We start from the raw sequence: 227,655 nt of genomic DNA, 5'->3' as shown, positions 1-227,655 counted from the left end.
AAACCGATGGGGCGCCGTTTCTGTTTCCCATCGAGGTACATGCTCAGGCGGGTTATGTGATTCTAGGGCTGGTCGTCTTCCGCGTACTGTGGGGGCTGGTAGGCAGTCGCTACGCTCGTTTCTCTACCTTTCTCTACTCTCCGGCGCGTACTACCGACTATGTTCGTGCGCTGATGAAGCGCCAGGAGCCACGCTATGCCAGCCACAACCCGTTGGGCGGCTGGATGGTCGTGCTGCTGCTGTTGAGTCTTGGCTTTCAAGCCCTCAGCGGTCTGTTCCTGAGTGACGATATCTTCTTCCAGGGGCCGCTGAACGGCTGGATCGAACGTGACCTCAGCCGCGATCTCGCCAGGCTGCACGCCCTGAACAGTGATTTGCTGTTGATATTGATCGGCGTGCATGTGGCCGGGGTGGCGCTACATGGTGCCAAGGGGGAAGGGCTACTTGCTGCCATGGTCACTGGCGTGAAACGCTTTGCCCGGCCGCCCGTGGATGAAGCACCCGCCGTTCACTCGGCGGCTACCCAGCGGCTGTGTGCCGTCGGCGCGCTGCTGGTGGCGGCGGGTGTCAGTGGTTGGCTGTGGTTTGCGTAAGATCAGCCTTTCAGGTGCTGCTGACGGCTACGGAAACGCGCGTAGCCCATACAGCCGGTGAATAGCGCCAATGCCACGATGGCTTCCAGCACGCCGCGCAGGCCTTGCCCTGGCAGCGTGGCCAGCATGACCCCTTGGGTGAAGTAGAGCAGGCTGACGAAGGCCAGCCAGGCATGGCCGCGCGCACGCTGGCCAATGATCGAGGGCAAGAACAGTAGCAGCGGCAAAATGAACGCCACCACCGGCCGCCAGTTGAATTCATCCCCTTGAATGAAGAACCCACGATAGATGACCAATAGCATCAGCAGCGCGAAACTCCCCAGCACCAGCTGGCGGGAGTAGCGGGTCAACGTATCCAGCCCGTGGCGCTGTTCCAGACCATCCAGCCACTGTCTCATGAAGCCTCCTTGCGGCGCATTGCTTCAAGTGCCATGGCCAGCCGGGCAATACGTTTGCCTTGTGCTCGGCACAGCGCGCGTTCGTCGGCATCCACCGGGCGGTCACTGCGGGCGCCCGCCACGTGGCTCGCCCCGTAGGGAGTTCCGCCGGTTTGGGTGCTCAGTAGCTCGGTCTCGCTGTAAGGCACGCCTGCGTACACCATGCCATGGTGCAGCAGAGGCACCAGCATGCTCAGCAGCGTGCTCTCCTGGCCACCGTGAAGGCTGGAGGTCGAGGTGAAGGCACAGGCGGGTTTATCGATCAGTGCACCATTCATCCAGAGGTTGCTGGTGCTGTCCAGGAAGTACTTCAAAGGGGCGGCCATGTTGCCAAAGCGGGTCGGGCTGCCCAATGCCAGCGCGCTGCAGTGGCGTACATCGTCCAGCGTGGCGTAAACCGCGCCTTCTTGCGGAATCTCGGGATCGACGGCCTCGCAGGTGGTTGATACTGGCGGCACCGTGCGCAGGCGTGCTTCGATGCCTGCCACGCTTTCCACGCCGGCGGCCAGCTGTCGTGCCATCTCTGCCGTCGCGCCTGAACGAGAGTAGTAGAGAATCAATACATAAGGGGTAGCATCGCTGCTCATGGTCGCTCCTGAAGGGGCCTGAAATAGGCAAGGACGCTGCCTGGGGTTGGCGGCGTCGTCAAAGATGTGGGGTATGTTACCAGAGCGGCCAGGTCGACAGGAGGGGCAAGCCAACGTTGCCCGAGGGTTGGCAAGCGCACGTATACCCAAGCCTGCTGCCCGTTGGCCAGCGGCTGTTTGATGCGGTTATAGCGCACCCCCAGCCGTTCGTAGCGGTCCAGCCTTTCCAACTGATCTGCCGTCACGGTCAACAGCAGCCCCTCCACGTGGGCCGCTGGGTTAGGCGCCAGGTCGAGGCCCCGGCGTTCGAAGCCCGGTAGCCGTGCTTCGCTTGGATCGCCGGACGCGCCCATGACCGCCCAGCGCACCGGCCAGTAGCGCAGCGTGCCATAGACGAACACCTGGTGAGTGCGCGGTTCGACCTCGGCCACGCTATCGGGGCGTTCATAAAACCAGGGGCTCAGCATGGTCAGCCACAGCCACCCGGCCATGCCGATCAACAATAGCCCCATGGCCCACAGCCCGCGTTTGACCCAAACCATGGGCATCACTCCTCAGGTTGCAAATCTCTCAGCTTGAACGGCGTGACGACACAAGACAAGTCTTAAGCAATATCGCGGGGTTTGCTACGATGGTAGAGAGTAGCGTGGCACTCTATAGCTGACGAAAGGAGCCTGAGATGAGTCAGTCACTTCGGGATGAGTTGGATTTCCGTTCGCTGGTCGGCGAGGTAACGCCGCTGGCCAAGCGAAACCGTGCCGATACAGGCCCTCGGCGGCAAACGCCCTCCGAGGCGCAGCTGGCCAGACGCGAGAGCGCCGCTCAGCGCTTCGATGAGCGCAATTTTCTGTCCGACGACTTTGTCGATCTGCTGCCTCCTTTCGACCCCATCGAGTTTCGCCGTGAGGGAACCCAGCAGGGCGTGGTCGATAAGTTGAAGCACGGCGGTTACAGCGTTCAAGCTCAGCTTCACCTGCTGCGCAGGCCTTTGGCGGAGTGTCGGCGCATGCTGTTTCCGTTCATTCAGGAGGCCTATGCCCACGACTTGCGCTCGGTGCTGATCGTGCATGGGCGTGGCCGCGAGCTGGATAGCCCAGCCAACGTATTACGCTCTTATATCGCCAAGTGGCTGACTCAGTTCGACGAAGTGCAGGCGTATGTCTCCGCCCAGCCGTCGGAGGGTGGGTTGGGCGCCACATGGGTGATGCTGCGCAAGAGCGATCGCGCCAAGGCCCACAATCGAGAGCGCCAGCAGAAACGGCGCGGCTGAACGCAAAAACGCCAACAGGGGCTGCCCCGGTCGGCGTTTGTTTTAGCGGATGGCCGCGCCTAGTGGCTGGCGGTCAAACGCTTCTCGAACAGCGCCTGACGCTCTTCGACGTCCGTCTGGTAGCGAACGCTGAAGGCGTTGAGGGCACGCAGGGCGTCTTCGGGGTGCTGATCATCCCGCAGGGCCATGGTCGAAAACCCGCAGCGGCGCATGTAATCGAGCTGGTCGACCAACACGTCACCGACCGCACGAATTTCCCCCGTGAAGCCGTAACGCTCCCGCAGCAGGCGGGCAATGGTGTAACCACGGCCATCGGTAAAGGCAGGAAAGTCGACGGCAACGGCAGGCGCTGTGTCGAGGACGCTGGCCAGCTCGGCGTTCAGCTCGGTATCGCTGGCCAGCAGGGGGGCCAGTTCCGCATCTTCCTTGTTTGCCTGCCAGAGCGCCAGCGGCACGAAAGCAGGACGCTGCTCGGGCAGCGCGTCGGCATCGTAGGAAACGCACCAGGCATTCTCAGCGGCCAATTCACCGTTGTCGATCAGGTGATCCACGTGCACCGGCGCCTGTGGCAGCGCCTCGGCGTGAGTGTCATTGCTGGGCATAAACACGCTCCTTGAAGGGTTTCAGGCCGATGCGACGGTAGGTATCCAGGAAGCGCTCATCTTCGTGGCGCTCGGCCACGTACACTTCCAGCACTTTCTCGACCACACCCGGCACGTCTTCGCGGAAGAAGGAGGGGCCGAGAATCTTGCCTAACGAAGCATCATCGGTGGCGTTACCGCCAATCGAGATCTGGTAATACTCTTCGCCTTTCTTGTCGACACCCAGAATGCCGATATGGCCCACGTGGTGGTGACCACAGGCGTTCATGCAGCCGGAGATGTTCAGGTCCAGCGGCCCCAGGTCGTAAAGGAAGTCGAGGTCCTCGAAACGCTCCTGGAGCGCCTGGGCGATGGGGATCGACACCGCATTGGCAAGGCCGCAGTAATCACCGCCGGGGCAGCAGATGATATCGTTGAGCGTGCCTACCGTGGGGTTGGCCATGCCCAGCGCGTCCAGCTCGTTCCAGAGTGCTTCGATCTCGTCGACGGGCACGTCCGAGAGCACCAGGTTCTGTTCATGGGTAACACGTACTTCACCGAAGCTGTAACGGTCTGCCAGGTCGGCAACGGCGTCCATCTGGTCGGCGGTCACGTCGCCAGGCGCGTGCTCACGGCGCTTGAGCGATAGCGTCACGGCCTTGTAGCCCGGCACCTTGTGGTCGGTCACGTTGTTGGTGACGAAACGCGCAAAACTGCGGTTTTCACTGCGCAGCTGTTCGTAGGCGTCGATGGCGCTCTCGCTGACAGGGCGGCGCTCGGGCTCCGGGAAGTGTACCTTGGCGGCCTCCACGGCGGCCTGGTTCAGCGTTTGCGGGCCATCCTTCAGGTGGGCCCACTCTTCATCGACGCGGCGACGGAACTCTTCGATACCCAGCGCCTTGACCAGGATCTTGATGCGCGCCTTGAACTTGTTGTCGCGGCGGCCAAACTGGTTGTACACCCGTACACAGGCTTCCAGGTAGGTCAGCAGGTGCTGCCAGGGCAGGTCATGGCGGACCACGTCACCAATCATCGGCGTACGTCCCAGGCCACCGCCTGCCAGCACCGAAATGCGCAGCTCACCTTCGTCGTTGCGCCACAGGCGCAGGCCAATATCGTGCACCTGAATGGCTGCACGGTCCTGAGCGGCGCCGGTGACGGCGATCTTGAACTTACGCGGCAGGTAAGCGAATTCGGGGTGCAGCGTCGACCATTGGCGAATCAGCTCGCACCAGGGGCGCGGGTCTTCCACTTCATCGTTGGCGATACCCGCAAACTGGTCACTGGTGGTATTACGGATACAGTTGCCGCTGGTCTGGATGGCGTGCATCTGCACCTTGGCCAGTTCTGCCAGGATGTCCGGCACGTCTTCCAGGGCGGGCCAGTTCAGCTGGAGATTCTGGCGCGTGGTGAAGTGGCCATAGCCGCGGTCGTAGCGACGGGTGATCTCCGCCAGCGCGCGCAGCTGATAGCCCGCCAGCATGCCGTAGGGAATGGCAATGCGCAGCATTGGGGCATGCTTTTGAATGTAGAGCCCGTTCTGCAACCGCAGGGGGCGGAACTCTTCTTCTCCCAAACGCCCTGCGCGGTAGCGTTCCATCTGGTCGCGGAACTGAGCGACGCGCTCATCGACCAGCGTCTGGTCGTGAATATCATAACGGTACATGTGGCACGATCCTGCTAAAAGCGAAATGGTCACGTCGGGACGGACGGTACTGTGCCGCCACCTTAACGCGGGCGTCATATTCTACAAAAGAATATATAATTATCTTTTTATCGTTAAATGCTATTAATGGGGTTGCGCTCAGGCATTGGCCTTGAGGCTATGGGCCAGCCAGCGTCGTCGCTGCCATACCCATAAAAAACTGCCGGAATTGAGTAGCCGGTAGCATAGCTGACTCAGCCATACGCCGACCAGCCCGTAGCCCATGACGATGCCGACCCACCAGGCCAAGGGTAGAAATACCAGCCACTGCATGCCCAGCGTCAACAGCATCACGGTACGTTGTGCGCCCGCTCCCATCAACGCCTGGGCCAGCACCAGGGCAGCCGCATCCAGCACGATCATCACGGCGGTAATGCGTAGCGGCAGTGTCCCAAGTTCGAGCAGCGCCGGATCCGTAAAAAAGATCGCCAGAATCTGCGCGGGAAACAGCAGCATGGGCAGCGCCAGTATACTCAACATCATGGCCGCGACGCGAAGGGCGTCCAGCCCCCAGCGATGTGCCTCGCGCTGATCGTCACGCCCCAGGGCTTCGCCCACCAGGCTCATGGCAGCCACGCCAATACCCACGCCAGGCAGAATCAGCAGCAGAGAGAGGTTCACCAGCACATGGCCTAGCGCCACGCTGGAGGTACCCAACCGCCCCAGCAGCCAGAACAGTACCACATAGCCCGCGGCAAACCAGAGCTGTTGAAGGGAGTGGGGGAAGGCCAGCCGGACGGTTTGCCATAGGGCCGCCAACGGCAAGGGCTGCCACGTAATGCGCGCCCACAGCGTTACCCAGGCCCAGGCCAGCAGACCCAGCAGCAGTGAAAGGCTGGTGCCCATGGCCGCGCCATTGGTGCCCAGCGCAGGCAAGCCTGCCAACCCGTAAATCAGCCCTGCGCTGAGCAGCACGTTGACCAGATGCACCGCCATGACAATACGCAAATACAGGTGGGTGTGCTGAAGCCCGTTCCAGTAGCCCCTCAGGCAGAGGGTCATGGCGATCACCACAAGCGACAGTACCCGCCAGCGAAAGTAGTCGACGGCCACCTGCGAGACATCATCGGCGGGAGCGATCAGCTGTATCCACCAGGGGGCTTGCCACCATGCCCAGGCGGTCAAGGGAACCCCTACCCCCAGACTGATGAGCAGCCCGGCCTGCAAGGCAGTGGGCGCGGTGCGGCCTTCTCCGAAAGCGTGAGCGGTCTGGGATTGCACGCTTGACGAGAGGCCGAACACCAGTGCTGTCATCATGAACATGGCGTAGCCACCCAGCCCCACGCCTGCCAGAGCCTCCTCTCCCAAGTGGCCCACCAGCGCGGCATCCACCAGGTTGAGCATGCTCTGAGACAACATACCCAGCATGATCGGGAGAGCAAGGCGCACGACCTTGCTCTGACGACGAACCGGCGACATCAGCTCGGATCGTAGGAGAGCACGGGCGCCAACCAGCGCTCCATTTCTTCCAGCGACATCTGTTTGCGCTGCGCCAGCGCATCGACCTGGTCACGGGTAATCTTGCCGGTGGAGAAGTACTTCGACTGCGGATGGGCAAAGTACCAGCCGGACACCGCCGCCGCTGGCCACATGGCAAAATTCTCGGTCAGCACGAGTCCGGTATTCTTTTCGGCTTCCAACAGCCGGAACAGCGTGGCTTTTTCGGTGTGATCAGGGCAGGCAGGATAGCCGGGGGCAGGGCGGATGCCCTGGTACTTCTCGGCGATCAAGGCCTCGTTGTCCAGCGCCTCTTCCGGCACGTAGCCCCAGAACTCCTTGCGCACCCGCTCGTGGATACGCTCGGCAAAGGCCTCTGCCAAACGGTCGGTCAGTGCCTGTACCAGGATGGCATTGTAGTCATCTCCCGCCGCTTCATAGGCTTTGGAAAGCTCATCCACACCATGGCCCGTGGTGACCGCAAAGCCCCCGATCCAGTCGGCCTTGCCGCTCTCCTTGGGGGCGATGAAATCTGCCAGGCTGTAACAGATGCCGTCACGGCCTTTGGTGGTCTGTTGACGTATATGATACAGACGCTCGATGACCTGGGTGCGGGATTCGTCGGCATAGACTTCGATGACATCGTCGTCCACGCTGTTGGCAGGCCACAGGCCGATTACCCCCCGCGCCTGCACGCGTTTTTCATCGATCAGCTTGCGCAGCATCACCTGCGCATCGGCAAACAGGCTGCGCGCCGCTTCACCCACGATCTCGTCGTCGAGAATCTTCGGATATTTGCCGGCCAGTTGCCAGCTCATGAAGAAGGGCGTCCAGTCGATGCGCTCCACCAGCTCGTTCAGATCGTAATCATCGAAGGTCATCAAACCCGGCTGCCGGGGGGCCACAGGGGTATGCGTGGCCCAGTCGGTGCGGAAGCGCCGCTTGCGGGCCTGGGTGTAGTCCAGGTCGGCGGCTTTGGGGCGGCGCTTGGCGTTGCGCTCGCGGACCTTTTCGTACTCTTCACGAATCTCGGCGACGTAGGCCGCCTTGAGGTTGGGCGCCAGCAGCTTGCCGGCCACGCCCACGGCGCGGGAGGCGTCGGTGACGTAGATGACCGGGTGGTCGTACTGGGGTTCTATCTTGACGGCGGTATGCGCCTTGGAGGTCGTCGCACCGCCGATCAGCAGCGGCAGGTTCATGCCGCGTCGCTGCATCTCCTTGGCCACATGGACCATTTCATCCAGCGAAGGCGTGATCAGGCCCGATAGGCCGATGATATCGGCATTGTGGTCAATCGCGGCCTGGAGAATTTTCTCGGTGGGCACCATGACGCCCAGGTCGATCACTTCGTAGTTGTTACACTGCAGCACCACGCCGACGATGTTCTTGCCGATATCGTGGACATCGCCCTTGACCGTGGCCATCACGATCTTGCCCTTGGCCTGGGTCTCGGCGCTTTTCTCGGCTTCGATGAACGGGATCAGATAGGCCACCGCCTGCTTCATGACGCGGGCCGACTTGACCACCTGGGGCAGGAACATCTTGCCCGCGCCAAACAGGTCGCCGACCACGTTCATGCCATCCATCAGCGGGCCTTCGATGACCTCGATGGGGCGTTCAGCCTGGGCGCGGGCCTCTTCGGTATCTTCCTCGATGAACGCCGTCACGCCCTTGACCAGCGCATGCTCGATGCGCTTGTTGACCGGCCAGCTGCGCCACTCCAGATCTTCCTTCTTGGCTGCGCCGCTGCCATCTCCCTTGTACTTGTCGGCAATGTCCAGCAACCGCTCGGTGCCATCATCGCGGCGGTTGAGCACCACGTCTTCGACGGCGTCACGCAGTTCGGCGGGCAGGTCATCATAAACCGCCAACTGGCCGGCGTTGACGATGCCCATGGTGAGCCCGGCGCGAATCGCATGGTAGAGGAACACCGAGTGGATGGCTTCCCGCACCGGGTTGTTGCCACGGAACGAGAACGACACGTTGGAGACGCCGCCGGAAATCATCGCATGGGGCAGGTGCTCACGGATCCACTGGGTGGCCTCGATGAAATCGACGGCGTAGTTGTTGTGCTCCTCGATGCCGGTGGCGATGGCGAAGATGTTCGGGTCGAAGATGATGTCTTCCGCCGGGAAGCCTATCTCGTCCACCAGCAGGCGGTAGGCGCGTTCACAGATTTCCACCTTGCGGGCGAAGGTATCGGCCTGGCCCTCTTCGTCGAAGGCCATCACGACGATCGCCGCACCAAAACGGCGACATTTGGTGGCCTGTTCGCGGAACGCCGCTTCACCCTCTTTGAGCGAGATGGAGTTGACCACCGCCTTGCCTTGCACGCACTTCAAGCCCGCCTCGATGATGTCCCACTTGGAGGAGTCGATCATGATGGGCACCCGGGCGATGTCAGGCTCCCCGGCAATCAGGTTGAGGAAGCGCACCATGGCTTCCTGCGACTCCAACATGCCTTCGTCCATGTTGATGTCGATGATTTGCGCGCCGCTCTCGACCTGCTCCAGCGCCACTTCCAGCGCCGTGGTGAAGTCCTCTTCGACGATCAAGCGTTTGAAGCGGGCCGAGCCGGTCACGTTGGTACGCTCACCCACGTTGACGAACAGCGAGTCGGCCTCGATGTTGTAAGGCTCCAGGCCCGCTAGGCGGCAGGCGCGACGGCGCTCGGGCACCTGGCGGGGCGCCATGCTGTGAACGGCCTCGGCAATGGCGCGGATATGTTCCGGCGTGGAGCCACAGCAGCCGCCAATGATGTTGACCAGACCGCTCTGGGCAAACTCGCCTACGATGGCCGCCATCTCTTCTGGGGTCTGGTCGTACTCGCCGAACTCGTTCGGCAAGCCCGCATTGGGGTGTGCCGACACGAAGGTATCGGCCTTGGTGGCCAGTTCTTCCAGGTAAGGGCGCAGCTCTTCGGCGCCCAGCGCACAGTTGAGGCCCACCGAGAGGGGCTGGGCATGACGAATGGAGTTCCAGAAGGCTTCGGTGGTCTGCCCTGACAGGGTGCGCCCGGAGGCATCGGTGATGGTCCCCGAAATCATGATCGGCAAACGACGGCCCAGATCTTCGTAAAGCTCTTCAAGGGCGTAAATGGCGGCCTTGGCATTGAGCGTGTCGAAAATGGTCTCGATCATGATCAGATCGGCACCACCCTCGATCAGCGCGTTGGCAGCTTCGTAATAATTCTCGCGCAGCTCGTCGAAGGTCACGTTGCGCTTGGCGGGGTCATTGACGTCCGGCGACAGCGAAGCAGTACGCGAGGTAGGCCCCAGCACACCTGCCACGTAGCGGGGGATATCGGTTTCCGCGGCCACGGCATCACACACTTCTCTGGCCAGCCGGGCAGACTCCCTGTTCAGCTCGGGCACCAGGTCTTCCATGCCATAGTCGGCCTGGGAAAGTCGCGTGCTGTTGAAGGTGTTGGTTTCGAGAATATCGGCACCAGCCAGCAGGTAGTCGCGGTGGATACGTGCCACCACGTCGGGGCAGGTCAGGGCCAGCAGGTCGTTGTTGCCCTTGAGATCGGAAGGCCAGTCGTGAAAACGCTCGCCACGAAAATCCTCTTCACTGAGCTGGGCATTCTGCAGCATGGTACCCATGCCGCCATCCAGAATCAGGATGCGTTGGGTCAGGCGTTGGGTAAGGGATGCAGTCAAATCACTAGCGGCCATGGCAGGGGAAGTTCTCCAGCGTCTCGGTCGAAAAGGATATTCTTGTTGGCGTCGTCATGGGTGAGCGGCGCTTATCATACCAAAGGGTGCTCGCAAGGACAGCAAGTAAGCCATGCCGCTCGCCCAATAGCCGACTAAAACGGTCGGGATTGTGTCGCAACGTGGTTTTGCTTACCATAGGCACAAATGACATGTGAAGTGGCAACGCCACTACCACGGGAGGATAACATCCCTTATGACCACGACTATCGAAGCGCCGGGCATTGACATCACGGATAGCGCACAGGGCTACCTCGCCGAGCTGCTGGAAAAGCAGAACGTCGAAGGCATTGCCGTGCGTATTTTCATTACCCAGCCGGGCACGCCTTATGCAGAAACCTGCCTGGCCTACTGCCGCCCGGGTGAAGAAGAGCCCACCGACGTCAAGCTCGAGCTTGACAAGATCAACGTGTTTCTCGACAAGAACAGCCTGGCGTTTCTTGAAGAGGCCGTGGTGGACTTCAATGCCGACCGTATGGGTGGGCAGCTGACCATCAAGGCACCCAACGCCAAGATGCCCAAGGTCAATGCGGACAGCCCGCTGGAAGACCGCATCAACTATATCCTGTACAGCGAGATCAACCCCGGGCTGGCGGCCCACGGCGGTGAGATCAAGCTGGTCGAGCTGACCGAAGATAAAATGGCCATTCTGGCCTTTGGCGGCGGTTGCCAGGGCTGTGCCGCGGTCGACCTGACCCTCAAGGATGGCGTCGAAAAAACGCTGCTTGAGCGCATCCCCGAGCTGGCGGGTATTCGTGACGTCACCGACCACACCGATACCAGCAACGCCTACTATCGTTAATGGCGGCCATGCTTGACAGCAACGCTGTCATTTAGCATTTTCCATGAACAACGCCCGGCAGCCGCTGCCGGGCGTTGTTGTATCTGCTCACTCCTGCGATTTAGGGGCCATGACCTCCGGCAGTGATGCCAGCTGTGCCTGCATGGCTTCCATCCGCTGCCATAGCTGCTGCTGCCACTCTTCACGCGCTATCGACTGCTGCTGCTCGACCTCTAATGCCCGCCTTGCCTGATCGAGATTGCGCTGAGCGGTTTCCAGTGCGGCTTTGAGTGTCTCCTGATGCCCCTGATTCGTTTGCAGCTGCTGCTCGAGCTTGCCGTTGTCTATCTGCAAACGGCTTACCGTATCGTTTTTATTGCGCAGCTCCTGCTCCAGCGTCTCGCTACGCTTTTCCCACTGCTGCAGACGTTTCTGCAGCGCTTTCTCTTCGTTGGCACGCTCCTGACGCAAGGTGTCCAGCAGCGCCATCAACCGCGCCTCGGCGGCTTCGTTACGCTGCTCCTCCTGTGCGAGGCGCTCCTCCCATGCCTGCTGCTTAGCCTCCAGTTGCATAGTGAAGTCCTCCTCGGCAGCCGTCAGGGCGCGCTGGGCGCCTTGCAGGTCAGCCAGGTGCTGCTCGGCATGCTTTGTGGCCTGCTGAGCCTGCTGCTGCCAATGCCGCTCGCGGGCCTGACACTCTGCCAGTTCACGATGCAGCTGTTCCAGGCGCTGTTCGGTGTGGCGAAGGTGCTCTGCCAGGGCGCTTTCTCGCTGTTCGGCATTGGCGGCCTGCTGGCGTGCTTCGGCGGCTTCCTGCTGAGCGCTCTCTACTTGCCTATTGGCCTCTTCGCGATAGTGCGACAGCGCCTCGTTGGCCAGCTCCTGCGCTTCGCGCCATAGCTCACTGGCCACATTGACCACCACTTCCGGGACGCCCTTGGGTGGGGGAACGTCACGATTCTGCTCACGTGCCGCCCGCCAGGTACGGAAGTGTTCGCTGATGGTGGTAAAGCTGCCGGTTCCCAGCACATCGCGTATGCGCTGCACGCTTGGCGTGTCGCCACGTGACAGCAAGGTATCGATTGCCTGCTGTACATCACCGTACTGAATGCCGTTCCGAGCCATGCCTGTTTGAATCCTTGAAGTAAGCCGCGCCTGAAATGATCAGGATGGATAGTTGCTGTGCGCCATTGTCATGTAAAAACGGACTCAACTCAATTATTACGTATTACATAAAACGTAATATTATTTATTTAAAAGAACATAAATTCAAGATTACCCATATTATCTTGAATTTATACGCCAAAAAGGCGATGCTGAGCCCTCTGATAGCGCGAGACACCCTCATGACCCAGCCACCTGCGCCGCTTTACGACTCAACGCACCTTGCGACCTTCGCCAACGGGCTGGAGATGGCCGAGCGGAAGGGCAGTGGCGACGTGTTTCCCGATATTGGGAGCAGACTAACAACCACCGATTCAGCAACGCCCCATGTGGCGGCCGACACCGACTATCAGGCCGTTGCGCAATGGCTGGCGGAGTACCAGGACAGCCCGCAAACCCTGAAGAGCTATCGCCGTGAAGCGGAGCGGCTGTTGCTCTGGTTGGGCAGTCAGGGGCGCGGGCTAAGGGAGGTGAACCGTGAAACGCTGCGGAGCTTCGAGGCATTCCTGGAAAACCCGCAGCCCAGGGAGATGTGGATAGGGCCTTCCAAACCACGCCACCACCCGGCGTGGCGGCCGTTTCGCGGCGGACTGTCACCGGCCAGCCGACGTCAAACCCTCGTCATCCTGCAAGGGCTGTTTGGCTGGCTTGTGGAAGCAGGGTGGGTAGGCCACAACCCATTCGTGCTGATGCGCGACAAATCGCGCCGCCTCAATAATCAGACCCAACGTATCGAACGCTATCTGGAGCGACCGCTATGGGACTGGCTATGGACGTGGCTGAACACACGCCCCGTGCCCGAGGATGCACGCGGCCGCTATGAACATGCGCGGCATCGCTTCATTTTCGGCTTTGCCTACCTATTGGCGCCGCGTATCCATGAGATGGCCAACGCCACCATGGACGATTTTCGGGTCAGTGAAGGGCGCTGGTGGTGGCATGTGATTGGCAAGGGCGGCAAGCAAGCGCGCATACCGCTGCCTGAGGACATGCAGGCGTGCCTGCAGCAGTGGCGCAAGGTGCTGGGTTTAGGGGGCCTGCCCGGTGTTAGCGAACATGGTCCGCTGATCCGCGCGCTGGACAAGCAGCGCGGGATCAGCGACAACCAGCTCTATCGTTTGATCAAGGAGACCTTCGGCCATGCGGCCCTGGCCCTTGAAGCAGAAGGGGGCAAGAGGGAGTATATCGATGCGCTACGCAAGGCCACCCCCCACTGGCTACGCCACACTTCGATTACCCATCAAGCCCAGGCGGGTGTCAGCCTGCGCTACCTGGCAGAAAATGCCCGCCACTCAAGACTGGACACCACCAGCCGCTACCTGCACACCGAAGCCCATGAGTGGCATGAGCAGCAGCAGCGGCATCGCTTGAAAACAGCACCCCCAGAGCAGCCTTGAGCCGTTATAATGTTGGCCCTCAACGCACTTACCCTGAAAAGGAACCACCATGACCACTTCCGGTGCCGAGCTCGCCCAACAAGAGCTGGTCGAAGAGTTTGAAATGTTCGATAACTGGATGGATCGCTACCAGTACATCATCGATATGGGGAAGCAGCTCCCGGCGTTTCCCGCTGACAAAATCACCGACGAATTCAAGATTCAAGGCTGCCAGTCAAACGTGTGGATGTGCCATGAAGAGCAGGGCGGCCGCTTGATCTTCAAGGCCAAGTCCGACGCTGCCATCGTCTCGGGGCTTATCGCAGTGCTGCTGCGCATTTACAGCGAGCGCACGGCAGAGGAAATCCAGCAGACGGAACCGCATTTTCTGGCGGATCTGGGATTGGACAAGCACCTGTCACCCACCCGGAGCAACGGCCTGCATGCCATGCTGGAGCGCATCTATCAGGTGGCTAAGCAGCATTAGACAAGCAATTTGCTAATGCTCTGAAGGTTTAGAGGAGGGGCCTGAGCAGCAGCCATCATCTTCCTTGCAGAGCTGCTCGCTGCGGCCGCCCGGCACCGGGTCCATCCCCCCCGCGCTGCCGGGATGGCAACGCAGGATGCGCTTGAGTGCCATCCAGCCCCCTTTGAAAGGCCCGTGCACCTGGATAGCCTCGATGGCATAGGAAGAGCAGCTGGGCCAGTAGCGACAGCGGGGCCCCAGGAGCGGACTGATCGTATATTGATAAAGCCGAACCATACCGACCATCAATAGTGACACCCCCTTGATCAGCGCGTTTTTTACCGCCTTCAACGCTTTCAAGAGGGAGCCTTCAAGGACTTTTTTTGCCATACAGGGTGGCGGGGTCGATCAATGGTTCGCTGGTGATGGCGGCCTGGTGGGCATCTACCGCTACGTAAAAGCAGCTGCGCCTGCCGGTATGACACGCAGGCCCCGCCTGGTCTACCTGCAGCAGTAGCGTATCGCCATCGCAATCCAGCGCAGCGCTTTTCAGATGCTGCTGTTGACCGGATGTCTCACCCTTGCGCCAGAGCGCCTGACGAGAGCGAGAGTAGTAGCATACTCGCTGGGTGGTAAGCGTTTCTTCCAGCGCTTCACGGTTCATCCAGGCCATCATGAGCACTTCGCCGCTGTCGTGCTGCTGGGCAATGGCCGGCAGCAGGCCGTCCGAATTGAAGCGCACCGAGGCCAGAATGGTCGCCACATCGGGCAGCGTGTCTGAGGGGGAGGCGGACTCCAGCGACTTGAACAGGTCGCCGTCGTATTGGTTGACTGTGGACATCACGTATCACTCGCAGGTCGGCACGCCTGGCACAAGCCCTGAAGCTCGATGGTTTGGCGCTCTACATAAAAGCCCTGACGCTTGGCCAGCGCAGCGAGCTGGTCGCTGATTTCGTCCAGATGAAGCTCTTCTACATAGCCACACTGGCGGCAAATCAACAGCTGAAAGCCGTGGACATGCTCCGGGCAGGCGCAGGCAACGTATGCGTTCTGCGACTCGATGCGATGCACCAAGCCCTGGTCGATCAGGAACTCCAGCGCTCTGTACACCGTGGGCGGCCGAGCAGCGGCATGCTCCGTAGAAAGCTGATCCAGCAGGTCATAGGCCTTCAGACCGCCGCCATTTTCGGCGATCAGCTCCAGCACCCGGCGGCGGATAGGGGTAAAGCGTACGCCGCGGGTGTGGCATTGAGACTCGGCTTGTTGCAGTAACGTGTTGGCTTCAGTCATTGGACAGCTCGTTGAACATCATGGGCCTAGTCTACGCGGTTGCCGAAGAGGTGTCAGGGGTTTCCACCAGCTCGCTTCGCCGCGCAAAGTGATGCTGAGCAAACGCAACGCGCTTGGCTACGGGAACATTCTCTGGCTGCCGTTCGATCAGGTCCAGACGGCGGCGCAGGCCTTCACCATTGGTCATCTGGATGGCCAAACCGGGGCGCGCGTTCAGCTCCAGAAGCATCGGGCCATGTTCCCGATCCAGTACCATATCGGTGCCGAGGTAACCCAGCCCGGTCATTTCATAGCAGCCCGCTGCGAGGTGCAGCAGCGTTTCCCACTGAGGTACCACCAGGCTGGCCAGATCATGCCCGGTGTCCGGGTGGCTGAAGCAGGGGCGGTCGAACTGCACACCGCGCAGCGCGGCTCCCGTGGCGATGTTCAGCCCTACCCCCACTGCTCCCTGGTGGAGGTTGGCCTTGCCATCCGATGCCGCCGTGGACAGGCGCATCATGGCCATGACCGGATACCCCTTGAACACGATGACGCGAATGTCCGGCACGCCTTCGTAGGTATACTCCAGCAGGCTCTCGTCGAAGTTGATCAGCGTTTCGATGACCGCGACATCAGGGGAACCCCCCAGCGAATAGAGCCCAGAGAGCAGGTTCGAGACATGCCGCTCGATATCTTCCATGGTCAAGGAAGCCCCACTAGGCTTGAAGAACAGGCCATCCTCGACCCGTTCGATCACCAGGATTCCCTTGCCGCCACTGCCCTTGGCGGGCTTGATGACGAAGCCGTGGTGGCCTTCCAACATCTCGCTCATGTGCTTGACGCCGAATTGCGTGGCCACGGTGCCGATCAGTTTGGGCGTGGTAATGCCGTACTGCTCGGCCAGCAGCTTGGTCTTGAGCTTGTCATCCACCAGCGGGTAAAGATGGCGCGCATTGTACCGGCCAATATAGCGAATATTGCGCCGGTTCATGCCAATGATGCCTTTATCCCTCAGCCTGGTCGGCCAGGTCCAGTTATCGAACCAACTCATGAGGGCTTCTCGTCATCGGTGATGGGTTTGAAGCGACGCAGTTCCAGCAGGCGATAACCGGTGTAGTTGCCCAGCAGCAGAATGAACGCCATCAGGATCAGCTGTACGCCAAGGAAGTTGAAGGTGATGTGACGCACCCAGGGGTTGTTCATGGCCAGGTAAGCCAGCACCGCTGTGAGCAGGCTGCCGCCGCCCTGGATCAGTACTTGCTTGGGGCCTTCCTCTTCCCAGAGGATCGACATGCGTTCGATGGTCCAGGCAAGAATGATCATCGGGAAGAAGGTCACCGTCAGACCCGCACTCAGGCCCATGCGGTAGGCGAGTACCGTAAAGATGGAGATGATCGCGATGACCGTGATGATCACCGCCGACACCCTCGCCACCAGCAGCAGGTTGAGGTAGGAAAGGTAGTTGCGGATGATCAGACCAACGCTGACGATCAGCAGGAAACCGATCAGACCGGTCAACAGGGTGGTCTGGATAAAGGCCAGAGCAATCAGGACGGGCATGAAGGTGCCCGACGTTTTCACGCCCACCAACACGCGCAAGAAGACCACCACCAGCGCGCCAATCGGGATCAGCAGAATCGTCTGGAACAGCGCCTGCTCTTCAAGCGGCAGGCTGTGAATCGAGAAGTTGAGCAGCGTATCATCAGAGTAGTGGTTGCGAACCGCCGCTGACGCGGGCTGATTGTGGGTCAGCATGGAGAATGATACCCGCGAGTTGGTACCGCCCTGTACTTCGAGTACGGCACGTCCGCCGGTTTCCCAGAGCAGCAGATTCTCAGGACGACCGCGCTCGCCGGTGGCGGGGTTGAACAACGCCCACTCTTCGGCAGCCTGGTCAAAGACCTGGATCCAGCTACTCAGGTTTTGGCGACGCCGCCCATCTTCGAGCAGCAGGCCGCTCACTTCACGGGCCTGAACACCCGCCTGGTTGAGTAGACGCACGATCAGCGCCGAAGGCTGCATCTGGGTCAGCAGTAAGCGAGCATTTTCCCCCTGGCGATCCCCAGTGATATCGAGGATCAGCTCGCGGGCAAAGGTCGCGTTATTGGCGCTACGCGCCCAGGCACGCTCGATGAGCTGGCTGGCGGCCGTGTCATAGGGGCTTTCCCAAGGGGTAATGCTGGGGATTCCTGGCGGCGTTTGAATGGGCGAGCGGGCGTCTGGCGATACCAGCATCTGCACCGAGTAGTAAAGCTGCTGACTACCGGCTGCGTTGCGAATGGTCCACTGCGCCTGACGACCCAGCTCATCGGCCTGGTACGCCAATCCATACCCGGAAGACGCAGTATTTTCAGTCAATACGCGGTAACCCGCCTGATGCGAAGGCAGCGCGAAGTCTACCTGCACCGGCCCGTTCTGCGCATTGAAATTGATGACGGCTTCGATTTCCCATACCTGCCGCTGTTCACCCGGGAACCAGGGTATTTCGAACTGCAGATGCCTATGCACACTGGTGGCAATACCCGCCAGTAGCAGCAACCCAACGATAAAATAAAATGGCAACCGGGACATGATGATTCCTTTCAGCGTAGAGCGGCAGGGGAGTGATATTACTCTTCGGTATCGTCTTGATCGGCCGCTTCATCATCAGCCGCCTGCTCAGAAGGCTCACCGCCAGGAAATTCGGGGCGTTCATGAAGGTAGGTTTCCGCCACGTCGATGGTGGCAATGTCCATCATGAAGCGGCGACCCAGCAGCACCGGAAAATCCAGATGGGTACGGTCGTTCAGGGTGAACTCGACGTTCTCGCGGATCGGCCCCAGAGTCATCAGCAGCGAGATTACTGGGCGCGACTCTTCGCCGGAGGCCTGGACGATTCTGACGCGACGCTGAATAGGCGCCTCGATCCATTCGTCCCGAACGCGATCTACGACCACATCGTCTTCATTAAGTGCCAGCTTGAAACGCACCCAGTTCTCACCGTCGCGCTCGAAACGCGTGATATCCGAAGCAGACAGCGAGGAAGTATTGGCACCAGAATCCACCCGGGCCTTGAGGTACGTGCCGATACTGGGAAAGCCGACCCATTCGCTGCGCCCAAGCAGCGTCTTGCCGTCTTCGATGGCCTCCGCCTGACACTCTTCGCGAATGATCACGGGTTCATCGCCACGCGCTTCGAGATTGGCGACATCGTCACGCAGCAGGCGCAGTAGACTACCCACCTCGCGCACGTCGGCGGTCAGCGTGCGCTGCTGGGCAAGCTGCTGCTCATTGAGCGCCGAAGAATCCTGACACTGTTGCTGCAAGCTGGACTCGAGTTCAAGGATACGCGTGTTGAACGACGCCTCGCTTAGTGGCGGGGGCTCATTCGATTCGGGCTGCGTCACTGCACAGCCTGCAAGTGACATCGACAAACCGGCCATTAGCCATAGAACACCTGAGCGCATAACGAGGGATATCCTTAAACAATAAGAGCACGAATGATAAGGAGAAGGGTGTCTGCTTGTCCAACGCCACGGCGGCTTTTCACGAGTGCATGAGGCGTTTGTGCCACCTGATTTAACATAATATATATTATGCGAACCTAGCTGACACCAGAACAACACTGATGAGCATGCATAGGCAGATAACCCGGGGCGTGCTAAATTCTTCTACAAGAGTCATACCAAAATCAAAACTCATACAGGCAACCCACAATGAAACGTCTCTTCCGATGGCCCATACTACTGCTCATGCTGGCCACCAGCGCCCTGCTGATGGCGGGATGCTCCAGTGTAAAGGTCGAAGACTACGCAGGCACGACACCCCAGCTGGACATTGCCGACTACTTCACCGGACAAACACGCGCCTGGGGCATGGTGCAGGATTATAGCGGTAAGGTACAGCGCCGCTTTACGGTGGATATCGATGGCACTTACGAAGGCAATACCTTGACGCTGGACGAAGCCTTCGTGTTCGACGACGGTGAAACCGACCGCCGAATCTGGCAGTTCACCCGTATCGATGAGCATCGCTGGATAGGTACCGCCAATGACGTCGAAGGTCAGGTCGAAGCTCGCCAGTATGGGCATGTCTTCCACATGCGCTACCCACTGGAAATCGAGGTTAGCGGCCGTTCCATTCGCTTCACCATGGATGACTGGATGTACCTGCAGCCGGACGGTCGCTTGATCAACCGTACGTCCATGCGCAAGTTTGGCCTCACCTTGGGCGAAATTACCCTGGTGTTCGAGCAAGTGGCGCCAACCGACGACTGACGCAAAGCGGCCTGGCACCAGGCCAGGCCGCAAACACCTGCGTTCAACGATCAGTCGTCAGCGGGTGCGTAGGATCCATCTTCACGGTGCACTTCGTTACCGGTAATCGGCGGCGTGAACACACAGGCCAAGTGCATGGTCTTGTGGGCACGCAGCAGGTGCTCATCGTGCTGGTCGAGAATGTAGATGTCGCCCGGCTTGATGGGCCAGATCTTGCCATCCGCCAGGGTTTCCACTTCGCCTTCGCCTTCGATGCAGTAGACGGATTCGTAGTGGTGCTTGTAGTGAATATGAGTCTCGGTCCCTTCAAAGATGCGCGTGATATGGAACGAGAAATTGCCGCCGTCATTGGCCAATACCAGGCGCGTGCTATCCCAGTTGCCGTTTTCGGCCGTGACGAGACGGTCGGTCTTGCGAGCTTCTTCGATATTACGAACGATCATGGGCGTACTCCATAACGTGGCAGCCAAGGCGGCTGCCGTTCCATTAAGCGTTGATGACTTTCTTGACCGACGCTTCCAGAATATCCAGCGCTTCGAGCAGGTCGGCATCCGGAATGGTCAGCGGACACAGACATTTGACCACTTCGCCATCCTGGCCACTGGTTTCGATGATCAGACCCTCCTCGAAAGCCGTGCTGGTGATCTTGTCGGCAATCTCACCCGAGACCACATCGATACCACGCATCAGGCCACGACCGCGCTCTGTAGCAGGTATGCCGTTCTCGCTGAGCAGCGCTGCCAGGGCCTTGAAACGTTCTTCGACGATACACGCTTTACGCTGAACGTCGCGTTCGAAGGTATCGTTGGACCAGTATTTTTTCAGCGCCGCCGTGGCAGTCACCATGGCGAGATTGAAACCACGGAACGTACCGTTGTATTGGCCTGGCTTCCACTTGTCCAGCTCCGGGCGCATCAATACGTGGGCGAACGGCAAGCCAAAACCTGACAGCGACTTGGAGTTGGTCACGATGTCTGGCGTGATGCCTGCATGCTCGAAGCTGAAGAATTTGCCGGTACGGCCACAGCCTGCCTGAATGTCGTCCACGATGAGCAGAATGTCATGGGCACGGCAAATCTGTTCCAGGCGCTTGAGCCACTCCAGGCCCGCCACGTTGATACCGCCCTCCCCCTGCACGGTCTCGACGATGACGCCGGCCGGAACATCGAGACCACCCGACTTGTCGTTGAGCAGCTTCTCGAAGTAATCCAGCGTATCGGCGTGCTCGCCCATGTAGCCATCGAACGGCAGGAAGCTGGCACCCTGAGTGGGAATGCCACCGGTGGCTTCGCGGAACTTGCGATTACCGGTGGTGGCCAGTGCGCCCATGGTGACACCGTGGAAGCCGTTGGTGAAGGTCACAATGTTATGGCGACCTTTAGCAACACGGGCCAGGCGAATGGCCGCTTCCACTGCGTTGGTGCCGGTAGGCCCAGGCAGATGCACCTTGTAATCCAGACCCCGTGGTTTGAGGATTACGTTTTCCAGCGTTTCAAGATAGTCACGCTTGGCGCTGGTCCACATGTCCAGGCCATGTACGACACCATCCGTGGCCAGATAGTCGATCATCGCCTGCTTCAGATCGGGGTTGTTGTGGCCGTAGTTAAGCGTGCCGGCACCGGCAAGAAAATCGATGTACTCACGCCCATTCTCATCGGTCAGGCGTGCGTTCTGGGCCTTTTTGAAGACGACAGGAAAAGAACGTGAATAGGTACGAACATTGGATTCCATGCGTTCGAGCGTCTGGGTCTGCATAAGCGACCTCCTTATCAGTCGGGTCTGGTTGGCCTGATCGGCAAAAAGTGGCAGCCGGGGCAACACAAGTGGGAAAACCGTTAACCTTGAAAGCTGTCAGAGACTGCCAGTTTGAAACGGGCCGATTCTTACCAGGTTTTCCGGATCGTGCTCTCCACCGAGCTGTTCGGTCGAAAAGTATTCTCGGCTATTCAGCGGGGCCTGCCAGCGGGCAGCCAGGCGGCGAAACAGCCCCCAGGATGCCTGGTTGTCTGGCGTAATGGTGGTTTCGAGGTGATGCACGTCATCCAGTTCAGGACGCGACATGATCGCCTCTACCAGCCGCCGTGCAAGCCCTGTACCACGGGCTTTCTCACCTACGGCGACTTGCCATAGGAAGTAGGTATCAGGGGCATTGTCTTTCACATAACCTGAGACGAAGCCAACGATTTCGCCCTCTTCGCTAGTGGCCACTGCGCAGGTATCGCGAAACTGGGTTGCCAACAGCAGGTAGGCATACGCGGAGTTGACGTCTAGCGGTGGACACGCCTTGACCAGCTCGTAAATGCCCCAACCGTCGTCGGCGTTGGGCTTGCGAATGAACAGCGGCGCTTCGGCATGGCCCACGACGGCATCGGCCACGGTGGGTCTGGCGAGTTCCGCAGAGGGCGTAAAAGGCTTGATAGGCGTACTCATGGTTATGCTTCGCTGTAGCGAATTTGAGTTTCATTATAACAGCTGATTATGAGCAATTCAAAAATCATATTATTTATCCGTGGCTTTTCCATAATTCAGGATTATCAAAACGCCTGCCCGGCGCGCTGGGATCCACTGCACGACCATGATTCACTGAGTCTAGAACACCCACGCGTATGCGCGAGACAAAAAAAGAGGCAAGCTTCCGCTCGCCTCTCTGTTTGACACTAATGCCTCTGGCCAAGCCGACGCTCAGTAGCGTGAGGGAGTCCTTAGCGTGACGAACTCTTCTGCCGCCGTGGGGTGAATGCCCACGGTACGATCGAAGTCTTCCTTGGTCAGCCCTGCGCGCACGGCAATGGCAATGCCCTGGATCAGTTCCCCCGCCTCTTCGCCTACCATATGGGCCCCCACCACGACATCAGTGGCATCGTCGACGATCAGCTTCATCAATACACGCTCATCGCTCCCCGAGAGCGTGTGCTTCATGGGCTTGAAGTCGGTGCGATAGACCCGAATGCCGTCGAACTGCTCTCTGGCGGCTTCTTCGGAGAGCCCTACCGTGCCGATATTGGGATGACAGAACACGGCGGTCGGGATCGTGTGGTAATCCAGTGGTCGTGGAGCCCGCTGATGAAAGTGGATGTCGACCAGCTGCATGGCTTCTGCCAGCGCGACAGGCGTCAGTTCTGGGCCCGCGGTCAAATCCCCCAGCGCCAGAACGGAGGGCACGCGGGTCTGGAATCGAGCGTCTACCGGCACCTTGCCGTCCGCATCCAGCTCGATCTGCAGCGCCTCGAGCCCTAGTCCTGCCGTATTGGCTTTCCGACCCGTCGCTGCCAACACGGCATCGACTTCCAATACGTCACCGTTGGTCAGCTCCACTCGGAGCGCGCCACACTCCAGCGCATCGATACGAACGATGTTGACACCGAAATGAAGATTGACGCCTTTCTTGGCCATTTCCGCGCGGGTGAACTCCCGAACTTCCTGATCGAACCCTTTCAGGAACATCTCACCGCGATAAATGAGGTGGGTGTCGCTCCCCAGTCCATTGAAGATGCTGGCAAACTCCACCGCGATATAGCCGCCCCCCAGCACCAGGAAACGCTCAGGGAAGCGTTCGAGATCAAATACCTGATTGGAGGTGAGCGCCAGTTCGCTGCCCGGGAACTCGGGCACCCATGGCCAGCCACCCGTCGCCAGCAGGATCTTCTCGGCACTGTAAGTGGTTTCCTGACCCTCTTGGGTCAACACAACCTGATGCGGCCCTACCAACCGTGCACGGCCATTGAGCAGCGTGACGCCCGCACCTTCCAGCATACGCTGGTAAATGCCATTGAGGCGCTTGATCTCGCTGGTCTTGTTGTCGCGCAAGGTAGTCCAGTCAAAGGTCGGCGGCACACTCATTTGCCAGCCAAAACCTGCCGCATCGTCAAAGCTGTCGTGAAAATGCGCAGCGTAGGAGTATAGCTTCTTGGGCACACAGCCTACATTGACGCAGGTGCCACCCAGGTAACGATCCTCAGCCACCGCTACCCGAGCGCCAGTCGCCGCAGCCATACGCGCGGCACGCACGCCTCCCGACCCCGCCCCAATCACCAGTAAATCGTAATCATGCGCCGTGTTGGCTGACCCGGTGTCTGACATCGTTTCTGACATGGTTGCTTCTACTCCTTGCTTGAAGCTGCCGCACTTGATAGGCAGCCCCCGGTTGATCTGGAACTGACGAGACGCATAAAACTCGTTACTCTGTACGCCCTCGGCAGCATTGGCATGCTGCTTCTACGATGGAACTCGTGCTCCTGGGAGACTCAATTGTCCGATAAAATTGCCACGCTGCTGGAAAACAACCGCGCCTGGGCCGAGCGGATGTGTCAGGAAGACCCTGATTATTTCAAGCGCCTCTCGAGCCAACAAAAGCCAGACTACTTGTGGATTGGCTGCTCCGATAGCCGCGTACCGGCCAATCAGATCATCGCGTTGCCGCCTGGCGAAGTGTTCGTTCACCGCAACGTCGCGAATCTGCTGCACCATACCGACATGAACGCCCTGTCGGTGGTGCAGTATGCCGTCGACGTCCTCAAGGTCAGTCATATCATGATCGTTGGCCACTACGGCTGCGGGGGCATCAAGGCCGCCGTCACCGGAGGCGAGTGCGGCGTCGTGGACTACTGGCTGCACTCGGTGCGTGAGCAGTACAACCAGCACCGCCAAACGCTGGAAGCCCTGCCTCTCGACGCGCAAATCGATCGAATGTGTGAACTCAACGTACAGGCGCAAGTGAACAGCCTGTGTCGCACCAAGATCCTCCAGCGCGCCTGGCAGCGTGGCCAGAAGATCTCGGTGCATGGTTGGGTATATGGCCTGGACGATGGCCGAGTGAAGGACCTCGATTGCACCATCAGTGGGCTCGAACAGGTCGAGACCCTCTACCGTATCGACCGCGTTCAGCCGGGCGATTGAGCATAGGCCATCGCGCTAGTTGTAGCGATAAGCGCGGTGGCAGCTCCGGCAGCTGAGACTCACGTCCGAAAAGGCCCGCGTAGCGGCACGGTAATCCTCCTGCTGTGCGGCCTCCACCAGGTCGGCTACTTTTTCTTCCAGGTCAACGAAACCCGCCGAGAAGTCTTCCCACTCCTGCCATATTTCCGGCCGAGCATCGGAACCACGCCCATGGGTGCCTTCGATGAAGGCAGGCAAAAAATGTGCTTGAGTGGCCTTTTGCTGCAGCGCTTCCAGCCGCGGCTCGGCACCACGAGCATCCCGATTATTGACCAGGTCGAAACGCAGCTGGCGCAGCAGCCGCTCCAGGTCTTTCAACTCATCCTGGCGCCATATCACGGCTTCTCGTTCACTGGCAAACGGCGTATCTTCTACCGTTGTCGGCATGTCCGGCGTGCTGGCCTGAGTCGTCGACCCCAGCGTCAACAGCGCACACCCCGCCATGTTAATCAGCCATGGATAGTCACGTCCACGTCGCCACATCGTTGTTATCCTGTTCAAACGGTCATCGTTGTTAGCCAATCGCACAGGTCACGCCCGTGCCCTTCAACCCGCAATAGCCACCGGGATTTTTATCGAGGTACTGCTGGTGGTACGCCTCGGCATAGTAGAACGTGTCCAGCGGTTTGATTTCCGTGGTGATACGCCCTTTGCCCGCCGCTTCCAGCGCTTGTTGAAACTCAGCGGCACTCTGCTGGGCACGCGCCAACTGCTGCGCCGTGGTGGTGAAGATCGCTGAACGGTACTGGCTGCCGATATCGTTGCCCTGACGGTCTCCCTGAGTAGGGTCGTGCTCTTCCCAGAAAATCTGCAGCAGCTTTTCCAGACCAATCACACTCGGATCATAAACGACCCGCACGACTTCCGTGTGCCCGGTAAGCCCGGTACAGGTCTCCTGATAAGTAGGGTTGGGAGTGGTACCGCCCGCATAACCGGCAGCTGTGACGACCACACCGGGCTGACGCCAGAAAAGGCGCTCCACGCCCCAGAAGCAGCCCATCCCCAGCACGATTTCCTCGCAGCCAGCCGGAAATGGCGGATGCAGCGACGCCCCTGTCACGGTATGCACCTCACTGGTCTCGATAGGCGTGCTGCGGCCTTCGGGTGCCGTCTGGCGAGATGTAAAAAACGACATCGATGTTCTCCTATTGCTGCGGATAGACGTAAGGATCGCCCGAGCGGGTAAAGGTGTAAATCAGGTCAACCGCTTGATTCGCACCAGACACCGCCTGGAGGTACAAGTTCCGCCACAGGGTGTAGCGCAGCGTCAGCTCAGCGATGGGCGAGAAAATGCCCACCCCGTAGCTGATGCGCAAGTCATCGGTCAGCTGGCCACTCACCGCCACCTGACTTTCATCGCCCGCCCCCGTGGTATCCAGCGTCAGGTCATCGATCCCGAAGGCTTGTCCCAGCGAGCCGACAGCCCCACCGGTCCGACCCAATGACATGCCGATCAGTGCCGTGGTCAGGGCACTATCGATGCCGCCACCCGAAGCGTCAGGGGCACGACCACGTAACAGATACGAAAGCGCGCGGGTCTCGTCCATGGAGGGCTCGGCAAAGATCAACACGTTCGGCTCTTCGGCGTTGCCCGAGACCCGCAGCCCGGCAATGACCTCGTCTTCGGTGATGTCCGGGTTACGGATCGCTTCGAAATCCAGCACGGGCAAGCCAGGCGGACCGCTAAAGAGCAGTTGGCCACGCCGAATCAGCAAGTCCTGCCCAAAGGCCTGGAAGCGGCCATCCACCAGGTTTACGTCACCAAACAGCTGCAGCACCCCGCTCTCCTGGCGTATTTCCAGGCTACCCCCTAAACCAGACTCGAGGCCGTAGGCGGAAATCTGCATGTCGCGACCCAGGGTCAAGGTAATCAGGACATCGATGGCCATTCCCGTGGCCGTCAGTTCCTCGGCAGCGCTGGGGTCTTCGCCCGCTGCGATGGCGCGCTGGCGCGCCTGTTCGGCTTCTCGATCATCACGCTCGGTAATGATGATCTCATCGGGGCTGGGCGAGGTGGCCGACGAGGGCAGATCGCCTATTTCCAGCCGCGCCCAGGGCAAGTCGACATTGCCCCTGACCTGCAAACGCTCTGGAGTAATGCGTACACGAATGTCTGGTGCGGCTTCCATGCGGCCGAACTGGGGCAGTACCACCAGCAGGGGCTCCTGAGTGGCATTGAGATCTATCCCGATCCGCCAGGCATCGCTGGCTGGCCAATAAGCTTCGCCGCTGATGTTCAATCGGCCTCTTTCGGCAGCGACGAAGCCGTCGATATCCCCCCGCTCACCATCGAAGATGATGCCGAATTCACCGTCCTGAACGTCCACCGGGATGTCCGGGCCATGTACTCGCAGGCCACGCAAGGCGAGCTGCCCCTGCAGGTCGGGCTGCTGTGTGCTACCGCCAATTTGGACGCTGCCGTTCAACGCCCCCTCGAGGCGGTCCATACCCAGCATCATCGGACGATAGGGTTCCAGGGAGACATTGTTGGCACGCAGTTCGCCTGCCAAGGCTCCTTGACCCAAGGGGTCGTTGACGGAGAGATCGAGGGTTATTTCTCCGGCTTCGGACAGCGAGAGCAGCAGGTTGGCATCGGCCTGTGATTGATTGGCCTCGATTTGGGTATCCAGGTTCAACACCGGCAGGGCCACCGGCTGGCCGTAATCGTTGATGGCGGTGATCGCCAGCTCACTGAGTGCTTGCACGTTGGCTTGCCAGCGCGCGCCTCCCTGACGCCAGTTGGCCGCCAGCTCAGCGGTCGTGGCACCCTCGAAACGCCACTCTTCGGGCAAGAACGGTTCGAGCACCTCCATGGGGACTTCGCTGACTCGCAGGCTGGCTTGCCCCTGCTCTGCCGATGCCGTCATGGGCTCATCCGAACAGACCAGGCCGCCTTCCAGTCGCCGCAAGCAGAATGGCGACAGTCTCGCCTGGCCATTGGCCAGGTTGTAGCCGATATCCAGCGGCGCTTCGAGGCGAATACTGCCCGCCTCGCTGTCCAGCTCCAGCGGCATCAGCCGGGCTTGATACTGCTCCGTATCCTGATTGAAGCGGCCATCCAAAGCCAACGAGGCAGCGCTGAGCACATTGCCTGGCGCACCGTCGACATTGACGCTCAGAGTATGTTGAGACAAGCGCCCGCTCAGATTGACGGCCAGGCTGGATAGCGCCTGCCCACCGGCATTGACACTTTGGGCATCGAGTTCGATACGCAGCACCGGATCATCGACCCCCTGAACATTGGCCGCCAGGCCAAGGGTTTCAATACGGTTTTCGGCAAACCTCAGTTGATTGCCGGTCAAGCGTGCGACCAACTCGGGGGCACTGAAGCTCCCGGTAGCGCGGAGGTCGCCGCTGAGGCGACCGGCCAGCTCCGGGTGCAGCGTTTGCAGTTCGGTGAGCGCGATATCCGCCTGCAGCGACATGGCTTGTTCACTCACCTGGCCGGAAGCCGTCAGGCGGTTGTTCCCCTGCGTGAACAGCAGTCGTTCGATAGCGACTTCCAGGTCGCTGTTGGCCTCCAGCGCGGCCTCCAGCGTCAGCGGATACTCTTGCAACTCACCGTCGATGGCCAGCTCAGGGAGCGCAATGTCCCAGCGCTCTCCCTGCTGCTGAACGTTGGCAGTCAGGCGCCCATTCAGGTTGCCTTCCAACTGGTCGACGAATAGCGAGGGGTCGACACTGCTCAATTGCACACTGGCATCGATGCGCAGCGCCTCGGCCCAGTTCACTTGTCCTTCGCTGGTCAAGCGGCTCTCTTCGATACGCAGGTTGAGGGGCGCCCAGCGGAAGGAGGTCATGTCACCATCGCCGGTCAGGTCTATCGACGTATCCGGCACCTGAGGCGCCTGCGCGTCGACCAGCAGCCGCACGGCGTAGGCGTCCAGGCTACCGTTGACGGTCAAATCCACATCTTGTGCCACGTAGGTGGTGTCGGGGTCACGCTCCATGCTTTCCAGCGGCCACTCGACGCGTTCGCTCTGCAGCCTCGCGGTAAAGGGCACATCAGGCGCCAGGACATCGACGTCGGCAGCCAGGGTCGCGTTGATCTGCCCCGACACATCCAGCTCCGCCGACAGATCCGCCAGCGAGCCAGAAAGCCGAAGCGTCAGCGTTTCTCCGCTCAAGGCCGGGAAGAGTTCCGGCAGCAGAAGCACGCTGTGCAGCTCGGCTTCCAACGGGTAATCGTCTGCCAGCGTCACATCCGCCATCAACCGCGCCGTGGCATCCCGGGTATCCACCTCAAGCGTAGAAAGCACCACGTTGTCACGCTCAGCATGTCCGGCCAGCAGTACTCGCTCCACGTCATAGGTGAACGCACCGGCCACGCTGACATCGGTGACCAACAGCGACGTGATCGCCACATCGATGGGTAGCTCGATGGCTGGCAGCGACAGTCGTTCACGCGGTGCCGGGGAACCCGCTATTGGCTCCTCATCGTGGGGCTGATTCACTTGGATGGCACTATCGATACCGACGGCGGTGAGCGGCGTGTCGATATCCTCTGTGAGCTGCCCACCCGGTGAAAGCGGCAGATGAACGGCAAGGCGTTCAAGGCGCGTCGGCTCGATGATGAGCTGCTGCTGTGCGCCAGAGAGGGAGGTAGAAAAGCGCTCCCAGGCCACATGGGTGCCATCGGCCAGGTGCAGCTGAACGTCGCTGATATCGATATCACGCAGCTCGATAGGGAATGGCAGGTGAATGCGCGAAAGGGGCGTGGATTCGCTGTCGGGCTCTTCAGGTGCATCGCTGGCAGCCAAGCGGATATCGGCGCCCGAGAGGTGCAATCTTTCCAGGCACAGCCTACCTGACAGCAGACAATCGTCGGCCCAGGCAAGCTCCACCTCATCCAGGGTCACCTGCGTGCCGCCCATGGCCAAGTGAAAGCCCTGAAGCCGAAAGCTCTCCAGCAGCGCCCCTTCCTGCTGTTCATAGCTGAACCAGCCGCGCTGTTCACCTTGTGAGAACAGCTGTGCCGTGCCCCAGGGGGACAGCGCCACGCCCAGCAACAGGGCGGCCAGGCCCAGCACCCAAAGGGGCAACAGAATCATCAAACGCAGCAGACTCCACAGCGTCAGCCATAGGCGACGCCGACTAGAGAGCATCTCGCGGTTTGGGGGTGTCGTTACATCAACCTTGGCCAAAGAGCTCTCCTAGAATTCTGGTCCGATCGAAAAGTGCACGCGGTAGTCATCGTCGTTGTCGAACGGGTGCGCCACGTCGAAGCGTATTGGGCCCACCGGCGATACCCAACGCACACCTACCCCCGCCCCGGTCTTCAGATCTTCGGGGCCCCAGTTATCGAATGCATCACCGCTGTCGACGAAGGCAGCGCCCCACCAGTCGCCCGTCACGCGGCGCTGATACTCCAGCGTGGAGGTCAGCATTTGCTGGCCACCGCGCAAACGACCCTGCTCGTTACGCGGAGAGAGGCTTTCGTAGGAGTACCCGCGTACACTGCGATCCCCACCGGCAAAAAAGCGCAGTGATGGCGGTAGTTTATCGAAATCGTCGGTTTCGATGGCGCCAACGCTCAGGCGCGCCACGAAGCGGTTGTCGCTGCCCAGCATGCGTATCCATTCGGTGTCGCCGGTGAGTCGGGCAAAGTCGGCATCCGAGCCCCAGGTACTATCGGAGTATTCCAACGACAGCTGCTGACGATCTCCCCAGACGGGGAATCGCTGTGGGCGAGTGCGCGTACGCGACCACTGGATACCGGGATAGAAGATCCACACCTGGTCGGCCTGGCCCCCTTGGGTAAAGTCCTCATAGGTAGTTCTGAAGTACAGCGTTTGCACCCAGCGGTTCTCGAACTCCCAGCGCCGCGCTATCTCGACCGTGCCTTGCAGTGAGCGGGTATCGCTGTCATCGATATTGCGCACGCCGTACTGAAGGCGATAGTTGTCCCGGATCGGGTCTTCAAGGGGGATGTTATACACCCCGGTGAAGCGCTGCTCGGGCGCCGACAGGTAAAGATTATGATCCAGGCTATGCCCCAGCTGATTGATCCACGGCTGACGCCAGCCAAAGCGCAGCCTGGGGCCCACATCGGTGGCAAAGCCTATCCCCACCTCGTACTGATGGCGGTCGGCGGGTTCAACATTGACATCAATGGGAAGACGCGTGTCGTCGCGACGATGAAGGCTCAATGCACTGGTCAGCGCCGCACTGCTAATCCGTGGCCGCTCTGGCTGAGTGGCAGCGACTTCGCTCCACCAGGGATCTCCCCCGCTGGGGGGCGCTATGATCAATTCACGGGCGGTTTCCAGGCGGGGACGCACGGAGACCGAGCTGAACCAACCGGTTTCAGCCAGCCGCTGATTGTAGAGTGCCAGGGACTCGGCAAGGTAGGGGTCGCCTGCTTCGAACGTCTGCATCTGCCGAAGACGGTCAGGCTCGATATGACTTCCGGTGATGAGCGTGTTACCGAACTGGTAGCGAGGCCCACTATCGAAGCCCATGTAGAGCCTCGCGCTTTCCAGGTAGGGGCGCACTTCCATACGCCGGTCCGAAAACCCCCAGTCGAAATAGCCGCGCTCGATGGCCAGCCCGGAAAACTGATTGCGCAGCCGATCCCAGGGTGCGTGGCGCAAAGGGTCGCCGACGTTGAGGGGAAAATCGTCCAGGGCTTCCTGAAAAGGCGGATCGTCTGCCGCATCGCCAGTGACGTTGATCTCCAGGACTTCAATGGTAACGCGTGGCCCCGGCTCGATACGCACGGCGACCGGCGTCTCTTCGAGAGAGACACGCACCTCGGGCTGGTAATAGCCATACACCCGCATGGCTTCCTGGGTGCGCTGACGAATTTCCCCCTCCAGGCGTACATCGGTGTACTGCTCTGCGTCGATATTTTCGAGGTAAGCACTGATATTGTTGCGCACCTGCTGGTTGACGCCGCTAATATTGGCCTCGAGCCCCCATACCGATACCGAAGCCGCCCATAGCGGTAGTGCGCAAACCACGCGCGCCATGCCGGACCATCGCCGTTGTCTTCCCATACGCTTTTATCCCTAACCCCAAATTATCGGCTTGCGGCATGCTAGTTACGCAGCATCTCCATTTGTGCGCTGAAGGCCAGCTGGGCTTGACGCACTTGCCGCACATCGCTTTCGAGGGTGGCCAACCGCTGCGACCACTCGGCCTCCAGTGACGCCAGCTCGGACTGGCTGGCAAACGTGGCAGAGGTATCATCCTCCAGCGCTTCAGACAGCTGGCCCAACTGCTGCTCCATGGTAACACGCCACTGCTGCTGCTCTGCCAGTGCGGCTTGCTCACTGGCCAATTGCCGTTCCAGTTCCTCGAGTCGTTGGCCAAAGGTCTGTTCCAGGTAAGAGACCTCTTCCAGCAAATTTTGTCTACCGGAAGTTCCTACCTGTTCCAGCGCATTCAGCGACGCACGAATCGCAGCAAGCTGACTGTCTCGCATGGCAGCTTGCTCCTGCAGGCGTTCGAACTGCTGCGACACAGAATCCAGCGCATCGCTGGAAGCGCTGGCCTCATGGTCCGTAAGTAGCCCATACAGCTCTTCACGTGTGGTGGTGAGCGCGATGGCAAGCTGCTCTTGCTCCTGGAAAAGCGTGGCCATCTGAGCTTGTACAAAGGTTATCTCATCCTGAGCATCAGTGTCACCCGAGTCCAATCGTGCATGCAGATTAGAGACTTCGCCACTGACACGACTAACCTGGCGGAGTAGCTCTTCGCGCTCGTACCACAGCAACACCGACGCCCCGGCCAGGGCCAGGAAGAGCAACATCAAGAAAAACCATAATGGCCAGAGCCTGGGCCCCTTGCGATGCCGCAAGTGCTGAGCAGTAAAGCTCTGGTCGACATCCGGCACGATACGAGGTGATGAGATGGCGTCAGACATGGTTTTTCCTTAGGGCAATATCGGGTCGGCGCGTCGTCCAATTCCCCGGTAGTGTAGGCCACAGCTGGCGACAAAAGCAGGGTCGTAGATATTGCGGCCATCCAGTACCAGCTTTTCTCCCAGTAGCGTCGCCAGGCGATGCCAATCCGGGTTCCAGTAAGTCTTCCATTCAGTCACCAGCATCAAGGCATCTGCCCCTTGGCACGCAAGGTAAGGGTCTCCCTGAACAGGGATCAGATCATCCCGCTGGCCCACTACTTCATGCAAAGCTGGCAACGCGGCAGGGTCATGCAGCTTGACCGTCACGCCCTGCGCCCACAGGGCCTCTAACAGCGTGAGTACCGGGGCGTGGTCGATGCGTGCCGTTCCCGGCTTGAAGGCGGCCCCCCACACGGCAATCGTTTTACCCGCCAGGTTGCCGTCGAAAAACGTCCATAGCTTTCTGAACAGGGTCTCTTTTTTCTGCTCGTTGATATCCATGACCTGCTCCAGCAAAGCGGAGTAACGACCATGCGCCGATTGAATATCGGCCAGCCCCATCAGGTCACGGGAAAAATTGGGCCCACCAAAGCCACAGCCAGGATAAAGATACTCGAAACCGATCCGGCTATCCGCCCCCATCCCCTGTCGCACATGCTCCACATCCACGCCTAGCGTATCCGCCAGGCCAGCAATTTCGTTCATGTAGCTGATACGTGTCGCCAACATACCATTGATCGCCAGTTTGGTCAGTTCAGCCGCTCGACAGGGCATGCGCTGGAACACTTCACTACGGCGGTTGAAGGCGCGCAATAGCTCACGGGTGACCTGCTCACCGTGGGCATCGTCACAGCCCAGCAACCAACGCATCGGCCGTGTAAAAGCGGCCCACGCCCGCCCCTCCTCCAGGGTATCAGGCAGTGCCACACGGCTATGTTGACGGCCCATTAGCGCATGCAGGCGCTCCGTTTCACCCACAGGGAAGGTCGAGTTATTGATCAGCACTCCCCCATGATAACCGGCAAACAGCGGGCTACTGAGCAGTTGGCGCGCAGAATCACGCTGGCTGGGAGACAGTGCCAACCAGACCACATCGGGGGTATGAGATGTGTCAAGTGTTTCGATGACACGCAGTTGGCCCGACGCCAGGGCCTGTTCCAACTGCGCCATGAGCGAAGGCTCGCGGCGCAGCCAGTCGACCTGGGCCAACGATAACCATGGCATGTTTTCATGCAACAGCCAGTCCACCTGGTGTCCTACCCAAGCGAGTGCGGCAGCCGCCGTGGCAGCACTCAGTTCACTGCCGTGCAGTAATACCCGCATTCAAAGGCTCTCCATGGCAAACAACCGTCGATAAAATAGGGGGTTGGGCATCATGCCTTGCTCCTTTTCATGCGTTCCGCTCCGGGAGTGGTTAGAATACGTCCATACTCAACGATAGAGGGGTGATGGGCAAGGCATTGCCCTCCCCGCTTTATTGCCGACTTGCTCAGGGAGCCATACCATGCCATCGACTCTTCAGGATAGCACCACTGACCGCCTACAGGGCAACGTTGATGCGGCAGAAGTTGCCAAATTTGAAGCACTTGCCAGCCGCTGGTGGGACCCTCACAGTGAGTTCAAGCCACTGCATGACATCAACCCGTTACGGCTGGACTTCATTGATGCCCGTTCTGGCCTGGCAGGCAAACAGGTGTTGGACGTGGGCTGTGGTGGGGGCATTCTGAGCGAAGCCATGGCCCACCGAGGCGCCCGCGTGACCGGCATCGACATGGGCGAGGCCCCACTGGGGGTGGCCCGGTTGCACGCCGAGGAGAGCGGCGTCGAGATCGACTACCAACACATCAGCGTCGAAGCCCTGGCCGTCCAACAGCCGGGGACGTTCGATGTGGTCACCTGCATGGAAATGCTGGAGCACGTGCCTGATCCGGCTTCGATCATTCATGCCTGTAGCCAACTGGTGCGGCCAGGCGGCCACGTTTTCTTCTCTACGCTGAATCGCACGCCCAAATCCTACGCCTTCGCTATCGTCGGTGCCGAATATCTGCTCAAGCTGCTTCCCCGCGGCACCCACGATTACGCAAAATTCATTCGCCCGTCTGAAATGGCCCACTGGGCGCGTAGCGCCTCGCTGGAAGTGCGTGAGCAGAGCGGCTTGACCTATAACCCGCTCACACGCCACTACCGCCTGGTGGCCCACGACGTATCGGTCAACTATATGATGCACTGCCGCAAGGTGAGCGAATAGATGTGCCGTTCAGCCCCCCATGCCGTTATCTTCGATCTGGATGGCACGCTGGTGGACACAGCGCCGGACCTGGCCGCCGCCACTAATGCCTTGAGAGCCCATCATGGCCTCGCGGCCCTGCCCTTCGAACAGATTCGCGGGCAGGTCTCCAACGGTGGCAGCGCGCTGGTCACCCTGGCTCTGGGCCTCGAAAGCGGCAGTGATGAGCATGAGCAGGCGCGTGATTTTCTACTCGATGCCTACGAGCAAAAAGTGGCCGTGCATAGCCGACTGTTTTCGCCGCTGGACGTGTGGCTGCCTGCCTGGCAGGAAAGCGCTCGCCCCTGGGGGATCGTCACCAACAAGCCACGGCGTTATACCGTTCCGTTATTGGATGCCTTGGCTCTTACCCCTGGCACACTGCTGTGTGCCGATGACTTGAGCGTCAAGAAGCCTGCGCCGGAACCCTTGTGGGAGGCCGCCAGACAGCTGGGAGTAGCGCCAGAGCGTTGTTGGTACATAGGCGATCATGTCAGGGACATGCAGGCAGCGCGAGCGGCTGGCATGCTGGCCGTAGCGGTGGGCTATGGCTACATCAGCGAAGAGGATGACTACCAGCAGTGGCCTGCCGATGTCTGGTTTGCGACGTGCGAGGAGCTGGTGGCCGCACTAAACGACCACCGCTCCCCGTAATCTACCCAACGGCCCATGGGGCCGTTGGCGTGTTTCCTATATCCTGCCGACGACTCAGCTGCGCGGCGGCTGGGCATCCAACTTCTGGCCGCTGACCCCTTTGCTGTCTGGGCCCATCAGCCATAGGTAGGTGGGCATGATCTCTTCTGGCGTGCGCAGCGTCAGCGGGTCTTCGCCAGGATAGGCCGAACGCCGCATCTGGGTTCGCGTGGCACCAGGATTGAGCGTATTCACCCGCACATGCGGCTGATTCTCGAGCTCGTCTGCCAGCACCTCCATGAACCCTTCGGTGGCAAACTTGGAGACCGAGTAGGCGCCCCAATAAGCACGACCTTTACGGCCGACGCTAGAGGAGGTAAAGATCACCGACGCATCATCAGACGCCTGTAGCAGCGGCAACAGCGCCTGCGTCATCCAGATGGGGCCGTTGATGTTCACCTGCATGACCTGTTCCCACAACTCGGGATTGTACTGGTCGAAGGGGGTGATACGGCCCAACAGCCCTGCATTGTGCAACAAGCCATCCAGCCGGCCGAACTCGTTGTTCAAAGTCTCGGCCATGTCGTGGAAGTCTTTTAACGTAGCGCCTTCGAAGTTCAACGGGAAAATGGCTGGCTGAGGACCGCCTTGAGCTTCGATTTCATCGTAAACGCGTTCCAGCTTGGCAATGGTACGACCAAGCAAAATCACGGTTGCCCCATGTTTGGCATACTCAAGCGCTGCAACGCGCCCTATGCCATCGCCCGCACCGGTTACCAACACGACGCGGTTTTCAAGCAAGCCAGGCGCTGGTTGATAGTCGATTTTGCAGTTCATGAGGATTCCTTGATCCAAGAAAGCCGATTAACCGGCTGATTGACGGAGAAAATCATTGGCAAGGCCAGCAGCACTGCTTTGCGGGTAGTCGTCACGCACTTGCTCCAACAGCTCACGACTGCGTGCCGCTTCCCCTTTGCGCGCCTTGACCAGTCCCAGCTTGTAAAGCGCATCAGGCACTTTGGAGCTGCCACTGTATTGCTCGATGACACGTGTAAAGGCCTGATCTGCCGCGTCCAACTCACCTTCCGCCGCGTACAACTCGCCCAACCAGTAATGGCCATTGGCGGTCAGGCTGCTGTCAGGATGATCGGCCACGAACGCTTCGAAAGCCGCAATGGCATCGCCGAACTGGCGCGCCTGCACGTGAGCAAAGGCAGCCTGGTAATCGGCCTGAGCGTCGTCACTGACATTGCGAGTCGATGGGGCCTGGGCCACCTGCTCGGCAACTTCCGGTTCGACCTGAGGCGTGGACTGCTCGATCTGGCTGGGGCCGCTGCTCATCAGGCGGTCTTCGATATCCAGGTACTGCTGCTGAGACTGTCTACGCAGCTGTTCCAACTGGTGGCGCAGCTCTTCGATCTGGCCTCGCAACTGCTGGATTTCCTGCTGGTGCTCTTGCACCTGATTGAACAGCACCAGATTGCCACCCGACGCCTCCTGACGCTGCGTCTGCTGGTAGAAACCCGAGGAACCGGAAGAGAGGTCTTGCACCAGCGGCTGTTGGGCAACGGCTGAAGCAGAGAGCAGGGATAAGGGCAATACGGACAGCGGGAGCACCAGGGCTCCCGCACCGCACAGCCTCTCAAAATAGCGTTTGAGACTGTGATTCATTGATAGCTCCGAAGGGCCATTGGCGTGCCTGATAACAGGCACGCCAACGCTATCAGTAGTTGAAGACTACGCGACGGTTCTGAGAGTAAGCACTTTCGCTCTGACCGCTTACCGCCGGACGCTCTTCACCGTAGCTGACAACGCTCATCTGTGAAGGAGAAACGCCCTGAATGTTCAGGAAGCGCTGCACGGCTCCGGCACGACGCTCGCCGAGGGCCATGTTGTATTCACGCGTACCGCGCTCGTCGGTATGACCATGCAGAACGACGCGCGCGTTCGGGTTGGCACGCAGGTAGCGAGCGTGGGCCATGACGACCGACTCGTACTCGCTCTTGATGGTATCGCGGTCGAAGTCGAAATAGATGGTACGCACTTCAGGAATACGCGAGTCAGCTTGCTGGCCAGCACCCGCACCCGAGCCAGTAGTAGAGCCATACTGACCACCCGCACCTGCACCCGAGGTACCCGTGCCCACGCTGCTGCCAGTCTGGCTGCCGTAAGCGTCTCCGTCCTGGGATCCGCCGGTGCTGGAACAGCCAGCGATAACCACGATAGATAACGCTACTGCCAATGAGCGAGCCAACGGCTTAAGTTGCATAATCAGACTCCTTGCCTGAAAACAGAGATTAGTGCTGTTCATTCATTAATTTAAGAAAGGTGACCATGCAGGGTCACGTACTTCGCCTTGCGCTGCTGGCAGCCTGAACGATGAACGGCCATCGGCTGACACGGCACTGAGCACTCCCGCACCACCCTGCTGGGTAGCGAAGATTACCATGGTACCGTTCGGTGCAACACTAGGAGATTCATCTCTTGTTGATTCGCTCAACACCACTAAGCGACCACCCCCAAGATCCTGCTTGGCAACCTGATATCCCCGGCTCGAACGATGGATGAAGAAGATCTCTTCACCGTCGGGAGAGAAGCGGGCACGGGCATTATAGTTACCTGTGAACGTAATGCGATTAGTTTCGCCACTACCCAGCGAATATTGATAAATCTGCGGCCCACCGCTGCGGTCAGAAGTAAAAATCAGGCTGCGGCCATCGGGTGACCATGCGGGCTCGGTATCGATACTGTTGCTTTGAGTGACACGCTCAACGGAGCGGTTGGCCACATCCAGAATGTAGATTTCCGGTTGACCATCCTTGGAGAGCGACATGGCAATGCGACGACCATCAGGTGACCAGGTTGGCGCGCCATTGATCCCGTCGAACGACGTCGCCTGGACACGTTGGCCGGTGGCCACGTCCTGAATGTAAATGGCCGCCTTGCCAGATTCGAAGGAGACATACGCCAACTTGCGGCCATCCGGGGACCATGCCGGCGACATGATCGGCTGGTCAGATGTCAACACTTGCTGGCTTCTGCGGCCATCGGCATCGGCCACGTACAGGCCGAACTGCATGTTATCACCCACGCCCTGCGCCGTTACGTAGGCAATACGCGTGGAGAATGCACCACGAATATCGGTGATCGCTTCGAAGATCTCATCGCTGATATAGTGCGCCGCCCCACGCAGATCATTACTGTTGGCGGTGACGGTTTCGCGAAGAATTGACCGCTGACCGCTGATATCCATCAGGTCGAACTGCAGCTCATAGCCGCTGCCCGATTGGCGCACTCGGCCTACCACCAGATAGCGAACATCCAGTGAACGCCAGGTACCGAACTGAACGTCGCTGGCCTGGCTGGGGCGCTCGAACATGGCACCACGGTCCAGCGGTGAAAAGAAGCCGCTGCGCTCGAGGTTGTCCTGAATGATCTGAGCCACGTCCTCGGGCAAGCCTTCACCACCCTCGAACGGAACCACACCAATGGGCAGCGCACGGTCACTGCCACGGGTTATTTCAATGGTCAGGTTTGCGCTTGCCACACTGCTGATCAATAGCAGTACGCAAAAAAGCCACACTTTGCTCAACGTTTGCATCAGCGAACATCCCCCGGGGTAAATCGCAGATTAAATTGACGTAAATTGCGCTGCTGATCCGCTGGCAAGTCGCGTAACTCGCCAAACGGTGCTGCATGTTCGACCGCCTGCATCGCCGACCGGTCAAAGGCACTGTCGCCACTTGAAGTGACCACCGATGTGGCTAGCAGTTCGCCCGATGGTCCAAGCCTTACCTGTATGGTAGCACTCATCGAGTTACTTGCTCCCGGCGGAATGACCCAGGCCTGCTCAACGGCTCGCCGCACGATATTAATAAAGCTGTTTGCCGCCTGCTGGGCCTGCTGAGCATTGGCGGCCGCCTCAGCCTCACCCGCCAACTGGCGCTGCATGGCCGCTTCTGCCGCTTCGGCAGCACGACGCTCCTCGGCTTCCCGTTGGCGCCGGGCCTCCGCCTCGGCTTCCCGCTGACGTTGAGCCTCTGCTTCAGCCTCCCGCTGGCGTTGGGCTTCTGCTTCGGCCTCCCGCTGGCGTTGGGCTTCTGCTTCAGCCTCCCGCTGGCGCTGGCGCTGGGCTTCTGCTTCTCGCTGCGCTTCCGCCTCGGCTTGGCGTTGAGCTTCTGCTTCTTCTCGGGCGCGCTGCTCAGCGGCCTGCTCTTCTGCTGCCCGCTGAGCTTCCTGTTCGCGTCGTTGGGCCTCTGCCTCCGCCTCCGCCTGGGCCTCGGCCAGCTCACGGGCCTGCTGCTCCGCACGGGCCGCCGCTTCCGCTTCTCGCTGTGCCGCCGCCGCAGCCTCTGCTTCCGCCGCCTGTTCTGCCTGGCTTGGCGACTCAGGCGCGGGTTCGCTCTCGGCAGGCTCGGCCGCACTGTTCAGCGCGGCCTGCTGCTCGGTGATTTGCTGCGCCTGATCGGTGAAGGTTTCCGTACTGACAAAAGTGGCCTGCACGATCGATGAGGAGTCGGGCTCTGCAGGCGTGCTGGGTAGCCGAATCAGCGTGAACGCAATCACGACGAGATGCACACCAATCGCCAGGAGCGTCGGCAATGTATAGCCGACATCCTGGGGGTCGCGTGGTGGTTTCACTGCCATCGGTGACTCGCCCTTAGCCATCTTGCGGCGGCTCTGAGAGCAGCCCAACGTTCGCTACACCAGAGCGTTGTAGGGTGCTCATCAACATGACGACTTGGCCATAAGGCACGCTACGGTCGCCGCGAACCATGACAGGTGTGCCGGGCCTACGCTGGAGAATGGCAATGACGCGTTCGGAAATCTGCTCCAGAGAGACATTGCTGGTGTCTTCACCCAGGGTAATGAAATAGCCGCCGTCACGATCCACCGAAATAATGATCGGATCACTATCTTCCTGAGTTTCAATAGGCTCCGAGGAGACCTGCGGCAAATCCACCTGCACCCCTTGCGTCAACATGGGGGCCGTGATCATGAAAATGACCAGCAGCACCAGCATGACGTCGATGAAGGGGACGACGTTGATCTCCCCCATGGGCTTTTTCTTGCCGCCGCGATTAAACGAACCTTGCATAACGAACTCCTTTAGCGGGCATCGGGCTTGCCGTCGCGACCTTGCAAGTTGCGATGCAGGATCGCATGGAATTCTTCAGCAAAATTTTCGTACTTGCCCAACAGGCGAGCGGCTTCGTTGGAAAGGCGGTTATAGAAGATAACGGCAGGAATCGCTGCCAGAAGGCCCATGGCGGTGGCGATCAGGGCTTCGGCAATCCAGGGCGCCACGGTGGCCAGGGTGGCTTGCTGGGTCATGGAAAGCGACTGGAACGAGCCCATGATGCCCCACACCGTACCAAACAGGCCGACGTAAGGGCTGACCGATGCCACAGTGGCCAGAAAAACCAGGTGCTGGGTAAGGCGGTCTTCTTCCCGCGACCAGGCAACGCGCATGCTGCGCTGGACGCCTTCGAGGATCGTGTCCGCGTTACGCGTCCTGGACATCAGGCGGTTGAATTCACGAAAGCCGGATTGAAAGATGTGCTCTGCGCCGTGACGTGGATCATCGGCGGGGATCTCACGGTACAGCTCATTGAGGTCGACACCCGACCAGAATGACTCTTCGAATTGATTGTACTCCTGCTTGGCACGACGCAATGCCATGCTGCGCTGGAAAATCACCACCCAAGAGAGGATCGACCCCACCACCAGCAGTAACATGACGAGCTGCACGACGGTGCTGGCACTCATTATCAAGTGGGGTATGGACATGGTGTTATCGTTCACAGTTGCCCTCTTCAATCTATTAGTGTCGCCATGGCGACAGGGTAGCGGTGGTCATTTCACCGGGTTTAGCATTACGAGATATCGCTGCCTGCGGACTAATGAGCCGACACAGAAAGATCGAGCGATACTGGCCACGCTTTGGGCCGTAAGGTATCAGCACTCAAGCAGGCTATCTCGACTGTGGCGGAGCACAAGAGTTCCTTGTCTCGCCACACCTGCTGCTCGAATGTCATTCGACAGCGGCCTTGATTGGCCATGGTGGCCGTTACGGTCAGCGCATCATCGAGACGTGCTGGCTTGGCATAGCGGCAGGCAATGCGGTATACCACTAGCTGCGTCCCTTCGTCTAGCAGCATTTGCTGATTCAAGCCCAATTCTCTCAACCATTCACTGCGGGCGCGTTCCATAAACTTCAGATAGTTAACGTAGTAGACAATACCGCCCGCGTCAGTATCTTCGATATAAACGCGCACCGGCATGGCAAAACCATCGCTCATGGTCGCCGCTCCCCTTCTGCACTCATGGCGCTGTCGGGCACCACCCGCTCGAAGTGTTGCCACGCCTGGCGCGTCACGACCCGCCCCCGTGGTGTACGCATCATCAGGCCCTGCTGAATCAGATAAGGCTCGATAACGTCCTCGATGGTATCCCGCTCCTCGCCAATCGCGGCGGAGAGGGAGTCGACCCCGACCGGCCCACCGTCGAACTTGTCGATCATGGCCAGCAGCAAGCGACGATCCATATGGTCCAGGCCATGATGGTCGACGTTGAGCATGTTCAGGGCCGCATCGGCGAGCGTTACATCGACCACCCCGTTGCCCTTGATCTCGGCATAGTCACGTACGCGACGCAGCAGGCGATTGGCAATGCGAGGCGTTCCCCGCGAGCGGCGGGCAACCTCCACCGCACCTTCTCGACTGGTTTCCACGCCTAGCAGGCGTGCCGAACGAGCGACGATTTCCGTTAGCTCTTCAAGATTGTAGAACTCGAGACGCTGGACGATACCGAAGCGATCGCGCAGCGGCGAGGTCAGCAACCCTGCTCGCGTGGTCGCCCCCACCAGCGTAAAGCGCGGCAGGTCGAGCTTGATGGAGCGCGCCGCAGGCCCTTCACCAATCATGATGTCGAGCTGAAAGTCTTCCATGGCGGGATAGAGGACCTCTTCCACCACGGGGGATAGGCGGTGTATCTCATCGATGAACAGAACGTCACCCGGTTCCAGGTTGGTCAGCATCGCCGCCAGATCCCCGGCCCGCTCGAGCACCGGGCCAGAGGTCGACTTCAGCCCAACGCCCATTTCAGTAGCAATGATATTGGCCAGCGTCGTTTTGCCCAGGCCTGGTGGGCCAAACACCAAAGTGTGGTCGAGGCTCTCTTCCCGCAATCTGGCCGCGCCAATAAAGATTTCCAACTGCTCACGGACTCGGGACTGGCCAATGTAGTCCTGCAGGCGCTTGGGCCGAATGGCGTGATCGATGCGCACTTCCCCATGCTCCGGTTCAGCGGCAATCAATCGGTCATGTTCTAGCATGGCAACTCTTCTACTGGGTCTGATCAACGCCGGCGCTCAACGACATCCGGCACGCTGCTGATTACCACATGGAGCCTGTTTAGCCGCTCATGCGCTGAGTCAACGCCGCCTTGATCAACGCTTCGGTGGATTGATTGGGATCTACATCGGCCAGCATTTTAGCGGCTTCCGTCAGCTTGTAACCAAGGCTGACCAGCGCTGCTTCGGCATCGGCCAGGCTGTCGCGCGGGGCTGGGCGACCGCTGGTCGCTTCCAGGGCCAGCGGGGCATGGCGCTGTTCCCAATCGGGAAAGCGATCGCGCATTTCGATGATCAGCCGTTCGGCCGTCTTCTTGCCCACGCCCGGCAAACGGGTCAGTGCTTTACTGTCATCGTCGCGCACGCAGCGCATGAAGGCGTCTTCATCCATGCCCGATAGAATCGCCAGCGCCAGTTTGGGGCCTACCCCGCTGACCTTGATCAAGGCGCGAAACAGCGCACGCTCATGCTCACGGCCAAAGCCATACAGCAAATGAGCATCGTCGCGAATGCTCAAGTGCGTGTATAACGAAACGTTTTCGCCAGGTGCAGGCAGCGCCACCAGCGTGTTCATGGAGGCTTCCAGTTCGTAGCCTACGCCATGGACATCCACCACGATCCAGGGCGGATGCTTTTCGACCAATAAACCAGTTAACCGACCAATCATAGGAGTGCTCGCGGGTAGTGAAAACGGTAAGCCACTATAAAGCGACTCTGTACAGATGACCAGTAACGACTACAGCCGCCAACGCCCCGTGGAGCGACGCTTGCCCTGTTTGGCCGCGGCGGGCACTCGACCACTTCCGGTGAAGGCGTGGGTCAAGGCAACGGCCAACGCATCGGCCGCATCGGCTTGAGGCGTGGCAGCCAACTGCAGCAACGTCGTCACCATGTGCTGCACCTGTGTTTTCTCGGCCCCGCCATGCCCCGTGACGGCCTGCTTGATATGCCGAGCCGCATACTCGGAAATACTCAGCCCATGGTTGGCCAGGCATACCAGCGCGGCGCCTCGGGCTTGCCCCAGCTTTAGCGCCGAATCGACATTTTTGGCCATGAACACACGCTCTACCGCCACCGCTTCAGGCCGATACAGGCCGATCACCTCACTCAGTCCCGCATAGATTTGCGCCAAGCGCTGCTCCAGCGCCCCATCAGAGGTACGGATACAGCCGCTGGCCACATAGCGAGGCTTCATGCCTTTCAGATCAATGATGCCGTAGCCGGTAATCCGTGACCCAGGGTCGATACCCATGATCCGCACGGCTGCTGCGGACTGATTTCCTTCCATGCACTGACTCCTGGTAACGCATGACCCTAGCGTGACACATAACAAAACACCGACGCAGAGCGTCGGTGTTGGCTACCTCTGGCAGGCGACAGAGCGTTTACTCGCCTGTGGTCTCCGCCTTGGCCTTTTGGCGCAGGCGAATGCTCAGCTCCTTGAGCTGCTCTGGGCTGACTTCGCCGGGGGCATCGGTCATCAAGCAGCCCGCGCTTTGCGTTTTCGGGAAGGCGATGACTTCACGGATGGTTTTGGCACCGACCATCAGCATGACCAGGCGGTCCAGGCCGAAGGCCAAACCACCATGGGGCGGCGCCCCGTACTGCAAGGCATCCAGCAGGAAGCCAAACTTCTCCTGCGCTTCCTCCTGGCCAATCCCCAGAATGTCGAACACGGTGCTCTGCATGGACTGATCGTGGATACGAATGGAGCCACCGCCCAGCTCGGTACCGTTCAGCACCATGTCGTAAGCACGCGATAGCGCGGCGGCCGGGTTGGCCTTGAGCTCTTCCGGTGTGCAGGAAGGTGCCGTGAAGGGGTGGTGCAGCGGGCTCAGGCGGCCTTGATCATCGGCTTCGAACATCGGGAAATCGACCACCCAGAGCGGCGCCCAGGGCTGGGTATACATGGCCAGATCAGCGCCCAGCTTGACACGCAGTGCGCCGATGGCTTCGTTGACGATGCGCGTTTTGTCGGCACCGAAGAAAATGATGTCGCCATCTTCGGCACCCACGCGATCGAGCAGTTCCTCGACGACGTTCTCCATGAACTTGACGATGGGCGACTGCAGGCCCTCCAGCCCCTTGGCGCGCTCGTTGACCTTGATCCAGGCCAGCCCCTTGGCGCCGTAGATACCAACGAATTTGGTGTATTCATCGATCTCTTTGCGCGACAGCTTGGCGCCACCCGGCACACGTAAGGCAGCTACACGGCCATCTTCCGCGCTGGCAGGGCCAGAGAATACCTTGAAATCCACCTGCTGCATCAGGTCATCGACATCCGTCAGCTCCAACGGAATACGCAGGTCCGGTTTGTCGGAGCCGAAGCGATCCATGGCTTCCTGCCAAGTCATGCGCGGGAACTCAGGCAGCTCGACATCCAGCACTTCCTGGAACAGCTGGCGGATCATGGCTTCGGTAATGCCCATGATATCGTTTTCCTCGACGAACGAGGCCTCGATATCGATCTGGGTAAACTCTGGCTGACGGTCGGCACGCAGGTCTTCGTCACGGAAGCACTTGGCAATCTGGTAGTAGCGGTCAAAGCCCGCCACCATCAGCAGCTGCTTGAACAGCTGCGGCGACTGCGGCAGCGCAAAAAAGCTACCCGCATGGGTACGGCTCGGCACCAGGTAATCACGTGCACCCTCCGGCGTTGCCCGGGTCAGGATGGGCGTTTCGATGTCCAGAAACCCTTGGCCTTCGAGGAAGGCACGAACGCTGTGTGAAATACGCGAGCGCAGACGCAGCTTCTCGATCATGTCCGGACGGCGCAGGTCGATGTAACGATGCTTCAAACGCACCTCTTCACCCACCTTGCCGTGCTCGTCCAGCTGGAAAGGCGGTGTGAGGGCGGTGTTGAGCACCTCGACTTCCTTGGCCAGCACTTCGATCATGCCCGTCGGCATGTTGGGATTCTGGGTGCCTTCGGGACGCAGGCGAACACGCCCGGTAATACGCAGAACATATTCACTGCGCGCACGGTCGGCATTAGCAAACGCCTCGGCGGTATCGGGGTCGACGACGAACTGCGCAATCCCATCGCGGTCGCGCATGTCGAGAAAGATAACCCCACCGTGATCACGACGGCGATGTACCCAACCGCAGACGGTGACCGTTTGATCCACCAATGTTTCGTTCAGCTGGCCGCAATAATGGCTGCGCATGTCTCTTCCTGTTCTGTTGCGTGACTATGTAAGGGGTCGCCAACTACCTCGGCTGACCGCCGCGGCTAAGCCGCGGCGCCTTTGCTGGGGGATGGCGTACTGGTGTCGCTGGACGAGGAGCCAGCCGAGCCACCGCCAGCAGCAAGGTTCTTTTTGCTACCGGTTTTGAAATCGGTTTCGTACCAGCCGCCACCGGCCAGACGAAAGCCTGCCGCAGACACCAGCCGTTCGAGGTCATCCTGCTGGCAAGCGGGGCATTGAGTCAGCGGATCAGCGCTGACCTTCTGTAGTTTTTCCATGCGATGGCCGCAGGCCTTGCACTCGTACTCATAGATAGGCATGTTGAGGGCTCCTGAAAAGCACAACGTCAACAGACTGATATTTACAGAAAAGTGGCGAACGACTAGGCCGCCGAGCTGACAATATGTGGCCTGCTGGGATAAATTCCAAGACTGCGGTTGATAGCGCGAACATTATACCCTTTTGTGCCCCCTGCCGGGCAAGACCAAGCGCCACTTGGCAGCCAATGGAGAAAACAACATGCCTCATGCGGTAATGCTGGATGCAGAAAGCCTGGGCCCCCATATCGACCTGACGCCGATTCGTGAGGCCGTCGATCACCTGGAAACCTATCAACAAAGCACCCCGGAGCAGGCCCGCGAGCGCCTGAAAAACGCGGATATCGCCATCGTCAACAAGGTCACACTGGACGCCGACACGTTGTCGCAGTTGCCTTCGCTACGGCTGATCTGCGTCCTGGCCACGGGATTGAACAATATCGATCTTGACGCAGCCAAGGCGCATGGCATCGTCGTCAAGAACGTCTCCGCCTACGGCACGGCCAGTGTCTCTCAGCACACGCTGATGCTGATGCTGTCGCTGGCCAATCGCCTGCCGCGCTATCAGGCAGATATCGCCGCAGGAACTTGGCAGAAAAGTGATTTCTTCTGCCTTCAGAACCACCCGACGCTGCAGTTGGCTGGCAAGCAACTGGTCATGGTAGGCAGTGGCGAACTGGGCTCGGAAGTCGCTCGTCTGGCCGAGGCCTTCGGCATGCAGGTGACCTTCGCCGCGCGGCCTGGCAACGAAGCCGCCGATAAGCGCCCGGCTCTGGACGACCTGCTGCCCCACGCCGATGTCATTAGCCTGCACTGCCCTCTGAACGACGCTACACGACACTTGATCAATCAAGCGCGTTTGGCCAAGGCCAAGCCTTCACTGCTGCTGGTCAACTGCGCGCGCGGCGGCATCATCGACGAAGAGGCCGCTCTGGAGGCGCTGCGCAAAGGAGCGCTGGGCGGGCTGGCCGTTGACGTGCTGCCCGCTGAACCACCCCGCCAGGGGCATGCGTTGCTGGATGCCCTGGCAGCAGGAGAGCCGCTCAACTTGATCGTTACGCCGCACAACGCCTGGATCACCCCCGAAGCGCGCCAGAACATCGTCTTGCTGACCGCAAAAAACATCACTGACTGGCAGGCAGAGCAGACCGCATGACGCGGTGACACGCTAAAACGTCGCAAAATGGCCGGGAGCGTGATATTGGGCCAGGGTTTCCAACGATACATGCGACACCCTGGCCCCAGAAGGCCCCTGCCACAGCCACTCACTCAGCTCGGCGACGGCGTCCGCCGAGCCACACAGGATGACTTCCACGCGGCCGTCGGGCAGATTTTTCGCATACCCGGTGACCCCGCGCTGTAGCGCCTGCTCCTGGGTAGCACGGCGGTACCCGACTCCTTGAACCTTCCCTGACACTATCGCACGCAAACAGCACTGTGACATGACAGCCTCCTGTTCATCAAAGCAGTTCCTGGCGTACCAATACGGCGCTGTTGCGGGGCACCAGTGGGCGCCCCCGGCGCAGCAGCAGCGAACGGGTAAACGACGCACCGAACAACAGTATCAATGAACTGTAGTACACCCACAGCAGGATCATCACCACCGATCCCGCGGCACCATAGGTAGATGCGGTGGCCGTATAGGCCAGATAGATGGCGATCAGGCTACGGCCTATCGTAAACAGAATCGCCGTTACCAGCGCGCCGATCAGCACGTCCTGCCAGCGTAACACCACATCGGGCAGCACTTTAAAGATAGTGGCAAACAGCAAGGTCACCATGGCCAGCGAAATGAGCGACTCGGCAGTGGTAGTGACGATGGTCGCGATGGGCAGCAGGTCACTGGTGGCGTGCAGCATGCTGCGCAGGAAAACGCCCAGCACCAGAGAAACGAGCAGAATGAAGCCAATCGACAATACGACGGTCAGCGACAGCAGGCGCGTCTTGATGAAAATGAAGGCGCTGTTGCTGGTAGGCTTGGCCGTGACGCCCCAGATGGTGTTGAGCGAAAACTGCATCTGAGCAAAGACCGTGGTGGCACCCACCAGCAGTGCAACCACCCCTAAAACAGTAGGCAGCAGCCCGGACTCTTCGATACGCGACTGGGCAACCGCCTGTTCCACCGCCTGGGCCGCTTCGGCCCCTAACGTGCCTTGAAGCTGCGCCACGATTTGCCCTTGAGCAGCATCTTCCCCCAGCACCACCCCGATCACGGTGACCGCAATAATGATCGTCGGAGCCAGCGAAAAAAGCGTATAGAACGCCAGCGAACCAGCGTAGCTGAAGGCATTACGCTCCAACCATAGCGAGACTGCATCTTGTACCACGTTCCACCAGAAAACGAGCGTGCGCTTCAGCATAGTTATTCCCTTTAAAACCATTCCCAGCGTCCTTTTTTATAACGCCACTATTGCTATCAGTAGGTAAGCATACCGAATGAAACCGTTGAGCGCAGGGTTTGGTGCATTGCACAGCGTTAGCGCTCTGACCATAATGGCCTCGCTTGACGACCAACTGATCAGCGAACAAGGACACCCCATGACATTGGATGCGGCCCCCACGACATCGACCCACGAATTCGACTGCCTGGTATTCATCGGTCGTTTTCAGCCGCCGCACCTGGGCCATTTGGCCATCATCCGCGAAGCCCTCAAACAGGCACGTCAGGTCATCGTCATGGTCGGCTCTTCGTGGCAAGCGCGCTCCTTGCGTAACCCTTGGCACTTCAATGAGCGTCAGGCCATGATCCGCTCGGCGTTCGACGAGGCCGAGAACCGCCGCCTGGAAATTACCCCACTGCTGGACGCTCTTTATAATGACGATGTCTGGGTACGGGATGTACAGCGCAAAGTGCGTGACCTGGCCACTCCAGCCAACGTGCGCCTGCCACGTATCGGCCTGATCGGAGCCAGTCGAGGCCAATCCAGCTACTATCTTTCGCTGTTTCCTCAGTGGGAGTCGGTTAGCGTTCCGCTGGTGGAGGGAATTTCAGCAAGTCAGATTCGTGAGCGTCTATTTCGCTCACCGGACGCCACCGGCGACTATCTAAGCACCGGAGCGTTTCACGACCTCCCCCCCGGAGTGGTCAAAAGCGTGGGGCAGTTCTGCAAGGGCGACGCCTATCATCAACTGCTGGAGGAGCAGCACTTGCTGGACCAGTATCGCCAGGCATGGGCCAAGGCTCCCTACCCGCCCATTTTCGTCACGGTGAATGCCGTAGTGGTACAATCCGGCCATGTGTTGTTGGTCAAGCGTACCGCCGCCCCGGGCAAGGGGCTGTTTGCCCTGCCCGGCGGCTTCATCAATCCCCACGAACGCCTGCTGGATGCCTGCCTGCGCGAGCTGCGCGAACGCCTGCGGCTCAAGGTGCCGGAGCCGGTGCTGAAAGGATCGCTACGCGGCCAGCGTCTGTTCGATGAGCCCCATCGCAGCTGGCGCGGGCGCACGCTGGCCGAAGCCTTCTACTTTGCGCTGACTCCCGACCAACAGCTACCTCGCTTGAAGCCGGTCAAAGGCGGCGAGCATGCCCGATGGGTGGCGCTGGCCGACCTGGAGCCAGAAAGTCTGTTTGAGGATCACTTCTTTATCATTCAAAACTTTCTAGGGCTACCGGCCAACCTGGGCGGCGTTTAGCCCTGCAGAAAATCGCGCGGCAGCTTCATCATTTGCCGCCAGAGGCGCTCTACCCCGGGCTTGTGCACCAGCGAGCAACGATACAAACGGATTTCCAGAGGAATATCCCACCCCTCATCTCCTGCCCGAACCAGCCGGCCGCTCTTCAACTCTTCACGAATGCAGAAGTCGGGAATCCAGGCCACGCCGACCCCTTGCAAGACCATGCCCTTCAGGCCCTCGGCCATGGCGGTTTCGTACACGGTGCGTAGCTTCATGCGTAGCGGATCGTTCTTCAGCAGCATGCGCACACTGCGACCAAGGAAAGCACCCTGCGTATAGGCCAGGTAGGGAATCGACTGATCACGCTGCAGCGAGAACAGCGGCTTGCCCTGCTCATCCGGGAGTGACACCGGCAACATCTTGACCTTGCCAATCGAAAACGAGGGGAACACTTCGGCGTCCAGCTGCATGGTGGCAAACGGGTCATAGTAAGCCAACATGAGGTCACAGTTGCCCTCCCGCAGAACATGGATGGCCTCTCCCACGTTCATGGCCACCAACCGCGTCGGCAGTTCGCCCAGCCCCTTCTGCAGCCGAGATATCCAGGGCGGATAAAAGCTCAGTGCCAGGGAGTGGGCAGCCACGATATCCAGCGCTTCATTGGCAATGGAGAGGCCACGCAAATGGCTGAGTGATTCATTGAGTTGCTCCACCAGGTTGCGCGCAGTGACCAAAAAAAGCTGCCCTTCCGAGGTGAGCCCGACAGGTGTCGTCGAACGGTCCACCAGGGTGACGCCCACCGCTTGTTCCAGCGCCCTGATACGACGACTAAAGGCAGGTTGGGTCACATGACGCTGTCTGGCAGATGCAGAGAAACTGCGCGTATTGGCCAGGGCCACAAAATCCTCTAACCATTTTGTTTCAAGATTCACCCAACACTCCCTTTGTTTATTGGCTTTGTGATTGCGGCTGGCCCAGTCGCTACTGAACGGGTGACATCAGGTACGCAGCGCGGGATACGACTTTTTTCCACATCGGGCGCTGGCTGACTTCATCGAGGGTGACGCGTCGACACTGAGCAAAATCGGCTTCCAGCATCTCGGCCACCTGTCGGGTAAAATCAGCGCTGGGTATGAAGGCGGTAATCTCGAAATTCAATCTGAACGAGCGATTATCCAGATTGACCGTACCGACGGCAGATGAGCTGTTGTCGATAAGCATGACTTTTTGGTGTAGAAAGCCAGGTTGATAACGGTATATTTTCACACCTGCCTTGAGCATGTCGGGCAAGAACGAGAATGCCGACAGGAAGACCAGCAAGTGATCCGGCCGCTCCGGGATCATCACACGCACATCTACACCGCGCATGGCCGCCAATCTCAATGAATCCTGAACGCTCTGGTCCGGCACGAAATACGGGCTGGTGACCCAGAAACGTTCGTTGGCACTGTGAATCAGCTGCTGCACCAGCAGTCCTGCCGTGTCCTGCTTGTCCGCAGGCCCCGACGGCACGATAACCACTTGTTGGTCATGCCCCGCGGCGGGTGCCGCGTGCCAGTTCAGCGTAATCACTTCCCCTGTGGCCCAGTGCCAATCTTCCCAGAACGCCTCCTGGAGGCCGAGAACGCTAGGACCGTGCAGTAACAGATGAGTATCACGCCAAGGGCCATGCTTCTTGCTCTGCCCCAGATACTCTGTGCCGACATTGAAGCCGCCTACCCACCCCTGCTCCCCATCCACCACGGCAATCTTGCGGTGGTTGCGGAAGTTGAGCTGGAAGCGATGTTTGATGCCACGCGACGATCGAAACGGGGTCACTTCGACACCTGCCTGCTTCAGCTCTTTGAAATAACCGTCTCGCAGTTTGCGGCTGCCAATTTCATCGTAGAGAAAATAGACACGCACACCACGTTTTGCCGCGCTCACGAGATGCTGCTGCAGCTCACGTCCCAGTGCGTCATCCCTCACGATAAAGAATTGCAGCAACAGATAGTGCCGAGCCTGGGCGATGCCTTCGAACAAGCTGTCGAACGTTGCTTGCCCATCGATCAGCAGCTGTGGGTGATTACCTCGGGTCAGCGGCATCATCGCCAGCTGCTCCACGGCCTTGATATCGGTATTGGTGGACTCGACCACGTGAGGCTTGATGTTGTGGCGATAGCGCACCAAGACTCTGCGCAGCACCGTATCTCTTGCACCGCGTGCGGTCACATAGCCATAGAAGCGGGGGCGTCCAAAAAACCAGTAGGCGGGTAAAGCGATATAGGGAAAGGTCAGCAGTGAAATGATCCACGCGACGGCACCCTGGGGTGTCCGACTGGACATCAACGCCATTACTGCCGAGACCATCCCCAGAACGTGGATCATCATGATCCCTGTGCCTAGCAGCCATGAGGCCATTAACGCTTCCTCGTCATCGTCGGAACACCTACGGTTTACTGCGCCTGAATTTTTTCAACTTTTCCATCGTGACTATGCGGAAAAGCCCCGCCTGGGACGGGGCTTCCGATCACTCACCCGGTCACCCGGGTTGCCTATCGACCATCAGGCCTTTTGAGCAATGATCTCTTTCCATTTGGCAGGCCCCGTCTGATGCACTGACGTGCCCTGGCTATCGACGGCGACCGTGACCGGCATGTCTTCTACCTCGAACTCATAGATGGCTTCCATTCCAAGGTCCTCGAAGCCTACTACACGAGACTGCTTGATGGCCTGGGCCACCAGATAGGCAGAGCCCCCGACCGCCATCAGGTAAACGGCCTGGTTGTCGCGAATCGCGTCGATGGCCGCCTGGCCACGCTCAGCCTTGCCCACCATCCCCAGCAGCCCGGTCTCTTCCAGCATGGTACGGGTGAACTTGTCCATACGAGTGGCGGTCGTTGGCCCAGCTGGCCCAACGACTTCATCACCTACCGGATCTACTGGCCCAACGTAGTAGATGAAGCGACCTTTCATGTCTACCGGCAGCGGCTCACCTTTGGAGATCATGTCGACCATACGCTTGTGCGCCGCATCACGGCCGGTCAGCAGTTTTCCGTTGAGCAGCAGCGTGTCGCCTGGCTGCCAGGTGCTGACCTCTTCAGGAGTGACCGTATCGAGATTCACGCGCTTGACGTTATCACCCGCTTCACGAGTGATTTCCGGCCAATCTTCCAGCTTGGGAGCTGGCAACGAGACGGCACCGGAACCATCCAGAGTGAAGTGCGCATGACGCGTCGCCGCACAGTTGGGAATGATGGCCACCGGCTTGTTGGCCGCATGGGTGGGATAATCCTTGACCTTGATATCCAGCACCGTGGTCAAGCCGCCCAGGCCCTGGGCACCGATACCACTCTTGTTGATCTTGTCGAACAGCTCCAGACGCAGCTCTTCTGCCCGGTTGCTGGGGCCACGTGCCTGAAGGTCCTGGATGTCGATCGGATCGAGGAGCGCTTCCTTGGCGATTTCCATAGCCTTTTCGGCGGTTCCACCAATCCCGATACCGAGCATGCCGGGCGGGCACCAGCCAGCACCCATCTTGGGCAACTGTTCCATGACCCAATCCACCACGCTGTCGGAAGGGTTGAGCATGGCAAACTTCGATTTTGCCTCGCTACCGCCGCCCTTCGCTGCCACGTGAATCTCGACCTTGTCGCCAGGCACGATCTTGTGATGGATGATGGCGGGCGTATTGTCCTTGGTGTTTTGGCGCTTGCCATCCGGGTCCGCCAGGACCGATGCACGCAGAACGTTATCGGGCAACTGGTAGGCCCGGCGTACGCCTTCGTTGATCATGTCATCCAGGCTGAGATCCGCGTCCCAGGTCACGTTCATGCCGACATGCACGAATACCGTCACGATGCCGGTATCCTGGCAGATGGGGCGATGGCCCGTGGCGCACATCCGTGAGTTGATCAGGATCTGAGCAATGGCATCCTTGGCCGCCGGATTCTCTTCGCGCTCATAAGCGGCTGCCATGGCATCGATGAAATCCTTGGGATGATAGTAAGAGATGTACTGCAGAGCATCGGCAACGCTTTGAATCACGTCGTCCTGGCGAATCACGGTCATGGATGAACAGCTCCTCGGTTATCGTGCTGAGCGCGACCTTCTCGGTCGTCTAAGTGTGCGGGAAGTATACCGTATTGAAACAGCCACGGCAGCCAATACAGGCCCACGCTACTGCTCCGAGCGTAAGGCTTTGGTCTGACGAATCATCAACAGATATGATAACGGTATAACTAAGCTGCTTCTCGATACGATCCGCGGCACGCCGGATTTCAGGGCCTTCAGGCATCGCCTACCCCAGCGCCAGCTGCTGTTCTTTCATGCGGTGCACCTGATCACGCAATCTCGCCGCCTCTTCGAACTCCAGGTTCTGGGCGGCCTCGAACATGGCGTCTTCCAGCTTGCTGATGGCCGCCAGCAGGTCTTGCCGACTCATGGACGCCACGTCATAGCTACCCTCAGGCTCGGCCACCTTGCGCTCGTTGCCACGACGACGGGAGCTCTTCTTGCCGGGCGTTTGGGCGGCTTCGAGAATGTCGGCCACCGAACGCGTCACGGTGGTCGGCGTGATGCCATGCTCTTCGTTATGGGCCATCTGCTTGGCGCGGCGGCGCTCGGTTTCGTCGATGGCCTTGCGCATCGAGTCGGTAATCCGGTCACCGTAGAGAATCGCTTTACCATTGGCGTTACGCGCCGCGCGGCCAATAGTCTGAATCAACGAACGCTCGGCACGCAGGAAGCCCTCCTTGTCCGCGTCCAGAATGGCGACCAGCGACACTTCTGGAATATCCAGCCCTTCGCGCAACAGGTTGATCCCCACCAGCACATCGAACTTGCCCAGCCGTAGATCGCGGATGATTTCCACCCGCTCGACAGTGTCGATATCGGAGTGCAGGTAGCGCACCCGAATATCGTGTTCGTCGAGATAGTCGGTCAAATCCTCGGCCATACGCTTGGTCAGCGTGGTCACCAGCACGCGCTCGCCCACTGCGGTGCGCAAGCCGATTTCGGACAGCAGATCGTCGACCTGGGTGCTGGCAGGGCGCACTTCGATTTGCGGATCGAGCAGCCCCGTGGGGCGCACCACCTGCTCGACCACCTGACCGGCATGCTCTGCCTCATAAGGCCCCGGGGTAGCCGAGACGAAAATCGTTTGCGGCGAAATCGACTCCCACTCTTCGAACTTCATCGGCCGGTTGTCCAGCGCGGAAGGCAGGCGGAAGCCATACTCCACCAGCGTCTCCTTGCGGGAGCGGTCACCTTTGTACATGCCACCCACCTGGGGCACGCTGACGTGAGACTCATCGATGAAGAGCAGCGCATCGTCCGGCAGGTAATCGAAAAATGTCGGCGGCGGCTCGCCAGGGGCACGTCCAGACAGGTAGCGCGAGTAGTTTTCAATGCCGTTGCAGTAGCCCAGCTCCAGCATCATTTCGATGTCATAGAGGGTGCGTTGCTCCAGGCGCTGGGCTTCCACCAGCCGCTCATGCTTTCTCAGCCACTCGAGCCGCTCTTTCAACTCTCCCTTGATGGCATCGATGGCCTCCAGGATGGTTTCCCTGGGGGTGACATAGTGCGACTTCGGGTAGATCGTCATGCGCGGTACCTGGCCACGTATATCCCCCGTCAGCGGGTCAAACAGGCGAATGGAGTCGATCTCATCGTCGAAGAGTTCGACACGCACGGCCTCTTCATCGGCATCCGCCGGAAAGATATCGATCACATCGCCTCGCACACGGTAGGTACCGCGACGAAAGTCCATGTCGTTGCGCGTGTACTGCAGCTCCGCCAATCGGCGCAGGAAGGCACGCTGATCGATCAGCTCGCCGCGGGTAAAGTGCAGGCGCATTTTCAGATACTGGTCCGGGTCACCCAGACCATAGATCGCCGATACCGACACGACGATCAAGGCGTCACGCCTTTCCAGTAGCGCCTTGGTGGCAGACAGCCGCATCTGCTCGATGTGATCATTGATCGAGGCATCTTTTTCAATGAACGTGTCCGAGGAAGGCACGTACGCTTCCGGCTGATAGTAGTCGTAGTAGGAGACGAAATATTCGACGGCGTTGTCGGGAAAGAACGACTTGAATTCGCCGTACAGCTGAGCCGCCAGCGTCTTGTTGGGCGCCATGACGATGGTCGGCCGCTGTAGTTGCTGCACCACCTTGGCCATGGTGAAGGTCTTGCCGGAGCCGGTCACGCCCAGCAGCGTCTGGTGGGCCAGGCCCGACTCCAGGCCGTTTACCAGGCTGCGGATCGCGGTGGGCTGATCGCCCGCAGGCTTGAATTTTGACTGCAGACGAAATTCCTTGCTCATCATGGCTCCTGGGGTGGTCACTCGGTGCGAGTGGTGATCTCGATGGTGGCCTGGGTCATCAACCGCTGAATGGGGCATTTGTGGCTGATCTCTTCCAGCTTGGCTTTCTGCTCAGGGTCGCTGATACCGTGCAGTTCGAGCTGAACGGCCAGCCGATAAACGCCCTTCTTTTCATCCTGGTCGTCTCGCTGCACCGTGACCGTAATGCCTTCCAGCGGCCACTGCTTGCGCTTGGCATACATTTGTACGGTAATGGCCTTGCAGGTTCCCAAGGCAATGTCGAAATAGTCGTGAGGGTCCGGCGCACTTTCATCGCCACCCACCACCGCGGGTACGTCTGCGTAGAGGTCTTCCAAGCCATTGACCTCGATACGCTGGCGAAACGCCCGGTTGCGCTCACTGATCACTACGATAGGCGGATGCATTCACGACACCTTGATGGGTAGTTTGAGCTGTTCGACCGCCTTGATCAGCGCGTCGCGCTTGGCGCGTCCTTCCACTTCGGCGCCATGACGCCCTACTTCGGCGCTGTCCACCCCATCCAGCATCATCAATGCCGTGGTGATCTTGTTCACCTGATCAGCGTTGGAAACCCCTTGAAAACTGAGTGATTGCACTGCCATGCGCTGCCCTTTTATGTGTTAATGAGTCTTGTTAAGTATATGCTAGCGGGATCGATCGGCGATACGACGCAAAAATTCTTGTGCAAGACCGATACGTGGAGTTGAAGTTTAGCACGCGCAAGTGCGCTTGCAATTGCAGCCCACTGCCCGCACCTAGCGTAACCTATTGCCGCGCCTTTCACTTCATGTCGCGCAGCTTTCATCTTCAGGAGAGACCATGGCCACCGCCGAGACTCACCCCTTCACCGGTACTGTTTACCTGACGCACTTGGCAGCGCTGGACGTCACGGGCCCTGATGCCGAAAAATTTCTTCAGGGGCAAACCAGCGCCCAAGTCGGCCTCGCCAATGGACACTTCGCCCCTCTGACGTGCTTTTGCACCCCCAAAGGGCGCATGCTGGCCAATGCCCAGCTGCTGCGCTTGGCGCCACAGCACTATCGGCTGGTTCTCGACGCCTCGCTGGCCGAGTCTCTGGCCAACCATTTGAAAAAGTTTGCCGCTTTCTACAAGACCGAGCTGACGATTGCCACATCCGTAACGTTCGTGGGCAGCAGCGCCCCGGACACCTCGCTACTCGAGCAGGCAGGCGTGACGTTGCCCGATCAGGCCTATACGCATCATACCAGCCCCTTGGGCACCGCCCTGCGTATGCCGGGCACTGCCCGCTGGCTGCTGATGCTGATGCTGGAAGAGACACCCCCAGAGAAGGCTTCGCAAGAGACACTACAGCAAGCCTGGCAGTTGGCGGATATCCGTAGCGGCCTCGCCTGGTTGACGGCGGCACAGCAGGATCACTTCCTGCCACAAATGCTCAACTGGGAAGCGCTGGGCGGCATCAGCTTCAAAAAGGGCTGCTATACCGGGCAAGAAGTCGTCGCTCGGGCGCACTTTCGCGGCCAGGTCAAAAAACGCCTGGTGCATGCGCACGTGAGCGCCAGCGCATTACCCCAGATAGGTGACAGCCTGGTAGATAAGGAAGGGAAAGCCCTGGGTGAAGTCGTCAACAGCGCGTTCAGTGACGAACAGCAGGTAGAACTGCTGGCGGTCATGAATACCAAAGTGGCGGAGGAGCAGATCTCCGTCTACTGGCAAGCGCAGCCAGTGACCTTGCACGCGCTACCTTACCCCATTGAGCGCCTGGACCCTGAGGCGCTAGCGGCTCAATTGAGCTAACGCCAGCGAGACGGCACTCACAGGCCAAAAATACGTGCAGCGTTGGAACTGCTCAGCGCTGCGACGTGTTCCAGCGATTGCTGACGCAGCTTAGCCACCTGCTCAGCGACGTGCTTCACGCGCGAAGGTTCATTGCGCTGCCCCTGGAAGCCACTCAGCGGCATATCGGGGCTATCGGTTTCCAGCACGAAGCCATCATCCGGCAATTTGGCCACCACGCGATGCAGGCGCTGAGCACGAGCGTAGGTGACGGCGCCTCCCAGCCCCAGTACAAACCCCGCATCCAGAAACCTTGCGGCCTGCTGGTAGGAACCGGCAAAGGCATGGATCATGCCGGGCCTCGCCAGTGCCCATTGATGAAGCCGCTTGGCCACGTCATCGTTGGCCTTCACACAGTGCACGACAGGGGGAAGCTGGCAACGGCTCGCGATACCGAGCTGGGCATCGAAATACTCCCACTGCTGCGAGAGACTCTCGCTGAAGCGACCATCGATACCACACTCGCCAATCGCCACCAGGGCGGTTTCCGGGCGGGTCAACTGCTGCTTGACCAGCGCCTCCAACGCCGCTAGGTCATCGGCGTGATGCCGAGCAATGAAATAGGGGTGAAGCCCGAGGCAGATGCTGACCCCGTCACTCTCGCCCAGCGCCAGCACATTCTGCCAGCGCTGGCGCACCGTGGCAGCCACGATGAAACCGGTGACGCCCACGGCCCTGGCCGCGGCGATGACGGCCTTTCGGTCTTCATCGAACTCCGTGGCATCCAGGTGGCAGTGGGCGTCAATGAGCATGGCAAGCGCTCTCGTTTGGGTAGGCCTCTTGAGGCGAGTCTTGAGATTAGTGCTCTCGGGTCGGCTGGAAACGGATATCCGGCCAGCGCTCCTGGGTCATTTGCAGATTGACCCGGGTCGGGGCAATATAGGTCAGGTAGCCACCGCCATCGATCGCCAGGTTAGCACTTGCCTTGCGCTTGAACTCTTCCAGCATTTTCGCATCGTCACAATAGACCCAGCGAGCCGTCTGCACGTTGACACCTTCGTAGAGACAATCGACCTTGTACTCTTCCTTCAAGCGGTGTGCGACGACGTCGAACTGCAGCGTACCTACTGCGCCAAGAATCAGGTCATTGTTATCCAGCGGCATGAAGACCTGAGTAGCCCCTTCCTCCGATAGCTGCTGCAGGCCTTTCTGAAGTGCTTTCATCTTCAGCGGGTCTTTCAGGCGCACGCGCTTGAACAGCTCCGGCGCAAAGTGCGGGATGCCCATGAAGCGCATGTCTTCACCCACGGTAAAGGTGTCACCAATCTGAATGGTGCCGTGGTTGTGCAAGCCGATGATATCGCCGGGCCAGGCCTCCTCCACGTGGGAGCGGTCCGAGGCCATGAAGGTCAGCGCATCGGCAATCTTGACGTCCTTGCCAATGCGCACATGGCGCATCTTCATGTTCTTTTCGTACTTGCCGGAACACACCCGCAGAAAAGCAATGCGGTCACGGTGGTTCGGGTCCATGTTGGCTTGGATCTTGAAAACGAAACCGGTAAAGCGGTCGTCCTGGGCCGTGACTTCTCGAGTATCGGTCTCGCGGGGCTGCGGCGATGGCGCGTACTCGACGAAGCCGTCGAGCATTTCACGCACACCGAAGTTACCCATGGCGGTACCAAAATAGACAGGAGTCAGCTCGCCACGACGATAGGCTTCCAGGTCGAACTCATGGGAGGCGCCGCGCACCAGATCGACTTCCATGCGCAGCTCTTCGGCCTGCTCTTCGCCCAGAATGGCATCCACCTCAGGGTTGTCCAACCCTTCGATACGCTTGTCGTCAGGGATACGGCTGCCCTGCCCCTGGGTATAGAGATGAATCACATCGTTGTAGAGATGATAGACACCCTTGAAGTGCCGCCCCATGCCAATGGGCCAGGTCATCGGGGCGCACTGGATGTTGAGCACCGTCTCCACTTCATCCATGACCTCGATGGGGTCACGAATATCGCGGTCCATCTTGTTCACGAAGGTGAGGATGGGCGTGGTACGCAGTCGACACACTTCCATCAATTTGATGGTGCGATCTTCGACACCCTTGGCCCCATCGATGACCATCAGTGCGGAGTCGACGGCGGTCAGGGTGCGGTACGTGTCTTCCGAGAAGTCCTCGTGTCCTGGAGTGTCCAGCAGGTTGACGATTCGTCCGCCGTAGGGGAACTGCATGACCGACGTGGTCACCGAGATGCCCCGCTCCTGCTCCATCTTCATCCAGTCGGACGTCGCGTGGCGATCATTGCGCTTGCTTTTCACCGAACCGGCCATCTGAATGGCGTTTCCGAACAGCAGCATTTTTTCGGTGATGGTCGTTTTACCGGCGTCAGGGTGGGAAATAATGGCAAAGGTGCGGCGTAGCTCTGCTTCGCGCGCTAATTGAGCGTCAGACATGGAGTTCTCTAAATAGGGGGACTGCGTAATAACCAAAAAAGCGCCAGACCAGTGGCGGGGTGCGCCTATGGTAACGCAACTCCCTGCCTGCGGCATACCAAAGCAAAAAACGCCGACAAGGTCGGCGTTTGGGTATTGAGAAAGGCGTTGTTCCAGCGGGAGTTAAGCGAAGGTATTGATTTGCGTACCGACGCTACCTTCCTGAGCAAGCTCGGGCTGCGCTGCCGAATCCGCCGACGCCAAAACTTCCGTGACCTGATCGGCTTGCTGCTCCAGCGCATCTCTGAACATTTGCATCTGCGCCTGTTCCACGGTTTGCGCCTGGTTCATGTAAAGCGCCGTGCTCACCGTATTACTGACCGCGACATCCATTGCGGAACCTCCATCTAGCGGAATTTCATCTACAGCCTAGCAAACATCCCTTCCGGGTGCCAAACAAACCGGAACGCCACCTGACATCTAGAAACGGTCCGCGCGGAACGGTGCCATATCGATGGCTGTCGGTTTATTCTCCATCATGTCGGCCAGCAGTTGGCCGGTAGCAGGCCCCAGCGTAAAGCCCTGGTGGCCGTGACCGAATGCCAGCCACAAGCCTGGATGGCGTGGCGCCGGGCCAATCACCGGTTTCATGTCCGGCAGACAAGGACGCGCGCCCTTCCAGGCACGCTCGTCCTTGCGATCGGCCAGCGGAAAAATGGTCCGCGCCACGCTCTCTGCCGCCCCTAGCTGCTCTTCATCGGCCGGCGATTCCAGGCGATCCAGCTCCGCCCCCGTGGTCAGCCGCACGCCAGCGTTCATGGGCGCCAGCAGGTAGCCGACTTCTGCATCCATCAGCCAATAATGCAGCCTGGTGTCCGGTTGCGTGGCGTAGTGCATATGGTAGCCACGCTTGACGAACGTCGGGAAGTGGTAGCCCAGCGGCTTCATCCACTCTCCCGCCCAAGGGCCCAGAGCCATCACCACATCATCTGCCGTGAAGGTATCGGTGGCGGTGGTCACCTGCCACTGCGCCCCCTGCTGACTGACGCCGGTGATCTCCGCTTGTACCAGCTGGCCACCCAAAGCAACGAACGACTCGGCGTAGGCCGCTACCAGACCACCGGGATCAGCAACGGTCCAGGGGTCCAGCCAATGAATGGCCCCGATGATCTGCTCTCCCAGCTGGGGCTCTTTTTCGGCAACCCCCTGGCGGTCGAGCACCGCAAACTGCACACCATAGAGATCGCGGGCTTCCTCTGCTTCCTTGACACGCTTGGCCAGCTTCTCGGGGGTTCGATAGATCTCCAGCCAGCCCTCGCGACGTACCAACGCATCGGCACCTGCCGCTTCGATCATCGGTGCGTGGGCGTCGAGACACAGCTGGATCAGCGAGGCGTACTCCGGGACGATCTTCTTGTAGAGCCGCGACGACGAGTGGTGCCAATAACTGAGCAGCGGAGAGGCCGCCTTGATCATGCCGGTGGGCCGGTAGCGAATATCGACACGACGGTTAGGCAGCACGCTCAAAATGGTTTTCATATCGCGAGGAAACGGATACGGCCGTACCGCCTCACGCTGGATAATGCCCGCGTTACCGAACGAGGTTTCACGACCAGGCTGGCGGCGATCGATCAAGGTGACCTGAAAACCGCGCTTTTGCAGTTGCCAGGCGATACTGACGCCGACCATCCCTGCCCCTAAAACCACTGTTTGACGCGCCATTTTGATGCACTCCTTTCCGAAAGATGATGGTGCTACCAGCACTCTCCCCGGCAGCACTTCAGTGAATTGAAAAATATCACCATTCAAAGAGCAATTGCACAGTCATAAATACCGTTTTTTACCTATATTTCAGTTTTTAATCACGTAAAAAACCAAAATAAGGAGGAGTTCACTAGCCACGGCATGACATTTGCTTGATTCACATTAGCAGTGCTGAAAGCGTTCGTCACGGCGACGGGGATTCCTGCTCTCGTCACCCGACAGTGACGCATTTACCCACCCCCGAAGCACCAATGCAGTGCAAACCCTGCACCAGGCAGCGACAAAAGCATCAACAAGGACCCGCACATGGCAATGATTCTGGAGATGAGGCTTCTCGATACCTTATGGGTGCTGTGGGCCGCCGCCATGGTGTTCGTCATGCAAGCGGGATTCCTGTGCCTGGAGGCAGGCACTACCCGCACCAAGAATGCCATTAACGTCGCCATGAAAAACCTGGCCGACTTTGCGGTTTCGGTGACGGTTTTCTGGCTGATTGGCTTTGGCATGATGTTCGGTGTTTCCCAAGGGGGTTGGTTAGGGCTGTCGTTATTCGGCTGGGAGATGGAGACCAGCAACGCCTGGCTGATGACCGTGTTCATCTTTCAAGCCATGTTCTGCGCCACCGCAGCCACTATCGTGGCGGGCGCAGTGGCTGAACGCATGCCTTTCCTGGGCTACCTATGGACAGCCTTCTGGATAGCACTATTGATCTACCCAGTGTTTGGCCACTGGGCGTGGGGGGGCTTACTCGGTGGCACGCCCGGCTGGCTGGCCGCTCGTGGGTTCGTCGACTTTGCCGGAGCCACGGTAGTGCATAGCGTGGGCGGCTGGGTGGCCCTGGCCGCCGTTCTGGTGATTGGCCCCCGCACCGGGCGCTTTCGCGACGGCGTTAACGCCAACCCTTTTCCAGCGGGCAACCTGCCGCTGGCCATGCTGGGCGCACTGTTCATGATTCTGGGCTGGTTTGGCTTCAATGGTGGCAGTACCCTGGCATTGACCAGTGCCATTCCTGGCATTATCGCCAACACCCTGCTGGGCGCGACAGGCGGCATTCTATCGGCCATGTTGATGGGCTGGCGTATTCGTCGTTATGCCGACGTCATGTATGCGATCAACGGTGCCATTGCAGGTCTGGTCGCGGTCACGGCAGGTGCCCACGCCCTGTCGCTGCACGCTGCGTTCATGCTGGGCAGCGTTAGCGGCGTACTGATGGTGGCCGCCAGTGAGTGGCTGCTCAAAAAACGCGTCGATGATGCCGTAGGCGCCATTCCCGCCCACCTTGTCACCGGCATCTGGGGCACGCTGGCACTGCCCTGGGTGGCTAACCTGGAAGCGCTGGGCACCTCGCTAAGCCGCTGGGAGCAGTTTCATGTTCAGCTCATGGGGGTGATTGTGTGCGGCGCATGGAGCTTTGGCATCGCCTGGCTACTGCTAAAGCTGAGCAAGCGCATCATGCCTCTGCGAGTTTCACCCGATGCCGAAAAGATGGGGCTCAATCTGGCGGAACATGGCGCCAAAAATGAGCTGCATCAGCTCCTCGAACACATGCGCCAACATGAACGCCAGGGCGACATGCGCCAGCGTATCGACGCCGACCCGTTTACCGAGGTAGGGGAAATCGCTGCCAGCTACAATCGAGTATCCGCCGCCCTGGAGCGCGCCGTAGGTCACACCCGCGTCATGCTGCGTAACCTGCGTGACGGCGTCTTGACCTGGCAGGCAGATGGCACGCTTACCAGCCTCAACCCTGGCGCCGAGGCCTTGTTCGGCGTACAAGCCCAACAGCTCATTGGGCAGCCCATCAGCACGCTGTTACCCCGCCGCTCCCTGGCGCCTGGCACACGGTTGGAAATCAAGCGACGCACCGAAGACCAACAGGTACGCTATCTCGAAATTCAGGTCAGCGAGGGGGCTGCCGGGTCACACTCGGAACGTTCAGGCATGGTGCGCGACATCACCGAGCGAAAACTGCTGCAGGAGCAGCTGAATCGAGAGCGCGATCTTGCCCGCACCACGCTCGCCTCCATTGGCGACGGGGTGATCACCTGCGATGCCAGTGGCAACATTACCTTCATGAACAGCGAGGCGCAGCGTTTGACCGGCTGGGACGCCAGCGATGCCCTGAACAAACCGATTCACCGTATCTATCAGCTGCGTGACGAACATAGCGACGAACCAATCAACAATCCCGCCCGCCATGTCCTGACCCAGCATCGTCCACTTCAATACACCGACCCCAGCATGCTGCTGCACCGCAATGGCAAGCGCTACCCGATCCAGCACAGCGCATCGCCTATTCGCTCGCGTAGCGGTATCACCCTGGGTGCCGTCGTGGTCTTTCAGGATGTCAGCCTGACGCGCAAGCTCTCCGAACAGCTCAGCTATCAGGCCTCCCACGACAACTTGACCGAACTGGTCAATCGCCGCGCCTTCGAGTCGCTGCTCGGCAAACTACTGGCACAGCCGGGAGGCGACCACACGCTTTGCTACCTGGACCTGGATCAGTTCAAGATCGTCAATGACACCTGCGGCCACCAGGCTGGTGATGAGCTGCTTCGTCAGGTGGCGCGCAAGCTGAAAGCGCATGTCCGCAGTAGCGATACCGTGGCGCGCCTGGGGGGCGATGAGTTTGCGCTGCTGCTGCCCGACTGCTCGTTGGAAAAGGCCCAACTAATTTGCGAAGCGCTACGCAGCGATATAGAGCAGTTCCGCTTTGCCTGGCAGGAGCACACCTTCGGCATCGGTGTCAGCATTGGGCTCGTCGCCATTACCTCAGCCCACCCCATGCGCCTTGCCGACACGCTGCATGCGGCCGACGCGGCTTGCTACAGCGCCAAGGAGGCAGGCCGCAACCGGATCCACTGCTACCAGCCCGACGACCAGCTGCTGCTGGAAAGACACGGGGAACTGCAGTGGGTACAGCGCTTGCAAAATGCTCTGGACAACGACACTTTCCGCCTGTTTGCACAGCCAATCTACCCTGTGTGCGCCCCTCACAAGGGATATCAGGAGATTTTGATACGCTTGGAAGAGCATGGTCAGCTGATTACCCCCGGCAGCTTTTTACCCGCCGCCGAACGCTACCATTTCATGCCGCGCATCGACCGCTGGGTCATTCGCAACACGCTGGCCTGGCTAAGTGACCGCTGCCGCAGTGCCGAACCCGATATCGTTGGTCGCTGGGGGATCAACCTGTCTGGCGATTCATTGTCCGACAGCGATTTCTGTCATGAGCTGATTCGCCAGGTACGCGCCGCCAAATTACCCCCTGGCACTCTGTGCTTCGAGATCACCGAAAGCGCTGCCATCGCGCAGCTCTCGAAAGTCAGCGAGCTGATTCAAACCTTGAAGTCGATGGGCTGCCATTTTGCGCTGGATGATTTTGGAACCGGCCTGTCGTCGTTTGGCTATCTCAAACAGCTATCGGTCGACTATCTCAAGATTGATGGCCGCTTCATCCGCAATCTGCACCAGGACCCCATTGATTGCGCCATGGTGGAAGCTATTCACGCCGTGGGCAAGGCCCTGCATATTGAAACGGTGGCTGAATTCGTGGAAACGCAGGAAACCCTGGAGAAGCTACACGAACTGGGCATCGACTATGCACAAGGGTATCTGCTAGGCAAGCCAACGGAAATAACACGTGCAGAAGGGAACAACATCACAGTCATGCCAAGATGATCACGTACAGCTTGACCATAGAATATTGGCAAAAGACATAAAGGAGTTGATATGAGAGTAGAACTTCGAGGGAGAGATAATCAGGTTAATGGGGTGGATGATGGGGATCGAACCCACGACCACCGGAGCCACAATCCGGGGCTCTACCACTGAGCTACACCCACCACAACCTGGATACTGCAGAACGTTTTGTCGATGGGGTGGATGATGGGGATCGAACCCACGACCACCGGAGCCACAATCCGGGGCTCTACCACTGAGCTACACCCACCATGACAAAACAGATGCTTGATAATAACGACAGGAGAATATGATTTCGCATTCTTGATGGCACGCCCAGCAGGACTCGAACCCGCAACCTACGGCTTAGAAGGCCGTTGCTCTATCCGGTTGAGCTATGGGCGCACATAATGTATCCAAAGATACCGATGAGCACTTGACCACAACCAAAGCCTGGAAAGCAGTGTTACTTTTAACTTCAAGTAATCGGCTTCAAGTAAATGGTCGGGATGGAGGGATTCGAACCCCCGACATCCTGCTCCCAAAGCAGGCGCGCTACCAGACTGCGCTACATCCCGATACTTGCCTTGAACGCTGCTGCGTGTCCCGTCTCAAGCGAGGCATATATTACTATTTCTGATTCTAAAGTCAACACTTAAAGCGTTTGATTCGATCGATGCTTTGCCTGACCGCCCGGCCATGCGAAAATTGCACAGCCGAATTGCTCGCTTGCCGAGCCATATCTTTTGTTCGCTTCTCCATTTTCAATAGGGATCTCACTACATGACCGCCCAACTCATCGATGGTAAAGCCATCGCCGCTCATGTCCGTCAACGCGTTGCCGCCCGCATTCAGGCACGTCAGCAGGAAGGTGTGCGTGCGCCCGGACTAGCCGTGGTCGTGGTCGGCGAGGACCCAGCCTCACATGTCTATGTCAATAACAAGCACCGCGCCTGTGAGCAGGCAGGCATTCTCTCTTTCCAACACGCCCTGCCCTCGGATACCTCACAATCCGCCCTCGAAGCGCTGGTAGACGAACTCAACGCCGACCCCAGCGTCGACGGCATCCTGGTGCAGCTCCCTTTGCCGGCACATCTCGATGCCGGCCCCATTCTGGAGCGCATCCGGCCCGACAAGGACGTAGATGGCTTCCACCCCTACAACCTTGGCCGCCTGGCCCAGCGGCTGCCTTCTCTACGCCCCTGCACACCCAAGGGCATCATGACCCTGCTGACGCAAAGCGGCATTGCCGTACGCGGCATGGATGCCACGGTCGTCGGCGCCTCCAATATCGTCGGTCGCCCCATGGCGCTAGAACTTATGCTGGCAGGCTGCACAACGACGGTCTGCCACCGTTTTACACGCGACCTGGCAAGCCACGTCAGCCGTGCAGACCTGGTGGTGGTCGCCGTCGGAAAACCGGGTATCGTGAAGGGTGAATGGATCAAACCCGGCGCGGTCGTCATCGATGTGGGCATCAACCGCCAGGACGATGGCCGTCTGATTGGCGACGTGGACTTTACCGCAGCGGTCGAGCGCGCCAGCTACATTACTCCCGTGCCCGGCGGCGTAGGCCCCATGACGGTAGCCACTCTGCTCGAAAACACGCTGGAAGCCGCTGAGCGACACGATCAGCAGCATTGAACCCGGCAACGAACGCCTTATCCCCACCGACCCGCGGAGAATATCACGGTGCAACGTATTGGTATCATTGGCGCCATGGCGCAAGAAGTGAACATTCTGGCGAGCCAACTGGCGAGCGCTGAGCGTGCCGAGCATGCAGGCTTCGTGTTTCATACCGGCACGCTGCATGGCCTGGAGGTGGTCATTCTCCAATCCGGCATCGGCAAGGTGAACGCCGCTGTGGGAACCGCCATTCTGCTGGAACGCTACCAGCCAGACGCCATCATCAACACCGGGTCTGCAGGCGGGTTTGCCACAGACCTGGCCATTGGTGATGTGATCATTTCGGACGAAGTGCGCCACCATGACGTAGATGCCACGGTCTTTGGCTATGCCCTGGGACAGGTGCCCGGCATGCCCGAGGCTTACCCGGCCAGCGAACACCTGCGCAGCGTGGCACGCAGCGCCATTGCAGCCCTGGGCGAAGTGACGGTGCGAGAAGGCATGGTCGCCACCGGCGATTCATTCATGGCCGACCCGGAGCGGGTAGCCAGGACCCGCGCCCAGTTCCCCACCATGCTGGCGGTCGAGATGGAGGGTGCCGCCATTGCCCAGACCTGTCATCTGTATGGCTGCCCCTTCGTGGTGATTCGCGCCCTGTCCGACATCCCGGGCAGCGGTGACAACCACCTCTCTTTCGAGCAGTTCCTCGAAGTGGCCGCCGACCACTCTTCACGCATGGTCAACCAGATGCTGTCGAAGCTCGCCAGCGAATGACTCTGAAACCCCCATCGCCGCCAGGCGATGGGGACTGACCTCTTACGCCTCCATCTGCCACGCCAGGGTTTCACCCGCCTGCAAAGGCACGATGGTCTGCCCTGCGGTATAAGGGTAGCTTTCCGGCAGTTGCCAATCACGGCGCACCAACGTAATCGTGTCGCCATTGGGCGCCAGCCCATAAAAACGCGGCCCATTCAGGCTGGCAAAGGCCTCCAGCTTGTCCAGTGCCCCAACCGACTCGAACGCCATGGCGTAAAGCTCGATAGCGGCAGGTGCCGTATAGGCGCCGGCGCAGCCACAGCTTGACTCCTTATCACCCTTGGCGTGAGGAGCACTGTCGGTTCCCAGGAAGAATTTCGCACTGCCGCTGGTGGCCGCTTTCAACAGCGCTTGACGATGCTGCTCACGTTTCAGGATTGGCAGGCAGTAGTAGTGAGGACGAATGCCCCCGGCCAGCATCTGGTTACGATTGAACAATAGGTGGTGAGCGGTGATGGTCGCTGCGACATTGTCCGACGCGTCAGCGACGAATTCAGCGGCCTGCTGCGTCGTAATGTGTTCGAACACGACCTTCAACGTCGGGTGACGAGCCAACAGAGGTTTCATGACGCGCTCGATGAACACGGCTTCACGGTCGAAGATGTCGATATCATGGTCGGTCACTTCGCCATGGACCAGCAACGGCATTCCCAGCCGCGCCATGGTGGCAATGGCCGCGTCGCAATGAGCGATATTGGTGACGCCGGAAGCCGAGTTGGTCGTTGCCCCCGCCGGATAGAGCTTGACCGCTTTGACCACGCCGCTGGCGACAGCCCGTTCGATCTCTTCTGCGGGCGTCGTATCGGTGAGGTATAGCACCATCAGCGGCTCGAACGCACTACCCGCCGGCAAGGCCGCTAGGATACGTTCACGATAGGCCATGGCCTGCTCGGTCGTGGTCACCGGCGGTTTGAGGTTGGGCATGATGATGGCCCGCCCCATCTGGGCTGCGGTATGGCCTACCACCGCATTCAGCGCCTCGTCGTCGCGAAGGTGAAGGTGCCAATCGTCGGGGCGAGTGATCGTGATAGCGTCCACGGCAAGTCCTGTCTTGAAAGTGAAAGAGGGGTGTCACGGCTGCACAGTATACCCAATCGCCCCGCGGGATAAATCTGCACACGACCCCCACAGGCCCAGCCAAGTGTCGTATCATGACGCCACGTTGTAAGACCAAGGATGCTGTTGTTTATGCAGAACGTACGACGCTATGCGGATGTCATTGCCAGCATAGAGGGGTTGGTGTGGCTAGGCCTTGCCTGGTCGATCTCCATTTCCATGTATCAACAAAGTACCGAGCCGACGCTGGCCATGTTGTTCGTGGTAGGCGCGCTGCTGCTGTTCAGTTGGGCACACCGACCGCTGCGCTACCTGCTGATGCGTTACCATATCCGCAAGCGGCGCACCGACATGTGGATGCATACCCTGGCCCTGCCCCTGTTGCTGGCCATGTTTTTCCATATCCTGCTGGAAACGCTGTTGGGGAGTGCCTGGCTGCCACCCAAGATATTGCTGTTCAACCTGCTGGCATCGGCGGGTTGGTTAACCTTCGTCATGACGCTATTCATCAAGTTCGTGATTCATAGCGTCAAGACATCGAACAAGTAATCGTCCATGGCTACCGCCCTGCCCCTACCGCTCTCCACGCCCAACCGCAATCTGGTCCGGCTGACCATCGTCCGGGGGATTACCTGGACGGGCTTTCTGATGGCGATCATCGTCGGCATCGAGCTGCTGGCGTTCAATCTGCCGGTCACGGCGGTGGTCAGCGTAGTCATTGCCATGGGCATGCTGAACATTGCCACCTGGTGGCGGCTGGGCCGCCCCAGGGCGGTCACCCATATCGAGTATCTGGCCCACCTGCTGGCAGACATTACCGGCCTGACGCTGCTGTTCTATTTTTCCGGGGGGTCTACCAACCCTTTCATCACCTACTACCTGGTGCCGGTGACCATTGCCGCTGCCACGCTGCCGTGGCGACATGCCTGGATCATTGCTGCCTGTGCCATGGGCGGCTATACCTTCCTGATGTTTTTCTACCACCCCATTCCGCAGCTAGGTCATATCAGCAGTGACGGCCCTTTAAGCCTGCACGTGCTGGGCATGTGGCTCAATTTTGGCCTGTCGGCAGGGCTCGTGACTTTTTTCATCTACAAGATGGCCCATGCCCTACGCAGCCGCGACAAGGCACTGTCACGCACCCGGGAAGCCGCGCTACGCAACGAGCAGGTGCTGGCAGTGGCCACTCAGGCCGCTGGCACCGCCCATGAGCTGGGCACGCCGCTGTCGACCATGGCCGTGCTGTTGAAGGAGATGCAGACCGATGTAGCGCAAGGCTCTGCGCTCGCCGATGACATCGCACTGCTGCGTCAGCAGGTGGATATCTGCAAATCCCGGCTGCAGCACCTGGTCAACAACGCCGACCGACGCCGCATGGCCGAACCGGAAATCCTCGATGCCGAGATATGGCTGGCCGGCGTGGTTCAGCGCTGGCTGGTGATTCGTCCTGACGTCAACCACCATTTCGACGTGGCCGAGCGGCGGGGACGGCCGTGGATTGCCGTGGACGCCACCCTCGATCAGGCGCTCACCAACCTGCTCAACAACGCCGCCGACGCCAACCCCGAGCACATCGCCATTCGCCTGGATTGGCACGAGGAAAGCGTCGTGATCGATATCCGCGACCATGGCCCCGGTATCGCCATGTCGATTGCCGACCAGCTGGGCGACACCTTCGTGTCGACCAAGAGCAAGGGAATGGGCATCGGGCTTTTTTTGACGCACGCCACGATCAATCGGTTTGGTGGCGGTGTCAGCCTGTATAATCACCCGGAAGGGGGAACACTGACGGAAGTGACGCTGCCACGCTGCTCCGCACCGGGCTAGCCTGCCATCAGTGCCAAGTCAGACCATCGAGGATGCCATGCAGAACCAAGACCAGCGCCTGTTGATCGTGGATGATGATGAAATGTTCTGTCACGTACTGAGCCGCGCGTTGACGCGCCGTGGCTTCGAGGTGATGGTGGCCCATGACGCCGACCAAGCCATGGCGACCGCCGCGCAGTTCCTGCCCACCATGGCCACACTGGATTTGAAGCTCGAGCACAGCTCGGGGCTCAAACTGCTGCCCGAGCTGCTCAACACCGTGCCGGGCTGCCGTATCGTCGTACTCACCGGCTACTCCAGCATTGCCACCGCCGTCGAAGCCATCAAGCTGGGAGCCATCAACTACTTGTGCAAACCCGCCGACGCCGATGACGTCATGGCGGCCTTCGAGCACCCGGAAGCCGACCCCAACGTGGAGCTGGCCGACAACCCGCCCTCGATCAACCGCATTACCTGGGAACACATCCAGAAAGTGCTACAGGAGCACGATGGCAACATTTCGGCCACGGCAAGAGCCCTTGGCATGCATCGCCGGACGCTTCAGCGCAAGCTGCAGAAGCGCCCGGTACGCCGTTAGTGGGCGGTCCAGCCCAGGTCGATGTTCCAGCTGGCACCGGTCACTGCGCCCGCAGCATCCGACGCCAGATAGGCGACTAGCTGGGCCACTTCGGAAGGCTCGATCAGGCGTTTTACCGCTGCGTTTTTCAGCATGATCTTCTCGATCACTTCCTGCTCACCCATATTATTGAGCTTTGCCTGGTCGGCAATCTGATTGTCGACCAGCGGCGTCTTGACGTAGGCCGGACAAATGGCATTGGCCGTGATGCCCTGCTCACCCCCTTCGAGGGCCGCCGTCTTGGTCAGACCGATCATGCCGTGCTTGGCACTGATGTAGGCGGCCTTGCCGGGTGACGCCACCTGAGCATGGATAGAGGCGATATTGATGACTCGCCCCCACCCTTTCTGACGCATGTGCGGCCAGGCCGCCTGAGTCAGCAGGAAAGGCGCGGTGAGCATCAGGTCGATGATTTGCCGCCACTTCTCCTCTGGAAAAGACTCGATGGCCGCCACGTGCTGAATACCGGCATTGTTCACCAGGATATCCACGCCACCAAAGCGCTTCACGGCGTCGGCAATGGCACCACGGCAGGCGTCCGGGTCGGTCAAATCGGCCTTGTAGAACGCCGCACCGGCCTGATCGGCCACCTCCTGACCTGCCTCATTGAAATCCACTGCCAAGACCTGGTGACCCTGCTCGCAAAAATGCTGGACCACGGCGGCACCAATACCGCTGCTGGTACCGGTGACGACTGCAACACGGGGCGTTGACGCTTTATCTGCTGACATGCAGGCTTCCTTTTATCGAATCGACTGAAATGAAGGTATAAACGCTTAAAATTATAGGTGCAGTCTCGGGCTTCTGCCTTCTACCGAGTAAACTCAGAGAGTAGCAGGTGACATCAACTGCTCCATCATGCGCTGGGCAAGCCGAGACGCCTCTTGCAGGCTCTCCAGCTCGCTCAGGTCGTTCAGAATGCATCGCTGATAGAATTCGATACCGTTCGGCAAGCGCTCGAGCGTCATCCGATAACGGCCAGACGGCAAGGACACCACCAGGCTCTCTTCCAGGGGGGCCGACAGCGTTGCCTGCTCAGGCACCACCAGCATCCATAATGCACACGGGGTAATCAGCGCACCGACCAGGGTGCTGGCGCCGTTGATTCGCACCTCGCCGTATTGAAAACACAGCGCATCGACGCTCAATCGAGGGTTGTAGTGCGCCTCCTTTTTCAGCGCCGCTAACGATGCGTCTCGGTAGCTGTTCGCCAACTCGGCCAGATAGCCATAGTCCTGGGCCTGCAAGGCTTGCATGAGAGTACTCCTGTGAACGCTCGGTGTTGCTGGCCCCCATTGTAGGGCTTTATGGAGAGCGTAGCGTCCTGCTATTGGCGAAACACCTCGGGCTACGCCACAATGGGGTACTACTGTACAAGCCATACCTTATTCAACGGAGTCATTGCCATGTTCGTGGTTATTTTTGGGCGTATGTCCTGCCCCTTCTGTGTACGCGCCAAACAGCTTGCCGAGCATCTGGAAAACAGTGGCAAGATCGAAGGCTATCGCTACGTCGACATGCCCTCCGAAGGCGTTACCAAGGAAGATATTGCCAAAACGGCTGGCAAGCCCATCCACACCGTGCCGCAAGTCTTCATCGACCAGCAGCACGTGGGCGGGTACACCGAGTTCGACCAGCTCGTTCGCGACAACCAGCTGCTCGCCTCCTGACCCTGCCTGATCATCCGGCGTTAAAACCTTCATCGATTCGCGTTGAAGCTGCCACGACGCACTTGCCTATACTGAGCTTTTGATAACCGTGTTCGTTTTACCCAAGCCAGTAGGCGGCGAGGAATCCCGATGCAGCGCGAGGAGTTTTTACAACAGCTTTGGCTGGACTATATCCATAATCATCCGGATATCGGTGCACTCAGGCTATGGCCCATCAGCACCAGCGCAGAATACCTGACGCTGGTAACACTCAACCATGGCCCTTTCGCTACCAGTGCGCTTAGCGCCCCCTTGGCCAGAATGGGCTATCGTTCCGTCGGCCACTACGCCATGGCTGACAAAGGGTTACTGATTCACCTGCTGGCACCCAACGATGACAGTAGCTGGCTGGTGCTGGCGGAGCTGCAGGTCGGGGCGCTCTCCAGAACACCCAGAGAAGCCCTGACCGCTCTGATACAGCAGAGCCACCCCGCCGACTGCAAGGGCCACAACCTGCTGTGCCGAGGGCGTCCGTGGCCCATGCCAAGCTGGGCACTCTATCAACAGCTGTATACGGCACACCCATTGGCTGCCTGGCTGGCCGTCATGGGACCACGCCTGCATCATGCCGGATTCGATTGCGCCACGCTGGATGCCTCGCTGGACGCACTGGGCCTACAGCTGGAACACGTCGGGCTGCATGCCCTCGATAGCCAACAAAACGGGGTATTTTCGGTGTCCAGCCTGCTGGATCATCGCTTCTATCCCGCCATGCCGCAGAAAATCGTCTTCAGCGAAGGCGATGAGCACCGCCTTTGCCTCGGGGGGCTTTCACTGACACAACGCCACGTGGAAGATGATCACAAACGGCTAGCGGAAATTCTGCTACCGTTCCATACCCGCTGCGAAATGGCGTGAGTCGCGTTGACCCACGCCACCCACGTCATGCGTCGAAGGTCATTTCTGGCACATGGTCGGGGACGATCAGCTTGCCCGCGGTCTTTTCGACGATCTCCTCCACGCTGACCCCAGGCGCACGCTCCTTGAGAATGAACGCGCCGTCCTTGATTTCAAGATAAGCCAGGTCAGTCAGCACTCGATTGATGCAGCCAGCCCCGGTCAGCGGCAGCGAGCATTTTTCCAGTAGCTTGGACTCACCATGCTTGGAAGCGTGAGTCATGGTGCAGATGATGTTCTCTGCGCCCGCCACCAGATCCATGGCGCCGCCCATGCCCTTGATGAGCTTGCCGGGAATCATCCAGGACGCAATATTGCCCTCCTGGTCCACTTCGAAAGCGCCGAGCACGGTCAAGTCCACATGCCCACCACGAATCATGGCGAAGGATTCGGCTGACGAGAAAATGGCCGCGCCGGGACGCGCCGTCACGGTCTGCTTGCCCGCATTGATCATGTCAGGGTCGACTTCTTCCTCGGTAGGAAAGCGCCCCATGCCCAGCAGGCCATTTTCAGACTGCAGCATGACATCCATGCCGTCGGGGATATAGTTGGCCACCAGCGTGGGAATGCCGATTCCCAGATTCACATAGAACCCGTCCTGGAGTTCACGAGCCACTCGCTGTGCCATTTGTTCGCGTGTCAAAGCCATGGTGCCACCTCTTGTCGTTGAGCAGTAATGGAAAATAGGCAAACTGATTAGCTGCGCACGGTGCGCTGCTCGATACGTTTCTCGAACGTGCCCTGAATGATGCGATCCACATAAATGCCGGGAGTATGGATCTGACTGGGCTCCAGTTCGCCTGGCTCAACGATCTCCTCTACTTCTACCACGGTAATCTTGCCAGCAGTAGCGGCCATGGGGTTGAAGTTCTGGGCGGTGTGGCGGTACATGACGTTGCCGTAACGATCGGCTTTCCACCCTTTGACGATGGCGAAGTCACCCTTGATGGCCTCTTCGAGGATATAGTGACGACCGTCGAACTCACGCACTTCCTTGCCTTCACCAATCGGCGTGCCGTACCCGGTGGCCGTGAAGAACGCCGGGATACCTGCGCCAGCTGCGCGCATCTTTTCCGCCAACGTCCCCTGCGGCGTCAGCACCACTTCGATTTCATCATTCAGCATCTGCCGCTCGAACAGCGCGTTCTCGCCTACATAAGAGGCAATAATCTTGCTGATCTGGCGGTCTTCGAGCAGGATGCCCAGCCCAAAACCGTCGACACCGCAGTTATTGGACACCACGGTCAGGTCGCTGACCCCACGGCGCTTGATTTCAGCAATCAGGTTTTCGGGAATGCCACACAGGCCAAAGCCACCTGCAATCACGGTCATGCCGCTTTCCAGGCCTTCCATCGCTTCTTCATAGGAAGATACACGCTTGTCGAATCCTGCCATTGTGTTGCCTCACGTGGTTGGTAAAACGTTATCGGATATTGTTCGTTACGTGGTTGCTGACCAGTCTGGCACAAAAGCTGCGCGCTGGATGCAGTTGCTTCGATAGAGTCAGTGTTGTGCTTGATGATATATTTGTTAAGTTTGTTTTTCTTATCAATTTATTTTAATAACTTATAAAGAGTCCTCATGACCGTCAAGCAGCTCAGGGCCTTTCTGGCCGTGGCCCAAACACTCAGCTTTACCCAGGCATGCGAACGCCTGCATCTTTCCCAACCCGCACTTAGCCTGGCCATCAAGGGGCTCGAAGACTCACTGGGCGGCAAGCTGCTGATTCGCAGCACGCGTAGCGTTCGCCTCACCCCCGAGGGCGAGTCACTGTTTCCGTTGGCCAAGCACCTGCTGGCCCAGTGGGACAATACCGAAGAGCGCTTGCGCCAGCGCTTCACGCTACAGCTGGGCCGCCTGAGCGTGGCCGCCATGCCCTCATTTGCTTGTAATCTGCTACCCGGCGCGCTGGTCAAGTTTCGCCAGCGCTATCCCAAAATCAACGTCACCGTGCACGATGTCATCAATGAGGAAGTCATGGACATGGTGCGCTCCAGGCAGGTCGAGCTGGGCATCGCGTTCGCCCCCGAGGGCGCTGGCAGCTTGAGCTTTACGCCACTCTTCGAAGATCAGTTCGTGGCTGTCGTCCCTCCCGGCTCCCCGCTGGCCCACCGGCACAGCCTGAACTGGCAAGCGCTGCTGCGCCACGACATGATCACACTGCAACGCCCCTCCATGGTAAGACGCTTGCTGGAGCAGGAGTTGGCAAGGCAAGGTATCGAGCTTCCCGTGGCTTTCGAAAGCCATCAGCTCTCGACCGTAGGGCGCATGGTCGCTGCGGGGCTAGGCGTCAGCGCCGTGCCCTCCATGTGCATTCAACAAATGGACGAGCTAGGCGCCCACTGCCTGCCGCTGACCGAGCCCGGCATTGCCTGTCGAGTGGGCATATTGACTCACCAGGAGCTCTCGGTGGCCGCCCATGCGTTACGTAACGTACTCATCGAAAACATTAAAACTCCCGGACTGGCGCGCCACTGATCACGCCACGCACGGCAAAGTTATGCTGGGCAGTCTGCGCTTGTTCCATTAGCATTTGTCCCTACAGGCGCAGAGTGCTCCTGGCGCGCCTTCCCTCAGGGAGCCCTGGCAGCCGCTCTGTGCGTAGCATCAGTAGATCGAGGACCGCGGTATGCCAATCATCAAAGGGGCTGTCAGCATCTTGCTGCTGACGCTGAACACACTGGTTTGGGGTGTGCCCCTGATTATTTTGACGCTGCTCAAGGTCATCACTCCCGGCCGTAAAGCTAAGGAGTGGCTGCTGAAAGGACTGTGCGCGGTGGCCTTGAACTGGATCGGCGTGAACCTCTGGTGGATGCGCCTGTGGTTGAAGCCTCAGGTGTCCATTCAGGTGCCTGACAACCTAACGCCTGAGCAGTGGTGGCTGGTCATCTCCAATCACCGCAGCTGGACCGATATTTTCATTCTGTTCATGGCGCTGCACCGCCGCATCCCAATGCCGCGCTTTTTTCTCAAGCATCAGCTGATCTGGATTCCGATTGTCGGACTGGCCTTTTGGGCACTGGAATTCCCCTTCATGCGACGTTTTACCCGCGAGCAGATTGCCAGAAACCCAAAGCTGGCCACGATCGACAGAGAATCCACCGAGCGAACTTGCCGCCGCGCACGGCACGCCCCCATTTCGATATTCAACTTTGTGGAAGGCACTCGTTTCACGCCGCTCAAGCGTGACGCTCAGCAGAGCCCTTACCGTCATCTGTTACGCCCCAAGGCGGGCGGCGTCGGACAAGTACTTAGCCTGCTGGGCAACCAATTGGATGGTATCCTTGATGTCACCATCAGCTATGCCAATCCGACGCCAACCTTCATGGGCTTTCTGTGTGGCAAAGAAGCCCCCATTACCCTCGAAGCCCGGCAGATTGCCATCCCGGAGTGGATGCAGGATGCCAACTACCACGAAGATTCGCAGCACAAGGAACGCTTCCACGCATGGATCAATTCACTGTGGCAGGAAAAAGACGCGCTGCTGGACACTCTCAGCGATCACGACTAGGGCTTTGGCTGAGCGCTTGCCTGGTTGTCAGCCTGCTGGCGGGCTGTGCCAGCTCGACACCGGCGACCAGCCAACGCACTTCGGAAAGCAGCAGTGCCAGCGCATTGAGCGGTGGCTGGATCGAGGTAGGCCGAGGAGACACCTTGGGGCAGTTGGCAGCTCGCGCCAATGTGCCCATCGAGCGTCTGGAGCGTTTCAATCCGGGCGTCAATGCTCAGCGCCTGAACGTCGGCCAACGGCTGTTGATTCCCACCCAGCAGGAGCGCGCACCCTCAGGCGGGCCTTACCGCTATCAGGTACGCGCGGGTGATACCTACTCTGGCATTGCACGCCATTTCGGCACGACCACAGGCAGGATACAAAGCGCCAACCCTGGCACCCCCGCCACCGCACTGCGGGTGGGCCAGATCATCAGCGTACCCTTGAGTGGCAGCGGCAGAGCCGTCGCAGCCAGCAGTGGCGGGTCGAGCAGCTCATCGGCAGCACCCGCGACGCCTGCGGCAACGCCCAGCGCCAGCCTGCCCGCGTCGGCACGCCGCTGGCCCTGGCCGCTGGAAGATTACCGGGTCGTGAGGCGCTTTGGTGCCGATAGCCGTGGCACGCTACAGCCGATGTTGCTGGCCACCCAGGCCGGTGCCAAGGCCAAGGCCGTGGCGCCTGGAGAAGTGCGCTTTGCCGATGGCATGCGCCAGCTGGGTGAGGTGGTGATCGTGCATCATGCAGACAACCTGCAAAGCGTATATGCGCTATGCGAGCGACTGCTGGTCAACGTTGGCCAGCAGGTGAGCGCTGGCGATGCCCTGTGCGAAGTTGGCCAAAGCGCCTCAACGCAGCGCTATGACCTGCTCTTCGACCTGCGCCAGGGCGGCAAGCCCATCGACCCGCGACAGGTGTTGAGATAGAAGGTACTGAGGTAGAAGGTATCGAGCAAGCCCCCGCTTTGGGGGCTTGCACAGAAGTACCTCACCCTCGATAGTAGCCAGGCTCCACGAAAGGCATTGGCGTAACGGTCATGGGCAGCGACTTACCCCGAACCAGCGCAAACACCGTCTTGCCCGGCGCTTCCCATTGCCGTTCCACGTAGCCCATGGCCACGGGCTTACCGACGCTGGGGCCAAACCCGCCGGAGGTTACCTGACCGATCTCCTGGCCTGACTCATCCACCAGCGTGACGCCTTCACGTACCGGGGCACGCCCTTCCCCCACCAGACCGACCCGCTTGCGGGTATGATCCTTGGCATCCACCTGATGCAGAATGATATCCGCCCCCGGGAAACCTGCCGGGCGCTCTCCCCCATGGCGGCGCGGCTTGCCGATGGCCCAGATCAAGCTGGCCTCTACCGGCGTGGTGGTCATGTCCATGTCGTGGCCGTAAAGGCACAGTCCCGCCTCAAGACGCAGGGAATCCCGCGCCCCCAGGCCAATCGCTTCCACTTCCGGTTCGGCGAGTAGCGCTTCGGCCAACGCCTGGCTCGCTTCTGCGGCCACGGAAATCTCGAAGCCATCCTCTCCGGTATAACCGCTGCGGCTTATCCACACCTCGTGACCGACCAGGCTGAAACGACCATGCTGCATGAACGTCATGTCACAGGCCGCGGGGCACAGGCGCTGCATGACATCACGCGCCTGGGGCCCTTGCAGCGCCAGCAAACCTCGGTCCAGCACGTCGATCTGGTGAGTAGAACCCAGGTTGGTGCGTAGATGAGCAATATCCTGATCCTTGCAGGCCGCATTGACCACCAGATAGAAGTGATCTCCAGCGTTCACCACCATCAGGTCATCGATGATTCCGCCCTCGGTCCCGGTAAACAGGCCATAGCGCTGCTGGCCAATCTTCAGCCCCACCAGATCGGCGGGAATCAATGTCTCCAGCGCTTCTGCCACATCGTCGCCGGACACCAGAATCTGCCCCATGTGCGACACGTCAAACAGACCGCACTGCTGGCGCGTATGCTCGTGCTCCTTTTTCACACCCAACGGGTACTGCACGGGCATCTCATAGCCCGCAAAGGGCACCATTTTCGCGCCTAACTGAGTGTGCAGTGCATGCAGCGGCGTACGTTTAAGTTCGGTCATGGGCTTCCTCAATGGTCAAAAGAGAAACGGGAAGCCTTAAAGGCTTCCCGGCTCTGGTGGATCTTATCTTCCCGCCTGTGAAAGGCGCTTATTTATCGTGATCCAGGGCTTCACCCGGCAGGATGTCCTTACCCGCAAAATAATCCCGAGTGAGTTTAAACACAACCGGCGACAGCAGCGCCAGCGCAATCAGGTTGGGAATGGCCATCATCGCGTTGAAGGTATCGGCCATCAGCCAGATGAAGCCCAGTTGCGCGATGGCTCCCAGCGGGATGGCCAAAACGAAAAGCACGCGGTACAGCATGATGGAGCGCGTGCCAAACAGGAACTGGCAGCACTTCTCGCCGTAGAACGACCAGCCCAGAATGGTGGTAAAGGCAAAGATGGCCAGCGCCACGGCCACGATCTGATTACCAAAGCCCGGCAAGGCCGCATCGAAGGAGAGCGCGGTCAGAGAGGCCCCTGCTTCGCCATCGATCCACACCGTCGAGGTCAGAATGACCAGCGCGGTGATGGTACATACGATGATCGTGTCGATGAACGTGCCCAGCATGGCGATCAAGCCCTGACGAACCGGGTTGCGGGTCTGCGCTGCCGCATGGGCGATGGGCGCGCTGCCGAGGCCCGCTTCGTTGGAGAAGATACCCCGGGCCACGCCAAAACGAATGGCCGCCATGACGGCAGCACCGGCAAAGCCACCGGCAGCGGCAATCGGGTTGAAGGCGTAGTAGAAGATCAGCCTAAAGGCCTCGCCAATTTGCCCCGCGTTGACGATCAGCACCAGCAGCCCAGCCAGTACATAGGCAACCCCCATGATGGGCACCAGCTTACCGGCCACCTTGGCAATACGCTTGATACCACCGAGAATCACCGCCCCGGCCAGCACCATGATGATCACCCCCGTCAGCCAATGGGGAACGCCAAAGGTGGCATCCATGGCATCCGCCACCGAGTTGGACTGTACGGTATTACCGATACCAAAGGCGGCCACGGCGCCAAAGAATGAAAACAGACCACCCAGCCATAGCCACTTCTTGCCCAGGCCGTTCTTGATGTAGAACATCGGCCCACCGATGTGGTTGCCCGTGCTGTCGGTTTCACGGTAACGCACCGCCAGAACCGCCTCGGCAAATTTCGTTGCCATGCCCACTAACGCGGTGATCCACATCCAGAACACAGCACCTGGCCCGCCCAGCGCGATGGCCGTGGCGACACCGGCAATGTTGCCCGTGCCAATCGTCGCGGACAGCGCCGTCATCAAGGCGTTGAACGGCGAAATTTCCCCATCACTGCTGGCTTTCGATGCGCTCTTGTCAGCAGGTTTTACATCGCGGCCTTGCCACATTAGCTTGAAACCCATGCCGAGCTTGCGTATCGGCATCAGTTTCAAGCCAATTTGCAGGTAGATACCCACCCCCAGCAGCAGCACCAGCATCAACGGCCCCCACACCACGCCGTTAATGGCCCCTAATAGGTTCGTTAACATTTCCACACGACTCTCCTTAACCGAAGGATTAGCAAGTTTATTATAAAGGTCCGGTCACGCTTTCCCCATGACGCTCAGGGAAGAAGCTCCTGCGCCTGCCTACCATAGCGTCTACTGCACGCTAAAAAACGCAAGATTGGCATGTTTTATACCATCTTACTGGTGAACATCCATGGTCATGTCGCCAAACGGCAGAGAAAGCCTCTTTTTTTGGAAAATCAAACGCGCGTCGCCCTAAAGTGAATAGCGTCCAATTTTTTCTCTTTTTGCCACTGATGAGAAACTTGTTTCCAATTGGAAACAAGGTACCATACGCACATGGCACACTAGACAACCCGTGCCCAACAGTCGCCAAGCTGACCGACAGACGCTAGTATGCTGTCGTTCACTCCACTGTTTAACAAGGGAACCTTCATGAGCAATCTTCCAGCTAATTTGCGCTACGCTGCCAGCCACGAATGGGTACTGGATCATCAGGACGGCACCGTTACCATCGGCATCACCGACCACGCCCAGCAAGCGCTGGGCGATGTGGTCTTCGTCGAGCTGCCGGAGGTCGGTCAGAGCCTCAGCAAGGGCAAGGAGTTTGGCGTGATCGAATCGGTCAAGGCTGCTTCTGATCTCTACTCGCCGGTGGATGGCGAAGTGATCGAGGTCAATGAAGCGCTGGAAGATGCGCCTGAAACGGTCAATGAAGCCCCTTACGAAGGCGGCTGGATCATGAAGGTGCGCGTCGAAGGCCAGGCCCTCGAAGGCCTGCTGGACGCCGATGCCTATCAGGCGTCGCTCAGCGCCGACGATTGATAAGCTTTACCCGAACGCCTGCCTCCGTGCAGGCGTTCACGTTAACACCCTGATGCATCATGCGGCCGCCTACCCCTTGGCGGGTTGGACACGCTGCACCGTAGCCACGCTGAACCGGCTGCCCTGAGACCCACGGTTTACTCATCACGTTCGGAACCTTCCCATGCCTTTTGAAACACGCCGTTTGGCCGAACTGGCCGACCACGATGCTTTTATCAAACGCCATAACGGGCCTAGCCCCGACGATGTCGCCACCATGCTAAAAGCGCTCGATTTGCAGCACATGGAAGATCTGATCGAGCAGACCGTGCCAAGCGACATTCGCTTGGGCCGCGAACTGGCACTGGACGCCCCCCGTAGTGAAGCAGAAGCCCTGGATTACCTGAGCCAGCTGGCACGCCAGAACCGCGTGGCCAAAAGCTACATTGGCCAAGGTTATTACAATACCCACATGCCCGCCGTGATTCAGCGCAACGTGCTGGAAAACCCCGGCTGGTATACCGCCTACACGCCTTACCAGCCCGAAATTTCTCAAGGGCGCCTGGAAGGTCTGCTGAATTTCCAGCAGGTGGTCATGGATCTCACCGGGATGGAGCTTGCCAACGCCTCCCTGCTCGATGAGGCCACCGCCGCCGCCGAGGCCATGGCACTGTGCAAGCGCGGCAACAAGAAGAGCAAGTCCAACACCTTTTTCGTGGCTGAAGACGTCTTCCCGCAAACCCTGGACGTCATCAAGACCCGCGCGGAATTCTTTGGCTTCGAACTGAAGATTGCACCGGCGGAGCAACTGGCAGACGAGGAGGTGTTCGGCGCGCTGGTTCAGTACCCGTCCGCCAGCGGCAACATCACCGACCTCGCGCCGCTGCTCGCCAAGGCCCAGGAAAAGGGCGTCATGACCTGTGTCGCCACGGATCTGCTGAGCCTGGTACTGCTGAAAGAGCCCGGTATTTTGGGTGCCGACATCGTGGTGGGCAGCTCGCAGCGCTTTGGCGTACCCATGGGCTTCGGTGGCCCCCACGCGGCGTTTTTTGCCACCTCCGACAAGCTCAAGCGCTCCATTCCGGGCCGCATCATCGGCGTTTCAAAAGACAGCCGTGGCAAGACCGCGCTGCGCATGGCCATGCAGACCCGCGAACAGCACATTCGTCGCGAGAAGGCCACCTCCAACATCTGTACCGCCCAGGCGCTGCTGGCCAACATTGCCGGTTTCTATGCCACTTATCACGGTGCCGAGGGGCTGCGCAAAATTGCTGGCCGCGTTCACCGTCTGACCACCCTGCTGGCCACCGGCCTGCAACAGGCGGGTGTGCAGCTGGCCAACGATAGCTGGTTCGATACGCTGCGCCTTACCCAGGTCGATGCTGGCAAGATCCATGGCCGCGCCATGACCCATGACATCAACCTGCACTATTTCGCCAATGGCGATGTCGGCATCAGCCTCGACGAAACCACGACGGCCCATGACGTCGCGACCCTGTTCGATGTGCTGCTCGGCGATGAGCACGGTCTTTCCGTCGCCGCCCTCGACGAGCAAGTGGTGGAAGGCAAGCTGGCAGGCATTCCGGCCGAGTACCAGCGGGAAAGCGACTTCCTGAGCCATCCAACGTTCACGCGCTACCGCAGCGAAACCGAAATGCTGCGCTACCTGAAACGCCTGGAGAACAAGGACCTCTCACTGGCCCATGCCATGATTCCGCTGGGCTCATGCACCATGAAGCTCAACGCCACCAGCGAGATGATTCCGGTCTCCTGGCCTGCCTTCGCGCACCTGCACCCCTTCGCACCTCGCGACCAGGTGGCGGGCTATCATCAGATGATCGACGAGCTGGCCGCTTTCCTGGTGGAAGTGACCGGCTATGATCATATCTCCATGCAGCCCAACTCTGGTGCTCAGGGCGAATATGCCGGCCTGCTGGCCATTCGCCGCTACCAGGCCGCCCAAGGGGAAGCCCACCGGGATGTGTGCCTGATTCCCAGCTCTGCCCACGGCACCAACCCGGCATCTGCCGCCATGCTGAGCATGGAGGTGGTGGTGGTCGAGTGCGACGCCAACGGCAATATCGACCTGGCCGACCTGACCCAGAAGGCCGAGCAGTACAGCGAGCGGCTCTCGGCGGTGATGATCACCTACCCGTCTACCCACGGCGTATTCGAGTCCCACGTTCGTCAGGTGTGTAAGGTGATTCACCAGCACGGTGGCCAGGTCTACGTGGACGGCGCCAACATGAACGCCCAAGTGGGGCTGACACGCCCAGGCGACTTCGGCGGGGATGTATCGCACCTCAACCTGCACAAGACCTTCTGCATTCCTCACGGGGGTGGCGGTCCGGGCATGGGCCCCATTGGCGTCAAGGCGCATCTGGCTCCTTACGTTTCCAACCACGTGGTCACGCCCATCGATGGCGTACAGCCCGGTGGCGCAGTATCTGCTGCCGCCTTTGGCAGCGCCTCGATCCTGCCCATCTCCTGGGCGTACATCAAAATGATGGGGGCGCGGGGGCTACGCGAGGCAACGGAGATCGCCATTCTCAACGCCAACTACATCGCCAAACGGCTGGCGCCGTCCTACCCGATTCTCTATCGCGGTCAGAACGGCTATGTGGCCCACGAGTGCATCATCGACATCCGCCCGCTCAAGAGCGCCTCGGGTATCAGTGAAGAAGATATCGCCAAGCGACTGATGGACTATGGCTTCCATGCGCCGACCATGTCGTTCCCGGTGCCCGGCACGCTGATGATCGAGCCTACCGAGTCCGAATCACTCTACGAGATCGACCGCTTCTGCGACGCGATGATTGCCATTCGTGAAGAGATCGCGCGCGTCGAGAATGGAGAGTGGCCGCTGGACAACAACCCGCTGGTCAATGCGCCGCATACCCAGGCCGACGTCATGGACAGCGACTGGCAGCGCCCCTATGACCGCCAGCTAGGGGCTTTCCCCAGCGAAGCCGTCGCCGCCGCCAAGTACTGGCCGTCGGTCAACCGAGTGGATAACGTCTTTGGTGATCGCCAACTGGTGTGCTCGTGCCCCAGCATTGACGAATACCGCCGCTAGGCAAGCCCCCCTCACACGCCTCTGGGGCCCTGTTCAGGGTTCCAGAGGCGTCGTTTCTTGTAGCCGCTGGTCATAGAAGCCCTTGAGCAGCTTCTCGTAACGCTTGGGCAACACGGAATCCTTGCGCCGCAGCAGATAGAGCACTTCGTGAATGACCTGCGACAGTGGCAGCGGCTTCACCTGGCGCTGCCAGGGAGAAGTTTCCAATACCAGCCGTGACACGACGGTAAAGCCGAGCCCCCGGGCCACGGCGTCCAGCACCATGCTGACTTCGTTGGTAAACCCCTGATGGCGAAAATGCGTCATGGAGCGAAACTCGTCGGGGAAGTTGGCCCGTAGCAGCGCGTTGGCGTGATTGATGCCATCGTAGTAATTGATGAAGCCCAACCCCATCAGTTCGGCCAGGGTACTGCCCGCGAAGTCGGCGGGTACCACCAGGCACAGGGGCTCCTTGTGCCAGACGGTGCAAGCAAGCTCGGTATGATTGAGCTGCTCGGTGACGATGCCGATATCGTAACGCCCTTCCAACAGGTCGTTGACGATTTCATGATTGAAGGCAAAGCTGTAGTTGACGGTCAGGCTGGGGTGCATCTGCTGCTGCCCCAGGATGTAGGGGTAGAACATCAGCCCGACGCTGCCAGGAGAGGCAATGCGGCACTCGCCGCTATCCAGCGAATCATCGTCCAGCCCATGCCTGAACTGCTCATGTTCGGCGAACAGCTTCAACGCATAGTCGTAAGCGCGACGACCAGACTCGGTCAGCGTGAAACTGCGCCCGTGACGCTCGATCAGCGCTTTATCCAGATAGGTTTCCAGCTTTCTGACATGCTGGCTGACGCCTGGCTGCGTCATTTCAAGGCGTCGTGCGGTGCGCGTGAAACTGCCCGTCTCCACCAGCGTGATAAAGGTACGAAAGTATTGAGCGTTGAACATGGATTCCCGGCAACTTCATCATTAACGGTCACTGTCACAGTGAGGATCATTAGGGCGCCTAACGCGGATGCCTGCCAGCGCCAAGCCTCTAGCCTAGCATAAAATGCACCCGCCTCGGCCATGGCACCCCCGAGGCGCAGCAAGGCTGCTGAACGTGAATGAGCGGCATGCTAGTATGCCGGTTGGTCATGATCATACTCAGGGATAGTCCATACAATGACGCAACCTTCAGCACCCCGCGCCACCATTTCCAGCATCATTTCTCCCGAAGGCAGCCTGGAAGTACTGTCTCAGCATGAGGTCAATCGCCTCAAGAGCACCTCGAAAAGCGGGTTGCATGACTTGTTGCGCCGCTGCGCCCTCGCCGTGCTCAACTGCGGCAGCCCTACCGATGACAGCCTGGCCCTTCTCGAAGCCTACAAGGATTTCGACATCGAAGTGCTGCAGCAGGATCGCGGCATACGCCTGAAGCTCACCAACGCGCCAGCGGAAGCCTTCGTTGACGGACGCATGATACGCGGCATTCGTGAGCACCTGTCGTCAATCATCCGCGACATCGTCTACGTCTATAACGAGATCCAGCATCATAATCGCTTCGATCTCAGCACGGGCGAAGGCACCACCAATGCCGTGTTTCACATTCTGCGCAAGGCGGGCACGCTGAAGCCGGGCCGCGACCCGAGCCTGGTAGTGTGCTGGGGCGGCCACTCGATCTCCCGTGAAGAGTACGAATACACCAAGGACGTCGGCTATCACCTGGGTCTTCGCGATCTGGACATTTGCACCGGCTGCGGCCCGGGGGCCATGAAAGGCCCCATGAAAGGTGCCAACGTCGCGCATGCCAAGCAGCGCCGCAAGGAAGGCCGCTACCTGGGCATTTCCGAGCCTGGCATCATCGCTGCTGAAGCTCCCAACCCGATCGTCAATGAGCTGGTGGTGATGCCGGACATCGAAAAGCGCCTGGAAGCCTTCGTGCGCCTGGGCCATGGCATCATCGTGTTCCCCGGTGGCGTGGGTACCGCCGAAGAGATCCTTTACCTGCTGGGCATTCTATTGCACCCCGGCAACCAGGACATTCCCTTCCCGCTGATCTTCACCGGCCCCGCCAGCTCCGCCGCCTACTTCGAGAAGATCGACGAGTTTCTGGTCTACACCCTGGGTGAAGAGATCCGCCGCTTCTACACCATCATCACCGGGGACCCGGCGGCCGTGGCGCGCAAGATGCGCGATGGCATCCACCAGGTCAGCGAGTTCCGCCGCCAGCACCAGGATGCGTTCTACTACAACTGGCGCCTGACCATTGCCCGCGAGTTCCAGGCACCCTTCGAGCCTACCCACGAAGCCATGCGCAGCCTGGCGCTGCACCGCCAGCAGCCCACCCACGAGCTGGCAGCCAACCTGCGCCGCGCTTTTTCGGGCATCGTGGCAGGTAACGTGAAAGAGCCGGGCATTCGGGCCATCGAGGCCCACGGGCCTTTCGAACTGACCGCAGAGCCCGAGCTGATGCAGCGGCTGGACGACCTGCTCGGCTCTTTCGTGGCCCAGGGCCGCATGAAACTGGACGGACAGCCCTACACGCCCTGCTATGTGCTCAAGTAATCCCATGTGCTCAAGCAAGCCCATGTACTCAAGTCATCTGAGTAACGCCGCATGATCGTTGCCTTTCTGACGCTGATGGCCGCGGGAATCATCAAGGGCGCCATCGGCTCTGGCGTACCGGTCATCGTCATTCCCGTGCTGACCATGCTGTACGACGTCAAGCTGGCCATTGCCGTGCTGGTGGCCCCGAACCTGTTCAGCAATGCCCTGCAGGTCTGGCAGTACCGCCACCATCTGCTGCCGCATCGCTTTCTGCTCTGGTTCGGCCTCTCCGGTGGGCTGGGCATCGTGATCGGCACCTGGGGGCTGGTGGTACTGTCGCCCACGCTGCTGTCGCTGGGCGTGGCGGCGGCCATCGTGCTCTACCTGGCCATCAAGCTGGCCAACCGCAGCTTCACACTGCCTTTCCCACTGGCGCAGCGCATCGTGTTGCCGGTGGGGCTGGTGGCAGGTGTGCTGCAAGGCGCGGCGGGCATGTCCGCCCCGGCGTCGGTGACCTTTCTGAACGCGATGCGTCTGGAACGCCCGGTGTTCATCGGCTCGATATCGGTGTTCTTCGTGGCGATCACCCTGGTGCAGATTCCGGCCCTGCTCAGCGCCGGGATTCTCACCTGGGAGCGCTCGCTGTACAGTCTGGCGGCCCTGCTGGTCATTCTGGCGGCCATGCCGCTGGGCGCCCGACTGGGCAAACGCCTGCCCCATCGCTGGTTCGACAGGCTCATCATGTGCCTGCTGGCCACGATTGCCGTCAAGATCGTCGTGGATGCATTGATGGCCTGAGGCTATACTGACGGCTGTCCGTTGCCGGGCTGCGCTCGGCATCAGGTACTTATTACCTCTTACTTCAGCACCAGGGAAAGGAGCGACCCATGGAAATGATCAATCAACTGAGCGATGGCAACGTTTCTGCCGCCTGCCCTTGGCAGGCGGCAATAATCATTTCCTCCGGCGCAGGATACTTTTCTCCACCTCGACCACGCCATACACGGCCATACTTCCCACCAGAATGGCGAGCCAGTGGTGAGCAGAAAGCCCCTCGCTGACCAGCACGAACTGCATGAAGGGTACATAGGTAAACCCCAGTTGCAGCAGCAGGACCAACCCGATGGCAAGCCACACCGGCCGACTGCCAAACACGCCTTCCCAGGTCAGCGTACTGTTGAGCAAGTATCGGCTATTGATCAGGTAAGCGGCACTGCCCGCCACCAGCATGTTGACCGCCCCCGTGCGAGCCAGCGCTTCGCTACCCCCCTGCCCCAGAATCCAGTTGAACATGCCGAATACGCCAATCAGCAGCAGTAGCGATACGAACACCACCCGCCAAAGCAAAAAGAGGTCCAGCAGCGGCGCTTTGGGGTCCCGGGGCGGTCGCTGCATCAGGTCCTTCTCACCGGATTCGAATGCCAGCGCCAGGCCCAGCGTAATGGCCACTACCATGTTCACCCAGAGCGCCTGCAGCGGAGTCACCGGCAGGCTCGTGCCCGCCAGCACGGCCAGCATGATGGCCAGCCCTTGGGCACCGTTGGTAGGCAGGATGAAGGTAATCGTCTTGCGAATGTTGTCGTAAACCTTACGCCCCTCTTCGATGGCGTGGACGATGGTGGCGAAATTGTCATCGGCCAGCACCATTTGCGAGGCATCCTTGGCCGCTTCCGTTCCTTGAATGCCCATGGCGACACCCACATCTGCCCGCTTGAGCGCCGGGCCATCGTTGACCCCATCACCCGTCATGGCACACACGCCTCCACGCGCCTGCATGGCCTTGACCAACCGCAGCTTGTGCTCTGGTGACGCCCGAGCAAACACATCCACCTCCAGAATGATCGCTTCGAGCTGCTCATCCGACATGGCCTCCATTTCACGCCCGGTCAAGGCCCGTTCGGTGTGCTGAAATCCCAACTGGCGGGCAATGGCCAGGGCGGTGGCAGCATGGTCTCCGGTGATCATCACCGGGCGAATACCGGCGCGCTGGCAGCGTTTCACCGCCTCGATGGCCTCTTCACGGGGCGGGTCCAACAGCCCTATCAACCCCAGCAGGCGCAACCCCGACTGCACATGAGGGTGGTCGAGCTCAGCGTCTTCTTCCATTGCCTTCTCGGCAATCGCCAGCACCCGCAAGCCTTTCGAGGACAGCGCTTCGATATGCGCCTCCCACTCGCTGGCTACCAGCGGGGCTTCGCCTTCATCGGTGATCACATGGCTGCTCATTTCGATAATGCGATCCGGCGCGCCCTTGACCAGCAGCCGCCGCCCACCCTCAAGGTCATGCAGCGTGGCCATGTACTTGTGCTCTGATTCAAAAGGAATCGCATCGAGACGCGGGTACTGCTGGCGCAACGCCAGGTGATCAAGCCCCGCTTTCTCGGCAGCCACCACCAGCGCCCCTTCGGTGGGGTCGCCAAAGATTCGATAGCGTTCATCTTCCTGGTGAAGCTCGGCATCGTTGCATAGTACGCTGGCCAACAGGCAACGTTGCAAGGCAGGTTCATGGGCCCGTCCATTGCACTGCGCCTCGGTGGCCGCTCCTTCCCGGCATAGCTTGCCATGCGGGGCAAAGCCGATACCCTCGAGCGTAAAACGGGCATCCTGCAGCCAGATGGCCTGGGCAGTCATCTCATTACGGGTCAGAGTGCCGGTCTTGTCGGAGAAAATGGTGGAAATCGAACCCAGCGTTTCCACGGCGGGCAGCCGCCGGATAATGGCTCTCCGCTTGGCCATGCGCTGAACGCCCAGCGCTAGGCCAATGGTCACAATCGCAGGCAGGCCCTCGGGAATGGCCGCTACCGCCAGGCCCACGGCCGCCATGAACATCTCGCCCAAGGGCTGCTGATGCAGCCAGGTACCCAGCAGCGCCGTGATCCCAGCGGCCAGCAGGATAAACACCGCCAGTACTCGGCCAGCTCTATCCAACTGCTGTAGCAATGGCGTCTTGATCTGCTCGACACTGCGCAGCAATTCGGAAATCTTGCCAATTTCCGAGCGCCCTCCGGTCGCCACCACCAGGCCCCGGGCATTCCCCTGCACGACCAGCGTGCTGGCAAACGCCATGTTCGAACGCTCGGCAAGCTCGGTATCGCGGGCCAGCGGTTCGGGCTGCTTATCGACGGGTACCGATTCACCGGTCAGGGCAGCCTCATCGGTTTTCAAGCGCCGTACTTCCAGCAACCGAACATCCGCAGGCACGCGATCCCCGCTCTCGAACAGCACGATGTCCCCGGGCACCAGCGCTTCGGCGGGCACCGTGGTGCGCTGGCCATCGCGCAGCACGTTTGCCTGGGGAGAGAGCATGTTGCGAATACTGTCCAGCGCCTGCTCGGCCTTGCCTTCCTGGAAAAAGCCGATCAAGGCAATGATCAACACCACGCCCACGATGGCGGCCGCATCAATCACGTGGCCCAGCAGAAAGCTGGCCACCGCCGCGACCACCAGAATCAGCATCAGAATATTGGCAAACTGCGCCAGCAGCCGCTTGTACCAGGGGCGCCCTTGGGCCTGCTCCAGGCGGTTTTCACCATACTGAGCCAAACGCGCCTCTGCTTCTTCGCGGCTCAGACCTTCACGGGTCGCCGACTGTTGCGCCAACGCTTCGTCTACCGATAGCCCATGCCATGCCTCGGGCGTTGCAGCCTGCTTGCCTGTGCGACTCATCCTTGCCTCCTGATCGATGCGCTTGAGTAGACCTTCCACCTGCCCAAGAGCATACCGTACCCGGCTGCACAGAATGATTTCCACCGCTCAAAACTTGACGTATATCAAGAGACACCAACATGAGCCAACGAAAAAAGCCGCTGCAATAAATGCAGCGGCTTTTTCGACATTGGTCGGAGTGACAGGATTCGAACCTGCGACCTTTGCAACCCCATTGCGTTTACCCGATATATTAGCAGAAACAAGCATCAACAAACGAAAGCAAATATGCCCAATAAATATAGCCACTTACAATCCAGCCATTAGTTTATGCTTGTTGCTGAATGTGCCTAGATATATCCTCTAAGTGTCACCTATTTGTCACCTAGAAAATGAGGCGCACCATGGCAGGCACGGAAACCCGTATAAAGCTGACCGCCAAAAGCATTGAAAAGCTGGCGCGAGAACAGCCTTCTGGTGATGTATGGGATACCGAGCTAGGCGGCTTTCATGTGCGCTCTGGTAAACGCGGCCTTACCTTTCGACTCTACTACCGCACCAAGACTGGCAAGCGCCGTATGATGACGCTGGGAACCTATGGCGCATTGACGCTGGCCCAGGCTCGTCGTGATGCTGCCGAAGCGCTGGGTATCGTGGCACAAGGCGGCGATCCTCGCGCCGCGATTGAAGCCGCCAAAGTAGAAAGCCAACGCCAGCAGCAGCAAACGCTCCGCGCTTACCTTCATGGCCCCTACACTGCCTACCAGAAGCGCCGCAAGGATGGTGTGGGCACCTTGCGCCGTATTGAGAAGGATTTTTCTAGCTGGCTGGCAAAGCCAATGGGCGATATTACCCGTGCAGATGTAGAGCGCTGGCAGGCCGAGCAGGAGAGCGCCGACAAGCCACGCGCATTTAGTACGCTTAAGCGCTCCTTTGATGCGTTGTGCGGCCTTCTCGCCCATGCCGCTGAACGTGACGTGATTCCCACCAACCCGCTGGCGCGTGTGAACTTGCAGCGCCCTGCCCTGAATGATGACGACTTAGCCGAGCAGGCAAGCCAACGCCGCTACTTAGAACCGGATGAAGTCAAAGCGCTGTTTGCTGGCCTTGAAGCCTATCAACAGGAAAAAAGAGAGCAGCGCCGCAACAGCCGCGCCCATGGCAAAGCCTACCTGCCCGACCTGGATCACGTTACCTATGTGGATCATGTGATGCCTTGGGTGCTGACCATGTACTACACCGGGTTTCGACCGGGTGATATTACGGGCCTGCGTTGGGAGCACGTCAACTTGGCGTTTAAGACGATCCGCAAGACCATAGAAAAAACCGCGCACCACCACGCTGAGCCAATGACCTTTCCGCTTTCCAGCGCTGCCGCTGATGTGCTGCGTGCGTGGCATGAACAGCAAGGCAAGCCCAAGAGCGGCTTAGTATTCCCCAACCCGCAAACAGGAAAGCGCTTTGATAGAACAGCCATGCAGAAGCCATGGGCCAGAGTGCGCACGCTTGCCGGGCTGCCTGATGAATTGGTGCTTTATACCCTGCGCCACAACTTCGCTTCTCAACTGGTGATGGCGGGAGCTGACTTACTCGCCGTTTCTAAGCTCATGGCCCACAGCGATATACAGACCACCATTCAGCATTACGCTCACCTGCGCCCAGATCACACCCGCGACATTGTAGAAACACTGGTAAAGCAGACGCCGAACGCTACACAAGAAACGCTGCCGACGCTTGCCGTTGTCTCAACCAACGCCTAAACTTATGAAACCTTATGACCTATCAAGTGCAATGGACGCTCAAAGCGGCCAAACAAGCCAAGAAGCTACATGCGTCTGACCGCGCCATGGTCATTAAACGGGTGGGCAACCTAGCCACTTGGCCAGAGTGTAAAGAGACTCACGACATTAAGCCCCTCACCCACCACCAGTACCAATACCGCCTACGTGTAGGCCGCTATCGGGTGCTGTTCGATGTGGAAACGGGCCTACAAGTGGTCTCTGTCGAGGAGGTGAAAAAGCGCGATGAACGCACCTATTGATTACCAGATTAGCGAACAGGCAGGCCGCCGCTATGCCGTGCTGCCGTTAGAACAATTTACTGCCCTGGTAGAGCGTGCCGGGGAAGTGGATGCGTTGACGCTGCCTCACGAAATTGTCAGCCGCCACTTGGTCGATGATGTACCGCTCACCCGCTGCTGGCGCGAGTACCTTGGCGTCACACAAGCCGAGCTAGCAAGACACTTGAACGTATCCCAGGCACAAGTTGCCCAGTGGGAAAGCGCCAGCGCCAAGCCTCGCCATACCACCTTGAAGAAGCTGGCCACAGCCATGGGTATTCATATTCGTCAGCTCACGCTAGAAGATTAACGCGACCACAGTCGCACGCTTTGGCTGGCTAGGGCCGATCACCTGAAAGCGCGGATAACTCCACCGCGTTAGCCAGCCAACCTACTTGGAGTGCGTTAGGAGTAGCGCGATGGCGTTGCAGAAACTGTTGAGAGAGCTGAAGCCCTGGTTGACGCTGGAGGAGGCCGCATCGAGGCTCGCCAACTTGGCCAGCGAAGAGGTTAGGTCCGTTGATCTCTTGAAACTTGGCATTAACGGCAAGCTACCGCTGTTCGTGGAGCTGCGCGGCTCTGTCAATGCCAGGACGGCAACCATTGAGCCCAGCGAGTCCGAATATCTCAGCGACCGACTGGTGTACGAGCCGCCCTTTCTCGGTGGGCTGCGGGGCATCTTCGAGCTCTGGGACCATGGCGGCATGCCTTGGCATTTCATCAATGTGCATGGCGAGCTGGAGTGTGAGATGGGCGGCATTCACATCTGGTCCCCAGAAACGGGAAAGGTGATTGAGCTCCTTGGGCAAGATGACTCCGGGGCCAAGACCCTGCCAAATGGGTGCAGCATCCTCGTTCGAGCTGATGACATCGACGCCCTGGTCGAAGAGCCCCAGAAGCCTGCCAGTAGCGGCGCAAGTGGTGCTGAGGAGCTGCGAGCACTGGAGGTACTGGGGCTGCTAGCCGAGGCGCTTTCGCAGCAACATCCTGGCCCGTATGCAGCAGCAGGGAGACCCAACAGGTCTGGGATCATCAGTATCATGCGAGGAGTGGTGGAGGGCTATGAGAAGCCGTCCGATCCTGATGCCGACCCAATAAACCTATATGGGTTTGGCAAAAGTACGCTCGACGAGGTTTTGAAGGCTGCCATCGGAGCCTGGGAGGCAAAGAAGGATAGCTAGTCCTGATTTTTCCAATTGGAATCTGATTTTTCCAGTTGAACCAAACCCACCAAAAGCACGTTCACCATTGTCAGCGTCAACTAGGAACAGAGAGACGCTGCAATGACTGACAGAACGCAAACCCCTACCACCCTGCTAAATAGCGCCCTTGAACGCTACCGTGCAGGTTTCGACCCTGCATTGATCGAGCTACCCGAACGCGCTGTATTCCCCCACCTGATACCTGCTCAGCCAGGCACAGCACGCAAGAGCCGTATCACTGGCTTATTGCTTGGCCGACCAGCGCCAAAATTTGTGCGTCGTGGTCGTAGTATCCGCTATCGCCTAATCGATGTGCTGGAATGGTTACGCGATGGTGACGCCGTGAGCAGCATCGCTGAGGAAAACGTAAAGCGTCGGGAGGTGGCTTAATGTTGACCTCTGCTACCAACCCCGGCTATGCTTCAAGGGCTGGCGCAAAATCGTCAGCCGGGCGTAGGAACCCGAACATCACACGGCGCACTAGCGCCCACAATGACGGCGCTTTTTTTGTGCCCGTCAGTCATGGCGGCTGTGCGCGGGACGCTTTCGAGCGTGCCGGTTCACGTGTGTCCGGTATTCCTACCCCGCGTACAGTCGCCACCCAATCCCGTAGGAAGGATCGTGGCGACTCCACAACACACGGAGTCACACCCATGGCACAACTACGCCTATCCAACCTTATTACCCGCAATCTTTCCAGCCGTGCCGCTGCCCACCGCGCTATGGCGAAAGCTGCCTTGTTCGCTGATAGCAGCGCCAGCGTTCGCCTACGCAAGTACAACCACCACATTGAAAAAGCCCAACAGCTAGAAGCGCGTGCCCTCAATGCCGTTTCCGGCAAGGGAGGTGCATCGTGAGCGACCTTCAAGCCTACGACGAAGCCAGTCAGCATCTTCATATTCTGCGTAACACCATCGCGCTAGTGGAGATCGCGCTTAACGATGCCGCTGAAGGTGGCAGCCAGGTTGCACCCCACGTCTTGGCGGCTGTGCTGTCTGGCACTCAACAGCACATTGACACGTTAGAGCAGCTAACTACCCACCTCCTACAACCTGGCGAACCCAAGCCCCAGCCAATTCCCAACCCCGGTACCAAGCTCACTGGCCTACTTCGCACGATGCGCGAAGAGGCAGCCGATGCCGAGGAAAAGGGTCACGAGATAATGCCTAGCGCGCTTACTCACTACGCGCACCTGTTTGAAGAAGCCCTTGCAGCTAGCCAGATGCAATCGGAGGTATCCCATGGATAAGGCAGCCATTCAGCACATTATGCTCGACGTCGAGATTGCAGAGATTCGCTTTGAGCACGCTAGCGCGCTGTTTGACGCCATCGCAAAGATGCTTGAAAGCGGCGAACACAAGACGGCGGCACGCCTAGCCAAACTTGGGCATGAAATCACCCGGGAAGGTGCTGACGATGTAAGTGAGCTAGGCGGTTCGATTGAGCAGGAAGGGGGCAAACAATGATCACCACCGATATTACTCTGCATGCTGAAGACAGCCTCGAGCTGGTGGCGCAGTTGCGCGCTATGGCTGACCAGGTTGAACAAAACGGTAGTGACGCACTGCCCAGTGCTGGCGCTTCGAAACGTATTTACCACGAGGGTGAATTGGCCGGCGAAATGAGCGCGCCAGCGGTCGTAAGCATCAATGAAGCCGCTGAGTCAACCATCATTGAGTGCGAATTAAGCGCCGATTTTATGGAGATGGCCGCAAGCGCCCAAGCCACGCTCAATCACTTTATCCGAATCAGTGAGCCTGAATTCTTAGGCGGCCTGCTGGATGCTAGCGACCTGATCGCGATAGAGATGACCAAGCGCGCCCATGCCTTGGGCAGCCTGGTGGCTGGGGGTGAGTGATGACAGCCACAAAGCAACAAGCCCCGGTCCTCAATGGAGGAGCCGAGGCCCATACATGCGTCGTCCCACCAACGCAGAGCCAGTATAGCAGCATTGAGCAGGCGTTAGGCGATGCATTGGCCGCGTATGGCGTTACCGGGCTGGCGATCCATCCAGATGGTGCCGTTCACCGCTTTGACGCCGCCGACAAGACCAAGGGCAACCGCAACGGCTGGTACGTCTGCCCCTCGCTGGAAGTGGCGGTGTATGGCTTCTGGCACACCGGGGAGCAGCACACCATTACCACTGGCGGCAAGGCTGACCCCGCCGCCGCTGCCGAAGCACGACTAGCCGCACAGCGGGCACGGGAGCAGCGAGACGTAGAGCGCCGCCAGCAGCAAGCCAAGACTGCCGAGCAGGCCCGTCACTGGTGGGCCACGGCTGGCGCTGCCGATCCGTCACACCCTTACCTATCCAAGAAGCGCTTGGCACCCCATGGCCTACGCCAGCGTGACACGATGCTGCTGGTACCGCTGTTCTTCGAGAGCGAGCTGGTCAACCTTGAGCGCATCTTTCCCAATGGCGGCAAGCGCCCATTGCCGGGAGGTCGCGTCAAAGGCGTGGCGAGCCTGATAGGCCGCCTGGAGGGCGCTGAGCGCGTACTGGTGGCTGAGGGCTGGTCTACCGCTGCCGCCTTGCATGAGGCCATGGGCTGCCCAGTCGTGGTGGCCCGCAATGCCGACAACCTGGCTCCGGTTGCGCGGCGCCTTCGCCAACGGCTGCCGGCTGACGTAGGCATTACCATCTGCGGTGACGATGACCGGCATCTACCGGCCCAGGGGCTCGCCAACAAAGGGCGAGTCGCTGCCCGCCACGCTGCCCTGGCTATCGACGCCACGCTGCTGATGCCGAGCTTCTGCGAGGGCTGCGAGACCTGCACCGACTTCGCCGATATACGCCTTTGCCGGCAGGGAGGTGGCCGTGACTAGCCCAGCACACACCTTACTTGATGTGTCCCATGTGTCCCACCTGTCCCAGCCCAGCAACCACGCGCCTTCCAGCAGGGACAGCATCGAGACACCACCTGTCCCGATGTGTCCCATCGGACACGAAGTGGACCCTGCGCAACAGGCCCATGACAGCGAGCCAGAAGAAGCAAGGGAGCCGCGCCGCCCAGCCTTTGCCACCTACCTGACACTCACCCGCTACGGGCCGCCTGGCCTTTACTACCACGGCCAGCGACAGCCAAGGGGTGACGGCGATCCCGAGTCGTTCGACGTATGGGTGTGCAGCCCCATTGAGTGCCTGGCTGCCACTCACGATGAGCGCGGCGACAACCATGGTCTGTTGCTGCGGTTCAAGCCGCCGTATGGAGGCTGGCGCCAGTGGGCAATGCCACTACGTTTGCTCAAGGGTAGCGGCGAGGAGTTGCGCGGCGAGCTGTTGGACATGGGGGTCAGGATCAATCCCGACGCCCACAAGTGGCTGAACAAGTGGCTGGCTCAGTCTGCACCCGAGGACAAGGTGATAGCGGCAACCCGTGTTGGCTGGCACACCCTGGAGGGAGGTCGAGCGTTTGTCATGCCGCGGCGCACCATCGCCCAGGGTGAGCTGGCCCGCCGGGTCTCTTTCCAGTCCGAGTTCGCCTCTCATGACGACTACGCCACAGCCGGCACTCTGGAGGGCTGGCGCGACAACATTGGCCAGCTATGCAGCGGCAATCCACTAATGGTTCTCGCTGTGTCCACCGCCCTGGCCGGCCCGCTGCTGTACTTGACCCACCGGCAGGCCGCCGGCATCCACTTGGTGGGCGATAGCAGCAACGGTAAGACTACGTTACTGGAAGTTGCGGCCAGCGTTTGGGGTGCGCCCGACTTCAAGCGAACCTGGCGAGCCACCGGCAATGGACTAGAAGGCATCGCTGCGGCACTAAGCGACACGGCGCTGGTGCTGGATGAGATCGGCGAGGCCGATGGCCGGGAGATCGGCGCCACCGTCTACGCATTGGGAAATGGCGTCGGTAAAGCCCGCGCCAGCCGCAACGGCACCGCCCGTCGCCCCCATCGCTGGCGCATCGCAGTGCTGAGCAGCGGCGAGCGCACCTTAGCCGCCCACATGAGCGCGGCAGGCAAGCGCCCCCACGCTGGGCAGGCAGTCCGACTGCTGGACATACCCGCCAAGCGCAAGCATGGCGCTTTCGACCACCTGCACCGCTTGGACGATGGCCGCGCCTTCGCAGACCACCTCAAGAGCGAGGTCACGCGCCACTATGGTCGCGTTGGTCCTGCCTTCATCGAAAAGCTGGTGAGCGAGGAGCGAGACCTGGCCGGCGAGGTAGACCGCTTCGCTCAGATTCCTGGCTTTGATGCGACCCGCCCGCTGCAAGGCCGGGCTGCAAAGGCACTAGCGCTGATAGGGCTGGCCGGGGAGTTGGCAGCCGAGTATGGGCTGGTCGGCTGGAAGCAAGGCGAAGCCATGGCCGCGGCTGTTGGCGCCTTCCAAACGTGGGCTGCCGAGCAAGGCGGAGCGCGGACCGAGCATGAGCAAATCTTGGCCAATGTGTTCGGCTTCATCGAGCGTCACGGCGATGCCCGCTTCAGCAACGTAGATGCAGACCCAGCCTACGGCCCTGTAGTTCACAACCGTGCCGGCTGGTGGCGTGACGATGCCGATGGACGAGCCTTCCTGTTCAACAGGGAGGGGCTGAACGAGGCGCTAGGTGGCTTCGACCTGAAGCGCGGTACCGAAGCCCTGGAGGTCGCTGGTTGGATAGTCGAACGAGAGAGCGCGGCTCGCTCCATTCGAATCTACATCAACGGCACCCGCCGCCGTGTCTACGTAATCCGCCCTGCTGAAAGCGAGGAGATCCAAGCATGAGCCTAGATGACGTTTACCGCGCCTTCGCCGGGACACCACAGGACACCACCTGTCCCGAAGGTGTCCCGCCGCAAACCCGCATGGTTGAGCCATTGGGACACATGGGACATGTAGGCCACCATAGAGATGAGGGACAGCAAGAAGAGGCCGGACCACTTCGCGAAATAGACACCCTGCTGGCCGCCCTGTCCGAGGCAGGCCACAACCTTGGGCACGACCTGGAGGCCAGGCTACGTCGCGCCATGGACAAGATGAGCCGCCAGGCACGAGCAGAGCTGGCCGCCGCCATCGACGATGCCTTCGAGGCTGGCGCCAGCATCGAGCAGGCCCGGCTGAGCATCAGCCGGCACCTGTCGGGAGGAGGCGACCTTGGCCCCGCTTCAGCCGAGCGGTGGGTGGAATGGATCGCGACACGCTGCCCGATCAACCGCGATGACCGCCGCTTCATCGGCGACCTGCTGCGTCTGTTGCCCGCCCGTCGACGGGCTACGGCGGCATGCTGGTACTCACGAGCCTGGCTTCAAGCTGCTGATGCCGAGCCCCTACCCCACCGCCGCAACAATGTCGGCAGGAGAGCCGCCAACGCCACGCTGAGGCCCGTTCGGCGAGGGGGTGGCCAGTGATCGCGATAGCCGCTAACAACGAACTACGGGGAGGTAGCCGCCATGCTGGATGAAGCCACTACCGAAGCACGACGCCTTGCAGCCAGCCTGCACGGTATCGACCGCGACATAGCAGAGAGCGCCTATATGGTATGGATCTCACTGGGATCTGACCCCGACGAAGAAACGCTGATGGGCTGCGCGGCCACACTGGAAACTATCGACCAGCGACTACCACCGGGAACACTGGCCGCCCTGGTACGTGTACGGCTTAGCCGCCTGCAAGGGCTGGTGAATGCCATGCTTGACGATCTACCACCGCCTGCTGCGTAAGGAGCCAATGCCATGACCATCACACGCGAATCACTGAGCCAAGCCGCTACCCATGGGCAACCGCTGGATCACTTAACCGCCGGGCAGGTATGGGCCGCGCATAAGCTGGCAATCCCACCTGAGCGCCTGCAACGGCCACTGGCCAGCCATATTGCCGCGCTACTGGATAACGTCGAACGCAAGGCCCGCCGTGAGTTCTTTGGCGGTGTGACACCCAACGATACCGATACGATGATTAACCGCGCCTATGATGAACAGCACCCGCCGTTCCTGCGCTTGCCGATCCTGGAGACACTACGCGAAGGGATGAGCGAACTCTTCCCCGGCTTGAGGCCCGCCGGGTACGACGATCAGGGCAACCCGGCATACAACCTTGCCGATATTGCCCAAGCGCTGGACGTGCCAGAGGATGAATTGCTCGACCATGCAGAACAGCGGGGAATGCTCGACCAGATAAAGACAACACCAGCACCGCACCGGGTACACTGACAACATCGCTTGCTTGGCCCTTACACCCCGCTTCGGCGGGGCTTTTCATGCCCGGAAAACTCACCAAGAACCGGGAACCCAAAGCGCTAAGCTGAAGGCTCCACCAACCGGAGATTCGTAATGCGACGCGAAGAGGCTGTCGAGATATTCCGGCAACTGGCCAAGGAGCAATCATGAGCCGCGACCCACTTCGGCGCGACAATCTAGAGCAGCGGCTTCACCGCCAGGCCATGAGCGGCGACAGCGCCGCCTTTCTGCGCCTGCGTGGCCTTCGCCGCCTGTGGCGCACCCAAGACACCAACCGCAAGACCCGCAACCAAGGAGAGAACCACCATGTCGAAGTTTGACCTGAAGGCCGTCGCAGTCGAGCAAGATACATTGAGCCACCCCAAGGTCGTCGGTGCAGCCCAGCGCCTGTTGGGCACCCTGGATCGCCTCAATGCCGAGATGGCACGAGCATCGCGCAAGGATCGCATCGCCCAGATGCTTAGCGAGGCTGATGGCGTCGATGACCTGGTAACCCGCTTGCGTGTCGCCGTCGGGGACGCCGAACAGCTTCGTGCCGCCGTCGAGAAGACTCGGTCGCGGCTCCTTCGTGAGGACGGCAAGCTACGCGAGGCCCTGGCCGGCGTGGTCGCTGGTCTCGGCAAGGAGAAACAGCGACTCACCGCCCGGCAGGAGCAGATTGGGCAACAAATCCGCCAGGTGGAGCGCCAGCGCCTTGAAGCCCTTGCCGAGCTGACGAAGGCCGGCTTGGGCCACGAGGAGGCCGAAGCTCGCGCCAAGCCAGGTGCCGATGAACTCAAGGCGTTGCGTGATGAGTTGGCCGCCCTACCCCTGCGGCTGAGCAGCGTTGATGAACAGCTTCGCAGTCGGCGGCATCAGGTGCGCCTGCTGGAGGGCAAGGCCGGCGAGGTGGTGGCATGAATGACAACGTGACGCCGCTACCTTCCGAACTCCACGCCGCCGCGAGTCGCGCCGTGGATGAGGCGCTGGCCGAGCTGGCCAGCATGCCGGCAACCGCGCGCTATCAGGTCGACCTGGAGCGGTTCGGTACACCGGAGAAGGCGCTCAAGGCGGTGGCGGTGCGTGCCCGCGAGGCGCAAGCCCTGCTGGAAGCCGCCAAGGAGATCGCGAAGCAGGAGAAGGAGGAGTGACATGGCTATGGTTGTCACCGGCGCCGCGCCGGGCGAGATAGGCCCAAAGTGGGACGGCATCAACGATACGCTGGTCGCCTCGATTTACGAGGCGGATCACCACGGCGACAAGTTGCACGAAAATGGTGCCGTCCTGCGCTGCCTGTTCGTCGACGACGCCAACCTGGAGGCGACCTTCAACTGGCAGTCGCCATTCGAGAATGCTGGAACGGGCGGCCTGACACCCAGCCTGTCTGCAATGCTCCAAAGCGGCATGATTCAGCCAATCATTGAAAGCGTGAGGGGGATGCTATCCAGCGAGGAGCGCGAGAAGTTCGATACAGCCACGCCCGGTAGCTGGGCAGACAAGACAGCCGGAGCCGCCGAGCATGCGCGCGGTCGCACGGGCATCACCAAGCTCAACTCCACTCAGGTGTTCAGCGGCATGCCGCCCATCAAGCTCACCGTCAACATCATGCTCCGTGCCTGGCAGGACCCGGAGGCCGAAGTAGAGGCCGCCATCAATCTTCTGATGGACTGGGCATTGCCGCGATACCTGGCTCCGGAAGGCACGCTGCTGACGGCGGCGCTGGACTGGGCGGGTTCTGAAAACAGAACGGCAAAGTCATTGGTTGAAGCCGCGCTGCCGTCTGAGGTGCCAGCACTGCTGGCCATCAAGTACAAGAATCGCACCTTCGCGCCGCTGGTCATCGAGAGCATTGGTATTCCCCTCAACTCGCCGTCCGACCATCACGGGCGCTTCGTCCAGCTCCAGATTCCCGTCACGTTCAGCACCTTGACCGCGTGGGACGGCGCGAGCTGGGAAGGGGCGCAGCCACCGAACGGCTTCTAAAAGACACAGACACGCTTAGCGTAGGTGATGATATGGCGGCGAAGATGACCACGAGGCAGTGGCAGAAAGCCCGTAAGCTGTGGGAAGCGGATTCCCGCGAGGGCTTCGCCTGGTTGGTTCGAGAGCTATCGCTACCTGTATCGCGGGTGGCTGTTAGCAGGCGTGCCAAAGCGGATGAATGGCAAAAGCAGGCACAGCCTACAGACCCTGCCAGCAACACAGAGGAGGAGGTTACGCACGGGGTTACGGTTACGCCCCAGGTTACGCAAGAGGTTACGCCCGTAACCAAGGGGCGTGGTCGTCCCAGCGAGTACCGCCCGGAGTATGCCGAGCAAGCCGAGCGCTTGATGCTGCTGGGCTTCACGCGGGAGAAGCTGGCCAAGTTCTACGAGGTGGACGAGCGCACCCTCTACCGCTGGCAGCAACGGCATGCTGACTTTCGCCATGCCATATGGCGGGGTGGCGCCCTGGCCGATGCCGAGGTGGCTCATGCGCTGTTCCATCGAGCAAAGGGGGCCGTGGTACCAGAGACGCACGTGGCCCAGCACCAAGGCCAGGTGATCCTGACGGACCTGGAGCGCCACTACCCGCCCGAGACCGCCGCCGCGCGACTGTGGCTGAAGAACCGTCAGCCGGAGTTCTGGAAGGACAAGGTAGAGCTCGAGGAGAAGCCGGTTATTGCATTGGTGGACAAGGAGGCGATGAGAGGGCGCATCGAGGCCGCGCTGGAGAAGGCTGCGCAGGTCGAGCGAGAGATGAGGGGGCGTGCCGAGCGGCTAGGGCTAATGTTGGACGATGGTACGTATCCCGACGCCGGCAGCACCTACGTCGCCGACTACATACGGAGCCAGGACGATGAGTGATATTTCTACCAACCGCCATGTGCTGGCGCGGGAAACTGCCCGAACGCTGGCGCTGTCGGTTGAAGGTGCGCTGATGCAGCGCCTTGCCGAAGGCGACGTTGATGTCGAGCGGCTGAAAACCTCGCTGCTGGCTGTTGCCTCCGGCATCGCGCCAACCCGGCGTCGCCTCATCAACCGTGGGATGAGCAAGGAGTTTTGGCAGGAGGCTCGCAGGCGCTGGGAGGCCGACCCCCGCGACGGCTATGCCTGGCTGTCGAAGGAGCTGAACGGCAAGGTAAGCAATACAGCGATCCGCAAACATGCCATCAAGGAGGGGTGGGCCAAGGCTTGAGGAGCCTGGCTGGGTGGTGGCCGATGTGTCTGTGGTAGGCATCTATCCCTGTGAAACCTATGAGAGCGATTATACGGAGCTAAGCGGGAATGATGCAGAGATGGAGCAATGAGGATGCTCTCCGTTGGGGGGGTATCGTCACGCTGAAGTGCTGTGTTCGACGTGGCCCTTCTCTTGTTCTGGAGAGCTTAGAAAAGCCGAAAATTTCAGACGGGTGTCACCTATATGTCACCTAGAACGTTAGGCAACAAAAAACGGCCACCGCATAACTCGCTAAGTGACCGTTTTATATGTCTTTTTTGGTCGGAGTGACAGGATTCGAACCTGCGACCTTTGCAACCCCATTGCAACGCGCTACCAAGCTGCGCCACACTCCGATGCCCGTTGGCTTTCGCTTCAGGACGGTGCGTATACTAGCGCTTTATTAGCCAAATGAAAAGCCCTTTTTGCGCTTTCTTTTCAAATGCTTGCCGTGTTGCGTTGAAAAGCCCCCATCAGGCTAGCGATCCGCGTTTGCCAGCAGCGTCGCCATGGCATCGTAAACGCCGGGGGCGGTTACCAACAGCTGCTCTGGGAAAAGGTCGGCAGGAATGCCTTCCGGCACCTCGACCAAATGCCCCACGCGTGCCCCGGCTTCCCGGGCGATCACCCAGCCTGCCACAAAATCCCAGGGGGATACGCTTTCGTAATAGGCATCCAGGCGCCCACAGGCAATGTCGCAGATATCCAGCGCCGCGGCACCGTTGCGTCGGATGTCCTGGCAGTGGGCCAGTACGGCTTCGAGCCGTGGCAGCAGGGCCTTGCGGGCCTGCTTGTCGTAGGGAAACCCGGTAGCCACCAGCGTGCTGGCCAGCGATTCGGCACCGCTGGGCTGAATACGCCGCTGGTTGCAGTAAGCCCCCAGCCCCTGGGCTGCGCTGAAGGTCTCATTCAGGAACGGTGCATGAACGACGCCTATCTTGCCCACGCCCTGCTCGATCCAGCCAATCGACACCGCCACATGGCGCTGGCCCTGGGCAAAGTTCACCGTGCCATCGATAGGGTCCACGACCCATAGCTGTTCGGCGGGATGGGAGAGCGCCTGTTCAGGGCTCAGCTCTTCGCTCAGCCTTGCCTCACCGGGAAAGTGCTCTTCCAGGCGCTGACTGATTCGCTGGTCGACGGCGACATCCACATCGGTGACCAGCTCAACGCCCTCTTTCAAGCGTTGGGCGAAGTTCTGCTGCTCACGCGCCTCGCGGATCATCTGCCCCGCCTCTTCGGCGATGGTAATTGCCAGCGCCAGGCGCTCTTCCAGGGTATACGCTGCCATCAAGTTACCTCTTCTGACTAACAATGGATGAGTGACAATGGGTGAATTAATAATGAATAGAGCAGCATAAGCGTTAGCCGATGGCATTACCATGAACGCTCGCTCAAGCGACTACCCACAACACTAGGCTTTGTACGAAAAGTCGGCGAGCGATGGCCAGACAAGGCAAAAATCGGCGAAAAGACGGAGTTTACAAGGTGTAAATGAGTACTTTGAGCCGATTTTTAACGCCGTATGGGCGAGCGTAGGCAGTTTTCGTACAAAGCCTAGCCAAGAACTCGTTATCGCAGGGCATCTACCAGTATATCTACCACTACCCGCGTAGCGGCTTCGATGAGCACCACGTCTGCCCCGACGCGCTCCCACTCATAGCCCGGGTAGCGTGGCAGCTGCTGTGCAATGGGGCCATCGAAGCGCTTGGCGATCCCCGGCGGCAGCGGCTTGCCCCGCTCCAGGCGGCGCTGTATGCCGGGCGGCAGCGGCTCGGCGCGGGGGGCTTCGTACTGGCGCAGCAGGCCAAGCAGCTCCCGCTCGTTGATACGCGGCAGATCGATATAGCGCTCCGAGCGCTGCTCACGATCACGGCGATATTCATGGCGATGCTCCCGCTGATATTCCTGACGATGCTCACGACCATTCTGGCCCGCCTGCTGCTCCTGGTGGCCACGGGCGCCATGGGCGGGTGCATGCGCAGGCTGAGCACTTGCCAGGCCGTGCCAGCATAGCGTGCCAAGGAGCACTGCAAGCGAAAGTGATTTCATGATGGGCTCCCGGAAGTATTGTTGCCTGAAGAAGCCACTAGTGTATGAGGGAATTACGCAGGGAGTGTGTAAAATTCGCGAACTTGTATGAAGAGCCAGCTTGGTAACGCACCTTCATAATCAAGGTGTGACGACGCGCTCGACCATGCCTTGGCTCGTGATGCGAGCCTGAACGTTTGGACGCTGGGTATTCAGCACAAGGGAAGTGCCATCGCCATCGAATACGCCGCGCAAAGCATTGGCGACGGCCAACTGAGTAGGCTGGTTGCTGCCATTTACTGAGCAAGCCTCAAATGGGTAATAGTCCAATAGATCATTTAGTTGATCGGCAACCATCACGCGAACTTTGAAGGTACTCAATTCCTGCTCACAGGCACTGAAGGCTGAGCGATCAAGATAGGCAAAGTAAAGCGGCATGTTGAAAACAGATAGAACTATAACAATAGCAATGCTGACCAACAATTCAACCAGCGTAAAGCCTGCATTTTTATTCAAAGACATAAAAAATCTTCGTACAACTCCCTAACCCAGGGAGTTGCACTTATAACAATTCCAGCGTGCAGCTTATTCTGCATCAGGATCATTAGTAGAAATAGCACCATTACCAGCAACGTACACCGTTTGATTACGGTTTTCAGTACTTACATCAACCGTATCTTGATCCTCAGAGGTCTCAGTAAAAACGACAAAGAGCTCGTCTCGGTCTGTGTCACTAGCGCATGACTGAAAAGTAAAATCAGGCGCACTATCTTCACCCGCTGCAGCTTCAGCTATCGATAAAGATCTGTAAGAATTTAGCTCACCGACGCAGGCAGTAGCAGCAGAGCGGTCCAAATAATTACCATACTGCGGCACACCCACTGCCGCCAAAATACCGATAATCGCCACCACAATCAGCAGCTCGATGAGGGTGAAGCCCGGCTGCTTGAAGCGGCGGGGTTGGTTGGGTTGGGTCGTTTGCATTGCGGAGTTCCCTTGCGGTGTAAGAGTCATCGTCAGGCCAAATCTTACTGAACATCAGCCTTGATTGCTGATTAAATTAGCTTAACCACCCCCCATTGGCAACCAGCTTTATCTTCCTGACATGCCCCGATAATCGGCCTATTTCACGGTATGGAGCCTGTACGTGGCTGGTACCTCGGGAACAGTAAATATGGTACAACCCTCAGCATTACATTCCGTTTCATTTGCCCGCTGCCGAGTACGCCATGAGCCAACCTGCCCCTGAGTCTACGCTGAGCCATGCTGCCCTGAACGGGGGGCTGCGCGGCATCGCCAAACGGTTGGTCAAGCACGGCCTGCTCACGGATGCCCAGGCCGCCATTGCGGAAAACACTGCCACTCAGCTGGAAATATCGCTACTGCAACACGTGGTGGACAGCGGCCTGGTGTCTACCGATGAGGCGGCGGTGGCGGCTGCCTGGGAGTACGGCCTGCCGGTAGTAGACCTGGAAGCCATACGAGTGGCCGCCCTGCCTGCTGCCAGTGACTATCCGGTCAAGATTCTTGAGCGACTGGGTATTTTACCTTTGGCGCGCCATGGCCACCGGTTGACCGTGGCGGTCCCTTACCCCGCCACGCTGACCCAGCTGGACGAGCTGCAGTTTGCTACCGGGCTAAGCGTGGACGGGGTGCTAGCCCCTGCCGATCAGCTACGCGATACGCTCGTACAGTACCTGGCGCAAAACGAACGCAGCATGCTGGACGAGCTTGAGGACGTGGACGATGCCGTCAGTGAACTCAATGTCGTACAGCACGAAGATGGTAGCGAAGCAACGCTGGATAACGCCGCTCAAAGCGGTGAGGACGCGCCAGTCGTCAAGTTCGTCAACAAGATCCTGCTGGATGCCATTAGTCGAGGTGCTTCGGATATTCACTTCGAACCTTATGAAACCCAGTACCGAGTGCGATTTCGTATCGATGGCATGCTGGTGGAGATCGCTCGGCCACCGTTTGCCCTTCGCCATCGCATTGCTGCCCGCTTGAAGATCATGTCACGGCTCGATATCTCCGAGCGTCGCCTGCCCCAGGATGGTGCCTTGAAGCTGCAGCTGTCACGCACCCGCTCGATCGATTTCCGCGTCAACTCGCTGCCCACGGTGTGGGGCGAAAAGGTCGTACTGCGTATTCTCGACCCCACGTCTGCTCAGTTGGGCATCGACCAGTTGGGGTTCACCCCTGAGCAGCAAGCCGCCTACGAAAGCGCGCTCAAGAAGCCCCAAGGCATGATTCTGGTCACGGGCCCCACTGGTAGCGGTAAAACCGTGACCCTGTATACCGGCATCAATATCCTCAATCAGGTGCAGCGCAATATCTGTACAGCGGAAGATCCGGTGGAAATCAAGGTGTCCGGCATTAGTCAGGTCAACGTATTGCCCAAAATCGGGCTCAATTTCGCCAGCGCCCTGCGTGCCTTCCTGCGCCAGGATCCGGACGTGGTGATGGTCGGCGAGATCCGCGATCTGGAAACGGCGGAAATTGCCGTCAAGGCAGCGCAAACCGGGCACCTGGTACTCTCCACCGTGCATACCAACTCCGCCGCCGAAACCCTGACACGCCTCTCGAACATGGGGGTGGCTACCTATAACATTGCCAGCTCCGTCAGCCTGATCATCGCCCAGCGGCTGGCGCGTAAGCTTTGCCACCTGTGCAAAGCACCTGCCGACATTCCCGCCGAGGCGCTGCGCAAGGCGGGCTTTAGCCAGCAGGAGATTCGCAATGCCACCATTTATCAGGCAGTGGGCTGCAAGCAGTGTACTCAAGGCTACAAGGGCCGGATTGGGGTATACGAAGTCGTGCCCATCAGCGACGACATGCGCCAGTTGATCATGCGTGACGGCAACGCCATCGAGATCGACCAGCAGGCCAGACGTGAAGGCCACCCCAGCCTCTATCAAAGTTGCCTTGGCCGTGTGCTGGATGGCAGCACCAGTCTCGATGAAGTCAACCGTATCAGCAAGGAGTGACCCCGCGCATGGCCAAAGCCAAGGCGCGCAGCGCCAAACCGGCCCCGTTGCACCGTTGGAAGTGGTCGGGGAAAGGCCCCCAGGACCGCCCAATGAAGGGGGAACTGATCGGCAGAACCAGAGCCGATATCGTCGATCAGCTCGCCAGGCAACGGATCGTCGCCGGCAAGATCCAAAAACGCAGCAGCTTTAGCGGCCGCGGCAAGGTCAACAATGTCGATATCATGGTGTTTGCACGGCAAATGGCCACCATGGTACGCGCAGGCATCCCCATTCTTCAGGCCCTTCAAGCGGTCTCCGAGAGCCTCAAGAAGCCCGCCATGGTGGCGCTGACTCAGCAGATCATGGAAGACGTTTCTTCCGGCGACAGCCTCTCCACGGCCATGGCCAAGCATCCAAAGCAGTTCGACCGTCTGTTCGTCAACCTGGTGGATGCCGGTGAACAAGCCGGTGCGCTGGACCAGATGCTGGAGCGTATTGCCAGCTACAAGGAAAAGGTCGAATCGCTGAAAAATCGTGTCAAGAAAGCGCTCTGGTATCCCACGGCGGTCATGGCCATTGGGGTCGGGGTCACCATGCTGCTGCTGATCAAGGTGGTCCCGGAGTTCGAGAGCATGTTCCAGGGATTTGGTGCCGAGTTGCCAGCGCTGACACAATTTACCGTCAACCTTTCCGAGATGGCCCAGCGCTACTGGCTGCATGCCATCGGCGGGCTGGTGGGCAGTGTGATGCTGCTCAAGGCCGCGGCTCGGCGCTCTGCAAAACTCGCCTATCGGCTGGATGGCCTGCTGCTCAAGCTGCCGGTGATCGGTGACATCATGCATAAATCGGCGGTATCACGTTTCACGCGGACGCTGGCAACGACCTTTGCTTCCGGGGTGCCGCTGGTAGAAGGGCTGGAAACGGCGGCGGGCGCCGCCGATAATCGTATTTACATTCAGGCCATCAACGAAGTGCGCCAGGACGTGACTACCGGCCAGCAGCTGCACTTTGCCATGCGCATGACCAATCGCTTCCCTGCGCTGGCAGTGCAGATGGTGAGCATTGGGGAAGAGGCGGGCTCACTGGATGCCATGCTCAACCGAGTGGCCGACTATTATGAAGAAGAAGTCGATAACAAGGTCGATGCACTGACATCGCTGATGGAGCCGCTTATCATCGTGGTCCTGGGCGCCCTGGTAGGCGGTGTCGTGGTCTCCATGTATCTGCCCATTTTCGAAATCGGCACAGCGCTTTAATCGCTCGGCCGTCGACACGCTTATTTCACTTCAGGATCTCCATGGGTTTATCGCCAACCATGCTGCTCGCTATCTCGCTGATGCTGGGGCTGTGCTTCGGCAGCTTCTTGAACGTCGTCATCACCCGGCTACCCGTCATGCTGATGCGTCAGTGGCGCAACGAAGCCCTGGTCGCGCTGGAGCAGCCAGCCGAAGCGCACCCCCGCTTCAACCTGGCATACCCTGCTTCACTGTGCCCTTCATGCCAGCACGCCATTGCCTGGCATGATAACCTGCCCCTACTGGGCTGGTTGAAACGCCGTGGACGCTGCGCCAACTGCCGCACCCGCATTAGCCCCCAGTACCCGGTCGTGGAGCTGATGGGTGGGCTGTTGGCGGTAGCTGTCATGCAGCTGCATGGCCCAACGCTGGCCAGCCTGTTTCTGTACGCGGCCTGCTTGACGCTGCTGGTACTGGCGGTCATCGACCTGCGTACCTATCTGCTGCCAGACATTCTCACCCTACCCCTGCTGTGGATGGGGCTACTGTACCAGCTGCTGTTTCAACCGCTGATGCTGCCCAGTGCCGTGATTGGCGCCATGGCGGGTTACTTGATCCTTTGGAGCTTCTACTGGCTGTTCAAACTACTCACCGGCAAGGAAGGCATGGGGTTTGGCGACTTCAAGCTACTGGCAGCGCTGGGTGCCTGGCTGGGTTGGGAAATGCTGCCACTACTACTAATCGTCTCAGCCGGCCTGGGCGCGATCATCGGGCTGACGCTTCAAGCGACGATGCCCAGACTGCGTGGCCAACCGATGCCCTTCGGGCCTTTTCTCGCCCTGGCGGGCTGGTTAGGGCTTTTGGAGGGCAATGAGCTGATGGCCCTTTATCTATCACTCTTCTGACCGGAGGCGATGATGATCATCGGATTGACAGGCGGTATCGGCTCCGGCAAGTCGACCGTGGCGCGCGCATTTGGCGAACTAGGGGTGGGCTGGGTAGATGCCGACGATATCGCCCGCGAAATGGTCATGCCCGGAGAGCCAGCGCTGGCGGCGATTGCGCAACGTTTTGGCCAACAGGTGCTCGATGCCGATGGTGGCCTGAACCGCGCCGCGCTGCGTCAGATCGTTTTCAGCGACCCCGAACAGCGCCGTTGGCTGGAAAGCGAAACCCATCCGCGCATTCGTGAGCGCCTGCAGTTGCGGCTAAAGGCGCTTGCTCTGAACTCGCCTTATGTTCTGCTGGTATCGCCACTGCTGTTCGAGTCAGGCCAGGATGCGCTGGCGCAACGCACACTGGTGGTCGATGTACCAGAGGAGCTGCAGCGATCGCGCACTTTAGCGCGCGACGGGGTGAGTGAAGCCCAGGTGCGTGCTATCCTCGCCGCCCAGCTATCGCGCCAGGAACGGCTCAGCCGTGCCCATGACGTGATCGATAACAGCGGCAGCCTGGAGCACCTGCAGCACCAGGTCGTCACGCTGCATCGACGCTACAGCACGATAGCGCACGATTGAGTAATGCACGATTGAGTCATGAGAGGAGAGATGCATGAAGAGCGCTGCCAACGATGCCCCACTGGAAGTCGCCTGCCCACAATGTGCCACGCCCGTGACCTGGAGCGCACAAAGTACCTATCGACCGTTTTGCAGCCAGCGCTGCCAACTACTCGACCTGGGTGCCTGGGCCGATGAGTCACACCGTATTTCCGGCGAGTCGGCCATGGATGAAGCGGATATGGACGCTCTGCTGGCCCAGGCGGATCGCGATGCCCCACTCTCCTGAGGCCTGACCCACGATGTCGTCCTCGCCCGCCTACCGCCTGCTGCATGAACTGGATGACCGTTTCGATCAGTTGATGCAAGCCATTGAACAAGCCGTTTCGCTTTATGAAACCCAGCCGTTGCCCATGTGGCGCTTCGATGGCCTCAGCGACCCCGGCTGGCTACGCCGTGCGCTGCTGGACATGTGGCATCAGCAAGCCCAGGATGGGCGTGAAACGCGCAATTACATTGGAGTCATCGCGGCGGACGAAGCACTACTGGAGGCCTTTCATGACGTCAATCATGCCAAACAGGCGATCAGTGACTGGCTCAGGCACATCAAACAGGCCCATCCTACTGCATTGAGCGAAGCCAGGCAGCGGCTCCCTCGCCGTCACCCTGACCTGGACAGCGTGCTGCGTCAAAGCGGGTTGGCCAGGCTACATTTGAAGCAGTGCTGGCGACTGATCCCTCTCGCCGAAGCCCCCGTCGCCAGAATTCGCTTTGCCTGGTATACCAGCGGCCGCTCCATCAAACGCATAAGCGTTCAGGAAGCGGAGCAGAAGCTACTGCAACTGGACACCGACGCGCCTCATGTACGCATCCAGTTGCGCAAGTTAGCCAGCCTACCCAGTCAGGAAGTGCTGGCCCAGGTACAGAACCAGGCCCCGCTGATGCGCGCCAACCTTTTCTACACCGAACCGCTGGCAGATGGCCACACGCGTCGAGCGCTCAACGTGGCCATGCCCCTTGTGGTCCCTGCGCCAGAGGGGCGTCTACCCGATATCAAAACGCCACCACAAACAGCGCCCATAGCCCGCACCCGCGCAAAGCGACGGGATGAAAAGCTGGAGAGCGAGGTGTTTCTGCCCAGCCTGCGGGTCTTCCGCTACCGTTAGCAGCCCCCTTCACTCACCGGGTATTTCCTCCAACGCCCACACATTGTACTTGAGCAACGTATCGATCAACTCGCGCAACGCCCCTGCCGATTGGTCGTACTCGGCCATCAGCGCATGCAGGCGCTCGCCGAACAGCTCATCACGCCGCTTCTGTTGGTCCGCCTGATCTTCTGCTTCTAGCTCGGCCAAGGAGCGCACCGGAGGGCCGGTGGGAATATCGAAATCACTGTCAGGGTCTTCCAATTGACGCAGCGCCTGGGCAAAGGCGTCATCCAGCTCACGAAACTTGCGTAGCTTTTCACGCTCATCCAGCTGTTTAGAAACCTTGTGATATTTCATTGATGTTTCATCTACACCCTACTGAAAATGGTCGACATGCCTGAGCAACAGGCCATTTTAATCAAAAACTGTGCACAAACGCGTATTCTTTAAGAGCAAACTTGCCTTTGCTACCGCTTGGAAGCATAAAGACAGCAACGCGATGATCTCACCATCGGTAACAATGACTAACCGAACAGGTGATTTATGCTAATACCTTTTACGTCATCGCTGGCAAGGTACGGCCACTCTGTCTATTTCCATGCCCCGGCACGCACTGCCACCAGAGATGGCCTACCAGGTCATGAGTCACCAAACGCACCGGGAGAGTGCACAGGCAGGTCAGTCGCAAGCTACCTGTTGAACCCGCATAGGAGGCCAGATAGTGTTCAATGCAATGTCACGAGCTGAAATCTGGCTACAAGATTCGCTTGATCAACCGCTGAGTATCGAAGATCTCGCCAGGCAGTTGGGATATTCAGCCTCACAGGTACGGCGACAGTTCCGCCAGTGCTTTAACATGTCACCCCGAGCATACCGGGAGCAGCGCAGACTGGAGCGTGCCGCTGTACTGCTATCGCTGACCCAGCAAAATATAGCGCATATCGCCGCGCAATGTGGCTATGTAAATCACTCATCCTTTTCACGCGCCTTCCAGCGACGCTACCAGCTGTCGCCCAGGCATTATCGCCAGGCTCTCAACGATAGGCATCACCTGAAGCCGCCGCTAACGTCATTTACCACGACCATAAAGCAAGGCGGCCCCCGCCAAGCCGTCTATATGCGTATCTACAAGGCGGCACACGCCATCAGCGGCTTGGGTAATCGTAAGCGCCATACCAACCATCTTCCATGTCTGGAAGCTCAACTCGGCGGCTCTATCCCCGCCGTGGCCCTCCCTGACCTGCTAGCAGACAAAGTATCGGCGCTCGACAGCACGACCAAGCCGTATAAACTACGCACCGATATCGGGCTGCATATCGAAAACCAGGCGAGCACCGACAGCGTGGCTTTACCGGTTGAATATCGGCGTATCGATATTCCCTCACAACACTATGCGGTAACGCTGTTTGATGACTTTAGCGAGCTCTCGGATGCGCTGACGGCAACACTGTGCCAACTGCACTACCACCAGAGCCTTTATCACGTTAGCGGGGGCGCACCCCATGTGCTGTGGCGCAAGGGACGTCTGGAACTCAAAGTACCGTTGCAACGCCTGACATAATCACTGTTCAATACAGGGAGAAGGCTGTGAAATTGTGGAGAGCATTACCTGGCCAGAGTGGCAACACTTCGATACTGCTAAAACAAAACCGGCACTTCTGGGGGAGAAATGCCGGTTGTTAACTTAATCTTCCAGGCGCACGAGCCAGGATTCGACGGTGTCATCGCCGTGCTCGTCTTTCCAGCTACGCAGGCCTTTGTGGTTACCACCGCGGGTTTTGATCACTTCACCCGTGTTCGGGTTCTTGTAGATCTTCAGGCGACGCTTGCGGCGAGTAGCGGCAGCGGCTGCCTTGGGTGCGCTACGCTGATCGGCAGCAGGATCCAGCAATGCAATGACGTCGGATGGGCGCTTGCCAAACTCGGTCATTAACGCTTCCAGTTTAGCTTTAAATTCAAGCTCACTTTTCAGACGCTGGTCATTTTCCAAACGCTGCAGCTCTTCCTGGAGCTGCTTAAGCTGCTGTTCTTTTTGGATGTAATCATTTAACAGAGACATGGGAGGTCCTTTTATAAAAAAGATAACGGCATTGGCACTGAGCCGGAAAACTCAACACCGACTACTTCAGGATGCGGACACATTATTGCCTTAAATCCACTGATTGACAATAGTCTAGTTGATTTTAGCGCCTTTACTAAACAATTTTATACACTCTAATGCCATTAAAGGCGATGTGACAATTGCGCATACCACTTATAGCAACGCTTGCACCCCCTTAACAACAACCTATTTCAAGCAGACAGAAACAAAAACGCCGCCCCAAAGGGCGGCGTTTTCCGAGACAAGACTAGTATTAGTCCTGGCCCATCTGCTGCTTGATCAGATCACCGATCGTGGTCGGACCACCGGCAGCTTCCGGCTCTTGCTCACGCAGTTTCTTCAGGTTCTGACGCGTGTCGTCCTGCTCTTTGGCCTTGACGGACAGAGCAATCTGACGGCTCTTGCGGTCAACGCTGACGATACGCGCTTCGACGCTGTCGCCTTCGCTCAGTACGTTACGTGCGTCTTCAACACGGTCAGCACTGATTTCAGAAGCCTTCAGAACCGCGATGACGTCAGTGGCCAGCTCGATGTGAGCTTCCTTGGCGTCAACTTCTACGACGCGACCCGTCACGATGCTGCCCTTGTCGTTGACAGACAGGTATTCGGCAACCGGATCGGAATCCATCTGCTTGATGCCCAGAGAGATGCGCTCGCGCTCAGGGTCAATGGACAGGATAACGGCTTCTGCCTCGTCGCCTTTCTTGAAGTTGCGAACCGCTTCTTCACCGGTTTCCGTCCAGGAGATGTCGGACAGGTGAACCAGACCGTCGATACCGCCTTCCAGGCCGATGAAGATACCGAAGTCCGTGATGGACTTGATGGTACCAGAAACGCGGTCGCCCTTGTTGTACTCGGCGTTGAAGGTTTCCCACGGGTTAGCAGTGCACTGCTTGATACCCAGGGAGATACGACGACGCTCTTCGTCGATATCGAGCACCATAACGTCAACATCGTCGCCCACTTGAACGACTTTAGACGGATGGATGTTCTTGTTGGTCCAATCCATTTCAGACACGTGAACCAGACCTTCGACACCCTCTTCCAGCTCAGCGAAGCAGCCGTAATCGGTCAGGTTAGTGACCACTGCCTGCACTTTCATACCTTCCGGGTAACGGTCTTTGATGTTGACCCACGGATCTTCACCCAGCTGCTTCAGACCCAGAGAAACGCGGTTGCGCTCACGGTCGAATTTCAGCACTTTGACGTTGATCTCGTCGCCAACGGCAACGATTTCAGATGGATGCTTGATACGCTTCCACGCCATGTCGGTGATGTGCAGCAGGCCATCGACACCGCCCAGATCTACGAAAGCACCGTAGTCGGTCAGGTTCTTGACGATACCCTTGATTTGCTGACCTTCTTGCAGCGTGGCCAGCAGCGCTTCACGCTCGGCGCTGTTTTCGGCTTCAAGCACGGCACGACGCGATACAACGACGTTGTTACGCTTCGGATCCAGCTTGATGACTTTGAAGTCCAGCTCTTTGTTTTCCAGGTGCGCAGTGTCGCGAACCGGACGAACGTCAACCAGAGAGCCCGGCAGGAAGGCACGGATGGAGTCGACGTCGACAGTGAAGCCGCCTTTGACTTTACCGTTGATCACGCCTTTGATGATTTCGTCTTTCTCGAAGGCCGCTTCCAGAATCTTCCAAGCTTCTGCGCGCTTGGCTTTTTCACGGGACAGGCGAGTTTCGCCGAAGCCATCTTCTACGGCTTCCAGCGCAACGTGCACATCGTCACCGATCGCGATGGTCAGCTCACCATTCTCGTCACGGAATTGTGCCGCAGGGATCTGACCTTCGGATTTCAGACCAGCGTTAACGGTAACCCAGTCACCGTCGATGTCGACAACTTGAGCCGCAACGATGGCGCCCGGCTCCATGTTGATGTCGTTAAGGGACTGTTCAAACAGTTCAGCAAAGCTTTCGCTCATGGTTTTCCTACGTGATCAACGTTGTTGAGGCATAACTGCCTTCTCCGTACCACCAGCGAGTACGGGCCTAATGTCATTCAGCTTCTGGAGGTGTTAGCGCTGGTTGGACCTGACCGGGCTCACTAAGATATTACTGTCGCCCTGCCACGTCGTGACACCTTTCCAAAAACGCCGCAAGGGAGAATCAAGCGCCGTTAAACATGCCCCGTTGGGCAAGCAGCTCGGTTAGCCGATCAACCACTTCCGGTATACTCAGGCGCGTGGTGTCAAGCGTGATGGCATCATCTGCCGGCTTGAGCGGAGCCACACTGCGCTGCGTGTCGCGTGCATCGCGTGCCTGAATCTCCTTCAAAAGACTCGACAGACTAGCATCCACCCCTGCTTCCTGCAACTGCAGATGCCGTCTATGCGCCCTTTCCTCGGCACTGGCGGTCAAAAAAATCTTCAGCGGCGCCTCTGGAAACACCACTGTGCCCATATCGCGTCCATCCGCCACCAGCCCGGGAGACCGACAAAAATCCCGTTGCCGCTGAAGTAGCGACGCGCGCACCTGCGGCAATGCGGCCACCTGGGAAGCGCGCTCGCCCGCTTGCTCGGTACGAATGAGCCGACTGACGTCTTCGCCTTCCAGCAGCGTGCGTGGCCGACCCTCTTCCACCGGGAAAGCCACGTCCAGGGTTGCTGCGATATCGGCCAGCGCCGCTTCGTCATCCAACGCCACGTGATGCTTGACGGCCGCCTGGGCCGTCAACCGATAGAGCGCACCGCTATCCAGCAAATGCCAGCCCAGCCGTTCAGCCACCAGGCTGCTGATCGTGCCTTTACCGGCACCGCCGGGGCCATCGATGGTCAGCACAGGAGCGTTAGCGGTCATGGACGTCCTCCACATCGACACGCATACCGATACGCTGAGCCAGCGTCACGAAGCCAGGGAAGGACGTTGCCACGTTGGCGCAATCGTCGATGACGATCTCAGCACCCGCGCGCAGGGAGGCAATCGCAAACGCCATGGCAATGCGGTGATCGCCGAGGCTATCGATGCGGCCACCGCCGTAACTCGGCATGCTCTCGTCACCGTTACCGATGATGTCGATGCCGTCTTCCACGACCGTATGCTCGACACCCAGAATCGCCAAACCATCTGCCATGGCCTGAATACGGTCCGACTCTTTGACGCGCAGCTCTTCAGCTCCGCGCAGCCGCGTGGTGCCTTGTGCATTGGCCGCCGCAATGAACAGCGCCGGGAATTCATCGATGGCGAGCGGCACTTGATCGACAGGAATATCGATACCCTTCAGCGGCGCATAGCGAATACGGATATCCGCCACGGGCTCACCGCCTACCTCGCGCTGGTTTTCAAGCGTCAGGTCAGCGCCCATCAGGGTCAGAATATTGATGACACCGATACGCGTCGGGTTGATGCCCACGTGCTCCAGCGTGATGTCGGAACCAGGGGTAATGGCCGCGGCGACCAGGAAGAAGGTAGCCGAAGAGATATCGGAGGGCACGTCAATCGGCCCCGCCGTCAGTTGACCGCCTCCCTGCAGCCAGCAGGTGTCGCCCTCGCGAGAAACGGCGTAGCCAAACCCGTTGAGCATCCGTTCGGTATGATCGCGAGTCGGCGCTGGCTCGCGCACGCGGGTCTCTCCCTCGGCGTAGAGCCCTGCCAGCAGCAGGCACGACTTCACCTGAGCACTGGCCATGGGCATATCATAATGAATGCCTTTCAGCGCAGCGCCGCCATGAATTTTCAATGGCGGACGACCACCCTCTGCCGTGTCGATGGTCGCTCCCATCAGGCGCAGCGGGTCTGCCACACGCCCCATGGGGCGCTTGGTGAGTGACTCATCACCGGTCAATTCGCTATCGAACGCCTGACCCGCCAGCAGCCCGGCAAACAGGCGCATGGCAGTGCCAGAGTTACCTACATACAGCGGGCCTGCCGGCGCCTTGAGGCCGTGCATGCCAACCCCATGAATGGTCACACGCCCCTGGTGCGGGCCTTCGATGGCTACCCCCATTTCACGAAAGGCCTGTAAGGTGGCCAGACTATCTTCGCCCTCCAGGAAGCCCTTGACCTCGGTCACCCCTTCGGCCAACGCGCCAAGCATGATCGAGCGGTGAGACATGGATTTATCGCCCGGCACCCGCAAACGCCCCTGCGCCTGGCCGCCTGGCTGCACTCGATAAGTCACTTGACCGTGTGGTTGCATATGATATTCCGCCTGATAACTGGTTTTATTCAATAACGTATCAAAATAGTGGCGAGCATGACTGGCCCGATCGAAGGTGGCAATCATCGCATCGCTGTCGGCACTTTCTACCGCTTGGCGCAGCCGCTTGAGCCCCGCTTCGAAATCATCCAGAGAAGAAAGCACGGCGTCACGATTGGCCACGAAAATATCGCGCCACATGACCGGGTCGCTGCCTGCAATACGGGTAAAATCACGAAACCCGCCCGCGGCATAGCGGAAGATATCCAGCCGCTCGTCCTGCCGCGCCAGCGTGTCCACCAGTGAAAATGCCAACAAGTGGGGCAAGTGACTGGTGCGCGCCAGCACCTGATCATGGCGCTCGACGCTCATTTGCAGCACGTCGGCGCCACAGGCTCTCCACAAGGTTTCTACTCGCGCCAGCGCTACCGGGTCGACATCCGGCTCCGGCGTCAGGATCACCTTGTGATTAACGTACAGCGATGGATTGGCGGCTGCCACACCGCTTTTCTCGGAGCCCGCAATAGGATGACCCAGCACGATATTGGGCATGACACGGCCGAATACGCGCTCGGCACAATCACGTATGGTGGCCTTGGTACTGCCTACGTCGGTGATCACGACATCGGGAGCCGCCTGATCGAGAGAACGCGACAGCGTGCTCATCACGCTTTCCATGGCCAGCACCGGCACCGCCAGCACGACCATGGAAACGTCTTTCAAGCAGTTGGCAAGCTCGACACCGCCGGCATCCACCAGCCCCAGCTCGATGCCCAATGCCACTTCCTGCTCATTGGGGTCGCAGGCGATGATCTGGCCAGCGTAGCCCGAGGCACGCAATGCGGCAGCCAAGGAGCTGCCGATCAGACCAAGGCCGACAATCAGAATGCGCGGTTCGACACACGCCACCCGAGGTGCAAGAGAAGGTGAAACCGTCACAGCACACCCTGAGGGTAGGAACCCAGCACCCGCAGTTCAGAGGCGCGCAGGCGAACTTCTTCCAGCACCGCAGCCACCTGGGGCTCGTCACGGTGGCCCTTGAAGTCGATGAAGAAGACGTAGTTCCACACACCGGTGCGCGAGGGCCGCGTTTCGATACGCGTCAGATCGATCTTGTGGCGGTGGAAGGGCTCCAGCAAATCGTGCAGCGCACCGGGCTGGTTACGCATTGCCACGACGATGGAGGTCTTGTCTTCGCCCGACATGGGCACGTCCTGATTGCCAATGATCAGGAAGCGCGTGGAGTTATCCGGTCGGTCTTCGATTTTGTCGGCAATGCGCTCGAGGCCATACAGCTTGGCGGCCATGTCGCCGGCAATTGCGGCGCTGTGCCACTCGGTTTTCACCAGCTTGGCGGCTTCGGCGTTGGAAGAGACCGGCACCCGCTCGGCATGAGGGTAGTGGGCATCCAACCACTTGCGGCACTGACCGAACGACTGAGGGTGCGAATAGATGCGTGACACCTTCTCTTGACGCGTGGTTTCACTGATCAAGAGATGATGGTGAATGCGCAGCACCACTTCACCACAAATCCTGATGGAGGAGTCCATGAACGTGTCGAGGGTGTGATTGACCACCCCTTCGGTGGAGTTCTCGACGGGAACGACGCCATAGTTGACGGCCCCCGCCTCCACTTCCCGGAACACTTCATCAATGGCCGCCATCGGCAGGCTGACGGCGCTTTCACCGAAATGCTTCAACGCGGCCTGCTGGGTGAAGGTGCCTTCAGGCCCGAGATAAGCCACCTTGACCGGCTGCTCCAGCGCCAGGCAGGCAGACATGATTTCGCGAAACAGCCGCGCCATTTCTTCGGAGTCCAAAGGCCCCTTGTTCAACGCCATGATACGGCGCAGCACCTGGGCTTCGCGCTCCGGTCGGTAGAACACCGCATCCTTGTCCTGAGCCAGCTTGACGTGAGCCACCTGCTGGGCACAGTTGGCCCGCTCACTGATCAAACGCAGAATATCGCCATCCAGCTGGTCGATACGTTGACGCAAGTCGTCGAGATTGATCGGCGTATCGGACATGGGGGTTAGCCTCTTCGTTGTTCGAAATCTGCCATGAAGGCAATTAACGCATCCACCGCATCTTCCGGCACCGCGTTATACAAGCTGGCACGCATGCCGCCGACGCTGCGGTGACCCTTGAGATTCAGCAGTCCGGCCTCGTCGGCCTCCTTGAGGAAGGCACCATCCAGCCGGTCATCCGCCAGCACGAACGGCACGTTCATGCGCGACCGATTGGCTGTGGCGATAGGATTGCTGTAGAAGTCACTGCCATCGATGGCCGCGTAAAGTTTTTGCGCCTTGCGCTGGTTCATGCGGTCCATGGCGTCCAGCCCGCCAATGTCGTTTTTCAACCACTGAAACACCAGGCCCGAGAGGTACCAGGCGTAGGTAGGCGGGGTATTCACCATCGAGCCTGCGTCAGCCAGCATCTGGTAGTCGAACAGCGAAGGGACGCTTGCAGGCGCCTTGCCCAGCAGATCATCGCGGACGATCACGATGGTCAATCCCGCCGGACCGATGTTCTTCTGCGCCCCGGCATAAATCACCCCGAAGTCGCTGACATCGACAGGCCCCGACAGGATATTGGAGGACATGTCGCAGACCAGGGGCACGTCGCTGCCATCGGCACGGGTGACGTCTGGCACGTAGTCGAACTCAAGCCCTCCAATGGTTTCATTGGAGGTGTAATGCAGGTAGGCCGCGTCGCTGCTGAGCGACAGGGAAGCTTCGTCAGGCACCGCCAGATGTCCATTGGACTCGCTGCTGCCCGCCACATGGCAGGCAAAACCGAGCCGCTTGGCTTCGCTCAGCGCCTTCTTGCCCCAAATGCCCGTCTGGATGAAGTTGGCACTACCGCCTCCACCCAGCAGGTTCATGGGGAGCATGGCAAACTGCATGCTGGCACCGCCCTGAAGAAACAGCACCTTGTACTGATCAGGGATGGCCAGCAGAGACCGCAGATCGGCTTCTGCCTGCTCGGCAATGGCAATGAACTCATCGCTGCGATGACTCATTTCCATCACCGACAAACCGCGCCCCTGATAGTCGAGCAGCTCACTGCGAGCGCGCTCCAGTACGGCAACAGGCAGGGCCGCAGGCCCTGCGCAAAAATTATAATGACGTGTCATCGGTTCCCGGTTCCTGTGCGCCATTGTCTTGTTCGTCTGGCTCGACCGCCTCGGGCGCTCCCGTATCTTCGGGCTCATCGACACGCACGGTTTTCACCAGCTGCTCTTCTTTGCCCAGGCGAATCAGCATTACGCCCTGGGTATTACGCGACGTGATCGACACTTCTTCCACCCGCGTACGCACCAGGGTGCCACGGTCGGTGATCAGCATCATTTCATCGCTGTCATACACTTGCATGGCCGCCACCAGGGCGCCGTTGCGCTCACTGGTCTGCATGGCAATCACACCCTGCCCACCGCGACCACGCAGCGGGAACTCTTCGAGGCGCGTGCGCTTGCCATAGCCCTTCACACTGGCGGTGAGGATGTAGATCTGACCATCGCTCTGCGCCAGCTCGGCGGCATCTGCCGAGGCTTCCTGCTCGGCATCGGCGTCCGCTTCAGCATCGATTTGCTGGCTCTTGGGAATGATCAGGCTGATCACTTCCGCGTCGTCCAGCAGGCGCATGCCGCGCACACCGCGAGCGGTACGGCCCATGGCGCGCACGTTGCCTTCCTCGAAACGAATCGCCTTGCCATTGGAAGAGAGCAGCATGACGTGGTCGCTGCCCGAGGTAATCGCAGCCCCCACCAGGCGGTCGCCCTCTTCCAGATCGATGGCAATCAAGCCCACGCTGCGCGGGCGAGAGAACTGCTCGAGACTGGTGCGCTTGACGGTACCGTTGGCGGTGGCGAAGAAAATGTAGTGTTCGGGGTCGTAGTCACGCACAGGCAGGATGGCGTTGACCGACTCGCCCTCTTCCAGCGGCAGCATGTTCACCAACGGCTTGCCGCGTGAACCACGGCTGGCGTTGGGCATCTCGTACACCTTCAGCCAATACACCTTGCCACGGTTGGAGAACAGCAGCACCGTGTCATGGGTCGAGGCAACCAGCAGATGCTCGATGACGTCCTCGTCCTTCATGGCCGTGGCGGACTTGCCGCGACCACCCCGACGCTGGGCCTGATAGTCCGAAAGCGGCTGCGTCTTGGCGTAGCCCGAACGCGACACCGTGACCACCATGTCTTCTTCGGCAATCAGGTCTTCGATGGACAGGTCCAGGTGGCTGGCCTGAATTTCCGTGCGACGGTCGTCGCCGAACTGGTCGCGCACCGCATGCAGCTCTTCCCGAATCACCTCCATGAGGCGGTCGGCAGAGGCAAGAATTTCTGTGAACTCGGCAATCTTTTCGAGAATCGACAGGTACTCATCCAGCAGCTTTTCGGTTTCGAGGCCGGTCAAGCGGTGCAGACGCAGTTCCAGAATCGCCTGAGCCTGAGCAGGCGAAAGGCGATACTCGGTGGCCGAGGGGTTCAGTCCAAACCCTTCATCCAGGTCTTCGGGCTTGCAGGAAGTGGCACCGGCACGCTCCAGCATGGCCGTCACCTGGCCCGGCTGCCATACCTTGTCCAGCAGCTTCTCGCGGGCTTCGGCGGCATTGGGCGATGCCTTGATCAGCTCGATGACTTCATCGATGTTCGAGATGGCGACAGCCAGGCCTTCCAGCAGATGGCCGCGCTCACGCGCTTTCTTGAGTTCGAACAGGGTACGCCGCGTGACGACTTCCCGACGATGGCGGATGAACGCCTCGAGCATCTCTTTCAGATTGAGTGTGCGCGGCTGGCCATTTTCCAGCGCCACCATGTTGATACCGAAGACATTCTGAAGCTGGGTCTGGGCAAACAGGTTATTGACCACGACCTCGCCAGACTCACCGCGCTTGACTTCGATCACCACACGCAAGCCATCCTTGTCGGACTCGTCGCGCAGCTCGGCAATGCCCTCGATCTTTTTCTCTTTGACCAGCTCGGCGATCTTCTCGATCAGCCGCGCCTTGTTCACCTGATACGGCAGTTCGGTGACGATGATGTGATCACGCCCGGTCTTGTCATCGTGTTCGATGGTGTGACAAGCGCGCACGTAGATGCGTCCACGCCCGGTGCGGTAGGCATCCAGAATGCCGGCACGACCATTGATGATGCCGCCGGTGGGGAAATCAGGCCCGGGGATGTACTGCATGAGGTCATCGACGGTCAGGGTGTAGTCGTCGATCAGCGCCAGGCAACCATCGATCACTTCCCGCATGTTATGGGGAGGAATGTTGGTGGCCATGCCCACGGCAATACCCGAGGAGCCGTTGATCAGCAGGTTCGGCACTTTGGTGGGCAGCACATCGGGGATACGTTCGGTGCCGTCGTAGTTATCGACCCAATCGACGGTATCTTTTTCGAGATCCGCCAGCAGCTCGTGGGCCAGGCGCGCCATGCGCACCTCGGTGTAACGCATGGCAGCCGCGTTGTCGCCGTCGATGGAACCAAAGTTACCCTGACCATCGACCAGCACGTGACGCATGGAGAAGTGCTGTGCCATGCGAACGATGGTGTCATACACTGCTCTGTCACCATGCGGGTGGTACTTACCGATGACATCGCCGACGACACGCGCCGACTTCTTGTACGGTTTGTTCCAGTCATTCCCCAGCTCATGCATGGCAAACAGCACACGGCGATGAACCGGCTTGAGGCCGTCGCGCACATCGGGGAGCGCACGACCAATAATGACACTCATCGCATAGTCGAGGTACGACTGCTTGAGCTCGTCTTCAATATTGACGGGCAAGATTTCTCTGGCGATGTCACCCATGAAAGTCAGATCCTTTGCACTGCATTGGCACTGCGAGAGTTGAAAGCGCTTGAAAATGCCGCCTTTAGCTAACCAGCAAGGCGGCGCGCAGAGTCGCTCACATCATACCACTGCATACGCATCAAGGGCAGTCGGTGACACCTCCATTGCTATTTAAGCCAAAAAGGCCTCTTTGCCGACCTGCAGCCCCATGAGCGCTTCACGCACGTCGCCTTCGATAGTCGCCGCGCGATTTTGCTGCATGTCCAGCAGCACGAAGGTCAGATCCGCCTGGGCGACCACGCTGCCATCCTGACGCACGATGCGGTGATGGCAAAGCGCACTGCGCTCATTCACGTCGATGATGCCGGTCTGCACCGTGAGATCGTCCCCTTGCAAGGCTGCCGCACGGTAATCGATATTCAGATTCACCACGACGAACGCCCGCTTCGCCTGATGCAGCTGCTTCATCAATTGCGGGTGCTCATCGAAAAATGCCCAACGCCCCTCCTCCATGAACTCCAGGTAGCGCGCATTGTTGACGTGGCCATAGCCGTCCAGGTGGTAGCCCCGCACCCGCATGGTAACGCTGGAAATCGCTTCAGACATGACAACCTCTTTTATTGATGACAGTGATCAGCAGGCGCAGGCACCTGCCAGCGACAGGCAACATGCCCCACACAAATCAAACACAAGTTTAAAACTAGTGCAACAGCATGACGGCACACCAGAGTGCTGGCAGGAAAGGCCTGCTTTCGACATAATGTGCCACCTTTTAAACAGGATTGGTGACATGTGGTTCAAGCACCTGCATCTATATCGCCTGCACGGCGCGCCCGAGCTCGACAGCCACACCCTGGCCAACGCGCTGGATGAACACGCCGCCAAGCCATTGGGCAATGCGGATGCTCGCCGACTAGGCTGGACCGCGCCCGCAGGCCGCCTGGGCGGCGGACAGCGCCTGCACGAGATCCAGGGACATCGGCTGCTGTCGGCACTGCGCCAGGAACGTCTGCTGCCTGCCTCGGTGGTCAAGGAAGAGGTCGATGAGAAAGTCGCCGACATCGAAGCCAGCGAAGGACGCAAGGTGACGCGCAAGGAAAAGACGGCTCTCAAGGAGCAGGTCACCGAAGAGCTGATGCCTCGCGCCTTCGTGCGCAGCCAGAAAATCGACCTCTGGTGGGACACCCAGCATCAGCTGATTGGCATCAATGCCAGCTCGCGCACCCGCGCCGAAGACGTGCTGGACCTGCTGCGGGAAACCCTGGGCAGCCTCAAGGCAACGCCGCTCAGCAGCCAGACGTTGCCGATACGCGCCATGACGACCTGGCTGGGTGACCCCGCCAGCCGCCCCGCCGACCTGCAGCTGGGCGACCAGGTAGAGCTGAAGGCGAAAGGCGATGACGGCGTACTGCGCGCCCGCCAGGTGGACCTGGATAGCGACGAAATACAGCAGCTGCTCGAAAGCGGCCGTCAGGCCAGCAAGCTGGCCATGCAGATAGAGGGCCGCTTGAGCTTCGTGCTGCATGACGACCTTGCTCTGAAATCTCTACGCTTTGGCGATGCGCTGATCGAAGAGGCCGACCACGCTGATGATGGCGACGATGCCCTGGCACGCCTGGAAACCGATTTCATTTTGATGGCCCAATCGCTGTCCGAGGACATTCGCCGCCTCATGGCGTGGCTGGGCGGTGAAACCGAGCGGGAACCGAGTGCGCTCTCCGGCACCCAAGATGGGCACGCCCAACCTTCTCGGTGAATCGATCACTTACTTGCTGACACGTTACGGATCGCATGACTCAACACAATAACGCTCCTTACGCAGACACCACGAGTGACCCTTGGGCCGATATTCGCCCCTATACGGATCATGAGGTTCCTGAAGTTATTGCTCGACTTTCTCACGACACAGAGCTGCTGGATGCGCTGACCCGATTTCGCCTGCCACGCATGGCCAAGTGGGCACCGCCGCTGGCCAGGGCGCTGGCCGGTCACGCGGTGCGTCGTGAGGTCAAGGGCGTGACCAGCGTGCATGAATTTCAGATGCGCATTGCCCGTTACATGGAGCGAATGATTCGCACCACCACGACGGCTTTTGACGTCTCAGGCCTGGACAAGCTCGATGAGCATAGTGCTTATCTCTTCATCGGCAATCACCGCGACATTTCGCTGGACCCGGCATTCGTCAACTATGCGCTCTACCAAGCGGGTCGTGACACCGTGCGTATCGCGATTGGCGACAACCTGCTGAAGAAGCCCTACGTCACGGACCTGATGCGCCTGAACAAGAGTTTCATCGTGCCGCGCAGCGCCAGGGGCAAGCGGGCCATGCTGGCTGCCTACCAGCAGCTGTCAGGCTACATTCGTCACTCGATCACCGACGACAACCACTCCATCTGGATGGCCCAGCGGGAAGGCCGCGCCAAGAACAGCATCGACCGTACCGACCCCGCCATCATCAAGATGCTGATCATGGCCAAACGGCTTGCCGAACGCGACATCGTCTTTGGTGAAGCAGTAGCGGAACTCAAGCTGGTGCCCGTTTCCATCAGCTATGAATACGACCCTTGTGACGTGCAAAAAGCCCAGGAGCTGCACGACATCGCTACCCACGGTCGCTATGCCAAAAGTGAGTTCGAAGACATTCGCTCCATCGTCTCCGGCATCACCGGCCCCAAAGGCCGCGTTCAGCTGCGCTTTGGCAGCCCGGTAGGCTCGGACATGGAGACCCCTGGTGAAGTCGCCGCCGAGATCGACCGCCAGGTCATCGGGGGCTATCGGCTTTTCCCGAGCCATTACCTGGCCCTGGAAGCACTGGGTGAATCACCGGAGCTGGTGGCACGTAAGTCGATCACCCGCCAGGACCGCGAGCGCTTCAAGGCGCGGCTTGCCGAAGTACCGGAAGCACTACGCCCCTATTGGCTGGAGCAGTACGCCAACCCCGTCAAGCACAAGGCCGGCAGGCTGAGCCTGTAACCCGGTTAGTCATTGATCGCGTTGGGCAGGCCATGCGACTTTGCATGCTCAACATGCAAAAAAGTGCTATGGTCAAGGCATTCATTGGTCCCACCAGGGCACCTGCCCTGGCGTGGTCTTAAGGAGACTCCCATGTCCGCATCAGAAATCCAAAAAACGCGCATTATCAACGAACTGCGTGGGTTCATTCGCAAGCTTCTCCAGGATCCCAAAATCCTCGAGCAGTCGCTGGCCATTGCCCGCCAGCAGCTTGCGGAAGGTAGCAGCCCTGCCGTCATGGCGCGCATTGCCAACGAAATTTCCGACACCACCAGCGTGCACATCCCTGAAGACCCTGCCGAGCACTCCGATGCCGACAAGCTGTTTCTGGAACTGCTGCGCGAAGTGGTTCTGGAAGAGCAGGCACTGTACTAGTTGTCGCTGACTGCATGCCAGGTGGCGACACACGTTTATCTCACTCCATTTATTTGTTTTGCCAAGACGGAATCAACCTTCACCATGTCCAACACTGCTCCACGCAACATTCTGGTGACCAGCGCACTGCCCTATGCCAACGGTGCCATCCACCTGGGTCATCTGCTTGAGTACATCCAGACCGACATCTGGGTACGTTTTCAGAAAAGCCGTGGCCAGCAGTGCTACTACGTATGCGCCGACGACGCCCATGGTACGGCCATCATGTTGCGAGCCGAGCAGGAAGGCATCTCCCCGGAAGCGCTGATCGAAAGAGTCTCCCGGGACCATCAGCAAGACTTTGCTCGCTTTGGCGTGGGCTTTGACAACTACCACTCCACCCACTCCGAAGAGAACCGTCACTACAGCGAGCTGATCTACAAACGCCTGCGCGACAAGGGCCATATTGCGACCCGCGACATCGAGCAGATGTACGACCCCCAGAAAGGCCTGTTCCTGGCGGATCGGTTCATCAAGGGCACCTGCCCCAAATGCCATGCTGACGATCAGTACGGGGATAACTGCGAGAAGTGCGGCGCTACTTATACCCCCGCTGATTTGATCAATCCGGTGTCCGCCATTTCCGGCGCCACGCCCGAGGTACGTAGCTCGACCCACTACTTCTTCAAGCTGCCGGACTTCGCCGAGTTCTTGCAACAGTGGATCAACGACGGTCACGTTCAGCCCCAGATCCGCAACAAGCTGATGGAGTGGTTCGAATCCGGCTTCAATGAGTGGGACATTTCTCGGGACGCGCCCTATTTCGGCTTTGAGATCCCGGATGCGCCCGGCAAATATTTCTACGTCTGGCTGGATGCCCCCATCGGCTACCTGGCCAGCTTCAAGAACCTGTGTGACCGCCAAGGCATCGACTTCGACAGCTTCTGGCAGCCGAACACCAACGCGGAGGTCTACCATTTCATCGGCAAGGATATCGTCTACTTCCACGCCCTGTTCTGGCCGGCCATGCTCCATGGGGCAGAGTTCCGTACGCCCACGGCGGTCAACTGTCACGGCTTCCTGACCGTGGATGGTGCCAAGATGTCCAAGTCCCGTGGCACCTTCATCAAGGCCGCCACCTATGCCGAGCACCTCAACCCCGAGTATCTGCGCTACTACTTTGCCGCCAAGCTGACCTCCAAGGTCGACGACCTCGACCTGAACCTCGACGACTTTGCCGCGCGCGTGAACTCGGATCTGGTCGGCAAGGTCGTGAACATTGCCAGCCGCTGTGCAGGCTTCGTCAAAAAGCTCGGCGGCGGAACGCTCTCCGAACATTGCGCTGAACCGGCCATGGTTGCCCGCTTCATCTCGGCCGGTGAGGATATCGCTGCCGATTTCGAAGCGCGGGAATTCAGCCGCGCCATGCGCAAGATCATGGAGCTGGCCGATGAAGCCAATACCTACATCGCTGACAAAGCGCCCTGGGCACTGGCCAAGCAGAACGGACGCGAACAGGAAGTGCTGGAAATCTGCTCGGTGGGCATCAACCTGTTCCGCCAGCTGATGGTCTATCTGGCGCCGGTGGTGCCGAGCATGGCAGAGCAAGCGCGTGAGTTTATAAATGTTGACACTTTGAATTGGGAGAGTCGTGGTAACGTTCTGGTGAACCACGCCATCAACAAATTCAAACCGCTGATGACCCGGGTAGAGCGAGACAGGATCGACGCCATGATCGACGCTTCCAAGGAGGATCTAGTGGAAGAGCAGAAACTCAAGAACACCCCTAAAGGCCCACTGGCCGAGGATCCCATCGCCGCCGAGATCAGCTTCGATGATTTCGCTAAAGTCGACCTGCGGATTGCGCGTATCGCCAAGGCAAAGTACGTGGAAGGCGCAGACAAGCTGCTGCAGCTGACACTCGACCTGGGCGGCGAGACCCGCAACGTCTTTTCCGGCATTCGCTCGGCCTACTCTCCAGAAGCGCTGGAAGGACGACTGACCGTGATGGTCGCCAACCTGGCCCCGAGAAAAATGCGCTTCGGCCTGTCAGAAGGTATGGTGTTGGCGTCCGCCAATAACGACGGTATCTATCTGCTCTCCCCGGACTCCGGCGCTGAGCCCGGTCAGCGGGTAACCTGACCAGCGCACCGTACGCAGAGCACGGACCGCCTCAAGGGGCATGGCCAACCGCCTGCCCCTTGTTATTTAGGGCGATGAAATTCAGCGACCATGACAGCGACTCTATATCCATATCGAGCGCCGTCCATCGCGACAACAGGACTGAGTGTACCCATGGTTCATCGCTGGGCTTTGTCATTGCGCTTTCGCTTTCTCGCTTTGCTGGGTAGCGTATTAGTGTGCGCCATGCTGGCACTGGGGGCGCTGAGTCACTGGCTGATCTTTCCTGCTCTACAGGCAGAGGAAAGGGCCGCTGCTCACCGGGAGCTGGATCGCACCGCCCGCGGTCTGGTCTTGAGCCAACAGCAGCTGCATGCACAAGTGCGCGACTGGGCGCACTGGGACGATACCTATCGTTTCCTGCAAGGCGATTACCCGGGCTTCACCGAGGTGAATTTTAGCGCGCAAATGTTCGAGGACATGCGCTATCAGCTCATGGCGCTCTTCACCCTCGATGGTGAGCTGTATCTGCTATCGGGCATCGACCCGCAAACAGGCCAGTTCAGCACCTGCACCTCAGCCACCGGCGAGTGCACTTGGATGGCTCCCTGGTCCCATACCATGCAGCAGGCCATCGGGGAGGGCCATGCCAACGAGGTCCACATCGCCATCGAAGGGTGGCCAGCCTTGCTGGCGGGTAGCCCTATCCTGCAAACCGACGAGAGTGGCCCCGCCGCGGGGTGGCTGTTCAAGCTACGTGCGCTGAACGACTCATGGCAAGCCCTCATGGCGGATTACACAGGGCTGCCCATCGCGCTGTCGGTGACGGACGCGACACATCCGCCGGAAGCGCAGTTGACCTTTTCCGACGACACGGCCTATGCCGAACAATACTTCCCAACGCTAGGCAGTGCCAGCCAGCTAGCCTTGGGGATCGAGCTCAACCGGCATCGCTATCTAAGCAGCTTGACGACCTTCAACTACGTCCTGATCTGGACGGCCGTGCTGATGTCTCTGGTCATCGGGCTGGTGTTGCTGGTGCTGGAGCGGCTGGTACTGAAGCCCTTGCGCCAGTTGACCCACTTTACCCAACAGTTGGCGCCAGCAGAGGCGGCAACGCTCACCCTGGCAGAGCGGCGGGATGAGATCGGCACCTTGTCACGCGCGTTTCACCAGCAACTCGCCTGCCAACGCCAGTTGAACACCGAGCTGATCAAGCTCTCCACCCATGATCCGTTGACAGGCCTGCCCAATCGGCGGCTGTTCGACCAGCGTCTGGAGGCTGCCATTACGGATGCCCAGCAGCACCCCGTCGCCGTCATGATGCTGGATATCGATCATTTCAAACTCTATAACGATCATTATGGGCATGTGCAGGGTGACAAATGCCTGCAACAAGTCGCGCAAGTACTTGAGCGCTGCGCTGCTGCGCGTGGCTATCTGATTGCCCGCACCGGTGGCGAAGAGTTCAGCGCCCTGCTGCTTGCCACGGAGCCTTCGCAAGCCCTGCAGCTTGCCCGGCACATCATCGCGGCCATCGACCAGCTCGCACTACCCCATGCCACTTCGCCCGTCTGCCATCATGTCACCATCAGCGTGGGCGTTGGCTCGCTGCAGGATAGCCAGACGGCTCAGCCAAGCGCCGTCATGAGCACCGCCGACCAGGCGCTGTACATGGCGAAGGCGCAAGGCAGACACCGCGCCGTTCGATTTGCATCTCCGCTAGCCAGCGACGCCAGTTCCACGCACAATACGCCGCCATGAACGAACTGTTTGTCATTCTGATCAGCACCGCGCTGGTCAATAATTTCGTGTTGGTCCAGTTTCTTGGCTTATGCCCTTTCATGGGTGTCTCCAACAAGCTGGAGTCGGCCATGGGCATGTCGCTGGCCACCACCTTCGTGCTTACCCTGGCCTCGGCGGCCAGCTACGTGGTGTACCACGGCCTGCTGGTACCGCTGGACATTACCTACCTGCGAACGATCAGTTTTATCGTGGTCATTGCTGCCGTCGTACAGTTCACCGAGATCATGGTGCGTCAGCTGAGCCCGCTGCTGCATCAAGTTCTGGGTATTTTCCTGCCCCTGATCACCACCAACTGCGCCGTGCTCGGGGTGGCGCTGCTGTCGCTCAACCGCGAACTGAGCTTCTTCTACACCACCCTCTATGGCCTGGGCGCGGCAGCAGGTTTCTCGCTGGTGCTGGTGCTGTTCGCCGCCATGCGTGAACGGCTGGCCGGTGCCGATATACCAAAGCCGTTCCAGGGCGCCGCCATTGCCATGGTGACCGCCAGCCTGATGTCGCTGGCGTTTCTGGGCTTTTCCGGCCTGGTGCAGGGGGCATCGTGATGGGCGAATCATTGTCATGGTGGGGGGTCGCCAGCGCCGTGGGCGCATTGACCACTCTGGGCCTGCTGTTCGGGGCGCTGCTGGGTTTGGCCAGCGCGCGCTTCAAGGGGGATGAAAATCCCCTGGTGGAGCAGATCGATGCGCTGCTGCCACAAACCCAGTGTGGCCAGTGCGGCTACCCCGGCTGCCGCCCCTACGCCGAAGCGATCAACCAGGGCGATGCCATCAACAAGTGCCCGCCCGGCGGAGACGCCACGGTAGTGGCCTTGGCCGAGCTGCTGGGCCGCGAACCAGCGCCCCTGGATGGCGAAGCCCCCAGCGAAGATCGCGTGGCCTTCATCCGCGAAGCCGAGTGCATTGGCTGCACCAAATGCATTCAGGCCTGCCCGGTGGATGCCATCATCGGCGCGGCCAAACAGATGCACACGGTCATCGAAGACGAATGTACCGGCTGCGATTTATGCGTCGCCCCTTGCCCGGTGGACTGCATCGACATGCTGCCACGGCGCAAGCCGTTGAGTCAGTGGGAGCCCATTATCAGCGACCGCGCAACGCCAGGGAGTGCTCATGTCCCGTCATGATTTTCCCGGCGGCATTTATCCGCCCGAGCGCAAGCGGCGCTCACTCACCGCGCCGCTGAGGGCGGCCCCGCTGCCTGCTCAAGTGGTGTTGCCCCTCGATCAGCATGTCGGCAAACCCGCCCTGCCCTGCGTGGCCGCAGGCGAGCGCGTGAAGGTGGGCACTGTGGTGGCCCGCAAAGGTGGACTGGTATCGGCCAATGTGCATGCCAGCCTGAGCGGCACCGTGCGTGAGGTCAGCCCTCAGTCGGTGACGATCGTAGGCGACGGCGACGATGAGTGGCAGCGGCTGGCCCCGCTCGACTGGCAGCGGGCGGAGCCTTCAGCGCTGGTGGCACGCCTGGACGACAGCGGCCTGGCAGGGCTGGGCGGGGCTGGCTTTCCGACTCACGTCAAAGCGCAGGTCAGTCTGCAGCACCCCATCGATACGCTGGTGGTCAATGCCGCCGAATGCGAGCCCTACATCACCGCCGACGACATGACGCTGCGCCACTATGCCGCCCAGGTGCTGGAAGGCGCGGCAATTTTGGCCACCCTGTGTGCCGCGTCGCGTATCGTCGTGGGTATCGAGGATAACAAGCCCGAGGCACGGCAAGCCCTGCAGGCGGCGCTGCCCCAGGTGCCATCGCCGCTTCCGGTGACGCTCGAGGTGATCGAAACCCGCTACCCCAGCGGGGGCGAGCGACAGCTGATCAAAAAGCTGCTGGGCAGAGACGTGCCCAGCGGCGGCCTGCCAGCGGATGTGGGCGTTCTGTGTCACAACCCGGGGACGCTGCTGGCGGCACAGCAGGCCATCTGTGAGGGCACACCGCTGGTCGAGCGCATCGTTACCCTGACAGGCGAGGCCATCGAAAGGCCCGGCAACTACTGGGTACGTCTGGGCACCCCGATAGAGGGTCTGCTTCAGCAGGCGGGGCTGGCGCCGGATGCCCTGCATCAAGTGGTGGTAGGTGGGCCCATGATGGGGAGAGCGCTGGCATCGCTGGACGTTCCGGTTCTCAAAACCACCAACTGCCTGATTGCCGCCACGCGCCAGGAACTGCCCCCGGCGCCAGACGCTTCCCCCTGTATTCGCTGCGGTGCCTGCGAAACCGTCTGCCCAGTGCAGCTACTGCCCCAGCAGCTGCATTGGCACGCGCAAAGTGGCCATGACGCGGCCCTGGAAAAACAGCACCTGTTCGACTGCATCGAATGCGGCGCCTGCAGTTTCGTATGCCCCAGCCATATCCCGCTGGTGGCGGAATACCGCACGGCCAAGCAACGGATCCGTTTGAAACGCATCGAAACCGCCAAGGCAGAGCACGCGCGCCACCGCTTCGAGTTCCGCCAGGCCAGGCTGGCCCGGGAAGAGGCGGAGAAGCAGGCTCGCCGCCAGGCGCGGCTTGCCCAGCAGCGTCAGCCGTCGTCATCGGGTGTCGAGCCCCGCACCACAGAGCTGCCAGCCGTTGACCTGCGCAGCTTGCGCATCGCACAGACCGCGGCCAGGGCGGCGGTCAAAAAAGCCGAGAAGGCGCTGGCACGCGCCGTGGCAGAAGACCCTCAACAATCCCAGGAGGACCTGGAGATGCAGCTGGCCACTGCCCAGGAAAACCTGCTCGCCGCGGACGCCCGACTGGCCGATGCCAGAGCCCGCGAACGGGAGCAAACGACACCATGAGCATGCTCCAGGCCTCGACGCTGGGCCTTGCCCCCTCCTCGGCATCGATCATGCGCTGGGTCATCCTGGCAACCCTGCCGGGGCTACTGGCTATGACCTTCTATTTTGGGCTGGGGGTGCTGACCAACGTGGCAGTGGCCGCCGGCGTTGCCATGCTGGCAGAGGCCGCCATACTCGCCCTGCGCCGTCGCCGCGTGGTTGCTACCTTGACCGACGGCAGTGCCCTGCTGACGGGCGTTCTGCTGGGCGCCTCGCTGCCCCCCGGTAGCCCCTGGTGGCTGCTGGCGGTAGGGGCCATCGCCGCGGTGGTGGTCGCCAAGCAGCTGTATGGAGGGCTGGGGCACAACCCCTTCAATCCGGCCATGGTGGGTTACGCCCTGCTGCTGGTATCGTTTCCAACCTACATGACGCTGTGGCCAGTGCCGCACCAGGCAGGTTCGATGGCGACACTCTGGGCCCAGGTCAGCGGCACCCTCTCCGCTGCCGAGCTGGACGCGCTGAGTGGCGCCACGCCATTGGATGCCTTCAAGCATAAAGGACTGACAGGGGCAGATGAGTTCTGGGCGGCGGCTGCGCTGGAAGACACGGTACAGGCCTGGCGCATGATCGCGCTGGCGTGGCTGGCAGGCGGGTTACTGCTGTTGTTCAAACGAGTGATCAGTTGGCATATTCCGGTTGCCATGCTGGGTAGCATGGCACTGGTAGCGGCACTGCTCTACGGCCTGGACAGCGACCACTACGCCTCTCCGCTGTTTCATCTGACCATGGGGGCTGCCCTGTTTGGTGCCTTCTTCATTGCCACGGACCCGGTGTCGGCGGCGACCAGTCGGCGCGGCAAGCTATTGTTCGGCATCGGCATTGGGGTGTTGGTCATGATCATCCGCACCTTCGGCGGCTATCCGGATGCCGTCGCCTTTGCCGTACTGCTGATGAACCTGTGTGTGCCGCTGCTGGATCTTTATAGCGCTCCTGTTCCTACAGGGCATCGTCCCACAGAGCGTCGTCCCACAGGGCACCGCCCCCCGACGAGGCGCCCATGACACTCTATCAAGCCATGTGGCGTGGGGCGCTGGCGCTGGGCACCTTTGCGCTGGTAACGGCAGGCAGCGTGGCATTGACTCGGACGTTGACCGCCGAACGCATCGAACAGCACCAGTTGGCCTATCAATATCGCCAGCTGCAGGCAGTGCTGCCAGCTTCGTTGGTCACGGACTCACAGGCATCGCTGCTGGAAGACACCTTCGAGCTGCCGGAGCCCGAACGGCTGGGCCACCGCACGCCCACACACGGCTGGTATGTTCACCACGCAGACGAAGCTGCCGTCGTCCTGCCGGTGATCACCCACCAGGGCTACAGCGGAGCCATTCACCTGCTGGTGGGGATTGACCATGAGGGCCGTATCAGCGGCGTTCGGGTCACTCGGCACCAGGAAACGCCAGGGCTAGGCGATGCCATCGAACGCCAGCGCAGCGACTGGATCACTCGCTTCGATGGCCTGGCACGCCACAGTCTGCCCCCCGAAAGCTGGGCGGTGCGACAACAGGGCGGCGCGTTCGATGGTTTCACCGGGGCCACCATCACCCCAAGCGCGGTCATCGATGCCGTTCACGATGCCCTGCGCTATGCCCATGAGGCCCGCTTGCCTATCACCATCGAGGAGCCCGAGACATGACGCCATGGCAACAGCTGACCCAGGAAGGGCTCTGGCGCAACAACCCTGCCCTGGTGCAACTACTGGGGCTCTGCCCGCTGCTGGCCGTGAGCGCCAGCGTGGTCAACGCACTGGGGCTGGCGCTGGCCACCCTGCTGGTCATGGTCGGGGCGAGTACGACCATCTCGTTGATTCGCCATCAGGTGCCCAGCGCGGTGCGGCTACCCGCCTTCGTGATGATCATTGCCGCCTTCGTGACCTGCGCCGAGCTGTTGATGGCTGCCTTTGCCTATTCGCTCTATCAAACTCTGGGCATTTTCATCCCCTTGATCGTGACCAACTGCGCCATCCTGGGACGCGCCGATGCGTTTGCCTCGCGCCAGCCGGTGCTGCCTGCCGCTCTGGACGGGTTCATGATGGGGCTCGGGTTCGGCTGGGTGCTGGTCTTGCTGGGAGCGATCAGAGAGCTGCTGGGCCAGGGGACGCTGTTCCATAACATGCATCTGCTGCTGGGCCCCAGGGCCGCCGAGTGGCAGATAACGGTGATGGACGACTATCAGTTTCTGTTTTTCATGTTGCCGCCAGGGGCCTTTTTCGTTGCGGGCCTGCTGATCGCGCTCAAGAATGTCCTCGACCAGCGCCAGCGCCGTGCACAGCCCGCCCCTACCCACGAGCGCAGCGAACGCCGCGTCCGGGTCACTGGCATCATCAAATAGTCTGGAGAAACGTTCATGAATGCCCAGAAACGACAGGAGATTTTTGCCCGCCTGCAGGCGGAAAATCCGCACCCCACCACCGAGCTGAACTGGAGCACCCCCTTCGAGCTGCTGGCTGCGGTGCTGCTCTCGGCACAGGCCACTGACGTGGGCGTCAACAAAGCCACCGACCGACTGTTTCCGGTGGCCAATACCCCCGAAGCGATCATCGCGCTGGGCATCGAGGGACTCAAGGAGTACATCAAGACCATCGGCCTGTTCAACACCAAGGCTGAAAACCTGATGAAGACCTGCCATATTCTGGTGAACCAGCATGGTAGCAACGTACCGCAAACCCGCCAGGCGCTGGAAGCCTTGCCGGGTGTCGGGCGCAAGACCGCCAACGTCATTCTCAATACCGCCTTTGGGCAGCCCACTATCGCCGTGGACACGCATATCTTCCGAGTCTCCAACCGAACGGGCATCGCCAAGGGCAAGGACGTGGTCGAAGTGGAGCAGAAGCTGTTGCGCCATGTACCCAAGGCTTTCAAGCAGGACGCCCATCACTGGCTGATCCTGCATGGCCGCTATACCTGTATCGCTCGCAAGCCACGCTGCGGTAGCTGTATCATCGAGGATCTCTGCGACTATAAAGACAAAACCGAGCTGGCCTGAACGTTTGGGCCGCCCCAGGGAGCTGCCCATGCCCAGCACTGATCACAGTACCGTCTCAAGTACTATCCCAGGTACTATTTCAAGTACTATCTCAAGTACCATGCCAAGTACCAGCAACAGCTCTGCCACAAGGCTTCACCAGCGCCCTATCCACGAGCGAATCGACGCGCTGCTGGCTCTCTCCCGCCAGCACGCAGAGCACTTCTGCAGTCCTGACGCATGGCTGGCACGGCAGCGCTATCTGGCGCAGCACCCTACCTCCCTGCTGGTGATGAAGTGCATGGATGGCCGTATCCACCTTCCCCATGCCACCCGCACCCCGCTGGGCATCATCACGCCGTTTCGCAACCTGGGGGGTATTTTCGACCTGGGCTGGCCTTATCTGGGCGAGCTGCTCACCGATTCGGTGCTGGCGGCAGCGCAGCAGGGGCGCGGCACCTTGATGTGCATTACTTATCACTACTCCGCCGGGCAGCCACAGCGGGGCTGCGCAGGCTTCGGCTGTGATACGGCGGCCGCCCGGGCTCACGCATACGGCATTGCCGAGCAGGCGGGCAGTCTGTTTGGCAAGGACCACCAGCAGGTGTACCCGCTGGTGTGTGGCTTTGAAACGGATAGCGACGCGCTGGTGATTCATGGCAAGGCAGGAGCGGTCCTGGACATTCGCGACTGGGTAGGCCAACCGGCAGAGGCCTTGGCCGTCCGTCTCGCCGCCGTCTGCCCGGATATGCCTGACGACATACGCCGTGACCTGCTACCGCTGCTGGAAGGTAACCTGGCCCATGTCACTAGCCTGTATGGCACCGCCCGGGCGCTGGATATCGAGCACCGCGAGTGGGTCATTTGCATTGGCCGGGGTTTCGATTTTCTTCACCTGCCCAATACCGCGCTGATCATCGGCCCCTACGGGCCCGACCTGGCAGAACCCATTGGCACGGCGGCGGATATCATCGCCGCCAATATGCGCCATGGCCGCATTCCAGACGATGGTTTCATGCTGCTGGCCTCGACCCCTTATCAACACAGCGGCGTCGATCGCGCGCGGGCAGAGCTGAAATCCCAATTCCTGTCGCGCTTTGCCGCACAGGTGATCGGCCAGCGTCATCCTGAGCTGGCCAGCAAGATGCGACCTCACACGGCCGTGGTGCACTGGCCTACCCGGCGCCTGGACCTTCTTCAGTCCAACAACTGACGATACGCCTCGCGCCACAGGGGCCACTCCCAGGGCGACGTATCCAGCCGCTCAGGGGCGGCCATTTTGCCTTGTAGCCACGCGGCAAGGCGCTGATAGAGCCCCTCCCGTGTCCCATCGTAACGGTAGGCATCAGGATAGAGTTCCGGAAAACAGAGCCTGTCCGGCACCAGCGGCCACGCACCACGCTGGGCAGCCTCCATGATGGCCAGCCCCTGAAACTCATGCCAGGTGGTCGACACGACGATGCCGCCGCCGTTCAACAGCGCCTGATACTGCTCCTCTGGCTGAGGCCCCCAACAGACGAGATGCTGCGCCAGCCGCACCTGCGCCTCGGCAAAGATGGCGGGCTCGTCACGAAACCGTTGGCCCATGACGGCAAGCTCGAAAGGCACACCCTCCTCACTCAGCCTGAACAACACCGCAAAGAAGTCCTCGGGGTTCTTGTCGTACTCCCAGCGGTGGTTCCAGACGATGCGCCGTGGTGGCGGTGCAATGTCGGGCCCCTGCGCCAGCGGCTGCAAGGGCACCGGCAGCACGTTTGCCGAACGCCTCAGCCGCTCCAGCGGTGCGGCGGCCGGCAGATTCTCGGGCATTTTTTTCAGAAATTGCCTGACGCCCGTAAAAAAGGAGTCGCGGTTATAGGCGGTGTTGAATACCAGGGTATCCGCCGCCAGGGCCGCATAGAGATTGACCATTTTGGCTTCGACCTGGGGCACCTGCTCGCTGGACTCCGGGTAGGCAAACTGGTTCTCGTGGAAATAGACGATCTTGCGGGCCTGGCCCAGGTGCGGAAACAGCCCGACCAGCGTAGCCATGTCCACCATGGAGGTGGCCAGCACCACATCGAAGCGCTGGCTGAGGGTAGCGTGTTCCTTCAACCACCAACTCAGCGGATTACCGCGTATGCGCCAGGCAAAATGGCGCGGTGGCAAGCTCAGCAATGTCCATTCCACATCCGTCAGCTCAGCCATCAAACTGTTTGCCCAGTAACGATGGCTGACCGCCTCGTAGGCGGAAAGCAGTAATACCCGCATCAAAATCCTTGCTGTTCAAGCTGGGTAGCCAACTGCTCCAGCACCTCAATACCTTGTACATCCGTCGGCAGCCAGGGTAGCACGGGGCGCGGCAGGTGGCGAAAATGTTGTTCGATGCGCGCCAGATAAGTGGCCTCCTGCTGCCGCCTGGCTGCCAGGAACTCGCCGTCGGCGTCTGCGGGAATCACCCGATTGATGAGCACCCCCGCCACTGGGATACGCACCTCCTCCAGTGCTTTCACCGCACGATCGGTTTCCAGGATCGGCAGCCGCTCGGGAGTCATGACGAACAAGAAGCTGCACGCGTTTTCATCCTCGATACGCCGTCGTGCCTGGTGAAACAGGCGGCGGCGCTCTATCAGCGTGCTGGCCACATCGCGGGTGCGTTCATCCAGGTCTTCCAGCGGGTCCTGGGTGGGGTCGTCAAAGGGCGTCGCCACGTCCCTGCCTCGCTTGGGGGTCAGATGCTCCAGCACCTTGCCCAACTCGGCGGATTTTCGGTTATGGGCCAGCAGCCCGTCGGTCCACGCAGCCATGGCCTCGGGCAGAGTCAATAGCCTTAGGGTATGCCCCGTGGGCGCCGTATCGAAAATGATCACGTCATAGGGGGCCTCATCGTCCACCATCAGACGAGCCAACCGCTCCAGCAAGGCGGCCTCCTGAGTGCCGGGAGACTGACGTGTCAGGCGCATCTGCCGCTCCAGCTCCTGCATCATTTCTGGCGCTGCATAACGCCGCATCTGGGCCACGACGCGGGCAAGGTGTGCTTCCACCTCACGGTCGGGGTCGATCTCCATGGCATCCAGGTTGGGCAACAGGCGGCGAGGCGTATCGCCCAACTGCCTGTCGAACACATCGCCCAGGCTATGGGCGGGGTCGGTGGAGACCACCAGCACCCGTTTGCCTCGGCTGGCGGCCAGCACGGCCAATGAGGCCGCCACGGTGGTCTTGCCAACGCCCCCTTTGCCACCTACCCATAGCAGGCGTCGATTCAATACAGCGTGCATGGTCTGTCCTGATGTGCGGGCTGCCGCTGGGCAAATGCCTCAACAGCAGCGGAAGTGATCCAGTGGGGAGTGCTCCATGCCCATGCGTCGATGCCAGTCATGGAAGCGTTCGAGCAGCAATGGCTGCAGCTCAAGCGTGTAATAAGCAGCAGGGTTCTGCAGGCCCATCATTTCGGCAAACACCAGCAGCATGAACAGGTCGTCTTCATCGCGTCGCGCTCTGGCGATGGCGCCCCGGTAGCGGGCGCTGTACACCTCTTCGGTAAAGAAGCGGGCCTGGTCAAGCCAGGCCCTGAGCGTTTCTCGACGCGACGACCCGGAATGCAGATCATCGCTCATGGAGTTTCTCCAGGGTTGTGCAGCGGCTAAGGCTGCTGCTCGGCGACTTCGGAACGCGAGCGCTTCAGCGCGGCCGCACACTCCATGGCCACCATGATGGCCGCAATCAGGACGACGATGTCCAGTACCAGCAGGAACATGTTGCCCTGATTCCAGAAAGTGCGCAGCTGCAGCAGCAGCGCCAGGATCGTCATCACCAGCAAGAAGCACAGCGGTGCCAGGGTGTACCACATGGGCCGTTTCAGGCGCACCAGCATCACGGTGATCACCAGCAATGTCAGGCCTGCCAGCAACTGGTTGGTGGTCCCAAACAGCGGCCAGATGATCAGCCCACCCGAGCCGTCGGCCCCACCGGCGCCAAACGCCAGCAACAGGCAGCTACCCACGGCCAGACCGGTGGCAATGGCAGGCTTCTTCATCCACGGCTGCTGGTAGATATCGCCCCACTCCTGGAAAATATAGCGCTGCAACCGCAGCCCGGTATCCATGGTGGTCCCGGCAAACAGCGCCGCCATGACCGTCAGCAGCGTCGCCGCCGTCACTTCAGGCAGCCCCAGGCCGTTATGGATGATGTAGGCCCCGCCTTCCACGAAGGCGTTGACGCCCCCCTGGCCAAAGGCACTGTACATGGCCTGCCAGTCACCCAGCGTTGCAAAGCCCGCGGTAGCCGCGAGGATCGCCGCCAGGGCCAGCATGCCTTCGCCTACCGCGCCAAAATAGCCCACGAACCGCGCGTCGGTCTCCTTGTTGAGCTGTTTGGAAGTGGTCCCCGAAGACACCAGCCCATGGAAGCCAGAGATTGCCCCACAGGCAATGGTCACGAACAACAAGGGAATGAGCGATGGCGTACCCGCAGGCACATCGCTGTTGAACGCCGGTGCTACCAGAGTCGGGTTCAGCAGCACCAGGGCGCCATACAGCACCAGCAGCCCGATGAACAGCTGCAGGCCATTGATATAGTCACGGGGTTGCAGCAGCATCCAGACCGGCAGCAAGGAAGCGATGGCGGCGTAGGCAAACAGAATCAGGATCCACACTGCGTTACCGGACATACCCGCCACTTCCGAGGGCATCTGGATCGGCACCGAAGGGCCAATGAAGATCAGGGCATAGAGCGCGATGACTCCTAGCACCGAGACGACAGGCAGGCTCAGAATCCGACGGTAGATCAACTGGCCGATGATCAGTGCCACGAGGATGGCCCCCCACACCGGCACGACCGCGCTGGAGAAGTTCATCATGAGCCCGGCAATGACCACCGCGAACACCGCGTTGACCATGAGCAGCACCAGAAAGATGACGATCATGAAGATGCTGCGGGCACGCTTGCCAACGACATCTCCGGTGAGCGCCCCCACCGATTTTGCCTTGTTGCGCACACTGGCCCAGATGGCGCCGAAGTCATGAATCCCGGCAAAGAAGATCGTGCCGAACACCACCCACATGAAGGCCGGTGCCCAGCCCCAGATCACCGCGATGGCCGGTCCGACGATGGGTGCAGCGCCCGCCACCGAGGTAAAGTGGTGCCCCCACAGCACGAACCGATTGGTGGGCACATAGTCGACGCCGTCTTCAAACTCATGGGCAGGGGTTTTAAAGTTAGGGTCCAGTTGATAGATCTTTTGAGCAATGAACCTGGAGTAAATAAAGTACCCCATCGCCATTGCCCCAAGACCCACCACCAGCAAGAAAATAGCACTCATAAGCGCAGCTCCTTTAATGATGATGCTTTATTGTTGGGCTTACTCGCTTGCTCACTCCGAGCGTTTTCATAGTGGTATGAGTCGTCTGGCAAGTCCATGAAAAAGCCCTTTTATGGCTTTAAACCACGGCGAAAGTTGTAGACGTCATGACGATACTCATCGAAGGTCGTCTTGGCGTGCTCGGTTTGGCTACCTAAACTTCTTCAAGAACCAATAATAACATTGCGTTATCAGGAGCCCTCCATGGCCAAAGTCTTAGTGGTCGACGATGAACCCAATATTGTCCTGTCTCTGGAGTTCTTGATGTCCCACGCCGGACTCGAAGTCGTGACTGCCGAGGATGGAGAAAGCGCACTTTTACGTCTGGAAGATGCCTCCCCCGACCTGCTGTTATTGGATATCAGCCTGCCCGGCATTAGTGGCTTCGAAGTGCTCGAACAGCTGCGCCAGCGTGAACAGCAAGCGTCGACCCCGCGACTGCCGGTCATCATGCTGACCGCCCACGGCCGCGAGGTAGAGCGCGAGAAAGGCCTGGCGCTGGGAGCGGACGACTACGTGACCAAGCCCTTTTCCACTCAACAACTGGTGGAAAAGGTCAAATCCCTGTTGGGTGAGCGAACATCATGACCGGAAAAGGGTTACCCAAACGCCAGCGACTCATGGGTGTATGGCTGCTGTTGAGCGGGATCAGCCTGCTCGGCGGGGCTATTTTTGCCGCTTGGCTCGATGCCCAGTTGAATCTCTCGGGGGCTGGGCGCGCCGCGCTGTGGCTGGGCAGCTTCTCTGGTGGCATGACGATTTTTCTGGTCGGGCTGCTGCTCGAACGTATGCTGTTTACACCGCTGCGCCACCTTCAGGCCCAGCTGGCTCGCTGGGTGGCCAACCCGGATGCCCAGGACGAGAACACCCCCGAAGGTTGGCTGAAGGGCCTCGGCCCGGATTTGCGGCGCCTCAGCCAGAGCTGGCGCGCCGACCGGGGGCGGTTGGCCACCGCTCATGCAGAGGGTGCGCGTAGTGCCACCCGCATACGCCAGGAGCTGGAAACCCTGCTGCAGGTGTTGGAAACGCCGCTGCTACTCTGCGACCGCTATCGGCGAGTCATGCTGTTCAACCAGGCTGCCGAGGACTTCTTTGCCGGGCACACGGGGCTGGGGCTTGGTAAACGTCTCGACACGCTGCTGCCCACCGTTGGTCTGGAGCATGCCCTGACCCAGCTACCGGACGATGGCTCTCCCCGCGAACTGCTGGCCCCCTGCGAACAACGCTGGCTGAAAGTGGTGATTCGACGCGTGCCCGGCAGCGAGAAGGAAACCCTGGTCACGTGCAGCGATGCCACCACGGCATGGAACAATGAGATGGGCGTGCGTGCCGACCTTGGCAGTCTATTGCCATCGCTACGCCAGCACTCTGCCAGTCTGGGCAGCGCAGCGGATGTGATTCGACAGCTGGGCACTCTGCCCCAGGACCTTGCATTAAGAGAACGCCTGGAGCAGGTCATTCATGAAGAGAGCCATGGCCTGAACCAGCAGGTCGCCAGAATGGCCACGCTCCTCGAAGACATGCAGTACCACGGCGAGCGCTTGCGGCCCATGTGGTCCAATGATTTCTGGCAATCCCTGGATGAACGCCTGGACCCTGCCCATCGGCTGATCACCCCCATTGGCATGCCTGCCTGGTTCAAGGGCGATGCTCCCGCTCTGATCGAGCTGTTCAACTCATTGGTACGCTATTTACACAGTCACTTGCCCAGCGGCGGCTTCGAGGGTGAGCTGAGCCATCATCAGAAACGCGTTTACGTCGACCTGATCTGGCAAGGCGCTCCCGTGCCCGAGAGCGAGCTGGTACGCTGGCGTGAAGAGCGGCTGACGGCGCTGCCGCTGGGCCCATCGGTGGCCGACATCCTGCGCCAGCACGCCGCTGATATCTGGAGCGTTGCCGACAGCGACAAGCGCCACGCGCGTTTGCGCATGCCGCTACCCACCATAGAGCGTACCGACGCCCCCCGTGAACCCGCCCCGCCACGGCCCGAGTTTCATGACTTCGGCATTGCCCAGCTGCCTGCCCCGGATGATGCGCTGGCCAACCGACGCTTGCGCAACCTGGATATCGTCTCCTTCGACACGGAAACCACCGGCCTGGAGCTGCGTCGAGGCGATACGGTGATCAGCCTGGGGGCGTGCCGTATCGTCAATGGCCGACTGTTGGCCAGCGACGCTTTCAACCATTACGTCGACCCCCAACGCCCCATTCCGGCGGCCAGCACGGTCATCCACGGCATTACCGATGCCGATGTGGCGGGGGCTGCCACGCTGGACAGCGTGCTGACCTGGTTCAGCGCCTATGTGGACAATGCCGTCTTGCTGGCCCACAACGCCGCCTTCGACATGCTGGCCATCAGCGGCCACGGCGTGCGCTTTGACATGCCGGTGCTCGATACGCTGTTGATCTCCCGAGCACTGGACGAAGCGCTGGATGGTCACGACCTGGATACCCTTGCCAAGCGCTACGATCTGCACTTTCCCCCCGGCACGCGGCATACGGCGCTGGGCGATGCCCGCGTCACGGCGGAGCTATGGTTGGCGCTGCTGCCCCGGCTGGAAGCCAGAGGCATCGATACCCTAGAGGAGCTGCTAGCCCTGCAGGCCAATGCCTTCGACCGTGAGGATGCCAGCGCTTCATGAAAAACACTCGCCCGCTCTCCCGACGTCAGGAAAGATTGATCGCCTTGATCATACTGGCCTTGCTGCTGTTTTGTCCGCCTGCCCTGCTGATCATGGACCGTTTGCCCTCCCCATTGGGTTGGCTGCCGCTCTACCTGTTCGTGGTCTGGGGCGCGCTGATCGGCATGACCGCCTGGCTGGTGGAAGCGCCCAGGCGGCGATGACCATGCGTACCGACCTGGTGGTGATTGGCGCTGCCTTTAGCTACTTGGCACTGCTGTTCATGGTGGCCGCCTGGGGAGACCGCCGCGCCGAACAGGGGCGCTCGCTGATTGGCTCGCCCACGGTGTATGCGCTCTCCATTGCGGTCTACTGTACCGCCTGGACCTTTTACGGCAGCGTGGGCCGGGCCGCGCAGTTTGGCCCTAGCTTCTTGCTCATCTATCTGGGGCCAACGCTGGCCATGCTGCTGGCGCCTTTCACGCTGCGCAAGATGGTGCGCATTGCGGCTCAGCAGCGGATCACCTCCATTGCCGACTTCATCAGTGCTCGTTATGGCAAGAGTTCTCTGCTGGGTGCTCTGGTGGCCCTTATGGCCTTGATTACCATCACGCCTTATATCGCGCTGCAGCTCAAGGCGATCACGGTCAGCCATGCAGTGCTGATGAATTACCCGTTGAGTGCCGACGCGACCCTGGCCACCGAGCGGTTCTGGAGTGATCGCTCGTTCTGGATCGCCATGGTACTGGCCGTGTTCATCATTCTGTTCGGCACTCGGCATCTGGATGCCAGCGAGCGCCATGAGGGCATGGTCGCGGCCATTGCGGTCGAATCGCTGGTCAAGCTGGTGGCGTTTCTAGCGGTAGGCATCTTCGTCACCTTCGTGCTGTTCGAGGGGCCTGCCGCCCTGTTCGCGCAGGCCGCGGCCATGCCGGAGCTGGCCAACGCCATGCGGCTGGAGAGTGTACCCGGCGGGGCCACCGGCTGGGTGGGCATGCTGCTGCTCGCGTTTCTGGCTTTTTTGACCCTGCCACGTCAGTTCCAGGTACTGGTCGTCGAGAACGTCGATGAGCAGCACCTGATTCGCGCCAGCTGGCTGTTTCCGCTCTACATGCTGCTGATCAACCTGTTCGTGATTCCCATTGCCCTGGCGGGGCTGCTGCTGGATGCCGGAGACCCGGACAGCTTCGTGCTGACGCTGCCTCTCTCCGCAGGTCTCGAGGGCCTGCCCTTACTGGTGTTCATCGGTGGGCTGTCCGCGGCCACGGGGATGGTGATCGTGGAAACCATCGCGCTCTCTACCATGGTAAGCAACCAACTGGTCATGCCGCTGTTGCTCAAGGTCAAAGGGCTCTATATCGGCAGCCACGGCAAGCTGGCCGATTGGCTGCTGGGGATACGCCGAATCGCCATCGTCGTAATTCTGCTGATGGGGTATCTCTACCACGCGCTGATTGGCGACACTTACAGCCTGGTCACCATTGGACTGGTCTCGTTTGCGGGCGTCGCTCAATTTGCCCCCGCGCTGCTGATCGGACTTTACTGGCGTGGCGCCACCCGCCAAGGGGCGGCCGCGGCTCTGGTAGCAGGCTTTATCGTCTGGTTCTACACCCTGCTGCTGCCGGGCTTTGCTCAATCGGGATGGCTGGATAGCGCGCTGATCACCCAGGGCCCCTGGGGGCTAGCGTGGCTGTCGCCCTATGCCCTGCTGGGCCTGACCGGCTGGGACATTTATACCCACTCACTGTTCTGGAGCATGCTGTGCAATGTGGGACTGCTGGTGGGTGTGTCTCTGTTTACCCGGCCCACGCCGCTGGAACAGACTCAGGCAGCGCTCTTCACCGGCGCCATGCACCCGGACCTGCACACGACCTCTCTGTGGCGGGGGGAAACCACCGAAGGCGCCCTACACGCCCTGCTCATTCGCTACCTGGGCAGTACGGCCACTGAGCGCGTGTTTACCCAACATGGATCACTGAATAAAACACAGCCGGCCTCCAGCGCGCTGATCACGCGGGCCGAGCAGGCGCTGGCAGGCTCGCTGGGCAGTGCCTCCGCCAGCGTGTTGATCAATTCGGTGCTGCGCGGTGAAGCGCTGGACGTTGCCTCGGTGATGAGCATTCTGGATACCACGTCACAGACGCTGGAGTACAACCGTCGCCTTGAGCAGAAATCCCAGGAGCTGGCCCGGGTGGGCAAGGAACTGCGCAGTGCCAATGAGCGGCTGCGCGAGCTGGACCGGATGAAAGATGAGTTCGTGGCCATGGTCAGCCATGAGTTACGAACCCCCCTGACGTCGATTCGCTCGTTTGCTGAAATATTGCGCGATACGCCGGACATCAGCGATGACAAGCGCCATCAGTTCCTGGCCATCATGGTGCAGGAAAGTGAGCGACTTTCCCGGCTGATTGAGGAAATACTCGATCTGGCGCGTCTGGAAAGTGGTCGTTTCACCATGTCACCCCAACCCGTCGATCTGGTGGTATTAGCCCGACAAAGCAGCGACGCACTGGCCCGCTTGCATCAAGAAGAAGCCCTGACCTTTGAATTGGTGGTGCAGCCCGAGACTGCCATGGTAGAAGCCGACCCCGACAGGCTGGAACAGGTGATCATCAATCTGCTGGAAAACGCGCGCAAGTTCGCGCACCACACCCATCCCGAGATAATGCTAAGCGTAGAAGCCCATGAAGATCATTTTCGTCTGAGCGTGGACGATAATGGGCCAGGCATTCCCGAAGAAGAAAGGGAGCATGTTTTCGAAAAGTTCTATCAGTTGCAGCGCAACGGACACTCCAGCCCACAGCGACCCAAAGGCAGTGGGCTGGGATTACCCATCAGCCGTGCCATCGTTCTGCATCTCGGGGGAAAAATGTGGGCAGAGGCCTCGCCCTTGGGTGGCACTCGGATGTCGATTGAACTCCCTGCACAGCTTGATAAGTGAAAAAATGTGACAGGCAAGCGTATCTTAATGTAACTGGCATGTTCTTCATCTTGTACGCTATTCTTGGCTTTCTAAATGCATTTACCCCGTCAGGCAGAGTAGGATATTGCAGAAGAGACATTTATGGTGGGGCTTTTCTCGCATATGCCAATCATTTTGGGTATTGATCTGGTCACAATGCTGCAAGAGTTGCCTTTAAGTCCGAGTGTCCATAAAGCGCTAGCAAGCCATGTTGGCGTATGGGGCAGCTTTTAGAGGATGTAGAGGCCTTTGAACAGGGCGCCTTATTAGCGGCACCTGCAGACTTGATGCTGCAGGCCGCCGCAGAAGCGCGCACCCTGATGGATTCACAGCTTAGTTAGGGGTACCGCTTTCACGACGGGGGTCCGGTTCGAACATCGCGTCCCCCACCTCATCGATGAAGCGCTGCGCCTTGCTGACCATCAGCGCATCGCAGGCATCACGCCCTGGCAGCATGTCAGAACGCTCGAAACGGTGCTCTTGAACGCTATCACCCGCAATGGCTTTACGAATCACACCGCTGACACGGTACTGGCCACTCTGGTCATCCGGCTGGGAAATGATCAGGTACTCTTTGTAGGCAACAGGCTCTGCCGCCTTGGTGCCCGAAGCGCCTCCACGCTCATCGCTTGACCCAAACAGGCCCGCAAGTAGTTTTTTAAACATGACCACTCCAGGAAAGAGTGACCAACCCACCGGGGCTGGCCACAAGGGAAGAGACTAGCTTTGCTGGCGACCTTTACCTGCCGCAATGCGCAGGCGCAGTGCGTTCAGCTTGATGAAGCCTTCGGCATCTTTCTGATTGTAGGCACCGGCATCGTCTTCGAAGGTGGCAATGGACTCGTCGAACAGCGACTGCTCAGATTTGCGGCCCACCACCGTGGCATTGCCCTTGTAGAGTTTCATGCGCACGACGCCTGAAACGTTTTTCTGCGTTTCGTCAATGGCCGCCTGCAGCATGCGACGCTCGGGGCTCCACCAGTAGCCGTTGTAGATCACTTCGGCGTACTTGGGCATCAGCTGATCTTTCAGGTGTGCTTCTTCGCGGTCCAGTGTCAGCGACTCGATGGCGCGGTGGGCACGCAGCATGATCGTGCCTCCGGGAGTTTCGTAGCAGCCGCGCGACTTCATGCCCACATAGCGGTTTTCGACGATATCCAGACGACCGATACCGTTGTCGCCGCCCAGCTTGTTAAGCTTTTCGAGGATTTCATGGGGCTTCAACGGCTCGCCGTCGATGGCCACGATATCGCCTTGCTCGAAGGTCAGTTCGACGTAGGTGGGCTGCTCAGGGGCGGCTTCCGGTGAAACGCTCCAGCGCCACATGTCTTCTTCGGCTTCGGCCCACGGATCTTCCAGAATGCCGCCTTCGTAGGAGATGTGCAGCAGGTTGGCATCCATGGAGTACGGGGATTTCTTCTTCTTGTTGGAGAAGTCCACCGGGATATTGTGCTCTGCGCAGTAGGCCATCAGCTTCTCGCGTGAAGTGAGGTCCCACTCGCGCCAGGGTGCGATGACCTTGACGCCAGGCTTGAGCGCATAGCCGCCCAGCTCGAAACGCACCTGGTCGTTGCCTTTGCCGGTCGCACCGTGGGAAATGGCGTCGGCGCCGGTTTCGTTGGCGATTTCGATCAAACGCTTGGCAATCAGCGGGCGAGCGATGGAAGTACCCAGCAGGTACTCGCCTTCGTAAATGGTGTTGGCACGGAACATGGGGAAGACGTAATCGCGCACGAACTCTTCACGCAGGTCTTCGATATAGATTTCCTTGACACCCAGCGCCTGGGCCTTGGCACGCGCGGGCTCGACTTCCTCACCTTGACCGATGTCGGCAGTGAAGGTCACTACCTCGCAGTTGTAGGTCTCTTGCAACCACTTGACGATAACGGATGTGTCCAGGCCGCCTGAATATGCCAGCACAACCTTTTTGACATCGGACATTCTTTGCTCCTCTTGAATAAGAACACAGTTCACCAGAATCGGTAGCACGCTCGGGCACTACCCATTACGCCTGGCACCCAGTATAGCGCTCTCATTGCCCAGCGAATACCGTCAACGACGCCTTGGGCCCAAAGCTGCTAGAATCAGCTCATTCGTGGCGACTCCCCATGACCGCCACTGTGTTCGATTACTCGCTTTACTAAGGAGAGCTGCATGAGCGAGGCAATTGCCCGCGATCTGATGGCCCAGCGTTTTCGCAGTTACCTGCCGGTGGTCATTGACCTGGAAACGGGCGGGTTCAATGCCCAGACGGATGCCGTACTGGAAATTGCCGCTGTGACGCTCACCATGGACCCGGAAGGCAATCTACTGCCCGACGCCACCTATGCTTACCATATTCACCCCTTCGAGGGGGCCAATGTGGAGCAATCGGCTCTCGATTTCACGGGTATCAACCTGGATGACCCGCTGCGCCGCCAGGTCGCCTTGAGCGAGTCCGAGGCGTTGGGGGAAATCTTTCGCCCCATTCGCAAGTCCATCAAGGCGCATGGCTGCTCTCGCGCCATTCTGGTAGGCCACAACGCGGCGTTCGATCAAGGGTTTCTGAACGCAGCCGCCAATCGGTGTGGCGTCAAGCGCAACCCGTTTCATCCGTTCTCGAGTTTCGATACAGCGACCCTGGCGGGTTTCGTTTACGGCCAAACCGTGCTGGCACGCGCCTGTCGTGCGGCGGGCATCGAATTCGACAACAAATCGGCTCACTCCGCCCGTTATGATACCGAGCGCACCGCCGAACTATTCTGCGCCATGGTCAATCGCTACAAGGATCTGGGCGGCTGGCGGCTGGCGTTGAAAGAGCAAGCCATGGACGCAGGCGAGGAGTAGCTCCAGCAGCCTTGCCCTGCGTGTAATGCAGTGGCAACGGCTTTAGGCTAAACTCCGCAGCATTTACTGATACCCCGAAAACTCATTTAGCTAGCAACACGACACTCGCTCAGGAGACGAAACGTTCCATGGCCCTGCACAATGCCTTTTATGCCCAGTCCGGTGGCGTTACCGCCGTCATCAATGCCAGCGCCTGCGGCGTGATCGAAGCGTGTCGGCAAGCCCCCGATCAGATCGGCAAGGTGTATGCCGGCCATAACGGCATCATCGGCGCCCTGACTGAAGACCTGATCGACGTCAGCCAGGAGAGCGACGACGCCATTGCTGCCCTGCGCCACACCCCGGGCGGTGCTTTTGGCTCATGTCGCTACAAGCTCAAGGATATCGATACTCATCGCACCCAGTACGAGCGCTTGATCGAGGTCTTCAAAGCCCACGATATTCGCTACTTCTTCTACAACGGCGGAGGTGATAGCGCCGACACGTGTCTCAAGGTGTCTCAGCTATCGGAAAAAATGGGCTATCCACTGACCGCCATTCACGTACCGAAAACCGTCGACAACGATCTGCCCATCACCGACAACAGCCCCGGATTTGGTAGCGTGGCCAAGTACATTGCCACTTCTACTCGCGAAGCGTCTCTGGACATCGCCTCGATGTGTGCCACGTCTACCAAGGTATTCGTGCTTGAGGTCATGGGGCGTCATGCAGGCTGGATTGCAGCAGCGGGTGGCCTGGCAGGGGAAGGCGAAGGTGAACCGCCTCACCTGATCATCTTCCCCGAGGTGGCATTCAACCGCAAAGCGGTCATGGCCAGGGTCGATGAGAGCGTCAAGAAGTACGGCTACTGCGTCATCGTGGTATCTGAAGGGGCACGCTACGAAGACGGCACCTTCCTGGCCGATGCAGGCAACACCGACGCCTTTGGCCACCGCCAGCTGGGCGGTGTAGCGCCCACTCTGGCGGGCATGATCAAGCAGGACCTGGGTTACAAGTACCATTGGGCCGTGGCTGACTATCTGCAGCGGGCGGCGCGCCACCTGGCCTCTAAAACCGATGTGGAGCAGGCCTATGCCGTGGGCCGCGAAGCCGTGACGCTGGCGCTGGCAGGCAAGAACTCCATGATGCCGGCGATTCGTCGCATCTCTCAGACCCCGTACCAATGGGACGTGATCTCTGCTCCCTTGGCACAAATCGCTAACCAGGAAAAGTTCATGCCACGTGACTTCATCAGCGAAAGTGGCTTCGACATCACTCAGCAGTGCCGCGATTACCTGTCCCCGCTGATTCAAGGCGAAGACTTCCCGCCCTTCGAAAATGGCCTGCCCAAAGTCGCCAAGCTGAAGCTGGCGAAAGTGGCGCAGAAACTGCCCACGTTCACGCTGTAATACGACCTGAACGGCCCGCAGTCGCGCTAGAAGGGATGGCCCAGGCCATCCCTTCTGCGTTTTGATCTAGCGCAACAGCCAGGAGAGCACCAACAGCAGCAGAAGAATGCCCGCTACCCCCTGCCAGAACCGCCGAGCTTCTGGGCGCGACTCTTCGCGTACCGGCAAACGCCCCAAGGGCACACGCAGTGCGTAGAGAAACTCCGACATGCGACGAAAACGCAGCGCTCGCTGGGGGTCCAGGGCTCGACGCAGCGCCTCATCCAGCTCCGGGGTAATCTCAGGATTGGTGGTACGCGCGCTGCGATAGGCCAGCTCTTCAAGATCGGTATGGCTGCGCAGGCGGTTAGGCGTCAACAGGTACGGCAGCTCACCGGTCAGTAACCAGTAAACGGTCGAAGCCAGCGAATACTGGTCGCTGCGGCGGCCAATGGTGTCGCCCAGCGCATACTCAGGCGCCGTATGCTCGCAAAGACCTACCTGCCGCAGCAGGTCGCCGGATTGGCGATGGCCATCCACCTCGCGCATGTGGCAGGCGCTAAAGTCGGCCAGCACGACTTTACCGTGCTGGTCGATCAGTACGTTATCCGGGTTGATTTGCTGATGAATGATATCTCGGTGGTGCAGCGCCTGTACCGCCTTGCCCAGCTGGTTGGCAATGTCCAGACGCTGGTTCAAGCTGGCTTGAGGGTGGCGCTGCGCCCACTCACGCAGCGTCTCGCCTTCCACGTTCTGCATGAGATAGTAGAGATAGCGGCGAGGACGCGACAGCTCCATGACCTTGACCACGAAGGGGGAGTTGACCCGCTCCACTACCCACTGCTGCAGCAGGAAGTGTTCCAGATAGGCATTGCGCAGCGAAAGCTCCGGGCTTGGCGCCTTCATGACCATGATACGGTCGCTGTGCACATCGCGTACGCGGTAGACCCTGGACTGCGCGTTTCGCGACAGCACCGCCTGTATTTCGAGGCCATCCAGCCGCTCGCCTACCGCCAGTTCCGGGGGGATGGGCAAGTCCCCATACAGCATACTGGGCGTATCACTGGGTTCTTCCGGCAGCTCATCGACACGCAGAATCTGAAAACAGAACTGCTCTCCCCCATAACCTCGCTCCTGGGCGCGCTGCTTGGCCTCGCTGGCCAGGCGCTCACAGGCCGCATCGAGATCGCTGGCATCTTCACGAATCAAGCGCACATAGTCAGACGGCATGAGCGTGCCGCGCACGGCTTGGGTGGTAAAGACGAAAAAATCACCCTGTTTGAGCGGCAGGTGGGTGTAATCGATATCCAGGCTGCCATCCATGCCCAAGGCCCGAGAGGGATAGCGATAGCCTCCCACGTCGGTCACATGGTCACGGGTCAACTGTTCGAACTCGGCCCCTCGCAGGCGGAAGACCAGCGTATCGCCCATATGAAACAGATGCCCCTCACGGCCCAGAAACACCAGCGCAGACATCGATGATACAAAACCGCCTTCCTTGACGTGCTGGCTCTGGCTGTAACACCAGCTGTTGAGCGCTCTCAAGACTCGCGTGGCAGAGGTCTTGGTATCCCAGTGCTCGGGGGTCGAGTAATAATCGGCCAGGAATCCACGAACGCTCAGATCGCCTGCCTGCTTGGCCATGGTATTGCGCGACAGCGAGTCGCTGATGACGGCACAGCCACCTTTCGATTTCAATACGGGCGCATCCGGCAGGCGCACCGACATGGAGCTGCGATGCTGGCGGCGCTGCGGGGCAACGAAAGCCTGACCATAACTGATTAGCAACTGGGCGTGCGCCAACTCATCCTCCTGGACATAAAGGTCCTTGCCACGATCACACGGCGACATGATACACGCTGCGACGCCGAAACGATGCCCACCAAACGTCGCGTCGGCCATCAAAGAGCACTCCGCCCCCTGTCTTCATCAACGTCAAACACCTATGTCGCATTGGTAATCTGGCAGTCATGTTCGTATAATTCTGCCCTATTAATGCAATGCATCAATTGTTTGACATCTGCCTCAATCGCAATAGATAAGCCAAGCCAAGGAACTCAAGATGAACCTCGATAACATCCCCGCTGGAAAGGATCTGCCCAACGATATCTATGTGGCGATCGAAATTCCTGCCAACCACGCGCCGATCAAATACGAAATCGACAAGGATATGGGTGCGCTGTTGGTTGACCGTTTCATGGCCACCCCCATGTTTTACCCGGCCAACTACGGCTTCATCCCTCACACCCTGGCAGATGACGGCGACCCCCTCGACGCACTCGTGGTGACCCCCTACCCGGTCGCTCCCGGCAGTGTCATTCGCGCCCGCCCGGTAGGCATCCTGAACATGACTGACGAAGCAGGCGAAGACGCCAAGCTGGTATGCGTACCTCATGCCAAGCTGTCTGCCCTCTATGATGACGTCAAGGAAGTCACCGACCTGCCAGAACTGCTGCGCCAGCAGATTGCCCACTTCTTCGAGAACTACAAGGACCTGGAGAAAGGCAAATGGGTCAAGGTAGAGTCATGGGAAGGGGTTGAAGCCGCTCGCAAGGCCATCGAAAAATCGGTGGCGGCTTACAAGAAGTCCTGAGTCGACGTTCAAGTGGCAAACGTTCTGCCATGATTCGTCCAAGGCCGCCTTCGGGCGGCCTTTTGCATACTGGGTTAAGCGAACATGAAGTAGCGCGTCACGTCACCGCAGCCGCTACGCCTGGGCGAACGGTTACGGTATTCTGCGTGCTATTGTTGCCTCGACACCGCTGCGTAAGGAAACCTCGTGTTACTGCTCAAACGCTTCTCTCTTTTTTGCCTACTGGCCTGCTTGCCATTGCTGGCGCAAGGCCAATGGTTTTCGTCCAGTAATCAAAGCGATTTTCTGCCTGTCATGGAGGCGTTCCAACCCAGCGCCTGGCATGACGCAGAAACGCTGTATATCGGCATCGACATTGCCGATGAGTACTATCTTTATCGGCACCAGCTCGCGGTTGCCAGCCTGCAGGACGATCTCCGCCTGGAAGCCCCCATTATCGCCGAGGGCACGTTCACCAACGATGAGTTCATGGGCGACGTCTATATCTTTCGCGACAGTCTGGTGTTCGAAGTACCCTTTTCCGCGCCCCATTCTGGCCCGGCCCATATCGAGCTGACGTTTCAAGGGTGTGCCGATGCCGGACTTTGCTACCCGCCAGAGCGGGTAACGCTGGAAGCTCCGCAAGCGTCACCCCCCAGCCAGTTCGCCCAATGGAGTGAACACCAGGGGACGGATGCTCCAGCCAATACTGCATCAACAAGCGACGCGCAGTCCTCTATCGCCCAACCCTCAGCCTTTACTGCCCCGCAAAGCGAGGACAGCCGTTTTCGCCACCTGATGAGCGAGGCCAGCCTGCCCTTGATGCTAGGGCTATTCTTTGTGGCGGGTATCGGCTTGACCTTTACGCCCTGCGTGCTGCCCATGATTCCCATTCTCTCCTCCATCGTGGTAGGGCAAAACCCGACCAGACCCCGTGCTTTCGTGCTGTCAGCCAGCTACGTGCTGGGCATGGCCAGCACCTATGCGCTGGTGGGCGTGCTGATGGGGCTGTTTGGCGCAGGCTTGAACCTGCAGGCACATCTTCAGTCAGCGCCGGTGCTCATCACCTTTGCACTGCTGTTCACCCTCTTTGCGCTGGCCATGTTCGGCGCCTTCGATCTACGCGTTTCTCCCCGAGTGGCCAACACCGTCGACGCCTGGCAGGCGCGAGCCCAGCGCAGCGGCCCGGCAGGCCTGGCCCTGGCGGGAGCGCTCTCGGTGCTAGTGGTTTCACCGTGCGTCACGGCGCCACTGGCGGGCGCCCTGGTGTTCATATCGTCCACGGGCGATGCCATGGTGGGCGGTGCCGCCCTCTTTGCACTGGGCCTGGGCATGGGCGTGCCGTTACTGCTGGTCGGCACCTTTGGCACGACGCTGCTACCGCGCTCGGGCGCCTGGATGAACGGCGTCAAGATCGCGTTTGGCTTGCTGATGCTAGGGGTCGCCATCTGGATGATCGAACGTCTTGTGGCACCTTCCATCGGCCTGCTGCTCTGGGCAGCGCTGGCGATCGGGACTGCCCTGACGCTGGGAGCCTTGACGCTCCAGCACGCGTCGGGCTGGGCCAAGGCACGCCAAACCCTGGGCCTGATGCTGCTTGCCTGGGGGATAGCCCTGGTACTGGGGGCAGCTCAGGGTGGCACCAACCCACTACGCCCATTGACGCTGGGCAGCAGCTCGACCACCACTACTGAAACGGCACTACCGTTTGAAACGGTTAGTACGCTGAGCGAGCTACAAACCCAGCTGGCACAAGCTGCTCAATCCAATCAGCCAGTCTTCGTACACTTCACTGCCGACTGGTGCATATCCTGTAAATTAATGGAGCGAGACGTCTATCCCAATCCGCAAGTAGCCGCGCAATTGAACGATTTTCAGCGTGTCGCAGTCGATGTTACCAATACCAACGCAAACAGCAGAGAGCTATTGAATCATTTCGACCTGTTTGGCCCGCCCAGCCTGCTGTTCTTTCATCAAGGCGAAGAAGTGCGCGACGCACGTATACAGGGCGAAGTCACGGCACAAGCACTAACGCAGCACCTCGATTCACTCAAGCGGTGGCAGCAAGGTTAGCCTTGCACTAGGCTGAATGACATGGTCAGCGCAGTACGGTGCGCTGGCCATTTTTTTAGCGCTTTGTCGCCAACGTCGTCAAACGGTCGTTTAAGTCGCAAAATTAGTCACGCCTGAGGCGACCACTGGACAGTGCGCTACTTTTTCGGCAAACTCCGCAGCCATATTTGCTAAAAAGCTCATCTTTTAGCGTTGACACAGGGGTAACGTTCGCCATCGTGCAGCGTTCTCTTCGTTTTAAAATCAGGTTTACTGCGCCGCACGCAAGCAGGCAGGTTCGACCTGCTGCGTTGTGTTTTATTGATTAACGTTTGGGGCTATATAGATGGATATTCGTAAGGTCAAAAAGCTGATCGAGCTGCTGGAAGAGTCCAACATCAGCGAAATCGAAATTCAGGAAGGCGAAGAATCAGTGCGTATCAGCCGCCATCCGAATGGAGTCAGCTGGCAGCCACAGCCAATGCCGCAATACGCCCAGCCCGCATACGCGCCGCAGGCTCCTGCGCCAAGCGCCCCCAGCGCCGAAGCGGAACCCCAAGGTGCCAGCTATCGCGGTGAAGCCGTCAACTCCCCCATGGTCGGCACTTTCTACCGCAGCCCGGCCCCAGGCGCCAAGGCCTTCGTGGAAGTTGGCGACACCGTGAAGCAAGGCGACACCGTGTGCATCGTCGAAGCCATGAAAATGATGAACCAGATCGAAGCCGACCGTGATGGCGTGGTCGAAGCCATTCTGGTGGAAGATGGCGAGCCGGTGGAATTCGATCAGCCCATGATCGTCCTCGCTTAATCTTTCATTACGATACGGGTGGACTCTCCCATGCTGGACAAGGTACTTATCGCGAACCGCGGCGAGATAGCCCTACGCATCTTGCGAGCGTGTAAAGAGCTAGGCATCAAGACCGTAGCGGTTCACTCCAAAGCCGACCGCGAGCTGATGCACGTTCGCCTGGCAGACGAAGCCGTCTGCATCGGCCCTGCTTCTTCCGCGCAATCCTACTTGAACATCCCAGCCTTGATCAGCGCCGCTGAGGTGACGGATTCGAGCGCGATTCACCCGGGCTATGGCTTCCTTTCCGAGAACGCCAACTTCGCCGAGCAGGTAGAACGCTCTGGCTTTACCTTTATCGGCCCCCGCGCAGACACCATTCGCCTGATGGGCGACAAGGTCAGCGCCATCGAGGCCATGAAGGCAGCAGGCGTACCAACCGTTCCCGGTTCGGATGGCCCTCTGGGCGATGACGATGCCACCAACATGGCCACTGCGCGCCGCATTGGCTACCCGGTGATCATCAAGGCAGCGGCGGGTGGCGGCGGGCGTGGCATGCGCGTGGTGCATACCGAAGGGCACCTACTGTCTGCCATTACCGTGACCCGCACCGAAGCGCATGCTGCTTTTGGTGACGGCACGGTCTACATGGAGAAGTTTCTCGAGAAGCCGCGCCATGTCGAGGTGCAAGTACTTGCCGATGGCCAAGGTAACGCGATTCACCTGTTCGACAGGGACTGCTCCCTGCAGCGCCGCCACCAAAAGGTGCTGGAAGAGGCCCCAGCGCCCGGCCTGGACCCCGAGGCACGCGCCAGGGTTCTGGAAGCCTGCCGTCAGGCCTGTATCGAGATCAACTATCGCGGCGCCGGCACCTTCGAGTTTCTCTACGAAGAGGGTGAGTTCTTCTTCATCGAGATGAACACCCGGGTCCAGGTAGAGCACCCCGTGACGGAGATGGTCACTGGCGTGGATATCGTCAAGGAGCAGCTGCGCATCGCCGCCGGCATGCCGCTGTCGATTCGCCAGGAAGACGTGCAGCTCAATGGGCATGCCTTCGAATGCCGTATCAATGCCGAAGACGCCCGCACGTTCATGCCGTCTCCCGGCAAAGTGACGCTGTTCCACGCCCCAGGTGGCCTGGGCGTTCGCATGGACTCGCATCTTTACACGGGCTACACCGTTCCACCGCATTACGATTCGCTGATCGGCAAGCTGATCACATGGGGCGCCGATCGCGACATCGCGCTGACCCGCATGCGCAATGCGCTGGACGAACTGCTGGTGGAAGGTATCAAGACCAATATCGACCTGCAGAAAGACCTGGTTCGAGACAGCTACTTCCGCCAGGGTGGCGTCAACATCCATTACCTGGAAAAGAAGCTGAGCAGCTAGGTAGTGAGCTGATGCTTGCAAACCTGACGTCTCCTCATCGGAGTAACGCCAGGTTGTCTACACGGGGTGGCCATTGCCACCCCGTGAGCGTTTCATGACCTTTCACTGACCCCGTGGAGACTTCTCATGCCCTGGTTGCAATTAAAAGCGCACGTTGCTCCTGAGCAAGCTGAACTTCTGGAAGAACTGCTGCTGGACGAGGGTGCTACGGCCATCGGCCTTCAGGATGCCCACGACGACCCCGTCTTCGAACCGGAGCGTGGCACCACGCCGCTCTGGCAAGACACCGTCCTGACGGGATTGTATGACGACCTTGATGGCATCAGCGAGATGCTGGAGCGTATCGAGGCCGCCTGGGCAGAACACATGCCCGGCGAACCCTGCCCCACCATCGAGTACGAGCTGCTGGCCGACCGGGACTGGGAACGGGAATGGATGGATGACTTCACTCCCCTGCGCATGGGCCAGCGGCTGTGGATCGTGCCCAGCTGGCTGGAGCCCCCCGAAGCAGAGGCGGTGAACCTGATCCTGGACCCCGGCCTGGCCTTTGGCACCGGCACCCACCCCACCACCGCACTCTGCCTGGAATGGCTCGACCACCTGGCCGTGCAAGGCGTTCTGACCCACCAGCGCGTACTGGACGTGGGCTGCGGCTCAGGCATTCTGGCCATTGCTGCCCTGAAACTGGGGGCGTCCAGCGCCGATGGAACCGACATCGACCCGCAGGCGCTGCAAGCCAGTCGCGACAATGCGCAGCGCAACGGTATTGCCGAACAGGCCTTGTCACTTTACTACCCCGAGCAACTGGCCGATGACCAGACCTACCCTATCGTGACGGCCAACATTCTGGCCGGCCCGCTGGTCGAACTATCGGGCGTGATTGCCAGCCACGTGGCACCCGGAGGCCACATTGCGCTCTCGGGCATTCTTGCCAAACAGGCCAACGACGTACTGGAAGCATATGAAGCCCAAGGACTTATCATGGAAGAGCCAACCCTGCGTGAAGGCTGGGTACGCTTGACCGGCTGGAGACCCGCATAATTTGCTGCGCTTTCCTTCATTACTTCGGCGAGTAGGCGTATCATACGCTCCCTTGAAACGCGCTATTCGTCGTTTTCATGCCTATCAAAGTGCACCGCCATGACCATGATGACTATCCAGCCCCCTGCGATTGGGCCTTATCAACTGCCCAACCCCGTGATACTTGCGCCCATGGCCGGTGTCACCGATCGCCCTTTCCGGCAGCTGTGCCGGCGCCTGGGGGCGGGCTGGGTGGTGGGTGAAATGGTCACGTCTGATCCTTCGCTCTGGCACACGCGCAAATCGCAGCTGCGTATGGATCATCAAGGCGAACCGGCGCCCCGGGTGGTACAAATTGCCGGTGGCGATGCGCAGATGCTGGCCGAAGCAGCCCGCCTGAATGCCGAACTGGGCGCGCAAATCATCGACATCAACATGGGTTGCCCCGCCAAGAAAGTGTGCAACAAGGCCGCTGGCTCCGCGCTGCTGCGCGATGAAGCCCTGGTGGGCGAGATTCTCGACGCGGTGGTCAATTCCGTCGATATTCCCGTAACGCTCAAGATTCGCACGGGCTGGTGCGCCGACTCCAACAATGGTCTGCGGATTGCCCAACTGGCCGAGTCGGCAGGCATACAGGCATTGGCCGTGCATGGACGCCACCGCCAGCAGCGCTACACGGGCGAAGCCGAATACGACACCATCGCCGAGATCAAGTCACGACTCACCATTCCCGTCATTGCCAATGGCGACATCACTTCTCCAGAGAAGGCGGCCCGCGTGCTGCGCCATACCGGCGCCGATGCGGTCATGATTGGTCGTGGCGCCCAGGGCAACCCGTGGATCTTCCAGCAAATCACTCACTACCTGACCCATGGCGAGCACCTGCCCGCCCCTGAGCTGGCAGAGCGCCGCCAGGTGTTGACCGAGCACCTGCACGCCCTGCACGCGTTCTACGGCGATACCATGGGCGTGCGCATTGCGCGCAAGCATGTAGGCTGGTACCTCGATGAAGACTCACGCTTTACCCATACCGAGCAGCGCCGCTTGAAACAGCAGTTCAATGCGCTCGCATCACCCGATGCGCAGTTTCAATGGATTGATGACGCCATGACCCATAGCGCCTCCCAGCGCTTGCTAGCCAAAGGAACCCATGCCGCATGACTGAACGCGACCTGCTCTCAAGCGAAAGCTCATCGCCACTGGCGGGCACCCTGGCGGACCCGGCGACCACGGCCCAGCCTCAACCGCTGCGGGAAGCCGTGGAAACGGCCATGCGTCGCTACTTCGAGCACCTTGATGGAGGTCAGGCATCGGACCTGTATGCCATGGTGATGGCCGAAGTGGAGGCACCGCTACTGGCCTGCGTACTGGAGCATACCGACGGCAACCAGACCCGTGCCGCCGACGTGCTGGGCCTGAACCGTGGCACGCTGCGCAAGAAACTCAAGCTGTATGGACTGATCGATCGTGACGCCCCTTAAGGGGCGTTGCCGTTTTTAAACCTGGCTGTTCCAACCCTGAACCTGATACATGAGCACTCCCATGGCTGATAGCACCGCTACCCCCGTCCGCCGCGCCCTGCTGAGCGTCTCCGATAAAACCGGCATTGTCGAGTTCGCACAGGGCCTCGTGAAGCATGGCGTCGAACTGCTCTCGACCGGCGGCACCTACCGACTGCTGCAAGAGAACGACGTCCCCGTGACCGAAGTCTCCGAACATACCGGTTTTCCGGAAATCATGGACGGCCGGGTCAAGACCCTGCACCCCAAAATCCATGGTGGCATTCTGGCCCGTCGCGGTCAGGACGACGCCGTGATGGCCGATAACGATATCAGCCCCATCGACATGGTCGTGGTGAACCTCTACCCGTTCGCTGCCACCATCGCCAAACCGGATTGCACGCTGGAAGATGCCATCGAGAACATCGATATTGGTGGCCCCACCATGGTGCGCGCCTGCGCCAAGAACCATGCCTACACCACTATCGTCGTCAACGCGGACGACTACTCCCGCGTGCTGAACGAGCTGACCGAGCATGGCGGCCAGGTGACTCAGCCGACGCGTTTCGACCTGGCCGTCAAAGCCTTCGAGCACACGGCGGGTTATGACGGCGCCATTGCCGACTACCTGGGCCGTAAGGTGGCCAGCGAAGAAACCACCTTCTCGCGCACGTTCAACCTGCAACTGCACAAGAAGCAGGACATGCGCTACGGTGAAAACCCGCACCAGCAGGCAGCCTTCTACGTCGACCCCGAGGCCAGCGAGCCCAGCGTGTCTACCGCTCGCATGCTTCAAGGCAAGCCGCTCTCCTTCAACAACGTGGCCGATACCGATGCTGCCTTCGAGTGCGTCAAGGCTTTCGATGACACCGCCTGCGTCATCGTCAAGCACGCCAACCCCTGCGGAGTAGCGGTGGGCGCCAACGCTCTGGAAGCATACGACAAAGCATTTGCCACCGATCCTACCAGCGCCTTTGGCGGTATTATCGCCTTCAACGTCGCCCTGGATGCCGCCACCGCTCGCGCCATCGTTGATCGTCAGTTCGTGGAAGTCATCATTGCCCCCGGGGTAAGCGATGAAGCGGCCGCTATCGTGGCTGAAAAACAGAACGTGCGCCTACTGGATGTCAGCGCACATTGGCCAGGCCAACCACAGGCTGCCTACGACTTCAAGCGCGTCAATGGCGGGCTGTTGGTCCAGGAGCGCGACGAGGGTATGGTCAGTGAAGCGGAGCTGACGGTGGTCAGCGAGCGTGCGCCCACCGAGCAAGAGTTGCGTGATCTGGCGTTTGCCTGGCGCGTGGCCAAGTTCGTCAAGTCCAACGCGATCGTGTATGCCAAGGCTGGCCAGACGATTGGCGTGGGCGCAGGTCAGATGAGCCGCGTCTACTCCGCCAAAATTGCGGGTATCAAGGCTGCCGATGAAGGGCTCACGGTGCCTGGCTCCGTCATGGCGTCAGATGCCTTTTTCCCGTTCCGCGATGGCATCGATGCCGCCGCGGCGGCTGGCATCACTGCGGTGATTCAGCCTGGTGGGTCAATGCGTGACCAGGAGGTTATCGATGCGGCCAACGAAGCGGGCATTGCCATGGTCTTCACCGGCATGCGCCACTTCCGCCACTAAGCCTTTAAAAACCCCCTGCGAAGCACTTCGCAGGGGGTTTTTTTGAGGGTCACCCCAGATCGATGCACAGGTACTTGGTTTCCAGGTACTCCTCCAGCCCCTGATGCCCTCCTTCACGCCCCAGGCCGGATGCCTTGACACCGCCAAAGGGTGCGGCCGCGTTTGAAATCAGTCCGGTGTTGATCCCCACCATGCCATACTCGAGCGCTTCGGCCACGCGCCACACCCTGGCCAGATCACGCGAATAAAAATATGCGGCCAGACCATACTGGGTATCGTTGGCCATCTCGACCGCCGTCTCCTCTTCATCGAAGGGGAACACCGCTGCCAAGGGGCCGAACGTCTCTTCCTGGGCCACTTTCATGCTGTCGTTGGCAAAGCTGACCAACGTGGGCGTGAAGAAATTCCCCCCCAATGGATGCGGGTGGCCCCCTAGCAACAGCTCGGCGCCCTTGTCGATGGCGTCCTGAACGTGCTCACTGACTTTTTTGACGCCATTTTCATCGATCAGCGGGCCAATATTGACCCCTTCTCGCGTCCCGTCACCGACTTTCAGCTCGCTGTTCATGGCCACGGCCAGCTTCTCGCAAAACGCATTGATGACGCTGGACTGCACCAGGAAGCGGTTGGTACAGACACACGTCTGCCCCGCATTACGGAACTTGGCGGCCATGGCGCCTTCGACGGCAGCGTCCAGGTCGGCGTCTTCAAACACGATAAAGGGCGCGTTGCCACCTAATTCCAGGGAAATCTTCTGAACGTGCTCAGCGGCTTGAGCCATCAACTGGCTGCCCACCTCGGTCGAGCCTGTAAAGGTGATCTTGCGCACCTTGGAAGAGTGAGTGAGCGCCTCGGCAATATCCGCCGCACGCCCAGGCACGACGTTGAACACACCGCGCGGCACGCCCGCCCGTTCTGCCAACAGCGCCAAGGCGGTCGCCGAGAACGGCGTCTGGCTGGCAGGCTTCACGACGATGGTACAGCCCGCTGCCAAGGCAGCACCGGCTTTACGGGTGATCATCGCCGCCGGAAAATTCCACGGCGTAATGGCACCGACAACGCCCACGGGCTGCTTGGTCACCACGATACGCTGATTGGCTTTGGCTGCAGGAATGGTCTCGCCGTAGACTCGACGTGCCTCTTCGGCAAACCAGCGTAGAAAACTGGCCGCATAGGCAATCTCGCCGGCGGCTTCCTTGATCGGCTTGCCCTGCTCATAGGTCATCAGCATGGCGAGATCCTGCTGATGCTCCATCATCAGATCGTGCCATTTCATCAACACGTCGGCACGCTCTTGCGCTGTCATTCCGCGCCAGGCAGGCAGTGCAGCGTACGCAGCATCGATGGCGCGCTCGGTTTCTGCCTTGCCCAGCTTGGGCATATCACCTACGAGCTCACCCGTAGCGGGGTTCACCACCTTGATTTGCTCGCCGCTGTCGGCGGCTACCCAACTGCCGTCGATATAGGCAAATGGGCAGTAAAGCTGTGTTTCTCTCAGCGCTTCCATGACAAACTCCTGACCAGAGGATGGCCTTGCAGGCTCATTGACCTCTTCATGCTAAGACGAAATGGCACTCTTGACCAAGTTCTCGTCAGGAATCCTTGTACGTATCGTACCTTAACTGAGTGCGTATCGACCCTAGCTGATGAGCGTCAAAAACTCTTGCCGTGTTGCCTGGTTGGTGCGGAAGCCCCCTAGCATGACCGACGACGTCATGCTCGAATTCTGCTTCTCGACGCCACGCATCATCATGCACAAATGGCGAGCCTCGACCACGACGGCCACCCCTTTGGCCTGAGTGACCTGCTGCACCGCTTCGGCAATTTCACGGGTCAGATTTTCCTGGATTTGCATGCGACGTGCATACATATCCACGATACGTGCGAACTTGGACAGCCCCAGCACCTTACCGCTCGGCAGATAGGCGATGTGACATTTGCCAATGAAAGGCAGCAGATGGTGCTCACACATGGAGTAGAGCTCGATATCTTTCACCAGCACCATTTCATCGGTTTGCGACGCGAAGACAGCGCCATTGACCAGCTCTTCCAACGACTGCTGGTAACCCGCATTCAAAAACTGCATGGCCTTGGCAGCGCGCTTGGGTGTATCACGCAACCCCTCACGATCAGGATTCTCTCCCAGGGCAGTAATAATTTGACGGTAATGCTGGGCGATTTCGTCGGTCATGTTAGGCCTCTTCATTCGGTGCGTGTTCGCTTTTACTGGATCGCCTTGGGGAATCTGTCTCGCCACGAATGGCTCGGCACAGACATCAAAGCCCTTTCATGGGTCAGCCCTATGACTGCCTTACCCGCCGCGAGCAAAAACTTATACAGAAAATATACCTTAAAATAAATTATGTACAACGCAGTAATGCAACTGCCTATTCTAACGCACATGAAGTGGCTGTGGCAGAGTGACACGCACCCCCCTTCGTGCTTATCGGTGCTGTGCTATTATAAAGGCACAATTTTCCTGCCAAATAGGCGGGTGCACTATTTGAGATCCAATTATGTCATTTAAATCATCAGCCTATTGGCTAACGGCCTTGATGGGCACAGCGATCATCACCCCCGTGCTTGCAGCAGAACCCAAACTGACGCTGCCCAGTGGTGCCAGCGTGGGCGTAGAGGTGGTCGAATCCCTGCGCTTCGATAGCCAGCACGCTCGTCACAACGACATTCTCCTTCACCCTGCCCAGGCCGAGGGTAGCTCACACGAGCTGCCAGAGTATTGCCTGATGGTGGCTACTGCCCAACTGAGCGGCGAGCGGATACGTATCACCACGCAAGATGCTACTTGCATCGAGACCGAAGGCAGTGAAAGCGCCATCTATTCGGGAACGTTTGCCGCCAGCGCCTACGCGATGGATGGGCAATACGGGATAGAGTGCCCGTCGGGTAACTGTGAACTCTCCCCAGGCGAGGCCTTTCTACTGACCCTGGATGAAAACGTCAGTATCGATGCGCAGGACAACCCCTCCGCCGAAATCAATGCAACGCGCAGGCAGGCCAACGGGGATGGCGTCGCCAACCCTATCCCCAGCGAGCGCCCCGACCCTGACCAGGCGCCCACAGGCAATCAATAAGCTGACACCAGCAACGGCGTGAGCAGGCTGGCCTGGCGGTGCCAGGCCAGCTTAACGATTGCCTCCAGCAAGCCATACAGGCGATTCCAGCTGCAGGCTCTGCTGTTCGAGCAGACGAATGTGCTGATCCCAGTACCCCCGTTCTGCCACCCAGGGAAAAGCAGCAGGAAAAGCCGGATCATCCCAGCGAGATACCAGCCAGGCCGCGTGACGAATCAAGCGATAGGCGCGCAATGGTTCGATCAACACCAACTCATGCTCGGGGAATGCCCTCACCTCTTCATACCCTTCGATCAACTCATCCAACTGCCCACGCCAAAGCTCAGGGTCGTCTACAGGCAGCAGCATCCAGACATCCTGGATGGCGGGCGCCATCAGGCAATCATCGAAATCCACCAGCGTAAAGTCATCATCCCGCCCCAAAATATTACCCAGATGGCAGTCACCATGAGCCCGCAGATAGGCGTCGGGGCTTAGCGACACGCGCGCCAACTGCCCCATCAACTTTTCCACCACGGTCTGGTATGCCCGGGACTGGTACTTATCCAAATGCTGGCTTGTCAGGACTCGCTGCGCGGCATCGGTAACGCCATCTGTGAGCGACAAACTCTCCCGATGCTGAAACCGCTGGCGAGCGGCAACATCATGCAAGCGCCCCAAGACATTTCCCAGCGCAAACAGGTGTGCCGGGTTATCGAGCTCTGGCGCCTGGCCTACACATTGGGGGAAAAGCGCAAAGCGGAAAGTCTGGAAGTGATGCAATGAAACGCCATCAGCTGAGCACCATGGCGCGATCACAGGGACACCGGCCAGCGCCAGCTCCTTCAAGAAGTCATGCTCCTCCTGAATCGCGGCATCCGCCCAACGTCCGGGGCGATAAAACTTGACCACCCAGCGCTCGCCCTCTTCATCGCGAAACATCAGCACGCGATTTTCATAACTGTTCAAGGCAAAGGGCTCGCCTGCGGGCCAGATACCCACCGACTCGATGGCCGACATCACCAGGTCGGGCGACAGGCTGCTAAACGGGTGCGCCATGGATCACTCCTTTCATTGGGCCAGCCAGTATATCAACTCTTCTCCAGCGGCGTGCGAGACGCCGCCCACACGTCCACGCGCGTGGCACCCGCCGCCTGAGCCGCCAACGCCAGCGCATGCCCCGTGGCACCCGTCGTGACCACGTCATCGATGATGATGACCCATTCTGGCAGTGGCCCCGCCACGCGGTAGGCTCCTGCGAGGTTACGCTGACGCTCGGCTCGATTCAGCGACCGTTGCGAGGGTAGCCGCTTGTGGCACTCAGCCTCCAGCACCGGAAGCTGTAGCCGCTTTCCCAATTGTCTGGCCAACCACTGGGCCTGGTTGAAGCCTCGCTCGCGCGCCCTGGAAGGGTGCATGGGCACCGGCAACAACGCGCCCCCCAGTTGCACCGGAGGCTTGCAGAGCATCAATTCGACCAACAGCGTTCCCGCTCGCGCGGAACCATGAAACTTGAAGTCATGCACCAGTTCTGCCACGCCCTCCAGGTAGCGTAGCGCCGCCGTTGTATGCGTAAAGGCAGGGGGCGCTACCAGGCAGTGGCCACAGCGCCCACCCCCACCAGCGGGCAAGGGTTCGGCACATTGCGGGCATGCCGGCGTGTTCCAAGGCAGCTCCCGAAAGCACTGCGCGCACCACCCCTGCTCACCGCAATCCGCCGACAGGCAAAACGCACAGTAGCCCGGTAATTGGCGCGACAACCACTGGTTCACGTACTGAACCATTCGCATAGCCACCTCCTCTGCCAACTGGTTTAAAACAGGATGATTGCATTGACATTCATACGTTTATTGGTAGTATACGCAGCGTCTTCTGCGGATGTGGTGGAATTGGTAGACACGCTAGATTTAGGTTCTAGTGCCGCAAGGTGTGGGAGTTCGAGTCTCCCCATCCGCACCAATTACAACTTGTCGTGTGGTACTCTTTACCACTAGCGCAAGATCAAGAATTCGGTAGCGCCATGCTAACCGAATTTTTTTGTTTCTAGCCCTCTATTATTGATTGCTGCTGGCATGCAGTTCATCTTCCGCTATCTTTGCAGTTGACTCATGATGGCAATTGAGAAGGATCTCAACCTATGCAATGGCTCAATGATCACGCCCAGGCCATCTCTGCCGTGGCCAGCGTGTGTACTCTGTTCGTCTGGCTTTTCTATGCGCAGCTGCTCTACAACGGCTACGTTCGCCAACGACGACCCCGCATCATCGTCAATCGTGGCAAGGGAGTAGGCACCGACGCGCTTTGCCTGATCAGCAACATGAGCAGCGAAGCGATTTATATCCAGCACCTCGTGGCGGTGCTGCACACTCCAGAAGGTTCCTACCCGCTGGATATCGTCGAGTACCAGCAACAAAGCGGTGAGGAAGAAGAAGCCTGCTATCGCACCCATCAAGGCCCCTTGCCCTCTGGCGACTACCTGCATATTCAAACGTTTGGCTCGATCGTCCAGCAACTGACGCGCTACTGGAAATTGGATGCCGCATTACTGCGCGAGCAGACGCTGACGCTGGAGATACGCGTCATCGCCATTTATGGCTCGGAGGACATGCCGGTAGGGGCTGCCCGACGCTTCCACCTCTCGCTCCAGGCAGAGCCAACACGCCAACTGGTGCCGGTTCACCTGGATACGCAGCGCATGAACAGTCGCCGTGACCGTCAACGCGTTGTAGAGTGGGCAAAAGAGATTGAGCTGCACAAAGCGCAATGAGGCACTTGATCGATAATGAACAGGGAAACCAATAATGAAACCAATGATAGCCGTCTTATGCGTAGGTGTGTGTTTCACAGCATTGAACCCGCCAGCGCTAGCAGATGAGGATAGCGACCTACCTGAGTGGGCAGAAGAACACGTAGAGCCCATCCGCGCACAAGTCGGCAGTTGGGTGGATAACACATCGCGAAATATTGATGCGTTTTTTGGTGGTGGGGATACAGCTACTATTCAAAACGACTCGTACCTCCGACTTGGGCAAGAGCTCGACTGGATGGAAGGCGATGGCACAAGTGGCGACATTAGTCTTCGTTATCGAATCGACCTCCCCCTGACAGAAGAGCGCTTACGACTGGTCATCGAAAGCGATCCAGAGGAGTCTCAAGGCACGCTAGCAGATCAGGGCTCGGGCAGGCTTTACAATGATCAGCGAGACCGAAGCACCTCAACATTCGGCCTGGACTGGCTGGAGCGTCGTGATAAACGAGAAACCTGGAGCAACCGAATTGGCGCAGGCGTGAGGCTTCGAATGCCACTGGACCCCTACGTGCGTTTTACCAGTGAACGTTTGTGGGATTTGGGTGAAGGCCCTTGGCAGCTTGAATCATTTAACCGTGTCTCCTGGTTTAACAACGAAGGTTACTCTGCACGCACGACATGGGACATTGGTCGCCCTCTTTCTGATACCCATCACCTGAGATTTATTACGACAGTACAATGGCGAGAGGAAGAAGATACGCTTGAGTTTAGCGAAGTCGCACAGCTCAATCACCGTTTGAATGATCGAAGCGCCCTACGTTACTCCGCTATCGCGATCGGAGAGAGCGCTTCCAACCCTCGCATGACCAATTACTATTTACAGACCCGCTATCGAAGAGACCTGCATAAAAGCATTCTCTTTGGCGATGTGATACCAGAACTACATTTTCAACGGGAAGACAGCTATGACCCCCGCTGGGCCATGACTTTGCGTCTTGAAATGTACTTCCAACGGGCAATCCAGAGAGATTACTTTGAGTTTTAGTAACATATGTTTGCGCACGAGCACTGGCAAGCACCTGTGCTCGTGCACAACTTTTACAGCCTCAGCCCCCCATCGCACTCGATGATCCGGGCCGTAAAGTAGTCATTTTCGAAAATGAACGCGACGCTGCGCGCGATATGTTCGGGCTGCCCCAGCTGCTTCAACGGTACGCTGCTGGCAATGCGTTCCAGCATGTCGGGTCGCATGGAGGCCGTCATATCGGTTTCGATGAAACCCGGCGCCACGGTACCGGTGCGAATACCATAGCGGGCCAGCTCCTTGCCCCAGGTCACCGTCAGCGCGTGTACGCCCGCCTTGGCAGCCGCATAGTTGCTCTGCCCCATGTTGTCCGCACGTGAAATGCTCGAAATATTGACGATAACACCCGGCTGACCGGCCTCGATCATCTGGGTGACCGCTTCTCGGCCACACAAGAAAACGCCTGTCAGGTTGACATCCAGCACTCGCTGCCAGGTAGACAGCGACATGCGCTTTTCCACCACCCCCTCTTTGGCTTTCACCAACAGGCTGTCATCGGTAATACCGGCGTTGTTGACACAGCCACTTACCGCGCCCATGCGCTTGGCAATGTCGGCAAAAGACTGCTGCACCGAGGCTTCATCTGCCACATTGGTCACGAACGCCTGCGCTTCGATACCGGCCGCCGACAAGCTCGAGACGGCCTCGTCCAACGCTTCACCGCTCATGTCGAGAAGGGCAAGACGCGCCCCTTGTGCGCCCAGATGTTTTGCCATGGCAAACCCCAACCCGCGGGCGCCTCCGCTAATCGCCACCACTTGCTCATTCAACTGCATGCGTCTCTCCTTTTCGAAATCAGGGATTGTGCATTGCAGCATAGATAGCCGTCAGCAAAAAATCGACTTGGCCAACGCTTGCGCTCGCTGCAGGCAATGCAGATTATTTTTTATAATTCTGACACCATATTGACTCATTACGCCTGTTCTGGAGTCGGTCATGCCCATTCTTCTCTTTATTTCCCTGTTCACGCTACTGGACTTTGTGCTTCTTTTTACCGTGGGAAGCCGGATCGGGCTTCTGGCGACGCTGGCACTGGTGCTAGGCACGGGGTTTATCGGGCTGCACTTGATTCGCAAGGAAGGAGTCTCCAGCCTGGCGCGTGCTCGCCAGCGTATGCAGATGGGAGAAATCCCGTCCCAGGAAGTGCTCACAGGTGCGGCCCTGATTTTTGGTGGCGCCCTGTTGTTGGCGCCCGGCTTTCTCTCGGATGCACTGGGCATTGCGTGCCTGCTTCCCAGCGCGCGGCAGCTGCTGTTGAAGCTGATGGCCTGGCTAGGCGTAAAGGCCTCGCTGGTCACCCGTCAAGGCCCAGCCCCAGAGCGTGAGCCACCCCATCAGCACGAGCCTGGCTCGACCTCCTCGGAGAGTCCGCTGGAAGGAGACTTCATCAGCAAGGATGAGTCTTCTCGCAGGCATTGAGCAGCAACGGATCAGGCGCACAGATAATCCGCAATTTTTTTTATAGCGCCCCCTTGAAAGGCAGTGACCAGCCCCCACTTTTGAGTCAGCACACAACTTCGGTAATGCCTGATGGCTTACCATTGACATGAAGGCAACAGGCCTTCGCTTTCCGCGGGTGCTGCCCACGGAAATTCCTTCAAGCTAATGGCCCCAAGGGGCTTTGACACTACTCAGGAGAACGTGAGCATGAATATCCGTCCTTTGCACGATCGCGTTGTGATCCGTCGCGTGGAAGAAGAGCAGAAAACCGCTGGCGGCATCGTGCTTCCGGGCAATGCACAGGAAAAGCCCACGCGTGGCGAAATCCTGGCAGTTGGTAATGGTCGCATTCTTGAAAGCGGCGACGTTCGCCCGCTGGATGTCAAAGTGGGTGACACGGTGATTTTCAAGGACGGCTACGGCGTCGAGAAGCAGAAGATCGACGGCGAAGAAGTTCTGATCATGAGTGAAGCCGATATCCTGGCGGTCGTTGAAGGCTAAGACGCCTCGGCTACCCATTTACGTTCATCGTTCAATTTCAATTTAGGAAGTAACGAACATGGCTGCTAAGCAAGTTAAGTTCTCTGATGACGCTCGTAAACGCATGGCGCGTGGTGTAGATATCCTGGCAAACGCCGTCAAGGTCACGCTGGGCCCGAAAGGCCGCAACGTGGTACTGGACAAGTCCTTCGGCGCCCCGACCGTCACCAAAGACGGTGTTTCCGTCGCCAAAGAGATCGAACTGAAAGACAAGTTCGAGAACATGGGTGCTCAGATGGTCAAGGAAGTGGCTTCCAAGACGTCTGATGCCGCAGGTGACGGTACCACTACCGCTACCGTGCTGGCTCAAGCCATCGTTGCAGAAGGCCTGAAAGGCGTGACGGCTGGCATGAACCCGATGGACCTGAAGCGCGGCATCGACCAAGCGGTCACCGCTGCCGTCAAGGAAATTCAGGCCATGTCCGTGCCCTGCACCGACACCAAATCCATCGCTCAGGTAGGCACCATCTCTGCCAACGGCGACAAGCGCATTGGCGAGATCATTGCCGAAGCGATGGATAAAGTAGGTAAAGAAGGCGTCATCACCGTTGACGAAGGTCGCGGCTTCGAAGACGAGCTGGAAGTCGTCGAAGGTATGCAGTTCGACCGTGGCTATCTCTCTCCCTACTTCGTCACCAATCAGGACACCATGGCGGTCGAGCTGGAAGACCCCTACATCCTGCTGGTCGACAAGAAAATCTCCAACATCCGCGAGCTGCTGCCGGTGTTGGAAGGTGTTGCCAAGCAAGGCAAGCCGCTGGCCATCATCGCCGAAGACATCGAAGGCGAAGCGCTTGCCACGCTGGTGGTCAACAACATGCGCGGCATCGTCAAGGTAGCGGCTGCCAAGGCACCCGGCTTTGGTGATCGTCGCAAGGCCATGCTGCAGGATATCGCCATCCTGACCAACGGCACGGTCATCTCCGAGGAGGTCGGTCTGACCCTTGAGCAGGCAAACCTGGATCACCTGGGTACTGCCAAGCGCATCACCATGACCAAAGAGAACACCACCATCATCGACGGTGCTGGTGCAGAAGGTGACATCGAAGCACGCGTCAATCAGATCCGCGCGCAAATCGAAGACACCTCCTCCGACTACGACAAAGAGAAGCTGCAAGAGCGCGTTGCCAAGCTGGCAGGCGGCGTTGCCGTTATCCGCGTAGGCGCAGCTACCGAAGTCGAAATGAAAGAGAAGAAAGCACGTGTCGAAGACGCGCTGCACTCTACTCGCGCTGCCGTCGAAGAAGGCGTGGTACCTGGTGGCGGCACGGCGCTGGTACGCGTCATGGCCAAGGTACAAGGCCTGACCGGTGACAACGAAGACCAGAACCACGGCATCAACATGGCCCTGCGTGCCATGCAGGCGCCGCTGCGTCAGATCGTCACCAACGCCGGTGAAGAGTCTGCGGTGGTCATCAACCGTGTGAAAGATGGCGAAGGCAACTTCGGCTACAACGCACAGACCGGCGAATACGGCGACCTGTTCGAAATGGGTGTACTCGACCCTGCGAAAGTGACCCGTACTGCGCTGCAGTCTGCCGGTTCCGTTGCGGGCCTGATGATCACCACCGAGTGCATGATCGCCGACGACCCGGAAGAGAAAGAAGCTGCCCCGGACATGGGTGGCATGGGCGGAATGGGTGGCATGGGCGGCATGATGTGAGCCCCACCACCTCGCTCTGACGTAAAACGTCCTTCAGAACCCCGCTTCGGCGGGGTTCTTTGCGTGTTACCATCCCCTTTCTTCTTGGCAGCTTTCAGGTTCGACGTCCCGTGCTTTCCAATATTCGTATCGTGCTGGTACACACCTTTCATCCCGGCAATATTGGCGCCACCGCCCGCGCCATGAAAACCATGGGCCTGACCCAGCTGGTGCTGGTCAACCCACGTGCTTTTCCTGACGAAGAGGCCACTCGACTGGCGGCGGGCGCTACCGATGTGCTGGACAACGCACGCTGCGTCAGCACCCTGGAAGACGCCCTGCAGGACTGCGTTCAAGTGGTCGGGGCCAGTGCCCGATTACGCAGCATGCCGCTCCCCCACTTCGACGAACCGGACGACATGGCACGTCAGGTCATCGTCAATGCCCATCAAGCCCCTGTGGCGCTGGTGTTTGGCCGCGAGCGCTCCGGATTGACCAATGACGAGATCCGCTGCTGCACCCACCAAGTCAGCATACCGGCCAATCCGGATTACGGCATTTTGAATCTCTCGCAAGCCGTGCAGATTCTTGCCTATGAAGTGCATCGCGCCTGGCGACGGCGCGACGACAGTGATTTCGTCTATCAACGGCCCCTGGAAGCGGCGCCGCCCAGTCGTGAACAGTTTGGCTACTTTCAGGAACACCTGGGTCGGCTCATGCACGAGAGCGGTTTTTTGACCCAACCCCACGCACGCACCGAAGAGCAGTTGCAGGCACTGTTCTCACGTGCCCAGCCAAGCCGCAAGGAATTATCGCTACTCCGTGGACTACTGAGCGCCTTCGAGGCACACCTGCCCAAACAGTAAGCAGCGCACGCCAACCGCCAGACAAAAAAGGCCGCCCGCCATTTGGCGGCCTTTTTCGGATGATGCGCAGATCAAAGCGACATGGCCGCCAGCCAACCAAACGCAATCAGCGGAAGGTTATAGTGCAGGAAGGTCGGCACGACGCTATCCCACATATGGTCATGCTGGCCGTCCACGTTCAGGCCGGCAGTGGGCCCCAAAGTGGAGTCCGATGCCGGTGAGCCCGCATCGCCCAATGCCGCCGCGGTGCCCACCAAGGCCACGGTGGCCATGGGCGAAAACCCGAACTGAATCGCCAATGGGACGAAAATGGCGGCAATGATCGGAATAGTAGAAAACGATGAACCAATGCCCAGCGTAATGAACAGTCCCACCAGCAGCATGACCAGCGCAGCCAGGCCGCGATTGTCACCAAACAGCTCGAAGGCGCCCGCCACCAGAGCCTCGATATCCCCCGTGGCTTTCATCACTTCGGCAAAGCCTGCCGCTGAAATCATGATGAAACCGATGAGTGCCATCATGCGCATGCCGCTGGTGAACAGATCATCGGCCTCACGCCATTTGAAAATCCCCCCCAATGACAGCAGGCCAATGCCCACCAGGCCGCCCACGATCATGGAACCGGTATACAGCTGCAGGCCCAGCGCAGCCACGATGGCGACCCCCGACATGACCAACCCCAGCATATGAGGCTCGGCGGGCGTATGCGCCTGCTCACCCGCAGGTGCGGCCAGCGGCTTGGCGGCGTAGTGGCGCTGACCGCGATAGCTGAACAGCAGGGCGACGACCAGCCCGATGGCCATTCCGCCCACGGGGATCGCCATGGCCATGGGCACCATGCCCCGAGTGATGTCGAGCCCCGCCGCCGCCCCTGCGCTATTCAGGTTGGCCAGCAGTATGTCGTTCAGGAAGATGGCCCCAAAGCCCACTGGCAGAAGCATATAGGGTGCCGTCAGACCAAAAGTGAGCGCACAGGCAACCGCGCGGCGGTCCAGCTGCAAGCGGTTCATGACCACCAGCAGCGGCGGAATCAGGACGGGAATGAACGCAATATGCACCGGGATGGCGTTTTGAGAAGAAATCGCCACCAGCAACACGGCGCCCAGCAGCAGCATTTTCACCCGCGCCTGATGCGCTGCCGTGGCCTCCTTACCCAACAGCTTGATCAACCGCGTGGCCAGCAAATCCGGCAGGCCGGAGCGAGAAATAGCGACCGCAAAGGCCCCCAGCGTGGCGTAGGCCAACGCCACCTGGGCACCGCCTCCCACACCATCATTGAAAGCGCTGAGCGTGTCATCCAGCGACAGTCCACCCGCCAGCCCTCCTACCAGGGCCCCTACCACCAGGGCAAACACCACCGACACACGAAGAAGTGACAGCGTCACCATCACGAGCACTGCAAGAATGACTGCATTCATGGAGATATCCAGAGCTAATGGAACGTCTTTAATACGAAGTCTTCACCAGGTTCTTAAAACCAAGTTCTTGAAACCAGGCACTTAAAACCAGGTTTTTAAACCATGCCTTTAAAACCAGGCGGCGGATTTTAGCAGATAGCGCGCCCTTCATCAGGCTTATCTGATCCCCGAGTACGCTGGCACAGCGGCTAAGACTTTAGTCACAGCGCTCTTGCTGCTATGCAACAATCCTCCTAGTATCGGGACCTTCATTGATGACCGGCACTGCTAATTTAACAATGTCTTAGGAGCCTGCATGGGCATTTTCGCCATTCTCATTTCCCTGATACTGCTGATGTTACTGGCTTACAGAGGCATCTCAGTGCTGCTGTTGGCACCGCTCATGGCGTCGCTGGCAGTCCTGCTTTCCGGTGATGGCGGCCTGCTGCTGCCCATTTACACCGACACCTTCATGCGGGCGCTGGGTAACTACGTCACTCAGTTCTTTCCGCTGTTCCTGCTGGGCGCCCTGTTCGGCCAACTGATGGCCGACTCCGGTGCCGCGCAGTCCATTTCCAACGGTATCGTCAAGCGGCTGGGCACGCATCACGTGGTGCTGACCGTGGTCATGGCCTGTGCCGTACTGACCTACGGTGGCGTGTCACTGTTCGTGGTGGCCTTTGCCATCTATCCCATCAGCCGTGAGCTCTTCCATCAGGCCGATGTGCCTAAGCGGCTCATACCTGCGTCCATCGCGCTGGGTTCCTTTACCTTTACCATGACGGCCCTGCCAGGCACCCCAGCCATTCAGAATGCCATTCCCATTCCTTACTTTGGCACCAACAGCTTTGCGGCTCCCGGATTGGGCATCATTGCCGGGCTCATCATGCTGGGCCTGGGCACCTACTATCTGCAGTCCAGGGTTCGCAAGGCGGCGGCCAACGGCGAAGGCTATGGCACGCATACCGAGCGTGAAGTCGACCCCCAGCAGGACGACTCGCCCGCCCCCACGCTCCCCCTGGCAGTGGCCTTGATTCCCCTGATCATGGTCATCGGCCTGAACGCGCTGTTTACCTATGGCGTTTTCCCCGCCATGGATCTGAGCTATATCAGCGATGCTTTCGAGAACATCACCCCCAGCCGCCAGACTGGCCTGTGGGCGATCCTGATCTCGCTGCTGAGCGCCTCGGCATGGCTGATCATTACCCGCTGGAATCATTGGAAGGATCTGAAAAACACCATCAACCAGGGCTGCTTTGGCTCGCTGCTGCCAATTTTCAATACCGCCTCCGAAGTGGGCTATGGAGCAGTGATTGCCAGCCTGGCAGGCTTCATGATCATCCGTGATGCCGTGCTCAACGTTTCCGGCAACCCGCTGATTTCCGAAGCCGTAGCCATGAGCGTGCTGGCAGGCATTACCGGCTCCTCATCGGGCGGCCTGTCGATTGCCTTGCAAACCCTGGGTGATGAGTACCTGGCCATGGCACAGCAGGCGGGGATCAATCCCGAACTGATGCACCGTGTCGCCACCCTGGCGGCGGGCGGCATGGACACGCTACCCCACTCCGGGGCGGTGATCACGCTGCTGGCCATTTGCGGGCTGACGCACCGCCAGTCCTATGCCAATGTGGCCATGGTGACCATCGTGCTACCCGTGGCGGCCCTGATCACCGTCATTACCCTGGGGACGCTGTTTGGGAGCTTCTAAAGCCGCGTAAGCCATGCGATAGTTGGTTAACGTGTTAACCACCGAACAACAACGAGACCCGTCATGGCCCTTACACGACACTCCTCCCTGCTGCTGATCCTGCTGGCCAGCCTCATCATCTCTACGGCGATGGGGCTGCGCCACGGTTTCGGGTTGTTCCTCGAACCCATGAGCAGTGAGCTTGGCTGGGGGCGCGGGGTCTTTGCCCTGGCACTGGCCATTCAGAATTTGATGTGGGGCCTGGCACAGCCTTTCACCGGCGCGCTGGCAGACCGCTTCGGCGCGGCCAGAATCATCGTGGCCGGGGGCGTGCTCTACGTGCTGGGGCTGTGCTTCATGAGCCTTTCCACCAGCGCGCTGGGCATGACCCTGAGCGCTGGCCTGCTGATCGGGATCGGCCTCTCTGGCACGACCTTCTCTGTGATCCTGGGCGCTGTTGGGCGGGCGGTGCCTGCCGAAAAGCGCAGCATGGCCATGGGAATCGTCAGTGCGGCGGGCTCGTTTGGCCAGTTCGCCATGCTGCCGGGCACGCTGGGGCTGATCGAGTGGCTGGGCTGGTCGGCGGCCCTGCTGGCCATGGGCATGATTGCCGCCGTGATGATTCCGCTGGGCGCCATGCTCAAGGATCGCCCACGCCCCCATGCGCTGGGCGACCTGAGCCTGCGCGACGCGCTCAACGAAGCCGCCGGGCAAAAAGGCTTCTGGCTGCTCTGCCTGGGCTTTTTCGTGTGCGGGTTTCAGGTGGTGTTCATTGCCGTGCACTTGCCGGGCTACCTGTTCGATAACGGGCTTGCCGTGCAAGTGGGTACCACCGTTCTCGCCCTGGTGGGGCTGTTCAACATCGTGGGCACTTATACGGCAGGCTGGTTGGGGGGAATCTGGTCCAAGCCGCGCTTGCTCAGCTGGCTGTACCTGATCCGAGGCGTGGTCATTACCGTGTTTCTGGTCGCGCCCCTCAGCGCCTACAGTGCCTACGCGTTTGGTATCGCCATGGGCTTGCTGTGGCTCTCGACCGTGCCACTGACCAACGGCATCGTGGCGTCGGTGTTTGGTGTCAAACACCTCTCCATGCTGGGCGGCATCGTGTTTCTGTTCCACCAGTTGGGGTCGTTCATGGGCGTCTGGCTAGGCGGCTACCTTTATGACATGACTGGTCACTACGATACCGTCTGGCAAATCGCCATCGTGCTCTCCGTGGTGGCCGCCGCCCTGCACTGGTTCATCAGCGAAAAACCGCTGGCACGCGCCACTCCCACGCAGGTGACACCATGACACCACAAACCCTTTCGCTAGCGCTGCTGACGGTACTGATCATCGCCGGGGGAACTGCCCTTGCCTGGTGGGGGTGGCACTCGCTGGATGCGGGCCTGCTGTTGATGGGCAGTCGTTTGTGTTGAACGGTATTTTCGACCCAAAGCTTGCGCCATATCAGGCCTGCTTCATGATCATTTGATTAATATCAAGTCATTGCCCTGACGTTTACGGACTTCCCCAGACTTCATGAATATCGTCACTTCACTGCTTCATCAATTTAAAGACAGCCTCCGGGATTTGCTGCCCGTCGTGGCTGTCATGGCCTTTTTTCAGCTGGTCGTGATCGGTCAGCCGCTACCCGCAAGCCTGGCTTTCCTGGACTTGATCATAGGCTTGTTGTTTGTAGTGGTAGGCCTGACACTATTCATCAAAGGGCTGGAGCTTGGCCTTTTTCCTTTAGGAGAAAACCTCGCTCGAGCCTTTGTCGCCAAGGGCTCGATCGCCTGGCTACTGCTGTTCGCATTTGCTCTGGGGTTTGGCTCCACCGTGGCTGAACCAGCATTGATTGCAGTGGCTGCTCGTGCAGGCGAGGTGGTTGCTGCAGGGGGCCTGATTGCCAACACCGGTGAGTCACAAGCCTCGTTTGCTTTCACGCTACGAATGGTTGTTGCCTGCTCGGTAGGCACCGCCGTCATGCTTGGCGTATTGCGCATCTTCAAGGGCTGGCCGCTGCATTTGATGATTATTGGCGGCTACGCGCTGGTCATGCTGCTGACCCTTTTTGCACCCAGCGAACTCGTCGGTATTGCATACGACTCTGGGGGCGTCACAACATCGACGATTACTGTGCCGCTGGTAACGGCCCTGGGAGTCGGTCTCGCCTCGAGTATCAAGGGCCGCAACCCCATGCTGGATGGTTTTGGCTTGATTGCCTTCGCCTCCGTCATGCCGATTATTTTTGTGTTGCTCTTTGGCATTTTTGGACTCGATTTGGTCAAGGGGATCAATCCATGAATTTGCTTATTACGCTCTGGAGTACGCTACTCGATATCTTTCCTATCGCCGCGATTATTTTTGGTTTTCAATATCTTGTCATCCGCAAACGTGTGAAACGCCTGCCGCAAGTCATCGTGGGCTTTGTCATGGTTTGGGTAGGATTATCACTTTTTCTAGTGGGTCTGGAACAAGCGCTGTTTCCGATGGGAGAGCTCATGGCCGGCCAGCTGACCAATGCTGACTTTCTCCCCGGGCTCGCCGATGGCGCCCAGCGCCACTGGAGCGACTATTACTGGGTATACATCTTTGCCTTTACCATTGGCGCCAGCACCACCATCGCTGAACCCTCGCTGATTGCAGTGTCTATCAAAGCTGGAGAAATATCCGGCGGCACCATTCGACCGTTTACATTGCGCCTCGCCGTCGCACTTGGCATGGCCTTCGGCATCACGCTAGGGGCCTGGCGTATTGTCATGGGCTGGCCACTACAGTGGTTTGTATTGGGTGCCTACACGTTGGTGATCTTGCAAACGTTGCGCTCGCCAAAAAGCATTATTCCGCTCGCGTTTGATTCCGGCGGCGTGACGACTTCTACGATAACAGTTCCTATTATCGCCGCTCTGGGGCTTGGCCTGGCTTCCTCTATTCCAGGGCGAAGCGCACTCATGGATGGCTTTGGGATGATTGCGCTGGCCTGCCTGTTTCCCATCATCACGGTGATGGGCTATGCCCAAATCGCTCAATGGAGAGACCGCAGACTCAGCGTAAGGTTAACCAACGAAGGAAAACGTAATGCGCTTTAAACTCATCGTAGCACTGGTTGAAGACGACTTGACCGATGATGTCCTCAAGGCGGCTCGTGATGCGGGCGCAACGGGAGCGACCGTCATCAATAATGCCAGGGGCGAAGGACTCAAAAAAGCACGCGGCATCTTTGGCATGGAAATCACCGCTCAGCGGGACGTGCTCCTGTTCCTGACCGAAGAGCATATTAGCCGACTCATTCTGGAGTCCATCGCGGAGGTAGGTCAGTTCGATGAGACACCAGGCACTGGCATCGCGTTTCAGATAGACGTTGAAGATGCCGTGGGCGTACAGCATCAAATCAAATCACTGACCGAGGTGCTTGGTCAGCCAGCAGACAGGGAGTGAGCATGTTAGAGCATCAAAGTGCCATACCAACGGCAGAAACGATCATGCACTCACAATACAGGCTGGTCGATGGCCTGTTGACGGTTGCAGAAGGCATCGACGTGATGCGCAAACACAACGTTAACGTCTTGATCATACAACCACGTGACGCAACCGATGAGCATGGAATAGTGCTCGCAACGGACATTGCCAAAAAGGTACTGGCGGCGAATCGCTCGACAGAACGCGTCAGCCTGTACGAAATCATGACCAAGCCGGTCATCAGCGTCCGCCCCGAAATGAGCATACGTAACTGTGCTCGGCTATTTGGTCAATTTGGCCTTTCGCTAGCCCCGGTCACTAATCAACAACACCAGGTCCTTGGCATAGTGGATTACTCCTGTATCGTGACCGGGTGGGCATCCTCTTAACGTCCTAGTTGGCGATGCCGCCAGCGCCGCATCAGCACGCCATGCCGAGGCGAAAACAGCAGCGCCAGGAAGAAGCAGCTGGTGGCGACCAGGACGATGGTGCCTCCCGAAGCCACATCGAAGGCATAAGAGAGCCATAGCCCCAGCACCGCCGACCCCACACCGACACCGGTGGAAATCAACAGCATCGTTGTGAAACGCTCGGTCAGCAGGTGGGCGGTGGCGCCAGGGGTGATCAGCATCGCAACGACCAGAATGATGCCTACGGTTTCCAGGCTTGCCACGATGGTCAGGGTCAGCAGCAGAATCAGGCCGTAATGAATGACGCTGGTATTGAACCCCAGCGCCTGGGCCTGCGTGGGGTCGAAGGCGTAGAGCATCAGCGGCCTGAAGGCGAGCCATATCACCAGCAGCGCCACGACGCTGGCGGCCAGCGTGAGCATCAGCGCCGACTGCTGTACGCCCAGCACGTTGCCGAACAGGATATGCATCAGGTGCGTGCTGGAGGCCATCTTGCTGATCAGCACGATGCCCAGCGCAAAAGCGCCAGTGAACATGATACCCATGGCCGCGTCCGACTTGATGCGGGTATGGCGCTCGATGGCACCGATGCCCAACGACGTCAGTGCCCCCGTCACGAAAGCGCCAATGAAAAACGGCAGCCCCAACAGGTAGGCAATCGCCACGCCAGGCAAGACCGCGTGGGAAATCGCATCCCCCAGCAGCGACCAGCGCTTGAGCACCACGTAGCAGGAGAGCAGACCGCAGATGGCGCCCACCAGCATCGAGGTCAGCAGCGCACGCTGCATGAAGGCGTACTGAAACGCATCGGAGATGGCATCGGGTAACAGATTGATGGGCACCATCAGCGCCGCCAGCAGGCCAGCGATCAGCGCGCTGGCCATGCTATCCAGTGTATCTAACATGTTGAAATTGACCGTTATTGAGGCATCAAAGCAGGAGCACTGGTCTGTTGCAAGGTAAAGGAATCGGGGGCTGGCTGGGCGCTCACCGCCAGTTCGGCCAGCCTGCGGTCGCTGAGCATTTCATCCGGGGGCCCCGCCCCGCGGATGAAGCGGTTGATCAGCACCACATGGTCCACATAGCGGCGCGCTCCCGGCATGTCATGGGTCACCATGACAATGGTCCTGCCCGCTTCTCGCTCCCGCTTGAGCACATCGAGAATCAGCTGCTCGCTGGGCGGGTCGACGCCCGCCAGCGGTTCGTCCAACAACAGGATACTGGCCTGCTGGGCCAGCGCCCTGGCCAACAACACACGTTTTTTCTGGCCGCCCGACAGCGCCCCAATGGGACGCTCGGCCATGTCCAGCATATTCACGTCCTGCAGCGCCTTGCTCACGACGTCACGGTGGCTCGGAGCCTGCCAACGCCCAGGCAGCAGACGCCGCCATAAAGGGTCATGGCGCATGTGGCCGTAGCGCGCCGTCATTGCGGTGTCCCATACCGAGATCGGAAAGTCCCACTCGATCGCTTCACGTTGCGCCATATAGGCGATACCGCCAGCTTTGCGGCGCCGCTGAATGGGCTCTCCGAACGCCATCACCTGGCCACGCAGCGGCTTCATGCTACCGGTCAGCACATGAAACAGCGTCGACTTGCCAGCCCCGTTCGGCCCGACGATAGCCGTCCAACGCCCCGCCGGCAAGCTCAGCTGAATATTTTCGAGCACCGGCTGGCGTTGATAGGCGGCATAGACCCCCGACACCTCAATGGCAGCCGGAGGTAGTGACGAAGCACTGTTCATGATGGCTTACTCGACGCCCAGATAACGGCGCAGCAGTTCGGCATTGTGTCGCTGCATGGCAAAGTAGTCACCCGCCACACCGTCCGGCTCGCTGAGCGAGTCCACGTAAAGTGGGCCTGCCACCGGCAGCCCCGTATCACGGGCGATGCTGGTCACATGACGGTCAGAAATGGTGCTTTCCCAGAACAGTGCGGCGGGCTGGCGCTCGTTGATCAAATCGATGATGCGCATCAGCTGGCGTGGAGAGCCTTCGGTTTCGGCATTGGTGCCCCAGATGCCATCGTGCTTGAAGTGAAAGGCATCGGCAAAGTAGAGAAACGCCGCCTCGCTGGACAGCAGCACACGCCGTTCTTCGGGAATTGCCTCAAGGGTCTCTTGCAGTTCGACATACAGTGCGTGCAGCTCGTCTTCCAGCGCGCTGGCACGCTGGTGAATCTCTCCCGCCTGCTGTGGCAAGCGCTCTTCCAGGGCGTTGGCAATGGCCTGCACGTAGGCGCTGGCGGCACGCGGGTCCATCCACAGATGCGGGTCGATATCGCCTTCCATGTCGCCTATCGCAATCGACTGCGTGGGATAGCCCGAGTCCTCAGCCACGGCCAGCACGGGCACGCCTTGCGATACCGTGGCTTCCACCTGGCGCATCCACTGCTCCAGCTGGTAACCGTTGTAGAAGACGATATCGGCCTTCTCGAGGGCCGCAAAATTATCCGGCGTCAGCTCCCACTCATGCACTTCAGCGTTGATGGGCGTCAGCACGGTCACTTCAGCATCGTCACCCGCTACCCGCTGCACCAGATCGCCCAGCACCGAAAAAGTGACGGCCACGTTGATGGGCGGATGCAACAGCTCGTTGGCATACGCCGAGGACGTGCTCGCACCGAAGGCCAGGGAAGCCCCCATCAACATCCATCCGTAAGATTTCGCCATCGCCAACTGCTCCCGTGTAAACTCACATATGATATCACTGTAGCTCAAAGAAAAAGCCAAGTGCAAATAGTTTAGCCTTGGCTAACAATTATCCGTCCAAATGCGCTACCATCACCAATCAACGATGCCACTAACCTTGATAAATATTGCCAATGAGTGATCACGACCCGCGGCACGCTCCTGCCTCATGTGAGAAAAGCGGTGACGCCCTACCGCCAGTGGAGCAGCACGCTCAGCAGTATGAAACCGTGCGCAACGCTCATGAAACCGAGCTCATCGAAGATTACGTGGAGCTGATCGGTGATCTGTTGCGGCACCGCGGTGAGGCCCGAGCAGCAGACATCGCCAATCGCATGGCCGTCAGCCAGGCCACCGTGTCGAAGATGATTCGGCGACTCAACGAGCTGGGGCTCGTCACCAGCCAGCCTTACCGATCGCTGTTTCTGACCGAAGAAGGCCAGAAAGTGGCCGAAACCTCCCGCGCTCGGCACGACATCGTGCTGCATTTTCTGCGCGCTCTGGGCGTCGAAGACAGCACCGCGCGCATCGATGCCGAAGGCATGGAGCACCACGTGAGTGATACGACCCTGGCCATTATGAAGCGCTTCACCGAGCAGCAGCCGCAGTGACGGCTGGCGCAGCTATCTTGTCCTGACGCCTGATAACCCGCATCATTCAAGAAATCGTGGTTTCAGGATACTGTCATGCCGCCCGCTTCGAAAGAACGCTCCTTTCTTGCCCGCGTTCGCCATGCACTGCCCTCCCTGCATCCAGCAGAGCGGCGGCTGGGTGAATTCGTCTGCGACTTCCCCGGCGAGTTGGCCAGCTACAATGCCCAGGAGCTGGCACGCTTTGCAAAAGTTTCCAAGGCGACAGTATCGCGTTTCGTCAGGCGTCTGGGTTACGACAATTACGAAGCCGCACGCAGGCATGCCCGCGAAGAGCAGACGACGGGGTCGCGCCTGTTTCTCCCCGCTCAGCGTCTCGGCCAATCCGAATCCTGGCTTGCCCAGGGGCTGACCTTCAGCAAGGACAACCTGGACAGAACCTTTGCCGCCATCACCCAGGCCGATATCGACGCCGTCGCCCATGCATGGCTGGCGGCACGTAAAATCTGGGTCGTTGGCTATCGCGCCAGCCGCCCGCTAGCCGACTACCTACGCTGGCAGCTGCTGCAAGTGACCGGAGATATCGCCGCCATTCCCGGCCCTGGCGAAACCCTGGGCGAGCACCTTGCCGACATTGGCCCGGAAGACAGCGTCATCGTGCTGGGGTTGCGGCGCCGAGTTGCGACGACCGAACAGCTGCTGAGCAGCGCCAGGGAGTGCGGGGCCTCGCTGGTGTATATCACCGATGAAGGCACGGAGCCCCACCCTTCCGCTACCTGGCATTTTCGCTGCCATACGCACGCTTCCGGGCCGCTGTTCAATCACACTGCGGTCATGACCCTCTGTCATCTGCTGATCATGCGCACCATCGAGCTGGCCGGAGACGCGTCACGACAGCGTTTGAGCCGCATCGAAACCCTCAACGACCGCTTTGAAGAGCTTTAATCGAGCCATTTCGACGAGCGCCTGCTTTTACTGAAGCACTCTTCTAGTTCATCACCCTATCAACATGCACTTTCAAGGTGCATTTTTGTCTCTCACGCCCCATGTCGTGTTACCCCATTTTTCGGGCAACGCGTGGTTTCTGCCTGTTTTATATATGAAATTTAAATTTCATAGCTCTTGTGGCATGAAATATGGATCTACTTAACAAACGCTGCGCAGGATGCGCGGTGAGCAACACGCCCAGCCTGGCGTACCACATCGCACCCACTACAGATAACAGGAAGCCTCCATGTTCAAGCGCACTCTTCTCATGACCGCCCTTTCCGCCGCTGTGATCGGCAGCGCCGCCCACGCCGATACGCTGTCTCTCAAAGTGCTCGGCCAACCTGCCGGTTCGGGGCTGATTGCCCAGAACAAGGAGCGCCCCTTCTTCGAAAATTTCGCCGAGCACAGCGGCCTGGAAGCCACGGTTCAGTACATTCCGGTAGATGTGGCAGGCATTCCCGATACGGACGGGCTACGCATCCTCAACTCCGGTCTTTTCGACATCGTCTCGCTGCGCGGCCCCCAGGTCAGCCGTGACGAGCCCTCGGTGCTTGGGATGGACTTGATCGGCCTGAACACCAGTTTCGAGACTGGCCGGGACAATGTCATGGCTTTTTATGATTATGTGGATTCACGCCTGCAGTCCCGCTTCAACGCCAAGTTATTGGGCGTATGGCCTGCCGGTCCCCAGGTCATCTTCTGCAACAAGGATATTTCCGGCCTGGAGGACTTGAGAGGCCTGCGCGTACGGGTGGGTGACCAGAGCGCAGCCAACTTCATTGGCCAGTTGGGCGCCACCGGCATTTCGATGCCCTTCGGCGACGTGCAACAAGCGCTCTCTCGTGGCGTCGTGGATTGCGGCATCACCGGCCCTGCCTCGGCCAACGCCGGCGGCTGGCCAGAGGCAACGACCACCGTGTTGCCCATCGCTCTACAGCTGGCCATCAATGGCTACGCCATCAACCTGGACACCTGGAACCGCCTGGATGAGACCCAGCAGTCCCAGCTGGAAACGGCCATTGCCGAGCTCAGCGACGACATCTGGAGCTACTCGGAAGCGCTTTACGAAGATGCCATGCGCTGTAACGCCGGTGAGTCGCCCTGCGAGTTCGGCAACCAGTATGCGCTGACCGAAGTCGCCGTTTCCGACGCCGATCTGGCTGCCGTCACCGCCGCCGTAGAGGAAGTGTCCCTGCCGCTGTGGGCCACCCAGTGCAATAACGTGGCCGCCGACTGCGAAGCCACCTGGCGCGAAACGGTCGGCGCTCAGCTTGGCCTGTAACGTTACCAGGAGACCCGTATGACTTTTTGTGCTCGCCTGATGGGGATCCTGTTCGGCACGTTCATGCTACTGCTGGCCGTGCTGATCACGATAGAGACCCTGATTCGCAAATTCTTTTCGCTGTCGTTTGGTGGCGTCGATGAGTTGGGAGGCTACGCCATTGCGGTGGCGGCGCCTCTGGCCTTCGGCGTCGCCATGATCGAGCAGTCGCATATTCGCATCAATCTGCTGCACATGCGCCTGCCCACCACCGTCAAAGCGATCCTCAATGCCCTGGCAGCCCTCTCGTTGGGGCTGCTGGCGGCCTTTCTGCTGTACTTTACCGTGCAGACCGTACTCGACACGCATAACTACCGCTCCATCGCCCAGACCCCCTGGGCCACGCCGCTGATCTACCCTCAAGCGGTCTGGCTGGTGGCCATGGGCATCTTTGCGGCGAGCGCGGCCCTGCTGGCCCTGCAAGCCCTGCGCCTGCTGATCCGGCGAGACTGGCCCGCACTGAACCAGCGCTTCGGCCCTGCTTCAGCCAGTGAAGAACTCGAAGCCGAACTGGCCGACCTCGAGCAGCGTGAAAAAGGAGCACTGCCATGAGTATTCCGGTCATTGCAGGGGCGTTCATGGTTATGCTGGCCCTGATGCTGCTCAGCCTGCCAGTGGCGGTGTCGATTTTGCTGGTGGGCGTGGCGGGCGGCTATCTGATGTACGGCGCCCCGCTGGTGAACATGATGGGCGGCGTCGTCTGGAGCAGCCTGAACAGCCCGTCGATGCTCGCCATTCCACTCTTCATGCTGCTGGGGGAGCTGCTGTTACGCGGCGGCATCGCGGACCGCATGTATGCCGCGCTGGCGGTGTGGTTCAATCGCCTGCCGGGTGGTTTGCTGCATACCAATATCGCTACCTGCACGCTGTTCTCCGCCACCTCCGGCTCCTCGGTGGCCACCGCGGCCACCGTAGGCACCATCGCCCTGCCGGCGCTCCAGCAGTATCGCTACCCCATTCGTCCTTCGCTGGGCTCGCTGGCAGCGGGCGGCACGCTGGGGATTCTCATTCCCCCCAGCATCAACCTGCTGGTGTATGGCCAACTGGCCAATACCTCCGTCAGCCAGCTCTTTGCTGCCGGGTTGATACCGGGCATTGCCCTGGCGCTGCTGTTCTCGCTCTACCTGTGGCTCGCCCACGGCAAGGCGGGCAAGGCATCGCTGGTCGAGGTCAATGTCTCGCTTCAGGACAAGCTGTCGCTGTCGAAGCACCTGATTCCTCCCGTGGTCATCTTTGGCGTGGTCATGGGCAGCATCTACGGCGGCCTGGCGACCCCCACCGAATCCGCCGCCATTGGCGTGGTCATCGCCCTTGGCTTCATCGCCGTTGGTGGCAAGCTGACGCTGGACCTGTTGATTCACTGCTCGCTGCAGGCGGCCAAAACATCGGGTATGGTGATCATCGTCTTGATGTGCGCCCTGCTGCTCAACGTCACTATCTCGATGCTGGGGGTTACCCAGGCACTTACCCAGTGGGTCGCCTCCTTCGGCCTGACGGCAGTGACGCTGCTGCTGGTGCTATTCGTGTTTTACGTGATTCTGGGCACCTTCATGGACGCCATGTCGATGCTGGTGCTGACCGTACCCATTACCGTGCCCATGGTCATGGCGGTGGGGATCGACCCCACCTGGTTTGGGATCTTCATCGTGCTGATGTGCGAGATCGCCCTCATCACACCACCGGTGGGCATGAACCTGTTCGTGGTTCAGGGCGTGCGCAAGGATGGCGGCAGCTTCAACGACGTCATCATGGGGTCGATTCCCTTCGTGGGCATCATGGTGTTGTTCACCTTTGCCATCATGATTTGGCCAGACATCGTCATGTGGCTACCCGACCTTCTGGCGGGGCGTTGAGGCAATGACGAACAAGACTGGACCCAGCCATACAGCCCCCATCGGCAGCATGTGCCAAGCGTCGCGAACCGATACCCCGCGCATTCTGGTCATCAACCCCAATACCAATCCCCAGGTCACCCGGGAAATACGCCGCCTGGTACGGCAGTGCTCGCCTGAAGGGGTTCAAATGGAGGTCACCAATCCACTGGCGGGGCCTATCGCCATCGAAAATGCAGCGCACAAGGCCACCGCCACTCGGGAGGTCATGGCGCTGATCCAACAGCGCCAGTCCGCCGACGACGTTGGCTACATCATGGCCTGCTTCGATGATCTGGCGGTTCAAGAACTACGCGATGCAACACAGCGCCCAGTGGTGAGCCTGGCCGAGGCAGGCATGCGCGCCGCTGGCCAGCATGACCGCCCCTTCACCGTCATCACCACGTTCGAGGGCGCCGTGGAAACCATCCGCGCGCTGAGCCGTGGCTATGGCCTGGACGCGCGCTGTCGGATCGTGGCCACTGGCATGGGGGTATCGGAAACCGCTGCCCGCACGCCGCAGGCCGAACAGCGCTTGCATGACGCCATCGTGAGTTCGCTCGACCAGGGTGCCAATGCCATCGTGCTGGGCTCCGGCGCCTTCGTGGGTCGAGCGGCTCTGCTAAGTGAACGGTATGGCGTCGATATTACGGACGGACTAAGCGACGCCATCCGCTACGTGCACGCTCCTTTTCCAGCGTTGAGCGCCGAGGCTCCAGCAGGTTGATCACCCCTGCGGCTCTGCCTGCTCGGCAGCATTCCCCAGCACCCGAGCAGGCAGGCCCACCCGGCCCACGCCAGGCAGCTTCAAGGCCGGCCTGAGAATATCGACGCCCAGGCTCATGCCCAGCACGTTGAGCTCCACGCCCTCTTCCAGCGCCAGCATCAACCCCAACACCCCGCCCAGCGAAAACTGATACCCGGTGCCGCTGGGCACAGGGGCTACTACGCTATCGAACAGGAAATCCTTGCCCACGGCGGTGACCGGCAACGCCACCGCCAGGCCCTCCACTTCGCGGGTAAGCCATGCGATGAAACTGTTGCTGTTGGGGCCGGGCCACACCCGGTATAAATCGGCCTGAGGGTAACGGCCAATCACCTCTTCTATCTGGGTAATCAACTGCCCCGCTTCATCGCCGCGGTAATCGGCCAGCAGTTCGGGCGCATGGCCAAACCACGCCCGATCCGGCGTATCGGTGCTCGACACCACGGTGGGCCTACGCCAACTGAGCACCTGGTGCAGGCGGTAGTCGCTGGCATTGTCAGCTTTGGTAGCCACCCAGATATGCACCCCAAACGCGCCCCGCCAGTGATACGCCCGTGCAGCGTACACTTGCACCACCGCCTCGGGATGGGCGTCAGGGTCTGGGGCCAACCCCGCCGATGAGCGGTCCAGATTCGACCAGTGGCCATCGGTAACCACCTGGTTACTGGCCAACATCCAGGCGGGCCCGGCCAACAGCAGTGCCAACAGCACCACCACGCCCGCTATCCAACGCAGTAGACTTTTCATGAGCTTTCCGAAGTGACAAAGAGACGTTTCTGGCACGCACGACCACTCAGAAAGCGCAAAAGGCCATCAGGGTGCCAAATGGAGCCTCGTACGGGCAACAGAATCTCGACCCACAGGGAATCAAGCGAAGCAAAACTAAGGGGGAGGATATAATGGAGGCGGCCCCAAAAGCCACATCCCGGCACACGCAGCCACCACTACCGTTGCTCCCTTCCGGGCCTGGCGGGGTTCGCAGTTTAGCGTTGCGGGAGGACCTAAGGGGCCACCATGACGGCACACAAGAGAAGCGTGCCTGGCTGACCGGTGGCTACGCCCTGATTTGAACAGGGGACCCCATCATTATGAGTGATGTGCTCTAACCAGCTGAGCTACGTAGCCTTTCCGACATCAGCGGGTGCAGAGTATGCCAATCTCGTTGGCAAAAGGCAAGTCAATCGCCGCAGGTATTTCATTTCCCAATGAACAAGACAGCCTGCAAGTACCGTCAATTGCCTTTTATTGATTGAACGTTCAATAAAAAAGTGCCATGATAATTTTCATCATCCTCGAAGAGTGTTCAGGAGATCGCCGTGCCTAAGGTGGGAATGGAACCAATACGTCGTCAGCAGTTGATCAAGGCCACCATGGCCGCCATCGACGAAGTGGGCCTAGCGGAAGCGACGGTCATGCGCATTGCACGGCATGCCGGAGTCTCGGCAGGCATCATCAGTCACTATTTCGGCGGCAAGGATGGCCTGCTCGAAGCCACCATGCGCCAGATACTGACCGACCTGACCGATGCCGTTGCGGCGCGCCGCCAGGCGCTGGACGACGACTCGCCCCGCGCTCATATTGGCGCCATCATCGAAGGAAACTTCGACCGCTCCCAGGTGACCGGCCCTGCCGCCAAGACCTGGCTCGCTTTTTGGGCCAGCAGCATGCACAAGCCCGTGCTGCAACGTCTACAGCACGTCAACGACCGTCGGCTATATGCCAACCTGTGTCATCAGTTCCGGCGCGTCATGCCGCATCGCGATGCGCGCAACGCCGCGCGCGGGCTGGCTGCCATGATCGATGGTCTTTGGCTACGCGGCGCCCTGGCGCCGGAAGGGCTGGATGCGCAGGAAGCACGGCAACTGGCCCACGCCTATCTGGATCAACTGCTGGCCCACCACGGCTGCCTGAAGCACTCCACCGCTGACGCATCATATTAAGGAGAACCCCATGGCCCATCAGGACGTACTTCCTCTATATATCAATGGCCGCACGGTCGCGGCGACGTCAGGTGACACCTTCACCGTCACCAACCCCTACGATGGCTCACTGCTCGCCACCGTTGGCCAGGCAAGCCAGGGCGATCTCGACGAGGCCGTGCGCACCGCGCAGCAAGGCCAGCGTGTCTGGGCGGCCATGACCGGCATGGAACGCTCACGCATTCTGCTGCGCGCGGTGGCACTGCTACGCGAACGTAACGACGAGCTTGCCGAGCTGGAAACCCGCAACACCGGCAAGCCCATTAGCGAAACTGCCAACGTCGATATCGTCACCGGCGCCGATGCGCTGGAGTATTACGCAGGCCTGGCCCCCGCCATCGAGGGCAGCCAGATACCGCTGCGCGCAAGCTCGTTCGTTTATACCCGCCGGGAACCGCTGGGTGTGATCGGTGCCATCGGCGCCTGGAACTACCCCATCCAGATTGCCTGCTGGAAAGCCGCCCCTGCGCTGGCGGCGGGTAACGCCGTGGTCTTCAAGCCCAGCGAGGTCACGCCGCTGACGGTGATGAAACTCGCCGAAATCTTCACCGAGGCAGGCCTGCCAGACGGCGTCTTCAACGTCGTTCAAGGCGACGGAAAAGTCGGCGCCATGCTCACCGAGCACCCCGGCATTGCCAAGATATCCTTCACTGGCGAAGTGGGCACCGGCAAGAAAGTCATGGCCGCTGCCGGTGGCTCTACGCTCAAGGACGTGACCATGGAGCTGGGCGGCAAATCGCCGCTGATCGTGTTTGCCGATGCCGACCTGGACCGCGCCGCCGATGCCGCCATGATGGCCAACTTCTATTCGAGTGGCCAAATCTGCACCAACGGCACCCGTGTCTTCGTCGAGCGCAGCGTCAAGGAAGCCTTCGAAGCCAAGCTGGTCGAGCGCGTGGCGCGCATCAAGGCCGGTGACCCCATGGACCCCAGCATCAATTTTGGCCCGCTGGTCAGCTTCGAGCATCAGGAGAAAGTGCTCTCCTACATCGCCCTGGGCAAAGAGCAAGGAGCCCGCGTACTGGCCGGTGGCGAACAGTGGAATAGCGGCCCATGGGCCAACGGCGCATGGGCGGCCCCCACGGTGTTCACCGACTGCACCGACGACATGCGGATCGTGAAAGAGGAGATTTTCGGCCCGGTCATGTCAGTGCTGGCCTTCGCTGATGAAGACGAGGTGATTGGCCGCGCCAACGACACTCTGTACGGGCTGGCCGCTGGGGTGTTCACCGAGAGCCTCAACCGCGCTCACCGAGTGATTCACCAGTTGGAAGCCGGCATCTGCTGGATCAACACCTGGGGTGAGTCGCCGTCGGAGATGCCGGTAGGCGGTTACAAGGAGTCGGGCATTGGTCGCGAGAACGGCGTCGAGACGCTCAATCACTACACCCAGACCAAGTCCGTACAGATCGAGATGGGCCCGTTTGAATCGGTGTTTTAAGGCGCCCACCGCCACCGTTTGATGCTCTTTATGTCGTCTTTGCCAAGGTAAACGAATGTCGCAAGTACGTGAATTTGATTATATCGTCATCGGCGCTGGCTCAGCAGGCAACGTGCTGGCCACGCGCCTGACCGAAGACAGCGATGTCAGCGTGCTGCTGCTGGAAGCAGGCGGCCCGGACTACCGCTTCGATTTTCGCACCCAGATGCCCGCGGCGCTGGCGTTTCCACTCCAGGGTAAACGCTACAACTGGGCGTTCGAAACCGACCCCGAACCGCATATGGACAACCGCCGCATGGAGTGCGGCCGAGGCAAGGGGCTGGGCGGGTCTTCCTTGATCAACGGCATGTGCTACATTCGCGGCAATGCCCTCGATTATGACCATTGGGCCCAGCAGCCCGGGCTCGAAGAGTGGGATTACCTGAGCTGCCTGCCCTACTTCAAGAAGTGCGAAAACCGTGACATCGGCGCCAATGAGTACCATGGCAGCGGTGGCCCGGTAAGCATCACCACGCCCAAGGCGGATAACAACCCGCTGTACCGGACCTTCATCGAAGCGGCCAAGCAGGCGGGCTACCCGGAAACCGAAGACGTCAACGGCTATCAGCAGGAAGGGTTTGGCCCCATGGACCGCTTCGTCACGCCCAAGGGGCGGCGCGCGTCCACGGCCCGTGGCTACCTGGATACCGCCAAACAGCGCAGCAACCTGACCATCGAAACCCATGCCGTCACGGACGTGATCGAGTTCGAGGGCAAGCGTGCCGTGGGCGTCCGCTACGAACGGAAGGGCCAACCAACGCAGGCACGGGCACGTCGTGAAGTGCTGCTGTGTGGCGGCGCCATTGCCTCGCCGCAGATTCTGCAGCGTTCAGGGGTGGGCAACCCGGAGTGGCTGAAAGAGCTGGGCATCCCCGTGGTGCATGAACTGCCCGGCGTCGGCGAAAACCTCCAGGACCATCTGGAGATGTACATTCAGTACGAGTGCAAGGAGCCCATCTCCCTCTACCCGGCGCTGAAATGGTACAACCAGCCGAAAATCGGTGCCGAGTGGCTGTTCAAGGGAACCGGCATTGGGGCCAGCAACCAGTTCGAATCCTGCGGGTTCATCCGCTCCAACGACGAGGAGGAGTGGCCCAACCTGCAATACCATTTCCTGCCCATCGCCATCAGCTACAACGGCAAAAGCGCGGTAGAGGCCCACGGCTTCCAGGCCCACGTCGGTTCCATGCGCTCCGAGAGCCGTGGCCGCATCCGGCTGACTTCCAAAGACCCCCACGCCGCGCCCAGCATCCTGTTCAACTACATGGCCAAGGAGAAGGACTGGCAGGAGTTCCGCGATGCCATACGCCTGACCCGCGAGATCATCGCCCAACCCGCCTTCGACGCCTACCGTGGGCGTGAAATTGCCCCCGGCCCCGAGGTACAAAGCGATGCCGAGATGGACAGCTTCGTCAAGCAGCACGCCGAAACCGCCTACCACCCCTGCGGTAGCTGCCGGATGGGCGAAGACGCCATGGCCGTCACCGATGCCCAGGGCCGCGTGCACGGCCTGGAAGGGCTGCGAGTCGTGGATGCTTCGCTGTTCCCGGTGATTCCTACCGGTAACCTGAATGCGCCCACCCTCATGCTGGCCGAAAAGATCGCCGATCGCATTCGCGGTCGCGACCCCCTGCCCCGCGCCCAGGTCGATTACTACATTGCCAATGGGGCACCTGCCAAAGGAGCGGTCGCCAAAGGAACGCCTGCCACACAGGCCTGACCCGACCTGCACTCGCTGCTCCAGCAACCCGCGCCATGGCATTCGCCATGGCGTTTTTTTATGCCGCAACTGAGCTACAGTGAAGGGTATAGAGCGAACGTATAAGGCCGAAACGCTTGCACACTGCCAAGCGATTCTGCGAATATTCAAACATACGTTTAAATACCTTCAAGACCACCCACCTATGGAGAACCCCATGCTCACCCTACTACTCATCGTGCTGGCCGTGGCTGGCCTGCTGGTGGTGATGCGCCGCGAGGCAGGCGCACCTCCTGCCCTGGCCCTGCTGGGCGTACTGGGCCTGGTCGGCATCGTGCTGGGCGCCCCCGTAACGGGCACTCTGCTGCTGATCGGCGCATTGGCCGTGGCCGTGGCCGGTTTGCCCGCCCTGCGTCGCCTCTGGTTGACCCCACGCATCTTTGCCACCTTCAAGAAAGTGGCCCCCAAGGTGTCTGCCACCGAGCGCACCGCGCTGGAAGCGGGCAGCGTCTCCTGGGATGGAGAGCTGTTTTCCGGCAAGCCCCAGTGGCAGTCGCTGCTGAATTTCAAGGATGACGGCCTGAGCGAAGAAGAGCAGGCCTTTCTGGATGTGCAGTGCGCCAAGGCGGCAGGCATGTGCAACGCCTGGGACATCGCCAAGGAGCGTGCCGACCTGCCCCAGCAACTGTGGGATTACCTGAAGAAGGAAGGCTTCTTCGGCATGATCATCCCGAAGGAGTATGGTGGTCTGGGCTTCTCTGCCAAGGCGCAATCCATGGTACTGCAGAAGCTTTCCGCCAACGAAACGCTGATGGTGACCGTCGGTGTCCCCAACTCCCTGGGCCCCGGCGAGCTGCTGCTCAAGTACGGCACCCAGGCACAGAAGGATCACTACCTGCCGCGCCTGGCCGATGGCCGTGAAATCCCCTGTTTTGGCCTGACCGGCCCGCGCGCAGGCTCCGACGCCACCTCGCTGCCGGATACCGGCGTGGTCTGCAAGCAGGTCATCGATGGCCAGGAAGTGGTCGGGGTGCGCCTCAATTTCGAGAAACGCTGGATCACCCTGGCGCCGATTGCCACTGTAGTGGGCTTGGCATTCCGCCTGTTCGACCCGGAAAAGCTGCTGGGCGACGAAGAAGACCGTGGCATTACGCTGGCCTTGATCCCGCGTGACACGCAGGGCATGGAGATTGGCCGCCGCCACCACCCCATCGGCAGCCCCTTCATGAATGGCCCGATCAAGGGCAAGGACGTGTTCGTACCGCTGGACACCATCATCGGCGGCCCGGACATGATCGGTCAGGGCTGGCGGATGCTGGTGGAGTGCCTGTCGATTGGCCGCTGCATCACGCTGCCTTCGGGCGCTACTGGTACCGCCCGCTATGCGCTGGGCTGGAGCGGCGGCTTTACACGGGTACGTCGTCAGTTCAACGTGCCGGTTGCCGAAATGGAAGGCGTACAGGAGCCGCTGGCTCGCATGGCCTCGCTGGCCTACATCTCTGCCGCCACGGTATACCAGACCGCCAACCTGATCGACCACGGCGAAAAGCCCGCCGTCCCCTCGGCCATTCTGAAAAGCCAGCTGACCGAGTTCCAGCGCGTGCTGCTCAGCGATGCCATGGACGTTCACGGCGGCAAGGCCGTGACCCTCGGCCCACGCAACTACCTGGGCATCGGCTATAGCGCTAACCCCGTCGCGATCACCGTGGAAGGGGCCAACATCATGACCCGCAACCTGATGATCTTTGGTCAGGGCGCCATCCGCTGCCACCCCTACGTGCTTGAGGAGCTGGCCGCCAAGGATGCCAACGACGCAAAAGCATTCGACAAGGCGTTCTTTGGTCATGCGGGCCTGATTTTCGGCAACGCGGCCCGCGCCTTCACGCAGGGCCTCGGCCTCGGCAAGCCCAGCGTACCGTTCAGCGGCCCGGCCGTTGGCTACGCGCAGGACATCGCGCGCCTGTCAGCCGGCTTTGGCCTCTGCGCCGACGCCGCCATGGCCAGCCTGGGCTCCACGCTGAAGAAGCGCGAAATGCTCTCGGCACGACTGGGCGACATTCTCTCCAACCTCTATCTGGCGTCCATGGTGCTCAAGCAGTGGCACACCGGCAACAAGGTAGAAGGCGAAGAAGCGCTGCTGCACTACAGCCTGCAGTTCCTGCTCAACCGCGCTGAACAGGCGTTTGTCGAGATCTTCGACAACCTGCCCAACCGCACCCTGGGCAAGGTGCTGAAAGTGGTCGTCATGCCGACGGGCCGCCGCTGGAACAAGCCCCATGACGACCTGGCCCGCGACATCGCTCATCGCGTCTCTACCCAGAGTGCCCTGCGCAGCAAGCTGCTGAGCAACACCTGGGACAAGGATGACGGCGCCGAGCGCAATCCGCTGGCCCGCTACAATGCCCTTCTGCAAGAGTACGATCGCGCCGAGGCCATCTACCGTACGGTGAACAAGGCCTATGCCAAGGGCGAGCTGCCGCAAACGGCGCTCCACCCGGAAGCACGTGTGGAAGCCGCGCTGGAGAAAGGGCTGATCAACGAGGAAGACGCCACGTTCATGCGCACCTTCGAGGCCGAAGTGCTCGAAATGCTCACCGTGGATGACTTCGCCTACGATGCCTTTGCCAACGACAAGACGACGCTGATCGACCACAACGCGGCGCCTGCCAAGGCCACGCCGCAAGCAGAAACCAGCATCAAGTAAACGACGCTTGAGCGTGAATGAAACCGGCCTGACACAGGCCGGTTTTTTCGTTTATTGCCTTCCAGAGTTCAAAAATGAAACGCACAGCGCCACTTTGCTTTCCTTCGGCACCGCCCCGTCTTCTGCTCCCCCTCCTCTCCCTTCCCACACCCACTGCGCATGTATTGTGATGGGCTCTCTACGCCTAAAAGCGAATATATGAGCCCCAAAAAAGCGTTGCACGTTCGAAAATGATCAACTAGCCTTTCGTTAATGAAAATATCGCCTTGGTCGGTGGCCTGGAACAATAGAGAAACAGAGAACAAGCTGCTCGACCGATCTACCCGCGCGATAGACACACTCGTTTTCGCACTACCTGTTCATGACAACAGCTATAACAACACGCATAGCAATATCCATAGCAATATTCATAACAACGACGCTAACGAGATCGGCATGTCCTTACATCTGCAAAACATCGACCACGCCGTCGGCGGTGACCCTCATATCACGGGGGTCGATCTGGCGCTGGAACCGGGCTCTTTCAACGTGCTGCTGGGCAGGACCCTGGCAGGCAAGACCACGCTGATGCGCTTAATGGCCGGCCTGGAACAACCCACCCGCGGGCGCATTTACATGGATGGCAAGGATGTCACCGGCGTTTCGGTACGCAAACGCAACGTTTCCATGGTGTACCAACAGTTCATCAACTACCCCAGCCTGACGGTGCGCGACAACATCGCCTCACCGCTGAAGCTGGCCAGGACGCCCTCCCAGGAGATCAAACGGCGGGTCGAAAGCATTGCGGAAATGTTACATATCGAGCATTTGCTGGAGCGCTACCCCCAGGAGCTTTCCGGGGGTCAGCAGCAGCGCACCGCCATGGGCCGTGCGCTGGTCAAGGATGCCGACCTGATCTTGTTCGACGAGCCACTCGTCAACCTCGACTACAAGCTGCGTGAAGAGCTGCGCGACGAACTGCGCGAGCTGTTCAAGGCGCGCAACTGCATTGCCGTGTACGCCACCACCGAGCCCAACGAAGCGCTAGCCCTGGGCGGCAACACCGCCGTGCTGCACGAAGGACGCCTGTTGCAGTATGGCCCCACCGAACGGGTCTATCGCCAGCCCAATGGCCGTCACACTGCCGAGATGTTCTCGGAGCCCCCCATCAACATCGTGCCCGGGAAGCTGACCAGCGCCGATATCACCTTCGATCACTCCCTGCACTTTCCCTGCGACCCAGACCTGCAACGGCTGCCCGCCGGCGACTACGACTTCGGCGTGCGCGCGTCGCACATTACCCTGGAGCGGCGCTCGGCCAACGATCTGGCGCTGGACGTTCGTGTGGACGTGGCCGAAATCAGCGGTTCGGAAACCTTCCTGCACGTTCACCACGCGCGCTTCCCTCTGGTGCTGCACCTGGCGGGCATTCACGAGTTCAATGTCAACGACGCCATCCAGGTCTTTTTCCCGACCCACCAGCTGTATGCCTTCGACAAGCAAGGCAACACGGTGCACGTTCCCGCATCGACCCAGGGAGGTGTGACCCATGGCTGAAATCACGCTACAGGGGCTCGCCCATAGCTATACGAAACAACCTTCCGGCCCTGAGGATTACGCCATACGCCAGATGGATCACGTGTGGCACCAGGGGGGCGCCTACGCCCTGCTTGGCCCTTCCGGCTGCGGCAAGTCCACCCTGCTGAACATCATTTCCGGGCTGCTGGAACCTTCCGAAGGTGCCGTGCTGTTCGATGGTCAACGGGTCAATGAGCTGCCTCCTGAAGAGCGCAACATTGCCCAGGTGTTTCAGTTCCCGGTGATCTACGACACCATGACGGTGTACGACAACCTGGCCTTTCCGCTACGCAACATGAACACCCCCGAATATCGGGTAGACCCCAAAGTGCGAGAAGTCGCCGATATTCTCGATCTGACGCCGCTGCTGTCCCGCAAGGCTAAAAACCTCACCGCCGACGAAAAGCAGAAAGTTTCCATGGGCCGCGGGCTGGTACGCGATGACGTCTCTGCGATTCTGTTCGATGAACCGCTCACAGTCATCGACCCGCAGCTGAAGTGGAAACTGCGCCGCAAGCTCAAGGAAATCCACGAGCGCTTCAACATCACCATGATCTACGTCACCCACGATCAGCTGGAGGCGTCCACCTTCGCCGACAAGATCGCCGTGATGTACGACGGCCAGGTGGTTCAATTCGGTACACCCCGGGAGCTGTTCGAAACGCCCGCCCATACGTTCGTGGGCTACTTCATCGGCAGCCCCGGCATGAACTTCATGTCGGTGACTCACCACAACGATCAGGTGCTGTTTGGCGAGCAGGTCATGCCGGTGAGCCCCGCGCTTCGCGCGCAGATTGCAGCCGCCCCTTCCAGCAACGTCAAACTGGGCATTCGGCCGGAGTTCATCAGTGTCAGCAACACTCCGATCGCGAACTCGCTGCCCATCGACGTGCTGAACATTCAGGACCTGGGCACCTACTCCCTGCTGAGTTTTGCCCTCAACGGCGAGCACTTCAAGGCGCGGCTGCCCGAAGGTCATGCCGTGACAGGTGACAAGGCACACGCGCTATTACCTCAAGCGCATATGGGCCTGTACGTAGACGAATACCGGGTGGAGATCGGCCATGAACAATAAAGTCTATAACAACCGTGCCTGGCTGCTGGTGTTGCCGATGCTGGTGCTGGTGGCGTTTTCCGCCATCATCCCACTGATGACCGTGGTCAACTATTCTGTGCAGGACGTGCTGGGCCCCAATGCGCGCTTCTTTACCGGCACCGAATGGTTTGAAAGCATCCTCAACGACTCGGCGCTGCGGGCAGCTTTCGTGCGCCAGATTCTGTTCTCGCTGACCATCCTGGCCATTCAGGTGCCCTTGGGCATCGGGATTGCGCTGATCATGCCCAAGCGCGGCTGGCAGGCGTCGGCGGTACTGATACTGATCACGCTACCGCTGCTGATCCCATGGAACGTGGTGGGCAGCATCTGGCAGATCTTCACCCGGGGCGACATCGGCCTGATGGGCTGGGGCCTGCGTGAGCTGGGCTTGAACTACAACATTACCCGCAACGCCAGTGATGCCTGGGCCACCATCATTCTGATGGATGTGTGGCACTGGACACCGCTGGTGGCCATGCTCTGCTACAGCGGCCTGCGCTCGATTCCGGAAGCCTACTATCAGGCGGCCCGTATCGACCGCGCTTCCAAATGGGCCATTTTCCGCTATATCCAGCTGCCCAAATTGACCAACGTGCTGGTGATCGCGGTGCTGCTGCGCTTCATGCACTCGTTCATGATCTATGCCGAACCCTTCGTGCTGACCGGCGGTGGCCCGGGCAGCTCGACCACCTTCCTGAGCCAGTCGCTGGCCACCATGGCCATTGGCCAGCAGGACCTTGGACCATCGGCGGCCTTTTCGATCATCTACTTCCTAGTGATCCTGCTGGTGAGCTGGGTGTTCTACACCACCATCATGCACATGCAAAAAGACAAGAACACCCAAGGGGGGGCATGACATGTACCGTCTGGACACTGCCCAGCAGGGCGAGAAATTCAATACCATCTTCAGCCGCACCACCCCGGCACAGCGCCGTCGTCGCAACGCTCGCAGCCGCTGGCGCTCGCGCCTGCTGCTGGGCCTGTATCTGTTCCTGATGATCCTGCCCATCTACTGGCTGATCAACATGTCGCTGCAGACCAACAGCGAAATCCTCGGCTCGATGACCCTGTGGCCACAGAATCTGACGTTCGATAACTACCTGCGAATTTTCAACAATCCCAGCTGGTACATGGGCTATGTCAATTCGATGGCCTATGTGTCGCTGAACATGCTGATCACCATCTGCGTGGCACTACCGGCCGCCTACGCGTTCAGCCGCTATCGTTTCATCGGCGACAAGCACCTGTTCTTCTGGCTACTCACTAACCTGATGGCACCACCCGCGGTGTTTTTGCTGCCCTATTTTCAGCTCTACTACTCGGTAGGCCTGTTCGACACCCATATTGCCGTCGCGCTGGCCCACTGTCTGTTCAACATCCCGCTGGCCATCTGGATTCTGGAAGGCTTCATGAGCAGCGTCCCCAAGGAGATCGACGAAACGGCCTACATCGATGGCTACAGTTTTCCGCGCTTCTTCGTGACCATTTTCCTGCCGATGATTCGTTCGGGCATCGGCGTGACGCTGTTTTTCCTGTTCATGTTCTCCTGGGTAGAGCTACTGCTGGCCCGCACCCTGACCGCCACGGATGCTCAGCCAATCGGCATGATCATGACTCGTACGTCCACCGCATCGGGCATCGATTGGGGCACCCTGGCCGCGGCCGGCGTGCTGACCATCGTGCCGGGCATTCTGGTGGTCTATTTCGTCCGTAAACATATCGCCAAGGGCTTTGCCCTGGGTCGCACCTGAAGGAGCAACGGCCATGTCCTGGATGGTATGGACCACCCCTACTGCCATTTTCTTTTCATCGATCGCTGCCATGCTGGCGGGGATGACCCTGTGGGAGATTCTCTCGCCCACCATCGAACGCAAGGGCTTTCTCCCCATCAGCACCACGCGGGGCGACCGGCTGTTCATCGGCCTGCTGTCGGCAGCGTTCATTCACCTGGGCGTGATTGGCTTCACCACGCTCTCGATCTGGATTGCACTGGCACTATCAGCGGTTTGGCTGCTGGTGTTGATGCGCTGGGGCTGAGCGCCTACTGGGCGGTCTCGGCGTACTACCGCGGTACCAAGGATGCTCACGTTATCAGGGAAGAGCACAACAAAACGAGGTCAACATGCGTAATAACAACTTCAAACTCACTACCCTCGCTGCCAGCCTGCTGCTGGCCTCGGGGGCGCTCATGGCCGACGACCAGGAGGCACGCGCCATCGCCGAACGGCTGGTCGATGAGCACTTCCAGAACTCTACCCTGAGCCGCGAGGAGCAGATAGAGGAGCTGCTGTGGTTCGCCAAGGCTGCCGAGCCGTTTCGCGGCATGAGCATTCAAACCGTCGCCGAGGGTCTGACGACCCACGTCTACGAAAGCGAAGTGCTGGCCCCGGCGTTCAGCGAGCTGACCGGTATCAACATCACCCACAACATCATCGGCGAAGGCGATGTGGTGGACACCATGCAGAACCAGATGCAGTCCGGCAACAGCATCTATGACGGTTTCGTCAATGATACCGACTCCATCGGCACGCATATCCGTTACGGCACCACCATCAACCTGACCGAGGCCATGGCCAACGAATGGGCAGACTACACCCTGCCTACGCTGGACCTGGACGATTTCATCGGCCTGCAGTACGGCACCGGGCCTGATGGCAGCGTCTTCCAGCTACCGACCCAACAGTTCGCCAACCTCTACTGGTTCCGCTATGACTGGTTCCAGCGTGAAGACCTGCAAGAACAGTTCCGGGACATCTACGGTTACGATCTGGGCGTTCCCACCAACTGGACGGCCTACGAGGATATCGCCGAGTTCTTTACCGTCCACGTGGGCGAGATCGATGGCACCAAAGTGTATGGCCACATGGATTATGGTCGCCGTGACCCCTCGTTGGGCTGGCGTTTCCACGACTCCTGGCTGTCGATGGCCGGCATGGGCAGCCCAGGGGTGCCGTTTGGTAATCCCGTCGACGACTGGGGCATCCGCGTGAACGAGGAGAGCCAGCCGGTGGGCGCCAGCGTCAGCCGCGGTGGTGCCACCAACTCACCGGCGTCGGTATTTGCCATGCAGAAAGCCGTGGATTGGCTGCGTGACTTTGCGCCCGCCGAAGCCCAGGGCATGACGTTCGGTGAAGCCGGGCCGGTGCCTGCGCAGGGTCACATTGCCCAGCAAATCTTCTGGTATACCGCCTTCACTGCCGACATGACCGACCCCTCCGTGGCCGTGACCGATGACGAAGGCAACCCGCTGTGGCGCATGGCGCCCTCGCCCACGGGCCCGTATTGGGAAGAAGGCATGAAAGTGGGTTATCAGGACGTAGGTGCCTGGACCTTCTTCGACTCCACGCCCGAAGACCGTCGTACGGCGGCCTGGCTGTTCGCCCAGTTCACCGTGGCCAAAACCACCTCGCTGGAAAAACTGATGCACGGCCTCACGCCCATTCGTGAATCCGACATCTTCTCGGACCAGATGACCGAAATGGCCCCCAAACTCGGCGGCCTGGTGGAATTCTACCGCAGCCCCAACGAGTCCAACTGGACGCCGACCGGCACCAACGTGCCTGACTATCCGCGCATGGCACCGCTTTGGTGGCAAAACCTGGCACCGGTCATGAGCGGCGAAGTCACGCCCCAGGAAGGTCTGGACAAGCTGGCGGCCGACATGGACAACACCATGAATCGCCTGGCTCGGGCCAATGTGTTCGACAGCTATGCCCCGGTACTCAACGAAGAGCGTGACCCCCAGTACTGGCTGGATCAGGACGGCGCGCCCAAACCAAAACTCGACGATGAAATGCCGCAGGGTACCACCGTACCCTACGACGAAATGATGGAAGCCTGGATGGCCGCAGGCACTCGCTGAGCCCTTGGGCGGGCGCAAGCCCGCCCATCGTTTCGGAGTCAATGACGACCGCGTGCCAACCTGGGGCTTTTTCTTGATAAGTGGATCCGCCATGAAACTGCGTAACCGTAATGTAGAGAAATTGCACACCGATGACTTTGACGCACTGATCATTGGTGGTGGCATCAATGGTGCAGCCACCGCTGCGGCGCTGGCAGGCAAAGGCGCCAAAGTGGCCCTGATTGACCGTGGTGACTTCGCTGGCAGTACCAGCATGCACTCCTCCAACCTGGTTTGGGGGGGAATCAAGTATATGGAAAGCAAGGACTTTGCCCTGGTGCGCAAGCTCTGCAAGAGCCGTAACCACCTGATCAAGAGCTACCCTTCAACGGTGGAAGAAATTCGCTTTTTGACCACCATCACCCAAGGTTTTCGGCACTCGCCCCGCTATCTGTGGGCGGGTACCTGGCTGTACTGGCTGATGGGCAATGGCTTTACACGCCTGCCCCGCCTGCTGTCTCCCAAGAAACTCAAGCAGGAAGAGCCCATCATCGATATCAAGGATGCCGTGGGCGGGTTCGAATATTCAGATGCCTACCTGCACGACAACGATGCCCGCTTCGTCTTCAACTTCGTGCGCCATGCGTTGAACTACGGTGCCGTCGCCGCCAATTACGTCGAGTCGCTGGGCGCCGAACGCGATGGCGAACACTGGGTCACCCGCGCCCGCAACGTCATGGACGGCACGACCTTCAATATTCGTTCCAAAGTGTTGATCAACGCCGCCGGGCCGTGGGTCGACCAGCACAATGCCTTGACGGGCCAGAAGACCACCCATCAGCACTTGTACTCCAAGGGCATTCACCTCATCGTGCCCCAGCTCACGGCGACCAAGCGCGTTCTGGCCTTCTTTGCCGATGATGGCCGTCTGTTCTTCGTGATCCCCATGGGCAATCGTACCTGTATCGGCACCACCGATACGCACATGGAAAACCCTGAGGTCGATGTCACGGCAGACGACATCGCCTTCGTGCTGGAAAACATCAACAAACGGCTGACACTGGACAAACCGCTGACCCAGGATGACATCATCTCCACCCGCTGCGGCGTGCGGCCGCTGGCCATCAAGGCCGAACAAGGCAGCGACCGAGACTTTCTGCAGCTGTCACGCAAGCACGTCATCGATACCAACCCGGAAAGCGCGCATATCAGCATCTTTGGTGGCAAGCTGACCGACTGCCTGAACGTGGGCGATGAAATTTCCGATGAAGTCATGAAACTGGGCGTTACCCTGCCCGACCCCAGCTTTCACTGGTACGGTGAGCCACCCGAGCCGGTCAAGCAGCAGTTCATGGACCAGGCCAAGCGCATGAATCTGGACGCCATGACGGCAGCCACCTCCTCCGAGCCGCTATCCTCTCGGCTGTGGCGACGCTACGCCGAACAGGCCATCCCGATGCTGGAAAAAATCCGCCAGGACCCTTCGGAGGCCGATATTCTCATCGAAGGCACCGAGTACATCCGCTGTGAAATCGAGCATGCCCGAGACCATGAAATGATCACCCAGCTGGAAGATTTTCTGCGTCGGCGTGCCAAGGTGTCGATGGTGGTTCATCACGAGCAGCTACGCCACTCCAGCGGGTTGCAAGAAGCCTGCCGCGTGCTGTTCGGTGAAGAGGCCGAGGCACGCCTGGCCACTTACTTTGCGGAAAACCGCGATACTTCTCGCCCCCCCAGCGAACCCGCCAGCCTGGCGTAAAAACCGCGCTTGCGGTGAACGCCCAATAAAAAGCCCCCTGCCATCACTGGCAGGGGGCCAATCAGTTCAGCAAGCGAGTGACGACCTATTCGTCGTGTACCACCGCCAGTTGAGAGTCGCCGGCCAGCACTTCATCCCAGGCCTCTTCCAGGGTACACCCCAGTCGGCTGTCGATGGTGTCGATAACCTCGACCGCGTGTTGCAGCGACTCGCGATTGCCTTTTAGCGCCAGGACCAGTTTGGCCAGATCCTGTTTACTGAAAGCGCTAGCGATACGGTCAGCTTGTTGGCTCAATTCGATGCAGTTCATGGTAAGTCCCTCATGGTATGCTCAGCCGCTGCCTGTTACGGTTCACGAAGTTTGGTAAACAAGCAGCCATCTTATTAATGAAGAATGATGACATTGCTACTCATGCTGGGCCGGGTAAGTGCCCAGTTCGGTAACTGCGAAACGGTCACAAGCGTTACAAGACCTTCGCCTTTGGCGCTTTGGTAAAACGTCAGCGCCTCGGTGTGTAGCAAGGAACCCTGCGGCGTATCGGGATAACAAGACACCGCCCTGATCCATGACTTCACTATGGTTCACGGGTGCAATACTCACAATGCACCCTTGGCAGCAGGCGCGGTTGTAGCTTGACTACAGAAACGTCAAAACCATGAAAGTGCTGATGGTTACTTTCACAAGCGCAGTTAAACGACTGTTTTAAATGAAACTTGAAAAACAAGTAAGAGTGCTAACAAAAACCTGAATACTGAAAAAACATAATAAAAAAACGCCACCCTTGTTTGGGCAGCGTTTATTGCTTGAATCCAGGCAGCAAATAGGCGTGATATAGAGACTACGTGGAGCGCACGCGGGAAACGGCATCCAACCAGCCCTGATAAAGCTGTTCGCGAGTCGCCTCCTCCATGCTGGGCGTGAAGCTCTTCTCGCAGCGCCACAGCTGTTCGATCTCTTCCAGGGTGTCGTACCACCCCAGCCGCAGCCCAGCCAGATACGCCGCCCCCAGCGCCGTGGTTTCCAGAATCGTCGGTCGATCCACCTGCACGTTGAGCATGTCGGCCAGAAACTGCATCACCCAGCTATTTTTCACCATGCCGCCATCGACACGCAGGTTGCCTGGTGCGGCATCCATGTCATCGTTCATGCAGAGCTGAAGGTCTCGAGTCTGGTAACACACCGCCTGCAGCCCGGCCGCGACGATTTCGGCGATCCCGGTATCCCGAGTCAAGCCAAAAATGGCGCCGCGGGCCTTGGGGTCCCAATGGGGGGCACCCAACCCGGTAAAGGCAGGCACCAGGTACACGCTGTGCCCGCTGCGGGTTTTCTGGGCCAAGGCTTCGGTTTCCGAGGCGTCGGCAAACAGGTTCAGCCCGTCACGCAGCCACTGCACAGTCGCCCCGGCCACGAAGATACTGCCCTCCATGGCGTAGGTGGGCTTGCCATTGATCCGGTAACCCACGGTGGTCAGCAGGCGGTTGCGGGAAACCGACGGCGTATCGCCGGTATTCACGATCATGAAACAGCCCGTGCCGTAAGTGCTTTTGCCCATGCCGGGTTTGAAGCAGGCTTGCCCTACCAGAGCTGCCTGCTGGTCACCCGCAACCCCGGCGATGGGCAAGGCAGCCCCCAGCCAGTGGGCTGCCATCGTACCAAAGTCGTCGCTGGAGTCTTTCACGTCTGGCAGCATGTTGGCGGGCACATCGAACAGCGCCAGCAACTCATCGTCCCAACGCTGCTCATGAATGTTGAACAGCGCCGTGCGCGAGGCGTTGGTGGCATCGGTGACGTGCTGTTGGCCTTCGGTCAAGCGCCAGATCAGGAAGCTGTCGATGGTACCGAAGGCCAGTTCACCCTTGGCCGCCCGTTCGCGGGCGCCCTCGACCTGATCGAGTATCCAGGCCAGCTTGGTGGCAGAGAAGTAGGGGTCGATCAGCAGCCCGGTTTTGGCCTGTACCGCCTCGGTATGGCCCGCGTCCCGCAGCGCCTGACAGCGTTCGGAGGTGCGCCGATCCTGCCAGACAATGGCGTTATAGAGTGGCTTGCCCGTGGCGCGATCCCATACCACCGTGGTTTCTCGCTGGTTGGTGATGCCGACACCGTCTATCTGTTCGGCACTGACCTGGGCCTTGGCCAGCACCTCTCGGCAAGTCGCCACCACGGAGTCCCAGATATCCTCCGGGTCGTGCTCGATCCAACCATCCTGGGGAAAGTGCTGGGGAAACTCCTGCTGGGCAACGGCCGCTACCTGGCCCTGGCGGTCGAAGAGAATGGCACGAGAGCTGGTGGTACCTTGATCGATGGCAAGAATGAAGGAGGACATGTCGTGTTCACTTTGTTGTAGGGTTCTTTCGATTTTGTCGGTTTTGTTTCGTTTTATTATGCTCCAAGGCTACGCCAGCGGCTCGCAATGCTCAAGTATGAAACTGGCCAAGGTGGCGACGCCATTCCCTTGAATCAGGCAATGTGCAGCGCCACATCGTGCTGGGTAAGCAGACGGGTAATCGACTCCGGCGGCCGACGGTCGGTGAACAGCGCATCCAGTTGCGAAAGATTGCCCTGACGCACCACCGGGTTACGGTGAAACTTCGAGTAGTCGGCGGCAAGATACACCCGGCGAGAATTGGCGATAATGGCCTGGGCCACGCGCACTTCTTGGTAGTCGAACTCCAGCAGCGAGCCATCTTCATCGATACCACTGATACCGATGATGCCGTAATCAACCTTGAACTGATTGATGAAGTCGATGGTGGCTTCACCGATGATGCCACCATCGCGCGAACGCACCTGCCCCCCGGCGATGATCACCGTGAAGTCTTCCTTGTGCTGCAGGATGGCAGCCACGTTCAGGTTGTTGGTGATGATTTCCAACCCTTGGTGCTCCAGCAGCGCCTGGGCAATCATTTCGTTGCTGGTACCGATATTGATGAACAGGGAAGCATGGTGAGGAATATGCTGGGCCATGCAGCGGGCAATCCGCTCTTTCTCTTCCAGGTGCAGCGTCTTGCGCGTGCTGTAGGCGGTGTTCACCGTGCTCGACTCGACCCCTACACCGCCATGCACGCGCCGGACGCGCCCATCATTGGCCAGGGTATTCAGATCACGCCGGATGGTCTGGGGCGTTACCGCAAAATGTTCGGTCAGTTGCTCGATGCTCATGTAACCATGCTGGCGCACCAGCTCGACAATGGCATCCTGGCGATACTGCTGGTTCATAAGCCCGGCCTGTTCGTTATTGATTGATCCATGTGCGTAATAGATTAGCAAAATTTTCGATAATCGATCACGCGAACATGGCCAAAAGCCGATGAGGTATTGCTTATAGTGGCCAGACCCACAGAATCATCGGTATCGTCACGCACATCACCACCAGCGAGAGCGGCAACCCCAGCTTCCAGTAATCACCAAAGCGGTAGCCCCCTGGCCCCAGCACCAGGGTGTTGGACTGATGACCGATAGGCGTGAGGAAGGCACAAGAGGCGCTGACGGCCACCACCATCAGGAAGGGGTCCAGGGAAACGTCGAATCCATTGGCCAGGCTGGCGGCAATGGGCGCCATCAGCAGCGCGGCAGCGGCATTATTGACCACGTTCGACAGCAGCATGGAGAGCAGAAAGAGCCCCGCCAGGGAGACGATCACCGGCCACTCCAGGCCAAAGGTCAGCAGCGCGTTGGCAATGATCGCTGCCCCGCCGCTGGTTTCCAGCGCTTCACCCACGGGCAGCATGGCCGCCAGCAGCACGATCACCGGCCCGTCGATGGCCTGATACCCCTCTCGCAGCGGCAGCACGCCGATCAACAGCGACACCAGCGCCGCCGTGCTCATGGCCACCGCAGCGGGCAGTAGATCCAGCAGCATGGCGATAATGGCGAGCACGAAAATACCGATCGAGAGCAGCAGTTTGCGCGGCTGGCCCAGGTTCAGCTCGCGGTTGGCCAGCGGCAGGCAGCCCAGCGTGGCCAGGCTGTCGGCGATCTCGTTTTCGCTGCCCTGCAGCAGCAGGACGTCACCGGTTTGAAAGCGAATGTCGCGCAGCCGCTGCTTGAGCCGGGCGCCGTCGCGGGCCACCGCCACCAGATGCAGGCCAAACTGATGATGCAAGCGCAGTTGGCGCACGCTGCGATTGACTAACATCGAGTCATTGCGCACCACCGCTTCGATCAACTGCAGCCCTTCGGTATCGACCGGTTGGCGCTCCTTCGCCGCTTGCTCGTCGCTCTCTGCTTCTGCGTCTTCCTCGGGCTCGGCAATGACGCTCAGGCCGACCTTATCTTCCAGCAGCCTCAATTCATCGGGGCCTGCCTCCAGCAGCAGGATATCGCCTTCGCGCAGCACGCCGTGGAAACGGTAGCCTGCCCGCCGGTCATCGTCGCGCACCACCGCCAGCACGGGAATGGTCTCTTCCAGCTCGTCGCGCAGCTGTTGCAGCGTCAGTCCGTTGGCTTTCGAGGCCTCGCTGACCTTGAGTTCGACCAGGTAATTAGCGGTATCGAACATGTCATTATCGGCCGACTGCGCACGTCGCCTGGGCGTCAGGCGCCATCCCACCAGCACAATGAACACTAGCCCCACCAGCGCCACAACAGCACCCACGGGCGTAAAGCTGAACATGCCGAAGTTGTCGCCCGTGATGTTGCCCCGATACGCCGAAATGATGATGTTCGGCGGAGTACCGATCAGGGTGGTCAGGCCGCCCAGCAGCGAGCCAAACGCCAGCGGCATCAACAGCAGCGAGGGCGACGTATCGTGTTCTCGCGCCAGGCGCATGGCCACCGGCAGCAGCAGTGCCAATGCCCCGACATTGTTCATGACCCCCGACAACAGCACCACCGTGCCCACCAGCACCAGCAGCTGCAGCATCAGGCGCTCCCCGACCTTGAGCACCTGATGGGCAATGACGTCCACCACCCCCGAGCGTTCGAAACCACGGCTCAGCACCAGCACGGCGGCAACGGTGATCACCGCCGGGTGGCCAAAGCCCATGAACGCATCGTCTGCGGGTACCAGCCCCAGCATGATCGAGCCGAGCAAGGCCGCCAGGGCCACCAGATCATAGCGAAAACGCCCCCAGACAAACGCCGCCAGGGTGAGTCCAAGAACCACAAACACCAACGTGCTGGGCGCAAGCCCCAAACTTTCCATGGACATAGAGTGCCATCTCCCTGAGCGTTACAGCGGCGCGACTCCCTCCGCCATTTTCTCATTACATTAGACGATCGCAGGCATGCCGTACAGCCTCTGGATAACCGTCATTCACTGCGCAGAGAACCGCAAAACGCTCGGCAAAACCGAGCGTTAGAGGCGTATCAGGGGGAAGTGCAGGTTCAGCGTCAGGAGGAGCGATGCAGGCGCGCCAGCAGGCGTTCGACGGCCTCCAGGTGCTCGGGCTCGTTATGGCACAGCCCTTGGAACACGGCGCAAACGTCCAGAAAGGCTTTCAGCTCCATGTCCGGTGCCATTTTCATCAGCCGCTTGGTCAGGCGCGTGGCCTTGGGGGGCTGGCTGGCCAGACGCGCTGCATGGGCCATGGTAGCCTCCATGAGCTGTTCAGGCTCGACCACTTCCAGCACGACGCCGTAGGCAAGCGCCTCGTCGGCATCGATCACGCGGCCCGACAGGGTCAGTTCGAAGGCACGCTGATAGCCGATCTGGCGCTGCAGGAACCAGGCACCGCCATCGCCGGGAATGATGCCCAGATTAAGAAACGTCTCGCCGAAGCTCGCCTTGCTGGAAGCAATACGTAAATCCGCCATATTGGCCAGGTCGAACCCGGCACCGATGGCCGCACCATTCACGGCGGCAATGATCGGCACTTCCACCTGGGCTAGCGCCAGCGGCATGCGCTGAATGCCCTGACGATAACGCTCGGCGACTTCTGCCACGTTGCCAGCGAAGTCGCCGCTGCGGCTGGCCATGTCCTTGACATTGCCGCCTGCACAGAAGGCGCTGCCTGCCCCTGTGATGACCAGCACCGATACCTCTGGGCAAGCATTGACCCACCGAGCCGTGGCCACGATGTCATCCACCAGTGCCGTACCGGTCAAGGCGTTGCGCACGTCATGGCGGTTCAAGGTCAGCGTGGCGACCCGCTCGTGCAGCGTCAGGGTGGCATCGGTCAAGCTGGGCAACGTCATCGTCATTGGTCGCGCTCCACGATAATGCGGGCATCCACGATGGCATACCCGATGGGGTGCCCCTGCGGATAGGCCAGCACGGGGTTCAAGTCGAGTTCCTGAATCTCGGGGTAGGCCTCCACCAGCCGCGAGACCTGCATCAGCAGAGCCACCAGGGCCGGTTTGTCCACACCGGCAGCGCCGCGCACGCCGTCGAGGACTTTCTGCGCCTTGATCTGTTCCACCATGGCGTAGGCATCCCGCTCGCTCAGCGGCAGAGCCCGGAAGGCAACGTCTTCCAGCACCTCCACGAAAATGCCGCCCAGGCCAAACATCACCACCGGCCCGAATACCGGGTCACGGAACATGCCGATGATCACTTCGACCCCTGGCTGGGCCATGGGGCTCACCAGCACGCCTTCGAAGCGGGCCCGGGGGTCGTAGGCATGGGCATTGTGCTGGATGGCCTGGAACGCCTCGCGCAGCGCCTCTGCCCCGCTCAGGTGGAGCTTGACGCCGCCCGCATCGGATTTGTGCAGAATGTCCCGCGACACCACCTTCATGGCCAAGGGCTGCTGGCCTGCCTGTTCGATGACCGATGTCAGCTCATCGGCCTGGCTTACCCACCACTGGGGGGGCACGGCAATGCCGTGTTCGGCCAACAGTGCCTTGGCTTCGAACTCGAACAGGTCGCGCCCTTCCGCGCGGGCCCCGGCGAGCAGCGCGGCTCCCTTGGCCGTGGGCTGCCAGGCCGTCTCCAGGCGCCGAACCTGCGTCAGGTACTCGCCTCGCTCGCCCAGCGCCGCCAACACCCTGACCGCGTGTTCGATGGAGGCATACACCGGCAGCCCTGATTCATGCAGGTGGCGTAGCGCAGGCGGCTTGATGGGCGCGTACAGGCTGTACACCACCAACGGCTTTTCGCTGCCCTGGGCCAACGTCAGCAGTTGCTTTGCCCCCTGCAGCTCATCGTCGGCCAGCGACTCGGAAAACCGCAGGCTGTAGCCACCAAACATGCCCACCAGGAAGACGCTGTCGACGCCGGGGTCGGCCATCACGATCTCGACACAGCGAGCCAGCAGCGACGGGCAGGCATCCGAGGAGCCCGCCACATCCACAGGGTTGTCCAGCGCCGCCTGAGGAAGCAGCACCTCCTCCAGAGCATGACGCGTGGACGGTGCCAGCGTCGCCAGGCTCAGCCCGGCTTCGGCGAGCCGGTCGGCGGCGATGGTGGCCTGGCCGCCGCCGTCGGAAATCACCGCGATCCGCTTGCCGGGCGCCTGCTGCAATTGCCCCAGGCCTTCGGCAACCGGCAGGATCTCGTCAGAGTACTGCACCACGCTGACACCCACCTGACGCAGCAGGTCTACCGTCATCTGGTAGCTGCCTGCCAGGGCGCCGGTGTGCGAGCTGGCCGCTTTTTGCCCCTGCTCGGTGGCGCCGGATTTGTACACCACCACCGGCTTGTGCGCCGTGACCTGGCGAGCCACATCCAGAAAGCGCCGTCCATCCCGAAACCCTTCCACGTAAAGGGTCGCCACTCGGGTATGCGGGTCCTCACCGAGATAGCGCAGGTAGTCGTTGAAACCAATGTCGCTTTGGTTACCGGGGCCAATATAGCTACTGAATCCTACCTGGCCGTTATGCTGTGCTTCCAGGGCCAGCGCCAGCAGCATATTGCCCGATTGCGAGACGATACCGATATCGCCTGCCCTGACATTGGCCAGGTCCAGCAGGTTGATGCGCTGATGCAGGTTGAACAGACCGGAGGTGTTGGGGCCGATGATGCGCACCCCATGCGCCTCGGCCGCCGCCATCATCGCTTCCTCCAGGGCAGCACCCGCCGCCCCGGTTTCGCCGAACCCGCTGGCCAGCACTACCGCGCCCTTGATCCCCTGACGGCCACATTCGGCAATCAGCGCCGGTACACTGGCAGCCGGGGTACACAGCAGAGCCAGCTCCGGCGTACCCGGCATGTCCGCCAGTGAGGGCCAGGCCGGAATGTCGAGGATCTGCTCCGCCTTGGGGTTGATGGGGTAGATCGCCCCCTCATAGCCGCCCTTGATCAACCCCAGCAGGGCTTTATAGCCGCGCTTGGTCGGGTCGGCAGAGGCACCGACAATAGCGATACCCGTTGGGGAAAGCAGTGTGTGCAGCGGGCTGCGGGAGCCGTGTGATTCGTTGAAGCGGTTCATGACGTGACCTGTAGGGCGAAACGGACGATAAAAGGATTGCAGGGTGGCAGCCGGCTCATTTGCCCTGAAAACGCGGGGCACGTCGTGCGGCAAAGGCATCGACCCCTTCTTGCCAATCGTCGGTGATCGAGCAGGTAAACACGGCGTCCAGCTCCTGCTGAAGCTGGCTTTCCATGCTGGTTTCGCTGGCGCGATTGAGCAGCGGCTTGAGCATCGCCATGGAGACCGGCGCCTGCCCAGCCAGCCGAGTAGCCAGCGCCTGGGCCTGGGCCATCAGCTCGGCTCCCGGATGGTTGGCCAGTGCCAAACCGATCCGAGTGGCCTCCACGCCATCGATGCGGTCGCCCAGATACAGCAGGCGGCGCGCCTGGCCCAGGCCCACCCACTGCGGCAGACGCTTCGAAACACCGCCCCCGACACAGGTGCCAATACTGGTTTCGGGGAAGCCGATCTGGGCATCCTCGGCCATGACGATGAAATCACAGGCCACGGCCATTTCTGCCCCCGCCCCCAGGGCATAGCCATTCACGGCCGCCACCACCGGCTTGCCCAGCTGGTCGATGGCTTCACAGGCATCATTGCCCAACTGCAGATAAGCCCGCCGCTGAAACAGCGAGCGCTGTGCACTGCCATGGGCTTTCATGTCCGCGCCGACACAAAAGGCGCGCCCCTCTCCGGTCAGGATCACCGCTCTTACCTGCGCTGCGTGCTGGGCAAAGCGCAGGGCGTCGAGCAGCTCTTCATAAAGGGTTTCAATCACCGCGTTCAGCCGGTGGGGTCGGTTGAACCGCAGCGTCAGCACGTGTTCATCCAGAGAGATCAGGAGCGTTTCATAGGTGGGCAGCGCGGGCGCGTCGGCAGACATGATGCTGTTGGTAACCTCGTTCGGAAAAAACAAATAAGGAAACGATTGTTCCTTTAAATAAAAAAAGAGAAACAAACGTACTGCCGAACGATAGGACACTGCCGGGGGATAATCAACACATTCGTGACAAAAACATTTATCATTGGCACAAATGTTTTACACCTCATCAAAGAGAGCCCTATGCCTGACCACGCCACCCGCCCTGCGCCCGACCTGGAAAGCGTCCACCGGCAGCTGGCCGAGCACTACGCCACGCTCAGCCCACAGCTCAAACGGGCGGCCAGCTATGTGCTGGAACACCCGACGGAAATGGCGTTTCAGTCAGTGCGTAAAACGGCCCAGGCCGCGTCGGTGACGCCTTCCACTCTGGTCCGGCTGGCCAAGCGGCTGGGCTTCGAGAGTTACGAGTCGTTTCGGGAGGTTTTTCAATCGGCGGTGCAGGCCGCACCGGTCGAGCTGAGCGGCCGTGCCAGTCGGCTCAAGCAGCAGGTTCGCAACCCGCAAGAGGCGCTGTTCGTGGAGGTGGGTGATGCCGCTTTCGACAACATTGGCAGGCTCTTCACAACGGATAATCAAGCGCGGGTACAAGACGCCGCCGAGCGCATACTGGCGGCTCGCCGGGTGGCCGTGATCGGCTTTCGCGATACCTTTGCCTGCGCTTACCACTTTGCCTACGTGGGGCGTATCGCCATGCCCGACGTGACGCTGATTCGCGGACAGGAGGGCGGGCTACTGACGGAGCTGGCGCCCTTCGACGAACAGGACGTGGTGGTGGCTTTCGGCTTCGAGCCCTACTGCGCCGAAACGGTCAAGGCGCTGGAGATTGCCCGCGCCAACGGCGTGCAGGCCATCGTGGTCACCGACACCCTGCGCTCACCGCTGGTGCCTGGCGCCAGCGTGACCTTCACCGTCGCCAACGCCACGCCTCACTTCTTTCCGTCGCTGCTCTCGGCCATTACGCTCAGCGAAGCGATTCTGGCCGAGTGCGTGGCCGTCGGCCCCGACCAGCTGGTGGATAACGTGGCCAGCTTCGAGCGGCGCATGCGCCAGCTGGGGGCCTATGTCGACGTGGACTAACCCCCGGCTCAGGCGAGCGGCTCAGGGCAGCAGAATGGTCGAGCCGGTCGTCTTGCGGCTCTGCAGCGCATCCTGGGCCTTGCCTGCTTCCTGCAAGGGGTAGCGGTTGGCGACATCGATGCGAATCTTGCCGCTTTCGATCATGGCGAAGAACTCTTCGCACATCATTTCCAGCCGCTCGCGGGTATCCGCATAGCCGTTCAGGCTGGGCCGCGTGACGAACAGCGATCCCTTTTGATTCAGGATACCGATATTAACGCCGTCCACCGGGCCGGACGCGTTACCAAAGCTGACCATCAGCGAGCGCGGCTTGAGACAATCCAGCGACATCTCCCAGGTGTCCTTGCCCACGGAGTCGTACACCACATCACACATTTCACCGTTGGTCAGCTCGCGCACCCGCTCGACGACGTTCTCTTCGGTGTAGTTGATGGTGGCCCAGGCGCCATTGGCCATGGCCAGGTCAGCCTTCTCCTGAGAGCTGACGGTGCCGATCAGCTTCACGCCCAGCGCCTTGGCCCACTGGCAGGCAATCGAGCCCACGCCCCCGGCCGCCGCGTGGAACAGAATGGTCTCGCCGCCCTTGAGCGGCTGGGTTTGACGCAGCAGGTACTGCACCGTCAAGCCTTTCAGCATACTGGCCGCCGCCGTTTCGAAGTCGATGAAATCCGGCAGCTTGACCACCTTGGCCGCGGGCAGCGTGTGCAGCTCGGCGTAGGCGCCCAGCGGGCCCTGGGCATACGCCACGCGGTCACCTACCTTGAGATGCGTGACGCCCTCGCCCACCGCATCGACGATGCCTGCGCCCTCGGTGCCCAGGCCAGAAGGCATGCTGGGGGCCGGGTACAAGCCTGTGCGGAAATAGATATCGATGAAGTTCAGGCCAACGGCCTTGTTGGCGATACGAACTTCACCGGCAGCCGGTGCGACAGGCTCGACCTCGACCCACTCGAGTACGTCGGAGCCACCGGTAGTGGAAAACTGAATACGCTTGGACATCAAAAAACTCCTGTGATTGGCGATGGGGTATCACTTGTTATGAATTATCGTTTGCCGTGAATGATCGCGTTGAATACCGCTGACCGAAAACACATGACGGGGACGGCACGGGCCCGCTATCCAACCGCGTCGGGGCGCTGAAATCAAGTCGTCCAACCCTCTGGCCGACACACGCCTGTCACGGGTACATGCTAGACTAAGGGCCATTTTATAACACGCCTGGTCACCACAAGACGGATCGTCCATGACCCACCCTGCCATTGAAGTACCCACCCTGATTGCCCACCGCGGCTACTCTGCGGCCGCCCCCGAAAACACCCTCACCGCCGTGCGCGCCGCTCATCAGGCGGGGGCTCGCTGGGTTGAGCTGGATGTTCAACTGCTGGGGGACGGCATGCCCGTGATCTGGCACGACAGCGATGTAAGCCGCTGTTCGGACGGGCGCGGCGAGCTGGCCAGCATGACCTGGCGCCAGGCCCAGGCGCTGGATGTGGGCAGCTGGTTCGGCGACCGCTTTGCGGGGGAACGCATGGCCAACCTGGAGGCCATGCTGGCGCTGCTGAATGAGCTGGAAATGGGCGTCAATCTGGAAATCAAGGTCAACAAGGGGCGCGACCCCATTACCCTGGTCGATGCGGTGCTGCCCATGCTGCTGGCAGCGCTACCTGCCGAGCGCTGCATCGTCTCCTCTTTTGACGGGGCCGCACTGGCCCACAGCCGTCGGCATGCGCCCCGAGAAGCTCTCGCCCTGGGCGCGCTTTACGGCAGTTTACCCAAGCAGTGGCGCGCCCAATGTGCCGCCATCGAGGCGTTCAGCATTCACCCCCACTGGCCCCGGCTGAAGCGCACCCAGGCCGCTGCCATGCGCCGGGATGGCTATCAGATCCTGTGTTATACCGCCAACGATCCCAGTGCGTTTCAAAGCCGCTGGGCCTGGGGCATCAACAGTGCCATTACCGACGAACCAGCCGCTTTCCAGCGCTATCTCGACAACCGAAAAGAAGGATGACAATGAAGTATCTTGGTGCCCATGTCAGCGCGGCCGGTGGCGCTGATCAGGCCGTGCAGCGCGCGGTGGAGATCGGGGCGACGGCGTTTGCCCTGTTTACCAAAAACCAGCGTCAGTGGCAGGGCAAACCGCTCACTGACGAGGCCATCGCAGCCTTCAAGCGGGCGTGCCGCATCCATGGCTTCGCGCCAGCGCAGATCCTGCCCCACGACAGCTACCTGATCAATCTGGGGCACCCTGAGGCGGAGGGCCTCGACAAGTCGCGGGCCGCCTTCATCGATGAGATGCAGCGCTGCGAGCAGTTGGGCCTGACGCTGCTGAACTTCCACCCCGGCAGCCATTTGAACAAGATCAGCGAAGCCGACTGCCTGTCGCGCATTGCCGAATCCATCAACCTGGCTCTGGATGCCACTCAGGGCGTGACCGCGGTCATCGAAAACACCGCAGGCCAGGGCACCAACCTGGGCTGGCGCTTCGAACATCTGGCCAGCATCATCGAGCAGGTGGACGACAAGCGCCGGGTCGGCGTTTGCATCGACACCTGCCACGCCTTTGCCGCAGGCTACGACCTGCGCAGCGCCGAAGCGACCCGCGCCACGCTGGACGAACTGGGCAGCGTGGTGGGGTTCGAATATCTGCGCGGCATGCACCTCAACGATGCCAAAAGCGACTTCGCCAGCCGTGTGGATCGGCACCACAGCCTGGGGCAAGGCAACATTGGCCTGGCGGCCTTCACCACGATCATGCAGGATGCGCGCATCGATGGTATTCCCATGATTCTCGAAACCATCGAGCCCGAGATCTGGGCCGACGAGCTGAATTGGCTGCGCGCTCAGGCCCCGGAGGCCGCCCCCGGCAGGTAGTGAATCACATCGTGAAAGCGTAACCGCGACGTACCGTTGTTGCGCATGGCGTGGGGCCGGTCCGCGAAAAAGCGCAGCCCCTCGCCAACGCCCAGGGTTTGCCAGCGCTCGTCGATGCGCAGCTCCATCTCGCCTTCCACCACCACGATGTGCTCCACCACGCCGCTGGCATGGGCCGTGGATTCGCTCATGGCCCCCGGGGCCAACTCGATCAGGAACATCTCGAACCCCAGCAGGGGGTCGTAGGGGAACAGCAGGCGCGCCTGCATGCCCGCGCTGTCATCCCCCCACACCGACTCCCACCCATCCCGATGCAGCTCGCCCAGCGCGGGCTTGTCACTGTCGAACAGGGTAGAAAACGACACCCGAAACCCGCTGGCGATCTTCCACAAGGTGGCCACCGTGGGGCTCGACTCCCCACGTTCGATCTGCCCCAGCATCGCCTTGCTGACCCCGGTTTCACTGGCCGCGCGATCGAGGCTCCAGCCCCGCTCCTTGCGCAGCTGCTTCACCGTTCCTGAAATATGCTCGGCAATGGTATGCGGCGTTAAAGCCATGCGACTCTCCTGACGGTCGGATTCAGATAGCGGGGTTGGTCGGATGACTATCATGCCAGAAAAAGGTTGTGCGTCATAACGCACAATGTTAGCGTAGCCGTCCGTGCGCTATAGCGCACGCTCAACATAACCACGTGGGAGCCACCCATGGACACGCCAACGACGCTGCCCTCTTCATCATCTGCCTCGCCTCATCTATGGCGGGACATGAGCCTGTCTACGCTGATTGCCGGTTTCGTCGCCGTCATCATCGGCTATACCAGCTCCGCCGCGATCATTTTTCAGGCCGCCGCCGCTGCGGGCGCCTCCACGGCCCAGATCAGCTCCTGGCTATGGGCGCTGGGCATCGGCATGGGCATCACCTCGCTGGGGCTTTCGCTGCGTTACCGCATGCCGCTGCTGACCGCCTGGTCGACGCCGGGAGCCGCCTTTCTGGCCACCAGCCTGCCGGGAATTCCTATCGAAGAGGCCATCGGCGCATTTCTGTTTTCGGCGCTGTTGATCACGCTGTGCGGTGTCACCGGGCTGTTCGAGCGTTTGATGCGCCATATTCCTGGTGCCATCGCCTCGGCCCTGCTGGCGGGCATTCTGCTGCGTTTCGGGCTGGAGCTGTTCAACGTCATGGAAAGCCAGTGGCTGCTGCCGCTGGCCATGCTGGCTGCCTGGGTCGCGGGGCGGCGCTGCTGGCCCTCACTGGCGGTGCCGGGAGTCCTGCTGGTGGGCGTGGGGCTGGCCCTGTGGCAAGGCCAGATCTCGACCCAGCCGATCCCGCTGGCGCCTACGCTGCCGGTCTTTACCGCCCCGGTATTCAACCCGATGACACTGATCAGCATCGGCATTCCGCTGTTCGTCATCACCATGGCGACCCAGAACCTGCCCGCCGTCGCCGTCTTGCGGGCGGCAGGCTATCGCCCCAACAGCTCACCGCTGATCACCTGGACCGGTGGCGCCACCCTGCTGCTGGCGCCGTTTGGCGGCTACGCGCTCAACATGGCGGCCATCAGTGCGGCGGTATGCCTGGGCCCAGACGCCCATCCCAACCCCAGGCGGCGCTACACCGCCGGGGTGGCTGCCGGGGTCTTCTATATCGCCATGGGCATCTTCGGAGCCACCGTGACCGGGGTGTTCAGCGCCTTGCCTAGCGTTCTGGTGATGGCACTGGTGGGCATTGCCCTGCTGAGCACGCTGGGCACGGGCCTCGCGGGCGCTTTCGAGAAGAGCGAACAGCGCGATGCCGCCATCGTGACCTTCCTGCTCACCGGTTCCGGCGTGACGCTACTGGGACTGGGCGGGGCTTTCTGGGGCCTGGTGGCGGGGCTTGTGGTACTCAAGATCAGCACATTCAGCGCCCGCGCGCACCAGAAGGATCGCTAAAAAAACGCCCCGCCATCGTGAATGGCAGGGCGTCTATCGGCCAGCGGTGTACGGTGGTTACATCACCGTTGGTTCCATGTTGGCCAGGCGCTCTTCATCGAGCACGCCGGACATGCGCACCATGGCCAGCGCTTCATCCAGGCTGCTCATCTCTTCGATGACCAGCAGCTCGTTCTCCAGCGTTACCGGCTGACCGGCCTTGTCGGACAGCAACTTCTCTAGCGAGGCCACGTCCATGGCATCGTCGAGATGATGAATATCCACGGACGCACTGTTCTCGCTGGGCAGGTAGATAGTGCCGTTGGAGAAGTCCACGGCGTAGGCGATCACGCCCGGCACGATGAAGAACAGCAGGCCAACGCTATTGGCAATGGCGACCACGGGGTCGACATCACCGCTCAGCTGGCCTTTGCGTTCCGGATAGAAAAGCGTACCGCACCCACTCAATGCCACAATGGAGACACCAACGACCGCCCCCGTCAACCAACGGCGCACTGCTTGCTGCATGGAGGTTCCCTCGGAATTTTCAATGTAACGATAGCCATCATATGAAGTGACACGCTTGTTATAGGCGCAGGCTATCGCGTTACAAAACGGGTCGAGTTTAGCATATTTCGTGCTAAGCACACGCCCTGACGTCTACACAGGATTTTGCCGCCTTCCCCGCTTGGCCGTACAATGCCGCTTTCAACGCTGGATTAAGCGCAACGCGCTTCTCATACTCAGCACCATCGACAACCCAAGGAATGCTCACGCCCATGCGCGCCAGCCAACTATTGATCGCCACCTTGAAAGAAACCCCGGCCGACGCTGAAGTCATCAGCCACCAGTTAATGCTGCGCGCCGGTATGATTCGCCGTCTGACCTCGGGCCTGTATACCTGGCTGCCGCTGGGCCTGCGCACGCTGCGCAAGGTCGAAGCCATCGTGCGTGAAGAGATGAACCGCGCCGGGGCCCAGGAAGTACTGATGCCCGCCGTACAGCCCGCCGACCTGTGGCAGGAGTCGGGCCGCTGGGAGCAGTACGGCCCCGAGCTGCTGCGCCTGACGGACCGCCACGACCGCGACTACTGCGTGGGCCCCACCCATGAAGAGGTCATCACGGACCTGGTGCGCCGGGAAATTTCCAGCTACAAGCAGCTGCCGGTGAACTTCTACCAGATTCAGACCAAGTTCCGCGATGAAATTCGCCCCCGTTTCGGCGTCATGCGCTCGCGTGAGTTCATCATGAAGGATGCCTACTCTTTCCATCTCGATGAAGCGTCGATGAAAGAGACCTATCAGGCCATGTACGATGCCTACACGCGTATCTTCACGCGCCTGGGGCTCGACTTCCGCCCGGTGATTGCCGATAACGGCTCCATCGGTGGCACCGGCTCCCATGAGTTCCATGTGCTGGCCGACTCCGGCGAAGACGATATCGTCTTCTCCAACGCTTCCGACTACGCCGCCAACATCGAAAAAGCCGAAGCTTTGCCTGCCCCGTTGGGCAGCCAGGTAGAGCGCAGCGCGCCCAGCGAAGAGATGCGTCTGGTCGACACCCCCGATGCCAAGACCATTGCCGCCCTGGTCGAACAGTTCAACCTGCCTATCGAAAAGACCCTCAAGACGCTGATGGTCCACGCCGCAGAAGGTGGCCTGATTGCTCTGCTGGTGCGTGGCGATCACGCGCTGAACGAGGTCAAGGCGGAGAACCTGCCGCAGGTCAAGGCACCCCTGACCATGGCCAGCGAAGAAGAGATTCGTGCAGCAGTAGGAGCCGGCCCGGGCTCCCTGGGCCCCGTGGGCCTTGACATGCCGATCATCATCGACCGCAGCGTGGCGCTGATGAGCGACTTCGGCGCGGGCGCCAACGTCGATGGCAAGCACTACTTCGGTATCAACTGGGAGCGCGACGCCCCCCTGCCCCAGGTCGCCGACCTGCGCAGCGTGGTAGAGGGCGACCCCTCGCCGGATGGTCAAGGCACCCTGCTGATCAAACGCGGTATCGAAGTGGGTCATGTGTTCCAGCTGGGCCAGAAGTACTCCCAGGCCATGAATGCCAGCGTACTGGGCGACAGCGGCAAGACCAGCCACCCGTTCATGGGCTGCTACGGCATTGGCGTGACCCGTGTGGTCGCCGCTGCCATCGAGCAGAACCACGACGATGCAGGCATCATCTGGCCCAACGCCATCGCGCCTTTCCAGGTGGCGCTGGTGCCCATGAACGCCCACAAGTCTCAGCGGGTGCGTGAAGAGTCTGAGCGCCTCTACCAGGCACTCACGGCGGCAGGTCTGGACGTGCTGCTGGATGACCGCGACACTCGTCCCGGCGTCAAGTTCGCCGACCTGGAACTGATGGGCGTGCCGCACCGCCTGGTGATCGGCGACCGTGGTCTGGACAACGGCGAGCTGGAGTACAAGGGCCGCCGCGACAGCGACGCCACCATGGTGCCCGCCGACACGATCGTCGAGTTCCTGCGTGACAAAGCGGGCCTGGCACAGGGCTGATCGCCCCCTCATGCTGCACGGCCTGGTGCGAGCCCTGATCCTGGGGCTCGCAGTAGGGGCCAGATCATGCCCTTCTGGGTCGCCGAGCTGGGCCTGCCCATGGACGACCTGACCGAACCCAACCGAAATCTGCGCTACGGCAGCACCATTCTGGCTCACTATCTTGCCGTTGAGCGGGGTGACTTCACCCGCGCTTTGGCTCGCTACAACGGCAGCCTAGGGCAAACCTGGTACCCCGAGCGGGTATTGAAGGCCTGGCGCGACCATTGGCGTTAGCCGTTCACCCTGTCAACCTCTGCTTCAACACTGTGCAGTAAGCCCGCCTTAGCCAGATTGGCCAGCAACTGTGCCACGTCACGCGTTACCTGCAGCAGCGACGCCCCTTCGAAGAACGCCACGAGCGTCTCACTCAATTCCTGCAGGTTCATCGGCTCATGCTGCAATAGAGCCCATACTGCGCGGCTGGTCGCGTTCATCCGATGAATATCCCCCCCGTTCTGGCCGATCACAAACAGCTCATCGCCCAGCGACCACTCGAAGGCCGCCGGGCTGGTGTGCCAGCGGCGTGTGTCGTCCAACGGCAGCGCCGCCACTGCTGCCCGTTCAGCACTTGCCACCGATTCCCCCTGCTGCCGATCTGCTGTGAACGGCTGACCCTCCCAGCGCTGTGCCAACCACAGGGCTGCCTCATAAGCATCCGAGTATCGCAGCAGAAAGCACGGTAGCCGCTGCAGTAGCGGCAGGAAGCGCTCCATCAGCGCCTGATCCGACTCGTGCTCGGCAAAGTTCTGTTGCAACAACTGCCACAGGCCATCACCGGGCTTCAGGTGTGTCAGCTGGGGGGCCGCCAATGTGGGGTCTCGGTCGATCAGCAGCACGGCCCCCAGCGGGGAGCGGTCGCCATGGGCTGCCAGTTGGGAACTCGACAAGTTCAGATAACCGTAACGGTCGTCGAAAGGACCAAGATGGCAGGCCACGAAGTGCTGAAAATCTACCGACAAGGCTTCAGGGACCGGTAACCGCAAACGCGGCGCCACGCCAAGCGCGATGCCTTCACCTTCAGGATTGAGCGCCAGCACATCATCCCCGAACACTCGGCAGCCTGCAGCAGCAAATGCCGAGGTCAAGGTGCTTTTTCCAGCACGGTGGGCATCGGGAAAAATCACCAGCTGCCCGTTGAGTTCCACCGAGCCACAGTGCAAACCCACCAGCTCAGGGTGGCAATGCAGGAACGCCCCGGCCAAATCGGCGACGACGCTACAGGCAGTGCCGACATCAGTGTCCAACAAGGCACCTTGGGGCAGCGCGGGAGCTTCCTGCCAGTAGCCATCGGGGTGCTGCCAAACGCAGATTTCGGGCGCTTCAAGCAACGCCGGGCAGCGTTCGATGGGCCAGCCTGGCATCGCCTGCTGCAATATGGGCAACAGCTCCTGTGCCTCTACCAGTCGCAGACAGGGGCCAATACTGGCCAGATGGTAGTCGTGCTCATTAGGGATGGCCATGATGGGTTACCACCTGGGCAGCACGCGACTAAGGCGGATTTCGATGACGCCATCACGCTCCCAGCGGGATCGATGAGGACGAGAGTAGCCAGCCCGACGACGATCATAGGGACGGTAGTAACGCTCATCACGATGGGCATGATGCTTGTGCCGAGGGCGTGAATAGCTGGGGCGAGAATAGCTGGGCCGCGAACGGCTGTGACGTGAGCGACGGCCACGCGCCTCCGCCTGCCCCATCGACAGGAACGTAGGAGCGACATAAAGCGCTGCGGCACCCAGCCCAAGGCTGGCCAGCACCTGGCGGCGCGAGCGGCGCTTTTGCAATACCTCTTCAGTTTCATGGGGCATGGTGATCCTCCTGATCAAGGTAATTGAGCAAATTAACGAACACCGTTTCGTAAATCACTCTAGCCAAGCTCAGTGACCGACACCAGACGCCTTCAATGACTTCCCTATTGTTTACTCTTTTTTACCTCTCAGGGTTTTATCGTTAGAGCAAAAACATGACTTTTCAACTGATGAAGGACACTTTACCAGAGCATCAGGCCAAAACCCTTCAACGGCTGTCAACTGATTTACCACAGGATCGAGTAGGAGGGGGAGTCGCCTCCCCCGTCCTCTCACACCACCGGGCAAACGGATCCGTACCACGGCGGTTCCTGTCCCCCATTATCGGGCTGAGCTTCGTTCCGCTGAATTCGCTCGCCTGTGTGCTCTGAGCGCTTCGACAGTCTTTGGGCTTCCGGCCCGCCATACAGTTATCGAGAGCCCTCCGGGGAGGCTTCTGCTCGTACACATCAGAGAGTGGTCAACTATCCACTCGTGACAGGTTCAGCCCTTCAGCTCTTGGTTAGAGAGCCTAATATGGCCTCTGCTGACTCCTGTTCGCCCATCCCGACACCTCACGGTGTCGGTAGCCAGTGGCAGGCGAACAGGCCTCCCAGGGTAAGACGCGCGACCTTCCTCCCATCTACCCGCCGCATCTACTTCCACATCTTCTGGATAGCTATTGGGCTTCGAGTTTCATGGCCCTCTCGCCCAGATGTGGCTGCCTCATATGCGGTTCCTGTTCGTCGGGCCAGGAGTTTGCCTACAGCTTCCTTCAGATTCCGCCTCACGACGAACACCCTTGCTGTTCAGCTAACGGTTCCCGCTATCAGGGTCCGTAGGGGACTTTCACCCCCAAGTCATCCGGCCAACCACCACGGCGGACCGGATAGCGCCTAATTGGCGCTGCGCGCCATGCCTGGCGCACTATAAAAAAGCCGGCCCAGTGGGCCGGCAAAAGGAAGTTTACACTTACCATGTAAACCCCCTCCCCTGACGACTGCTACAGCCTGCTGGATCAAGGCTTCTTGCGTTCATCCTTGCGTAGATGATCACGCACCACGAAGCCAACCCAGCCCACCATAAACGCGATCACCAATGCGACAGTTACCAAGCCGAAAATGACTACATCGTCCCAGTACATGATGTTCCCCTCCCGCCGTGATGTATGAGGCCATCGTAGCGGTTTTGAGAAGGGGAAAACTGACCTGGGTCAACCTTTGAAAACCACCGCACTATGGGGCGTCGCGAACTTGATGTACGTCAGTTTTAGCAAAACCCCGCGTAAACCCTCGCCCAGTCGGGCGGGGATACAAGCGGGCAGCGCGCTAGCGCTGCTGGGGGTTGATTTTCGCCCCTCACCGGCTAATATGGATATATATACAGCTTGATAAGCCGCAATGCCATGCTGAAAGCCACTAAAGTCCGTATCTACCCGACCCCTGAACAGGCTGATTTCTTAAATCAGCAGTTCGGCGCGGTGCGGTTTGCATACAACAAGGCACTGCACATCATCAGTACGCAGTACAAGCGGCATGGCACCAAGCTCCGGGCTAAGAAAGACCTCAA

General features: G+C 59.8%; 218 protein-coding genes, 7 tRNA genes, 1 other RNA gene and 1 pseudogene (1 of these 227 only partly in view). 119 read left to right on the top strand and 108 right to left on the bottom strand.

Translation table 11 applies throughout. The annotated features are described in order from the left end of the window. A protein-coding gene (locus tag CWI66_RS01135; protein ID WP_100730684.1) for a cytochrome b/b6 domain-containing protein crosses the window boundary here: on the top strand, positions 1-593 show its 3' portion. 100 nt of this gene lie to the left of the window's left edge; 593 of the gene's 693 nt are visible here — the last part of the coding sequence; its start codon lies beyond the left edge, outside the window; it ends in the stop codon at positions 591-593. A gap of 2 nt (positions 594-595) precedes the next feature. Here the strand turns inward: CWI66_RS01135 and CWI66_RS01130 are convergent, their stop codons facing one another. Genes CWI66_RS01130 through CWI66_RS01120 form a run of 3 tightly spaced genes read right to left on the bottom strand, consistent with a single transcriptional unit; the run spans position 596 to position 2,159 of the window. Further along, entirely contained in the window at positions 596-991 is a 396-nt protein-coding gene (locus CWI66_RS01130) for a DUF2069 domain-containing protein (protein WP_016913855.1), read from the bottom strand. Next, positions 988-1,617: an NAD(P)H:quinone oxidoreductase gene (wrbA, locus tag CWI66_RS01125; RefSeq protein WP_016913854.1), complete on the bottom strand. Its 630-nt coding sequence runs from the start codon at positions 1,615-1,617 to the stop codon at positions 988-990. Before wrbA ends, CWI66_RS01130 begins: the two co-directional genes overlap by 4 nt. Then, entirely contained in the window at positions 1,614-2,159 is a 546-nt protein-coding gene (locus tag CWI66_RS01120) for a gamma-glutamylcyclotransferase family protein (RefSeq protein WP_081135647.1), read from the bottom strand. Before CWI66_RS01120 ends, wrbA begins: the two co-directional genes overlap by 4 nt. Positions 2,160-2,296: 137 nt before the next feature. Between CWI66_RS01120 and smrA the strand changes: the two genes are divergently transcribed. Next, positions 2,297-2,887, top strand: a complete 591-nt coding sequence (smrA, locus tag CWI66_RS01115; protein WP_016913852.1) for a DNA endonuclease SmrA — start codon at positions 2,297-2,299, stop codon at positions 2,885-2,887. A 59-nt stretch (positions 2,888-2,946) separates the two neighbouring features. Here the strand turns inward: smrA and CWI66_RS01110 are convergent, their stop codons facing one another. The 4 genes from CWI66_RS01110 to metH all read right to left on the bottom strand — a co-directional run bounded on the left by CWI66_RS01110 (position 2,947) and on the right by metH (position 10,287). Continuing rightward, a complete protein-coding gene (locus CWI66_RS01110) occupies positions 2,947-3,489 on the bottom strand; it encodes a DUF934 domain-containing protein (protein ID WP_081135645.1) in 543 nt (180 codons plus the stop codon). Continuing rightward, a complete protein-coding gene (locus tag CWI66_RS01105) occupies positions 3,476-5,134 on the bottom strand; it encodes a nitrite/sulfite reductase (protein ID WP_100730683.1) in 1,659 nt (552 codons plus the stop codon). The genes CWI66_RS01110 and CWI66_RS01105 overlap by 14 nt, the downstream gene beginning before the upstream one ends. A gap of 138 nt (positions 5,135-5,272) precedes the next feature. Further along, positions 5,273-6,592 carry an MATE family efflux transporter gene (locus CWI66_RS01100; protein ID WP_100730682.1) on the bottom strand — a complete coding sequence of 440 codons (1,320 nt, stop codon included), beginning with the start codon at positions 6,590-6,592 and terminating at the stop codon, positions 5,273-5,275. Continuing rightward, positions 6,592-10,287, bottom strand: a complete 3,696-nt coding sequence (gene metH, locus CWI66_RS01095; RefSeq protein WP_100730681.1) for a methionine synthase — start codon at positions 10,285-10,287, stop codon at positions 6,592-6,594. Before metH ends, CWI66_RS01100 begins: the two co-directional genes overlap by 1 nt. A 235-nt stretch (positions 10,288-10,522) precedes the next feature. On the opposite strand from metH, the gene nfuA reads away from it, so the two are divergent. After that, complete coding sequence (nfuA, locus tag CWI66_RS01090; RefSeq protein WP_016913846.1) at positions 10,523-11,128, top strand: Fe-S biogenesis protein NfuA; 606 nt, start codon at positions 10,523-10,525, stop codon at positions 11,126-11,128. An 87-nt stretch (positions 11,129-11,215) separates the two neighbouring features. Here nfuA and CWI66_RS01085 read toward each other — a convergent pair whose 3' ends face one another. Beyond that, the gene (locus CWI66_RS01085) at positions 11,216-12,232 is read right to left on the bottom strand and encodes a DNA-binding protein (protein WP_100730680.1); all 1,017 of its coding nucleotides are present in this window, start codon (positions 12,230-12,232) and stop codon (positions 11,216-11,218) included. 221 nt (positions 12,233-12,453) lie between these two features. Between CWI66_RS01085 and CWI66_RS01080 the strand changes: the two genes are divergently transcribed. After that, complete coding sequence (locus CWI66_RS01080; protein WP_100730679.1) at positions 12,454-13,668, top strand: tyrosine-type recombinase/integrase; 1,215 nt, start codon at positions 12,454-12,456, stop codon at positions 13,666-13,668. A 49-nt stretch (positions 13,669-13,717) separates the two neighbouring features. Beyond that, positions 13,718-14,134: a SufE family protein gene (locus tag CWI66_RS01075; protein WP_016913843.1), complete on the top strand. Its 417-nt coding sequence runs from the start codon at positions 13,718-13,720 to the stop codon at positions 14,132-14,134. A 12-nt stretch (positions 14,135-14,146) separates the two neighbouring features. Here the strand turns inward: CWI66_RS01075 and yidD are convergent, their stop codons facing one another. The 6 genes from yidD to CWI66_RS01045 form a co-directional block, all read right to left on the bottom strand. Then, positions 14,147-14,419 (bottom strand): membrane protein insertion efficiency factor YidD, encoded by a 273-nt coding sequence (gene yidD / locus CWI66_RS01070; RefSeq protein ID WP_232710687.1) that lies wholly within the window; start codon positions 14,417-14,419, stop codon positions 14,147-14,149. 64 nt (positions 14,420-14,483) lie between these two features. Next, positions 14,484-14,954 (bottom strand): phosphoribosyl-AMP cyclohydrolase, encoded by a 471-nt coding sequence (gene hisI, locus CWI66_RS01065; protein ID WP_100730677.1) that lies wholly within the window; start codon positions 14,952-14,954, stop codon positions 14,484-14,486. After that, entirely contained in the window at positions 14,954-15,403 is a 450-nt protein-coding gene (locus CWI66_RS01060; protein ID WP_100730676.1) for a transcriptional repressor, read from the bottom strand. The genes hisI and CWI66_RS01060 overlap by 1 nt, the downstream gene beginning before the upstream one ends. A 31-nt stretch (positions 15,404-15,434) precedes the next feature. Then, positions 15,435-16,433: an alpha-L-glutamate ligase-like protein gene (locus CWI66_RS01055; RefSeq protein WP_100730675.1), complete on the bottom strand. Its 999-nt coding sequence runs from the start codon at positions 16,431-16,433 to the stop codon at positions 15,435-15,437. After that, positions 16,430-17,953: an inactive transglutaminase family protein gene (locus CWI66_RS01050; RefSeq protein ID WP_100730674.1), complete on the bottom strand. Its 1,524-nt coding sequence runs from the start codon at positions 17,951-17,953 to the stop codon at positions 16,430-16,432. The genes CWI66_RS01055 and CWI66_RS01050 overlap by 4 nt, the downstream gene beginning before the upstream one ends. Positions 17,954-17,991: 38 nt before the next feature. Next, entirely contained in the window at positions 17,992-18,828 is an 837-nt protein-coding gene (locus tag CWI66_RS01045; protein ID WP_100730673.1) for an ATP-dependent zinc protease family protein, read from the bottom strand. Positions 18,829-19,077: 249 nt separating this feature from the next. On the opposite strand from CWI66_RS01045, the gene CWI66_RS01040 reads away from it, so the two are divergent. Then, positions 19,078-19,638, top strand: a complete 561-nt coding sequence (locus CWI66_RS01040; protein ID WP_232710682.1) for a DUF3833 domain-containing protein — start codon at positions 19,078-19,080, stop codon at positions 19,636-19,638. Between the two features lie 50 nt (positions 19,639-19,688). Here the strand turns inward: CWI66_RS01040 and CWI66_RS01035 are convergent, their stop codons facing one another. From CWI66_RS01035 to gorA, 4 genes are all read right to left on the bottom strand, one after another. Beyond that, positions 19,689-20,081, bottom strand: a complete 393-nt coding sequence (locus tag CWI66_RS01035) for an ectoine synthase (RefSeq protein WP_016913836.1) — start codon at positions 20,079-20,081, stop codon at positions 19,689-19,691. Positions 20,082-20,124: 43 nt separating this feature from the next. Then, positions 20,125-21,393, bottom strand: coding sequence for a diaminobutyrate--2-oxoglutarate transaminase (ectB, locus tag CWI66_RS01030; protein ID WP_100730671.1), 1,269 nt, complete (start codon positions 21,391-21,393; stop codon positions 20,125-20,127). 96 nt (positions 21,394-21,489) lie between these two features. Further along, positions 21,490-22,068, bottom strand: coding sequence for a diaminobutyrate acetyltransferase (ectA, locus tag CWI66_RS01025; RefSeq protein WP_100730670.1), 579 nt, complete (start codon positions 22,066-22,068; stop codon positions 21,490-21,492). A gap of 252 nt (positions 22,069-22,320) precedes the next feature. Continuing rightward, entirely contained in the window at positions 22,321-23,730 is a 1,410-nt protein-coding gene (gene gorA / locus CWI66_RS01020; RefSeq protein ID WP_100730669.1) for a glutathione-disulfide reductase, read from the bottom strand. A gap of 156 nt (positions 23,731-23,886) precedes the next feature. Between gorA and can the strand changes: the two genes are divergently transcribed. Then, complete coding sequence (can, locus tag CWI66_RS01015) at positions 23,887-24,534, top strand: carbonate dehydratase (RefSeq protein ID WP_100730668.1); 648 nt, start codon at positions 23,887-23,889, stop codon at positions 24,532-24,534. 15 nt (positions 24,535-24,549) lie between these two features. Here can and CWI66_RS01010 read toward each other — a convergent pair whose 3' ends face one another. The 6 genes from CWI66_RS01010 to CWI66_RS00985 are packed head-to-tail and all read right to left on the bottom strand — an operon-like array spanning position 24,550 to position 33,742. Then, the gene (locus CWI66_RS01010) at positions 24,550-25,056 is read right to left on the bottom strand and encodes a c-type cytochrome (protein WP_100730667.1); all 507 of its coding nucleotides are present in this window, start codon (positions 25,054-25,056) and stop codon (positions 24,550-24,552) included. Positions 25,057-25,087: 31 nt separating this feature from the next. Continuing rightward, complete coding sequence (gene msrA, locus CWI66_RS01005) at positions 25,088-25,708, bottom strand: peptide-methionine (S)-S-oxide reductase MsrA (RefSeq protein WP_016913830.1); 621 nt, start codon at positions 25,706-25,708, stop codon at positions 25,088-25,090. Between the two features lie 10 nt (positions 25,709-25,718). After that, positions 25,719-29,717: an autotransporter assembly complex protein TamB gene (tamB, locus tag CWI66_RS01000; protein ID WP_446718671.1), complete on the bottom strand. Its 3,999-nt coding sequence runs from the start codon at positions 29,715-29,717 to the stop codon at positions 25,719-25,721. A gap of 9 nt (positions 29,718-29,726) precedes the next feature. Next, complete coding sequence (gene tamA / locus CWI66_RS00995; RefSeq protein ID WP_026001682.1) at positions 29,727-31,571, bottom strand: autotransporter assembly complex protein TamA; 1,845 nt, start codon at positions 31,569-31,571, stop codon at positions 29,727-29,729. Positions 31,572-31,612: 41 nt separating this feature from the next. Next, positions 31,613-32,440 carry a hypothetical protein gene (locus tag CWI66_RS00990; protein WP_016913827.1) on the bottom strand — a complete coding sequence of 276 codons (828 nt, stop codon included), beginning with the start codon at positions 32,438-32,440 and terminating at the stop codon, positions 31,613-31,615. A 9-nt stretch (positions 32,441-32,449) separates the two neighbouring features. Continuing rightward, positions 32,450-33,742 (bottom strand): nucleotide sugar dehydrogenase, encoded by a 1,293-nt coding sequence (locus CWI66_RS00985; protein WP_100730665.1) that lies wholly within the window; start codon positions 33,740-33,742, stop codon positions 32,450-32,452. Positions 33,743-33,923: 181 nt separating this feature from the next. Here CWI66_RS00985 and ubiG point away from each other — a divergent pair, with 181 nt between their 5' ends. Then, entirely contained in the window at positions 33,924-34,667 is a 744-nt protein-coding gene (gene ubiG / locus CWI66_RS00980; RefSeq protein WP_100730664.1) for a bifunctional 2-polyprenyl-6-hydroxyphenol methylase/3-demethylubiquinol 3-O-methyltransferase UbiG, read from the top strand. Continuing rightward, the gene (locus CWI66_RS00975; protein WP_100730663.1) at positions 34,668-35,339 is read left to right on the top strand and encodes an HAD family hydrolase; all 672 of its coding nucleotides are present in this window, start codon (positions 34,668-34,670) and stop codon (positions 35,337-35,339) included. It begins immediately after the preceding gene. Between the two features lie 54 nt (positions 35,340-35,393). Here CWI66_RS00975 and CWI66_RS00970 read toward each other — a convergent pair whose 3' ends face one another. The 13 genes from CWI66_RS00970 to CWI66_RS00910 form a co-directional block, all read right to left on the bottom strand. Further along, positions 35,394-36,155 carry a YciK family oxidoreductase gene (locus CWI66_RS00970; protein ID WP_100730662.1) on the bottom strand — a complete coding sequence of 254 codons (762 nt, stop codon included), beginning with the start codon at positions 36,153-36,155 and terminating at the stop codon, positions 35,394-35,396. A gap of 27 nt (positions 36,156-36,182) precedes the next feature. Further along, a complete protein-coding gene (gene ybgF / locus CWI66_RS00965) occupies positions 36,183-36,989 on the bottom strand; it encodes a tol-pal system protein YbgF (RefSeq protein WP_081135602.1) in 807 nt (268 codons plus the stop codon). 52 nt (positions 36,990-37,041) lie between these two features. After that, positions 37,042-37,587, bottom strand: a complete 546-nt coding sequence (pal, locus tag CWI66_RS00960) for a peptidoglycan-associated lipoprotein Pal (RefSeq protein WP_016913821.1) — start codon at positions 37,585-37,587, stop codon at positions 37,042-37,044. A 45-nt stretch (positions 37,588-37,632) separates the two neighbouring features. Beyond that, positions 37,633-38,919, bottom strand: coding sequence for a Tol-Pal system beta propeller repeat protein TolB (tolB, locus tag CWI66_RS00955; RefSeq protein WP_100730661.1), 1,287 nt, complete (start codon positions 38,917-38,919; stop codon positions 37,633-37,635). Next, on the bottom strand, positions 38,919-39,965 hold the full coding sequence (gene tolA, locus CWI66_RS00950; protein WP_100730660.1) for a cell envelope integrity protein TolA: 1,047 nt from the start codon (positions 39,963-39,965) through the stop codon (positions 38,919-38,921). The genes tolB and tolA overlap by 1 nt, the downstream gene beginning before the upstream one ends. Before the next feature lie 13 nt (positions 39,966-39,978). Next, positions 39,979-40,416 (bottom strand): protein TolR, encoded by a 438-nt coding sequence (gene tolR / locus CWI66_RS00945; protein WP_081135593.1) that lies wholly within the window; start codon positions 40,414-40,416, stop codon positions 39,979-39,981. Between the two features lie 11 nt (positions 40,417-40,427). Continuing rightward, positions 40,428-41,108 (bottom strand): protein TolQ, encoded by a 681-nt coding sequence (gene tolQ, locus CWI66_RS00940; protein ID WP_232710681.1) that lies wholly within the window; start codon positions 41,106-41,108, stop codon positions 40,428-40,430. A 110-nt stretch (positions 41,109-41,218) separates the two neighbouring features. Further along, entirely contained in the window at positions 41,219-41,620 is a 402-nt protein-coding gene (gene ybgC / locus CWI66_RS00935; RefSeq protein ID WP_100730658.1) for a tol-pal system-associated acyl-CoA thioesterase, read from the bottom strand. Continuing rightward, positions 41,617-42,654 (bottom strand): Holliday junction branch migration DNA helicase RuvB, encoded by a 1,038-nt coding sequence (gene ruvB, locus CWI66_RS00930; protein WP_100730657.1) that lies wholly within the window; start codon positions 42,652-42,654, stop codon positions 41,617-41,619. The genes ybgC and ruvB overlap by 4 nt, the downstream gene beginning before the upstream one ends. A 79-nt stretch (positions 42,655-42,733) precedes the next feature. Continuing rightward, entirely contained in the window at positions 42,734-43,339 is a 606-nt protein-coding gene (gene ruvA, locus CWI66_RS00925; RefSeq protein ID WP_081135590.1) for a Holliday junction branch migration protein RuvA, read from the bottom strand. 69 nt (positions 43,340-43,408) lie between these two features. Beyond that, on the bottom strand, positions 43,409-43,960 hold the full coding sequence (ruvC, locus tag CWI66_RS00920) for a crossover junction endodeoxyribonuclease RuvC (protein ID WP_100730656.1): 552 nt from the start codon (positions 43,958-43,960) through the stop codon (positions 43,409-43,411). 97 nt (positions 43,961-44,057) lie between these two features. After that, positions 44,058-45,839 (bottom strand): aspartate--tRNA ligase, encoded by a 1,782-nt coding sequence (gene aspS / locus CWI66_RS00915; RefSeq protein WP_039177993.1) that lies wholly within the window; start codon positions 45,837-45,839, stop codon positions 44,058-44,060. 65 nt (positions 45,840-45,904) lie between these two features. Beyond that, positions 45,905-46,180, bottom strand: coding sequence for an FmdB family zinc ribbon protein (locus CWI66_RS00910; protein WP_016913811.1), 276 nt, complete (start codon positions 46,178-46,180; stop codon positions 45,905-45,907). 199 nt (positions 46,181-46,379) lie between these two features. Between CWI66_RS00910 and CWI66_RS00905 the strand changes: the two genes are divergently transcribed. Next, the gene (locus CWI66_RS00905) at positions 46,380-47,333 is read left to right on the top strand and encodes a D-2-hydroxyacid dehydrogenase (protein ID WP_100730655.1); all 954 of its coding nucleotides are present in this window, start codon (positions 46,380-46,382) and stop codon (positions 47,331-47,333) included. Between the two features lie 12 nt (positions 47,334-47,345). Here the strand turns inward: CWI66_RS00905 and yccX are convergent, their stop codons facing one another. Continuing rightward, positions 47,346-47,621, bottom strand: a complete 276-nt coding sequence (yccX, locus tag CWI66_RS00900) for an acylphosphatase (protein ID WP_016913809.1) — start codon at positions 47,619-47,621, stop codon at positions 47,346-47,348. A gap of 16 nt (positions 47,622-47,637) precedes the next feature. Next, complete coding sequence (locus CWI66_RS00895; protein WP_016913808.1) at positions 47,638-48,537, bottom strand: YihY/virulence factor BrkB family protein; 900 nt, start codon at positions 48,535-48,537, stop codon at positions 47,638-47,640. 178 nt (positions 48,538-48,715) lie between these two features. On the opposite strand from CWI66_RS00895, the gene CWI66_RS00890 reads away from it, so the two are divergent. Next, positions 48,716-49,810 (top strand): bifunctional nicotinamide-nucleotide adenylyltransferase/Nudix hydroxylase, encoded by a 1,095-nt coding sequence (locus CWI66_RS00890; protein ID WP_096923013.1) that lies wholly within the window; start codon positions 48,716-48,718, stop codon positions 49,808-49,810. On the opposite strand, the gene CWI66_RS00885 is transcribed toward CWI66_RS00890, so the two are convergent. The 6 genes from CWI66_RS00885 to CWI66_RS00860 all read right to left on the bottom strand — a co-directional run bounded on the left by CWI66_RS00885 (position 49,807) and on the right by CWI66_RS00860 (position 56,719). Then, positions 49,807-50,724: a LysR substrate-binding domain-containing protein gene (locus CWI66_RS00885; protein ID WP_016913806.1), complete on the bottom strand. Its 918-nt coding sequence runs from the start codon at positions 50,722-50,724 to the stop codon at positions 49,807-49,809. The two genes, CWI66_RS00890 and CWI66_RS00885, sit on opposite strands and share 4 nt — an antisense overlap. A 49-nt stretch (positions 50,725-50,773) precedes the next feature. Then, the gene (gene cls, locus CWI66_RS00880; protein WP_100730654.1) at positions 50,774-52,192 is read right to left on the bottom strand and encodes a cardiolipin synthase; all 1,419 of its coding nucleotides are present in this window, start codon (positions 52,190-52,192) and stop codon (positions 50,774-50,776) included. A 144-nt stretch (positions 52,193-52,336) separates the two neighbouring features. Beyond that, positions 52,337-53,842: a fumarate hydratase gene (locus CWI66_RS00875; RefSeq protein ID WP_100730653.1), complete on the bottom strand. Its 1,506-nt coding sequence runs from the start codon at positions 53,840-53,842 to the stop codon at positions 52,337-52,339. Between the two features lie 229 nt (positions 53,843-54,071). Further along, on the bottom strand, positions 54,072-56,096 hold the full coding sequence (gene uvrB, locus CWI66_RS00870; RefSeq protein ID WP_100730652.1) for an excinuclease ABC subunit UvrB: 2,025 nt from the start codon (positions 56,094-56,096) through the stop codon (positions 54,072-54,074). Positions 56,097-56,113: 17 nt separating this feature from the next. Then, positions 56,114-56,521 carry an OsmC family protein gene (locus CWI66_RS00865; protein ID WP_016913801.1) on the bottom strand — a complete coding sequence of 136 codons (408 nt, stop codon included), beginning with the start codon at positions 56,519-56,521 and terminating at the stop codon, positions 56,114-56,116. Continuing rightward, complete coding sequence (locus CWI66_RS00860; RefSeq protein WP_016913800.1) at positions 56,522-56,719, bottom strand: hypothetical protein; 198 nt, start codon at positions 56,717-56,719, stop codon at positions 56,522-56,524. It lies immediately after the preceding gene. Positions 56,720-56,936: 217 nt separating this feature from the next. Between CWI66_RS00860 and ygfZ the strand changes: the two genes are divergently transcribed. Next, positions 56,937-57,893: a CAF17-like 4Fe-4S cluster assembly/insertion protein YgfZ gene (gene ygfZ, locus CWI66_RS00855; protein ID WP_100730651.1), complete on the top strand. Its 957-nt coding sequence runs from the start codon at positions 56,937-56,939 to the stop codon at positions 57,891-57,893. Positions 57,894-57,910: 17 nt separating this feature from the next. On the opposite strand, the gene CWI66_RS00850 is transcribed toward ygfZ, so the two are convergent. From CWI66_RS00850 to CWI66_RS00835, 4 genes are all read right to left on the bottom strand, one after another. Next, the gene (locus CWI66_RS00850; protein ID WP_100730650.1) at positions 57,911-58,684 is read right to left on the bottom strand and encodes a TatD family hydrolase; all 774 of its coding nucleotides are present in this window, start codon (positions 58,682-58,684) and stop codon (positions 57,911-57,913) included. A 46-nt stretch (positions 58,685-58,730) separates the two neighbouring features. Further along, on the bottom strand, positions 58,731-60,320 hold the full coding sequence (locus CWI66_RS00845; RefSeq protein ID WP_081135561.1) for a peptide chain release factor 3: 1,590 nt from the start codon (positions 60,318-60,320) through the stop codon (positions 58,731-58,733). 162 nt (positions 60,321-60,482) lie between these two features. Further along, positions 60,483-60,692 carry a putative motility protein gene (locus tag CWI66_RS00840; RefSeq protein WP_016913796.1) on the bottom strand — a complete coding sequence of 70 codons (210 nt, stop codon included), beginning with the start codon at positions 60,690-60,692 and terminating at the stop codon, positions 60,483-60,485. An 87-nt stretch (positions 60,693-60,779) separates the two neighbouring features. Continuing rightward, positions 60,780-62,021 carry an NAD(P)/FAD-dependent oxidoreductase gene (locus CWI66_RS00835; RefSeq protein ID WP_100730649.1) on the bottom strand — a complete coding sequence of 414 codons (1,242 nt, stop codon included), beginning with the start codon at positions 62,019-62,021 and terminating at the stop codon, positions 60,780-60,782. 348 nt (positions 62,022-62,369) lie between these two features. Here CWI66_RS00835 and amt point away from each other — a divergent pair, with 348 nt between their 5' ends. After that, a complete protein-coding gene (gene amt / locus CWI66_RS00830) occupies positions 62,370-65,744 on the top strand; it encodes an ammonium transporter (protein WP_100730648.1) in 3,375 nt (1,124 codons plus the stop codon). A gap of 89 nt (positions 65,745-65,833) precedes the next feature. Here amt and CWI66_RS00825 read toward each other — a convergent pair. The 4 genes from CWI66_RS00825 to CWI66_RS00810 all read right to left on the bottom strand — a co-directional run bounded on the left by CWI66_RS00825 (position 65,834) and on the right by CWI66_RS00810 (position 66,322). Beyond that, positions 65,834-65,908 (bottom strand) — tRNA-His (locus CWI66_RS00825). A gap of 32 nt (positions 65,909-65,940) precedes the next feature. Continuing rightward, positions 65,941-66,015 (bottom strand) — tRNA-His (locus CWI66_RS00820). A 57-nt stretch (positions 66,016-66,072) separates the two neighbouring features. Continuing rightward, positions 66,073-66,149 (bottom strand) — tRNA-Arg (locus tag CWI66_RS00815). Positions 66,150-66,245: 96 nt separating this feature from the next. Beyond that, a tRNA-Pro gene (locus CWI66_RS00810) sits at positions 66,246-66,322 on the bottom strand. A 205-nt stretch (positions 66,323-66,527) separates the two neighbouring features. On the opposite strand from CWI66_RS00810, the gene folD reads away from it, so the two are divergent. Further along, positions 66,528-67,388 (top strand): bifunctional methylenetetrahydrofolate dehydrogenase/methenyltetrahydrofolate cyclohydrolase FolD, encoded by an 861-nt coding sequence (gene folD / locus CWI66_RS00805; protein WP_016913793.1) that lies wholly within the window; start codon positions 66,528-66,530, stop codon positions 67,386-67,388. Between the two features lie 48 nt (positions 67,389-67,436). Continuing rightward, entirely contained in the window at positions 67,437-68,144 is a 708-nt protein-coding gene (gene mtnN / locus CWI66_RS00800) for a 5'-methylthioadenosine/S-adenosylhomocysteine nucleosidase (RefSeq protein ID WP_016913792.1), read from the top strand. Positions 68,145-68,186: 42 nt separating this feature from the next. Here mtnN and pyrC read toward each other — a convergent pair whose 3' ends face one another. Then, entirely contained in the window at positions 68,187-69,224 is a 1,038-nt protein-coding gene (pyrC, locus tag CWI66_RS00795; protein WP_016913791.1) for a dihydroorotase, read from the bottom strand. A gap of 150 nt (positions 69,225-69,374) precedes the next feature. Between pyrC and CWI66_RS00790 the strand changes: the two genes are divergently transcribed. Genes CWI66_RS00790 through CWI66_RS00780 form a run of 3 tightly spaced genes read left to right on the top strand, consistent with a single transcriptional unit; the run spans position 69,375 to position 71,646 of the window. Next, entirely contained in the window at positions 69,375-69,791 is a 417-nt protein-coding gene (locus tag CWI66_RS00790) for a hypothetical protein (protein ID WP_016913790.1), read from the top strand. A gap of 6 nt (positions 69,792-69,797) precedes the next feature. After that, on the top strand, positions 69,798-71,069 hold the full coding sequence (locus tag CWI66_RS00785) for an ATP-binding protein (RefSeq protein WP_016913789.1): 1,272 nt from the start codon (positions 69,798-69,800) through the stop codon (positions 71,067-71,069). A gap of 37 nt (positions 71,070-71,106) precedes the next feature. Then, entirely contained in the window at positions 71,107-71,646 is a 540-nt protein-coding gene (locus tag CWI66_RS00780; RefSeq protein WP_016913788.1) for a response regulator transcription factor, read from the top strand. Here the strand turns inward: CWI66_RS00780 and CWI66_RS00775 are convergent. Both CWI66_RS00775 and hybE read right to left on the bottom strand, forming a co-directional pair. Beyond that, complete coding sequence (locus CWI66_RS00775; protein ID WP_016913787.1) at positions 71,643-72,416, bottom strand: 3-hydroxybutyrate dehydrogenase; 774 nt, start codon at positions 72,414-72,416, stop codon at positions 71,643-71,645. The genes CWI66_RS00780 and CWI66_RS00775 overlap by 4 nt on opposite strands. Positions 72,417-72,509: 93 nt before the next feature. Continuing rightward, entirely contained in the window at positions 72,510-72,941 is a 432-nt protein-coding gene (gene hybE, locus CWI66_RS00770) for a [NiFe]-hydrogenase assembly chaperone HybE (RefSeq protein WP_081193238.1), read from the bottom strand. Between the two features lie 150 nt (positions 72,942-73,091). On the opposite strand from hybE, the gene CWI66_RS00765 reads away from it, so the two are divergent. Together CWI66_RS00765 and CWI66_RS00760 are read left to right on the top strand one after the other, a co-directional pair. Further along, positions 73,092-73,355 carry a GrxA family glutaredoxin gene (locus CWI66_RS00765; protein ID WP_081135547.1) on the top strand — a complete coding sequence of 88 codons (264 nt, stop codon included), beginning with the start codon at positions 73,092-73,094 and terminating at the stop codon, positions 73,353-73,355. Between the two features lie 129 nt (positions 73,356-73,484). Further along, positions 73,485-74,252, top strand: coding sequence for a DUF1338 domain-containing protein (locus tag CWI66_RS00760; RefSeq protein WP_100730647.1), 768 nt, complete (start codon positions 73,485-73,487; stop codon positions 74,250-74,252). A gap of 25 nt (positions 74,253-74,277) precedes the next feature. On the opposite strand, the gene CWI66_RS00755 is transcribed toward CWI66_RS00760, so the two are convergent. Both CWI66_RS00755 and CWI66_RS00750 read right to left on the bottom strand, forming a co-directional pair. Then, positions 74,278-74,940: a CoA transferase subunit B gene (locus tag CWI66_RS00755; protein ID WP_016913783.1), complete on the bottom strand. Its 663-nt coding sequence runs from the start codon at positions 74,938-74,940 to the stop codon at positions 74,278-74,280. 47 nt (positions 74,941-74,987) lie between these two features. Next, positions 74,988-75,686 carry a CoA transferase subunit A gene (locus CWI66_RS00750; protein WP_016913782.1) on the bottom strand — a complete coding sequence of 233 codons (699 nt, stop codon included), beginning with the start codon at positions 75,684-75,686 and terminating at the stop codon, positions 74,988-74,990. A 186-nt stretch (positions 75,687-75,872) separates the two neighbouring features. On the opposite strand from CWI66_RS00750, the gene CWI66_RS00745 reads away from it, so the two are divergent. The 3 genes from CWI66_RS00745 to CWI66_RS00735 all read left to right on the top strand — a co-directional run bounded on the left by CWI66_RS00745 (position 75,873) and on the right by CWI66_RS00735 (position 78,704). Continuing rightward, positions 75,873-76,769 (top strand): LysR family transcriptional regulator, encoded by an 897-nt coding sequence (locus CWI66_RS00745; protein ID WP_016913781.1) that lies wholly within the window; start codon positions 75,873-75,875, stop codon positions 76,767-76,769. Positions 76,770-76,920: 151 nt separating this feature from the next. Beyond that, positions 76,921-77,802, top strand: coding sequence for an acyltransferase (locus tag CWI66_RS00740; RefSeq protein ID WP_100730646.1), 882 nt, complete (start codon positions 76,921-76,923; stop codon positions 77,800-77,802). Between the two features lie 119 nt (positions 77,803-77,921). Continuing rightward, complete coding sequence (locus CWI66_RS00735) at positions 77,922-78,704, top strand: LysM peptidoglycan-binding domain-containing protein (RefSeq protein WP_100730725.1); 783 nt, start codon at positions 77,922-77,924, stop codon at positions 78,702-78,704. A 61-nt stretch (positions 78,705-78,765) separates the two neighbouring features. On the opposite strand, the gene gcvT is transcribed toward CWI66_RS00735, so the two are convergent. Next, positions 78,766-79,878 (bottom strand): glycine cleavage system aminomethyltransferase GcvT, encoded by a 1,113-nt coding sequence (gcvT, locus tag CWI66_RS00730; protein WP_081135535.1) that lies wholly within the window; start codon positions 79,876-79,878, stop codon positions 78,766-78,768. A gap of 88 nt (positions 79,879-79,966) precedes the next feature. Further along, entirely contained in the window at positions 79,967-81,370 is a 1,404-nt protein-coding gene (locus CWI66_RS00725; protein ID WP_100730645.1) for an alanine/glycine:cation symporter family protein, read from the bottom strand. A gap of 408 nt (positions 81,371-81,778) precedes the next feature. Here CWI66_RS00725 and gcvH point away from each other — a divergent pair, with 408 nt between their 5' ends. Together gcvH and gcvP are read left to right on the top strand one after the other, a co-directional pair. Then, complete coding sequence (gene gcvH / locus CWI66_RS00720; RefSeq protein WP_081135530.1) at positions 81,779-82,168, top strand: glycine cleavage system protein GcvH; 390 nt, start codon at positions 81,779-81,781, stop codon at positions 82,166-82,168. A gap of 163 nt (positions 82,169-82,331) precedes the next feature. Next, positions 82,332-85,223: an aminomethyl-transferring glycine dehydrogenase gene (gcvP, locus tag CWI66_RS00715; protein ID WP_100730644.1), complete on the top strand. Its 2,892-nt coding sequence runs from the start codon at positions 82,332-82,334 to the stop codon at positions 85,221-85,223. A 33-nt stretch (positions 85,224-85,256) separates the two neighbouring features. On the opposite strand, the gene CWI66_RS00710 is transcribed toward gcvP, so the two are convergent. Then, the gene (locus tag CWI66_RS00710) at positions 85,257-86,156 is read right to left on the bottom strand and encodes a LysR family transcriptional regulator (protein ID WP_100730643.1); all 900 of its coding nucleotides are present in this window, start codon (positions 86,154-86,156) and stop codon (positions 85,257-85,259) included. A 216-nt stretch (positions 86,157-86,372) separates the two neighbouring features. Here CWI66_RS00710 and ppnN point away from each other — a divergent pair, with 216 nt between their 5' ends. Together ppnN and CWI66_RS00700 are read left to right on the top strand one after the other, a co-directional pair. Then, entirely contained in the window at positions 86,373-87,755 is a 1,383-nt protein-coding gene (gene ppnN / locus CWI66_RS00705; RefSeq protein WP_039178066.1) for a nucleotide 5'-monophosphate nucleosidase PpnN, read from the top strand. A 51-nt stretch (positions 87,756-87,806) separates the two neighbouring features. Next, positions 87,807-88,535 carry a sulfite exporter TauE/SafE family protein gene (locus CWI66_RS00700; RefSeq protein ID WP_016913771.1) on the top strand — a complete coding sequence of 243 codons (729 nt, stop codon included), beginning with the start codon at positions 87,807-87,809 and terminating at the stop codon, positions 88,533-88,535. Between the two features lie 156 nt (positions 88,536-88,691). On the opposite strand, the gene CWI66_RS00695 is transcribed toward CWI66_RS00700, so the two are convergent. Further along, the gene (locus CWI66_RS00695) at positions 88,692-91,403 is read right to left on the bottom strand and encodes a cation-translocating P-type ATPase (protein ID WP_100730642.1); all 2,712 of its coding nucleotides are present in this window, start codon (positions 91,401-91,403) and stop codon (positions 88,692-88,694) included. A 383-nt stretch (positions 91,404-91,786) separates the two neighbouring features. Between CWI66_RS00695 and CWI66_RS00690 the strand changes: the two genes are divergently transcribed. From CWI66_RS00690 to CWI66_RS00600, 19 genes are all read left to right on the top strand, one after another. Next, positions 91,787-93,142 carry a site-specific integrase gene (locus tag CWI66_RS00690; protein ID WP_100730641.1) on the top strand — a complete coding sequence of 452 codons (1,356 nt, stop codon included), beginning with the start codon at positions 91,787-91,789 and terminating at the stop codon, positions 93,140-93,142. 14 nt (positions 93,143-93,156) lie between these two features. Then, the gene (locus CWI66_RS00685) at positions 93,157-93,423 is read left to right on the top strand and encodes a type II toxin-antitoxin system RelE family toxin (RefSeq protein ID WP_100730640.1); all 267 of its coding nucleotides are present in this window, start codon (positions 93,157-93,159) and stop codon (positions 93,421-93,423) included. Continuing rightward, positions 93,407-93,751, top strand: coding sequence for a helix-turn-helix domain-containing protein (locus CWI66_RS00680; RefSeq protein ID WP_100730639.1), 345 nt, complete (start codon positions 93,407-93,409; stop codon positions 93,749-93,751). The genes CWI66_RS00685 and CWI66_RS00680 overlap by 17 nt, the downstream gene beginning before the upstream one ends. Before the next feature lie 109 nt (positions 93,752-93,860). Then, positions 93,861-94,622, top strand: coding sequence for a hypothetical protein (locus CWI66_RS00675; protein WP_081135515.1), 762 nt, complete (start codon positions 93,861-93,863; stop codon positions 94,620-94,622). Between the two features lie 674 nt (positions 94,623-95,296). Then, entirely contained in the window at positions 95,297-95,500 is a 204-nt protein-coding gene (locus CWI66_RS18270; RefSeq protein ID WP_100730637.1) for a hypothetical protein, read from the top strand. Beyond that, positions 95,497-95,892 carry a hypothetical protein gene (locus CWI66_RS00660; protein WP_100730636.1) on the top strand — a complete coding sequence of 132 codons (396 nt, stop codon included), beginning with the start codon at positions 95,497-95,499 and terminating at the stop codon, positions 95,890-95,892. Before CWI66_RS18270 ends, CWI66_RS00660 begins: the two co-directional genes overlap by 4 nt. Beyond that, entirely contained in the window at positions 95,885-96,109 is a 225-nt protein-coding gene (locus tag CWI66_RS00655) for a hypothetical protein (protein WP_058578199.1), read from the top strand. The genes CWI66_RS00660 and CWI66_RS00655 overlap by 8 nt, the downstream gene beginning before the upstream one ends. Then, positions 96,106-96,501 (top strand): hypothetical protein, encoded by a 396-nt coding sequence (locus CWI66_RS00650; protein WP_100730635.1) that lies wholly within the window; start codon positions 96,106-96,108, stop codon positions 96,499-96,501. The genes CWI66_RS00655 and CWI66_RS00650 overlap by 4 nt, the downstream gene beginning before the upstream one ends. Before the next feature lie 116 nt (positions 96,502-96,617). Then, complete coding sequence (locus CWI66_RS00645; protein ID WP_157808936.1) at positions 96,618-97,469, top strand: toprim domain-containing protein; 852 nt, start codon at positions 96,618-96,620, stop codon at positions 97,467-97,469. After that, positions 97,462-99,357, top strand: a complete 1,896-nt coding sequence (locus CWI66_RS00640) for a DUF927 domain-containing protein (protein WP_157808935.1) — start codon at positions 97,462-97,464, stop codon at positions 99,355-99,357. The genes CWI66_RS00645 and CWI66_RS00640 overlap by 8 nt, the downstream gene beginning before the upstream one ends. Beyond that, positions 99,354-99,980 carry a hypothetical protein gene (locus tag CWI66_RS00635; RefSeq protein ID WP_100730632.1) on the top strand — a complete coding sequence of 209 codons (627 nt, stop codon included), beginning with the start codon at positions 99,354-99,356 and terminating at the stop codon, positions 99,978-99,980. The genes CWI66_RS00640 and CWI66_RS00635 overlap by 4 nt, the downstream gene beginning before the upstream one ends. Before the next feature lie 42 nt (positions 99,981-100,022). Next, the gene (locus CWI66_RS00630) at positions 100,023-100,292 is read left to right on the top strand and encodes a hypothetical protein (protein ID WP_100730631.1); all 270 of its coding nucleotides are present in this window, start codon (positions 100,023-100,025) and stop codon (positions 100,290-100,292) included. 12 nt (positions 100,293-100,304) lie between these two features. Continuing rightward, positions 100,305-100,781: a hypothetical protein gene (locus CWI66_RS00625; protein WP_100730630.1), complete on the top strand. Its 477-nt coding sequence runs from the start codon at positions 100,305-100,307 to the stop codon at positions 100,779-100,781. Between the two features lie 173 nt (positions 100,782-100,954). Then, positions 100,955-101,128 carry a hypothetical protein gene (locus CWI66_RS17925; RefSeq protein ID WP_157808934.1) on the top strand — a complete coding sequence of 58 codons (174 nt, stop codon included), beginning with the start codon at positions 100,955-100,957 and terminating at the stop codon, positions 101,126-101,128. Continuing rightward, positions 101,115-101,708, top strand: a complete 594-nt coding sequence (locus tag CWI66_RS00620) for a hypothetical protein (RefSeq protein WP_100730629.1) — start codon at positions 101,115-101,117, stop codon at positions 101,706-101,708. Before CWI66_RS17925 ends, CWI66_RS00620 begins: the two co-directional genes overlap by 14 nt. Continuing rightward, positions 101,705-101,938, top strand: a complete 234-nt coding sequence (locus tag CWI66_RS00615) for a hypothetical protein (RefSeq protein ID WP_100730628.1) — start codon at positions 101,705-101,707, stop codon at positions 101,936-101,938. Before CWI66_RS00620 ends, CWI66_RS00615 begins: the two co-directional genes overlap by 4 nt. Position 101,939: 1 nt before the next feature. Then, positions 101,940-102,770: a hypothetical protein gene (locus tag CWI66_RS00610; protein ID WP_100730627.1), complete on the top strand. Its 831-nt coding sequence runs from the start codon at positions 101,940-101,942 to the stop codon at positions 102,768-102,770. Between the two features lie 44 nt (positions 102,771-102,814). After that, complete coding sequence (locus CWI66_RS00605) at positions 102,815-103,633, top strand: hypothetical protein (RefSeq protein ID WP_157808933.1); 819 nt, start codon at positions 102,815-102,817, stop codon at positions 103,631-103,633. Beyond that, positions 103,626-103,964 (top strand): hypothetical protein, encoded by a 339-nt coding sequence (locus CWI66_RS00600; RefSeq protein ID WP_100730625.1) that lies wholly within the window; start codon positions 103,626-103,628, stop codon positions 103,962-103,964. The genes CWI66_RS00605 and CWI66_RS00600 overlap by 8 nt, the downstream gene beginning before the upstream one ends. Before the next feature lie 300 nt (positions 103,965-104,264). Here the strand turns inward: CWI66_RS00600 and CWI66_RS00595 are convergent. The 5 genes from CWI66_RS00595 to CWI66_RS18525 form a co-directional block, all read right to left on the bottom strand. Then, positions 104,265-104,341: transfer RNA gene (locus CWI66_RS00595), tRNA-Pro, on the bottom strand. Between the two features lie 122 nt (positions 104,342-104,463). Next, complete coding sequence (locus tag CWI66_RS00590; RefSeq protein WP_100730624.1) at positions 104,464-105,276, bottom strand: inositol monophosphatase family protein; 813 nt, start codon at positions 105,274-105,276, stop codon at positions 104,464-104,466. A 281-nt stretch (positions 105,277-105,557) separates the two neighbouring features. Then, a complete protein-coding gene (locus CWI66_RS00580) occupies positions 105,558-106,037 on the bottom strand; it encodes an anti-virulence regulator CigR family protein (RefSeq protein WP_100730622.1) in 480 nt (159 codons plus the stop codon). Between the two features lie 120 nt (positions 106,038-106,157). Continuing rightward, entirely contained in the window at positions 106,158-106,538 is a 381-nt protein-coding gene (locus CWI66_RS00575) for a type II secretion system protein (RefSeq protein WP_100730621.1), read from the bottom strand. 63 nt (positions 106,539-106,601) lie between these two features. Continuing rightward, a complete protein-coding gene (locus CWI66_RS18525) occupies positions 106,602-107,000 on the bottom strand; it encodes a pilin (RefSeq protein WP_100730620.1) in 399 nt (132 codons plus the stop codon). A 245-nt stretch (positions 107,001-107,245) separates the two neighbouring features. Between CWI66_RS18525 and pilB the strand changes: the two genes are divergently transcribed. Genes pilB through CWI66_RS00540 form a run of 6 tightly spaced genes read left to right on the top strand, consistent with a single transcriptional unit; the run spans position 107,246 to position 112,882 of the window. Further along, the gene (gene pilB / locus CWI66_RS00565) at positions 107,246-109,003 is read left to right on the top strand and encodes a type IV-A pilus assembly ATPase PilB (protein WP_100730619.1); all 1,758 of its coding nucleotides are present in this window, start codon (positions 107,246-107,248) and stop codon (positions 109,001-109,003) included. 8 nt (positions 109,004-109,011) lie between these two features. Beyond that, the gene (locus CWI66_RS00560) at positions 109,012-110,241 is read left to right on the top strand and encodes a type II secretion system F family protein (protein WP_100730618.1); all 1,230 of its coding nucleotides are present in this window, start codon (positions 109,012-109,014) and stop codon (positions 110,239-110,241) included. A 41-nt stretch (positions 110,242-110,282) separates the two neighbouring features. Beyond that, entirely contained in the window at positions 110,283-111,125 is an 843-nt protein-coding gene (locus CWI66_RS00555) for a prepilin peptidase (RefSeq protein ID WP_100730617.1), read from the top strand. A 12-nt stretch (positions 111,126-111,137) separates the two neighbouring features. Further along, positions 111,138-111,737: a dephospho-CoA kinase gene (gene coaE, locus CWI66_RS00550; RefSeq protein ID WP_081193263.1), complete on the top strand. Its 600-nt coding sequence runs from the start codon at positions 111,138-111,140 to the stop codon at positions 111,735-111,737. Positions 111,738-111,771: 34 nt separating this feature from the next. After that, entirely contained in the window at positions 111,772-112,005 is a 234-nt protein-coding gene (gene yacG, locus CWI66_RS00545) for a DNA gyrase inhibitor YacG (protein ID WP_016913760.1), read from the top strand. A 13-nt stretch (positions 112,006-112,018) separates the two neighbouring features. Then, positions 112,019-112,882 carry a DNA replication terminus site-binding protein gene (locus CWI66_RS00540; RefSeq protein WP_100730616.1) on the top strand — a complete coding sequence of 288 codons (864 nt, stop codon included), beginning with the start codon at positions 112,019-112,021 and terminating at the stop codon, positions 112,880-112,882. 9 nt (positions 112,883-112,891) lie between these two features. Here CWI66_RS00540 and CWI66_RS00535 read toward each other — a convergent pair whose 3' ends face one another. Continuing rightward, complete coding sequence (locus tag CWI66_RS00535; protein ID WP_016913758.1) at positions 112,892-113,221, bottom strand: hypothetical protein; 330 nt, start codon at positions 113,219-113,221, stop codon at positions 112,892-112,894. A gap of 364 nt (positions 113,222-113,585) precedes the next feature. Between CWI66_RS00535 and CWI66_RS00530 the strand changes: the two genes are divergently transcribed. Then, positions 113,586-114,425, top strand: coding sequence for a helix-turn-helix transcriptional regulator (locus CWI66_RS00530; RefSeq protein WP_100730615.1), 840 nt, complete (start codon positions 113,586-113,588; stop codon positions 114,423-114,425). A 123-nt stretch (positions 114,426-114,548) separates the two neighbouring features. On the opposite strand, the gene CWI66_RS00525 is transcribed toward CWI66_RS00530, so the two are convergent. The 8 genes from CWI66_RS00525 to CWI66_RS00490 all read right to left on the bottom strand — a co-directional run bounded on the left by CWI66_RS00525 (position 114,549) and on the right by CWI66_RS00490 (position 125,518). After that, positions 114,549-114,923: a histone-like nucleoid-structuring protein, MvaT/MvaU family gene (locus CWI66_RS00525; protein WP_100730614.1), complete on the bottom strand. Its 375-nt coding sequence runs from the start codon at positions 114,921-114,923 to the stop codon at positions 114,549-114,551. Positions 114,924-115,218: 295 nt separating this feature from the next. Next, the gene (rpsA, locus tag CWI66_RS00520; protein WP_081193269.1) at positions 115,219-116,898 is read right to left on the bottom strand and encodes a 30S ribosomal protein S1; all 1,680 of its coding nucleotides are present in this window, start codon (positions 116,896-116,898) and stop codon (positions 115,219-115,221) included. Between the two features lie 184 nt (positions 116,899-117,082). Further along, positions 117,083-117,772, bottom strand: coding sequence for a (d)CMP kinase (gene cmk / locus CWI66_RS00515; RefSeq protein WP_100730613.1), 690 nt, complete (start codon positions 117,770-117,772; stop codon positions 117,083-117,085). Continuing rightward, positions 117,762-120,050, bottom strand: coding sequence for a bifunctional prephenate dehydrogenase/3-phosphoshikimate 1-carboxyvinyltransferase (locus CWI66_RS00510; protein WP_232710680.1), 2,289 nt, complete (start codon positions 120,048-120,050; stop codon positions 117,762-117,764). The genes cmk and CWI66_RS00510 overlap by 11 nt, the downstream gene beginning before the upstream one ends. Beyond that, complete coding sequence (pheA, locus tag CWI66_RS00505; protein ID WP_039178103.1) at positions 120,047-121,138, bottom strand: prephenate dehydratase; 1,092 nt, start codon at positions 121,136-121,138, stop codon at positions 120,047-120,049. The genes CWI66_RS00510 and pheA overlap by 4 nt, the downstream gene beginning before the upstream one ends. A gap of 5 nt (positions 121,139-121,143) precedes the next feature. After that, the gene (serC, locus tag CWI66_RS00500) at positions 121,144-122,247 is read right to left on the bottom strand and encodes a 3-phosphoserine/phosphohydroxythreonine transaminase (protein ID WP_081135440.1); all 1,104 of its coding nucleotides are present in this window, start codon (positions 122,245-122,247) and stop codon (positions 121,144-121,146) included. Beyond that, on the bottom strand, positions 122,231-124,930 hold the full coding sequence (gene gyrA / locus CWI66_RS00495; protein ID WP_100730611.1) for a DNA gyrase subunit A: 2,700 nt from the start codon (positions 124,928-124,930) through the stop codon (positions 122,231-122,233). The genes serC and gyrA overlap by 17 nt, the downstream gene beginning before the upstream one ends. A gap of 153 nt (positions 124,931-125,083) precedes the next feature. Next, positions 125,084-125,518 carry an acyl-CoA thioesterase gene (locus tag CWI66_RS00490; RefSeq protein WP_016913749.1) on the bottom strand — a complete coding sequence of 145 codons (435 nt, stop codon included), beginning with the start codon at positions 125,516-125,518 and terminating at the stop codon, positions 125,084-125,086. Between the two features lie 184 nt (positions 125,519-125,702). Here CWI66_RS00490 and CWI66_RS00485 point away from each other — a divergent pair, with 184 nt between their 5' ends. The 13 genes from CWI66_RS00485 (at position 125,703) to CWI66_RS00425 (ending at position 139,195) form a co-directional block, all read left to right on the top strand. Continuing rightward, positions 125,703-126,668 (top strand): recombination-associated protein RdgC, encoded by a 966-nt coding sequence (locus CWI66_RS00485; protein WP_016913748.1) that lies wholly within the window; start codon positions 125,703-125,705, stop codon positions 126,666-126,668. Positions 126,669-126,703: 35 nt separating this feature from the next. Next, the gene (locus CWI66_RS00480) at positions 126,704-127,885 is read left to right on the top strand and encodes a 1-acyl-sn-glycerol-3-phosphate acyltransferase (RefSeq protein WP_100730610.1); all 1,182 of its coding nucleotides are present in this window, start codon (positions 126,704-126,706) and stop codon (positions 127,883-127,885) included. 132 nt (positions 127,886-128,017) lie between these two features. Continuing rightward, on the top strand, positions 128,018-128,299 hold the full coding sequence (locus CWI66_RS00475; RefSeq protein WP_100730609.1) for a hypothetical protein: 282 nt from the start codon (positions 128,018-128,020) through the stop codon (positions 128,297-128,299). Between the two features lie 84 nt (positions 128,300-128,383). Continuing rightward, positions 128,384-130,420, top strand: a complete 2,037-nt coding sequence (gene metG / locus CWI66_RS00470; RefSeq protein ID WP_100730608.1) for a methionine--tRNA ligase — start codon at positions 128,384-128,386, stop codon at positions 130,418-130,420. A gap of 153 nt (positions 130,421-130,573) precedes the next feature. Further along, entirely contained in the window at positions 130,574-132,163 is a 1,590-nt protein-coding gene (locus CWI66_RS00465; protein ID WP_100730607.1) for a diguanylate cyclase domain-containing protein, read from the top strand. After that, complete coding sequence (gene rsxA / locus CWI66_RS00460; protein WP_100730606.1) at positions 132,160-132,747, top strand: electron transport complex subunit RsxA; 588 nt, start codon at positions 132,160-132,162, stop codon at positions 132,745-132,747. Before CWI66_RS00465 ends, rsxA begins: the two co-directional genes overlap by 4 nt. After that, complete coding sequence (rsxB, locus tag CWI66_RS00455) at positions 132,747-133,328, top strand: electron transport complex subunit RsxB (RefSeq protein ID WP_039178126.1); 582 nt, start codon at positions 132,747-132,749, stop codon at positions 133,326-133,328. The genes rsxA and rsxB overlap by 1 nt, the downstream gene beginning before the upstream one ends. Continuing rightward, a complete protein-coding gene (gene rsxC / locus CWI66_RS00450; protein WP_100730605.1) occupies positions 133,315-134,982 on the top strand; it encodes an electron transport complex subunit RsxC in 1,668 nt (555 codons plus the stop codon). The genes rsxB and rsxC overlap by 14 nt, the downstream gene beginning before the upstream one ends. After that, the gene (locus tag CWI66_RS00445) at positions 134,979-136,022 is read left to right on the top strand and encodes an RnfABCDGE type electron transport complex subunit D (protein WP_081193289.1); all 1,044 of its coding nucleotides are present in this window, start codon (positions 134,979-134,981) and stop codon (positions 136,020-136,022) included. The genes rsxC and CWI66_RS00445 overlap by 4 nt, the downstream gene beginning before the upstream one ends. Continuing rightward, entirely contained in the window at positions 136,019-136,654 is a 636-nt protein-coding gene (locus tag CWI66_RS00440; RefSeq protein WP_081193291.1) for an RnfABCDGE type electron transport complex subunit G, read from the top strand. The genes CWI66_RS00445 and CWI66_RS00440 overlap by 4 nt, the downstream gene beginning before the upstream one ends. Beyond that, on the top strand, positions 136,651-137,349 hold the full coding sequence (locus CWI66_RS00435) for an electron transport complex subunit E (protein WP_016913738.1): 699 nt from the start codon (positions 136,651-136,653) through the stop codon (positions 137,347-137,349). Before CWI66_RS00440 ends, CWI66_RS00435 begins: the two co-directional genes overlap by 4 nt. 15 nt (positions 137,350-137,364) lie before the next feature. After that, complete coding sequence (gene nth / locus CWI66_RS00430; RefSeq protein ID WP_016913737.1) at positions 137,365-138,003, top strand: endonuclease III; 639 nt, start codon at positions 137,365-137,367, stop codon at positions 138,001-138,003. Between the two features lie 100 nt (positions 138,004-138,103). Continuing rightward, entirely contained in the window at positions 138,104-139,195 is a 1,092-nt protein-coding gene (locus tag CWI66_RS00425; RefSeq protein ID WP_100730604.1) for a carboxysome shell carbonic anhydrase domain-containg protein, read from the top strand. Here the strand turns inward: CWI66_RS00425 and CWI66_RS00420 are convergent. From CWI66_RS00420 to CWI66_RS00405, 4 genes are read right to left on the bottom strand one after another with little or no spacing between them, the layout of a single operon-like run. Beyond that, a complete protein-coding gene (locus tag CWI66_RS00420; protein WP_100730603.1) occupies positions 139,180-140,232 on the bottom strand; it encodes a tRNA-queuosine alpha-mannosyltransferase domain-containing protein in 1,053 nt (350 codons plus the stop codon). The genes CWI66_RS00425 and CWI66_RS00420 overlap by 16 nt on opposite strands. Beyond that, the gene (locus tag CWI66_RS00415; RefSeq protein WP_100730602.1) at positions 140,232-141,239 is read right to left on the bottom strand and encodes an ArsA family ATPase; all 1,008 of its coding nucleotides are present in this window, start codon (positions 141,237-141,239) and stop codon (positions 140,232-140,234) included. Before CWI66_RS00415 ends, CWI66_RS00420 begins: the two co-directional genes overlap by 1 nt. A gap of 39 nt (positions 141,240-141,278) precedes the next feature. Continuing rightward, complete coding sequence (locus tag CWI66_RS00410; protein WP_016913733.1) at positions 141,279-141,578, bottom strand: cory-CC-star protein; 300 nt, start codon at positions 141,576-141,578, stop codon at positions 141,279-141,281. A gap of 26 nt (positions 141,579-141,604) precedes the next feature. Continuing rightward, positions 141,605-143,281 carry a carbon starvation CstA family protein gene (locus tag CWI66_RS00405; RefSeq protein ID WP_100730601.1) on the bottom strand — a complete coding sequence of 559 codons (1,677 nt, stop codon included), beginning with the start codon at positions 143,279-143,281 and terminating at the stop codon, positions 141,605-141,607. A gap of 243 nt (positions 143,282-143,524) precedes the next feature. Between CWI66_RS00405 and CWI66_RS00400 the strand changes: the two genes are divergently transcribed. Genes CWI66_RS00400 through CWI66_RS00385 form a run of 4 tightly spaced genes read left to right on the top strand, consistent with a single transcriptional unit; the run spans position 143,525 to position 148,882 of the window. Next, positions 143,525-143,908 (top strand): response regulator transcription factor, encoded by a 384-nt coding sequence (locus CWI66_RS00400; protein WP_100730600.1) that lies wholly within the window; start codon positions 143,525-143,527, stop codon positions 143,906-143,908. Continuing rightward, positions 143,905-145,962, top strand: coding sequence for a 3'-5' exonuclease (locus CWI66_RS00395; RefSeq protein ID WP_100730599.1), 2,058 nt, complete (start codon positions 143,905-143,907; stop codon positions 145,960-145,962). Before CWI66_RS00400 ends, CWI66_RS00395 begins: the two co-directional genes overlap by 4 nt. Continuing rightward, the gene (locus CWI66_RS00390; protein WP_100730598.1) at positions 145,959-146,165 is read left to right on the top strand and encodes a hypothetical protein; all 207 of its coding nucleotides are present in this window, start codon (positions 145,959-145,961) and stop codon (positions 146,163-146,165) included. Before CWI66_RS00395 ends, CWI66_RS00390 begins: the two co-directional genes overlap by 4 nt. Before the next feature lie 2 nt (positions 146,166-146,167). Further along, complete coding sequence (locus tag CWI66_RS00385; RefSeq protein WP_100730597.1) at positions 146,168-148,882, top strand: sensor histidine kinase; 2,715 nt, start codon at positions 146,168-146,170, stop codon at positions 148,880-148,882. 354 nt (positions 148,883-149,236) lie between these two features. On the opposite strand, the gene CWI66_RS00380 is transcribed toward CWI66_RS00385, so the two are convergent. Further along, the gene (locus CWI66_RS00380) at positions 149,237-149,569 is read right to left on the bottom strand and encodes an HlyU family transcriptional regulator (RefSeq protein ID WP_016913726.1); all 333 of its coding nucleotides are present in this window, start codon (positions 149,567-149,569) and stop codon (positions 149,237-149,239) included. A 54-nt stretch (positions 149,570-149,623) separates the two neighbouring features. Then, the gene (locus tag CWI66_RS00375) at positions 149,624-150,844 is read right to left on the bottom strand and encodes an argininosuccinate synthase (RefSeq protein ID WP_081193305.1); all 1,221 of its coding nucleotides are present in this window, start codon (positions 150,842-150,844) and stop codon (positions 149,624-149,626) included. Positions 150,845-151,057: 213 nt separating this feature from the next. On the opposite strand from CWI66_RS00375, the gene rnt reads away from it, so the two are divergent. After that, positions 151,058-151,729, top strand: a complete 672-nt coding sequence (gene rnt / locus CWI66_RS00370; protein WP_016913724.1) for a ribonuclease T — start codon at positions 151,058-151,060, stop codon at positions 151,727-151,729. 128 nt (positions 151,730-151,857) lie between these two features. Continuing rightward, on the top strand, positions 151,858-153,117 hold the full coding sequence (locus CWI66_RS00365; RefSeq protein WP_081137282.1) for a 6-phosphofructokinase: 1,260 nt from the start codon (positions 151,858-151,860) through the stop codon (positions 153,115-153,117). A 66-nt stretch (positions 153,118-153,183) separates the two neighbouring features. Here the strand turns inward: CWI66_RS00365 and CWI66_RS00360 are convergent, their stop codons facing one another. Then, on the bottom strand, positions 153,184-154,899 hold the full coding sequence (locus CWI66_RS00360) for a bifunctional protein-serine/threonine kinase/phosphatase (protein ID WP_100730723.1): 1,716 nt from the start codon (positions 154,897-154,899) through the stop codon (positions 153,184-153,186). 259 nt (positions 154,900-155,158) lie between these two features. Between CWI66_RS00360 and ppa the strand changes: the two genes are divergently transcribed. The 8 genes from ppa to purH all read left to right on the top strand — a co-directional run bounded on the left by ppa (position 155,159) and on the right by purH (position 164,042). After that, on the top strand, positions 155,159-155,689 hold the full coding sequence (gene ppa, locus CWI66_RS00355; protein WP_100730596.1) for an inorganic diphosphatase: 531 nt from the start codon (positions 155,159-155,161) through the stop codon (positions 155,687-155,689). A gap of 186 nt (positions 155,690-155,875) precedes the next feature. After that, a complete protein-coding gene (gene dsbD, locus CWI66_RS00350) occupies positions 155,876-157,741 on the top strand; it encodes a protein-disulfide reductase DsbD (protein WP_100730595.1) in 1,866 nt (621 codons plus the stop codon). A 325-nt stretch (positions 157,742-158,066) separates the two neighbouring features. Further along, entirely contained in the window at positions 158,067-158,528 is a 462-nt protein-coding gene (gene accB, locus CWI66_RS00345; protein WP_016913719.1) for an acetyl-CoA carboxylase biotin carboxyl carrier protein, read from the top strand. 30 nt (positions 158,529-158,558) lie between these two features. Beyond that, positions 158,559-159,899 (top strand): acetyl-CoA carboxylase biotin carboxylase subunit, encoded by a 1,341-nt coding sequence (accC, locus tag CWI66_RS00340; protein WP_100730594.1) that lies wholly within the window; start codon positions 158,559-158,561, stop codon positions 159,897-159,899. A gap of 126 nt (positions 159,900-160,025) precedes the next feature. Further along, complete coding sequence (gene prmA / locus CWI66_RS00335) at positions 160,026-160,940, top strand: 50S ribosomal protein L11 methyltransferase (RefSeq protein WP_100730593.1); 915 nt, start codon at positions 160,026-160,028, stop codon at positions 160,938-160,940. Between the two features lie 99 nt (positions 160,941-161,039). Then, entirely contained in the window at positions 161,040-162,080 is a 1,041-nt protein-coding gene (dusB, locus tag CWI66_RS00330; RefSeq protein ID WP_100730592.1) for a tRNA dihydrouridine synthase DusB, read from the top strand. Beyond that, positions 162,077-162,400 (top strand): DNA-binding transcriptional regulator Fis, encoded by a 324-nt coding sequence (gene fis, locus CWI66_RS00325; RefSeq protein WP_016913715.1) that lies wholly within the window; start codon positions 162,077-162,079, stop codon positions 162,398-162,400. The genes dusB and fis overlap by 4 nt, the downstream gene beginning before the upstream one ends. A gap of 61 nt (positions 162,401-162,461) precedes the next feature. After that, complete coding sequence (gene purH, locus CWI66_RS00320; protein ID WP_100730591.1) at positions 162,462-164,042, top strand: bifunctional phosphoribosylaminoimidazolecarboxamide formyltransferase/IMP cyclohydrolase; 1,581 nt, start codon at positions 162,462-162,464, stop codon at positions 164,040-164,042. Positions 164,043-164,091: 49 nt separating this feature from the next. On the opposite strand, the gene CWI66_RS00315 is transcribed toward purH, so the two are convergent. After that, positions 164,092-165,549 (bottom strand): NAD-dependent succinate-semialdehyde dehydrogenase, encoded by a 1,458-nt coding sequence (locus tag CWI66_RS00315; RefSeq protein ID WP_016913713.1) that lies wholly within the window; start codon positions 165,547-165,549, stop codon positions 164,092-164,094. Positions 165,550-165,681: 132 nt separating this feature from the next. After that, on the bottom strand, positions 165,682-166,233 hold the full coding sequence (gene folE / locus CWI66_RS00310; protein WP_016913712.1) for a GTP cyclohydrolase I FolE: 552 nt from the start codon (positions 166,231-166,233) through the stop codon (positions 165,682-165,684). A gap of 325 nt (positions 166,234-166,558) precedes the next feature. On the opposite strand from folE, the gene CWI66_RS00305 reads away from it, so the two are divergent. Continuing rightward, positions 166,559-167,134 (top strand): hypothetical protein, encoded by a 576-nt coding sequence (locus CWI66_RS00305; RefSeq protein ID WP_198517411.1) that lies wholly within the window; start codon positions 166,559-166,561, stop codon positions 167,132-167,134. 51 nt (positions 167,135-167,185) lie between these two features. Here the strand turns inward: CWI66_RS00305 and CWI66_RS00300 are convergent, their stop codons facing one another. Both CWI66_RS00300 and CWI66_RS00295 read right to left on the bottom strand, forming a co-directional pair. After that, complete coding sequence (locus CWI66_RS00300) at positions 167,186-168,172, bottom strand: serine/threonine protein kinase (RefSeq protein ID WP_100730589.1); 987 nt, start codon at positions 168,170-168,172, stop codon at positions 167,186-167,188. Between the two features lie 32 nt (positions 168,173-168,204). Further along, on the bottom strand, positions 168,205-168,903 hold the full coding sequence (locus tag CWI66_RS00295) for a ComF family protein (protein ID WP_026001673.1): 699 nt from the start codon (positions 168,901-168,903) through the stop codon (positions 168,205-168,207). 84 nt (positions 168,904-168,987) lie between these two features. Here CWI66_RS00295 and CWI66_RS00290 point away from each other — a divergent pair. From CWI66_RS00290 to CWI66_RS00280, 3 genes are all read left to right on the top strand, one after another. Further along, positions 168,988-169,072, top strand: a tRNA-Leu gene (locus tag CWI66_RS00290). A gap of 178 nt (positions 169,073-169,250) precedes the next feature. Further along, complete coding sequence (locus tag CWI66_RS00285) at positions 169,251-169,880, top strand: hypothetical protein (RefSeq protein WP_100730588.1); 630 nt, start codon at positions 169,251-169,253, stop codon at positions 169,878-169,880. 43 nt (positions 169,881-169,923) lie between these two features. Further along, positions 169,924-170,907: a hypothetical protein gene (locus CWI66_RS00280; protein ID WP_394427508.1), complete on the top strand. Its 984-nt coding sequence runs from the start codon at positions 169,924-169,926 to the stop codon at positions 170,905-170,907. A gap of 53 nt (positions 170,908-170,960) precedes the next feature. Here CWI66_RS00280 and CWI66_RS00275 read toward each other — a convergent pair whose 3' ends face one another. After that, the gene (locus tag CWI66_RS00275; RefSeq protein WP_100730586.1) at positions 170,961-171,722 is read right to left on the bottom strand and encodes an SDR family oxidoreductase; all 762 of its coding nucleotides are present in this window, start codon (positions 171,720-171,722) and stop codon (positions 170,961-170,963) included. A gap of 160 nt (positions 171,723-171,882) precedes the next feature. On the opposite strand from CWI66_RS00275, the gene CWI66_RS00270 reads away from it, so the two are divergent. From CWI66_RS00270 to CWI66_RS00255, 4 genes are all read left to right on the top strand, one after another. Then, complete coding sequence (locus tag CWI66_RS00270) at positions 171,883-172,365, top strand: FxsA family protein (RefSeq protein ID WP_096923073.1); 483 nt, start codon at positions 171,883-171,885, stop codon at positions 172,363-172,365. A gap of 228 nt (positions 172,366-172,593) precedes the next feature. Continuing rightward, positions 172,594-172,887 carry a co-chaperone GroES gene (locus CWI66_RS00265; protein ID WP_016913703.1) on the top strand — a complete coding sequence of 98 codons (294 nt, stop codon included), beginning with the start codon at positions 172,594-172,596 and terminating at the stop codon, positions 172,885-172,887. A gap of 58 nt (positions 172,888-172,945) precedes the next feature. Further along, entirely contained in the window at positions 172,946-174,589 is a 1,644-nt protein-coding gene (gene groL, locus CWI66_RS00260; protein WP_081137258.1) for a chaperonin GroEL, read from the top strand. Between the two features lie 110 nt (positions 174,590-174,699). After that, positions 174,700-175,434: an RNA methyltransferase gene (locus tag CWI66_RS00255; RefSeq protein ID WP_016913701.1), complete on the top strand. Its 735-nt coding sequence runs from the start codon at positions 174,700-174,702 to the stop codon at positions 175,432-175,434. 71 nt (positions 175,435-175,505) lie between these two features. On the opposite strand, the gene CWI66_RS00250 is transcribed toward CWI66_RS00255, so the two are convergent. Further along, a complete protein-coding gene (locus CWI66_RS00250) occupies positions 175,506-176,852 on the bottom strand; it encodes a Na+/H+ antiporter family protein (RefSeq protein ID WP_016913700.1) in 1,347 nt (448 codons plus the stop codon). Between the two features lie 295 nt (positions 176,853-177,147). Between CWI66_RS00250 and CWI66_RS00245 the strand changes: the two genes are divergently transcribed. From CWI66_RS00245 to CWI66_RS00220, 7 genes are all read left to right on the top strand, one after another. After that, positions 177,148-178,539, top strand: coding sequence for a GntP family permease (locus CWI66_RS00245; RefSeq protein ID WP_100730585.1), 1,392 nt, complete (start codon positions 177,148-177,150; stop codon positions 178,537-178,539). A 63-nt stretch (positions 178,540-178,602) separates the two neighbouring features. Next, positions 178,603-179,811, top strand: a complete 1,209-nt coding sequence (locus CWI66_RS00240; protein WP_100730584.1) for an MFS transporter — start codon at positions 178,603-178,605, stop codon at positions 179,809-179,811. Beyond that, on the top strand, positions 179,808-179,936 hold the full coding sequence (locus tag CWI66_RS18520) for a hypothetical protein (protein WP_256357590.1): 129 nt from the start codon (positions 179,808-179,810) through the stop codon (positions 179,934-179,936). The genes CWI66_RS00240 and CWI66_RS18520 overlap by 4 nt, the downstream gene beginning before the upstream one ends. Positions 179,937-180,039: 103 nt before the next feature. Further along, positions 180,040-180,807, top strand: a complete 768-nt coding sequence (locus tag CWI66_RS00235) for a DUF1538 domain-containing protein (RefSeq protein ID WP_016913696.1) — start codon at positions 180,040-180,042, stop codon at positions 180,805-180,807. Next, positions 180,804-181,592, top strand: coding sequence for a Na,Li,K/H(+) antiporter subunit UmpB (gene umpB / locus CWI66_RS00230; RefSeq protein ID WP_081193337.1), 789 nt, complete (start codon positions 180,804-180,806; stop codon positions 181,590-181,592). Before CWI66_RS00235 ends, umpB begins: the two co-directional genes overlap by 4 nt. Then, positions 181,582-181,941 carry a P-II family nitrogen regulator gene (locus CWI66_RS00225; protein WP_016913694.1) on the top strand — a complete coding sequence of 120 codons (360 nt, stop codon included), beginning with the start codon at positions 181,582-181,584 and terminating at the stop codon, positions 181,939-181,941. Before umpB ends, CWI66_RS00225 begins: the two co-directional genes overlap by 11 nt. Before the next feature lie 2 nt (positions 181,942-181,943). Continuing rightward, the gene (locus tag CWI66_RS00220; RefSeq protein ID WP_016913693.1) at positions 181,944-182,351 is read left to right on the top strand and encodes a CBS domain-containing protein; all 408 of its coding nucleotides are present in this window, start codon (positions 181,944-181,946) and stop codon (positions 182,349-182,351) included. On the opposite strand, the gene CWI66_RS00215 is transcribed toward CWI66_RS00220, so the two are convergent. Genes CWI66_RS00215 through CWI66_RS00205 form a run of 3 tightly spaced genes read right to left on the bottom strand, consistent with a single transcriptional unit; the run spans position 182,348 to position 185,043 of the window. Then, the gene (locus CWI66_RS00215) at positions 182,348-183,277 is read right to left on the bottom strand and encodes a metal ABC transporter permease (protein WP_332867917.1); all 930 of its coding nucleotides are present in this window, start codon (positions 183,275-183,277) and stop codon (positions 182,348-182,350) included. The genes CWI66_RS00220 and CWI66_RS00215 overlap by 4 nt on opposite strands. Positions 183,278-183,291: 14 nt before the next feature. Next, complete coding sequence (locus CWI66_RS00210) at positions 183,292-184,116, bottom strand: metal ABC transporter ATP-binding protein (RefSeq protein WP_100730583.1); 825 nt, start codon at positions 184,114-184,116, stop codon at positions 183,292-183,294. Positions 184,117-184,122: 6 nt separating this feature from the next. After that, a complete protein-coding gene (locus CWI66_RS00205) occupies positions 184,123-185,043 on the bottom strand; it encodes a metal ABC transporter substrate-binding protein (RefSeq protein ID WP_100730582.1) in 921 nt (306 codons plus the stop codon). 152 nt (positions 185,044-185,195) lie between these two features. Between CWI66_RS00205 and mntR the strand changes: the two genes are divergently transcribed. From mntR to CWI66_RS00175, 6 genes are all read left to right on the top strand, one after another. Beyond that, entirely contained in the window at positions 185,196-185,672 is a 477-nt protein-coding gene (gene mntR / locus CWI66_RS00200) for a manganese-binding transcriptional regulator MntR (RefSeq protein WP_100730581.1), read from the top strand. Positions 185,673-185,747: 75 nt separating this feature from the next. Next, entirely contained in the window at positions 185,748-186,596 is an 849-nt protein-coding gene (locus tag CWI66_RS00195; RefSeq protein ID WP_100730580.1) for a MurR/RpiR family transcriptional regulator, read from the top strand. Between the two features lie 289 nt (positions 186,597-186,885). Further along, positions 186,886-187,923, top strand: a complete 1,038-nt coding sequence (locus CWI66_RS00190; RefSeq protein WP_100730579.1) for a TRAP transporter substrate-binding protein — start codon at positions 186,886-186,888, stop codon at positions 187,921-187,923. An 18-nt stretch (positions 187,924-187,941) separates the two neighbouring features. Then, the gene (locus CWI66_RS00185; protein ID WP_100730578.1) at positions 187,942-188,514 is read left to right on the top strand and encodes a TRAP transporter small permease subunit; all 573 of its coding nucleotides are present in this window, start codon (positions 187,942-187,944) and stop codon (positions 188,512-188,514) included. Further along, positions 188,511-189,815, top strand: a complete 1,305-nt coding sequence (locus tag CWI66_RS00180; RefSeq protein WP_016913684.1) for a TRAP transporter large permease — start codon at positions 188,511-188,513, stop codon at positions 189,813-189,815. The genes CWI66_RS00185 and CWI66_RS00180 overlap by 4 nt, the downstream gene beginning before the upstream one ends. Before the next feature lie 4 nt (positions 189,816-189,819). After that, on the top strand, positions 189,820-190,560 hold the full coding sequence (locus CWI66_RS00175) for an aspartate/glutamate racemase family protein (protein WP_232710678.1): 741 nt from the start codon (positions 189,820-189,822) through the stop codon (positions 190,558-190,560). Here CWI66_RS00175 and CWI66_RS00170 read toward each other — a convergent pair whose 3' ends face one another. The 3 genes from CWI66_RS00170 to CWI66_RS00160 form a co-directional block, all read right to left on the bottom strand. Further along, positions 190,561-191,346, bottom strand: a complete 786-nt coding sequence (locus CWI66_RS00170) for a DUF3750 domain-containing protein (RefSeq protein WP_100730576.1) — start codon at positions 191,344-191,346, stop codon at positions 190,561-190,563. A 162-nt stretch (positions 191,347-191,508) separates the two neighbouring features. Beyond that, positions 191,509-191,605: signal recognition particle sRNA small type (gene ffs, locus CWI66_RS00165), an RNA gene on the bottom strand. 45 nt (positions 191,606-191,650) lie between these two features. Further along, positions 191,651-191,724 (bottom strand) — tRNA-Met (locus tag CWI66_RS00160). A gap of 191 nt (positions 191,725-191,915) precedes the next feature. Between CWI66_RS00160 and betI the strand changes: the two genes are divergently transcribed. The 11 genes from betI (at position 191,916) to CWI66_RS00105 (ending at position 206,714) form a co-directional block, all read left to right on the top strand. After that, positions 191,916-192,539 (top strand): transcriptional regulator BetI, encoded by a 624-nt coding sequence (gene betI / locus CWI66_RS00155; RefSeq protein WP_198517409.1) that lies wholly within the window; start codon positions 191,916-191,918, stop codon positions 192,537-192,539. Positions 192,540-192,549: 10 nt separating this feature from the next. Further along, positions 192,550-194,019, top strand: coding sequence for a betaine-aldehyde dehydrogenase (betB, locus tag CWI66_RS00150; protein WP_100730574.1), 1,470 nt, complete (start codon positions 192,550-192,552; stop codon positions 194,017-194,019). A gap of 55 nt (positions 194,020-194,074) precedes the next feature. Further along, positions 194,075-195,778 carry a choline dehydrogenase gene (gene betA / locus CWI66_RS00145; protein WP_100730573.1) on the top strand — a complete coding sequence of 568 codons (1,704 nt, stop codon included), beginning with the start codon at positions 194,075-194,077 and terminating at the stop codon, positions 195,776-195,778. Between the two features lie 196 nt (positions 195,779-195,974). Then, the gene (locus CWI66_RS00140; protein ID WP_100730572.1) at positions 195,975-198,461 is read left to right on the top strand and encodes an acyl-CoA dehydrogenase; all 2,487 of its coding nucleotides are present in this window, start codon (positions 195,975-195,977) and stop codon (positions 198,459-198,461) included. 435 nt (positions 198,462-198,896) lie between these two features. Next, positions 198,897-199,997, top strand: coding sequence for an ABC transporter ATP-binding protein (locus tag CWI66_RS00135; protein WP_100730571.1), 1,101 nt, complete (start codon positions 198,897-198,899; stop codon positions 199,995-199,997). Beyond that, entirely contained in the window at positions 199,990-201,093 is a 1,104-nt protein-coding gene (locus tag CWI66_RS00130; RefSeq protein WP_100730570.1) for an ABC transporter ATP-binding protein, read from the top strand. The genes CWI66_RS00135 and CWI66_RS00130 overlap by 8 nt, the downstream gene beginning before the upstream one ends. Next, positions 201,083-201,970, top strand: a complete 888-nt coding sequence (locus tag CWI66_RS00125; protein ID WP_039178292.1) for a carbohydrate ABC transporter permease — start codon at positions 201,083-201,085, stop codon at positions 201,968-201,970. The genes CWI66_RS00130 and CWI66_RS00125 overlap by 11 nt, the downstream gene beginning before the upstream one ends. A 1-nt stretch (position 201,971) precedes the next feature. Further along, positions 201,972-202,865, top strand: a complete 894-nt coding sequence (locus tag CWI66_RS00120; RefSeq protein ID WP_100730569.1) for a carbohydrate ABC transporter permease — start codon at positions 201,972-201,974, stop codon at positions 202,863-202,865. Positions 202,866-202,878: 13 nt separating this feature from the next. Further along, a complete protein-coding gene (locus tag CWI66_RS00115; RefSeq protein WP_039178296.1) occupies positions 202,879-203,151 on the top strand; it encodes a DUF2160 domain-containing protein in 273 nt (90 codons plus the stop codon). Between the two features lie 85 nt (positions 203,152-203,236). Further along, on the top strand, positions 203,237-204,976 hold the full coding sequence (locus tag CWI66_RS00110) for an ABC transporter substrate-binding protein (RefSeq protein ID WP_100730568.1): 1,740 nt from the start codon (positions 203,237-203,239) through the stop codon (positions 204,974-204,976). 91 nt (positions 204,977-205,067) lie between these two features. Next, entirely contained in the window at positions 205,068-206,714 is a 1,647-nt protein-coding gene (locus tag CWI66_RS00105) for a glycerol-3-phosphate dehydrogenase/oxidase (RefSeq protein WP_096923090.1), read from the top strand. Positions 206,715-206,799: 85 nt separating this feature from the next. Here the strand turns inward: CWI66_RS00105 and CWI66_RS00100 are convergent, their stop codons facing one another. The 7 genes from CWI66_RS00100 to CWI66_RS00070 all read right to left on the bottom strand — a co-directional run bounded on the left by CWI66_RS00100 (position 206,800) and on the right by CWI66_RS00070 (position 215,889). After that, positions 206,800-207,024, bottom strand: a complete 225-nt coding sequence (locus tag CWI66_RS00100; RefSeq protein WP_039178304.1) for a hypothetical protein — start codon at positions 207,022-207,024, stop codon at positions 206,800-206,802. Between the two features lie 529 nt (positions 207,025-207,553). Next, positions 207,554-209,038 (bottom strand): glycerol kinase GlpK, encoded by a 1,485-nt coding sequence (gene glpK / locus CWI66_RS00095; protein ID WP_100730567.1) that lies wholly within the window; start codon positions 209,036-209,038, stop codon positions 207,554-207,556. Between the two features lie 134 nt (positions 209,039-209,172). Beyond that, positions 209,173-209,931 carry a DeoR/GlpR family transcriptional regulator gene (locus CWI66_RS00090; protein WP_016913669.1) on the bottom strand — a complete coding sequence of 253 codons (759 nt, stop codon included), beginning with the start codon at positions 209,929-209,931 and terminating at the stop codon, positions 209,173-209,175. Between the two features lie 103 nt (positions 209,932-210,034). Beyond that, positions 210,035-211,864 carry an SLC13 family permease gene (locus CWI66_RS00085; protein WP_100730566.1) on the bottom strand — a complete coding sequence of 610 codons (1,830 nt, stop codon included), beginning with the start codon at positions 211,862-211,864 and terminating at the stop codon, positions 210,035-210,037. Between the two features lie 182 nt (positions 211,865-212,046). Further along, on the bottom strand, positions 212,047-212,856 hold the full coding sequence (locus tag CWI66_RS00080) for an enoyl-CoA hydratase-related protein (RefSeq protein ID WP_100730565.1): 810 nt from the start codon (positions 212,854-212,856) through the stop codon (positions 212,047-212,049). Then, entirely contained in the window at positions 212,853-215,024 is a 2,172-nt protein-coding gene (locus CWI66_RS00075; RefSeq protein WP_100730564.1) for an acetate--CoA ligase family protein, read from the bottom strand. Before CWI66_RS00075 ends, CWI66_RS00080 begins: the two co-directional genes overlap by 4 nt. Before the next feature lie 55 nt (positions 215,025-215,079). Next, positions 215,080-215,889 carry an enoyl-CoA hydratase/isomerase family protein gene (locus tag CWI66_RS00070; protein WP_039178479.1) on the bottom strand — a complete coding sequence of 270 codons (810 nt, stop codon included), beginning with the start codon at positions 215,887-215,889 and terminating at the stop codon, positions 215,080-215,082. A gap of 180 nt (positions 215,890-216,069) precedes the next feature. Between CWI66_RS00070 and CWI66_RS00065 the strand changes: the two genes are divergently transcribed. Then, a complete protein-coding gene (locus CWI66_RS00065; protein ID WP_100730563.1) occupies positions 216,070-216,966 on the top strand; it encodes a MurR/RpiR family transcriptional regulator in 897 nt (298 codons plus the stop codon). A 21-nt stretch (positions 216,967-216,987) separates the two neighbouring features. On the opposite strand, the gene CWI66_RS00060 is transcribed toward CWI66_RS00065, so the two are convergent. Next, positions 216,988-217,965 (bottom strand): NADPH:quinone reductase, encoded by a 978-nt coding sequence (locus CWI66_RS00060; RefSeq protein WP_016913663.1) that lies wholly within the window; start codon positions 217,963-217,965, stop codon positions 216,988-216,990. A gap of 244 nt (positions 217,966-218,209) precedes the next feature. Here CWI66_RS00060 and CWI66_RS00055 point away from each other — a divergent pair, with 244 nt between their 5' ends. Further along, the gene (locus tag CWI66_RS00055; protein WP_100730562.1) at positions 218,210-218,974 is read left to right on the top strand and encodes a glycerophosphodiester phosphodiesterase family protein; all 765 of its coding nucleotides are present in this window, start codon (positions 218,210-218,212) and stop codon (positions 218,972-218,974) included. Between the two features lie 2 nt (positions 218,975-218,976). Beyond that, positions 218,977-219,837 (top strand): deoxyribonuclease IV, encoded by an 861-nt coding sequence (gene nfo / locus CWI66_RS00050; protein ID WP_100730561.1) that lies wholly within the window; start codon positions 218,977-218,979, stop codon positions 219,835-219,837. Here the strand turns inward: nfo and CWI66_RS00045 are convergent. Beyond that, positions 219,807-220,394 carry a helix-turn-helix domain-containing protein gene (locus CWI66_RS00045; RefSeq protein WP_016913660.1) on the bottom strand — a complete coding sequence of 196 codons (588 nt, stop codon included), beginning with the start codon at positions 220,392-220,394 and terminating at the stop codon, positions 219,807-219,809. The two genes, nfo and CWI66_RS00045, sit on opposite strands and share 31 nt — an antisense overlap. A gap of 147 nt (positions 220,395-220,541) precedes the next feature. Between CWI66_RS00045 and CWI66_RS00040 the strand changes: the two genes are divergently transcribed. Continuing rightward, a complete protein-coding gene (locus CWI66_RS00040) occupies positions 220,542-221,768 on the top strand; it encodes a benzoate/H(+) symporter BenE family transporter (protein WP_081194034.1) in 1,227 nt (408 codons plus the stop codon). Positions 221,769-221,825: 57 nt separating this feature from the next. Here the strand turns inward: CWI66_RS00040 and CWI66_RS00035 are convergent, their stop codons facing one another. Next, positions 221,826-222,275 (bottom strand): hypothetical protein, encoded by a 450-nt coding sequence (locus CWI66_RS00035; protein ID WP_100730560.1) that lies wholly within the window; start codon positions 222,273-222,275, stop codon positions 221,826-221,828. 251 nt (positions 222,276-222,526) lie between these two features. Here CWI66_RS00035 and CWI66_RS00030 point away from each other — a divergent pair, with 251 nt between their 5' ends. Both CWI66_RS00030 and CWI66_RS00025 read left to right on the top strand, forming a co-directional pair. Continuing rightward, positions 222,527-224,257, top strand: coding sequence for a proline--tRNA ligase (locus CWI66_RS00030; RefSeq protein WP_100730559.1), 1,731 nt, complete (start codon positions 222,527-222,529; stop codon positions 224,255-224,257). Between the two features lie 51 nt (positions 224,258-224,308). Further along, positions 224,309-224,533, top strand: a pseudogene (locus CWI66_RS00025) (lytic transglycosylase domain-containing protein); the annotation flags it as partial. Here the strand turns inward: CWI66_RS00025 and CWI66_RS00020 are convergent. From CWI66_RS00020 to ccoM, 3 genes are all read right to left on the bottom strand, one after another. Next, positions 224,530-225,759 carry a PqqD family protein gene (locus CWI66_RS00020; protein ID WP_100730558.1) on the bottom strand — a complete coding sequence of 410 codons (1,230 nt, stop codon included), beginning with the start codon at positions 225,757-225,759 and terminating at the stop codon, positions 224,530-224,532. The pseudogene CWI66_RS00025 and the gene CWI66_RS00020 sit on opposite strands and share 4 nt — an antisense overlap. A 6-nt stretch (positions 225,760-225,765) precedes the next feature. Then, positions 225,766-226,107, bottom strand: coding sequence for a hypothetical protein (locus tag CWI66_RS00015; protein ID WP_096923101.1), 342 nt, complete (start codon positions 226,105-226,107; stop codon positions 225,766-225,768). A gap of 997 nt (positions 226,108-227,104) precedes the next feature. Continuing rightward, the gene (gene ccoM, locus CWI66_RS18515; RefSeq protein ID WP_269799656.1) at positions 227,105-227,230 is read right to left on the bottom strand and encodes a cytochrome c oxidase subunit CcoM; all 126 of its coding nucleotides are present in this window, start codon (positions 227,228-227,230) and stop codon (positions 227,105-227,107) included. Positions 227,231-227,491: 261 nt separating this feature from the next. Here ccoM and CWI66_RS00005 point away from each other — a divergent pair. Next, positions 227,492-227,655, top strand: a 164-nt coding sequence (locus CWI66_RS00005; RefSeq protein ID WP_157808932.1) for a helix-turn-helix domain-containing protein, incomplete at its 3' end; no start/stop codon positions are given.

Origin of the sequence: Halomonas sp. 141 (genome assembly GCF_002810305.1) — a bacterium.
In the GTDB taxonomy this organism is placed as follows: Bacteria; Pseudomonadota; Gammaproteobacteria; order Pseudomonadales; family Halomonadaceae; genus Vreelandella; species Vreelandella stevensii.
The sequence above is the reverse complement of the archived record's forward strand: the minus strand, read 5'-3'. Positions and strand labels throughout refer to the sequence as shown.

What these genes read in the sequence shown, in the direction of transcription:
- CWI66_RS00300 (WP_100730589.1), bottom strand. Translation starts at nt 168,172, where the DNA reads ATGGCGCACCCGTTTAGCAGCCTGTCGCCCGACCTGGTGATGTCGGCC.
- CWI66_RS00635 (WP_100730632.1), top strand. Translation starts at nt 99,354, where the DNA reads ATGAGCCTAGATGACGTTTACCGCGCCTTCGCCGGGACACCACAGGAC.
- CWI66_RS00075 (WP_100730564.1), bottom strand. Translation starts at nt 215,024, where the DNA reads ATGAACCGCTTCAACGAATCACACGGCTCCCGCAGCCCGCTGCACACA.
- yacG (WP_016913760.1), top strand. Translation starts at nt 111,772, where the DNA reads ATGAAGAGCGCTGCCAACGATGCCCCACTGGAAGTCGCCTGCCCACAA.
- CWI66_RS00400 (WP_100730600.1), top strand. Translation starts at nt 143,525, where the DNA reads ATGGCCAAAGTCTTAGTGGTCGACGATGAACCCAATATTGTCCTGTCT.
- CWI66_RS18520 (WP_256357590.1), top strand. Translation starts at nt 179,808, where the DNA reads ATGACACCACAAACCCTTTCGCTAGCGCTGCTGACGGTACTGATCATC.
- CWI66_RS00285 (WP_100730588.1), top strand. Translation starts at nt 169,251, where the DNA reads ATGCAATGGCTCAATGATCACGCCCAGGCCATCTCTGCCGTGGCCAGC.
- CWI66_RS00035 (WP_100730560.1), bottom strand. Translation starts at nt 222,275, where the DNA reads ATGCAGCAAGCAGTGCGCCGTTGGTTGACGGGGGCGGTCGTTGGTGTC.
- CWI66_RS00315 (WP_016913713.1), bottom strand. Translation starts at nt 165,549, where the DNA reads ATGGAAGCGCTGAGAGAAACACAGCTTTACTGCCCATTTGCCTATATC.
- gcvH (WP_081135530.1), top strand. Translation starts at nt 81,779, where the DNA reads ATGAGCAATCTTCCAGCTAATTTGCGCTACGCTGCCAGCCACGAATGG.
- CWI66_RS00245 (WP_100730585.1), top strand. Translation starts at nt 177,148, where the DNA reads ATGGGCATTTTCGCCATTCTCATTTCCCTGATACTGCTGATGTTACTG.
- CWI66_RS00760 (WP_100730647.1), top strand. Translation starts at nt 73,485, where the DNA reads ATGCAGCGCGAGGAGTTTTTACAACAGCTTTGGCTGGACTATATCCAT.
- CWI66_RS00125 (WP_039178292.1), top strand. Translation starts at nt 201,083, where the DNA reads ATGAACAATAAAGTCTATAACAACCGTGCCTGGCTGCTGGTGTTGCCG.
- ruvC (WP_100730656.1), bottom strand. Translation starts at nt 43,960, where the DNA reads ATGGAAGGAAATCAGTCCGCAGCAGCCGTGCGGATCATGGGTATCGAC.
- CWI66_RS00225 (WP_016913694.1), top strand. Translation starts at nt 181,582, where the DNA reads ATGCGCTTTAAACTCATCGTAGCACTGGTTGAAGACGACTTGACCGAT.
- accB (WP_016913719.1), top strand. Translation starts at nt 158,067, where the DNA reads ATGGATATTCGTAAGGTCAAAAAGCTGATCGAGCTGCTGGAAGAGTCC.
- ectB (WP_100730671.1), bottom strand. Translation starts at nt 21,393, where the DNA reads ATGCAGACCCAGACGCTCGAACGCATGGAATCCAATGTTCGTACCTAT.
- ppa (WP_100730596.1), top strand. Translation starts at nt 155,159, where the DNA reads ATGAACCTCGATAACATCCCCGCTGGAAAGGATCTGCCCAACGATATC.
- CWI66_RS18270 (WP_100730637.1), top strand. Translation starts at nt 95,297, where the DNA reads ATGGCACAACTACGCCTATCCAACCTTATTACCCGCAATCTTTCCAGC.
- cmk (WP_100730613.1), bottom strand. Translation starts at nt 117,772, where the DNA reads ATGACCGCTAACGCTCCTGTGCTGACCATCGATGGCCCCGGCGGTGCC.
- CWI66_RS00205 (WP_100730582.1), bottom strand. Translation starts at nt 185,043, where the DNA reads ATGGCGAAATCTTACGGATGGATGTTGATGGGGGCTTCCCTGGCCTTC.
- CWI66_RS00250 (WP_016913700.1), bottom strand. Translation starts at nt 176,852, where the DNA reads ATGAATGCAGTCATTCTTGCAGTGCTCGTGATGGTGACGCTGTCACTT.
- CWI66_RS00180 (WP_016913684.1), top strand. Translation starts at nt 188,511, where the DNA reads ATGAGTATTCCGGTCATTGCAGGGGCGTTCATGGTTATGCTGGCCCTG.
- CWI66_RS01060 (WP_100730676.1), bottom strand. Translation starts at nt 15,403, where the DNA reads ATGACTGAAGCCAACACGTTACTGCAACAAGCCGAGTCTCAATGCCAC.
- CWI66_RS00785 (WP_016913789.1), top strand. Translation starts at nt 69,798, where the DNA reads ATGGCTACCGCCCTGCCCCTACCGCTCTCCACGCCCAACCGCAATCTG.
- glpK (WP_100730567.1), bottom strand. Translation starts at nt 209,038, where the DNA reads ATGTCCTCCTTCATTCTTGCCATCGATCAAGGTACCACCAGCTCTCGT.
- msrA (WP_016913830.1), bottom strand. Translation starts at nt 25,708, where the DNA reads ATGTCGTTTTTTACATCTCGCCAGACGGCACCCGAAGGCCGCAGCACG.
- nth (WP_016913737.1), top strand. Translation starts at nt 137,365, where the DNA reads ATGAATGCCCAGAAACGACAGGAGATTTTTGCCCGCCTGCAGGCGGAA.
- CWI66_RS00220 (WP_016913693.1), top strand. Translation starts at nt 181,944, where the DNA reads ATGTTAGAGCATCAAAGTGCCATACCAACGGCAGAAACGATCATGCAC.
- CWI66_RS01130 (WP_016913855.1), bottom strand. Translation starts at nt 991, where the DNA reads ATGAGACAGTGGCTGGATGGTCTGGAACAGCGCCACGGGCTGGATACG.
- CWI66_RS00240 (WP_100730584.1), top strand. Translation starts at nt 178,603, where the DNA reads ATGGCCCTTACACGACACTCCTCCCTGCTGCTGATCCTGCTGGCCAGC.
- rsxB (WP_039178126.1), top strand. Translation starts at nt 132,747, where the DNA reads ATGGGCGAATCATTGTCATGGTGGGGGGTCGCCAGCGCCGTGGGCGCA.
- CWI66_RS00265 (WP_016913703.1), top strand. Translation starts at nt 172,594, where the DNA reads ATGAATATCCGTCCTTTGCACGATCGCGTTGTGATCCGTCGCGTGGAA.
- metH (WP_100730681.1), bottom strand. Translation starts at nt 10,287, where the DNA reads ATGGCCGCTAGTGATTTGACTGCATCCCTTACCCAACGCCTGACCCAA.
- CWI66_RS00295 (WP_026001673.1), bottom strand. Translation starts at nt 168,903, where the DNA reads ATGCGAATGGTTCAGTACGTGAACCAGTGGTTGTCGCGCCAATTACCG.
- wrbA (WP_016913854.1), bottom strand. Translation starts at nt 1,617, where the DNA reads ATGAGCAGCGATGCTACCCCTTATGTATTGATTCTCTACTACTCTCGT.
- CWI66_RS00365 (WP_081137282.1), top strand. Translation starts at nt 151,858, where the DNA reads ATGGCCCTGCACAATGCCTTTTATGCCCAGTCCGGTGGCGTTACCGCC.
- CWI66_RS00650 (WP_100730635.1), top strand. Translation starts at nt 96,106, where the DNA reads ATGATCACCACCGATATTACTCTGCATGCTGAAGACAGCCTCGAGCTG.
- CWI66_RS00440 (WP_081193291.1), top strand. Translation starts at nt 136,019, where the DNA reads ATGACACTCTATCAAGCCATGTGGCGTGGGGCGCTGGCGCTGGGCACC.
- tolQ (WP_232710681.1), bottom strand. Translation starts at nt 41,108, where the DNA reads ATGTCCATACCCCACTTGATAATGAGTGCCAGCACCGTCGTGCAGCTC.
- CWI66_RS01075 (WP_016913843.1), top strand. Translation starts at nt 13,718, where the DNA reads ATGACCACTTCCGGTGCCGAGCTCGCCCAACAAGAGCTGGTCGAAGAG.
- CWI66_RS00780 (WP_016913788.1), top strand. Translation starts at nt 71,107, where the DNA reads ATGCAGAACCAAGACCAGCGCCTGTTGATCGTGGATGATGATGAAATG.
- CWI66_RS01120 (WP_081135647.1), bottom strand. Translation starts at nt 2,159, where the DNA reads ATGGTTTGGGTCAAACGCGGGCTGTGGGCCATGGGGCTATTGTTGATC.
- gcvT (WP_081135535.1), bottom strand. Translation starts at nt 79,878, where the DNA reads ATGACCGAACTTAAACGTACGCCGCTGCATGCACTGCACACTCAGTTA.
- ybgC (WP_100730658.1), bottom strand. Translation starts at nt 41,620, where the DNA reads ATGAGCGATGGTTTTGCCATGCCGGTGCGCGTTTATATCGAAGATACT.
- CWI66_RS00525 (WP_100730614.1), bottom strand. Translation starts at nt 114,923, where the DNA reads ATGTCTCTGTTAAATGATTACATCCAAAAAGAACAGCAGCTTAAGCAG.
- CWI66_RS00435 (WP_016913738.1), top strand. Translation starts at nt 136,651, where the DNA reads ATGACGCCATGGCAACAGCTGACCCAGGAAGGGCTCTGGCGCAACAAC.
- uvrB (WP_100730652.1), bottom strand. Translation starts at nt 56,096, where the DNA reads ATGAGCAAGGAATTTCGTCTGCAGTCAAAATTCAAGCCTGCGGGCGAT.
- mntR (WP_100730581.1), top strand. Translation starts at nt 185,196, where the DNA reads ATGAGTGATCACGACCCGCGGCACGCTCCTGCCTCATGTGAGAAAAGC.
- dusB (WP_100730592.1), top strand. Translation starts at nt 161,040, where the DNA reads ATGACCATGATGACTATCCAGCCCCCTGCGATTGGGCCTTATCAACTG.
- tamA (WP_026001682.1), bottom strand. Translation starts at nt 31,571, where the DNA reads ATGGGAAGACAACGGCGATGGTCCGGCATGGCGCGCGTGGTTTGCGCA.
- CWI66_RS00910 (WP_016913811.1), bottom strand. Translation starts at nt 46,180, where the DNA reads ATGCCTATCTATGAGTACGAGTGCAAGGCCTGCGGCCATCGCATGGAA.
- CWI66_RS01085 (WP_100730680.1), bottom strand. Translation starts at nt 12,232, where the DNA reads ATGGCTCGGAACGGCATTCAGTACGGTGATGTACAGCAGGCAATCGAT.
- gorA (WP_100730669.1), bottom strand. Translation starts at nt 23,730, where the DNA reads ATGTCAGAAACGATGTCAGACACCGGGTCAGCCAACACGGCGCATGAT.
- CWI66_RS00695 (WP_100730642.1), bottom strand. Translation starts at nt 91,403, where the DNA reads ATGAGTCGCACAGGCAAGCAGGCTGCAACGCCCGAGGCATGGCATGGG.
- betA (WP_100730573.1), top strand. Translation starts at nt 194,075, where the DNA reads ATGTCGCAAGTACGTGAATTTGATTATATCGTCATCGGCGCTGGCTCA.
- smrA (WP_016913852.1), top strand. Translation starts at nt 2,297, where the DNA reads ATGAGTCAGTCACTTCGGGATGAGTTGGATTTCCGTTCGCTGGTCGGC.
- CWI66_RS00280 (WP_394427508.1), top strand. Translation starts at nt 169,924, where the DNA reads ATGATAGCCGTCTTATGCGTAGGTGTGTGTTTCACAGCATTGAACCCG.
- CWI66_RS00390 (WP_100730598.1), top strand. Translation starts at nt 145,959, where the DNA reads ATGAAAAACACTCGCCCGCTCTCCCGACGTCAGGAAAGATTGATCGCC.
- nfuA (WP_016913846.1), top strand. Translation starts at nt 10,523, where the DNA reads ATGACCACGACTATCGAAGCGCCGGGCATTGACATCACGGATAGCGCA.
- CWI66_RS00115 (WP_039178296.1), top strand. Translation starts at nt 202,879, where the DNA reads ATGTCCTGGATGGTATGGACCACCCCTACTGCCATTTTCTTTTCATCG.
- CWI66_RS00475 (WP_100730609.1), top strand. Translation starts at nt 128,018, where the DNA reads ATGTCCGCATCAGAAATCCAAAAAACGCGCATTATCAACGAACTGCGT.
- gyrA (WP_100730611.1), bottom strand. Translation starts at nt 124,930, where the DNA reads ATGGGTGACATCGCCAGAGAAATCTTGCCCGTCAATATTGAAGACGAG.
- CWI66_RS01010 (WP_100730667.1), bottom strand. Translation starts at nt 25,056, where the DNA reads ATGTGGCGACGTGGACGTGACTATCCATGGCTGATTAACATGGCGGGG.
- coaE (WP_081193263.1), top strand. Translation starts at nt 111,138, where the DNA reads ATGATCATCGGATTGACAGGCGGTATCGGCTCCGGCAAGTCGACCGTG.
- CWI66_RS00415 (WP_100730602.1), bottom strand. Translation starts at nt 141,239, where the DNA reads ATGCACGCTGTATTGAATCGACGCCTGCTATGGGTAGGTGGCAAAGGG.
- CWI66_RS00895 (WP_016913808.1), bottom strand. Translation starts at nt 48,537, where the DNA reads ATGCTGAAGCGCACGCTCGTTTTCTGGTGGAACGTGGTACAAGATGCA.
- CWI66_RS00840 (WP_016913796.1), bottom strand. Translation starts at nt 60,692, where the DNA reads ATGGATGTCGCGGTCAGTAATACGGTGAGCACGGCGCTTTACATGAAC.
- rsxC (WP_100730605.1), top strand. Translation starts at nt 133,315, where the DNA reads ATGTCCCGTCATGATTTTCCCGGCGGCATTTATCCGCCCGAGCGCAAG.
- CWI66_RS00860 (WP_016913800.1), bottom strand. Translation starts at nt 56,719, where the DNA reads ATGGCAGTGCAATCACTCAGTTTTCAAGGGGTTTCCAACGCTGATCAG.
- ruvB (WP_100730657.1), bottom strand. Translation starts at nt 42,654, where the DNA reads ATGCTAGAACATGACCGATTGATTGCCGCTGAACCGGAGCATGGGGAA.
- CWI66_RS00185 (WP_100730578.1), top strand. Translation starts at nt 187,942, where the DNA reads ATGACTTTTTGTGCTCGCCTGATGGGGATCCTGTTCGGCACGTTCATG.
- ubiG (WP_100730664.1), top strand. Translation starts at nt 33,924, where the DNA reads ATGCCATCGACTCTTCAGGATAGCACCACTGACCGCCTACAGGGCAAC.
- CWI66_RS00890 (WP_096923013.1), top strand. Translation starts at nt 48,716, where the DNA reads ATGACATTGGATGCGGCCCCCACGACATCGACCCACGAATTCGACTGC.
- CWI66_RS00975 (WP_100730663.1), top strand. Translation starts at nt 34,668, where the DNA reads ATGTGCCGTTCAGCCCCCCATGCCGTTATCTTCGATCTGGATGGCACG.
- CWI66_RS00080 (WP_100730565.1), bottom strand. Translation starts at nt 212,856, where the DNA reads ATGACGATGACGTTGCCCAGCTTGACCGATGCCACCCTGACGCTGCAC.
- CWI66_RS00405 (WP_100730601.1), bottom strand. Translation starts at nt 143,281, where the DNA reads ATGAGTGCTATTTTCTTGCTGGTGGTGGGTCTTGGGGCAATGGCGATG.
- CWI66_RS01110 (WP_081135645.1), bottom strand. Translation starts at nt 3,489, where the DNA reads ATGCCCAGCAATGACACTCACGCCGAGGCGCTGCCACAGGCGCCGGTG.
- CWI66_RS00065 (WP_100730563.1), top strand. Translation starts at nt 216,070, where the DNA reads ATGCCTGACCACGCCACCCGCCCTGCGCCCGACCTGGAAAGCGTCCAC.
- ppnN (WP_039178066.1), top strand. Translation starts at nt 86,373, where the DNA reads ATGACGCAACCTTCAGCACCCCGCGCCACCATTTCCAGCATCATTTCT.
- CWI66_RS00985 (WP_100730665.1), bottom strand. Translation starts at nt 33,742, where the DNA reads ATGCGGGTATTACTGCACGGCAGTGAACTGAGTGCTGCCACGGCGGCT.
- ccoM (WP_269799656.1), bottom strand. Translation starts at nt 227,230, where the DNA reads ATGTACTGGGACGATGTAGTCATTTTCGGCTTGGTAACTGTCGCATTG.
- CWI66_RS00630 (WP_100730631.1), top strand. Translation starts at nt 100,023, where the DNA reads ATGCTGGATGAAGCCACTACCGAAGCACGACGCCTTGCAGCCAGCCTG.
- pheA (WP_039178103.1), bottom strand. Translation starts at nt 121,138, where the DNA reads ATGTCCGATACGCCGATCAATCTCGACGACTTGCGTCAACGTATCGAC.
- CWI66_RS00120 (WP_100730569.1), top strand. Translation starts at nt 201,972, where the DNA reads ATGTACCGTCTGGACACTGCCCAGCAGGGCGAGAAATTCAATACCATC.
- CWI66_RS00605 (WP_157808933.1), top strand. Translation starts at nt 102,815, where the DNA reads ATGACCACGAGGCAGTGGCAGAAAGCCCGTAAGCTGTGGGAAGCGGAT.
- CWI66_RS00090 (WP_016913669.1), bottom strand. Translation starts at nt 209,931, where the DNA reads ATGAACCAGCAGTATCGCCAGGATGCCATTGTCGAGCTGGTGCGCCAG.
- CWI66_RS00615 (WP_100730628.1), top strand. Translation starts at nt 101,705, where the DNA reads ATGAATGACAACGTGACGCCGCTACCTTCCGAACTCCACGCCGCCGCG.
- CWI66_RS00535 (WP_016913758.1), bottom strand. Translation starts at nt 113,221, where the DNA reads ATGAAATATCACAAGGTTTCTAAACAGCTGGATGAGCGTGAAAAGCTA.
- CWI66_RS00775 (WP_016913787.1), bottom strand. Translation starts at nt 72,416, where the DNA reads ATGTCAGCAGATAAAGCGTCAACGCCCCGTGTTGCAGTCGTCACCGGT.
- CWI66_RS00690 (WP_100730641.1), top strand. Translation starts at nt 91,787, where the DNA reads ATGGCAGGCACGGAAACCCGTATAAAGCTGACCGCCAAAAGCATTGAA.
- CWI66_RS00590 (WP_100730624.1), bottom strand. Translation starts at nt 105,276, where the DNA reads ATGGCAGCGTATACCCTGGAAGAGCGCCTGGCGCTGGCAATTACCATC.
- CWI66_RS00020 (WP_100730558.1), bottom strand. Translation starts at nt 225,759, where the DNA reads ATGGCCATCCCTAATGAGCACGACTACCATCTGGCCAGTATTGGCCCC.
- CWI66_RS00385 (WP_100730597.1), top strand. Translation starts at nt 146,168, where the DNA reads ATGCGTACCGACCTGGTGGTGATTGGCGCTGCCTTTAGCTACTTGGCA.
- rsxA (WP_100730606.1), top strand. Translation starts at nt 132,160, where the DNA reads ATGAACGAACTGTTTGTCATTCTGATCAGCACCGCGCTGGTCAATAAT.
- yidD (WP_232710687.1), bottom strand. Translation starts at nt 14,419, where the DNA reads ATGGTCGGTATGGTTCGGCTTTATCAATATACGATCAGTCCGCTCCTG.
- serC (WP_081135440.1), bottom strand. Translation starts at nt 122,247, where the DNA reads ATGACACGTCATTATAATTTTTGCGCAGGGCCTGCGGCCCTGCCTGTT.
- CWI66_RS00865 (WP_016913801.1), bottom strand. Translation starts at nt 56,521, where the DNA reads ATGCATCCGCCTATCGTAGTGATCAGTGAGCGCAACCGGGCGTTTCGC.
- CWI66_RS00970 (WP_100730662.1), bottom strand. Translation starts at nt 36,155, where the DNA reads ATGAACTGCAAAATCGACTATCAACCAGCGCCTGGCTTGCTTGAAAAC.
- CWI66_RS00600 (WP_100730625.1), top strand. Translation starts at nt 103,626, where the DNA reads ATGAGTGATATTTCTACCAACCGCCATGTGCTGGCGCGGGAAACTGCC.
- CWI66_RS00175 (WP_232710678.1), top strand. Translation starts at nt 189,820, where the DNA reads ATGACGAACAAGACTGGACCCAGCCATACAGCCCCCATCGGCAGCATG.
- CWI66_RS00490 (WP_016913749.1), bottom strand. Translation starts at nt 125,518, where the DNA reads ATGTCTGAAGCGATTTCCAGCGTTACCATGCGGGTGCGGGGCTACCAC.
- CWI66_RS00410 (WP_016913733.1), bottom strand. Translation starts at nt 141,578, where the DNA reads ATGAGCGATGATCTGCATTCCGGGTCGTCGCGTCGAGAAACGCTCAGG.
- CWI66_RS18525 (WP_100730620.1), bottom strand. Translation starts at nt 107,000, where the DNA reads ATGCAAACGACCCAACCCAACCAACCCCGCCGCTTCAAGCAGCCGGGC.
- CWI66_RS00215 (WP_332867917.1), bottom strand. Translation starts at nt 183,277, where the DNA reads ATGTTAGATACACTGGATAGCATGGCCAGCGCGCTGATCGCTGGCCTG.
- CWI66_RS00060 (WP_016913663.1), bottom strand. Translation starts at nt 217,965, where the DNA reads ATGTCCAAGCGTATTCAGTTTTCCACTACCGGTGGCTCCGACGTACTC.
- CWI66_RS00685 (WP_100730640.1), top strand. Translation starts at nt 93,157, where the DNA reads ATGACCTATCAAGTGCAATGGACGCTCAAAGCGGCCAAACAAGCCAAG.
- pilB (WP_100730619.1), top strand. Translation starts at nt 107,246, where the DNA reads ATGAGCCAACCTGCCCCTGAGTCTACGCTGAGCCATGCTGCCCTGAAC.
- tolB (WP_100730661.1), bottom strand. Translation starts at nt 38,919, where the DNA reads ATGCAAACGTTGAGCAAAGTGTGGCTTTTTTGCGTACTGCTATTGATC.
- yccX (WP_016913809.1), bottom strand. Translation starts at nt 47,621, where the DNA reads ATGTCACAGTGCTGTTTGCGTGCGATAGTGTCAGGGAAGGTTCAAGGA.
- CWI66_RS00765 (WP_081135547.1), top strand. Translation starts at nt 73,092, where the DNA reads ATGTTCGTGGTTATTTTTGGGCGTATGTCCTGCCCCTTCTGTGTACGC.
- CWI66_RS00580 (WP_100730622.1), bottom strand. Translation starts at nt 106,037, where the DNA reads ATGAAATCACTTTCGCTTGCAGTGCTCCTTGGCACGCTATGCTGGCAC.
- CWI66_RS00420 (WP_100730603.1), bottom strand. Translation starts at nt 140,232, where the DNA reads ATGCGGGTATTACTGCTTTCCGCCTACGAGGCGGTCAGCCATCGTTAC.
- CWI66_RS00745 (WP_016913781.1), top strand. Translation starts at nt 75,873, where the DNA reads ATGACCGTCAAGCAGCTCAGGGCCTTTCTGGCCGTGGCCCAAACACTC.
- CWI66_RS00045 (WP_016913660.1), bottom strand. Translation starts at nt 220,394, where the DNA reads ATGGCTTTAACGCCGCATACCATTGCCGAGCATATTTCAGGAACGGTG.
- CWI66_RS00135 (WP_100730571.1), top strand. Translation starts at nt 198,897, where the DNA reads ATGTCCTTACATCTGCAAAACATCGACCACGCCGTCGGCGGTGACCCT.
- betB (WP_100730574.1), top strand. Translation starts at nt 192,550, where the DNA reads ATGGCCCATCAGGACGTACTTCCTCTATATATCAATGGCCGCACGGTC.
- CWI66_RS01040 (WP_232710682.1), top strand. Translation starts at nt 19,078, where the DNA reads ATGAAACGTCTCTTCCGATGGCCCATACTACTGCTCATGCTGGCCACC.
- CWI66_RS00700 (WP_016913771.1), top strand. Translation starts at nt 87,807, where the DNA reads ATGATCGTTGCCTTTCTGACGCTGATGGCCGCGGGAATCATCAAGGGC.
- aspS (WP_039177993.1), bottom strand. Translation starts at nt 45,839, where the DNA reads ATGCGCAGCCATTATTGCGGCCAGCTGAACGAAACATTGGTGGATCAA.
- CWI66_RS00275 (WP_100730586.1), bottom strand. Translation starts at nt 171,722, where the DNA reads ATGCAGTTGAATGAGCAAGTGGTGGCGATTAGCGGAGGCGCCCGCGGG.
- CWI66_RS00990 (WP_016913827.1), bottom strand. Translation starts at nt 32,440, where the DNA reads ATGTCTGACGCCATCTCATCACCTCGTATCGTGCCGGATGTCGACCAG.
- CWI66_RS01055 (WP_100730675.1), bottom strand. Translation starts at nt 16,433, where the DNA reads ATGAGTTGGTTCGATAACTGGACCTGGCCGACCAGGCTGAGGGATAAA.
- metG (WP_100730608.1), top strand. Translation starts at nt 128,384, where the DNA reads ATGTCCAACACTGCTCCACGCAACATTCTGGTGACCAGCGCACTGCCC.
- ruvA (WP_081135590.1), bottom strand. Translation starts at nt 43,339, where the DNA reads ATGATTGGTCGGTTAACTGGTTTATTGGTCGAAAAGCATCCGCCCTGG.
- CWI66_RS00850 (WP_100730650.1), bottom strand. Translation starts at nt 58,684, where the DNA reads ATGCTCATTGACGCCCACTGCCACCTGGATGCCACGGAGTTCGATGAA.
- purH (WP_100730591.1), top strand. Translation starts at nt 162,462, where the DNA reads ATGGCTGATAGCACCGCTACCCCCGTCCGCCGCGCCCTGCTGAGCGTC.
- nfo (WP_100730561.1), top strand. Translation starts at nt 218,977, where the DNA reads ATGAAGTATCTTGGTGCCCATGTCAGCGCGGCCGGTGGCGCTGATCAG.
- pal (WP_016913821.1), bottom strand. Translation starts at nt 37,587, where the DNA reads ATGCAACTTAAGCCGTTGGCTCGCTCATTGGCAGTAGCGTTATCTATC.
- CWI66_RS00575 (WP_100730621.1), bottom strand. Translation starts at nt 106,538, where the DNA reads ATGTCTTTGAATAAAAATGCAGGCTTTACGCTGGTTGAATTGTTGGTC.
- CWI66_RS00905 (WP_100730655.1), top strand. Translation starts at nt 46,380, where the DNA reads ATGCCTCATGCGGTAATGCTGGATGCAGAAAGCCTGGGCCCCCATATC.
- CWI66_RS00140 (WP_100730572.1), top strand. Translation starts at nt 195,975, where the DNA reads ATGCTCACCCTACTACTCATCGTGCTGGCCGTGGCTGGCCTGCTGGTG.
- CWI66_RS00560 (WP_100730618.1), top strand. Translation starts at nt 109,012, where the DNA reads ATGGCCAAAGCCAAGGCGCGCAGCGCCAAACCGGCCCCGTTGCACCGT.
- CWI66_RS01045 (WP_100730673.1), bottom strand. Translation starts at nt 18,828, where the DNA reads ATGCGCTCAGGTGTTCTATGGCTAATGGCCGGTTTGTCGATGTCACTT.
- CWI66_RS00110 (WP_100730568.1), top strand. Translation starts at nt 203,237, where the DNA reads ATGCGTAATAACAACTTCAAACTCACTACCCTCGCTGCCAGCCTGCTG.
- CWI66_RS00555 (WP_100730617.1), top strand. Translation starts at nt 110,283, where the DNA reads ATGGGTTTATCGCCAACCATGCTGCTCGCTATCTCGCTGATGCTGGGG.
- CWI66_RS00655 (WP_058578199.1), top strand. Translation starts at nt 95,885, where the DNA reads ATGGATAAGGCAGCCATTCAGCACATTATGCTCGACGTCGAGATTGCA.
- CWI66_RS00610 (WP_100730627.1), top strand. Translation starts at nt 101,940, where the DNA reads ATGGCTATGGTTGTCACCGGCGCCGCGCCGGGCGAGATAGGCCCAAAG.
- CWI66_RS00105 (WP_096923090.1), top strand. Translation starts at nt 205,068, where the DNA reads ATGAAACTGCGTAACCGTAATGTAGAGAAATTGCACACCGATGACTTT.
- CWI66_RS00030 (WP_100730559.1), top strand. Translation starts at nt 222,527, where the DNA reads ATGCGCGCCAGCCAACTATTGATCGCCACCTTGAAAGAAACCCCGGCC.
- ybgF (WP_081135602.1), bottom strand. Translation starts at nt 36,989, where the DNA reads ATGAATCACAGTCTCAAACGCTATTTTGAGAGGCTGTGCGGTGCGGGA.
- CWI66_RS00675 (WP_081135515.1), top strand. Translation starts at nt 93,861, where the DNA reads ATGGCGTTGCAGAAACTGTTGAGAGAGCTGAAGCCCTGGTTGACGCTG.
- CWI66_RS01050 (WP_100730674.1), bottom strand. Translation starts at nt 17,953, where the DNA reads ATGTCCCGGTTGCCATTTTATTTTATCGTTGGGTTGCTGCTACTGGCG.
- CWI66_RS00755 (WP_016913783.1), bottom strand. Translation starts at nt 74,940, where the DNA reads ATGGCTTTGACACGCGAACAAATGGCACAGCGAGTGGCTCGTGAACTC.
- CWI66_RS00835 (WP_100730649.1), bottom strand. Translation starts at nt 62,021, where the DNA reads ATGGCGCGTCAAACAGTGGTTTTAGGGGCAGGGATGGTCGGCGTCAGT.
- folE (WP_016913712.1), bottom strand. Translation starts at nt 166,233, where the DNA reads ATGACCGACGAAATCGCCCAGCATTACCGTCAAATTATTACTGCCCTG.
- ectA (WP_100730670.1), bottom strand. Translation starts at nt 22,068, where the DNA reads ATGAGTACGCCTATCAAGCCTTTTACGCCCTCTGCGGAACTCGCCAGA.
- rpsA (WP_081193269.1), bottom strand. Translation starts at nt 116,898, where the DNA reads ATGAGCGAAAGCTTTGCTGAACTGTTTGAACAGTCCCTTAACGACATC.
- CWI66_RS00170 (WP_100730576.1), bottom strand. Translation starts at nt 191,346, where the DNA reads ATGAAAAGTCTACTGCGTTGGATAGCGGGCGTGGTGGTGCTGTTGGCA.
- CWI66_RS00235 (WP_016913696.1), top strand. Translation starts at nt 180,040, where the DNA reads ATGAATATCGTCACTTCACTGCTTCATCAATTTAAAGACAGCCTCCGG.
- umpB (WP_081193337.1), top strand. Translation starts at nt 180,804, where the DNA reads ATGAATTTGCTTATTACGCTCTGGAGTACGCTACTCGATATCTTTCCT.
- CWI66_RS00845 (WP_081135561.1), bottom strand. Translation starts at nt 60,320, where the DNA reads ATGTCTGACGCTCAATTAGCGCGCGAAGCAGAGCTACGCCGCACCTTT.
- CWI66_RS00100 (WP_039178304.1), bottom strand. Translation starts at nt 207,024, where the DNA reads ATGAACTGCATCGAATTGAGCCAACAAGCTGACCGTATCGCTAGCGCT.
- tolA (WP_100730660.1), bottom strand. Translation starts at nt 39,965, where the DNA reads ATGGCAGTGAAACCACCACGCGACCCCCAGGATGTCGGCTATACATTG.
- CWI66_RS00425 (WP_100730604.1), top strand. Translation starts at nt 138,104, where the DNA reads ATGCCAAGTACCAGCAACAGCTCTGCCACAAGGCTTCACCAGCGCCCT.
- CWI66_RS00190 (WP_100730579.1), top strand. Translation starts at nt 186,886, where the DNA reads ATGTTCAAGCGCACTCTTCTCATGACCGCCCTTTCCGCCGCTGTGATC.
- tolR (WP_081135593.1), bottom strand. Translation starts at nt 40,416, where the DNA reads ATGCAAGGTTCGTTTAATCGCGGCGGCAAGAAAAAGCCCATGGGGGAG.
- CWI66_RS00375 (WP_081193305.1), bottom strand. Translation starts at nt 150,844, where the DNA reads ATGTCCGATGTCAAAAAGGTTGTGCTGGCATATTCAGGCGGCCTGGAC.
- CWI66_RS00540 (WP_100730616.1), top strand. Translation starts at nt 112,019, where the DNA reads ATGTCGTCCTCGCCCGCCTACCGCCTGCTGCATGAACTGGATGACCGT.
- CWI66_RS01100 (WP_100730682.1), bottom strand. Translation starts at nt 6,592, where the DNA reads ATGTCGCCGGTTCGTCGTCAGAGCAAGGTCGTGCGCCTTGCTCTCCCG.
- ygfZ (WP_100730651.1), top strand. Translation starts at nt 56,937, where the DNA reads ATGGCCACCGCCGAGACTCACCCCTTCACCGGTACTGTTTACCTGACG.
- folD (WP_016913793.1), top strand. Translation starts at nt 66,528, where the DNA reads ATGACCGCCCAACTCATCGATGGTAAAGCCATCGCCGCTCATGTCCGT.
- CWI66_RS01080 (WP_100730679.1), top strand. Translation starts at nt 12,454, where the DNA reads ATGACCCAGCCACCTGCGCCGCTTTACGACTCAACGCACCTTGCGACC.
- CWI66_RS00210 (WP_100730583.1), bottom strand. Translation starts at nt 184,116, where the DNA reads ATGAACAGTGCTTCGTCACTACCTCCGGCTGCCATTGAGGTGTCGGGG.
- CWI66_RS00055 (WP_100730562.1), top strand. Translation starts at nt 218,210, where the DNA reads ATGACCCACCCTGCCATTGAAGTACCCACCCTGATTGCCCACCGCGGC.
- rnt (WP_016913724.1), top strand. Translation starts at nt 151,058, where the DNA reads ATGAGCGAGGCAATTGCCCGCGATCTGATGGCCCAGCGTTTTCGCAGT.
- accC (WP_100730594.1), top strand. Translation starts at nt 158,559, where the DNA reads ATGCTGGACAAGGTACTTATCGCGAACCGCGGCGAGATAGCCCTACGC.
- CWI66_RS00480 (WP_100730610.1), top strand. Translation starts at nt 126,704, where the DNA reads ATGACTCAACACAATAACGCTCCTTACGCAGACACCACGAGTGACCCT.
- CWI66_RS00395 (WP_100730599.1), top strand. Translation starts at nt 143,905, where the DNA reads ATGACCGGAAAAGGGTTACCCAAACGCCAGCGACTCATGGGTGTATGG.
- CWI66_RS00680 (WP_100730639.1), top strand. Translation starts at nt 93,407, where the DNA reads ATGAACGCACCTATTGATTACCAGATTAGCGAACAGGCAGGCCGCCGC.
- CWI66_RS00015 (WP_096923101.1), bottom strand. Translation starts at nt 226,107, where the DNA reads ATGCCCCATGAAACTGAAGAGGTATTGCAAAAGCGCCGCTCGCGCCGC.
- gcvP (WP_100730644.1), top strand. Translation starts at nt 82,332, where the DNA reads ATGCCTTTTGAAACACGCCGTTTGGCCGAACTGGCCGACCACGATGCT.
- CWI66_RS00195 (WP_100730580.1), top strand. Translation starts at nt 185,748, where the DNA reads ATGCCGCCCGCTTCGAAAGAACGCTCCTTTCTTGCCCGCGTTCGCCAT.
- CWI66_RS00270 (WP_096923073.1), top strand. Translation starts at nt 171,883, where the DNA reads ATGCCCATTCTTCTCTTTATTTCCCTGTTCACGCTACTGGACTTTGTG.
- CWI66_RS00740 (WP_100730646.1), top strand. Translation starts at nt 76,921, where the DNA reads ATGCCAATCATCAAAGGGGCTGTCAGCATCTTGCTGCTGACGCTGAAC.
- CWI66_RS01035 (WP_016913836.1), bottom strand. Translation starts at nt 20,081, where the DNA reads ATGATCGTTCGTAATATCGAAGAAGCTCGCAAGACCGACCGTCTCGTC.
- CWI66_RS00875 (WP_100730653.1), bottom strand. Translation starts at nt 53,842, where the DNA reads ATGACCGTGATTCGCCAGGACGACGTGATTCAAAGCGTTGCCGATGCT.
- CWI66_RS00070 (WP_039178479.1), bottom strand. Translation starts at nt 215,889, where the DNA reads ATGTCTGCCGACGCGCCCGCGCTGCCCACCTATGAAACGCTCCTGATC.
- amt (WP_100730648.1), top strand. Translation starts at nt 62,370, where the DNA reads ATGGCAATGATTCTGGAGATGAGGCTTCTCGATACCTTATGGGTGCTG.
- CWI66_RS00620 (WP_100730629.1), top strand. Translation starts at nt 101,115, where the DNA reads ATGTCGAAGTTTGACCTGAAGGCCGTCGCAGTCGAGCAAGATACATTG.
- CWI66_RS00790 (WP_016913790.1), top strand. Translation starts at nt 69,375, where the DNA reads ATGCAGAACGTACGACGCTATGCGGATGTCATTGCCAGCATAGAGGGG.
- CWI66_RS00305 (WP_198517411.1), top strand. Translation starts at nt 166,559, where the DNA reads ATGTCATTTAAATCATCAGCCTATTGGCTAACGGCCTTGATGGGCACA.
- hisI (WP_100730677.1), bottom strand. Translation starts at nt 14,954, where the DNA reads ATGTCCACAGTCAACCAATACGACGGCGACCTGTTCAAGTCGCTGGAG.
- CWI66_RS00710 (WP_100730643.1), bottom strand. Translation starts at nt 86,156, where the DNA reads ATGTTCAACGCTCAATACTTTCGTACCTTTATCACGCTGGTGGAGACG.
- prmA (WP_100730593.1), top strand. Translation starts at nt 160,026, where the DNA reads ATGCCCTGGTTGCAATTAAAAGCGCACGTTGCTCCTGAGCAAGCTGAA.
- CWI66_RS00625 (WP_100730630.1), top strand. Translation starts at nt 100,305, where the DNA reads ATGACCATCACACGCGAATCACTGAGCCAAGCCGCTACCCATGGGCAA.
- fis (WP_016913715.1), top strand. Translation starts at nt 162,077, where the DNA reads ATGACTGAACGCGACCTGCTCTCAAGCGAAAGCTCATCGCCACTGGCG.
- CWI66_RS00485 (WP_016913748.1), top strand. Translation starts at nt 125,703, where the DNA reads ATGTGGTTCAAGCACCTGCATCTATATCGCCTGCACGGCGCGCCCGAG.
- CWI66_RS00445 (WP_081193289.1), top strand. Translation starts at nt 134,979, where the DNA reads ATGAGCATGCTCCAGGCCTCGACGCTGGGCCTTGCCCCCTCCTCGGCA.
- CWI66_RS00380 (WP_016913726.1), bottom strand. Translation starts at nt 149,569, where the DNA reads ATGTTTAAAAAACTACTTGCGGGCCTGTTTGGGTCAAGCGATGAGCGT.
- hybE (WP_081193238.1), bottom strand. Translation starts at nt 72,941, where the DNA reads ATGCAAGCCTTGCAGGCCCAGGACTATGGCTATCTGGCCGAGTTGGCG.
- CWI66_RS00465 (WP_100730607.1), top strand. Translation starts at nt 130,574, where the DNA reads ATGGTTCATCGCTGGGCTTTGTCATTGCGCTTTCGCTTTCTCGCTTTG.
- CWI66_RS00750 (WP_016913782.1), bottom strand. Translation starts at nt 75,686, where the DNA reads ATGGCAGGATTCGACAAGCGTGTATCTTCCTATGAAGAAGCGATGGAA.
- CWI66_RS00085 (WP_100730566.1), bottom strand. Translation starts at nt 211,864, where the DNA reads ATGTCCATGGAAAGTTTGGGGCTTGCGCCCAGCACGTTGGTGTTTGTG.
- CWI66_RS00130 (WP_100730570.1), top strand. Translation starts at nt 199,990, where the DNA reads ATGGCTGAAATCACGCTACAGGGGCTCGCCCATAGCTATACGAAACAA.
- CWI66_RS00040 (WP_081194034.1), top strand. Translation starts at nt 220,542, where the DNA reads ATGGACACGCCAACGACGCTGCCCTCTTCATCATCTGCCTCGCCTCAT.
- CWI66_RS17925 (WP_157808934.1), top strand. Translation starts at nt 100,955, where the DNA reads ATGAGCCGCGACCCACTTCGGCGCGACAATCTAGAGCAGCGGCTTCAC.
- cls (WP_100730654.1), bottom strand. Translation starts at nt 52,192, where the DNA reads ATGGCCTCATGGCTGCTAGGCACAGGGATCATGATGATCCACGTTCTG.
- CWI66_RS01105 (WP_100730683.1), bottom strand. Translation starts at nt 5,134, where the DNA reads ATGTACCGTTATGATATTCACGACCAGACGCTGGTCGATGAGCGCGTC.
- groL (WP_081137258.1), top strand. Translation starts at nt 172,946, where the DNA reads ATGGCTGCTAAGCAAGTTAAGTTCTCTGATGACGCTCGTAAACGCATG.